The sequence below is a fragment of the Bacillus sp. D386 genome (genome assembly GCF_006346415.1).
On sequence record NZ_VEMV01000002.1, the window covers coordinates 230,687 to 461,372 of the forward strand.

The window sequence follows — 230,686 nt, forward strand, 5'->3', positions numbered from 1 at the left end:
TGAAATCTTTATAGACAAAAATACTTTTTTACCATCGGTGATGAATGTAGATATGAATATAGGTATCTCGGAAAACGGAAATTCCCTTGTATTAGAACAAAGTATTGAATCTAGCTACTATGACTATAATAAAATTGATAAGATTGTACTTCCTAAGGAAGCATTGGATAATCCAAACGAAATAAATTTAAATGATACAACCAGTATGTAACTATAAAAAACTAAAGCTCCCAGTCGAGGAGCTTTAGTTTCTTTAGTTTTACTATTTATTCACATACCCATGAGACTCCGATTGTTCCTACTCCTGTATGGACTCCAGCAACAGGAACCAATAGCATTCGCTCAGTAGGAATGGAGTTAAATTCTTCATTTATTTGTTTTTCCAATTTACACGCATTTTCTTCGTCATCAGCATGGATAACTACTATTTTACTAACCTTACAAACTTTCATATCTTCTCTTAATAAATCCAATATATAATGGATAGCTCTCTTTTCAGTTCTAACTTTTTCTCTAATTTTAGCCCCTTCTGTTTCTATAGAAAGAATAGGCTTAATATTAAACAAGTTAGCAATGAGCCGTTGGCTTCCTGAGACTCGCCCGCTTTTATGGAGCTGATTAAGATTAGACGGTATGAGGAAAAGCCTTGCATTCGTTTTGATTTCTTCGATTTGTCTGACAATTTCTTCAGCATCAAAACCCTGTTCAAATAACTCTATACCTTTTTTCATCAAATAAGAAAGAGGGTAAGATCCAGTACGTGAATCAATTGCAAACAATTTAAAACCTACTTGCTCAGCAGCCATTACAGATGTTGAAAAAGTACCTGATAGTTTACCCGAGCAATGGAACGCTATTCCATAATCATACTCTTCTTTCAGTTTTTCATATAATTCAACAAATTCACCAATTGATGGTTGTGATGATTGGAAAGTGGTATTTTCACTTGCCATTCTTTCGTAAAATTCTTTTTCTGTAATATCAATTGTTTCTTTGTATGAAACTCCATCGATAACAATTTGTAAAGGAATAATATTTATTCGATTTTTTTTAATAAAATTCTCGTTTAATGTGCATGTCGTGTCTGTAATCCAAGCAATTCTTGGTGGTTCTTGTTTCATTCCCTCTTCCCCTTTTAAACAAAATGGTATGACCAATTTTATATTAAAAATAGTATGTAGTAATCATTACTACATACTTAATATAATTTAACTACTTACTATAGTCAAACGTTTTCTTGGAAATTCGACTATATTATTATTTATTCAACAAATTTTGCAATCAGGCTCAAATTACCTTAACTGTTTTTTCCTCTTTTGAAAGATAAGTTAATGTATCTATGTCGGAATTAGTCGGTAAAAGATACGTATTTTTATAAACTTCATTGCCTTTTCCGGTAATAAAAATCCAGTCACCATCTTTTGCAATTTTCCAAGCATATTCGATTGCCGACGTACGATCCGGTATGACCTTCCCTTTGGCAGATGGCTTTAAATCATGTAGTGCTTCTATCATCCCCTCAAAAGATTCGGTCCCTAAATCATCCAGCGTTAAAATACATAGGTCACTGTGCTTTTTCGAGATTTCAACCATACCACGTCTCTTTGTCACATCTCGATTTCCCCTAAATCCAAAGATATGAATGATGCGCTTTGCCCCCATCTCTCTTCCGGTTTTAAGACATTGTGCAAAAGCATCGCAAGTATGAGCATAATCTACAACTAACTGTGCACCTGTCGGGTGATTCACTACTTCAAATCTCCCCGGCACGCCAGGAAATGATTGTAGTGCATTAATTATTACTTCACCTGGTACACACATATTTCTCGCTGTTAGAAATGCAAGCGCCGCATTTTGAATATTATGTTTTCCCTTAATAGAAAGCCTAATAGGATAGATTTCTTTATTTTTATATACAAACTGTATATCACCCGTTTTATTTTGCTGAATATACAAATCAGATTCTTTATTCCCTACACAAAAAATTTGGTCATTAGTACCGCATAACCTTTTTTCAAGTTTACTGCCCCATTTGTTATTCGTATTAATCACAGCAGCACCATCTGGCTTTAATTGAGTAAAAAGCTGTGCTTTTACTGAAAAATAATCATCCATATCCTTATGATAATCTAAATGGTCATGGTCTAAGTTTGTAAAAAGAGCATAATCATAGCTAATCCCTTTCACTCGATATTGTGACAGTGCGTGTGAAGATACTTCCATTATGACAATATCATCTTGACTTCTTGATAATTCTTTTTGTAATTGCAATGCATCCATGGTTGTATTTACAGAGGGTGTAGATTTTTCACCATTTATATAATTATAAACCGAACCAAATAAAGAACAGGATCTACCATAAGCTTCAAGGATATGCTTCAACATAAACGAAGTAGTAGTTTTTCCATTTGTACCTGTTACTCCAATAATTGTTCTATCTGCTTGCACAGGATAAAAACGTTTAGCTAAATCAGCCAGGATAGCGCGGCTATTTTCAACCCTAATATACGGGACCGATAGATCAGTGATTTCTTTTTCGCCGATTATAACTCTCGCTCCAGCTTCAATTGCCTTTTCAATATACGTATGACCATCCACCTGAAATCCTGTAATGGCTACAAATATGAATCCCTCTTTTACCTCTAATGAATTATTAGCAATCCCGGTAATATATATTTCTTTATCCTTATCTGACACTTTTGCGACATCACTCAACAAATTTTTAAGCTTCAAGTCTTAGCAACCCCTTTTGTTCTTCTGCTTCTGTGAAAATATTCAAGATTTTTTGTGGTATTCTATGGTAATTCACTATCTTTTCCGATTTACTATCTGTATAAAAGATAGTTAGTTATATGTTTTGTATTAGCTTTCATATTATACAAACAGAACAACACCTATACCTAAATTCCTCTATTTACAAACTTATAAACCCTTTTTACACTTTTTGATTATTTTTTTACTTTAATATATACATTTATTTCAAAATAATCGCCCTATATACCCAAAAAGAAAACTCCCTATTTCACATAAGGAGTTTTCTTTCTCTATACTTTCACTCTTTTCAGAAATAAAGACAATAATAACCCGGTAATTGAAGCAACCATTATAAGGATATACCCTTTTTTCACACCATAAATGAGAGCCTCCGTTAGAACCTCTGAATTAGGATAACTCCCTGCTTCATTTAAATATGAATTTTGCCCCATTGTCATAAAGGTAATCGCCAATGCAGTTCCGATAGCTCCGGCAATTTGCTGAAGCGTGCTCATGACAGCGGTCCCATCAGGATAATATTTTCTGGGTAATTGATTTAAGCCATTTGTCTGTGAAGGCATCATGATAAAAGCAATGCCAATTGATAAGCAAACATGCATTATGATAATTGTCGATAAAGAAGTATCAGCTGTGATTTGTAAAAATAAAATACTCGCTATACTAGTTAATACAAACCCAATAACCACCAACCATCTCGCCCCATATTTATCCATTAATTTTCCGTTAATTGGAGACATAATCCCATTCATTATCCCACCAGGCAAAAGCGTTAAACCAGCTGTAAATGCCGATAATAGTAGCCCTCCTTTTAAATACATCGGTAATAGAATGGCATTCGATAAAATCATTAACATAGCTAAAAAAACCAATGAGACACCCAGGGAAAACATAGGGTAAGTGAATACGCGCAAATTAATCATAGGATTATCAGTATAAATTTGACGGAAGGAGAACAATATCAAGAAAAATAGACCGATTCCAATAGGGAGTAACACATGTGCTTCTCCCCATCCACCTCCGCCCTCTCCGGCAGCACTAAATCCGTAAACAATCCCGCCAAATCCAATTGAGGAAAGTATTACTGACCTTATATCGATCTTTGGTTTTGTTAGTTTTGTAACATTTTTCATAAAAAATATCCCGGCACCCATGGAAAGCAATAATATCGGCAAACATGTCCAAAAAATCCAATGCCAACTTAATTGGTCTACAATGATTCCAGAGAAGGTAGGGCCAAATGCAGGAGCAGACATGATAACAAGCCCCATTAATCCCATCACTACCCCACGTTTATGCGGAGGAAAAATAATAAGTGTGCAATTAGTCATTAAGGGTAAAAGAATAGCGGTTCCAATGGCCTGGATGACTCGCGCCGACACCAATATAGGAAATGAATGCGCAAGGCCACCAATCAATGTGCCAACAATTCCCATCGCCAGAGAGAAAAAAAACAATTGCCTGGTCGTAAACGTTTGAATTAAGATAGCCGAAACAGGTACCAAAATTCCCAATGTCAATAAATATCCTGTGGTCAGCCATTGTGCTGTTGAAGCTTCTATATTAAAGTCATGCATAATATTGATTAAAGCCAAATTTAAGGCTGTTTCACTGAATAAACCAATGAATGCTGCCACTGCCAAAACTGCCATCATTGGTACAGCCCTGAACTCCTTTTTCTCTTCTAAATCCACTTTTCCAGCATTCAATGAAATACCTCCTGTTAGCTTCACATCAAAAAGTTTCTAATACACTTACAATGAGTTAATCTGCTAGATCGTCTATATCATTTTTCTGATATATCATGCCTTATTTAAAGCAGATTATTAGTGGAATTTTTTTCTTTAGTTCTTCTTTTAAAGAAGAGTAAATAAAAAGACAACCAGCTATATAGGTTGTCTAGGTTAAGGACCCAACTAAAATCCCAATAAAACAAGGAGTAATTATAAGTAAAAGTATCATTAACACTTTTAACCAGGCATCTTCTCCTTACATATCCAAAGATTCACCTATCGCCAGTCCTCTTCATAGGTATGAATACTATAGACCATCTTTAATATCCATTCATTTATAATTACTTTGATAAAAGGAGATAGGAACATGAATAATCCATATGACATGAATAATATGCACCCCGGTTACCATAATAATTACCAAAATTATGATCGCCAGCTTCCTCCAGTTCAACCAGTAATATTTATTAATTCAGCAGGGGTTGCCAAGGAGCTTATAAATGATGCCTACACCATAACTAACCACATTCAAAACAATCCACAGTTTTCAAGACAAATAATGACGTATGCTCAGCATGGGCAAAAAAATGAAATCTTAGGAATGCTTAACAGTTTACCTTTAAAGCATCGCCCAGAGGTAGTCTTTACACCAGGAGCCATATTAATTAAATTATTCCCAGGTAATCCAAATGACTCCAGCAGTGCCTTAACCATAACTATGCTGTGGCATGAAGCTTTTTAAGTCATCAGCAAATATCAAAAAAGCCGAAGAAATGCTGATTAACAACATTTCTTCGGCTTTTTTGTTATTCATTATCATACTCATAGTAGTTCTATGCTACTATTATTTTATTCCTAAAGGAGAAAGTTTGTATGTTCACTTTTTTCAATAAATGTTCTATTTGCAAAAAGAAAGATAAAGATTTACGCAAATATCAAAATGGTCACGGCAAAAAAAATAAAATATGCAAAGCTTGCACCTTGTATGCCGAAAGAAGGGCGTTCCGCAGAATCTGAAATCATGTATTACAGCTTTTTACGAAATGAGTAACACCATTTATCGTAGCCTAACTTTTCTTCATAGAAGCGGTGAGCATCCGTGCGTGAAAGAGCAGATTCTAATGCTACATAATTCGCACCATTTTCCTTAGCCCATTCATGAATAAAAACAAGCAGCTTTTCCCCATATCCTCTCGAACGTTTACTTTCAGTTGTTACCAAATCATGAACAATGATATGACGTTTATTATAGAAATTCACACGAGAACTAACACCAATTACAGCTACCACTTCTTCACCTAAAAACAATGCAAAAAGCCTGTACCCTTCTTTATGCATTTGATTCATTAATTCTAAATACGAATGCTTATCCAAATCAGTACGTAATTGCTTCATTATTGAATATGCATCATCCCATTGGTCAACCGTAATCAATTCCATAATATTTTCTGTGCTTATCGTCATGTTTTTCCTCCTGAGGCTATAATTAGATCAATTATAACCCTGCAAAATTTTACGGAGTCAGCTCCGTTACCATTATACACCAATCATTCTATTTCGCTATTGTTTTACATATTTATATAAACAAAATGAATGTATATACGGATGTTAACAACTGAAAATTTATAAACATATCACGTTAGAATCAGCAGAAAATCATATATCATATATAAAGTTTGAGTTTTGTTAGAATTAGACTTGATGAAATATATTATTAGCAATCTCATTTAGAATTGACTTAAGCTGTAATCATACTAACTACCTTAAACTTGACGTATTGCAAGGACTTCTTCAATCGCACAGGCAACACCATGTTCTACATTCGTTTTAGTATGATATTGGCAGAGTTCTTTCACCTCATCGGAAGCATTTCCCATAGCTACTCCACGTCCAGCCAGCTGAAGCATGGAAACATCATTTAAATGGTCACCAAGTGCCATAACTTCTTTCATCTCGATATTAAATTGATCAGCCAACATCTTTAATGATGTTCCTTTCTGAGCTTTTGGATGATTAAATTCTATGTTTCCGCGCTCAGAAGAGGTAATGATATACTCGGTTTCACCGGCTAATTCGCTATTTATACGTGCCAATTCATCCATATCAGCTGATAATACTAAAATCTTATAGATAATCAATTCTTCATCCAGGTATATACCTTCAAAGTTATCTACAAAATGGCAGTGTTCGAATTTAAATCGTTCCTCCGCTCTTCTTCTAACATCCTCTAGCATTAGAGCTTCATCAGCGTATGGGAATCTCTCCATTTTTAATTGCATTCTAATGTCAATATACTGTTCCATACTTTTAGAAAAAACTCCAACGTTAGTAAAAAACTCAATATATACGTTTTTATTTTCCAGTACTTTTTGAATTGAGCGGCACCATTCTTTTTTTAGTGGGAGTTTATTTAATACTTCTCTCTGCTCGTCTCTTATTTCAGCTCCGTTTAATGCAATTACAGGACAACACAATCCAGCCAGTTCCAATGGCATCAAGGCATAACTGTATGGTCTTCCTGTAACAATAACTACCTGAATCCCTTCCGCCTGTGCTTTTTCAATTGCGATTATATTCTCCTTACTGATACGACCTTTACCATTCAACAAAGTCCCATCCATGTCTGTTGCAATTAATCTCAACGTCAATCATTCCTTTTACTGTAACTTAAATAAATACCATACTAGTATACTACTATATTCATTAAATTCGTAGAAGCCATTCATTATTTATAATGGTTAAAATAATGATTCTTATTGAATAGTTAAACAACACGCCTCAGAAGAACTAATGCGAGTCTTGGTATAGTTAAATCTTTCATATAACAGACCTGCGTAAACCACAAAAAAACTGATAACCAGTTTCCTTTTCTTAATTAAGATGAATTCAAAAATATCTCATTTAACATGCATACTATAAAATGGGTGATAAGTAGTTATTAAAACTATATAATGAATTGTCGAAGCAATAATATAGAGTATTAATATTTACATATTAATGATATTGCATTATACTAATGATAATAATTCATATTGTACTAGAAAGAAGGAAATTTAATGAAGGACATTCATGTTTATAGCAAAGGTGAAGAAATCGCAAATGCAGTTACCCATGGCCTGGGTGTTATATTAAGTATAGTAGCGCTGATTTTGCTGGTTTTCCATTCCTCTATATATGGGACCGCTTGGCACATCGTTAGTTTTACTATATTTGGAATAACAATGCTTCTTATGTATCTGTGCTCCACTCTTTTGCACAGCTTACCCCAGGGCAAAGCTAAGAATGTATTTGAAATATTCGACCATTCAGCTATCTATTTTTTTATCGCAGGTACGTACACGCCATTTTGTTTTATTGTATTGGACGGTTGGACACGTTGGACTTTATTCGGTATTGTCTGGGGAATAGCTTTTGGGGGAACAGTTTTTAAATCATTTTTTGTTAAAAAATATATGATCGTATCAACACTTCTTTACATAGTAATGGGTTGGATGATTGTCTTCGCATGGAAACCATTGGTCAACTTCCTTGAGCCAAATGGAATGATTTTATTAGTTACTGGAGGTATTCTATACACGGTAGGTGCTATCTTTTATGTATGGAGAGGCTTCAAATTCCATCATGCCATTTGGCATCTTTTCGTTATCGCCGGAAGTGTTATGCATTTCTTCTGTATTCTCTTCTACTTACTTCCATGGGATAAATAATAACATATTCTTATTACAATTTAAGGCAGCTCTCCCTATCCGGAAGCTGTCTTTTTTATCTTTAACGAATGTTTTATTTAGCCTTTAGTCTCTTCAATTATCCAAATTTACCTCGAAGTTTTTTTAAAACTCTAATGGCCTCATGATTCATTTTACTGATCCTTAATGCCTTATTGCCCAAAACTGTGTACCTTCTGTTTTTTCCTAATTGTTTAGTTACATTCTTAGATGTCATATTTTATGCTCCTAACATGTGCATTTTGTTATAGCTTATGCTATAACACAAAAAAGCAATACAAAAAAAAATAACAAAGTCCCATCACTTTGTTATTTTACAGAGTATATATAAGCCAATGCTTTTTTATTCATTTCTTTTACTTTCTTTGTCTGCTTACTGACTGATTTATCAGAGAGATGGGTGATTTTGGGACCTGACTGGGAGTTTTTTGCCATTGCCTCAGCGGAATCGTCAGACTGAATGTTATTTCTCCTACGCCTCATAGCCATCTTACTCCTCTCTTCCTTAACTTTTATACCCTTATTATACCAAAGTTTTACATAAACGAATCATAAATGTGAACTAAATTAGCAATATGAACACCATCCACTTCAATGGGAATGCCCTTATCTTTCTTTAAAACTATAATAAAGTTATACATTTGTAAATGGATAGGAATTAACAAAGCATCGTGGTCTTCAAGGGTGATAACCTCTAAATTGAAAATCGAATCGGTAAAGCTTTGTAAAAGCTGCTGATTAAAATCGAAATTATGTATATGATCAATCCTGATAAGCTTTTGTTTAATTCTCTCCCTGACGGATATATCTAAGTCAATCGAATCGTCAGCTTCGTACTGATTGATATCAACTGACAAACCAAATTCCTCACAATACAGGACAAGATATTTCTTTAACTCTCTCTCATATTCTTCTCCGTTTTCAGGAACAGGCTTTTGCTCAAAATAATAGATAGCATCCTGTACTAATAAGGACATATGCTCTACCTTTGTCACCGTCGCTCGTTGAATTTTTTCATTTTCCTTTATGGTAGCTTCAAGAAATTCAGAACCTGTTATAAACTCTGCCTGCCATATCTTTAAAATGCTTGGTGTTAAAAGAACGGATAAATCGATAAAAACAACGATTGCAGTTAAACTCAATATATATGTCCAGTTGGTTATATTTATTCCGCCTGCAATAATGCCGATTCCGAGGCAAAGCACAAATAACGTATAAAGGCTTCGGCGAAAATTTTTTAAATGCAAGTCAAATATGGAAGGTTTTACGATGGCCATCATACAAGAAACGAGAGAAAAACATACTAGAATAGCAATATAAATTTTTCCAAACATTTCATCCTCCATCGATAATCATTTATATGAATAATCATACCATTTAATTCCAAATTACCATATAGGTATATCTTCTGAATTGTCAGATGACTGTTTGTAATCTATTTCACCTTAAGTTTATAGTGATAGGCAATCTCCTTACCGTTATACATTAGTGCTTTATGATTATTCGTATTTAACGTAACCTTCACCTTGTACACCCCTGGTTTGAGTGTGCCTAAATCATAATATTGACCATAAATTCTATTCTTTTTATCTCCATTCATATATAGATGGGCATGACCTTCATTAATTCGTTGCTCATTCGAACCCAGCTTTTCTGGTTTAAACGAAAAGTTTTTTGTGTTGATTTTCAGCATCCAACACCCTGTTTGATCCTGCTTGATCCATCCATTAATTTCCGGAATTTTCACTTCACTTATATTGCTTATTTCTAATCCATCATGTTGTCCCGTATGCCCAGCATGAGCATCATTGCTGAAATGGCTGCTTTGTTGATGAAAATATAGCATGATGGATACAAACCCAGCGATAACAATAAAGCTAAGTATTCTATACATGAATCTCTTCGCCACCCTTATGCCTGGACGCACTATTTTTCAAATACAAACCAATCAAAAATAAAATAGCTCCAACTATCAGAAACGCTATATCATAGAATAAAGCATTGGGATCACCTGGTTTTACCCTATGAATCTGCAGGATATGATGATTAACAATCCCTTCCAACATATTGAATAAACCTGAGCCAATTAAAAACCAACTAATAATCTGTTTGACACCCTGCTTTTGGTCTGATGGGTTCCCAGCAAGCCATAAAATAAAGCCCCCTGCCACCAAAGCAATCGTCACCGCAAAATGAAAAATCCCATCACTCATGATTTGACCTGAGCGACTCGTTTCCATCACGACACTATGCCATTGTAAAAGCTGATGAAAAATAATCCCATCCATAGCACCCATAAAGCCGGATCCCAACAGAAAGCTTCCTATTACTAATAATTTCTTTTTAGTTTGACTCCTCAATCGAATTCCCCTCCAGCCCCCATTTTTTTTACTTAATATCCAATCGGTCTTCATTATAAACAATCCGTTTATCATAATTAGCTGATTTTTTTAACAAAACATGGGTAACTATATACTATATTGGAAAAACCGGAGGGGTTAAAATGAATCAATTACCTAATCAATCGAGTTCATATTGGACGAAGTTCATGCAGAATCAAGAAGAACTGAAATTTAATAAGCTACAAAATGATTTAGAAACAGATGTTGTTATAGTTGGAGCTGGAATAGTCGGTATTTTAACGGCTTATCAATTGGTCAGCAAAGGAGTAAAGGTTGCATTAGTTGAGGCAAGCGAAGTGATGAATGGGACAACAGGCCATACAACAGCAAAAATAACCGCCCAGCATGGATTAATTTATGACAAATTAATTAATTCGGTAGGTGAAGAAAAAGCGAAACTATACTATCAGGCAAATATGGATGGCCTTGAATTTATCCATTCTCTCTACAAAGAAGAAGAGATCGATTGTGATTATGAAGAACAGGAAGCCATCCTTTACGCAGAGACTGAAAAATTTGAAAAGAAAATCAAGTCAGAGTTCGAAGCTTATCAAAAACTGGGCATTCCAGGTAAACTTGTCGAACACCTGCCTTTGCCTTATCCAATCAAAAATGCCATTATTATGCCTAATCAAGCACAATTTCATCCAGTTAAATACTTAGGCCATATTTTAAACCTGATTATAAAAAAAGGCGGACAAGTATTTGAACAATCGCCAGTAGAAGCTATTGAAGATGACGATAAAGGACCTGTTCAAGTTAAAGTGAAGAATGGACATACCATTTATTGCAATAAAGTTGTGATTGCTTCCCACTATCCATTCTATGATATGCAGGGACTGTACTTCTCTCGCCTGAGCCCGAAACGCTCTTACATTGTTGCCGCTGAAATCAAGGAAGACCTACCAGATGGAATGTACATTAGCGCCGAGCAGCCTACCCGCTCAATCCGCCATACAAAAGACGGGGATAAAACCCTGGTATTATTTGGAGGAGAAAGTCATAAAACCGGTCAAAGCGAAAATCCATTTAAGCATTATGAAGCACTAAAGGATTTTGCCGAAAAGTATTACACAGTTAATGACCTTCCATACAGATGGTCAGCACAGGATTTAGAAACATTGGATTATGTCCCTTATATTGGTCCATATTCTTCTATGAAGGATCATATTTTTGTTGCAACTGGTTTTGGGAAATGGGGAATGTCGAACGGAGCTGTCGCTGCTCTAATTTTAAGTGATTTAGTACGTGGAAAAGAAAATCCATATTTTGATCTGTTTACCCCCACTCGTTCAGAAACACATATACAATCTGCCGGTAAATTCATAAAAGAAAATATAAATGTAGCAAAAGAATTAATTAAAGGAAAACTTGCTGATAAAGATATCAGTCCAGATGAACTTAAACCCGATGAAGGCAGTATCGTTACCTTTAATGGTAAAAGAGCCGGTGCCTATCGCGACCATACAGGTAACGTTTGTGTAGTAGATACTACCTGTACCCATATGGGGTGTGAAGTGAAATGGAATAATGGAGAACGTTCCTGGGATTGCCCATGTCATGGATCCCGCTTTGCACCTAACGGGGAAGTCATCGAAGGCCCAGCAGTTAAACCGTTGGAACGTTTGAATTAACAGCTTGAAATGAGATTCCCATATCCCTACTATATATCCTTTGAATCCTAAAACTAAAATACACTTTTTATGCCGGGTAGATAATCTATGTGACATAAGGAGTGTATTTTTTCTTCATGTAAATACAACTCAAGAATCAAGTATTTAAACTTATATGAAACCAAATACCTTTTTAAATGGAATTGAGTTATAGTTAAAGTTAGAAAAAACCAGAGGAACAAACCGATTCTAAGTACATAAATAAGCGAGGATTTTCATGAGCATACTGTTAGCTTTACTGGCTGCTTTATTTGCAGCATTAACGTCAATATTAGCAAAAATCGGGATTAATAATGTGAATTCAAATTTGGCCACTGCGATTCGAACGTTTGTAGTCCTAATTATGGCTTATGCCGTTGTTCGAATAACCGGGCAATGGGATGAGCTGTATACTATCCATCCTAAGGCATGGATTTTCATTATCTTATCAGGTATAACCACTGGCCTATCGTGGCTATGTTTTTTTAAGGCCATACAAATTGGTGATGTATCAAAAGTAGTTCCTATTGATAAATCAAGCGTCATAATTACAATTATTTTATCCTTTATCATCCTTCAGGAGCCGTTGACTCCGTTAGTGATTGCAGGAGGGGTCGTTATTACGATTGGTACTTTTATTCTTATCGGTAAGAGAGAAAAAAAGAAGAAAGAAGGCTATCTTCAGTCGTATATTTTCCTAGCTGTCTTATCAGCCGTTTTTGCAGCACTAACCAGTATATTGGCGAAAATCGGTATCGAGGATGTTGATTCAAATGTTGCCACCTTCATTCGTACTGTAGTGATCTTAATTTTTGCCTGGAGCATTGTATTTTTCCAAAGGACGCAAAAAGATCTTAAAACGATATCTAATAGGTCCTATCTCTTTTTAATCCTATCGGGTATCGCAACTGGCTTATCTTGGTTGTGCTACTTTGCTGCCATTCAAATCGGACAGGTATCCATCGTAGCTCCCATCGATAAATTCAGCGTAGTCATTACAATGGTATTAAGCTTTATTATTTTAAAAGAAAAACCTAATAAAAATACGATTATTGGTGGTATTGCGATTACAATTGGTACTATTCTGCTTATTTTTTAACAAACGCGTCATTTATCGTCCTTTATATATAAAAACAGTGGGAATTCTTAATCGAATCCCACTGTTTTTATTGTTTTCTATATTAATGGTAAATCCAACGATATAGTATTGATGTTTCTTAATTAGAAGCGGGCAGCAAGTTTAGCGGTTTTCTCAAGCCCTTCTGCAACAATTTCAACCGTACGGTCTGGGTATTGATTATGTCCTTCAATAACCATAACTTCTGGGTTAGTAATTCCCCAAAGGCTAATAGCAGATTTAACTAAATTAACTGCCATTTCCGCTCCTGGTATAGCTGAGTAATCAGAACCTCTTGCAGACAATAGTGCTACCTTTTTATCAGCTGCATATCCTATCGGACCTTCAGCAGTATACTTAAACATTTTTCCGGCTTGAGCCAAATACGAAATATACGTAATTAATGGCGCAGGAACAGTTGAATTCCAAAGAGGGAAGGCAAAAACAATTTTATCCATGGATAAGAATTGATCGATATATTGATTTGCTAAATTAACATATTTAGTTTCTTCTTCTGTTAATTCGATTCCTTGATTGTTTTTATAAAGAGCGGTAATCGCCGCATTTCCATAGTAAGGGAGTTCTACTTGGAATAAATCCAGCTCTGTAATTTGATCAGTTGGATTTGCTTCTTTATATGCATGTAAAAATGCATTGTACATTTGAACAGAAACAGCTTGGTCTGCCGGTCGATCGTTTACTTTAACAAATAAAACTTTAGTCATATGTATACCTCCATGTACGATATATGATTTGTAAATTTATTTTAATATAGTTTGAATTCAAAGCAAAATAATATGCCTATCTTTTACCATTATAAAAAGACTGGACATCTTCTCCTCTTCTCTGCCATAATAAAAAAATTGGATTAGTTAACTAAAGTAACTAATTTATAAGGAGGTAAAATGAAAAGATATCAACAGTTATTTCACGAGTTGTCTATGGTGCATAAACCTTATATTGACCAGTTAAATGAAATTCTAGGTAGATATGCTTTGAACAGACCACAATGGACAATTATGTATATCCTTTTTAATTATGGGCCACATACCCTTGTTGAGATATCTAAATATCAAAGTATCGAAAAGCCAGCGATAACCCGCACAGTCAACAGCCTCGAGCAGCAAGGGTATATTCAGTCATTTTCAAGCTCAGATAAAAGGAAGAAAAATATTCAACTGACTGCTAAAGGAGAGAAACAATATAAAGTTGTAAGAAGTGAGATTGATGAATTTCAGATTGGAAAGTTAATAGGTATTACGACAGATGAACAAGAACAATTCCTAAATATCCTAGAAAGGATTAAGCAAAATTTTAATGAGTAAGGAGATAACTATGCAAACGGAACGAGCAAAATTATGGACAAAAGATTTTATCATTGTATCCACCATTAATTTTTTATTAACACTTGTTTTTTATTTATTAATGGTGTCAATTTCGGTCTATGCTGTTGAACAATTTAGTGCTTCAACGAGTGAAGCAGGACTGGTTACCGGAATTTTTATTATTGGAGCACTTATTGGCCGACTTCTGACAGGTAGAATTATCGATAAATACGGCAGAAAAAGAATATTATTATTCGGACTTATCGTTTTTACATTAACAACTATTTTATATTTTGGGATTAATAGCTTGTCTTTTTTGATGGTTAACCGCTTATTACATGGAATCGGATTAGGAATTGCAAGTACGGCTACCGGTACCATTGTAGCGCAAATCATACCAGCAGAACGACGTGGTGAAGGCGTTGGATATTTTAGCCTTAGTGCCACTCTTGCTACTGCGATTGGTCCTTTTTTAGGTATTTATTTAAAACAGCATACAACATTTGAAGTCATTTTCAGCTTTTGTATAGCATTGGGAGCTGTTAGCTTTTTAACTGCCTTTCTATTAAAAATACAAAATGAACAATCTCACACTTCTGTTGAATCAGAAAACAATAGAGTTAAGCTTTCCAGTTTTATTGAACCAAAGGCTATCCCCATTGCTATCGTTATGATGCTGGGAGCCCTATGCTATTCAAGCGTCTTATCATTTATTACTTTCTATTCAGAAGAGATTCAATTAGTTGAAGCAGCAAGTTTCTTTTTTGTCGTTTATGCAGCAGCGGTTTTAGTGTCAAGACCTTTTACTGGCCGCTTGTTAGACTTAAAAGGATCTAATATTATTATGTATCCCTGCTTACTTGTATTTGCCCTTGGACTTCTTCTATTAAGCTATGCTAATAACGGATTTATTTTGCTTTTAGCCGGCGCAATTATTGGACTCGGTTTTGGGAATATCCAATCTACAACTCAGGCTATTGCCGTAAAAGTGACTCCTCCTCACCGAATCGGTTTAGCAACAGCAACCTTTTTTATCTTTTTGGATGTAGGCTTCGGAATTGGCCCATATGTACTTGGAATGATTATTCCTTTCACAGGCTATCGAAATCTCTATCTAATCATGTCGATTCTCGTATTGGCATTAATCGTAGTCTATTATTTTATGCATGGAAAAAAGGATTCTTTAGAGATGCGCAATAAATTAACAAAGCTAGAGGAAACAAAATCAAATTAAAATCACCATTAAGGAAAAAAAGCGGAATGTCCGATTTTGGATATTCCGCTTTTTTCTATTAATTCGATTTTCATTCAGCATAATAGCATTCTCATTCTATTTTAACCGCTATGATAAATGCTCTAAAGCAGCTAAAACTTCAAGTAATAAAACGTATTCTCCAAGAAATATTCAGTAATGTAAAAAAGAGTGAGGCATGCATTAAATTGTTGCCCCACTCTTCCCTGCGCTATTCTTCAATATTTTCCTGTTTAATATGCTTGAACTTCAGCGAAAAGGTTGCTGATTGATTTGTACTATTTACATCAATATTCACATCATAAATTTCAGAAACCCTTTTAACAATCCATAACCCAATACCCGATCCAGACGTTATCTGCTTAGCCATACTTAGACGTACATACTTATCAAAGATCTTATTGATATTAGAATAATGGATAGATGAGCCAGTGTTGGTTACGTCAATATTAATAGTATTATCAAGCTTATTCTCTCTAATTCCCACAAAAATGGTTGATTCCTTTGTAGAATATTTCACTGCATTGCTCAATAAATTCTGCATGACTAATTCAAATGAATACTCATCAATCCAGATTTTGGTGGTTTTACTTACATTATCATTAAAAATAAATGTGTAGGAGGGGTAATTCCTCATATAGGCAGCCATTAATGGTTCAATACAACCTTTTGGTTCTATCCAGCTATCGGGAGGATTTCCTCCTAAATAATAAAGTTCATGCGATAATTTAATACCTGTTAATAACGAATCTATATTACTAGATTGGTTTTTAATATGAAACAATCCTTCTTTAATCTCAGGATGAGTTTCGTTATCAATCAGGTCCTCCAAATATTCAATGGTATTCTTAATATTATGAGCAGGATTCCGAACCTCATGGACAATCTCTTCTAGGAAAGCATGCGTCTCGTCGGTTACAGCGAGCATTTTTTCAACACTACTATTGGTAACATTGTTTAACTCTTCCATTTCCCTTAACATATAGTCATTCATAAAATGGGGTGTAATATTAAACTTGTTTTTCAGCTTATAATGATTGGTCATCTTCGATAAAGGTTTAAAAATAGTTTCAAATAATAAGGCCTGAAACAAAAAGAAAAAAATGAATATAATCAAATATAAATAACCATTCGTGATGAGTATTTCTTTAAAATCTTCAATAAGCAGAACCGAGAGATTTATTTTCGTATATAACTGACCATTGAATGCTTCCGTATGAATGGCATGCTCAATTTCAGCTATTACAGATCCATTAACTTCATAAAACTCAACCTTAATTTTTTTATCACTTAAACCATCTTTTACATAGATGTCTTCTCGACTCTGACCTAATAACCACTTAATTATTGGTAAATATTTTTTATCTTTTCCTTCATAAATATTGATATTCTTTGATGTTTGGTTATAAGCAATATTTTGATAACTTGAGTCATTATCCAAAATCATCATATACTCATAAGCACCAGGTAGCTTACCGAATTTATCATTTAGAAAGTCTTCCTGTAAACCGTATTCAGCTAAATGAGTTTCAACCAAATAGAAGTTCGGCAATACTTCATTGATTCGATGTTTTGCATAATCGTTTACCCGATTAATATTTTGCAGTAAGACTATGCCTGTAAATATCAAGAACATGAGAATATTGGATAAAATGGTAAACCGTTTAACAGTAAGCCAATTTTTAGTCATTGATTTCATATCCAACATTTTTAATCGTATTAATGCTATTCTTACCTATCTTTCGTCTAATCCGATTTATCGTTGTATTAATAATGTCATCACTCATATCCCCATGCTCAGTCCATATTTTTTCCCATAATTCTTGTTTACTGACAACTTGATTTTTATGTTCTAATAAATACGTATACACCTGCATTGGAATTTTCGATAGCGTTTCAACACTGCCATCTTCTTTCGTAATCGTACCACGAAGAGGCTCAATTTTTAATCCTCTATGTATATAATACGAATTATTTTTTACTGCTGTACTTTCCATAATATTTTTTATGTTAAGGACAAGTTCTTTGTAGCTGAAAGGCTTTGTAAAATACAAAAGCGCACCTTCCTGTAATCCTCGCAATCTTGCATCTGACGAATCTGCTCCGGTAACGAGGACAAAGGGAATATTATGTTTTTTCCTTATAATAGAAGCAGCTTCCAAACCATCAATAATTGCACCATGAATGGTAATATCAAAAATTAATAAATCGTATTTCACTTTATCACAAGCTATAATTGCATCCTCTGGATCGTCAAAATCATCTACTGTATATCCTTGTAATTCAAGCCTTTTCCTTAGTACTTTTCTCGCAACAGGCTCATCTTCTAAAATTAACATTCTAATGGGAATCACCCTCTTTAAAAAAGTAAATAAATTATATCACCATAATTTTTTGAGGTAAATACTTACTTGTATTTTTATGCATAAAAATGCCATCATTATTTCATATAACTATTAAATCTAAAGGGATGTGTAGTTTAAGCAAAAAAAGAGTGATTCCATTAATAGCGGAAATCACTCTGTGTTTATATTGACTTTAAAGTACGACCAATGAGTATACGTTTTATTGATGAAACCACTCTGCTCACCCGCTTTTATTATTAAGAAATTAATAAATTAATAGCTTGATCAACAAAAAACGCCTGCAAGCCATCAATAAATAGACCTGCAGACGTTATATTAGTTTCGTCTCACAAGTTCCACCTTCCTTCTCATAAAACGCTGAGGAGTTAGCTGTCGGATTCGTGCCTACTGAGTAGCCCTACCATAATGGATTCACCCCAGAACACAATGGGTCCCCCGCGCAATTATGCTTAAGCGATTTAGAAATTAGAAACTTTGATAATAATACTCCCGATATGAAAAATGTAAATATTTTCATCTACTAATTTTTGTATATTTTTAATTTATTCACATAAATTTCTTTTTGTTTTTTGGTCACAGTCTACTTTGTATTTCAACCTATACAGAAGTCACAAAAGTAACATCAACCATTTACAAATCAAAGTCCTGAAATGTTGAAGCACTATTCATAATGACTTCTAATACTAACAATCAGTTTTAGTATGATAATGTTTTAAATATCAACCTCATAACTAGGATAAAGCCTCTCTTTAATCCTCATATTATAAGTAGTTATTGCAAATAATTAATATAATTATTAATTTGTGGTTGAAAAATAACCTAAAAGCGAATATTATATTAAATGTCGTCAAAAACGTTCGCTTTTTTAAAGGTGAATAGATGGAGGTATACGAATTGTTAGACAAATTTTTCTCAATTAGCCAAAACGGGTCTACTGTTAAAACGGAAGTTTTAGCTGGTATAACTACTTTCTTTACAATGGTGTACATTGTAATAGTTAACCCGGCAATCCTTTCCGCTTCAGGAATTCCCTTTAATCAGGTATTTATTGCTACCATTATCTCGGCAGTAATTGGTACTTTAATTATGGGCTTGTATGCAAAATACCCAATCGCCGTTGCGCCAGGTATGGGAATAAACGCTTACTTTACGAGTGTTGTTGCGACACAAGGACTTAGCTATCAAGTGGTTTTAGGCGCAGTATTTATCGCCGGACTTTTATTTATGTTATTAAGTTTTAGTAATTTACGTGAAAAGATCATTAATTCCATCCCTCTTTCTATTAAATATGGAATTACATCCGGTATTGGTTTATTCATAGCGTTTCTTGGTTTTAAACAAGCACAAATCTTTGTCGCAAACGAAAGCAATCTTGTTGGTTTAGGTGATTTAACTGCTCCTGTTCCATTATTAACAATTGCCGGTTTATTCATTACCCTTATTCTTATGGTAAGAAAAGTACCTGGTGCTTTGTTTATTGGAATGATTATTACAGCAATTATTGGCTATTTTACAGGCATGCTGGACATTACAGCCAAGCAATTACTCCCTTCACTTCCAGAAGGAATAGCATTTTTTGATTTAGATCTCGGTGGTGTATTCACTAACAGCTTATACGCCGTTGTATTTTCATTCCTACTCGTAACGATTTTTGACACAACAGGTACAATGGTGGCTGTATCCGAACAGGCCGGATTATTAAAAGACGGTAAGTTTCCTAGGGCAAAGCAAGCTTTCCTTGGTGATTCTATCGCTACTACTGTTGGTGCTGCTTTTGGTACAAGTCCTTCAACAGCATATGTAGAATCAAGTACAGGTGTTGCTGCCGGTGGTCGTACTGGTTTAACAGCAGTAGTTGTTGCTATATTGTTCAGCTTAGCATTATTCTTCTCACCATTTATTGGAGCCATCTCAAACTTAGCTTCCATTACAGCTCCTGTTTTAATTATTGTTGGGTGCTTTATGATGGAAGGTATATCAAAGATTAGATGGTCTGAGTTTGATGAAGCTTTTACAGCATTTGTTATTATCCTTGCGATGCCTTTAACTTCAAGTATCTCTACTGGAATCGCATTTGGATTTATTATTTATCCAATCTTGAAATTAGTTGGTGGCAAAGCGAAAGAAGTTCCACCTCTTGTTTACATCTTTGGTGTACTATTCCTTATTCAATTGGTCTTCTTAGGAGGACATTAATAAAAATGCTATATAGAGCTGGATTTCTTATAGATCCAGCTCTATATTTTTATCCAAATAAATTTTTGATATTTTCTGATATCTAGATGATATACTTTTATAGTAAATAATATTGTATGGGGAGGATTAATCCATGAATAATTTTGAAGAAAAATTAGATCGTTATGCTGACTTGACTGTTAAGAAAGCTGCTAATGTACAAAAGGATCAAATTGTATTCATCATATCCACTATTGAAACTGCACCATTTACACGTAAACTTGTTAAAAAAGCCTATGAAGCAGGTGCAAAGCAGGTTTTTGTGGAATGGAGTGATGAAGAAATTAACCGAACGAAATATTTGCTGGCACCTGACGAGGCATTTACTGAATTTCCTTCATGGATGGCTGCCTCCAGAAACGAAATGGTTGAAAGAGGTGCAACTTTTATAACGATTGTCTCTCAAGATCCGGACTTACTGAATGGGATCGACTCAAATCGGATCGCTAATTTTCAAAAGGCTGCAGGTAAGGCTCTCAATAATTTACGCGAAGCAATGCAGTCCAATAAGATCAGTTGGACAGTCGTTGCTGCTGCAGGTGAGGGTTGGTCCAAAAAAATATTCCCTGGACAAGAAAACAGCTTAGATTTACTTTGGGATGCCATCTTTTCTTCAGTCCGTGTTGATCAGGAAAATGTTATCCAAGCATGGGAGGAGCATCTTGATACATTAATCAGTAAAGCTGATTATTTAAATAACAAAAAATATAAATACATACACTATAAAGCACCTGGTACGGATTTAAGAATTGAACTTTCCGAGAAACATAAGTGGTGCGCAGCAGGAGCTAAAGACTCAACCGGCAAAGAATTCGTAGCCAATATGCCTACTGAAGAAGTATTTACGATTCCTTTAAAAAATGGAGTAAATGGCACGGTTTCAAGCACAAAACCGTTAGCTTATGGCGGCAATGTAATTGATGAATTTACGTTAACATTTGAAGAAGGAAGAATCGTAAATGCCGTGGCAAAAAAAGGAAATAAAATTTTAAATCATCTTATCAATGTTGATGAAGGAGCTAAATACCTGGGTGAAATTGCGCTGGTACCTCACCATTCACCGATCTCTGAATCAAATATCTTATTCTATAATACGTTATTTGATGAAAATGCTTCTAACCACCTCGCCATTGGAGCTGGATATCCATTTTGCCTCGAAGGTGGAGAAGAAATGAATATCGAACAATTGCATAAGTATGGGGTAAATATCAGCCAAGTGCATGAGGACTTTATGATTGGTTCAGCTGATATGGACATTGATGGAGAATTGCCTGATGGTACACGTGAGGCCATATTCCGAAATGGGAATTGGGCGTTTTGATTCTATTTACAGGTTTATAACCCTTAAATAATAGTAAAATTGCTTTTAAAAAAACCAAAACGCGCTTAGTAAAATATTTCTAAGCGAGTTTTGGTTTCGTTTAGCTAGTTGTTCATTCTTAAATATCAAAAAAAATTGTTATGCTTTGTGCAATTTATGCCTTCTCTTTTAAATTCTCATTAATTTTTAATTGCTGTGTTGCGAATTCATGGTAGAGCTTGTGAGTTTGCATTAATTCTTCATGTGTTCCTCTACCTGTAATTTCACCTTTTTCAATAAATAACAACTGATCGGCATTGACGACGGTTGATAATCGATGGGCAATAACGATTGTCGTCCTCCCTACCATTAGTTTATTTAATGCAGCCTGCACGATTTGTTCAGACTGGCTGTCTAAACTTGATGTGGCCTCGTCTAGCATTAGAATACTTGGATTTCTCAATAACGCTCTTGCTATCGCAATTCGTTGGCGCTGTCCTCCTGACAGCTTCAATCCCCTCTCCCCTACATCCGTTTGGAATCCTTCTGGAAGCTGCTGAATGAATTCAAGTGCATGAGCCATTTCAGCTGCTTGCTCCAGTTCAGCGGAGGTGACTTCCCTTTCCAAACCATAACATATATTATCCTGGATCGTACCTGCCAACAGCGGGCTTTCTTGAGATACATACCCAATATGCTTCCGCCACGATTGCAAATTGTATTCACCGATAGGAATTTCACCTATCCTGATTGATCCCTCACTTGGTTCGTAAAAGCGTTCAAGCAATTTAAACAGAGTCGTCTTCCCTCCACCGCTTGGTCCAACAATCGCTGTTACTTTTCCCGCTTCAATCTTTGCATTTAAATGACGAAGAATTAAAGACTCCTCTGCATATCCAAATGATAAATCATCGAGAACGATATCGACATTTGCTTTTACTAGTTCTTTCCCTTTGAGTAAATCCTCTTCTTTTTCATTCAGGATTTCAATTATTCTCATGGTTGCTCCCATCGAACGCTGCAATTGAGTAAAAAATGTCGTAATTTGCCCCATAGGCATAATAATTTGAAAAATGTAAAGAATAAAAGCTACAAGCGAACCTGCTGTAATAATTCCGCTCGCTACCTGCATACCGCCATACCCAATAATTCCTACTAGAGCAGCCATTAGCACTAATGTGATAATTGGTGAAACAAGAGACTGGGTCTTCGCTTCTTTTAAACCAAGAGCGAACAACCGGTTTACACCTGACATTCCCCTATTATATTCAATTTCTTCTGCATTGGATGCCTTGACTAAGCGGATTTCAGGTAGGACCTGATTTAATACCCCTGTAAATCTACCAGTTTCAGCTTGGGTCTCCTTCGAGATATTAAGCATAATTCGGCCAATTGGTATTAAAATCATGGCTGCTATTGGGAAAACAATAAATATTAACAGGGTTAATTTCCAGTTCATGATAAATAATATCGTTATAGACCCAATAACTGAAATCATTCCAGTAATAGCCCCAACTAAATGGGTAGTTATCAATTCTTTGACGACCATTGTGTCATTTGTTAATCTGCTAATCATTTCCCCTGAACCATATTTGTCAGAGTACGATACAGGCAGCTTAATCAACTTTTTCCATAATAAATCCCTCAAGCCTGCAATGATTTTTTGACCATTATATCCAAGTGCATAGGTCGCGTATGCACTTAAACCAGCTTGAGCAATAAACACCAATACAATTATGAGAATCTGACTTTTAGATAATGAAGACATACTGAAGCCGTCTACCAATTCCTTTGTTAACAATGGAATGAGCAACCCAATAAGGGTAGTAATAATACTCAGACCGAGTGCAAAACCAAGTCTTCCATATGAAGGGTTCGTTGCATGCAATAACCGAAAAAAGCGTTTATAACTCCCCTTCTGTTTTCTTTCTTTCATAAACTTTCTTCCTCCTGAGTTTAGCTTCTATATATAACGTTACCGAAGAACTGATATAAAGACAATCCTAATTATGTAAAACATTGGGATTTTAAGCTGAATTTAATATGTTTTATACATTATACATTTTTTCATTTCCTATTTCTTTTATTTAACAGACCTACAAAACCATCGTATTTAATTTGTCATATTTTACACTTTCTGAAACTGTATAGCTATATTGACTTGTATATATTATATAAATATAATTTTATTTGCTTTTAATTTGGTTACTTAACTATTAGGAAGACTTTGTTTTAGAGGTGGAGGTATGACAGTTAACAAAGACCGATCAGTTGAAAAATTGATCAGGGCTTTTACACAGTTTGACAAATTGGATTGGGAAAAGAAAACAATAAAAGGATATAAACCAAGTGAAATAAGAGTTTTGACATGTATCAAAGAAAAAACTCAACATATTACCGAGATTAAGGTATCCGAGATCAGCAAGCAGTTAAATGTTAAAATGCCATCTGTTACCCCCATTTTAAATAAGCTGGAACAGCATAACCTAATTACCCGCAGAATTGATAAAAATGATCGCAGGGTGGTACTGGTTACATTAACATGTGAGGGAGATTCTGTAGCAGATGCAGCACTTGCTAAATTACATCAAACTTTTACCCTTCTAGAGGAATATATCGGATTAGATGATAGTAAGGAACTCACCCGATTATTAACCAAAGTGTATGAGTTTTTTAATGAAAATCAGTATTAAGGAGTTGTTAATTTTTGAGGAAATTGTTTCGCTATTTAGCACCGTATAAATTACCGATTGTTTTTATATTCGCATTGGTATTTATACAGTCATTATCAGAATTATTCTTACCCACATTGATGTCTGACATCATCGACAAAGGTGTCATTAATCAGAACATACCATACATATGGAAAATTGGCGGATTTATGCTTTTGGTTGCTGCAGTTGGTACGCTTTGCTCTATTACGGCAAGTTACTTCAGCGCCAAAGTATCCATGTCATTTGGCAAAAATCTTCGCTCCAGAGTATTCTCCCATGTTGAGAATTTTTCACTTCATGAATTTGAACAAGTTGGTACTGCTTCCTTAATTACAAGAACAACCAATGATATAACACAGGTACAATTGGTCCTTAACATGATCCTTAGAATGATGATAATGGCACCTTTAATGGCTATTGGTGGCATTATTATGGCCTTTTCAAAAGATCCCGAACTATCCTGGGTTATCATCCTTGCGATTCCGGTCTTAGTGGGCGTTATTCTTTTTGTCATCTGGAAAGGCGTCCCTCTATTTAAACTGGTTCAACGCAGATTGGATGCTGTAAACCGTGTCATTCGCGAAAATTTGACTGGTGTCCGTGTCATTCGTTCCTTTAATCGGATCAATTTTGAAAAGGAACGTTTTAAGAAGGCCAACAAAGACTTAAGAGACACTACTATCAAAGTGAATAAATTAATGGCTACACTTATGCCGCTCATGATGCTGATTATGAACTATACAACCATTGCGGTTGTTTGGTTTGGTGCAATCAGGATTGATCATGGAGATATGCAGGTCGGTGATTTAATGGCCTTTATTCAATATGCCATGCAAATTATGTTCTCCATGGTTATGCTTTCCATGATGTTTGTCATGATTCCTCGTGCTTCTGCTTCCGCAGCTCGTATTAATGAAGTATTGGCGATTAAGCCCACTATTAAAGATGAGCCAATTAAACATGAAGCTAAACCAACTAAAACTGGCTACCTGGAATTTAAGAATGTTACATTCAGCTATCCAGGTGCCGAAGAACCTGCCTTAAAAGGCCTTTCATTTAGCGCTGGTCCTGGTGAGGTTACAGCCATTATCGGCGGAACTGGTTCTGGGAAATCAACATTATTAAAGCTGATTCCTCGTTTTTATGAACCGACTGAAGGCAGTATTTATCTTAATGGAATCAATATTAAGGAACTGGAATTAGTGGATTTACGTAACCGAATTGGTCTAGTTCCTCAGAAAGCTGTTTTATTCACCGGTACCGTAAAGGAAAATATCCTCTACGGAAATGAGAATGCCAGTGATGAGGAAGTCATCCATGCTGCAAAAGTCGCACAAGCCTATGATTTTGTTTCTAATATGAAGGAAGGCTTTGACTCTCCTATTTCTCAGGGCGGTACAAATATTTCCGGAGGACAAAAGCAACGTCTGTCCATTGCGAGAGCCTTGGTTCGAAAACCGGAAATCTATATGTTTGATGACAGCTTTTCTGCACTGGATTTCAAAACGGACGCTAAGCTGCGGAATGCTTTAAAAAGTGAAACCACGGAAGGAACGGTTTTATTGGTTGCCCAACGTGTATCTACGGTTATGGATGCCGATCGTATCATTGTATTGGATGAAGGAAATGTTATGGGAATTGGTACACATGAAGAATTACTAAAATCATGTGATACCTATCAAGAAATTGTGAAGTCACAGCTTTCTGAGGAGGAGATTGCATGAGCAGAATGACAAGAAGACAATCAAATCCGGGATTTGGTCCTCCAGGTGGTCCAGGAGCACCGATACAAAAAGCAAAAGATTTTAAGGGTACGTTAAAACGATTAATTCGTTATTTAGCACCTTATAAATTTCGCCTTTTAACTGTATTGCTGGCTGCAATCCTCAGTACGGTTTTCACCATTGTCGGCCCAAAAGTATTAGGTAAAGCGACAACCAAAATATTTGAAGGCATTATGGAAAAAATGTCAGGTATTCCTGGCGCAGGCATCGATTTTGAGTATATCATTCGAATTCTCTTCCTACTCGGCGCCTTATATTTGTTTAGCTCAATCTTCGCCTTTATCCAGCAATATATTATGGCAAGCGTTGCTCAAAATACGGTATTTACATTAAGAGAAGAAGCTGAAGCTAAGGTATCTCGGCTGCCTTTAAAGTATTTTGATGGAACAACTACAGGTGAAACTTTAAGCCGGATTGTGAATGATATTGATAATATCAGCACTACCTTACAACAAAGCTTAACACAGCTTATTACCAGTGTAGTAACGATTATTGGTGTTATTATTATGATGCTGTCGATCAGCCCGGTTATGACAGGAATTCTTCTTTTAACATTACCTTTAAGCGGAGTAGTCGCTGTATTTGTAGCCAAAAAATCTCAAACCTACTTTGCTGGCCAACAAAAATCACTTGGAAATTTAAGTGGCCATGTTGAAGAAATCTATACTGGACATGAGGTCGTGAAAGCCTTTGGCCAAGAGGAAAAAGCTTTGGAAGAGTTTGAGGCAATAAATGAAAAATTATACGAATCATCCTGGAAAGCACAGTTTATTTCAGGTGTAATTATGCCCTTCATGCAATTTATCGGAAACATCGGATATGTACTCATATGTGTAGTTGGCGGTATTTTTGTTACAAACGGAAGAATAACAGTTGGTGATATACAGGCTTTTATACAATATGCACGCCAATTCACACAACCGATTACTCAAACGGCGAATATCGCTAACATTATTCAATCTACTGTTGCTTCTGCAGAACGTGTATTTGAACTGCTAGATGAGGAGGAGGAGGAAGCAGAAACAACGAATCCACAAATGATTTCTCATCCAAAAGGACATGTGGTTTTTGATCATGTTGCATTCGGATATAAGCAGGATCAGCTATTGATTGAAGATATGAATCTTGATGTCAAACCAGGGCAAAAAGTAGCCATAGTAGGTCCGACCGGTGCAGGTAAAACAACAATGATTAACCTGTTAATGCGTTTTTATGAATTAAATGGCGGAAGCATAAAAATTGATGGTGTCGATATTAAAGAAATGAAACGCGGAGATCTCCATGGATTATTCGGTATGGTTCTTCAGGATACATGGCTCTTTAATGGTACCATTGCAGATAATATTGGCTATGGTCGTGAAGGTGCCACTCGTGAAGAAATTATTGAAGCAGCCCAAGCAGCTCATGCCGATCATTTTATTCGTACATTGCCAGAAGGATATGAAACTGAATTAAATGAAGAAGCATCCAATATATCACAGGGTCAAAAACAATTGCTTACAATAGCTCGTGCCATTTTAGCAAACCCTTCTATTCTAATCTTGGATGAAGCAACAAGCAGTGTTGATACAAGAACTGAAATCTTTATTCAGAAAGCGATGAATCGCTTAATGGAAAATCGTACAAGCTTTGTGATCGCTCACCGTTTATCCACGATTAAAGATGCAGATTTAATTCTAGTAATGAATAAAGGAACCGTCATTGAACAAGGTACTCATGATGAGTTGCTGAGACAAAATGGTTTCTATGCGGATCTTTATAACAGCCAGTTTGCAGATGAAGCCGTATAAAACAAATGTGCCGGGAAGAAAACTTCCCGGCACATTTGATAATATTAAATATTATTTCCGCAGCGCCAAAGTTTGACCAATCACCCCTCTCATGTCCTAATCGTTTCTAGATGTTTTCGTTGACTTTAATCTTTTAATTCAGACTAAAATCCCCTGTAATAAGTCTTTGTCTGATGTTTCAAAAAAATTACTTAGGGATAAATGATAAGAAAGTCACAAAGCCTGAGGTGTATGATATGGAAATAACAAAAGCCGAAAAAGACATTAGCAGTTATATAGGAAGAATGCTAAGAGAAACCTTCGGACGGGGCCCCAGCCACGTTATTTGTACGTTATCGTCTCCTACTCTTGCTGTGCATCTTGCCGATTTCCTTTCCCCTATGGAGAAATCCTTATTGGCTAATTAAGATGGTGAAGTTTACGTGCAAAAGAACCGGGACCTTCTCATGGAAACCATAATCAAAGACATCACCTCCTATATTGAAGCAGCATTAGGAACAAAAGTTGATGAATTCTTTTATGATTGGAATTTGCAAACTTCGACTGGCATGTTTATTATTACGCTATCAAAAACAGCAACGAGCATCAGTGATTATAGAAATAGAGAGAAAGTCGAACGAGAATTAGCGAAGGTTACCAAGCTTGCTCAAAAAGAACCAGTGGAAATCTATTCAACTATGCTCAATAAGCGGCAGCTGATGATTGTCCGAAAAGGTATAATGGTTCCGACGAAAAGGAATTGATCAAGTTCGGCTTTACTGAACAATTAACGATCGCGAAGCGGGATTTGGAGAAACGTTTGATAATAGAGCATAAAAGAAACTTCGAGAACTATTTAAACACCAAAATAATCGATAAATTTACTTTTTGGAATTTCGAGAAAGATACTAGCTATATTATTTTCATTTTGCAAAGTTGATTGGTTGATTGACAATAACCCCCATCTGCGATAAAGTTATCTGTAACATCTTAATAAAATAACTGATAGCAATGAGTGGGCATAGAACCATACATAAGTCAGGAAAGGATTAATAAATTTGTCCTTTTCTGGCTTTTTTTATGAATAAATTCAAAAAAACAGGGGATGATTACCTATAAATATGGAAGATTGTATACTAATAAAGAAGGAACTATTAGACAGATTAGATTCGTTTAAGAAACAGAAATTATTAGGCAGCCACATAATTAAACGGATGGAAATGGAACATTATATAGAAAATGTTGCAAGCTCTTTATCAATTAATTATAAAAAAGAGTCAAATTCGACTAACACTGTTTATTATTTCTGTATCAATGAGAGTCAATTACAATTGAAATTCTTGTTTCGCTACGGTACATATTATACACGACACCAAATTATTAACCGATATGAATAGAGACTGATTTTATCGGGTGATCCTTTTATTAAGTATACTGACTATCTAGCCATTCAATCAGCTACCTTTATGAAATGTCAATGCAAACATATGAAATGTACATATAGACTAAAAGAAACCTGGTTTTTGTGTACAGCTGCAGATTAATCATTTAGGGTTAACCAGCTGAGATAGTTGTGTCTCTGAACATACCGATTTAAGGCAAGAAGTATTAGATTAATCCTTAGGCACTTCATTTGAATGTCTTTCACTAAACAAATGACGGTAATTAATACCTGATCAACAAACGCACTAAAGGTGCTTGAGGAATTCTTCTTATTGTTTTTTATAATCTTTATCTCTGTATATTCCTTTACCATCCTCCCCTCTTTTAATCTATTAAACCAATCAATTCAGCGCACACTTTTAGTAATGTTTGGGATCGTTATAGAATAATAAAATCATGGTGAGTTACGGAGACAAAACATATTCTCTGCTGATTTTCACAACAAAGAGTTTAACAGACGAGGAATTTATAAAAAATATGCCAGGAATAAACTTCCCAGCATGTTTTTTTCACACTTTTTCTGTTACTGTTTCGATTTTCATGGAAGGTCCAAAAAATTCAAACCGTACTTTTTCTTGCGGTACGCCTAGTTTATAAAGCATTTGAATGACACCTTGCATAAATTCGACTGGCCCACAAACATAGAAAATTCCATTCTGATCTAATTGCCTCAATACCTCTTCATTGATTCTGCCTATTTTATAATTCTCCTCGATTACATCAGCTTCTTCATTATAAAAGTTGATTGTCATATCATGCATTTGCCTGTTTAACATGGAGAGCTCATCAGCAAATGCTTGAAGCTTCCTGTTTTTAAACGCGTGTATCAAAGTAATTTTTCTTAATGATTCCTGTTTATAAAGTGTATTCAACATACTAATAAATGGCGTTATCCCTACTCCGGCAGCTATAAAGGTAATTGGCTCGGTGTCCTCTTCTAAAGTAAAATCTCCCGCTGGTACCGTTAGTTGTACTATATCACCCGTACAAACTTCCTTATGCAGGTAATTAGATACTTTACCATCAGGATTGTCATGCATACTTTCACTTTTTACAGAAATTCGATAGTATTCACCATTGGATACATTCGTTAAGCTATATTGGCGATTCATCATAAACTGTTCTCCTGGAATTTGAACCCGAACAGTTATATATTGGCCCGGTTCAAATTCGGGTATTGCCAGCCCATCGGTTGGTTTTAAATAGAAGGAAGTAATACCGTCACTTTCCCTCACTTTCTTTATGACTTCAAATTCTCGATAGTCTCTCCAACCACCAACCTTATTTTCCGCTTCTTCATACATTTCACGTTCAACCCCTATGAAGATATCAGCGATTGCCCCATAGGCCTCTTCCCACGCTTTTAAAATATCATCTGTAGCCGCATCACCTAATACTTTTTTAATAGCCAACAATAAATATTTTCCTACAATCGGATAATGCTCAGGTTTAATCATTAAACTACGGTGTTTATGTGCAATTTGTTTTACAACCGGCAGAAGCACTTCCAATTGATCGATATAATAGGCCGCAGCTGTTACCGTATTTGCTAATGCAGTCTGCTGTCTGCCTCTTTTTTGATTTGCATGATTAAAAATATTCAAAAGCTCAGGATGTGCTTCAAACATCGTTTTATAAAATACCGTAGTTATTTCCTTACCCCTTGTTTCCAATATTGGTGCAGTTGATTTCACAATTTCGATTGTTTGAGTAGACAACATATAAAAATCCCCTTTTAAAGATGTATTTGAAATACATCTTTAATTTTACTCTATTGGAAAGTAAAAGCAATATTTCAGATACATCTTTTCTGTGAACTTTCTTTGGAAGCCTATTTATGTATGGTAGTATTAAAGATGAGTAGATAATCTGAAGCGGGGCGTGACTATGCGATTAACAAATTTCAGTGACTATTCCATCAGGGTGCTTATGTACTTGGCAAGTCATCCCGATCGATTAGTAAATATAAAAGAAATTGCTGATGCCTATGGCATATCCAAAAATCATTTAATGAAAATTATATACCAGCTGGGCAAGTTAGGTTATATAGAAACAATACGTGGGCGTAATGGCGGCATGAGACTGGCAATGAAACCTCATGAAATCAATATCGGGGGTTTAGTAAGAAAAACTGAAGAAGATTTTAACATAGTTGAGTGTTTTTCTGATCATAATACATGTCCCATCTCTCCTGTTTGTACGTTGAGAGGTATTTTAAATAAAGCATTGTATGCTTTTTTAAACGTATTAGATGGCTATACACTCGCAGATATATCTCAAAACAAAGAAGTGTTAGCTCAATTTCTAGGAGCTTATTCCGAAGTAAACAATGATTCGTAAAATCCACTTTAGAAATAACATTTATGATACAAATCTATTTAAAAGGCAGTGCGGCAGTCATTTATGGCCTGTTGCACTGCCTTTTTAGACAAATTATATTTACGTACCACATTAAATCGTTGAAGAGAACCGTCCTATATTAAATCTTCATTCTTCTATCATCTAAATTCCAATAATCATAATCGTTCGCTGTGAGAGTATTATAGATAAGCAAATAAAAAAACGAGGCTGGGAAATAACTTGAAAACAATCCTGTAGACGAACGATATCTAAATTAATCTTACTAGACTTTGTTGCTTATTAAAGAGTTAAGTTTGAGAAAAAAGTCTGTTCCATTGGGCGCTTCCTCGGCTGAGCCTGCTGGGTCTTAAGCCTCCTCTACTTCCCAAGGAGTCGAGTGGCTTCCGTTCCATTCCACTTGATATGAATAATCGTATGCAGAATGAACCTTTCTATTGAAGACAATTAAAACGCAACCTAGCCGGCGAATATCCAATTGAAATATCACCTAATAGTTTGGGTTTATCATTAACTGAAATACTTGTCCCAGCCTCGCCTCTCTTTAAAAGGCAGTAAGTTTTTCTCTTTGATATCATGGTCTATTTTAGACCATTTATCATTACCTGAAGCTTTTTTGAATGTCATTCTATGCGAAGGTTGGAACCTACGAAAGGAAATTCGTCGTGATACAATTTTTACTATAAACAATCTCGGTCTAATTCTAAATAGGATTCTACCTTTAACAGGAACTTGATACTAACCATTAGTCTTAAGGGTTATAATTTACATAATATTTTGAATGTGGAAAAATTTTAACGGTGAATTAACAGAATCTTTTGTGATATTATTTAAATATAACATCATGAGGAAAGAAGGTGATATAGTGTGCGCTCAAAAAAAATATAATGAATTATTAAATGAATTGAGAAAAAATTATCAAATGTACTATGATAACCGGTCCATATCACACAAAGATTTTTATAAACGACGCGTACATTTAATTATGAAACTTCGTACATTGGATATCAATGAAGATAAATCATTAATAAGCGATATTTCAAACTATTCATCTGATTTTAATAAACACAATTAACCCTTTCATATAAATTGAATGAAAAAGAGATTGAGCAGTTTAAAAATCAATTCAATCTCTTCATCCAATTCTCTGTAGGAAGAAAATCTCTTACTTTTTTATGTCTTAGTAAGTCGTCTACTCCTATCTTTATCTTGAATGCTCTATATTCTATTGAAATGCTAGGAATGCAGATACCATTTTTCTCATTCACATTTAGTTAGAGGATCTGATAAAATTTTAGTGAATCTCCTTTAAATCAATAACTTCCTGAGCCAATGCTTGGATCCTATTATTCTCCTCTTCATTTACAATTTTATTGCCAGGTCCAAAGCAGCTTGTATGTAAAAATACATTATTAAATGGTATTATCGCTTTGAAATAAGATAATATCGGTTTTAATTGGTACTCAGTTACTAAAAAGTGTTTTTCAGATCCTCCATTCGTAACAATTCCTACCACTTTTCCTTTAAAACAATCCGGAGCTAAATGATCAAATAGATTTTTTAGAACACCCGGTATCGACGCCTGATAAATGGGTGTACCAATTATTATAATATCCGCATCGTTTAGTTTATTGACTACCGTTCGGGTATCCTGATTATAGGATGAAAAAGGAATGCCTCTTACAAATTCCACATTATAATTTCTAAGATCTATTAATTCTGTATCTAATTGATTATCTATTTTGTTTACAGCTGCCAATACCTCTTCCACTGATTTAGGTGTTTTTTCACCAATTATGGAACCTGATAATCCTATTACTTTCATTACCTATTCACACTCCCACTCCATGCATCGCCATATTTTGTTATTTCTATACTTTTATCATACTTTTTGGAGGACGGAATATCTACTATTTCTGCTTTTCGTAAAAATCTGTATTCGAAATAACAAATCATTAACATAAAGGGGTGAAAGCCTCTTTAATGTCAGCAAAACAAGAAGTACCTCGGCCCAAACAGATTTTGTATATCCATATTTTAAAAACAAAAATCCTTACTTTTGCAAATAAGGAAGTGAAATAGGTGTGTACATTTTAGATTATTGGATTACATTAAAACATCCTGATATTCTTTTTTATTTTCAAGCATCATTTTTGCAAATGGACAAACGGGCTTAATATATTTATTTTCATTTCTTGCATGCAATACTACACGGTTTACTAATGCCTTGCCCAAACCTTTCCCCCTGTAGCTATTTGCAACTAATGTATGATTAATGATGATACTCCCTTGTTCAGATACCTCTTGCTCATCTGCCACAAATTCTATCTGAGCAACAATATTACCGCCAATTGCTATATAAAAATCGTTACTACAGCCAGGCACAATAACCCTCTCCCATCTTTTATTATTTATGACATCTGTAAAGTATATGAATAGACTGGTTGATTATCGGTATATAACATTTTAGAAGCTAATCCTCATAAGGACTATTGAAGATATAATTGAATACAAATTTTATATTAAAGTCTTAAACTTCGAGACAGTTAAAGTTTCTTTGTCTCATTAAAAGTATATGAATAGCATCTTTTTTATGGCTGTTGTTTTTCACGTAATAATTCCATTTGCATGTTCGGAATTTTCTGTTAAAATAATTAAAACTGAAAATAAGGGTGTAAAGAAGAATGAATTTGGAGTATTTTATAGGGATTGTTCCACCTGAAGAATATTTGGAACGTATTGAGCATTTTCAAAGTAAATGGATTAAACAATCGGGTGTAGAACCACACATAACATTGAAAGCACAAGGAGGACTAACTCCAGATAAACAATGGATTGATAAGGTACAAACCGTATGCGATACCTTCAAACCTTTTCAAGTATCATTAGATAAGCCCAACTATTTTGGAGATAGCGTTTTATATTTGAGGTGTTAACTCAACTAACTTACACAAATTGCATCAAAAAATCATTAATGAGATTTCACCGTCAGAAGACTTAATAAAACAGTATTTTGAACTTGATGCCTTTGTACCTCACTTAACTCTGGGGAAAGAAAAATACGGTGGAAATATTTCTACTGGGCTCTCTAAAAAAGAACTAATAGAAATGGAAAAAATAGCAGATAGAGAGTTGAAACCGTACCCTAATTTTACAGTAGATTTTATTAGAATATATGAACTGAACATTGAAAAGCAAAGATATGAAAAATATTTAGATATCTCTTTAAGGTGATCACACATATCAAGGTCTTTTTATGCATTTCTCAACATTCCAACTGTTTTATAATTAGATTTTTTTGAAATAAACATTTGTTCCACGCGTTTATTAAATCCTAAATCTTTTCCTGATTCAAGCCAATGGAACCAATAGAGATAATTTCCAATATTATCCTTAAATCAATTATACCCATTTATACAGGGCACAAACTATACAAAACAGCCTTATTATTAATAAAATCCATCATTCATGTATATATATCCATTTAATAACATTATTATGAACTTTTTTAATAAATATGTTTAAGGATATGTGCTTATAAAAAGAAGCAGTCCAACTCTAAATGAATTGAACCGCCATTGTTTTTCGATTTATTTATATAGATTTATCAAAAATCATCAGGACAGCGTAAGCCCAGCATTAATCTAGGAAAAGGCCTCTTTTAATTCATCACTAATTAAGTGCCATGCCTCTTCAGCCTGTTTCAATTCACCTGTATGAGTAAATGCATGTGCAGCTTCCATGTACCTCTTCTTCTTGACTGTCACCCCAGCTTCTTCAAGCTGGCTTGCATAGTAGTCGGCTTCATCTGCAAGAGAGTCAAATTCAGCAGTGATGATTAAAGCAGGCGGCAAGTCTTCCAAATCCTCAGCATATACAGGAGAGACCAATGGGTTTTCCGCATCTTTCATTGATTTTAAATAGGATTCATTAAACAGTTTTGCCAGTCTGGGTGGTATGGCTTTTTTATGCTTGAATTTCAGGTCCGGATCAGTAGCAAGGTCCAGCGGTGGATAATTAAGGATTTGCTTCACTAAAGGAATCTGCTCTCTCTCCTTGTTCAGCAAACAAAGAGCAGCTGCTAAATTCCCACCTGCACTATGTCCCCCAACTGCTATTCGCTTATTGTCTACCTGAAGGACATTGGGGTTCTCATAAAGCCATTTCAGAATATCATAGCATTCATATATTGCAGCAGGAAATTTGTATTCTGGTGCCAGATGATAATCAATATTCACTACTAAACAACTGGCTCGGTCCGCTATCACAGGACACCACGCATCATCCAATTCAGCACTTCCCATCACAAATCCACCGCCATGCATATTCACAAAAACGGGTAATGGTCCCTCTGTATTCCGGTTTGGCCGATATGTAATGACGCGAGTATTTCCTAAATTTGTTTCAATCAACCGCTCCTCCCTTTCAACGTTAGGTTTTATACTAGGTTTCAGGAAGGAGGCCTGTACCATCTTACGTTCCATCATCCGAATGGTCTTTGCGAGTATTTTTTGATTTAGAACAAGCAATATACACACTCCTTTTATCTGGGACTGTAACAATTGAGTCAAATAGTACGTTTTTGTACAAAAAGTTTTGTAATATAAATTATATATATATTAAAATAATAATAATAATAATAACAATATTATTATACGGCAGGAGAATGGATATGGAAAAGACAGCTATTCTTTTAGTTAACTTGGGTACACCTGATCAACCAACCACGTCCTCTGTACGTTCGTATTTAAAAGAATTTCTAAGTGACAGTAGAGTAATTGATTTACCTAGGTGGAAATGGATGCCTGTCCTGCACGGAATTATTCTGAGAACACGGCCGCCGAAAACCGCAAAGCTCTACCAATCTATATGGACGAATGAAGGATCACCTTTATTAACCATCTCTATTAAACAAAAACAAGAATTAGAGAAACAATTCGCACATTCTAATATTAAAGTCTCACTTGCTATGAATTATGGTAAACCATCTATAAAGGATGAATTAGAAAAGCTGCATAAATGGGGAATGCGCCGATTAATTGTCGTGCCTTTATTTCCGCAATATTCCTCCACTACTACAGGATCTGTATGGGATCATTTGAACCAAACATTATCTAAATGGAGAGATATCCCGGAAGTAATATTTATACGTGACTACCCTGATCATCCAATATGGATTAAATTATTAAAAACGCGTATTGAACTATGCACAAAAGAACATGGCCACCCTGATGCGGTAGTCCTGTCCTATCATGGCATACCTAAAAGATATGTATCTGATGGTGACGATTATCCATACCAATGCTTAAAAACCATTCAAGCTCTAAAAAAAGAATTGCCAGATCACACTATCATTACATGCTATCAATCTAAATTTGGTAAGGAACCTTGGCTTGAACCTTCAACCAGTGAAACGTTACGTCATCTTGCCAAAAGCGGTTCTAAACATATTCACATTCTCGCTCCCAGTTTTACAGTAGATTGCCTGGAAACACTGGAAGAACTTCAGGTTGAGAATCATACTATTTTTATGGAAAACGGCGGTGAAAAATATCATTATATAGAAGCTGCCAATGACGATCCTTTATTTATTGAATGCCTGATGGATATCATTAAGCCTTATTTGGCTCCAATAAAAATCATTTAGCATAGCAATATTGGAAAATATTCCAATTTAATTTTATCATAACCAGCAAAAAAATAAACAATAAAGAACCAACCCTTTTTCTGGAACGTCCTTTATTGTTTATTTAGCTCGGTTCATGAATTTCTAATCTAGCAACATTTCTTCCATTTTTATCATATATTCATTTAAAGGAACCTATTCCACTAGATAATTTTCTCTCCTAATTAACTCCACTAAAAAACAGTATGATTATTATCATACTGCCTTAACGAACTATCTTGAAATTTTTAATCATATATAAACTGCTCTTAAATAGGATATCAGATAAAACCAGTCCAATTGCAATCCCAACTGCACAGTAACCAACATTTAAAAATCCGATTAGCGCACCATCATAGTCCTGTAGTGTTAATAAACGAAATGCCTGAAAAGCTGTTATTCCCGGAACGATTGGCACCAGTCCCGGTACATAAAAGACAGTCAGCGGCATCTTAAAAATTCGTGCAGAGATTTGTCCGGCAAAGGCTAATAACAACGAACACACTATACTGGATAGAAATACGCCGTACCCTTCCGTGCTTAAAATCCAGTATCCCATCCAACCGCACATCCCTACAAGTCCTCCTATTGGTATAGACTTGCGCGGAACATTACAAATAACTGCGAAGGATATCGATGATAGAAAGCTAAAAACCATATGAATAAGGGTCTGATTCACTATTTCCGCCTCCTAATTGATAAATAAATAATAGACGGTAGCAATACCCGTACCAATCGCACCCGCAATGAAGACAGCCTCCACTAACCGGATTGTTCCTGAGAGATAATGCTTTGCCATCATATCGCGAATAGCATTGGTCATCGCAATTCCAGGTACAAGCGGTGCAACCGTCCCTATCATGACGGAATTTAAATGACTTCCCATTATACTGTTAATATAATAGGCAACAATCCCACCCAAAAAAGCAGCTATGTATTCCACTATGAATGGTGTTTTCATTATTTTAAAGCCAATTAAATAGGTTATATAACACAAAAGGCCACCAATCATACTAGCCGGTAAATCCACAAATGTGCCATTCATAATCAGCATAACGCTTCCGCTCAATACAGCTGTACAAATAAGTCTGAACCATAAGGGGTAGTCAAGCGGGTCCTGATCCACTGCTTTCAGTTCCGAAAGAACTTCCTCAATTGTCAGACGGCCTTCTGAATACATTCTTGATATTTGATTGACCTTCGTTACCTTTTCAAGATTATGATCCCGATTATCGATTCTAACGAAATTCGTATTGTCCAAGCCTATATTCACAAAAATTCCATTAACTGTCACATATGTAAATGCATTTGTTCCATGCTTTATTCCTAGTGAAGTACTAATCATTCTTTCCATTGTATCCTCTACCCGGCTCGTTTCCGCTCCGTTTTCCAGCATAATACGCCCGGCCAGAAGACTGGCATCAATAATAATCTTATTTTTGTCTACTGCCACTTTCGTCAACTCACTTCACATTTAATATCAATCAATGCCTATATATTGTACAATAATTTTTCTGAAAAGATAGAGGTAAAATGAGCGAAAACTAAAACTTTGTTAATAGAGAGGATAAGACTAATAATCTAACCCTATAATTCACTATTTCGCAATGATTAAGTCGATATTCTTGTTATGAATTATCCAATTATCAGGAAATCCATAAATTAGACTAAATTACTTCAAATATTATACTACTGTAATTCAGCTTAAATAACAGGGCTCTGTCCAGACATTTGTTGCTAATAAATCAATAATGGAGACAGCCGACTATAGCTGTCTCCATTATTGATCTAACGCCCCAATTTATATTATTAGGATTATTCATTTGAATTTAGTTCATCTATTGTCTTGAAAATCCTGGAATATACATCTTTTATATGTTCATCATTTTTTTCATCATTATATAAACCATATCCCCACTTTTTTAATGTATCATCATCTTGTGTTGTAAAAATTCCAACAGCATAACTATTACCTGAAGTCCAATTCATTATTTTATCGTATTCCAAATCTTTTTCAGTAAAAGAGGCATAATGATTTGTTCTCATAAAAAAGTAAGGGATAGCAGAATTTAAGTAAAAATCTGCATATTGACTTTCAGCAGCTTCAAAAGGTTATTTTCCGAAATAATGACAGCATCATAAGAGTTCATTTCTTTGTTTGTCATTTCTCCAAATGAAATTTCTGTAAATTCCACTTGTTCTTCTTTCACTTCCGGTTTTTCTCCAACAACAGCTATCCGTAAGGCATTTCCTTCGTATAACTCGAAATCGGGATTTGAAACACAAGCTGATAGGACAGATATTATCAGTATTAAAAATGCAATATTTAAAGATTTCGTTCCGTTTATTTTCTTCAGTTACTCCTTATATTCTCGTTTATTTACATTATATAGTGATAGATATTTTTCATTTGCATGCTAAGGTCCTTCTCTAGGGAGCGAACAGCTTAGCGGATCGAATCCCTCTCCACTCGCTACTGAGTGATTATATTCAAAAAGTTTAATCAGAACGTTCTCACTGGCTATAGAATCCATTCCCATTCAATGAGAAGCATCCATATTAGACCAACCTAGTTTGAGACGTACTATACATATCTACTTCTCTTATAAAGCAAACTATGTAAAATAGGTGCAAAAGCAATAATATATACGAATAAAGCCAATAATAAAGAGCATAACAGATATGATATTCTAATCTGTTATGCTCTTTATTTAATCTACTTTATGCCTGGATAATTTTTCTCAGCAATAGAGATGATTGGTTAACCTCTTTTTTAGAAATTGCTTAAAAAATCTCTGACTTGATCAGGCGTTTTAGCATTAGCGCTATGTAAATGAGCTATTTTTTCTCCATTTTTATAAACTAATAAGGACGGAATTCCCATAACATTTTCTTTTTCTGCCAATTCGGGTAATTCATCTTTATCAATTGTAAACCATTGTTTATCTTGATGCTCCGTAATAATTTCGTCAATAAATAAATCAAGTCGTTTACAATCTGGACACCAAGTAGTCGTAAATATATTTACTGTTAGTTTATCGCTTTTTATTTGATTATCAAATTCTTCTATAGATGTAACTTGTTGCATTCTCTAAATCTCCCTTCTCTTTCTCTATTACTATAGTAAACATTTTAAATACTTTACACATTTTAAATGCTTATTATGATGTTTACAATAATAACTATTCTCTTCAAAAATTGGTACAATAGGCTTATATAAGGAGATTACTGTAATGGAGGTTTTTTATGCTATAGTTACATCTAATGTCTATAGAATAAACAGAAGAAGCGATTGATTTATTAAAAAACACACTGCAAGAATCAGTAGAGATGTCCTCATTTGGGTCGCTCGTTCGAATGGGTGTAGTTCTATTCGAATGCAGAAAACAATTTTTACATATAAGCTTACCTTTGCTTCTGCTATTTCAATAAATCCTTTTTCTATTAATCGATATGGTCATTCCCAACAGATCCTTTATTATAGTGTGAATCCGTAAAAGCTAGGTTTGTTCTTTTTCTAAGATATTCATCTATTACTACATACAAAATCGCTGCAACAATCCCAAGATAAGCAAAAAATTTAGTCTCCATTGCTACAAATAAAAATCCTGAAAGAAACATTCCATATACTGTAATTTTTATTAGAAGTCGTGCTTTTTTATGCTGTACTAGACCAGCGATTATTTCTCCAATGATTGATGCTATAAATCCATAAAGAAAAACAAACAGGAATGAATATGGAAATGCCAAGAATTAAAAAAAATTAATTACATTATCACTTTGTTCTCCTAAGATATATGAAGTACCTGTAAGAAATAAGGATGTTAATACAGAAACAATAATAACCGATAGTAAATTTCTTATGATTATCCTAATGTTTGCTCCCCCAGTGCGTTAAACTTTACCGTTACATTGTAGATACTAATTTCTTAATCCATCTTGAATTATCACTTATAAAATTCCCCTTAGCTCTCGAAGTATAAATTAAACGCCTACCATCAAAATAAAATTAGCATATTCGTTATATATTTTCCGCTTTTTACCAAATATTTCTGTAAGTGGGGATTAAATCCTCATATCCTACCCATTCTTAACCCAATCATTTATTTTCACTGAAGCTAATAGGATATTCTTATGCCCTTTATCTATTATCCGAGTCTTCTCTCCATTTCAATTTTAATAATTTTATAGAATCTCAATTATAAGAATGTTGACATACTTCTAAATTAATGACCATAATATGGGATATGAATTTTTATGAGGAGTAATAGGATGATCACGAAAAGCACACAAAAAGCAACGCCTTTAAGCCCGGATTATGACCCATGGGAAACCTATATGGATATAGAACAATATGGAAAGCTAACCCTTTCTAATATAGAATTTACAACCACAACTCTATGTAATATGCGTTGTGAGCATTGTGCTGTTGGATATACCCTGCAACCGAAAGATCCTGATGCTCTGCCTTTGGAACTAATCTTACACCGTCTGGAAGAAATCCCTGCTTTACGTTCCATCAGTATAACCGGCGGTGAACCTATGCTCTCAAAAAAGAGTGTTGAAAATTATGTTCAGCCTCTATTAAAATATGCACACTCACGTGGGGTGCGAACACAAATAAATTCTAATTTAACACTTCCGTTAGAGAGATATGAAACAATTATTCCTTATTTGGATGTTTTACATATTTCACATAACTGGGGAACCATCGATGATTTTATAGATGGCGGTTTTGCTATGATGGAAAGAAAACCAACTCGTGAACAGCGAGAAGTCTTATTTAATAGAATTATTACCAATTCCCAGGCATTAACGAAAGCGGGAGTACTCGTATCTGCTGAAACCATGCTCAATAAAAGAACGCTCCCCCATTTAGAACATATTCACAAACAAATTGTTGAAGAAATGGGCTGCCAAAGGCATGAGGTGCATCCTATGTACCCTAGTTCTTTTGCATCTACTTTAGAAACACTTTCATTGGATGAAACAAGAAAAGCCATTCACCATCTTCTGGATATTCGTAATGAAAACGTTTGGATGCTGTTTGGTACACTGCCTTTTTACCCATGCAGCCAAAACAGTGAAGATCTCGAATTACTGCAAAGATTATATTCAAGTAAAAACGTGACTGTTCGGAACGACCCTGACGGACGATCTCGTTTAAATGTAAATATCTTTAGTGGTGATGTAATCGTAACTGACTTTGGAGATACTCCGCCACTTGGCAATATTAAGGAGCAGTCATTGCCTGTCGCCTATAATAATTGGATGAAATCAAGCCTGGCCGATTCATTAAATTGCCATTGCCCGACAGTAAAATGCCTAGGTCCAAATGTATTGGTTAAAAACGCTTATTATCCAGAAATGAATTTCAAATTAAATAAAACCAATTTATAACGGTTCCATCTTTTAAATACGAACAGACCGCTATTTAAAAAAAGAATGGTCGATTTTTAGAAATCGGCCATTTTTTATGTCTATATAGATAGGAAAGGATCGATTAAACCACCAAACACTTTGTTCAATCCCCGACATCCCTCATTTCTTCTCCATTCTTTTTTATCTTTTGATCAATCTGGTTTATCTAATTTAGTTTGGTGATATTATGGAATTTTAAGGTAAAATTAAATTTAATACCGATAGTTATTAAAGACTGATGATCGAGGTGAATTAGGTGGAACTGGAGCAATCTATTCATTACAAATTTTGGACTGTTTGTTTGGTTCAGAATGGAGATTATGTCCTGTTATTAAATAGACAACACGATCATTTCAAGGGATTTATACCACCAGGAGGAAAAGTAGAGTTTCCAGAAAGTTTTACGGATTCCGCTATTAGAGAAGTGAAAGAAGAGACAGGGTTAAATGTAAGTAATCTTGTCTACAAAGGGCTTTATGAGTATGTCAATCCCGAAAAACATGACAGACATATTATTTTTAACTATTTAGCTACTAGTTTTAGCGGCACATTGTTGCAAAACTCAACCGAGGGTAAACCTGTATGGGTTCATATAGATGAAGCTTCTAATCTCCCTATGCAAGAATCTATAAGAAGAAGATTTCCATTGTTTTTTGAAGAAGGAACATTTGAGATTCAGGTCGAATTGGATAATGAGAGAAATCAAGAAGGTAAAGTTTCTATAAAGAAGACCTAAGCTACTGGTACACGAGATTCTAGATACTTCTTTTTAATTGCTGTTTAAATAAAATTCTTCCGATAAACCTTAATCATTATAGTACTGTTCCTTATAATTATAGATATTTATGCACTTTCATTAATCAAATAACAACAGCGTCCGATAAACGAACGCTGTTGTTAATTAGTGTTAATTAGAACCATTTTTTAACTTTCGCTAGACATTGGTTATGCTTTTTTATGTAGGCTTTGGCTTTTCCATACTTCTTAAATCCACCTTCACCTTTGTTATAAGCACTCAAGGTAGCTTCTTTTAAAGCAGTACCCTTATAACCTTTTTTCTTATATTTCTTTTGTAAATCGGATAACATGTATGTTCCCCAATTCATATTTACGTAAGGATCATAGGGTTTGTTCTTTGTCTTTGTAATTTTAGCTAAATTTTTATGGTTAATTTTATTAATTTGGAAATATCCGTAATTACTTCCACCTTTTGCTTTTACTTTCATATTGCTTTCATGCAGCATCACTGCCAGCGTTTCTTTATAATCCAATCCTCTTTGTTTAGTCATTTTATAGAGATATTGTTGTTGAGCTTTAGGCAAAGGAACTTTTTTTGAATACTTAAATCCAGCTAAACTGCTACTTGCTGCATCAGCTTTTTGTCCCGGTATAGTCGTACTTGCGATTAACGCAAAAATGAATAGTAAACTGATAGCAATTTTCCCAAATAGTTTAGGTTGTAATTTAATCATATAAACTCCTTTTCATTAGCAACTTTTTTACTACTTTTTGTTACTCTTGTACTATATCAAAAGTCTTTGCCAGAAATGTATGAATTCATCAGATTATAACGTTATTGTAAGGATGATGTCTTCTATGTAATCTGTTTGTAAAATAAGTAGTACAATTTCAATATAAAAATGGAGTGAACTGATTTAGAAATCAATATTCTTCTATATAAAAAGGTTTTACTTTTTATAGGAAAATCTATCATTTCAGTATGGTTGCAATAGCAGCAATTCTCTTAGGGGGGTTGGAAAATAAATAAAAAAGAACCGCACACGCACACCCTTTTTTTAGCCACAAAGCTCTGTACTTCAATTTAATAATCCACGAATAGAAGGTGAATCTATGTTTTTGAACGAGTTAGAAAGATACAGAGAAACAGAAATTCTTCAAGCTGCTACTTTTGCCGCCAGTCTTAAACTACAAAAAGAAGAAGCAAAATTGATAGATAATTGGGTGGAATCATTGATCGAAATCAATACAAAGAAAGAAATAGGGAGCAAACAAACGGAGGGTTTTTTTTCGATTTATAATACTCTGCAGGGAGCATCAGATTCTTTAGATAGTAGTTCTTTAAAATATATTTTAGGTCGGCTTCTTAAGATTTACGACTCTATGTGGGGCAATGTTTTTTCATCCGTTATAGATCGTACTACATGGAGGATTAAAGAGTATATAGATGAAGCATTTTCTTTAATAGGTTTGATTATATTTGGAAAATAGAAAAACTAAGTAAATTCTTTCATTCTGCTGATTTTTTTATGCGCAATAAAGCTCTTAAATACCTACTGGACCTAAATGAGATAAGAGGATTCCATCATACTATCAAGGATTTCAAGAAAATTATAGGATTTATAAAACCAGATAATACGGATATCATACATTACCTTGTTCATTACAAAGTAAATAATAATCAGGGGTGCTATCAAATTATAAGCTTCATTTTTAATGATCTCAAAACTAATAGTTACAGGACATTCGAAATTAAAAGAGATTGTATAATTTGGTTAGATAATGCTGTTGGCAGTTCACCAAAAAAGCCTTGGTTGGACAAATTAACAGCTATTCAGAAAGAGCTTAAAGATGAGGAACTACTAAAAATAGCTCGTTGGATTTTGAATCATGGAGATTTCGAAAAGGAACAAAGTACAGGATGGACTGATGGAGTTTATAAAAAATTACAAAAATCTTCATTATGGTATTTGGATATTCGAAGTAATGATATTTAAGGAGGTCAGCCATTTAACAGTACCATTAAAACATTTCCGTTTCTTAAAAAAACATATCCATTGGGAATTGCGAGGCTTTTAGATATATTATATATTACAGTTTCTGATCACTTTATGGATTCCATATGCACTTTAAGTGCACTTCTTCATATTTTTCCAAGAAAATCATTACAAATAATTATTATTTAGAGTTATATAATTTAATTGATTTAGCACAAGGGATATATGGCTACTAATTAAAGAGGAAAACAAATAAATGGAGTTGAATGTTTTTTTATTCTATCATGCATATAAAATAGGGATTCATTCAGCTTTTTTTACTTGTCTTCCTATAAGGATTAAATTATTTTAACTTAATACCTCTTGAGATGTAACAAGCTTTTTCAATGCAAGAATATTCCCCAAATGTATTCCTTCATGAAAAATAGTTCTAACGAGGACTTGTTCCACTGTAAACATTCCAGATTCCGTTACAGAATATTCTTCTTCCAGTCTTTCTCCATATAAATCTCGAATCATAAAAGGCTGTACAGCAAGCAGTCTTTTTAAATAATCAAGTTTAGGAACCTCTCCCCTCCAATCTTCCGGGCTCGTACCATAACCAAACCATTCATTAAAATGATTAGGCAGGATGATTGGTTCCTTTGTCAAATGTTGAATCCACAAATATTGATCCAGGTATACATGTCCCAGGTTCCATCGTATATTATTTCGAAATCCCTCAGGTACAATATTCACCTCATCCTCATTCATCGAATCCACCGCCACTAACAATTCATGCCGATAATCAGCCAATTGCTTAAAGAGTACTTCATGTCTTTTTAACATATTCAACCCTCCTAAATTGTGGTATATCCATTTATTTCGGGCTGTGATTGACAATTCCCTTCCTACTTTGTAACCAATTAGAATAACTATTTAAATGAAGCTAAAAATCAACTAAATTACCATTCCATAGTACGAAACCTCTAAAGATAAGAAATTCAATTCAATCAAAAAAACATCCAATCTTGGTTGGATGTTTTCTTCTTTATCAGGAGGACTTTAGACACTTAAGTATAGTAAGCTGCATCGATATACCGTCTGTTATGATTTTTTTCCGTTCCTTTATCTTGTAATTCATTCCATCAACGATAAAATGTCCATTGCCAGAGTAGGCAACATATTTCCCTTGTTTCTCCAACTCATATTTAATGGCAACTACATATTCATTCGCATTTGGATACGTTTCATTCATCCTGAGTATAATTGTATTTCTCTCATCCCGTTTATATTTAATAAACAATAAAAAAGCAATCATAACAATGAATAAAGTTAATATATACACCACGCAGACTACCTCCGCCTCCATATATTAACTTTATTTTATAACAAAAAATGACAATACACCACATACTTTACTATTATTAAGAAATTCACTTTTTATAAACTATTAATATGTACTTGAAATAGAATTATTTTTCATTGATTTAAGAAGACTCCTCAGTCCAGTTTTCTTAAATCGGTAAATGGATAAAAGACATATTTACCTTGTCCTATAACCTGATCCTGTTTAATTAACCCTAATCCATTGCGACTATCCATACTTACAAGACGATTATCACCCATAACAAAATATTCATTTTCAGGAATAAGAATCGCTTCGAAATCTCCATTTGATTTTTCGCCTTCTTCATGGGTTTCTTGTCGATTTTTATCCAGATATCTTTCCTTTTTCTGAACATCATTAATATAAAGGATATTATTTTTTACTTCAATCTTATCCCCTGCTACACCAATTATTCTCTTAATGAACATTTCACTGTTATCACCCTTAATGATGACAATATCTCCTCTATTATATTTCTTTTCTACTAATGATTTACTGACCAGTATTCTCTCTTGATTGCGGAGAGTAGGTTCCATCGATACTCCTTCCACTTTATACGGAGTAAATAGGAAAGTCCTGATTAACATAATGACAGCAACAATGATCAGAATGGACTTTAACCAGCTAAATGTTTCATTTTTCATATTTCTATCAGGAATCAAATAATTCACCTCATCTTTCTAAAAGGGCTGGAACTCAAGTAATAAAACTTTTCAATCCTCCAAGCATATAAGGCATTATTTAAGTTCTTATGTATCCAGTCAATTCTTTATTACATACTATCCAGATATGGCATCAGTTACTCTCTTTCGTTCCGATATCTGACTAAAAACAATCTCCTCATCTTTATAAGCTCGACATACGGTAATTTAGCGTTTCATTAGCAGATTTCTAACAAATTGTTATCGTGTTTCTTCTATTATATTGATTCTTTCAAGAACTGATTAATTATCTTTTTGACGAATTAAGTCCGTTAACCTAATTTATTTAAAAAAACCTTAGAACTATGTCATATTTTAGGGTATAATAGGAATAGATTATTTTATTACAACAAAAGAATGAAAATCGACCAGCTAATATGCTTCCTTACATACAGGAAAATGAATTTACTAAAGTTTCTTTTAATTACTAATTAGTTATCAACATCCATTCTCTTAAAAACTAAATTTACATCTATTCTTATAACTACGAACTATAATTTTTGATATTTTCATTTTTTACTTTATAGCAATCACACCCATTCATTACCCTTTTCTTCCAATTTTAAGCATTGTTTTTCATAAGTTTAATATTTTTTCTCAGTTTTTTTAATCTCTTTTTTTACCATTAATTCAAAATAATGGATATTTTTGTGACAATTATGACAAAAACTCCTCTATCTAAATTTACTAGAAAAATATATTAATACCATGGTTTTATTAAGTTTTTTTACCTATAGTTTTCTGAATATTCAAATTATTAGATATGTATTTGACATATTCCCGTTATATCAGTAATGAATTTATCATCTCCTCGTTATTACTTCTTTCTCGTAAACCTGATAAGATTGTCACTGTTAGCTCAAAACAAACAATTTTAGGAGGTTCAAACTACATGAAGAAAACTTTGTTATCATTCGTAGCGGTAGCTTCCATCGCCGTTGCTATGGGCGGACCCCAAGCATCTGCCCAAGAAATCACAATCAAAAAAGGTGATACACTATGGGGTATCTCAAATAAATACGACACTTCTGTTGATCATATTAAAGAACTCAATAATTTAGATTCCGATATCATTATTGAGAATACTAAATTGATCGTAAAGGAAGACCAACCAAAAACTTATACCGTTAAAAAAGGTGATAGTCTTTGGAAGATAGCTGTTAAAAATAAAATCTCTATTAATCAGCTAAAAAGTTGGAATAGCTTAAATTCAGAAATTATTCAACCAGGTCAAGTCCTTAATTTGTCTGGTGTAGGCCAACCGGCAAAAAATAATACTGAAGCTGTTCAACAAAAAACAACAACTACATCAACAACTACTAAAACTGAAACAAAAACAGAGACAACAACTACTACTGCAAAGTCTACTGGGCAAAAAGCAGGAAAAACTCTCTCTGTTTCAGCCACAGCTTATACAGCTAGTTGTAACGGTTGTTCTGGCGTCACTGCTACCGGAGTCGATTTAAATGCGAATCCAAATGCTAAAGTAATCGCAGTTGACCCTAGTGTAATTCCATTAGGTTCAAAAGTTTATGTTGAAGGTTATGGATATGCTACTGCTGCTGATACCGGTGGTGCTATTAAAGGGAACAAAATAGATGTTTTCATCCCTACACAAGATGCTGCTCTTAATTGGGGACGTAAACAAGTTAACATTCAAATTTTAAACTAACACATTTCGCTTTAAACGACACCTTCGAGTTTACATCCAGTTCTCGAAGGTGTTTTATATATATTTTTCTTTTTCAATCTACTATTTCTCCTTAAAAACAACTGAAATACATTCTTACTCACCCTGTCTAAACCTACGTACAACACTATAAATATATCAAGAACAATTACAATCAATTAAATTTATTTATGATCTATTCATCCTCATGACTTCTTAAGGGTATCGGGGATTTAAATAGCATGACCTCTTTAAAGTCAGGTTCCGCTCATCTTCCATTTATAATGATAAAGATAGAACTTTGTGATGCTACTGACAAAACAATAAGCCAATCTTTTTTAATCTAATTTTGTTTATTAAAAGCTGTTTCTCGTATTTTTATTGGCTTATTAAATCTTGAAAAATCACATATTTATTTCTTATGAATTATGAATTGAGAATCATCGGTTACTTCAATAAATCATCTATGTCCATTCAATGAACCACTTCCTGTAAAGTAATTCCTATATAGGAATTTAAATAGCTACTCGAATATACTTATTCTACATCTCCAAATCATTATTTATCATTTCTTTAAGTATTATGATTTACTAATTAACTTTGTGGGTCGCTTCTATAAAATGCTGTTTTCTAATAGATTTTGATTTATAAGAAGAATAAAATTACTATTTTGTGGTGCCATTATATATGAAGTTAGCTACTTCAACAAACCAAAAAAGAGTATGTCATAGTGGAAAATAAACATTTTGAGGATGTTTATACAGGGGATTATCTAAAATTATTCGTGATAATGAGACAGGAGTCCTATATTTTCATGATAGCTTTCCAGCTTCCGAATTGACTGTCATGGGCGATAAAGGATGGAAAGCCTTTAATTGATAATAATCTCCCATTCCGCAGTCGGGGACTTAGTTGAATAATCCGTTGTCCGTTTCCTAATGAAGCTGGCTTTTTCACACTTCCATAAATATTTTTCCGTGATAAACTTTATATCTTTGTTAAAGGTATTTGATTCACTCGTTCTTTGGTCGCAAAGAGTTGATCAAATTAGTAACAAATCCCCTATACAAAGAGCATACCTCCATTAACAGTTATGCTTGTTCATTAATCTATTAATCATGTACTACTTGTATTTATTCATTTTTTCGACTTTATGGCCGCCAAACTCATTTCTTAAAGCAGCTACAACCTTACCGTTAAATGTGTCATTTTCCTGTGAGCGAAAACGCATTAATAGGGCCAATGCCATTACTGGTGTCGAGGCTTGAAGGTCTAAAGCAGTTTCTAGTGCCCATTTTCCTTCACCAGACGAATGCATAACTCCCTTAATTTCTTCCAAACGGGCATCTTTAGCAAAAGCTTGCTCCGTTAATTCCATTAACCAGGAGCGCACAACCGATCCATTATTCCAGACTCTTGCTACTTGTTCATAATCAAAATTAAACTCACTTTTTTCGAGGATTTCAAATCCCTCACCAATAGCTGCCATCATCCCATACTCAATTCCGTTATGAACCATTTTTAAATAATGTCCGCTCCCCGAATCACCTGCATATAAGTACCCATTTGGTACGGAAGTGGCTGCAAATAATGGTTCAATTACTTTCCATGCGTTTTGATTGCCACCAATCATATAACATGCCCCATTTCTTGCTCCTTCCATTCCCCCGGAAGTACCGACATCCATAAAATAGATTCCAGCTTCTTTTAATACCCTGCTTCGTCTCATCGATTCCTTATAATTTGAATTTCCCCCATCTATTAAAATATCTCCAGGACTTAACAGTGGAAAAAGCTCTTCTATAACATTATCAACCACAGTATGTGGTACCATCAGCCATATGACTCTGGGTTGCTCCAGTTTATCCACTATGTCTTTCATATTAGGACTGCCAATGGCTCCATATTTTTGAAGGCTCTCAACCGAAGCTGAATTTACATCATAAGCATGCACAATAATTTGGTGGTCTATTAAATTTTTAGCCAAATTCATCCCCATCTTGCCAAGACCGATTAAACCTACCTTCATCAAGTCTCCTCCTTATTAATATCTTTATTAGTTACATACCGTTATTTTCAACAAATAAACATTTCAATCCGTTACATCTTGCCAATAGTCTAATACTAAACTTTCGAATTCTTAATTGTGTAGTGAGGTTTCCAATTCTTTGCCTATTCAACAAAAATTAGTTAAAATTCTATATAGATAAATAATAAAGGAGAGTAATAAGATGGAAATTTGCAAAGAATGCTTTGATGGGAATATAGTTGATGAACAACATGAGCAATATGAAAATCTAGATCGTGAGTTAGTTCGCCTTATTGAAGTAAGCCATTTTTCCTATGACGAAGCCTTTAAAAGGGCAACCAGATTATATCCTGCCATAAAGAAATGTCCTGAGTGCAATGACTGAAACTAAATTTAATAGCTTAAATTTAGTTTCAGTCATTGATCAAACCATCATTCAATCGTGTAAATAAAAATGAGGTATTTTTATGGTTAAATTAAAAGATTCTCAGCAGGAAAAACAAGATATAAAAGTATATATCGGCGATCACTATCATTCATTTTTAAATGAGAATCATAGAATTAAAAGATGGAATTTTTTCGGTTTAGTCTTCGGGATGTTCTGGCTTGCGTATCGAAAAAGATATCTGATTGTCGGTATTTTCATCCTGATTGATATTTTAGTATCTCTCCTATTCCGTAACCACCTGTTTTATTGGTTAGTTTTTGCCGCATTAATGCACCTTTATATAGGCAGAAGCGGTAATCTTTTATATTTAGCCGGTACAAAAAAACATGTTGAACAGATAAGACGTAGACATCCACATCTCGATGAAAAGGAGATGAAACGCTTACTAATAAAAAAAGGGCGAACCAGCTGGTGTTTTATTCTGCCTTTACTTATCTATTTTGTTCTTATTCATACCTATGTGTTTATCGACGATATTAAAATTATAGTAGCCTCATATTTTTAAATGATACTTAACAAAAAATTAGAGTGATTATCCAAATCACTCTAACACTATTGACCTATAAGGTTTTCAATTTAGATCAGACGATTCCTATCCTTCGGCAAATATGTACATTTTTTCCCTCTGTCTAGCATAATTAGACCCCAAAATTACTTCAGCGAAAATTCCATAATGGATAACCTTACAGAAGTTGATTATTCTTCGTTCTCCTTTTGTTCTTTTACAGAAATACTTACTGGTTTTTTCGTCACTGGGTTCTACTATTAATTGTTCCTCTTGTTTATTGTCTAAAAGATTTCCTTCAATAACATCCTCTTTTTCAGCCTCAGATTGATTATTATATTCCCCATCTACCTCATACCAGTCTTCAGGAATTTCGTAATAAACCCCTGGCTCATCAGTTGTTTCTCCACCTTCAAAATATCCTCCGTCAATCTCTTCATCTTCTTCCTCAAAATGATAATCACCGGTCTCCGTATAAAAAAGCCTGTTATATCACTCTCCGATAACGGATTTGAAACCCAACCACTGATAAACGAATAAACATCCTTCAGGGGAATGCTAAACCCAATTGATTCATCCTCAATCAATCTCGCTGAATTGATTCCAATTACTTTGCCTGATTTTACAGATACTAATGGACCGCCACTGCTTCCAGGAGATATCCGAGCAGTCATTTGGTAAATATTTTCATATATACGCTCCCCAATATAAAAACTTCGGTTAATGGCTGCAATTGTTCCCAAAGTTGCTGTATTAGTTTTTCCGAGCGGACTCCCCAATGCTATTACTTCCTCACCTATCGAAGCATATTCCTGGGTAGCTAGCCCCAAGGATTGCTGATTCGCCAATTCAGGTATCCTGATAATTGCGACATCATGGATATTCGAATATCCAATGACTTTTCCTGCATAGGATTGACTTGTATAATCGATTGCTGTTATATCAACAGAGCCCTCTACTACATGAGCATTTGTAAGGATATCTCCATGATCATTAATGATAAATCCAGTACCTTGATTATCCTCAGTGAAAATAGTAAAAACTTTTGCAAGTGATTCAGTTATAATCTCAGAAACCTCTTTTTTGGTATCTACTTTTATTTCAGTTGCCGGTTTAGGCGTTGTTTTAATTTCCTCTGCTTGATTCGTTTTTCCATTCTCTTTATGTACCAATTTTATTTCTTTTATGCTTCCATATTCGACCTGCTTATGATTATCCGTTTGATTTGCAGCTAATAAATAGATGCTTGCTGAAAGAATAGCGATGATACTAAAAGAAACCAAGACAACTTTTGATCTCTTTCTTTTTGGTCCATTCTTCAATTTACCACAATGCAAACAGTACTTACTTCGGGTATTTATTTCATTCTGACAATAGCGACATTTCATTCTTTACACCTGCTTCTTCATTGACAGCTAAATGACCATCATCTCTTATACATTATTTCGTCATTCACGCCAGAAAAATGAAGCATGGTCATAAAATATTCTACAATTCAGCGTAGAATAGCCTAATAAGAGCTAAACTGAAAAAGAAAAACGATAGCACACTGTTTACTATAGCTAATCCCTTATGTTTTAAACGTATTTGTTCAATACACGTCACCATAAACATGAATCCTATCGACATATGCAAGTACGGATAAAGCCAAATGCTCTCTTTAACGACAAAAATAAGCTATTACAATTACAAATGAAGAACTGATGAACTTAAAAACTTTCATAAAAACTCCTTTTATCCTTTTTACCTAAAATCTTCCCTTAGCATGTTACCATACTTTAAACCGCCAGATGAATAAAGAACATAAACAAAACAAGGATTGCTCAATAAACTGCTTCTGTTCAGCTTATTAGACAATCGCTTCATTTACCTTTGAACATTTTAAATAAAAGAATTTCTTAATTTTCTATGTTGGAAATTTTTAAACACGATTCCATGGGTAGATGAGAACAAAAACACGTCCAAAAATCAAGCCAGACACTGCAACCATACAACCGGCAATAGAGACATCTAAAACAACGGCTGTGTAATAACCGAAAACGGAGCTTAGAGCCCCAACTATTAAACTGATCATAATCATGACACTCAGGCGCTCTGTTAAAAGATAGCCAGTTGCGGCCGGTACAATCAACATACCTACAACAAGAATAGCGCCCACACTCTCCCCCTTTAAAAACACTTATAAACCTTTAAAATATCAATATTTTTTATCACTAAAAAAATTTTTATAAGTGTATATATTCCATCCCATTCGCTCTCCAGGAACCCTTTTTATTTATAATAATTATAAATAAAAAATATTACAGTTTTGGTCATTTAAAAGAAACTTTCTCCATATTAAATTTTAGTTAACAATATCGAAAATCTAGCTATGGTGAAAATTCAGATAAAATTATATAATTAAATCTTATAGGACACCATACACACATGTTTCTTATAAAAAACTCATGTTAAGAGTAGAATAATAAATTAGGAGGGAACTTGTATGAAGGTCATTGTGTATAAAAAAGATATCGATCAATTCCTGGCTGATTTTAAATCTATCTCTTCTTATGATGAAGTTGGTAAGAAGTATTACTTTATCTTTGAAGACCATATTAGAGGTGGCCACTGGACCTTAATGTTTTATGATAAAGAAGGAAAATGGACAGCGCATGGTAAGGGAGAGTTTTATAGCGACATAGATGAATTACAGCTTTCAGGTGATCAATTAAAACTTTTCATTTACAAAAACAGAAAATATATTAATAATGTGATTCGACAATTAAGAGTAGCTATTCCATCTTAAGTCTTAGGATCCACAGACAATATAAAGAAGCCAGTGTTTACATTTAAACACTGGCTTCTTTATTAGTTCTCTAGTACTTTGATAAATTCACGCATGTAATCCGGTAAATCAGGCGGGCGTCGACTTGAAACAATATGTCCGTCTACGATAACCGCTTCATCATACCAGGAAGCTCCTGCATTGACCATATCATCTCGTATTCCAGGTGTACTTGTCACCTTTACTCCCTTTAAAATATCAGCTGATATCAATACCCAGCCTGCATGGCAAATTTGTCCGATTGGTTTTTGCTGTTCATCCATTTTTTGGATAAACTCTAATACTTCTGGAAATCTGCGAAGTTTATCAGGAGCCCAGCCTCCAGGAACTAAAACTGCGTCATAATCATTTGGATTTACTTCTGCAAAGCTATACTCACTTTCTGCGGGTACGCCATACTTGCCAATATACTTGACTTTTGCCTGTTCACCCGCCAAATGAACTATTGCTCCTTCTTCACGCAGTCGATGAATTGGATACCACAATTCGAGGTCCTCAAATTCATGATGTACAAAACTTAGAATCTTCTTATCCTTTAATCTCATAATGTCACTCCCTATCAATCATTTCTTATGTACCTATTCCCTATTCTTATAAAACTATTCTTCGTAATCATATCAACCACTTATGCATTTATTAAATCAATTTTATCAACACACTTTAGCAACTCAAGATAAAACGGAATATTCGCATTTTAGACTACACATCTAGCCTATTTATTTATAAAATTATATTAAAATAACAAGAGGGAGATTCATATGAGAAAATTAAACACAAGAAAAATAGTACTATTATTTGTTTTAGCAGGTTTGTTTAGCCTCGGATTAATCATTCAATATTACTATCAGCATTCTAAAGCTTCCGCTGAGCTGGAACAATTAAATAAAGAAATTAATCTTGCTAAAGAAAACAATAAACAGTTGGAAAGGGAAATCATAAATTTACACAAAGAAATCGAAAAATCCGCCGAAGAGGAATCACCTATTACCGATGATGTTGATTCAAATATAAACTCCACAGAAGATAAAATAAACACTGCTGATACAACGAATACGGTTGAAGATGAAACAACCAAACTCTCGTCTGATGAAGAAAACGAAAAACAACAGGGCACTTCTGATCTCGAATCCGCTCAGGATCAGGCTATTAATCTCGTAAAGGATCATATTAATTATACCAATGAATCAAACGTTCATTTCGAAGTCCAAGGGAAGATATCAGGCACTGAGGATTTATCTATACATGTATATGAAGTAGTAGTTGATGAGGGAGAAAGCCAGCATACCGCAACCTGGGGATGGTATGGAGTTAACGTTACAACAGGAAAAGTTTACGAAATTAATGGTTGAGCCATACTGATTGGCAATACTTAAATATGGATTACGGCATTGTTTAGACAACAAGAAGGATAAAAGAGATCATAGGCACAATTTGGGTGATTTCTAATTATGCACGATAAAAAGACATATAAAATGTACTATAAAGAGACATTTTACACCTTATTACTCGCTCATTTGTAACTTTTGTCCTATAATATATATATACAATACGTTTCGTAAAAGGTGGGAGCAACCATGAAATCCTCTTTTGGAAGCAGGTTAAAAGAGTTGCGTAAAGAGAAGCGTTTGTCACAGGAAGAACTAGGAGCTATTATAGGGGTCGCACAATCAACCATGGGATCTTACGAACGGGAAACACGCGAACCAAGTATTGACGGAATATTGGAACTTGCCCATTATTTTGATGTATCTGTCGATTATTTACTGGGTAACTCTAATGAACGAAAAATACCTGAATTAACACAGTTACAAGGATCCTATGACTTGCATAAATTCATGCATGAGAATGAGATTGTGCTATATGGCAGAACCTTAACAGAGGATGAAAAACAGCGTCTGTTAGATATCTCATTAGGCCTCTTCTATCGTTAATCATTTACCGGATACAGGCAGCTTAAAAGCTGCCTGTATTTAACTAGTTTCGTATAAATAATACACTACGGTACCTTTCAGTACCTCCTGCTCTTTTTGATTAATAGCAGAAACGATAAAATGTAACTCATTTTCTAATTTTGTTTCAAGCTTTGCTTTTAATCTTATTGAATCGTTCAAAAAGACCATGTCACGAAAACGAATTGTAAAATCTTTTATAAATCCATCCTCATAATAAGGGGTAAACAGTTTTGACAGATTCCCCATTGTCCACATTCCATGTGCTATAATACCCGGAAGTCCTAATCTTTTTGCTTGCTCCTCATCCTTATGGATAGGATTATGATCCCCAGAAGCATTAGCGTACTCAACCAATGCTTCTTTAGAAACAGGTTCCAATTTTACTTCTTCCAATTCATCACCAGTCTGTATATCAAGCAAACATGTCATGCTTTCAACTCCTTTTGCACAACTTCATTTATAATAATGACAATGGTAGAAGTAAATATCGAGTTTCCTTCTTTATCTTCACCATTGTTTTCAATCCGCAAAATGCCCATTTTTCCGTTACTTCCAGTTCTCTCTTTATAATCTTTTACTTTTGAAAAACAATATACTTCTTCATCTATTAATAAAGGTCTCTCATAATGATAGATTTGCTCTCCATGGATTAGTCCTTTAGATGGCAGCTCCAGACCTTCTAACTCTCCATAATTGAATACTCTTGGATATGTTGGTGGAGCGATATTCTCACCGTATCTTGATTTCTTGCCATATTCCCGATCAACATATATAGGATGCTCATCTCCAATTGCTTTGGCAAATTGTTTAACACGTTCTCTGTCAACTCTATTTAACACTCGATTTGATCTCTTGCCTACTGCTTGAGCAAACATTCATCTCACCTCAATTAATTTTTAGGTCCACCTGCCACATATAAAACCTGTCCGTTTACAAACGAAGACTTTTCATCAGCAAAAAATAAAACAGCGTTAGCAATATCTTCAGGTTTACCACTGCGTCCAACAGGAATGATTGAAACATTTGCTTCAATTAACTGTTCAAATGGTATACCGACTCGAGCAGCTGTCTCCTTTGTCATATCTGTTTCAATAAATCCAGGTGCCACTGAATTAGCCGTAATACCAAACCCACCCAGTTCAATAGCCAAGGTTTTAGTAAACCCCTGCAAACCGGCCTTTGCTGCAGAATAATTCACTTGCCCTCTGTTCCCAAGCGCTGAGGTGGAGGAGATATTAATAATGCGCCCATACTTTTGCTGGACCATATATTTTTGCGCTGCTCTAGTCATATTAAAGGAGCCCTTCAAGTGAACATCCATTACCAATTGCCAATCTGTATCTGTCATTTTAAAAATCAGGTTATCTCGGATGACTCCTGCATTATTAACCAGAATATCAATAGCGCCATAGTGTTCATATACTTCCTTTACAGCTTTCTCCACTTCCTCTGATGAAGTAACATCTGCAACACGAGTCATACAATCAAATTCTTTCTGTTTAAATTGTTCCGCAGTCGCTTGCAGTGCTTCTTCATTTACATCAAAAAGCGCTACCTTAGCACCTTGTACGGCCAAATTTTCTGCAATTGCTTTACCTATCCCTCTACTTCCTCCGGTAATAATGGCCACTCTATTTTCAAATCTCCCAGTCATGCTACGTTCACATCCCTTTCAAATAAGATAAACGTTAATTATTTCTACAAAAACCACAAAATTCCTTTTATTAGGAGTTGATTCAGCTAAATTCTCCTATTTTAACATGACCTTTTATAAGATTACGGGCGATGATCATTCGCTGGATTTCGTCAGTTCCATCATAAATTCTCCAAAGTCTTGCTTCACGGTACCAACGCTCAATCGGTAATTCTCTCGTATAACCCATACCACCATGAATTTGTAAAACCCGATCGACCACCCGATTTCCCATATTGGCCCCATACAATTTTGCAATCGACGCTACATGCCGGTTATCTTCCCCATGATCAAGAGTAAATGCAGCATTTAAGGTAAGCCACCTCGCTGCTTCAATCTCAACCGCAGAATCAGCTATCTGCCATTGAATGGCTTGTCGCTCGGCAATTGGTTTACCGAATGTGATACGCTCCTTTGCATAATCAATTGCCATTTGCAATAATCGCTCAGCCGCACCAACAGCGCGCGCTCCTACAATCCATCTTGCAAAGCCAATCCATTCAAGCCCTAAATTATATCCTTTATGCAACTCACCTAAGATATTTTCCTCAGGAACTCGAACATTATCAAACACTAATCCGGCTGGACCTCCTTCCCCCATCGTTTGGATAAACTCAGAACGCCATCCCATATCACGGTCTACGATAAAACAGGTTACTCCTTCACGACCTCTTGATTCGATGTGCTGTTGTTTATCGGTAATTGCCATGGCCATAACAAAGTCAGCATCATTTCCTCCCGTAATAAAGGTCTTCTCTCCATTAAGGACCCATTCTGAGCCATTCTTTACAGCTGTCATTTTTATATTTTGCGTATCCGAGCCTGCACCTGGTTCTGTCATGGCGAAACAGGATTTCTTGTCACCGTTTATTGTAGGGATCAAGTATTTTTTCTTTTGTTCATCATTTGCATAGTACAGAATATTGTCCGCTGAACCGCCAAAGGTGAAAGGGACAAACGTTTTGGCTACCTCAATAGCTACAATAGCCATCATCATCTGACCTAAGTCAGCGCCGCCATATTCTTCAGGTGTGTTAATGCCCCAAAATCCAGCTTCCTTCGCTTTTAATTGTAATTCCTTAAGCTTACCCGGAGAGAGGCTTGGTTTCCCTTCTCGTTCATTTCGTAACACTTCATTTTCTAATGGCATTAATTCCTTTTCCACAAATCTACGAATTGTTTTTTGAACCATTTTTTGTTCATCAGTTAAACGTAAATACATACTAATCCCCCTATCATTTAAATACTAACCAGTCGGTATGTTTTATTTACAGATGCTCTATAGAGCACCTGAATAGATTTACTAGATTTATAGAGTCGAGTGTTCTTACTTAAATCATGCCAACTTCGCTTTCAGAAGTTCTATAGATCTCTTCAATTTTCTTTCCTCTCGCCCTTGATAGAATATCCATTCTAATTTGAAGCTGCTTCATGGAAAAGTTAACAACCTCTTCAGGGCTTGTCCCAAATGCCTCTATATCCGCATCTGTTAATCCCTCTTCCACAATTGTTAGAGCCAGCGGCGTTAACTCCGCCATCCGTTTCATGACAACATCATCATATATATGAGGATGCTCACAAATCAAACGCTGAAGCAAGTAAGTACCATAGCCGATATGGCGAGATTCATCCCTCTTCAAATTGCCAATTCCCTCAAGCAATCCTGGCATTAAATTTGATTTTTCCAGCGATTGATAAAATGAAAAATATCCCGTTTCAGCAAGTACCCCTTCTACAAACATGTTATATACAGTGGAGGCATCCGCAATCGCCTCAGGTGATTGATCTGTAAGCAGGCGATCCATTGCATTTGGTAAAATGACTTGAAATACTTGCTTATACGTATCTGTTAATAAAGGATTTAACTCACCCTTTTCTCCAATTGCGTCCAAGACGGCTCTAAAAAATTCAGTATGCTTTGCTTCTTCAAACAGGAAGGTAGTCAGGAACATTTCCTCTTCAATCCGTCCCTCCTTGGCAATTGCCATCATAAGCGGTAATAAATCAAGTGTGACAGCTTCTTCTCCTGCCTGAAATTGTGAAAGAAGACGAAGAATGCTATGCCTTTGTCCCGGTGTTGCCTGCTTCCAATCCGTAGCATCCTTTGTAAAATCGATATCAGCTGGATTCCATGTCCCCACCCTTTTTGCTTTTTGATACAAACGATATGGAAATGAATCTACCAAGAGGCCTCTTGACGTAGCTGTAATGGTTTCTCTCATATTTATAAACTCCCTTCATTAAAATTATTTATAGTCCCGCTCTATTATTCTCTCGGATGCGGCAGTTCGGAGATGAGTCTTCAGAATTTTCCCTACACCATTCCGCGGTAGTGCATCAAAAAATAATATTTTTCTTGGCGTTTTATTTTTTGCAAGATGTTCCTGGCAATATGCAATTAGTTCCTCTTCCTGGATATCTTTTTTTGATTCCCTGACAATGCATGCTACCAACTCTTCACCCATACTGGCATCTGGTATTCCAATGACAGCCACTTCAGATACCGCATGATGCTGACTTAATATCTCCTCTACATCACGTGGATAAATATTGAACCCTCCACGGATAACTAAATCTTTTTTTCGGTCGACAATATATAAATAACCATCTTCGTCGATACGTCCTAAATCTCCCGTATGCAACCAACCGTCTATTAATACGTTGTTTGTTTCGCTTTCATTGTGAAAATAACCGGGTGTCACATTTTCTCCCTTCACCACCACTTCTCCAATCTCACCGGTTGGTAGCTCCAAAGCCAATCCATCCACAATTTTAATTTGTACCCCCGGTATAGGAAATCCAACAGATCCGGGTCTAACCGGCTGACCCTTTTTATGAGCTGTAACAATAGGTGAGGCCTCAGATAATCCATAACCTTCATAAACCTTTGCCCCAAACCTTTCTTCAAATGCTGCCAGCAAGGCAGTGGGTAATGGCGCAGAACCTGAACTTATAGATTCCAAGCTTTGAAGATCGTATTGATTATAATCAGGATACGAGACCAAGGCATGAATCATGGCAGGAACACTGGCAAACGATTTAATTCTGTGCTTTTCTATTGCTGCTAATGTTTTTGCAGGGTCAAACCTGGAGAAGATAACAATTGAACTTCCCACTATGTAACATGTATTTGATATGGTTAACCCATACACATGAGCTAGCGGAAGAATTCCGAGTGTCGTTCCTCTCTCTGTATTAGCATGTTTGGCAGAGTTAACCGCATTTGAATAGAGGTTTGAATGAGTCAGCATAACTCCCTTTGGGTTACCTGTAGTACCTGAGGTATAGAGAATAACAGCAGTATCTTTTGAATCGATATCTATAGAAAATCGCTTGTCCAAATTCTCATTGGAATCCATATATTCATATATATTAATCGCAGTACTGGAAGTATCATCATCTGTAATAATTACGGTTGGTTTTATGTTTAATAAATCAATCGCTTGTTGGATATGATCGAGTATGATTTTAGAGGTGATAATTAGTTTGGCTCCGCAATTTGCGGCAATATAGGCAATTTCTTTTGGATGGAGTGAAAACATAACAGGTACAATGATAGCACCGGCTCTTGTTATCCCTTGATACGCAATTAATACTTCAGGCATATTTGGCATAATGACAAGGATTCTGTCTCCTGGCTGAATCCCTCTATTTCTAAATCCATTGGCCAATCGATTGGCATATCTCCTTGTCTCTACATTTGTAAATTGCTTGTTTCCATAGAATAAAAAAGAGTACTCATCGAATTTTTCGATATTCGAATCAAGCAATTGTGATAGCTTCACTTTTTCTCCTCCAATTCGCGGAATTTTTCACAAAAAAAATAAATTCTCATGTCTCCAGCTTGAAGCTTCCTATAAGGACCTACCAATTAAAACTACCAATTATATCAAACTGAACACTGCTAATCTTGAAGTGTTATTCCTATTTAAAACGCTACGATACCTCAGAGGATTCATAAATTTACCAAAGGATTTTCAATGTAGCAGTTAACCATTCTCTTGCATATTAGAAACAAAGAAAGATTACGGTACTACTTTACCTTTTTATCTAAAGACTCCAGGACGTAAATAAAAGAATAAACAAAGCCTATTAAACACCCCCTTTGCATGTAAGCGTTTTCAAATAAAATTTTAAAAAACTGTCGATACAAACAAAGCTATCTTTTTTCAGATGATTAATTCCACTATGCTTCTTACAATATGTTCTTTACACGACCTTTAAATTCCTACCTATAATTTTAAATATTCAGAAAAATTATTATGATAATTTGTTGGGGGAATAATTTTTTTTTGTTGTGGGAATAACCAGCTTTTTATACAGATTGATAGACCAAGTCCCTGGTTACAAGAAGAATGAACAGATAAAGGCACTCAGCATAAAAATCTGAACTAAGAAAGTTAGATAAGCAGCTAACTTTTATGTACAGTTCATAAACCGAGTGCTTTTATCTATATATGAATATTTCAGATTATTAAATCTATTTCATTCAGTTTAAGTGCTAGTTTTATAGACAGATACAGGTTACATGGATGATGATCTAACTACTTTGTAATTATTATGGCGCACGACCGTTCTCGGTGTTTCATAACAAAAATGCTCTGCTACTTCTTCATCTATTTCAACAATACATGATAACTCCCTAACAATTGATACTTTTCCTAAAATAGAAAGACCACGTCGCTCAAATTCAACGATATCTCCCACTTTACCTTTATCCTCTATAGCAAGTTCATTTAGTAGCATATTATCCACTTCTTTTCCTCCTCATCAGACTAATATATAAATTTTTATGCATAATTTAGTAATTAATTCAACAAATCAGTGTAATTTGTGACCATTTACATAGAATTTAACACAAATAGTATTAAGAATCAATTGAGTTTTCAAAAAAAAGAGTCTATTTTCTCATTTTGTTTTCTAAAATAACTACTATTCTGATTATTTACTATTTATATCTTAAATAGATAGAAGTAGCAGTACGTCTGTCGCTTTGCACTTAAAACCTGACAAAAAAGAATCCAGTCTAGTGCTGAATTCTTTTAATCTAAACTTTTAGAATATCATTTTTCAAAATTACGAAACTTTCTATTAAACAGCCTTCATGATTTCAAAGAAAGATCATTAAGTGAGACTGAACTTTTCTATTTTATCTTTTAGCTTTAATGCGTTATTATATCGTTTCATTAGTATGGATGCTTTACAATTAATGTTTATAGTTGTTTGATTGGAAAGGTATACGTAACACTCACTACTATCAATCGGGTCGCATCCTCGATAGTGATCTAGTGCTATCCAAGCACATTCTACATCACGACAAGAATGAGTCGGAAACATATAAATACTATGTTGGCCGCTAATCTGCAGAGGCAAAATATAACTTCCTCCCAGATATGATTTTGAACTGTTTTTTGCCCCTTGATAATCAGCACCATAGCCAATGATACTGTCTTTTAAAATAGCAAGCGGAGATTTCTCCACCATATAAAAAGTATCCTGAAAATATAACTGAGTATACAAATAACCTTCCACAAAAACGGGTAATAAAACCTTTGTATCTATCCTAATATATGGTCTGTTTTCCACTATCATATACTCCACCCTTTTTGAATTATATTTGCTTTCTATTCAATAATGGGTATACTACTATTATGTTGGTGTACCCAGCAACAGACTATTGGGCCCGGTCCCCCAGACTGCAGGCCCAATTTCTGATATCCTCTTAATCTCCTTTCCTGGAAATAGATAGGATTTTTATCCTATCCTTAAATAATTATATGACAACCGACATTCTTCTCCAAATCTTTCCTATATCATTTTTTATAAGCGTCTTTACCTTAAAATCTATCGTTTATTTACATCCTTAGGTTTTTATATTATAATAATATATTTTGAAATTGGTATTATAGCAAAATCATAATAAATAAGCAGTTTTTACCGTATAATTTTCATGTTTCCCTTAGGAAAACCTTTAAATTCGGAGAAAATTTACCTGTAAAATTTAATTTTTAATTTTTCACAATAAATTCAAATAAATGCTTTTACGCATCTCAAGAAAATAAAAAGAAGGATGACTCTACTGTCATCCTCCCTACCTTAATCAATCATCCTGTATTACGAAGACCTGCGGCTATACCATTAATCGTATGTAATACCTGAACAACTAATTGGGTATCCACTTCCTTTAAACTTCTTAGTTCTTTAATTAAGTGAACTTGAATGAAATTCAATGGGTCCACATAAGGATTTCGAAGACGAACTGAATCCTTAATATTCGGTGTTTGATCAAGTAATTCTTCATCTCCAGTTATCTCAAGCAGAACTGATTTGGTTTTGTTGTACTCTTCCACTATATCCTCAAATATCCGATCTCCAATTAAAGGATCTTCAACCAAATCAGCATATTCTTTCGCTGTTTTAAGATCTGCTTTCATTAATGCCATTTGCAAATTATCAATTGTGGATCTAAAGAATGGCCAATCCTGATACATCTCTTTCAATGTCTCTATATTGCCTTTTTCTTTATATGCGTATGTTGCTAGACCAGTACCGGAAGCATACCAAGCAGGAAATAACTGTCTGCTTTGTGTCCAGGCAAACACCCAGGGAATAGCTCGTAAATTTTCAAACTTATCACTGTTTTTACGAGCCATCGGTCTGGAACCAATATTCAGTTCACCAATTTCTTTTAGAGGTGTAGCTTGGTTAAAGTAAGTTAAAAAACCTTCATCCTTAAATACAAGTGACTGATATTTTTCATAAGAGATATCAGAGATACTTTCCATGGCGCGTACCCAGCTATCATCCCTTAAATGGCCTTGTTCAGAAGATTTCGAAACATTAGCAGCCGTTTCCAGAAGCGTTGACGTTGCTTGCTCTAAGGAACGATATGCGATGTCTTCTATTAAATAACGAGACGATAATACCTCTCCTTGCTCTGTTATTTTCACCCCGTCTCCCAGTGTTTCGAGCGGCTGAGAGAGAAGACTTCTGCTCAAAGGCCCGCCACCACGGCCAAGAGAACCACCACGGCCGTGAAAGAATTTTGTTGAAATATCATATTCCTTTGCCAATTCATGCAGTTCTATCTGTGCTTTATAAAGCTTCCAATTGGCGGTCAGAGTCCCCCCATCCTTACTGCCATCCGAATACCCCAGCATAATTTCCTGCTGGTTTTTCAGCTTTCTTAGATGCTCACGATAAACTGGCAGGTCAAACAATGCTTTTAAAATAGCAGGTCCGTTTGACAAATCTTCTATTGTTTCTAGTAATGGAGCTACATTCAAATCACTTTCAACTGTACCATCTGCATGAAGCTTATATAATCCCGCTTCTTTGGCCAATAATAAAACTTCCAGCAAATCACTTGCCGAACGTGTCATACTGACGATATAGACCCTAATGGATGCTTTTCCAAATTCTTTATGGGCCTTTTTGATTAATTTAAATACCGTAATAATTTCCTGCGTTTCCTTGGTATATTCTTCATTGTCTAGCAATAGCGGCCTTGGATCCATCAACAATTTTTCCAGCAGCTTTTCTTTTTCTGGCTCAGTCAAATTTGCATAACTGTCTGTAATCTTAATTTTCCTTAGGATTTCATCAATGGCACCTGCATGCTCATCACTATGATTTCGAATATCCAATGTTCCAAGGTGGAAGCCAAACAACTGAACCTGTCTAATTAATTTATGTAAAAGCTTTAACTGATGCCCTTTTGGATGATGCGTATCTATACTTTCTTTAATCATCAGTAGATCCTCAAGCAGTTCTTCCGATGTTTGATACCCTCGTTCATCATTAGCCACCATGCGGACACGTTCAACCATAATAGCCAATTTACGACGGTACGCTTCATTTTTGACAGGCCATTTTTTATCGTCGTTTATATATTTTGATTCTCCCAATTCTATCGATCTCATTATCTCATCACCAACTCTAATTTGGACTGTTGAGTGAGATAAACGTTTCATTAATTCAATTAAAGCCTTTTCATATTTTTTGAGAACTAATGCTCTGTGTCTATTTAGAGTTTCCCATGTAACAGCTGGGGTTACATACGGATTTCCATCCCGATCCCCTCCAATCCATGAACCGAATCGAAGAAAATTTGGCACATTCCAGATTTCACCGCTGTAATGTTCAGTCAATTTGTCTTCTACTTCCTGATGTATTTCGGGTATGACATCAAAGAAAATCTTATCAAAATAATACAATCCATTTCTGACTTCATCAATGACTGTTGGTTTCCTGTCCCTTAATTCATCAGAATGCCATAAAGTAGTAATCTCATTATAGAGGTCTTCTTTAATTTCCTTATATTCATTTTCGGTTAACATAGGATTATTAAGCGTTTTAAGGAGAAGTAATAATCTCTTTTGGATTTCTAATATAGACCGTTTAGCCGCCTCTGTAGGATGGGCAGTAATAATCAATTCCAGTGATATTCGTTCAAGAACATGCTGTATAATTTCACCACTAATATTTTTATCCTTCATAGATTGGATGGCTTTTTCAATTGAACCAGGCTGCTCATCGGAATTGTTCAGTTGATATTCACGCTTTCGTCGAATACGATGATTTTGTTCAGCTGCATTTATTAAGTGAAAATAAACGGAAAAAGCCTTAATAACTTGCATTCTTGTCTCTGGGCTAAGCATTTCTATTTCCTTTTTTAATGTATGATACGTCTCATCTTCCACGTGTAAACGAAGAGATTTACACATTGTACGAATCTTTTCAACGGTATTAAAAAGCTCTTGTCCACCCTGATAGATGAGAACCTCTCCTAGTATATTGCCTAGCAATTTTACTTCCTTGCGCAACGGCTGATTCGTATCCTGTTTTGTGACCACTCAAAAATCCCTCCCACTCTCTAACCAATAAATACTTCAAATATTTCGAGTATTTCTATTAATTATATATAACTATCTAAATAAATGACATTATTTAACTCAATTTCATTGTTTTATTGATAACCATGTATAAAGTGACATATCTCTTTCGCTTTTTAAAAAGGATTATTCCATTGTTGTAAAAGTCATTATAATCAAATAAAATAACTGTATTTATCAGGATTCCTTTGTAAATCCAATGCAGTATTCCTTTGTTCAAAAGCGGAAAATTTAATTAGTCCAGATACTCTGGTTGCAGCATTCATATATATATCAACATGTATAATATGTATCTAAGGCAAACTACATAGAGCAATTAAACTCCGAACTGTTACCCGATAAGACACACACCTGCAAGCATGTATATTGTCTTGCCCTATTTGAAAATGTATACTTTGAACATACAACCAGATAGACCAGGGAGGCTTGAAAAATGAGAGTTGATATATGGTTCGATTATGCTTGTCCTTTCTGTTATATAGGGAAACGGCGATTAGAAGCCGCCATAGCTGAATTCATATACAAAGATCAGATAGAAGTACATTTTCACAGCTATCAACTGCAGCCTGATGCTCCAAAGAAATCAAATTCAAATATTCATGAGCTTATTGCTGCTAAATATGGCACTACAGTTGACCATGCCAGAAAAATGAATGAACATATATCTGAACAGGCCCGCGAAGAAGGGATTATATTTCGCTTTGATTCAATGATTCCTACAAATACAACAGATGCTCACCGTCTTACCCACTATGCTAAGGAGTATGGGAAAAGCGAGGAGATGACTGAACGAATACTTAAAGCTTATTTTTCTGAATCACTGCATATAGGAGACCGCGCAACCCTTCTGAAACTTACAAATGAAATAGGACTTCCCGGACATGAAGTACTAGATGTACTTAACACGGAGCAATATAAACAACAAGTAAATGAGGATATACAAATAGCCGAACAAATAGGAGTTAAGGGAGTCCCTTTATTCGTATTCAATAATAAATATGCCATCTCCGGAGCCCAAAGCACTGAAACACTTAAAGAAGTGCTTCAGGATGTATGGGAAGAAGAATATGATATGGCATTAATGACCGCTTCAAACAAACAACATGTAAATGAATTTTGCACAGATGATGGATGCTTCGATTAAAATTGAATAAAACGCGAGAAGGCAATAGATCCTAATAGCCTTGCTCGCGTTTTTTATTTTTGGATAGATACTTTCCCTCAACTAAAAAGCCTCTTGTTCTATGCATAAGAACAAGGACCTAATTTACTAGTTAATTAGCGATTCTCCTAAGCTTTGTTTTTAGTTCATGTGCAGGCACAGGTTCTGAATATAAATAACCTTGGACTTCGTCACAGCGGATACTTTTTAGAAATGCCATCTGCTTATCCGTCTCCACACCTTCAGCGATTACTTTCAAATTTAGAGAATGTGACATCGAAATAATAGCAGAAATGATTTTACTATTACTTTCGAAATCATCAACAAAGCTTTTATCAATCTTTAAAGTGTCAACAGCCAATTGATTTAAATAACTAAATGAACTATATCCGGTTCCAAAATCGTCAATACTGACTTGTATCCCCATTTGACGGAGCTGTTGTAATAAATGATTATTTTCCTGTTTATCATGCATCATGATAGTTTCGATCACTTCAATACCAATTTCTTTCCCGGTTAACCCATATTCTTTTAATGCTTCTGCAAAAAATTCAACAAAGTCCTCCTGTGAAAAATGAATAACAGATATATTTATTGAAATAAGTTGAATATATATCCCTTCCCTTTTCCATACCTTAATTTGCTGGAATACTTGGCGGATAATTAACCTTTCAAGCGGTACAATAAGTTTGGCCTCTTCAGCTATCTTGATGAATACAGCCGGCGACATGAATCCATAGGTATAATAATGACTAAACAAAGATAGCTCACCTCTTTTCATTTCTAGCAGCCTAATCAATAATTTAGTGAGTATTAAAAAGAATCCCACTCTATTTATCGACCATTCTTGGGTGAAGTTCAATCGACTATTTCATTCCTATTTATTTAATTCACTAAAGAATATATATAAGCCATCAATTCTGAACGGTTATTTACTTTAAACTTTCTGTATAGCTGACTTACATAATTCTTAACTGTACCATTAGATAAGAATAAATAGTGGGCTATTTGTTCATTTGTATGCCCTTCTGACAACAGTTTAATAATGTCATGTTCCCGATCGTTCAGGTTAATTCCCTGTTTCTCCAGTTTAATTGGTATTGGCGATGATGGTTCATTTTGTAAATACATAATTAAATTCTTTTGAATAATAGAGGGCAGTACGATATGCCCATTCACGCATTGCCTAATTGAATAAAGAAGATGCTTCGTTTCCACATTTTTTAAAATATACCCGGTTGTTCCCTTTTTGATACTATCGATGATTTCATCTTCATTTGTATCCGCTGCAAGCATGATTACTTGACTAGAAGGATAGGCATTTTTAATGATTGCTAAGGCTTCATTCCCTCCATTTGGAGGAAGATTGCTATCAAGGAGTATTACATCTGGTTTTTGCTCAGACATCATTTTTATAAGACTATCAGTATCTCCAGCACAACCTGTCATTTCAAAGTCATGTTCATCCTTCAAAATCATAAATAATCCATCACGAATAATGGCCTGACTCTCTCCTATAAGAATATTTATTTTACTCATACATTCCACATCACTTCTTACCCTTCGTTACTGGATTATTGAAAAGTTTTATACACTTTACCTATTTGTAATTTTTGGTAAAACAAGTCTATAGTCCTAGTATAATAACAAGTTTTGTCGAAGTATATACTTTTTTCCTAAGTATTCCTAGTATTGTAAAATAAACTAAGAGCCTCATTCCCTAAAAAGGAAATGAGGCTCTTATAAAGATCAGAAAAATAATATGATTAGTTATTAATAGATGGATTTACGCTGTGGTATGTATCTATGAAGTATATGGATTCCTCCAAAGTTTCTTTTTTTAGATGATCTCATATACTCAGCATATAAAGTTTGGGCACGTTCTGAATAATATTCCCGATAATCTTCATGCAATTCCGCATTAATATAATTCATAATTTTTATGTACTGTCTCTTTATCCTTTTTGCATCTTTAGATAATTGAATCATCTTCTCAAATTCCATCAGATAACCTTGAACCAAAAGTACATTCCCGGCTACATTTAATAAAACATCAAGTTTTTGATCCGGATTATCCATATAGGGTACCTGTGTACTTATCCTGCTTCTATTTTTATGTAAACTCTTTTCGTGTGAATGAATCAACAAATCTTTCATCCTCCCTGCTTTAGAGTTTTTCCAATTCCATAATACCAAATATTCTGACTAATTTATATTTTTAGTATAAATCGTTACCTACGGATATGAAAAGATGCCCAAAGTCATTTTAATATTTAAGGAAGATAAGCCCTTTTACTTATTTATCTAACTAATAATCATGAAATTTTTATCCTTCTAGAAGAATATCTGTGGGCAGCTGTATTATTACATTGCTATAAATTTAATTCATTATTGCACGTGCTATAATATATTTTTGTTATTTATTATCCAGTCGGTGCTTATCATATCTATTTATATCCAATTATTCAGCTGATTTATCCAATTGTTTCTTAATTTGCTTAAGCATCTCTTTAAATACCTTTACATCGTTTTTCGGAATATCCTCTTCCCCATAACGAGATCTTTCATATATTTCGCTTAATTGACGATTCAGCTCATCATTATTTAAATGAATCCGGTTCAGCCAATCACGGAATAATTCTCCAAACTTTCTTTTATGTATACCCTTCATATCCCTTTCAAATTTATAAACTAGCATTCTGATCGGTATATTTGAAGGAGGATTATGCTGAGCTCTATTGTCTTTATTTCGTTTTATTTGTCCCAGCCTCTTTAACATTAACTATTTATCTACCTTACGTTGTGATTATATGTTTGTTTTTGTTTGTTTACCGGGATACATGATGCAATAAAGATGATAACAGCCAACCCATATGCCATATGTAGGCAATGCCCTCTGAAGTCTCCTGATTACGAATTCCAATCGCATTGTATGCCCAAACAAAGACAAAGGGATATCAATAATTCGATTCCTTAAATTTAAAGATAATCGCCAGTCCTGTACCAACCACAAGCATAATAGCTGTCCATATCTCACCGGATAAACCAAAGCCGTCCCACCCATATTCTTTCAATACATAAGCTACATTAACAATTGTCGCAACACTAATCCATCCAAGATTGATTGAAAATGGTGCGATGTCTAATAAGCCAGGATTGCTATTTTTCATTCGCCTATACAAGATGATCAAACTGATTAAATAGGTAAACATAACAGCAAGACTAGCTATGAAATATTCATAATGCCAGGTCAGGATCCACGTACAGTTCAATAGCCCGCTTAACATAAATATAATGCTAGTATTTGTATAAACAGGCAATCCTCGACGCTCCCCTGGATACTGTCGAATAATCCATATACCTATTAAAATATTAAAGACCAGATAGAAAATGCGTAACCTGCACGTGTGATTAATACATCAATTCGATTTGATATTTCTCCTGTCGTCTGACCGTTGATTGGCAGCAAGTTAGCCAAAGCATTAATAACCACAATTAAGATAAAGACAAGAGTATTTAACTCCCGTCTAATCATAAACAACCCCTTCCAAGAATAAGATAGTCAATATATTCCTCAATTCACAACCCTTTAACCATTTAATACAATAGCCAGGTTATCACCTAGAACTTGGAGAATAGTTCAACAAAACTCTTCCTATACTGTTTAGATAATAAATGGCCGACAGTACTCTGTCGCATTTTATTCAATTGGCTTCAACTTGCTTGCAAATTATTATCTGATTTAGACTGACCTCTCTTTAACATTTCTCTTTACTATACTAACCTGACAATTTGGCAAGAATATTAATTAAAACATTCTTTTTATTAGGTAAACCCCATTATAATTAGGAAATGAAGCCTTTCAACTAAGATTGCTTTTTTATATTTAGGGGTATGATGATTAATGAAACTTTTTCACCCATCAAACGTTATATAGTGTAAGAAAGGAGTGCAAAAATATTGAAAAGAGGATCAATCATATTACTTGCTGGGGTTGTGGTTATTGGCATTATAATCGCTATGTTTGCTTCGAGTTATAATGGCTTTGTGAACGCAGAAGAGAATGTCGATAAAGCTTATTCCCAGATCGACAACCAATTACAAAGAAGGATGGACTTAATTCCTAATTTAGTTAATACCGTTAAAGGGTATGCCGAGCATGAAGAAGCCGTTATAAATGATGTCTCAACTGCTCGTGCAAATCTTGCCGGTGCTAATACACCGCAGGAACAAGCAACGGCCAATGATGAACTTACAGGTGCATTAAATCGACTATTAGTTGTTGTTGAAAACTATCCTGATCTGAAGGCCAATCAAAGTTTCCAGCAATTAATGGATGAACTGGCCGGTACTGAAAATCGGATTGCTGTAGCAAGACAGGATTATAATACGGAAGTATCCACTTATAATAAAAAAGTGAAGCAATTTCCCGGTGCCTTGATTGCCGGATTATTTAATTTTGATAGCAAGGAATATTTTAAAGCTGCTGATGGCGCAGAGCAGGCACCGACAGTAGATTTTAATGGAACTGAATGATGTTTAAAAGAATTCTCCACTCAATGGCGACTTTCTTATTCTTATTGGTCAGCTTGATTGGAAGTCCAGTGTCCGCAGCTGTTCCCAAACCACAAGGGGATATTTACGTTCAGGATTTCGCCAATCTATTAGATGACAGTGAGAAACAACAGTTGATTCAGTTAGGTCGTACATTGGAAGATCAAACAAAAGCCCAAATTGCTGTGTTAACCGTAAATACTTTAGATAATCAAACACCTGAAGAATACGCACTGGATGCCTTCCGTACATATGAGCTAGGTGATAAGGAACTTAATAATGGTGTCCTTTTATTAATAGCGAATAAGGATAGAAAAGCCCGTATTGAAGTTGGATACGGTCTTGAAGGGGCATTGCCTGATGGAAAGGTTGGCAGAATATTGGACACGTATACTATTCCATATATGCAATCTAACCAACCTAACGAGGCTGTCATCAATACGTATAAGGAATTATTTAATGTCGTCTCTCAGGAATATCAACTAAATGAATCAACCGATTCGAAAGCTTATGTCTCCGAAGTAAATAATGAAGGCGGTATGGCGACCTGGAAAAAACTATTAATAGGAGCTGCACTTGTTACATTTATCATTATTGATATGACTTTCTTTGGTGGTACATTTACTTATATGCTTCTTCACATTCTGTCTGCATTTTCAAGGAACGGCGGAGGTCGTGGAGGTGGAAATCGCGGCGGCGGTGGCGGTTCATCTGGCGGCGGCGGGGCTTCGAGAGGCTGGTAAATTATAAATACCTATAACTAATCAATACCATAATTGAACCCGGCGATAGAAAATCAGTTTGTTTTCCTTTCCCAGTTTCGTATTTTGTATATACAGAATATATTCTTAATCAGTCATACTGAACAAAAAAGAATCCTTTTCGGGATTCTTTTTTTGTTTCTATTTACTTTTCAGAGCGATAGGCTTCTAAAGCTTTTTTGACTTTTTCAGCATCAGGGGATAATTCGTTACCTGTATCAACAAGCGGGCTGACGGTTGAAATAGCCTTTGCTTTATCGCCTTTATAGAATTGAATGAACTCATCCTGATTAATGGAATAAAGAACTGCCTTTCTTAAGTTCTCACTTTGTGCAACATCACGATTTTTCGTGTTAAATAACAAGTAAGAAACGGCATTACTCTGGATGCTTTGTAGTTTCATCTTGCTGTCTTCCTTAAGAATATCAAACTTTGTTTCTGGTACACCGGATAGCATGTCGATTTCACTGCTTCGTAGTGCACTAAATGCGCTATCAGGGTCTTTGATAAATCGTACGGAAACTCTATTAATATATGGTTCGTATTCTCCCCCTTCCATATAAGCAGGGTTCTTTTGGAATACAGCTTCATAGTCATTTTTGTACAGCATTATATAAGGTCCGCTTGTATATAACGTGTTATTATATTGGCTGCCCTCGGTTACCGTACTTTGATCTCCATAAGGGATATCTTTCTTGACATCGAAAGAAGCTACATCATAAGTATTGATGCTTTCAACTTGTTTTTTCGAAACAATTCCTGCAGATTGGTGGGCCAGATAATTCAACACCTGTGGGAATGGCTCAGTTGTTGTCATTTTTACGACTTGATACATCCCATTTTTTTGATCGGCATCCTCTTTTACTTTGACTAGTCCCGTTATTTCACTTTCCAGATCTTTATTAAGAGCGTCCTTTACGGTGCCTTTCTCATTGGAAAGCTTCACTGATTCAAGGCTCGCCACGTCCTCAACGATTTCTACTTTCTTGATATGCTCATGCAAGCTGTATGTTCTGTGGTCCGGTACGGAATCTTTGTCTTTCGCACGATTCAAGGAAAATATGACATCTTCTGCTCCGACTCTTTCACCTGAGTCAACTGCCTTTTTATTTTCTACTTTAGCAAACCGAATGTCATTTCTGAGTACAAAATAATATTCCGTATTTCCTTCAGCAATGGCATGATTCAACGATAAGGATGCATCCGAGGTGATTTTATCATCGTCAGTCAAATTCACCAAACGTATATACATATTCGTATTCAATTGGTTGATGGAACCATCATTCCCTTTGATTGGATCAAGAGAAGTTAGCGTAGACATCGACTGTGTCAATTTCAAAGGTTCCTTATCACGCTTTGTAGTATCGGCAAAATCAATTGAATCCCACGCCAAGGCCCGCGACTTCGACAAACGTACGGATTTTTCCTTTAATATATCTGTATTAACCGCTTGATTTTTGTTGGATATATACAAAGGAGCAATATAAGCCTTTTCAAATACAAGGTGGTCTTCTAACTCTTTGTAGGTTCCTTTATATTCTTCTGGAGTTTGAGTAGATGCTTTATTAATCAATTTATCCAATTTAGGATCTGATATAATGCTATAATCCCCTCCTGTTATAAACAACGATCGCACCGCATAATCCGGATTACCCGTAACTGTGGTCCAACTCGACATAGACACATCGAAATTGCCTGCATCTTCCTGTGCTTTAAAGCTTCCGAAATCCGGTTGAAGATTCAATTTGACTTCAAATCCATTTTTCGTAAGTTGATCACGAAGAATATTTACATCTGACTCGTTGGCACTCGTACTCAATATTTCAATCTCAATAGCTTCCTTTTTTTCACCATCATTAACTTTATTACTTACATCATCTTTTGTTTGGACTGTGCATGCGCTAAGAACCAATAAGAATACAAGCAATAACGGCATAAATCCTTTTATCTTCAAAATAACTCCCCCAAATGATTCATATTTGATAAAGCTTCTTTTCATAATCAGGATGATCGATCAAGCTTAGGATCAAGTGCATCCCTCAGACCATCCCCAAGAAAATTGAATGACAACACAAGCAAAACGATTGCTACTCCAGGAAAAATAGCAAGATAAGGATTAGATTCCAAGTAGGCGCTTCCAATTCGCAAAATATTTCCCCATTCTGGTATATGTGGTTCAACCCCAAGTCCAAGATAACTTAAGCTGCTTGTCGATATGACAGCTGCACCTATTGTTAAAGTGGATTTCACGATCATAGGAGCCATGGAGTTAGGGATGATATGTTTGAAAATGATGGCACGATCCTTTACTCCAAGAGCCCTCGAAGCCTCTACAAATTCATAATTAGAAACCTGGAGCACATTAGCGCGCATCGTCCTGGCATATGTAGGAATAGCCCCTACGCTTAAGGCGATAATCAAATTAACAGTATTAGCTCCAAAGGCAGCAATGATTGTAATCGCCAGCAAAATACCTGGGATAGCATATAAAATATCTAAAAGCCGCATGATGATATTATCAGTATGTCTGCCATAATAGCCTGAGATGGCACCTAGGAATCCTCCGATCAATACAGGAATAAGGGTAGCCAGGAAACCAACAATGAGTGATATTCTAGCACCGAATACAAGCCTGGAAAAAACGTCCCTGCCGAAATTATCCGTACCGAATGGATAAACGAGACTCGGAGATTGCAAGATTGCTCCGTAATTATTTTCGATTGCAAGACTCATTTCAAAAGTAAACATACTGCACACTGAAATCATGAACAGAAAGATGATAAAAAACAAACTCAGCATCGCTGCAAAATGCTTTGATAACCTTTCCCATATTGATTCCCACTCTGTCTTAACACCATACTGCAGATTTCTAGCCCTTAGTAGGATCGTTATTCCAAACACTAGAGAAAACAGATTTCCGGTAAGGGTGCTCAACAGAAAGAAAATAGCGACAACGATGGATGCCTTCTTATGCAGTCTCCCTTTCAGGAGCAACAAAACACCTAACAGATGGAACAATGTTATCGCAATCAAGGTAGCCATTCCTGTCATAAAACTGTTTGACACATACGGTTTAAACAAATTAAGGGCAGAAACACCTATTACAAAGCAATCAACCAATAGCATATAAATTCCAAGAGAGTAATAGAAATTTTTCTTCTTTTTAATCAAGATCAACGCAGCTGCTGTCAAAAAGACATTCCCGCTGAATAGACTTGCCAGTTGAATAATCCCCAACCTCCTGGTAATAATCGAAATATCTCCTTTTTCCAGTAAGTCTATTTTCATTCTCCTCAGCAAAATGCCCTGTATGGCAGTAAAGCAGGTATAAATCCCAAACATCCATAAGAAAAATCCTCTACTTTCCATACTTTTGAAATCATAGACATTTAGCAGAAAAATGATTGTAAGTATCAAAGAAATACCTAAAGCGAACTTCGCCTGTCTATATTCCTGTGAAGCTTTTAAACTATTCATTTCATACACCTGCTTTAGTATTGTTTCATCTTATGCCGAATCCGCGGATCAAAGAATGCATACAAGATATCGATGAACATATTAACAATAGAAATGATAATGGCTGTATAGATGACAGCGCCCATTACTGCCGGCACATCCGGTATAAATTGTTTATCGACAATATAACTGCCCAGACCGCTGATATTAAACACTTTTTCTGTGACTGCTGCCCCTCCGAGCATTCCTCCAAATTGTAGTCCTATCACCGTAATAATTGGGATAAGAGCATTTGGTACTGCATGTCTCATGACAACTCTTTTTCCACTTAAACCTTTTGCCCTTGCCGTCAACATATAATCTTCATGTATGACTTCAAGTGTCGATGACCTGGTCATTCTGGCAACTGCAGCTGTCAGTCCTGTTCCAAGTACCACGACAGGCATGATTAGCGAAAGCCAATTGTTAGCACGATACGTTGCAGGTAGCCATTCTAAATGAACCGAGAAGCCCAATATGAAGATCAGCCCTTGCCAGAAACTCGGAATTGATAGTCCAAGCAAGGCAATTAACATAAAAGAATGATCAAAGATTGTATTCCTTCTGATAGCCGAAATGATTCCGGTTGGTAATGCGACCAGTACTGCGAGCAATAAAGAAAAGACGGCGATCGTCAATGTAATTGGAAACTTACGCATAATGGAAGATATCACGTCTTCATTTCCAGCAAAAGAACTACCTAGATCAAAAGTGAAGATTCCGATTATGGTGTCTCGTAATTGAATAAAGTAGGGCTGATCCAATCCATGCAAAGTATTGAATGCGGCAATCTGCTCCTTCGTTGCCGTTTCTCCCAATATGTTAGCAGCAGGATTGAACGGTGAAATATACAAAATCGTAAAGACAAGTATACTTACACCCAAAACAACGAAAATAGTCATGATTAAACGTTCCATCACGTATTTTACATAAGGGTAACTAAAGATAAACATCAATATGTACATAAAAAAACCAGCAATGAAGGAAATGAAGAAGAACCACCTTTCGCGGAGCAATACAGAAAATACATCCTCGAACTGCATCTTCCCTTTCCACGGTTCACTATCATCGCGAGTCGAAGAGACCATTAACTCTGATATATAGACATTTAATCGATGCTCGGCAAGTTGGGTTGCTTTTTGCTCAATCTCCTTATCGTCTACTTTCTTGTCAAAGAAATCCCGCTTTTTTCTAAGCTGATCCTGATAGTCCTTCTTAAAAGCAGTGAAATGGCCAGAATCGATAAGGGATTGCTTTAGCTCTGCTTCTGCAGCTGTATAACTACCTTTGTTTCTTTTGAAAAGATAATAAAACATAACAATTAAAAAGAGCGGAGCCCCCAAAATCAGGAGGAAACTTTTATATGCAGAGTTAGCCATCATTTTCCTAAAAATTTGATCTATCCTCTGTACAAAAGAATGGTTCCCCTTCCACTCCTGCTCATTAATCAATAATATCCCCTCCTTTTTTCCTTCAGCGTTTAGCCGAATACATATAATCATTCGTATAAACAAAAGATTTAAGAATAATTGCACTTTTCCGAGTGGTATAGTATATTTTATTTTAGCAATTGGTAAAAGTCAACAGTACGAGGAAATATATCCATTAGTCTTTTTTGGACCAATATGATGATTTGGCAGGTGTCTTTTGATGAATTCATTATTGCAAGTGCAACACTTATCGGTATCTTTTGAACAAGAAGAACAGGAATTTCAAGCTGTACAAAATATCAGCTTTTCACTTAATAAAGGAGAAACCTTAGGAATTGTCGGTGAATCAGGCAGTGGTAAAAGCGTCACTGCACGTTCAATCATGCAGCTGTTACCAGTGAGCGCCAGACGAAAGAACGGAACGGTTCTCTTTAACGGAAAAGATATTGGGAAATACTCAGAAAAAGAAATGGAGGTCATTCGTGGACGCGATATCGGAATGATATTCCAAGATCCAATGACATCTTTGAATCCGACCATGAAAATCGGAGATCAGATTGCAGAAGGATTAATAAAACACGAAAATCTATCCGATAAACAAGCCAAAAACCAAGCGCTCGATATGTTGGAATTGGTCGGTATTAAGGACAGCGAAATTCGCTATGAACAGTATCCTCATGAATTTTCTGGGGGAATGAGACAGCGGGTAATGATTGCAATAGCATTGGCATGCCGACCGTCTTTGCTAATAGCAGATGAACCTACAACTGCTCTTGACGTCACCATTCAGGCGCAAATCCTTAATCTAATGAAGAAGATGCAAGAAAAGTTCGGAACTTCAATCATTTTAATCACGCATGACTTTGGTGTAGTAGCTGGAATGTGCGACCGAGTAGCCGTCATGCAAAACGGGGAAATTGTAGAGACTGGTTCGACAGAGAAAATCTTTACCTCACCCACTCACCCTTATACAAAGAAGTTACTTCATGCACTTCCGAAACTAAATGAAAAGAAGAAATTGAAACCGGTACCTAATATAATCAGAAATACTGAAGATGTCCCGTTGCTGGAAGTGCGCAATCTTAAGCAATACTTCGATATTGGCAAAGGCAATACAATAAAAGCAGTAGATGATATTTCTTTCAGTATTAAAGCTGGGGAAACATTAGGAATCGTCGGCGAATCAGGAAGCGGTAAATCCACTACCGGACGCTCAATCCTTCAATTACATACCCCTACCGGAGGGGATATTCTTTTTAAAGGTATGGCGCTAAACGACTTTTCTCCTAATGAAATGCTCATCATGCGGCGTCATATGCAAATGATCTTTCAAGATCCTTATGCTTCTCTCAATCCAAGGATGCGGGTATTGGATATCATAGGTGAAGCACTGGATGTCCATCATCTCGCCACCAATAAATCAAATCGAAAGAAACGGGTTGAGACTTTGCTTGATATGGTTGGTTTGGATCTTGCATTCGCGATGAGATATCCGCATGAATTCTCTGGAGGGCAAAGACAACGAATCGGTATCGCCAGGGCATTAGCAGTCGACCCTGCCTTCATCGTGTGTGACGAGCCATTATCAGCCCTCGATGTCTCCATCCAAGCACAGATCGTTGAATTGATGGAAGATTTGCAACAACGGCTCGGTCTCACCTACCTGTTCATCGCTCATGATCTTTCCATGGTTAAACACATTAGCGATAGGGTAGCCGTCATGTATAAAGGAAAAATAGTAGAGTTGGCCGAAAGTGAAGAATTATATTCTAACCCTCAGCATGATTACACAAAATCGTTATTGGCCTCGATCCCTATCCCGGATCCAAAGATTGAAACACAAAAAAGAAAAAATGATGGATCAATTAAAACAGAGAAAAGAGAGTATAATGTTGAAAACACAAAACTAGTGGAAGTGTCTGCCGGACACTGGGTTGCCATTTAGCCTTAATCATTGGTTTGAAAACTTAAAGAGGCATCCAAGATCCTGAATGCCTCTTTCCACTTCTTTGTTTTTTACATAACCAGCTCTTCCACAACTGGATACACAAACTGGAAATTTTGCTCGTCTGGCAGTATATAGTAAGTATAATCAATGTTGATCTGTCTAAACTCTTCTTTCATATACTCACAGAAAAAACTTATGTTTCGCACTTAACAGACCTCAATTAAAAGTTACAACTTAACAATACTTTGATCTTTGATTGATTTATAACAAGCTTCAATTATTTTCATATTTTGCACGGTATCCAATGGCGTATATGCTGGGGTTTGATCGTTAAGTATACATTCTGCAAAATGATCCACTTGCATCATATATTGATCACACATAATCACTTCTTTTCGGGTCTCCCCTCCGCTTTTAACCAATAATTCCCCTTGATGTCCAACAAGATCTGGACGATAAGCATTTCTGCATATAATCTCTCCTAGAGTGCCAACCACGCGGTATTCATTTCGATTAGTCATTTCAAAACTGCAATCAAACATCGCTCGCACACCATTATCCATCGTCATATGCGCTGTGGTAGTTAAGTCTACATCATAAGGATTATTCAGATCTGCAAAGCCCATTATTTCTATTGGTTCAGCTCCTAAAATATGCCTGATAGCATGGATATTATAACAGCCAACGTCATATAGGGCCCCTCCCCCTTTTTCCGAAGATAAACGAATATTATCCTCATCATCACTTAATAAAAACGAATGACTGGCATACATATACTTTACCTCGCCTATTTCTCCCGTTTTAATAATATCTTTTACACGTTTATGTTGGGCATGAAATTGGTACATGAACGCTTCCATCATTTTCACACCATAACGCTCACACGCATTCATCATTTCAATTGTTTCTGCCTCTGTCAAAGCAGCTGGCTTCTCAACCAACACATGTTTACCAGCTTTTGCTGCTTCCATTGTCCATTTTGCATGCAAATGATTTGGTAATGGAATATAAACAGCTTGTATTTCAGGATCCGCTAATAATTCTTCGTATGAATCATATGTCCTCGGAATCTCCAAGCTTGCAGCCACATCTTTAGCCTTTTGACTTTGGCTGGCAATCGCTGTTGCCTCTCCATGGACAGAACGTTTAATGGCGGGAATCACTTGAGTTTGCCCAATATCTGCCGTACTTAAAATACCCCATTTTATTTTTGGCATTCTTATTTCTCCTTTCCAAAGTCCTAAAAAAAAACGGATCATTACAATGATCCGTTTCTTAGAAGTTACTTCTATTATAGATAATAATGTACGTATTTGGCAATTTTCATCAGTATTTTATCTTTCATTTTAAGGTTATCAAAATAATCTAATTTAATTTCCTTTGAATCCCCGAGATCTACATCTAATTGTTTTTGAACCGTTTGACTAAATGGTGATGATTTCATAAATAAAGTCATTTCATCATTCAACCTAAATGAACGTGAATCGATGTTGACTGTTCCAATCATTAATCTTTCATGATCTACCAGGACAACCTTCCCATGGAAAATTCCTTTATCATATTGGTATACCTTCATTCCGTTTTCGAGTGCTTCTCTGACAAAAGGATACGCAGCCTGGGTTAACATTAATCCATCTGAATGTTTGGGCCACATGATGATAACCTCCACATCACGTTTTCTTGCCCGTTTTAAAGCATCCATAAAATCACGATTATCTGGAATAAAATAGGGGGTCGCAATGATAATTTGTTTTTTTGCCGCATCGAATTCTTGAATAAAATCCTCAACCAAGCCAAATCCACTTGAATATACCTTCAAATAATGATTGGTTTCTCCTTTTTCCAAGTCAACCTTATGTATGGGTGCAGAGTTACCTGTATTTACCTTCCAATCCTCGCAAAATTGTTGTTCAAAGTCCTGAACACCCTCACCTGTCATACGGATCTGATAATCATGCCATGTATTCTTTGTATATTTTTGTGCTACATTAAGTCCGCCTGTGTATCCGATTTTCCCATCTATCACAGCTATTCGACGATGATTTCTATGCTGGATGGAGTACCAAATATGAGGAAAATGAGGATCATTGCTATAGGTTATATGCACCCCTGCTTTTCTCAGTTCATCAAACCAATCATTCTTACCCTTTAAAGAGCCTGCTCGGTCTACCGAATAATAAACTTCGACTCCTTGATTCGCCTTTTTCTTCAATAAATCGAAAAATGCTTCGCTTGCTTCACCGCTACCAATTGAAAAATAATGAATATACACATATTCCTTAGCCTCTAAAATATCTTTTGAAAACTGAGGATAAAAAGTTTTCCAATCCGTGTACAATCCAAAATTACTGTTACGAATTGGATAGGTATGAGGTTGGCTACCTGCTTCCGCCGCTTCTCTTCCCGCTTTAATATCATAATTCACCCATACTAAAAGCAAGCCTATAAAGGTACTAAACAGTAAAAGACCGTTAATGAAATATATAATTATTTTTTTCAGCATCCTGACTGTCCTTTGAATGGAAGACAAATTACATCTTCCTTTTTGCTTAGTATGTGTAAATGAATCCATATTATTAAATAAGTAAAAAAGCCACACATCACACCTTTTTAATAAAGGAGTAATGTATGGCTTTCTAAAATTAGCAGCTATGGCTGTGAGAATTATTTTTTACTTTTGAGCCAGTTTCCCCACGTAACAAATCACCATTAGTTGCTTTAATGATTTCATCTGTCACTGTATTTGAGATGACATTAGCTACCATCTGCAGAAGATCATTAACTTCCATCTGCGATTGTTTGAATTCCTGGACAATCGGAATTTCATCCAATTCACGTTCTACCTTCGCTAATTTTTCCTCTGTCTTTTTAAAGGCTTCTGTCTTTCCATAATGTTGGAAGTTGACCGATTGCTTTTGTAACCCCTTGATTACTGACATTAACTCAGCTACATTTTTATTTTCATTGATTTGTGCTTCCGCTCGTTTAAAGAAATCAACTTCATTAGTCGTTGAGATCATTTTAGCCAAGTCTTTTGCTTTGTCAATAATTTGTTCTTTCGTGTAGTTCCCCATTTTTAAACTCCCACCTCTACCTCATTTGTTTCTTCCACATACTCACCATCAAGTGACCATGTTTTAGCATTTGTAATTTTTACTTTTACAATTTTACCGATAACAGATTTTGGAGCTCTAAAGTTAACCAATTTATTTTTAGTTGTATAACCCGCCAGTACATCCGGATTATTTTTACTTTCCCCTTCAACTAAAACATCGAGAATTTGGCCTTTATATAATTGATTCTTTTTGTTGGCTGTTTCGTTTACCAGTGCATTCAAGCGTTGAAGACGCTCTTTTTTGACTTCCATCGGAACATTATCCTTCATTTTTGCGGCTGGTGTACCTTCACGCGGAGAATAAATAAATGTATAAGCCAAGTCATATCCAACTTCTTGATAAAGAGACATCGTTTCTTCAAACTGTTCGTCCGTTTCATTCGGATAGCCAACTATAATATCAGTTGTCAGTGTGACGTTAGGGATTGCTTCCTTGATTTTACGAACCAATTCCAAGTATTGTTCACGAGTGTATTTACGAGCCATGATTTTTAAGACATCATTATTACCGGATTGAACAGGCAAATGGATATGATCCATCATGTTTCCGCCCTTAGCCAGAACTTCAATCAAATGATCATCAAAATCACGAGGGTGACTTGTCGTGAAGCGCACACGCGGGATATCGATTTTACGAATTTCTTCCATTAAATCGCCTAGACGATAGTCGATATCTTCAAAGTCCTTACCGTATGCATTTACATTTTGCCCAAGCAATGTGATTTCCTGATATCCTTGAGCAGCCAGCTGACGAACCTCCTGAATGATATCTTCAGGTCTGCGGCTCCGTTCCTTTCCACGTGTAAATGGAACAATACAGTACGTACAGAACTTATCACAGCCATACATAATATTAACCCAAGCCTTGATGTTTCCTTTTCTTACTTTTGGAAGGTTCTCAATAATATCCCCTTCCTTGGACCAAACCTCAATAACCATTTCTTTGGACATATATGCTTCCATCAGTATTTCCGGTAAACGATGGATATTATGTGTTCCAAATATCATATCTACAAAGGCATGCTTTTGTAAAATTTTATTCACAACAGATTCTTCCTGTGACATACATCCACATACACCAAGCAATAAATCAGGCTTATTTTTTCTCAATGCTTTTAAATGGCCAAGTTCACCGAACACTTTATTTTCAGCATTTTCTCGAATGGCACATGTATTCAATAAAATTACATTGGCATCCTCCACGCTGTCAGTTGGTTCATATCCAAGAGCTAAAAAGATACCGGACATAACTTCAGTATCATGCTCATTCATTTGGCAACCGTACGTACGGATATAAAACTTGCGTCCTTCACCCATACCACGGAATTGTTCATTAATATTAAAATCCTTATGATAATTAATCGCTTCTTTTCCGCGTTTCTTAGCATCTTTTAAGGATGGTGGCATGTAAACCGTTTCAAAATACTTGCTATAATCTTTCTCTTGCTTTTTGTCATTTTTAACAGCGGTCGTTGTATCCAATCGTTGCTGCTCGTTCATATAAATCCCCTTCCATGTATCCACACTTATTGATTAAATCTATATATATTATTAAATAGACCAAACCACTCATAAACACAATTATAAAAGCACTAAACTCAAAAATAACAATTACAAACTGTATTGCAATCATTTTTAAAACTATCTTTGTCACATTCATTTAGTATAATGGTTTTGGGCAAATTTCTCAATATGAAGTGTAAAATAGCCTTTTTTGGGATAAACATGCAGATAAAAATACCTGTACAGGCATATATACAATTTTTTTGGTTCTTCCTATTACTTAAGAGCATTTGTCTTTCTAAACAATCCCTAAATCAATCACATATGTCTCCAAAAAAATGTTTGTCTGCGTTATACCAATGTATTCTTTGATATAAGGCAGACAAACATCCTCCAACACTATTCATGTTACTTCGCAAAACCAATATCACTTATTGGCCAAATGCGCAGTTTCACTTCACCAATAATTCGATCCATCGGCACAAAACCAAATATCCTGCTATCTTTACTGTACAAGCGATTATCTCCAAGAACAAACATTTGTCCCTTTGGAACTTTTTGTTTACCTGTCAAATTCTTCAATGTAAAATCTTCAGTCAGACGTTCCCTCTCTAGTAAATCCTTCTTAAATTCCACCAGATAAGGTTCATCAACCGCTTTTCCATTGATATATAGAACATCATTCTTCATCTCAACAGTATCTCCTGGAAGACCAATTACACGTTTTACATAACTATCAGATGAATCTGTTGCATGAAATACGACCTCATCAAAACGGTTAATCGTTGTCATTTTACTTAAGATAACCCGATTTCCATCCTCGAGACTGGGAAGCATAGATTCTCCCCTCACTGTAGTTGGCGTAAAAACAAACTGACGCATTAAAGTCACAATAACAATTGCCAATACGACAGATTTAAACACTGACATAGCTTCTTTTCCTATATTTATTTTATCATTCATAAACCGTACTCCTTTAACCTAATTCATGTACACCCGCTCTGTTCTCTTCTTCATTCATTCCCTTACAAAGAAAAATACAAACGTGTTGGATGTATAAGACGTACAATGTCAATGAGCTAACAAGCCTTTATGTTCTATCATTCTTAATGAATTTTCTGTACCACTTAAAGACTGTTGGAGAATAGCAAAAAAACAGATAGCGCAATAGGACAATTACATAGAAAAAATAATAAAGCCACCTGAATAGGATTACCTAGTGAATCAACGACAAGTTTCCCCCCACTGCTTTTTCTTCATTTTGTTCATTGAAACTACTTTCAGAGATATCGACCCTAAAGGTTACTCATCCTAAGTAATTAAACAAGCGAGAATCCTTTTAAATACTATTTGTAATTTTCAAATATTTGGTTTTGGGATATAGTTATACTATTAATAAACAGGAGTTGTGGATATGACCGCGCATATGGCAGTAGATGTTTTGTTAACCAACAAATAATCTGAGGGAGTGTATCTCCGACTGCACCCCTTATTAAAGGGAGAAAAACATGAAACAATTTTTTGATAACTATTTATCAGGTAAAACAGTTTTATTGAAACAAATGGAACCACATCATTTTGAGCGCTTTGCTGAAATTGAAAATGAAAATAGTACACTATTACTTGCAAATGATGATATTCCATTTCCATTAACAGCTGAAGATCACACAAATTTTTTCAAAACGATTAGTGGGAAAAAAGAATAGTTTATGTTTGGTATTTTTGAGAAAGAATCAAATGAACTTATTGGATCATGTGGTGTATTCGCAATTAACTGGAAGAATAGCACGTGTTTTGTTGGGATATCCATTGGCAACGAGTGGCACAATAAAGGCTTTGGCACAGATGCTATGAATACATTAATTTCTTTTGTTTTTAATTACATCCATATCCATAAAATCAAACTTCAGGTGTTCAGTTTTAATACCAATGCTATCCGCTCTTACGAAAAATGCTATTTTAGTAAGGAGGGTACATTACGAAATGAAATCTTCAGATTTGGGTCATTCCATGATGTACATGTATATGGTTTACTGAGAGAAGAATGGAACAAGCGACAGACTAACTAACTAAAAAAAGCATTAATTCACGTCCTTCATGAATTAATGCTTTTCTGTATTACTATTAACTTGTTAATTAGAGATATCTGAAGTTCCCTCTAAGTAGCCTATTATTTTAAATAACTATTTTCGAAAGACCATTCATACAGTTTATTTAATAATCCCCAGCTCTTTACCAGCCTTTTCAAATGCATTTAATGCTTTAGCCAGCTCCTCTTTGGAATGTTCTGCTGTTACAATGGTCCTGACACGTGCATGACCCTTTGCAACAGTTGGGAATGCAATCCCCTGAGCAAATACACCATATTCCATTAATTTATTAGACAGCTTATTTGTCAAAGCCTCATCCCCAACGATAATGGGAGTGATCGGTGTTTCGCTTTTTCCGGTATTAAAGCCCATAAATTCTAGTCCTTCTTTGAAAAACTTTGTATTCTCCCACAAACGCTCAATTAATTCCGGTTCTTCCAATAATACATCAATTGCTTCTATATTAGCCATTGTCACTGCAGGCGGGTGTGATGTACTAAATAAGAAAGGTCTGCCTTTATGAATTAAATAATCAACCAATGTACGGCTGCTTGCCACATATCCTCCAAGAACCCCTATAGCCTTGCTTAACGTACCTACCTGAATATGAACACGTCCATCCAAACCGAAGTGATTGACGGTTCCACGCCCATTTTGGCCAAGTACTCCTGAGGCATGCGCATCATCGACCATAATAAGTGCATCATATTTTTCTGCTAACTCCACAATCTCGGGTAGCGGTGCGATATTGCCATCCATGGAAAAGACACCATCTGTTACAACTAAGCGTTTACGATAGGATTGAGTCTCTTTCAGGACATCCTCCAAGCTGTTCATATCGACATGCTTATAAACACGGCGTGTAGCTTTTGTTAGTCTTATTCCATCGATTATGGAAGCATGGTTTAATTCATCCGATATAACCACATCTTCCTGTGTAAGAATCGCGGATAGAACTCCTTGATTCGTTGTAAATCCAGATTGAAATACTAAAGCCGCTTCCGTATGTTTAAATTTCGCCAACTTCTCTTCTAACTCTATATGCATATCCATGGTACCGGCAATTGTACGTACCGAACCTGTTCCCACTCCATATTCTTCAATGGCATCAAGCGCTGCATCCTTTAAACGAGGATGTGAAGTCAATCCAAGATAGTTGTTAGATGATAATTGAATCAAATTTTCCCCATTAATCTTAACTTTTGTACCTTGTTCTGATTCCAGAGGAATTAATGGATGGAACAAACCTGTTCCTTTCATTTCGTCTAATTCTGTTTGCAAGTATTCAAACCCCTTCAAATCGCTTCCTCCTCATCCAATTGTTTACCTTATATTCCTTCTATTCCCTATATTTTTGCATTATATCAATAGTATTGAATAAATTTATTACTCTTCCTCATTCAGCACCCTTTTACGGCAGTAATATCACTTTTCCACACTCACCTTTGATCATAAGGTCAAAGCCTTTTTCATACTCTTCTAAAGGGAACTGATGGGTGATTAATGGTTTAACATCAACCTGCCCTGATTCCAGCAATCGGGAAACCTGCTGCCACGTTTTAAACATTTGTCTCCCTGTAATTCCTTGAACGGTTATCCCCTTAAAAACGATATCATCAGTAATATTGAGAGGCACAGGCTTAGAGGGTAAGCTTAAAATAGAAAACCTGCCTCCATTCGTAATCATTTTAAATCCTTGATCGATGGCTATAGGATGACCACTCATTTCACAAACAATATCAACCCCATTGCCACCCGTTAAATCATAAACTGCCTGAACAGGATCTGTCTTCGATGAATTAATCATCACAGTAGCGCCCAATTTACCCGCTAGCTCTAAACGGTAATCATTAAGATCTAACGCAATGACCTGTGAAGCCCCAGCTGCTTTTGCCACTCCCACTGCCATAATACCAATTGGACCGCAACCGATAATAGCGACCGTTTTCCCGACTACTTCACCTGACAATACGGTGTGGACCGCATTCCCCATAGGCTCCTGTATAGAAGCTACATCTATAGGCATATCTACAGGATTTTTCCAAAGATTAGATGCCGGTAAAGCTACATATTCAGCAAAACACCCCTGTGTATCAACCCCAATTATCTTTGTGTTTTTACATATATGATATTGTCCCGTCATACATTGAGGGCAGATTCCACAAACTAAATGTGTCTCAGCGGAAACATAATCACCTATCTGGAAATCCTGTACTTTATTTCCCACTTCAACAATCTCTCCTGAGAATTCATGCCCAAATGCATAAGGAGGATTAACCCTATGTTGAGACCATTCATCCCAAGTATAAATATGGACATCCGTCCCGCATATGGACGTCGCCTTTACTTTAATCAACACTTCATCCTCTTTGATAGAAGGAATATCAATCAATTGGAGTTCTGCTCCATAACCTCTTTTATGTTTTACAACCGCTTTCATTTTTCCATCCACCGTATACACACTCCTGTCTAAAAAAACCTGGTTTATACCAAAATTTTAAATTTTTAACTTAATTATGTAAATAGGCTATTCCTCGTATGGCGGACAGTTGATTATAAGAAGAATATTTTTTTAAAAAAGTATACTAAAGTGAATATTTTTTCCGGACTAAGACAACCTACATTGTCATCTAAGAATGAATCCCCATGTATAAGTCGTTATCAAAGGTATCTGCTAATCATAATAAAAACCCCTGATATATCAAGGGGTTCATTCTTCAAGAGATTTCTCCATGAATACTTACCTCACATTACATAAAAATAATACCGACCGATTACTCGGCCGGTGTTTATTCAATTACATAAATTCTGCTGTCAATTTATCAAAATGTTCCTGAGTCAATTTCAAATCAGCAGAAGATAAAGGTTTTTCAGCATACCCCTGAATTAATTCCTGATAGGAAGGCTGAGCAGTATTTTGATAAATTAAGCCGGTAACTAAGCCTTTATGCTCCATTAACGTCTGCATCGCTGCTTCTTTATTGGATGGATCGTAACCTTCAATTGTTGAAAGCTTTGTTAAATTACCCTTGAACCAATCATACGTATTCACTTTATTATAGGTCACGCATGGACTGAAAACATTAATTAAAGAAAAACCTTTATGACGAATACCTGCTTCAATCAATGCTGTCAAATCTTTTAAGTCGCTGGAAAAGCTTTGCGCCACAAAAGTCGCACCAACTGACAAGGCCATTTCCATTGGAGATATCGCCTGTTCAATCGAACCTCCAGGCGTAGATTTCGTCTTAAAGCCGGCTGCAGAGCGCGGTGATGTCTGACCCTTCGTTAAACCGTATATTTGATTGTCCATAACAATATAGGTGATATCAATATTTCTCCTAATCGCATGTACTGTATGACCCATGCCAATTGCAAATCCATCACCATCTCCACCTGAGGCAAGGACGGTTAAATCACGATTCGCCATTTTGACACCCTGTGCGATTGGTAAAGAACGGCCATGTATACTGTGAAACCCATAGGATTGGATATAACCGGAAATACGGCCTGAACAGCCTATTCCGGAAATCACAGCAAGTTGATCCGGTTCCAGACCTACATTAGCTGCTGCCCTCTGGATAGCGGCCTGAACAGAGAAGTCACCACAGCCGGGACACCAGTTTGGTTTTACATTATTTCTAAAGTCTTTAAATGTAGCCATTTAAACCAACTCCCTGCATTTTGTATACACTTCGTACGGCAAAAATGGATTGCCGTCATATTTTAAAAGCTTCGTAATCTTCTCGGCATGGCCAATATTCATTTTCAGAATGTTGGCAAGTTGTCCTGTTGCATTATTCTCGATAACAACTACCTTTTTCGCATCCTGAACATAGGGCAGTAACTCATGGGCAGGGAATGGATGAAGAAGCCTTACATGTACATGGTTGACTTTAATCCCGTCATCAGCCAGGTTTTTCATCGTCTCTTCAATGACACCTCTAGTAGAAATAAATCCGACCAATAGCAAGTCTGGATTCTCATGGACAGCATTTATATGGATTGGATCTTTAAATCTTACAGACTCGATTTTGCGCATTCGTTTATCCATTTGAGCTACACGATTGGAAGCAACCTCTGAGGGTTTTCCCGTCTCATCATGTTCAACGCCTGTAACATGATGGATTCCATTTTTCATTCCTGGAAGAGGTCTTCGTGATATCCCGTCTTCCGTTACAGCATATCTCTTAAAATAACTTTTATCAGTAGGCTCAGGTAACTCCTCAGAAATTAATTTACCTCTCCTAATCTCAACCCTGCTAAAATCTAAAGGCTCAACGGTTTGTTTACCCAATGATAATTGTAAATCGGAAAGGATAATCACCGGAACCTGATATTCTTCAGCTAAATTAAAAGCTTCTACTGTATCGTAGAATGCTTCCTCCACTGTACTTGGTGCAAGAACGATTTTTGGAATTTCACCATGAGTTCCATAAATCATTGCCATCAAATCGGATTGTTCCTGTTTTGTAGGCATACCTGTCGAAGGGCCTCCACGTTGTGTGTCGACAATTACAAGCGGAGTTTCTGTAATACCCGACAATCCAATTGCCTCCATCATTAGCGATAAACCTGGACCAGCTGAAGCTGTTAAACTGCGTACACCTGCATAATTTGCGCCAATTGCCATCGTACAAGCAGCAATCTCATCTTCTGTCTGTATGACGGCTCCTCCAAACTTTGGCAGTTGCTTAATTAAATACTCCATTATCTCAGAGGCAGGCGTAATCGGATAGGCAGCCATAAAGCGAGTTCCACCAGCCAGAGCACCCATGGCAATCGCATCATTACCAATCATGAATAAACGTTTTTTTCCATCAGCTTCTACTAGCTGCAACACTCCAGCCTTGTTACCCATTTGTTCCATTAAAAAGTCATAGCCAGCTTGAATCGCTTCTAAATTCTTTTCAACGACAGCGGCTCCTTTTCTTCCAAATATTTCCTCAACCACTTCTGAAAATACCTGAATATTTAAACCAAGCACAGCACTAGAAGCGCCGATAGCTACCATGTTCTTCATCAAAGATGTCCCAAGCTGAGAGGCTATTTCTGTAAATGGGACGGAATAGAGTACTGCTTCGGTATCTAAAGGAGCTTTGGGATCAAACTTGGTGTCGGCCAAAATAATACCGTCTTTATGTAATTCTTTATAATTCACATCAATGGTTTCTTGGTCAAATGCCACTAACACATCCAAATCGTCGGCTATTGATCGAACCTGTGTTGTGCTTACTCGAATTTTATTATTTGTATGGCCCCCTTTAATACGGGAAGAAAAATGGCGATACCCATACAAGTAATATCCCAGACGATTTAATGCAATAGAAAAAATTTCTCCAGTACTTTCTATGCCTTCACCTTGCTGCCCTCCAACTTTCCATGAAAGTTGTTTATTCATTTCCTTTACACCCCTTCGATTCCCTTATATGAAATATTGGTTTTTCATGTCAGCTATAAAACTATTAACAATAATTTTATTATTTACTAGAATATACCATTATGTCTACAATATTAAGCTTAAGTTTCTAAAAAAACCATAAATAAAGAAATAGCGTATTCAATTCAACCCCTATTGGCCATATCTTGATGCAAAATTATCAAATAAGAAGTGACGGACATCCTCTTCCTTATAATACTTCAGCAGCTCGTTAACCAGATTACTATATTGTTCCACTCTGCTGAGAGAATGTACGCTTGTTGTCGTCCCATCAAAGTCAGATCCAAATCCTACATGACGGGCACCTCCAAGTGAACAAACATGTTCCAGATGCCTCAATACATCAGTCAAGTTTGCCTGATTGGTACCTGTTAAAAATTCAGGGACAAATGTAAGTCCCATAACCGATTTTTTTTGAATTAATGCTTTAATTTGTTCATCACTCAAATTTCTTGGATGATCAACTAGCGATCGGCAATTTGAGTGAGAAGCAATTGGTCTGCTATGTATTTCTATGCAATCCCAAAATGCTCTCTCCGATAAATGAGATACATCACACCAGTTGTTCGTAACATTCAACAATTCAACTACCTTTTTCCCAAAGGCGGTTAGACCGGCAGCGCGTTTTTCCAATGCACCATCAGCGACCAGATTAGCCCAGTTCCATGTCAACCCTACCACTGTAACACCAAGCCTCAGTAATAGCTTCAACTTCAACATGTCGTCGCCAATACAGTCACAACCCTCCAACATGAGAATCGCACCTGTCTCTCCCTCTTTAAGCCTGCCAATATCCTTATACTTTCGAATGAATTTTAACTTCCCTGTGCCAATTATTTGGTCATAAAAAATATCCACCATGGCAAGAGCTGCATCAAAGCGGATAGAAGGATGTACATTTTCCGGTATATAAATAGCGAAAACTTGTACTTGTATATTAGCTGCTTTCAAACCAAGATTTGTTACCTCTAGCTCCCTGCTATGATAAAAGTCCAATTTTGGATTAAGAAACAGCTTCATTAACACATCACAATGTGCATCAAATATTCTCATTTAAGCTAATCCCCCATGTTATGTTAGCTTCGGTTAACAAAAAGGAGCATCCTCCCGGTCGGAGAATACGCCTACCGATCCCTTATCAGAGTCAGCTCCAGTTTTACTGCAGTTTCATTTCACCGTGGTTCTATAATTAGTTTTATGGCGGTACGTTCCTCACCATCAATTAAGATATCTGTAAAAGCAGGAATGCATATAAGATCCATCCCGCTGGGTGCGACGAATCCTCTTGCAATCGCTACGGCTTTTACTGCTTGGTTTAATGCACCTGCACCTATTGCTTGGATTTCTGCTGCTCCTCTTTCTCTAAGTACTCCAGCCAGCGCTCCAGCCACAGAGTTGGGATTAGATTTTGCTGAAACCTTTAATATTTCCATTTCTGGTCCTCCTCATCTTATTCCAAGACATGTCCCCTAGTGAGTATGTTTTTTCTGTTAACTATATTCATAATGAACAAAAGATATACCATACAAAAAAGCCAACCCCTATAGGTTGGCTCCTCGCAATCGTTTTTAATAAAAGAATGGATGATCTTCATTAATTAAAATTCTCTCAGTTTTTTTCGCTTTGCCCGTTTTAGGATCTAAATCAATAATTAAACCACTAAGTACAGCTCTTCCCTCTTTTGGTACTTCAAATCTCACAGGCAGGCTTGTTAAGAATTTCTTGATGACAGCATCGCGTTCCATTCCTAGAATACCATCATAAGGCCCTGTCATTCCTACGTCAGACATGTAAGCAGTTCCTTTAGGCAGAATTCGGTTATCAGCTGTTTGGACATGTGTATGGGTCCCAACTACCGCTGACACTCGTCCATCCAGATACCATCCCATTGCCTGTTTTTCACTGGTTGCTTCAGCATGCATGTCAACAAATATAAATGGCGTTCGCTTACTGGCCTCTTCTACCAATTTATCTGCACATAAAAATGGATCATCAAGCGCAGGCATAAAGGTTCTGCCCTGCAGGTTAATAACAGCCAATTCAAACTGATTCATCTTAACAAAGGAAAGTCCCGTGCCCGGTGTTCCCTCCGGAAAATTCCCAGGGCGCACCAGATATTTTGCTTCTCCTATAAATTCAAAAATATCACGATTGTCCCAGGAATGATTACCAAGTGTAATGATATTAGCTCCGTACTCAAGTAATTCTTTATAAATTTTTTGGGTAATCCCTCTTCCAGCTGCAGCATTTTCTCCATTAATGATGACAAACTGCGGTCTATATTTTTCCTTTAACTTCCCTAAATATTCTTTCACCATTGCTCTTCCAGGTGATCCAACAATATCCCCTATAAATAATAACCTCATTTTCGCTTTCCTTTCTTTGAAACTAGGCCAAGATTATCTTTGGTATAGTTTAACTTTTTTGTTTAAAAAAGTTTCGATCTCCAAAAAAATAAAGCGGTGAGGAACACCGCTTTATTTTGCATATTCAACTGCTCTGGTCTCACGAATAACCGTCACTTTAATATGTCCCGGATAGTCCAGTTCATCTTCAATACGTTTTCTAATATCTCTGGCTAATCGGTGTGCCTCTAAATCATCAATACTTTCAGGCTTAACAATAATACGAACTTCTCGTCCTGCCTGGATTGCAAATGATTTTTCAACACCTTCATAGGATTCAGAAATATCCTCAAGTTTTTCAAGGCGACGAATATAGTTTTCAAGCGTTTCACTTCTAGCTCCAGGTCTAGCTGCAGATAATGCATCAGCAGCTGCTACCAGAATGGCAATTATAGATTTTGGTTCGGCGTCTCCATGGTGAGAAGCAATACTATTAATGACAACAGGATGTTCCTTGTACTTCGTAGCAAGTTCCACTCCTATTTCCACATGGCTTCCTTCTACTTCATGGTCAATCGCTTTACCGATATCATGCAATAGTCCAGCGCGCTTTGCCAATGTAATATCTTGACCAAGTTCTGCTGCCATCAAGCCGGATAAATAAGCTACTTCCATCGAATGTTTAAGCACATTCTGACCATAGCTTGTACGGTATCTTAAGCGGCCAAGAATTTTTATTAAATCTGGGTGTAAGCCATGAACCCCAACTTCAAATGTTGTTTGCTCACCGATTTCACGGATATGCTCATCGACTTCCCTTCTTGCTTTATCAACCATTTCTTCAATACGAGCCGGATGGATACGCCCATCCTGAACAAGCTTTTCAAGGGCAAGTCTTGCAGTTTCACGTCTAATTGGATCAAATCCAGATAAAATGACAGCTTCAGGTGTATCATCAATAATTAAATCGATTCCCGTCAACGTTTCAAGTGTTCGAATATTACGTCCTTCTCGACCGATAATTCGACCTTTCATTTCATCATTTGGAAGATTAACAACAGAAACGGTCGTTTCGGCCACATGATCTGCTGCACAACGTTGAATCGCAAGTGACAAGATTTCACGTGCCTTTTTGTCTGCTTCTTCCTTCGCTCGGTTATCGCTCTCTTTCATCATGATTGCAATATCATGTGATAGCTCTTTCTCAACACGATCAAGGATAATGGCTTTTGCTTCTTCTCTAGTCAGGCTAGAAATACGTTCAAGTTCAGAACTTTGAGCTTGAATTATCTCGTCCACTTTGCTTTCCATCTGTTCAATATGCTGTTGTCTTTGGTTCAGAGAATCTTCTTTCTTCTCCAATAAAGCCTCACGTTTATCTTGAGAGTCTGCTTTACGGTCCAGATTCTCTTCTTTTTGTAGAATTCGATTTTCCTGTCTCTGTAATTCAGTTCGTCGATCACGAACTTCCTTTTCAGCATCAGTCCGAAGCTTATGAATCTCATCCTTTGCTTCAAGAAGGGATTCCTTTTTCAAGGCGTCCGCTTCACGCTTTGCGTCCTCAATAATTTTTTCAGCTGCGTTCGTTGCGCCGGATATTTTAGATTCAGCTATAGATCTTCTTAACAAATAGCCAACAACTGCACCAACAATTAGGCCAAGCAAAATGGAGATGATAGCGATTGGATCCATCATTACACCTCCTCTTGCTATTAACTTTTTTAATCTCTTTTACTACATTGTTTTCAATTCTGGCATGTACATCATCTAAAAATATACAGCACAATCGCTTTTAGGCATGTCATAAAAAAAGATATTAATACATTTCTATTGTAAAGTTATGAAAATTTGTTGTCAAGAGCAAGTCCTGACGCTCTTTTAATCGTTTTTAGAAAATACAGACAGATATACAATTTTCGTGACCCTATCCACCTAGGTCATAGTTTCTAATAATACTCTCCACTTTAAGACAGCCGCTTCCCATTAAGTTGAGTAAAAGTACAAAAGCCGAAGAAATTATTTGTTTTTCGCATCTTTTCTAATAAAGTTATAGATTTTTCTCAAACAACACTTACTGATTGATCATACTCTGCCAGTCACAATACTACCTAAATATTATTTCTTTCATGATTCTCTTCAGAAACAGCTAAATTTATAATAAAACACACCCTGAGGCCCACCTATAGAAAGAGCAAACCCATAATCAGGTTTGCCCATTACAAACTACTTATTCAGGTAAATCAAATTTATCCATTTCCTCTGCTGCTTCAACCACTTTCGCTTCACCGTTTAATCCATAGGCTGAGCGGATTTTAATGGAAATTTCATCCCGAACATCTGGATTTTCTTTTAAGAAGAGCTTCGCATTCTCTCTTCCCTGTCCTAAGCGATCTCCATTATATGAGTACCAAGACCCACTCTTTTCAATAATATCCAATTCAGAACCAATGTCGATGATTTCTCCTTCTTTGGAAATACCCTCACCATACATAATATCAAGTTCTGCCACTTTGAAAGGTGGAGCCACTTTATTTTTAACAACCTTTACTTTAGTCCTGTTCCCTACAATATCATTTCCCTGTTTCAGTTGTTCTGCACGTCTTACTTCAAGGCGAACCGTAGAATAGAACTTAAGAGCACGACCACCTGGAGTTGTTTCTGGGTTACCAAACATAACACCAATCTTCTCACGGATTTGGTTGATAAAGATTGCTATGGTGTTAGATTTATTAATGGATCCAGAAAGTTTACGAAGAGCCTGAGACATTAAACGGGCTTGTAGACCCATATGAGAATCTCCCATTTCACCTTCAATCTCAGCTTTTGGTACTAAAGCAGCCACTGAGTCAACAACGATAATATCAATTGCACCACTTCGTACAAGCGCCTCAGCAATTTCCAATGCCTGTTCACCTGTATCTGGTTGGGAAAGTAATAATTCATCTATATTTACGCCAAGCTTTTGTGCATATGCCGGATCTAAAGCATGTTCTGCATCAATAAATGCTGCTTGTCCACCCTGTGCCTGTACTTCAGCAATTGCATGTAAAGCTACTGTCGTTTTACCGGAACTCTCCGGTCCATAAATCTCAATTATTCTACCTCTTGGATATCCACCCACACCGAGGGCTGAATCAAGAGCAAGCGAACCACTTGGAATGGTAGAAACCTTTCTGTCTGCTCTTTCCCCCAGCTTCATTACTGAACCTTTACCAAATTGCTTTTCAATTTGTTTTAGCGCCATATCGAGCGCAGCTTGACGTTCACTCACAGTTTATTTCCTCCCCATATCTATATAAAAACATTACATGTATAATTTAGAACTTATTTATACTATACCTCATCTGTCCCCATTTAACAAGTAAAAAAGCGAACATTTATTCGTATTGTTTTAATGGTAATTTTGCTAATAAATTTAAAGAAACTCTCTAGCAAACAGAATGCTTTTAGCAGTAATTAAAGTAAAACTAAAATTATCTCAATTTTATAAACAATAGAAATCCCCAACCATATAAGTTGGGGTTTTCTATTATGCATATAACTCTCTCAACTTTCGGATAAGAAAATGACAGCCATACTTCATGCTTCTTACCCGATTAACCTCACGCATACCGCCTAAGTCCAATCTCTTTGCGTACGTTTTCTGACCGGAAATGGCTATACCGATATAAACAGTCCCTACCGGATGACCTTCCAATTCATCTGGTCCAGCTACTCCAGTAAAACTAATCCCAATATCAGATTGGAGCATGGCTTTAATATTATCAGCCATTTCCATAGCACATTGCTCACTGACAACTCCATATTGGTCGATGGTTGATTGTTCGACCTTCAAAAGCTTTTCCTTTGCTTCATTGGTATAAACAACAATACCGCCCTTAAGGATTAAACCGGCTCCCTGTATATCCGTCATTTTTTCCTGAAACATTCCGCCGGTTAAGCTTTCTGCTGCCGATATTGTAAGCTCATTTTCTTTTAAAAGATTGATAAGTTCAGTCATAATAGTCGCATCATCATATCCGTAAAAATATTCTCCCACACGCGAAAGAATTTTTTCTTCTGTCTCTTTTAATAGTTTGTCAGCTTCTTCAATAGATTCATGTTTAGCTGTAATACGAAGAGTTACCTCTCCATCTGAGGCAAGAGGCGCTATTGTCGGATTACTTTGCTGATCCAGTAAATCTTCTATTTCTGTTTCAAGCTGTGATTCCCCAATACCAAAGAAACGGAGGACTCGGGAATCTATACGCTCCACCCTGTCCATTAATCTCAAAAGATAAGGAACTGCAAAATTTTGATGCATTGGCTGCATTTCACTTGGAGGACCTGGTAATAAAATGTGAAGAATATCCCCATGAGACACAACCATTCCGGGAGCCATTCCATTTTGATTAGGGAATACTTCCGATCCTCCAATAACCAATGCTTGCTTCCGGTTGTTTTCTGTCATCACCCGTTTTATTTTCTTGAAATATTCTTCAATATTTTCCATAGCTTTTTGGTCTGTTATTAATGTTTTACCTATATGGGCAGCTACAACTTCTTTTGTTATATCATCCTTTGTTGGTCCCAACCCACCAGTGTATATTATGAGATTTGCTCGGGATTCTGCAATTTCAATAGCCTTTTTTAATCGTACAGGATTATCCCCAACTACTGTATGGTAATATACGTTAATACCTATCTCTGCCAGGCTTTTTGATATAAACTGAGCATTGGTATTTGCAATCTGTCCAAGTAATAACTCAGAGCCTACCGCTATTAATTCTGCATTCATTCTGTCACCCGCCATTTAACAAGTTATATTTAGAATGATACCCTTATTTAGAATTTAAAAACGCATGTTTATTCTTAGCAAAGTAATCCCAGCCAGACCATAGAGTAAAGAATAAGGCTACGTAAAGAGCTATATCAGCAAACGGGAAATTAATCCACGCAAATGGTAGATTATGCAATAGTAATGCAGCTATAGCTATGATTTGAGTCCATGTTTTAATTTTACCCAATTGATTCGCTGCAACCACTTCACCTTCACCGGCTAGAACCAGGCGAAGACCTGTTACCGCAAATTCACGGCTGATAATTAAAATAACAATCCAAGCAGGGGCCAACTCGTATCCTACAAGGATAATTAATGCTGCAGATACAAGAAGTTTATCTGCCAACGGATCAAGAAACTTTCCAAGGGTTGTGACCAGATTATGTTTTCTAGCATAATATCCATCAATCCAATCAGTAGTGGAAGCAATGATAAAAATGATAGCTCCAACAAAATGAGAGATAGGCAACTCCACATCGTTAATCACCCACGTTCCCCAATCAATGGATGGAAGCATGATAATCATAAACACAGGGATCATGCAAATTCTGGAAATTGTTATCTTGTTCGGTAAATTCACTTGATGTTCCTCACTTTACTTTTAAATTTTATTTATAAAAGGATAGACGAGAGAAGGCCATCCATTGATGACCTTCCAATCTTACTCCTTCGTGTAATCAATCGTTATGTTTTGAACAATCAGTTCACTTTCATACTCCAGTTTTTCATCATTAACAAAAATTTCAGTGTCTGGAGTTTTCCCTATATTCATGACTATTTGATTATCATCTGAAAGATCAAAATCCTGGCTTTCTCCATTTTGAATCACCCCATTGAAGAGATTTTCTCCCTTGGAGTTTTTAACAGATACCCATGTCTCGCCGGTAGATTTTACTGATACCTTAAATTCATCTGTATTACTTAATTCATATGTTGTATTTTTTCCATTCGCGGAGGTCACTTTCAGCTCAGCAGAACCTGCTTCTTCCGGCTCTTTAGATTCTTCCTCAGCATTCTCTGGATTACTTTCTTCTTCTGTTTCCGCTTCTTCTTTCTCATTGGTGTTTTCTTCTTGGTTTGTGGATTCACCCTGCTCAAGTCTTACAGGGTCACCGTTTTGATTAACTGTCCCTGTGTCATCATTATTACCAATGGCTTTTGCTACAAAGTAATAAATAATAGCCACTACTGCAACAAGGAACACAGCTATCAAAATTTTAGGAAGTACTTCCATCCACTTTGAATGCTGTACTGGCAATGTTTTTTTCGATTGCACTCTAGATAATTTTTGAGGAATCTCCTCCTGCTGAACTGCCGCAGGAATATCCGTTTGATGCTCCGCAAAAAGCTGTTCAGGATCTAATCCAACTGCTTCAGCATATTGTTTAATAAACGCTCTGACATAGAATTTGCCCGGCATCATTTCATAATTGCCTTCTTCTATACCAACAAGATAACGCTTTTGTATTTTGGTTATCTGTTGAAGGTCATCCAGGGTTAATCCTTTAGACTCTCTGGCTTCCTTTAATACTTTACCTAATTCCGTCATATAAACACCTTCTAATCACTAAAAATCAAACGATCCAAATTCGGATCCTCCAAATAAAGAGGACTGTTGGTCTACTGCTTCATATGTGATCTCTTCGTTCGGGTCATTACGTAGTTCAATAATATAATCAAAATCGTTCATTGTATACTCTGAATTTTGTACAAACACATCAGGATGTTCAACAACTTTAATTGAATCAAGTCTCATGATCTCACGCACAAGCTGCCAATGCCTTTCATTGGCTCTGCGAGTTGAAACAATCCCATCCAGAATAAATAAGTTATCTTCATTGTATTCATCTTCAATTAATTGATTTCGAACGGTTTGTTTTAATAAGGTGGAAGATACAAATAACCACCGCTTATTCGCACAAACACTTGCAGCAACAATCGATTCAGTTTTACCAACCCGGGGCATACCCCTGATTCCAATTAGTTTATGGCCTTCCTGTTTAAAAAGCTCGGCCATAAAATCAACTAGAAGCCCAAGATCTTCTCTTACAAATCGGAATGTTTTTCGATCATCTGCATCTCTTTGTATATAACGACCATGTCTGACTGCTAACCGATCTCTTAATTTCGGCTCTCTAAGTTTAGTTACTTTTATCGTATCCATTGTTTGCAGAATTGATTCCAGGCGTTCAATTTGACGATTATCCTTCGCCAAGAGAAGCATACCTCTTCTCCCCTCATCCACACCATTGATGGTTACGATATTTATGGAGAGCATTCCTAGCAAAGAAGAAATATCCCCTAACAAACCGGGACGGTTAATTTTAATTTCATATTCAAAATACCATTCCTTCTTGTCCATACCGTTCCCCCTAAGAGAAATATTTGACAAATTCCTTCAATATTTTCCCTATATCCTATCATATCTGATTTACTGACGAGTGGAAAGCAAAATACATAGTGTAGCATTAAATACTTATGTATTCCATCCGCCATTCACACTGATAATCTGCCCTGTTATATAACTGGAGTCTTCTGAGAGGACAAAGGAAACAACTCCAGAGATATCCTTCGGATGCCCCAGCCGCCCCATTGGGATTTCTTCTTCCAATTCTCTAAGCTCTTCAGAATCGAATCGATTGAGCATAGGTGTGGAAATTGCACCGGGTGATATAGCATTTACACGGATTCCAGAAGGTGCAAGCTCCTTCGCAAGTGCCTTGATAAAAGAATTCTGTCCACCTTTTACCATTGAATAAAGAACTTCACAGGAAGCACCCACTTCTCCCCAAATAGAAGTAATGGCAATGATACTGCCATCTTTTTTTTGTATTAACTTAGGAACTAGTCCTTTAGTCAATAAAAAGGGAGATGTAATATGTAATGAAACCATCTGTTTGGCTCGGTCATCGGTTATATCTGTTATTAAACCAAAATGACTGTCACCGCTATTTAGTATTATCGTATCAATTTGATTAATTTCGTCAATTATAACTTGATGTCCGCCATCTTTACTTAGATCAGCCTGAATTACTTTCACCTGTATTTGAAATGGTTTTAACTGATCTAAAAGCGAATTAATTCCGCTAAGATTACGGTTATAATGGAGATATAGATTCCAGCCCTCTGCAGCCAAACGTAATGCAATTGCTTGACCAATTCCTCCACTAGCACCCGTAATGAGTGCATATTTTCCATTCATAATAAAAACCCCTTGCCGTAAATAACACTTACAATACTTTTCATTATAAAGCTTGAAGATGAAAAGTAAAACCTCCAATTGAAAATAGTCAATTGTTTCTAATATAAGCTTCTTTAATCCTACCAAATAGTTATCGTAAACCAGTGAATCAGTTAAGCTGGTTAATTGTCCGTTTACCTTGTATTATATAAACAAATTTAAATACAAAAAGAGCCAAAACCATTACGGCTTGGCTCTTACCCATTCAGGATGGAAGTATTTGAAATACTGACATTCTATCCTCATCTATAAATTCCTGTACTGCTTTATTCACTTCATCATAGGTCAAAGCTTCCAAAACAGTCACAACATCAAATAGCTTCATGTCATTAAAAGCATATCGTGTAAATTGATTGGCTATCGATTCAGGTGAATTCAATGACCTGAGGAAGGCACCAATTTTCTTCTTACGAATTGAATTTAATTTTTCCTCTGTTACAATTTTTCCTTCGCGGGCCGCAAAAAGAATATTTTTCAATTCTTCCTCTAAATGATCCGGCTTATCTGTATCACTGCCGACCATTCCAAATCCAAATCCATATTCCTGTGTATAATCATAAAAGAATGAATGGTCAATTAACCCTTCAGAATATAGTTTTTCATAATACTCGGAGCTTTTTCCAAAAGTCATATCCAGAAAGAGGCTGATAGATAGCTCTTGTTTTAATAAATCAATCCCCTGGAGAGTTGGATTATTTGCCTTCAATCCAACCACACACTTAGGCGTCTGGACATGCATATTGGTTGAGCGTTTTTTAGTAGCGACATTAGCCGGCTCTGCATCAAATTTCCGTTCGATTTCCCCACGTTTATCGAAGTTTTTCTTAGCCTGGTTGTCACGAACTTGCTGCATGATTGTTTCCGGATCCAATGGCCCTGTAATAAACAGAAGCATGTTGCTTGGATGATAAAATGCATTGTAGCACTTATAGAGCAGTTCTTTTGTTATTCCTGAAATCGACTCAATGGTACCAGCTATATCAATTTTCACAGGATGATTATGATATAGGTTTTCAATAATACCGAAATATAATCTCCAATCTGCATTATCATCATACATGGTAATTTCCTGGCCAATAATCCCTTTTTCTTTTTCCACACTCTTATCCGAGAAATATGGTTCCTGGACAAAATCAACTAATGTTTCTAAATTTTTCTCTACATCCGTTGTACTGGAAAAAAGGTACGCTGTTCGAGTAAAGGATGTAAAAGCATTGGCCGCTGCACCTTGTTTACTGAACTGCTGGAATACATCACCATCTTCTTTTTCGAACAATTTATGCTCTAGGAAGTGTGCAATTCCATCCGGGACCCTGGAATATTCATCTGCACCGGGCTCTTTAAAATGATTATCGATTGATCCATATTTAGTTGTAAAAGTGGCATAGGTCTTATTAAATCCTTTTTTCGGAAGGATGTACACAGACAAACCATTATCCATTTTTTCGAAATATAATTCTTCCTGAAGCTGGTCAAATAGTATTTTCTCCATTACTCAGTCACCTCATCTCCACTTAAAAAATAGATCGTATCCATTTGAATTTTTTCTCCACAAGCCACAATTTCATCCTTTGTTACTCTATCAATCGAAGACAACCAATCATCCAATGGTTTATCAACAGCGGCAACCACATTATGATATAGAACTTCTGTTAGACCACGGGAGGTGTCGATCGTTTCGAGCAATTGATTTTTAATGATTGCTTTTGTTTGTTCCATTTCTTGATCCGAAAATTCGCCCTTTTTCATAGCTTCCATTTGTTCTTTTATGATCGTTACTGCCTGATTATAATTTTTATTATCAATGCCGGACATAACCATTAAAAGACCTTTATGACTTTCAAGTCGTGATGCGGCATAATACGCCAAACTTGCTTTTTCACGAACGTTTATGAAAAGTTTAGAGTGTGAAAACCCTCCAAATATCCCATTAAACATTTGCAAAGCAAAATAATCTCGATCGCCATAAGTGATATTTGTTCGGTAGCCAATATTCAGCTTACCCTGTTTGATATCCTGCGTTTCTTTCAGTTCTTTCACTTCAAGGATATCATGTTTATTATGCATAACCCGTTCAGGTTTTCTCTCCGCGAACTGAAAGTATTCACTAGACATTTGCGTTACCCTGGCTTCATCCAAATCCCCAATTACATAGAGGTCCAATTCATCTTTGGCAAACGCTTTTTTATAATAATTGTATAGGGATTCAGGAGTGATTTCATCGACTTCGCTTATAATCCCGTTTGCTTCCAGCCGATAATTTTCTTCCATACACATTTCCTGAGTTAAGCGTAATGAAGAATAACGCATTTTATCATCATATACAGCCTGCAGCCTTTGTTTCAGAGCACGCTTTTCCTTTGCAACTGTATCCGCATCAAAAGCATCTCCCTTTACATTAGGATTAATCAAAACATCATGTAAAAGCTTAAACGCTTGTTCCAACATCGGTTCAGGCTTGGATAAAAATCGTTCATTTACCATTTCCATTTGAAAACTCATAATATGATATTCGCCTTTTTTACTGACATCTGTAAAAAGACTGGCTCCATATAATTGATCTAGATGGGAGCGGAAAGCTGTAGATGTTGGATATGCAGCTGTATTACTTTGCAGGACATTTGGCAACAAAGCTCTATATGTAACGGTTTCTTCCTTTAAAGGTGCTTTCATCTTCCAAACAAGCGTCGTTGTTTTAAATTTCTTAGTTGGTACAAAATGAATCGTAATGCCAGCTTGTTTTAGTTTAATCTCATCAATAACTGCCATATTTTTGACCTCCCTTTACTCAATGTTATGCAGGTTCTTAACCATATTGTTCGTCTCAAGGATTTTTTTTAAACCTTTAGTTTGAATATACAGGTTAAATGGAATGTAAATCAAGGAACTGACCCTGACCTTCTTTCATTCTTTCTTCTAAATTCGATCTAATTAAAATCGACACGCTTTAGGTTAGAAAAAAAAAGACAAGGACTGCTCTTGCAATAAGAACAGCACTTGTCTTTGATTAAATCATGAATGAGTTTACCTTTTAACGTTTTCCTTTGATATATGGCGTACCGGATGCTTTTGGAGCATCTGCACGTCCAATAAATCCTGTTAAAGCCAGAATCGTTAATACATATGGCAAAATTAACATATATACATTCGGAATGTCACTAAAGAATGGCAGCATTGAGCTTACAATACTTAAACATTGCGCAAATCCAAAGAATAACGCTGCGCCCATTGCACCAATTGGATGCCATTTACCGAATATCATAGCTGCAAGCGCCATAAAACCTTGTCCGGATATTGTCGCATGAGTAAAGTCTAAAGCAATAGTCGAAGCATAAATAGCTCCACCCAACGCTCCCAGAATTCCACTTAAAATAACACCAATATAACGCATTTTATTAACGTTTATCCCCATTGTGTCAGCGGCCATTGGATGTTCACCAACTGAACGAAGGCGTAAACCAAACGGTGTTTTATAAATGGCATACCAGCAAATCACAGCAATCACAATCGCCAGAATCGAGGTTAAATATACATCTGAGAATAAAATTTTACCCAATACAGGTATATCACTTAAACCAGGTATATCAAAACTGTAAAATGGTTCAGCAATTTTATCAGTTTGTCCTTTTCCGTAAACTAATTTCACAAGGAACATACAAGCTCCAAGCGCCAACATATTAATGGCTACCCCACTGACTGTTTGGTCAGCCCTGAATGTTATAGATGCAACTGCATGCAATAGGGAGAAAATCCCACCAACTACCATAGCTACAACTAATGAAATCCAAGGAGTCCATTCATGAAATGTATCTGCAAATGTCAAGTTGAATACAATGCTTGTAAAAGCACCAACTACCATTAAACCTTCTAATCCAATATTTACTACACCAGAACGCTCAGAAAATACACCACCGAGGGCTGTCAGAATAAGTGGAGAGGCGTAAACAAGTGTAGAAGGAACAAGTATCGCTAGTATCTCTAAAAAACTCACTTATTCCACCCCCTTTTTCTTGCTAAACTTTCTCAGCATGAGACGAATAACATAACTGGATGCAACAAAGAATATGATTAAAGCTATAACTACATCAATGATTTCAGTTGGTATTCCAGTTTCCATTGGCATATTTAATGAACCATATTTCAATCCACCGAATAATAAAGCTGCAAGCACAACTCCAATCGCTGTATTAGCACCTAGTAATGCAACTGCGATTCCGTCAAAACCTACTCCTGTATGCGCCCCTTTTACACCAATATACTCGAATGTTCCAAGTCCTTCCATAGCACCAGCAAGTCCTGCAAAAGCACCAGAGATCAGCATGGCATAAACTATATTGCGATCTACACTGATACCTGCATATTTAGATGCATGCTGGTTAAAACCGACAGCTTTTAATTCGTAGCCTCTTGTTGTTTTCTCTAATAAAAACCACATTATGATTGCTCCAAGAATAGCTATCGCAAATCCCCAGTGTAATCTAGAGTTAATCGTCATTTCAGCTAAAAAGTCAGAACGTAAAGATGCTGATGGAGCAATCTTTTCAGTTTTGTCCATGTTATCTGTTAAAACGTAAGTGATAATATAGTTAACTACATGAAGAGAAATGTAGTTCATCATAATGGTTGTTATAACTTCATGCACTCTAAATTTAGCTTTTAAGAGACCTGGAATGAATGCCCATAAAGCACCAGCTAAAGCAGCAACAATGACCGCAAGCGGCAAATGGATGATTTTAGGAAGGTCAGTAAATAACGTTCCAATCCAAACAGCACCTAACCATCCCATTAAAAACTGGCCCTCAACACCAATATTAAAAAGTCCAGTCCTAAATGCAAAGGCAACGGCTAAACCTGCAAGTATATAAGGGCTCACTTGACGGATTGTCTCACCTATTGCATAGGAATCATAGAATATACCATCCCATAAAGCTCCATAACCAGCTATCGGATCATAACCGCTGACCCACATTACGATAGCACCTGCGATTAAACCGAGCAAGACAGCTATAACAGGGATTAATAAGTTCGATAATCTTTTATACATTAGCTTTTCCCCGCTTCCTTAACCTTACTTCCTGCCATTAATAATCCGAGTTCCTGTTCAGTCGTTTTCTTAGGATCAACAATAGCCACAATGGAACCTTCATATATAACAGCAATACGGTCACTAACATTTAAAATTTCATCCAGCTCAAAGGAAACAAGCAATACTGCTTTCCCCTGATCTCGTTGCTCAATTAAACGTTTGTGAATGAACTCAATAGCTCCTACATCAAGGCCACGTGTTGGCTGAGCAGCAATTAACAAATCAGGATTTCGATCTATTTCACGAGCAATGATCGCCTTTTGCTGGTTTCCTCCAGACAAAGCTCTTGCCGGAGTATACTCACTTGGAGTACGAACATCAAACTCTTTAATTAAAGTACGAGCTTTATTAAAGATATTTTTATAATTTAAGATTCCCCATTTTGAAAGTGGTTTTTGATAATATGTTTGGAGAACCATATTCTCGCCAATTGAATAGTCTAGTACAAGACCATATTTATGTCGATCCTGAGGAATATGCCCAATTCCTGTTTCTGTAATTTTCCTTGGACTCTTCTTCTGGATTTCAGTCCCATTTATAGAAATGGTACCGGATTCTGGTTTTCTCAGGCCAGTGATTGCTTCAATCAGCTCAGATTGTCCATTTCCATCGACACCTGCAATCCCCACAATTTCTCCTGCACGAACGGATAGGTTAAGGCTTCGAATTGCTTCAACACCACGGGAGTCTTTAACTACAAGATCTTGTATATTCAATACCTCTCCACTTGGATTTGCATCCTGCTTCACAGTTGTAAAAACCACTTCTCGCCCTACCATCAGACTCGCTAATTCATTAGGATTCGTTTCACTGACATTTACAGTACCAATTCCTTTTCCTTTACGAATAACCGTACAACGGTCACAGACTTCCATAATCTCTTTAAGTTTGTGAGTAATCAGTATGATGGATTTACCTTCAGTGATCAAATTTTGCATGATCTGTATTAACTCTTTGATTTCCTGTGGTGTCAATACGGCTGTAGGTTCATCAAAAATAAGAATGTCAGCTCCACGATATAGAGTTTTAAGGATTTCAACCCTTTGCTGCATACCTACAGAGATATCAGAAATCTTGGCATCCGGATCAATTTTCAATCCATATCTTTCTGATAACTGCCTAACTTCCTGGGCAGCCTCTTTTAAATCAATTTTTCCACCTTTGGTGGGCTCCTTACCAAGAATAATGTTTTCTGTTACTGTGAACGTATCAACAAGCATGAAATGCTGATGCACCATTCCTATGCCCAAGTCATTTGCAATATTTGGGCTTGTAATTTTTACTTCCTTACCATTTACACGGATTTCCCCTTGTTCTGGCTGGTAAAGACCGAACAAGACATTCATTAACGTGGATTTTCCTGCACCATTTTCTCCCAACAACGCATGAATCTCACCTTTTTTTAATTGCAAGGTGATATCATCATTTGCGACGATGCCCGGGAACTCTTTACGGATGTGCAACATCTCAATAACATAGTCCACAGTTTTTTCACTCCTTTTTCCAGAGAAGATTCATAAGTAAGATGACAAAAGAAAAGTTGCCAATCTAGTTTTAGCAACCTTTCCTTTACCATATTGCTTAAAGGTCTGATGTCAGACTGACATCAGCCAAGGTAATCGCAAGGGATAAGGATCACATCCTCATCCCTTACTAGGAAGTGCTTATTTTAAGAATGTATCTAAATCTTCACGAGTAGATGGTACTTTAATTTCTCCACTCTTAATCTTTTCTTTATATTCTGCAACTTTAGTTTTAATTTCATCTGACAAGTTTTCTTGTGAAGGTGCGATATCAACTGCATCATTTTCTAAACCAAATTCAACATTTTCTCCGCCAGGGAATTTGCCTTCCTTAGCAAGATTGGATACTTCCACAACTGCCAAATCAACACGTTTAATCATAGATGTTAATGTGATATTTTTGTCTGTACCAGGTACATCACCTAATGCTGCTTGGTCAGAGTCAACCCCAATAACCCAGATTTCTTTGCTTGGATCATTTTTAGTGATGTTAACTGCTTCTGTAAATACGCCTTTACCTGTTCCGCCGGCTGCATGGTAGATAATATCAATACCGGATTTATACATTGCTTGTGCTGTAGCTTTACCAATATCAGCTTTATTAAAATCACCTGCATATTTTACCTGAACATCTGCCTCAGGTTTAACTGATTTAACACCTGCTATAAATCCGCTCTCAAATTTTTTAATAAGTTCACTTTCAACTCCACCAATAAATCCAATTTTATTGGATTTAGTTTGCATCGCGGCTACTACACCTACCAGGAAGGATCCTTCATGCTCTTTGAATGTGATACTTGCCACGTTATCAACATCTACAACAGAATCAATTAATGCGAATTGGCTCTTAGGATTTTGCTCGGCAACTTCTGTAATGGAGTCAGACAATAAGAAACCTACCCCATAAATAAGGTCAAATTTTTGTCGTACCAGCTGATTTAAGTTAGTAGTGTAATCAGCATCAGATTTGGACTGGAGGTAATCATAACCGTTTTTACCTTTTTCAAGATTGTTATCTTTACCAAACTGTTGTATACCTACCCAAGCGGATTGGTTAAAGGATTTGTCATCAACCCCGCCTGTATCTGTTACCATGGCAACTGTGAAATTGTCCTTACCTTCTGTTTCACTGCTGTTACCTTTCTCTTCTTTGTTTCCACAAGCACCTAAAATTGTGCCCGCAGCCAGAACTAGTGACAATGCCATTCCAAATTTGCGTTTTTTCAAGGTCTTAACCCCCTATATTTTTTTGGCAGTAGTTCTCTTATTTTGCGCATAAATTATGTTCTTTTACGCAAAATATGAAAGCGAAATGTATCCGCTTTAAAGAAGTTGGCCGAGTATAGATATGGTTTGTCCTTACTATCATAGTGAGTTTGTTTTAGTAAAAGCAGAGCAGTGTCCAATTTGCAATTTAAAATAGGTGAAATCTTTTCGTGATAGCCATGTGGTTCGATATCAGCCACAGCGTATGTAATTTGTATACCGGCAGTTCTTTCTAAGACATGAAGTAATGATTCCTCTTGATAAAGAGATGGTTCCGGTAACACACGAACAGGTATCTTGTCCAAGCAATAAACGACAGGTTCCCCATTAGCAGTTCTGACTCGCTCGATTACTAAAAACTGATCCTCAATTTGACAGTCGAACCTTCGCATATCTTCTTCTGTTGCACCCTCTATGAATGAGTTTAAAAAAATTGTTCCTGGTTTCATGTTCGCTTCGCAAATCATATCTGTCACACTCTTTAATTGTTCAATTCCCGAAGAGAATAAAGGAGTGGAATTCACAAAAGTACCTACCCCATGCCTGCGTATAATCACATTATCCTCTTCCAAAATTCTGAGTGCTTCTCTTAATGTCGCTCTACTCACACCGAGTATTTTGGCCCATTCAGACTCAGATGGCAATTTTTCATGCTCCTTATAGATACCGGTTCTTATGTCCTGTCTAATCTTGTCGATTACTTGCAGATATAATTGTCGGTTGTCGTGTCTGATAGACATACTCTTTTCCCCCAGGAAATTTCCCACTCTCATTCTATTGATGTTATCTACTAACCACTCATAATTTATCATGTATTTCCAAAGAAAGAAATAGCTATTCACAAAAATATCATATTTTGGAAGCGTTACCTTATCCGTTTTTTTCCACGGAAATGTCGAAAAAACCCTGGTATATCTGACTTTTTTTCACGTAAGTCTTTTTTCCTACAAAAAAAGTTTATATATTATAAATATTCTGTTAAAACATAAACTGAAAAAAAATTCAATAAATATCTATTTTCCATCTAATCGCTAGGCTACCCTTTTGTACCATGTGACTGACTTTTAATATTTTTCTAAAATACCTTTCATATTCTTCTAGCCTAATTACGAAAGACTGGCATCGTGGTCCATCCTCAAAACTATTTTCCCTTTGCTAAGTCCTAATAGGTCCTTTAGAGATTAAAGGGATAAGGACCGAGGCCCTTATCCCTTTATCTTATTTTAAAAATGCATCAAGTTCTTTTTGAGTAGATGGTACTTTTATATCACCATTCTTAATTTTACCTTTATATTCATCAACTTTTTTAAGTATATCGTCAGATAAGTTATCTTTAGTCGGTGCAATATCAACACCATTATTTTCAAGACCAAACTCTACGTTCTTTCCTCCTGGGAAGGATCCTTCCATCGCTTGTTTTGAAACTTCTTGTACAGCTAAGTCAACACGCTTAACCATGGAGGTGAGCGTTACGTTCATGTCTGTACCGCTGATTTCACCTTCATCAGCTTGGTCTTTATCTACACCAATTACCCATATATCTTTTTCAGGATTGCTTTTCTTAATGTTTTTTGCCTCAGTGAAGACTCCTTTACCACCATTTCCTGCTGCGTGATAAATGACATCAATACCTGATTTATACATAGCTGATGCTGTTGCTTTACCAAGAGATGCATCACTGAAACTTCCTGTATATTTCACTTGTACTTCAGCATTAGGATTTACTGTTTTAACACCAGCAATAAAGCCCTTTTCAAATTTTTGAATTAGCGGGTTCTCTATTCCACCTACAAAGCCAACTTTATTGGATTTTGTTTGCATACCGGCAATAACACCTACAATAAATGAACCTTCATGCTCCTTGAATGTGATACTTGCAACGTTATCAGCTTCAACCACTGAGTCGATAATTGCAAATTTCCCATCCGGATTTTGATCAGCCGCTTCTTTAATTGCATCCTCCATTGTGAATCCGACACCATATATTAAATTATACTTTTGGCGTACAAGTTGGTTTAAGTTTGTGGTGTAATCAGCATCTGATTCAGATTGCAGGTAGGTATAGCCGTTTTTACCTTCTTTTAATCCATTCTCTTTACCAAAAGCTTGAATACCTTCCCATGCAGATTGATTGAAGGATTTGTCATCAATACCACCTGTGTCACTAACCATTGCGACAGTGAAATTATTTTTCTCATTGGCCGTGCCGCCTTCATTGCTCTCCTCTTTGCTTCCGCAAGCACCAAGAATGGTACTAGCAGCTAGCACAAGAGACAAAGCCAGTCCAAATTTACTCTTTTTCAACATAACAACCTCCAAAATAATTAGTCGGTGCTCCATATAGTATGAGCTTTTCCCTATCCTTTTACACATAACATCGTTTTAGATGAATCTGTTAAATGATTATAGAAAATCCATACTTAAATGGTGCATTGTGTACTTGGGTACAATTTTTCGCTTTTGTATTATACAAATATGTACAATAAATAAGTGCATGTACTTCTTATCCGGAAAAATTATTTCCTGATAATTATATATATATATGTTTGCTAATTCGATTTTAATTTAACATGAATTTAAGTAAAAATAAATAAATTATCCTAATATAAAATTATTGATAACTTTTTGAAAAAATACTCACTTATAAAATTTCTTTACAGTTCAAAATTCAGTTATTTAACATACTAAAAAACCCAAAAGTTAGTTTTTAAATCTAACTTTCGGGTTTGGTATCTATACTGCTCTTTTTATGAATTACTAGCTTGATCGAAGTCCTTGGGAACAAGTACAGTTCTTGGTTTGCTTCCTTCATACGGACCAACGACACCGCGAGCTTCCATCTCATCGATCAAACGTGCAGCCCTTGTATACCCAATCCTGAATCGTCTTTGGAGCATCGAAACAGAGGCGGTTTGCATATCAGCAATTAATTTGACGGCTTCATCATATAAGTCATCTGTTGATTCACTTACTGTTTCCTGAACTTCATCCGGAATCATATTCTCTTGATATTGGGCTCTTTGCTGAGAAATCACGAAGTCTACTACATCTTCCACTTCCTGATCTGATAAAAAGGCACCTTGTACCCGTACTGGCTTTGACGCACCTACAGGCAGGAATAACATATCCCCGCGACCGAGAAGTTTTTCTGCCCCTCCCATATCTAATATGGTTCTTGAATCAATTTGGGAGGAAACACTAAAGGCAATCCTTGATGGTATGTTAGCTTTTATAACTCCTGTTATAACATCTACAGATGGCCGCTGGGTTGCAATAATCAAATGTATGCCTGCAGCCCTTGCCATTTGTGCAAGCCTTGTTATCGCATCCTCCACCTCGCTGGACGCAACCATCATAAGGTCTGCCAACTCATCCACAATGACAATAATATATGGCAATAAAGGATTTTTTTCGCCTTCTTCTAAATTTTGTCTCGTCACTAAGTCATTGTACCCCTCAATATTTCGAGTTCCTGAGTGGGAAAACAGCTCATAACGTCTTTCCATTTCCATAACAACTTTCTTTAATGCCTGAGCTGCTTTTTTAGGATCCGTTACAACTGGAGCTAATAGATGAGGAATTCCATTATAAACATTTAACTCCACCATTTTTGGATCAATCATCATCATTTTAACTTCATGTGGTTTTGCTCTCATGAGTACACTAGTAATGATTCCGTTAATACAGACACTTTTCCCGCTTCCGGTTGCTCCGGCTACGAGTAAGTGAGGCATTTTATTCAGTTCAGCAGAAACTGCTTCACCTGATATGTCTCTACCCAAAGCAATTAATAGTTTAGAACCGCTTTTTTCAGAAGGCTGTACCTCGAGAACCTCTCTTAATGAAACGACTGCTACATCTGAATTAGGCACTTCTATCCCAATCGCTGATTTACCTGGGATTGGTGCTTCAATACGTATATCCTTAGCAGCGAGCGCTAATGCCAGATCGTCTGATAATGACACAATCTTACTAACCTTTACACCTACATCAGGATGTACTTCATATTTCGTAACTGCAGGTCCTAAGTGAACTTGAGTGACCCTAGCTTTCACTCCAAAGCTTTTAAAAGTACTCTCTAATTTCTCAGCATTTGTATGTATTAATTCATATTCTCCACTTTGATCTGCTTTTTTTGGTGACTTCAATAGCGATAATTTTGGAAGTTTATAGTCCACATTTTCAACTTCTGTAAAATTCATATGTGGCACAGGTTCAGCAGGAGCTTCTGTGCTATCATTTGGTTTACTTATCTGATCATCATTTTTCTTATCATCAATTTCCTCATCCAAATAGGCACGATCAGCAAAATTCGAAATAATTCTTTCTTCAAGTGTATCTTCTTTTTCTGGATTACTTCCCTCATCTTGTAGTACTGAGGAAGCTTGTACCGATTCACTTTTACTTTTAGCTTTCTGGTTTTTGTTTTTATTCTTTGAAGTCTTAGGCTCTCGCAGTTCAGCCATAAACGATTTCCACTGGCTGACGATAAATCTTCCAATCGCACCAAGTACTTTGCCAATTGAATCACTTAAGCCTTTACCGGTTATAAGAATTAAACCTGCAACAATCAATAAAAATGAAATAAATTTACTGCCGGCATCTGCAAATAAAAAATGGAAGACGGCATAAAGGATTGCACCTATCATCCCACCGCCAAGATCAATGGTACTTGCAGTTCCCTGTAATTCCATCCAAAAGATTTCCCAGGTATTTAAAATGACACTTGGCTGGGTAAATCCATTATTAGAGGACAAATTCTCAAATAAAATAATATGTGATGAGAGTAAGATTGCTAAAATAATGAAGTATATACCGACCAGCTGGCGTTTAAAAAAGAACGGAATCTCTCTTTTCCACATTAGGAACACACCAAAGACCATTAAGCCAAGCAGAAGTAAAATGTACCACTCACCCATAAAAAACCTAGAAAGAAACACGAATGAAGTACCTACTGCCCCAAGCTTTGCCATCGCAATCGCAGAAAACCCAAATATAGAAAGTCCCGATATTTCATATTTTAAAGTTGACTTTATTTGGTCACCTTTTTTGGAGCGAGATTTCTTTTTTTTCTTACTCATTCGACCACCCGTATTTCATATAGAATTAAAAACGAAAGAAAGCAGCCAACTTGGCTGCCTTTACCCCGTTCACCCTTTATTATAGCATAAATAATACACACTGACTGCTATTACAGGTTGTTAATTACCGCTCCTGGCGCAAGTGTCTCTGATAAGTAATCATTCGGATCTGTACTGATAATCCGGTTAACCTTTACTGCTCCATTAGGTAATCTTTCACCAATAAACGGAATACCATCCTTCTTAAACATTTCATGACTGGCTTGATATAATTCTTCATACATCAAAGTATCCAAAGGCATAATTGTATAAAAAGTCATATTTAATCTCCTTTCGAAGAGTCACTTTTTTCTCTTATCATCTCGTTAAGCTTTGAAATCGCTGCACCGATTCCGCCAACCTCATCAATTAAACCTGTTTTCACAGCATCTTCCCCCACTACATTTGTTCCAATATCTCTCGCAAGATTTCCTCTCGCAAACATCAAATCCTTAAATGTGTCTTCATTAATGTCTGAGTGCTTGACCACAAAATTCACAACCCGATCCTGCATTTTATCAAGATATTCAAATGATTGGGGTACTCCGATTACAAGTCCTGTAAGACGAATAGGGTGAATTGTCATAGTAGCTGTTTCTGCTATGAAAGAATAGTCACAGCTAGTTGCAATAGGGACGCCGATACTATGACCTCCCCCCAAAACGATAGATACAGTCGGCTTTGATAGAGAAGCAATCATTTCTGACATAGCAAGCCCTGCTTCCACATCACCCCCAACGGTATTTAAGATAACCAATAACCCTTTAATATCAGGATTTTGTTCTATTGCCACCAGCTGTGGAATAACATGTTCATATTTTGTTGTTTTATTCTGTGGAGGTAATTGTACATGACCCTCTATTTGCCCTATAATCGTTAAACAATGGATGGTTGAATCTTTTGGCAACTGCGGCACATTGGTTTGTCCCAAAGCTTGTATCTTATCTACAAGTGCACTGGGAGCTCCCTTATTATCATCCACTGGCTTTTCCTCATGAGGTACCTCTAACTTTTTATCCACTCTTAATCCCCCTCTACAAAAACGCTCTCCCCTTTAGTATGTACAGCGGAATCATTTCCATTCAATTTGAGGGGCACTTAGTACATACAAAAAAAAGAATCCTTATTTAGGATTCTTGAGGAGAAACAATCGTTTAACACCTTAGGAGACTCAACCATGCATCAGCTGATTATAACTTTTTACTGCCCGGTACTTCTGTACAAACTTTTCAGCTGAAGTGTGTTAGTTCCGCATTATAAAGGTTTCTTTACACCTTTTACGTTTACCTTGAAAACACACTGCATATTCAATTATTGGTTACTCATACCCGATTTTCCATTTCAATCAATCCTGATTATGTGGAACTAAACAACCATTCCACTCTTATCCAATTGTGACCATCACCTTGCCTTTTTTGGTTTTTCATTTGGTAAGAATCCTATTATTATTAACTCCACCCTTTTGAAAAATATCCGGTGAAAGGCTTTTGGTTAAACATATCTGGACTTTTTTATACTGAAACTTCTTACTATCCAGTATAAATCTGTCTTTCAATCCTTCCCCATTTGAGTTAATTTCCTAAGAATTCACCATTAGAATTAAACCACATTATCACATTTGTTTAAGATTCACATAATCCTTTTAGAAATAGTTTCGATCATATATCGTTCACTCTTATTACTTAAGCTTCCTTTTACGGAACGAACACTATATGATTGAGTCACCTGAAGTGTTAAACTTTATTGTTTCCTCCTTTCTTATTTATATAATACCCATTTCTAAGAGAATAAACCGTTTTCATTTAAATTTTTTTTATTTTTTTTGATTGGTGAAATTACTTCCATATCATCAGTCTTAAATGTGAGCAGAAACAAAACAGAGCGGCTTTTCTATAACAAGCCGCCTGTAACCTTAAAACTAAACTAGATGCTTTTCGTAATGAACCCTATCTTTCTCATTACTTGTATCTTGTTCACTAGCTGTATACCCATTTCTCTCCCAAAATAATTTGATTCTGTTGTTATCACTTCTCACATTCAGTGTAGTTTTTTTAAATCCACGCTTGATAAATAGATCCTCCAATTCATAGTAGGCTGTAGTACCATAACCAAATCCCTGGTAATCTGCATGAATGATCATCAGATTAATCGTAACGAGCTGCTCCTCTTTATGCTCCATAAAAGCAGTTAGTCCAATATACGTATCCTCGGCTTTAATCAAATAATCACCTTGGTTTGAAGTCAATAATTTTAACACTTCCTCCCTATTTTTCGATATACCGTACTCATTATCAAAATAGGAAGAATTAGAATCCATCATTTCTTTTGCTATATATAAATTCTCTTCTGTTACGCGTTCAAATGTAATCACTATGTATCACTCTCCCATTCTTCTTTAATTCATAAACTAGCCTATCTTTTTCACCAGGAACTTACCCGAATAAGAAAAATGGCTATCCGCTGGATAGCCATTTACGTCCTTTTTTACACTTCCATAATAATTGGTAAAATCATTGGGCGTCTTTTTGTTTTATCGAACAAATAATGATTTAGACTATCACGGACTTCCTGTTTCATTCCGGCCCAGTCAAAATGGTCTTTAGAAGTATTTTTGATTACAATCTCACGCACAATATTTGTTGATTGTTCCATTAATGATTCTGATTCTCGAACATACACAAATCCACGTGATATGATTTCAGGACCTGCTACTATACTCTTATCCGCACGGCTTAAAGTCACAACTACAATTAGAATTCCGTCCTGAGATAGCAAACGGCGGTCACGCAAGACAATATTTCCTACATCACCAACGCCACTTCCATCAATCAAAACATTCCCAGCAGTCACTTTTCCAGCGCTTTCAATCGAGTCATTTGTTATTTCAATAACCTCACCATTTTCTGGTATATGGATTTGATTTTGGTTAAAGCCAATTGATTTTGCAATGCGCATATGAGCAATTAGCATTTTATAGTCACCTTGGATGGGAATAAAATACTTCGGTTTCATGAGGTTAAGCATCATTTTTAGCTCTTCCTGGCTGCCATGGCCCGATACATGGATTTGATTTTTACCAGCTACTACCTTTGCACCTGCTCTAAATAATAAATCGATAGTCCTGGACATAAGCAATTCTCCGCCATGGACAGCATTAGCCGCCAATAATACAGTATCACCTTGCTTAATATTAACTTGTTTATGACCATGCTTAGCCATTTTTTGCAGTGCTTCAAATGGCTCTCCCTGCAATCCAGTCGCAAGGATAATTATTTCACGATCTTCATATTGGTCGATCTCAGTTATCGGAATCAACACATCCTCATGGACATCCAAATAATTAAATTCCAAGGCAATTTCCAATACTTTTTCCATAGATTTACCGACAACCGCTACTTTTTTATGATTATCAAACGCAGCATTGAACACTTGCTGTAGACCGTTAAGATTAGATGCATAGCATGCTACAATAATTCTGCCTTTTGCATTGTAAAATTCATCAGACATATTTCTTGCAACAAGGGATTCAGAAGGTGTAAATCCAATCCGTTCTGCTCCTGAGCTATCTGATAATAGACAGAGAACTCCTGACTCACCGATTGCTGCCATTTTGCCAATTTCCGCTTTGTAAAGTCCCTGGGCAGCCTGATCAAATTTAAAATCACCCGTATAAACGATTGCACCATCTTTTGTTTCAATACAGATTCCAACAGAATCAGGAATGCTGTGATTTGTTTTGAAAAATGTGATTCTTGCAGAAGAAAAACGCAGGGATGTATTTGAATCTATTACTTCAAAGTCAACATTTAAATTTTCGTTAATTTCTGCGATTTTGGATTTTGTTAATTCTATGCTCAATCTTGTACCATAAACCGGTGCATCCAATTCCTCAATAATATAAGGGAGTGCACCAATATGATCCTCATGACCATGGGATAGAAAAATCCCCTGAATTCTTTCTTTATTTTCGATAAGGTAAGAGATATCTGGAATTACTACATCTATTCCAAGCATTTCGGTTTCCGGAAACATTAACCCGGCATCCAGCACAAATATATCTTCGTCTACTTCGACGAGATACATATTTTTTCCAATCTCTCCTGCTCCGCCTAATGCAATTACTTTGATCTTCTGTCTAATTTGTTTAACCAATTTATTGTTCCTCCTGTTATCAACTACTCGTCCATTTTCCAGTTGAATCCATTATAACCGATAGTGTATCGGCATGCCACTGACATCATCTTTTTAGATTTATCTATGAATTCCGACTATCGTTCTTTTTTTGAAAATATGCTTTTCTTTAGGTTCATAATATATATACACTGCTGTTTGTTTGCTATAGGCATAACAAAAAAAGCAGACATCTTCAATGCTAACTAAACATGTATAAAAAAGAATATGTATAAAATTGTACTAAATAGATAGATAAGCCAATCGCATTGGATTGGCTTATCCTCAACAGACTCTAAAAACAGACAAACTAAGCATTATTTTAATGTATTTAATAGATTTATCAATGTGTTCCGTTCAACTTCATTCATTGGTACAAGAGGCAAACGAACAGACCCAACGCTCATACCCTTGATTTGCAAGGCTGTCTTTAAAGGAGCTGGGCTTGGTGTCAAAAATAACCCCTCAATGACTGGCAGTAATTTCTGGTGCATTTGGGCTGCCTCAGCCATTTCACCAGCGTAGAAATGTTCAATCATTTTTTGGATGTCACGTCCGATTATATGGGAGGCCACCGAGACCACACCTGCTCCTCCAATTGAAAGTACAGGTAAAGTTAAACCATCATCTCCACTGTATAAATCGAAATCATCCGGTGTGTTGGCAATAATTTTTGTCATTGCATTTAAATTACCGCTGGCCTCTTTTACAGCAACAATATTCGGAATCTCTGACAGGCGAATAACGGTTTCCGGATGAATATTCGTCACCGTTCTGCCTGGCACATTATAAATCATGCACGGCAGAGTAGTAGCATCCGCCACAGATTTGAAATGTTGATATAGCCCCTCTTGGTTTGGTTTATTATAATAAGGCGCTACAAGCATAATCGCATCTACACCGGCCGCTTCCGCCTTCTTTGTTAAATGGATGGACGCATACGTATTATTTGAGCCAGTTCCTGCTATCACAGGGATGCGTTTGTTTACAATTTTCACGACATATTCAAATAATGCCACTTTTTCTTCTGTTGACAAGGTTGGGGATTCACCAGTAGTTCCTGAAACCACCAGTGAATCTGTGCCTGTTTCAATTAAGTAATCTATGAGTTTTGCAGTCTTACCAAAATCAATATTTCCTTTATTATCAAAAGGTGTAACCATCGCGGTGGACACGCGTCCAAAAAGACCCATATTTCCACTTCCAATCTTATATTTTATTATTCCGCAAGTTCTTCCCATTCAAACAGATCATCGTCCATTAAATGGAGATTAAAGGCATTATGAAGAGCATTTACAGCTTCTACTAAATCTTCTTCTTTAACTAATACCCATATCGTTGTGTGGCTATCTGCGGATTGCAGAATCTGTATGCCTCGTTCTGATAATGGAGTAACAATTTTCGCTGTTACTCCCGGCACTCCCGTTATCCCGGCTCCAACGACAGACACTTTGGCACAGTTTGATTGGATACCAGGCTCATATCCTAATTCACGTAATACCGAAATTGCCTTATTAGCATCGTTGTTGGAGACAGTATACACAGCACCATTTGGATAAATATTAATAAAATCAACGCTTATGCCTGAATTCGCCATCGCTGTAAAGACTTCCGCCTGCAGATCATACTGATCTTCCTTAGCCTTTACTTTTATCTGAGTGATATTGCTTACATGGGCAATACCAGTAACAAGACGTTCCTGTATATCACTGCCTCGACGGTGTTTCGGATGACCTGTAACCAGCGTACCCTCACCTTCAGCATAGGTTGAACGGATTCGCATCGGCACCTTTGCCTGCATCGCAATTTCAACAGCACGTGGATGAATGACCTTAGCCCCCTGGTAGGCCATGTTACATACCTCTGTATAGGTTACTACTGACAGCGGTCTGGCTTGTTCCGCAATACGGGGATCAGCTGTCATAATTCCCTCTACATCCGTAAAAATGTCAACATACTCTGCCTTCAGTGCAGCTCCAAGGGCTGCAGCAGATGTATCACTGCCGCCGCGCCCTATCGTTGTAATATCGCCATTTTCAGCAATACCCTGAAAACCAGTCACAACGATAACGTCTGATTTTCCTAGCTCATCAATCAGTCTATCGGTCTTCATTTCCATTATTTTTGCATTTGTATAGTCATTATTTGTTCTGAAACCGGCCTGTCCGCCAGTTAAGGCAGTCGCTCGAATTCCTTTTTCTAAGAGCATATTGGTAAATACAACCGCTGAGATTATCTCTCCGCAAGATAATAGCAAGTCCTGCTCACGTTCCCCCAAGTACATTCCTTTTTCATTAACAAGTGAAAGTAAGGAATCCGTTGCATATGGATCACCTTTTCTTCCCATTGCAGATACAACAACCACTATTTTGTACCCTTTGCCTATACCTCTTTTTATATGTTGAAACGCATACTCTCTGCTCTCTGCATCTTTTACAGAGGTACCGCCAAACTTTTGAATGATGATCTTCACTTTTTACACCCCAAAATGAGCCTTCCTACTTTAGAGAAAATAAGAAGGCCAAGATATCCTATCATTTCAATAATTACACTAGCCCTAATCGAATAAGGCTCTCTGCAATTTGAACAGAATTCCAGGCGGCCCCTTTTAATAGGTTATCGGAAACAACCCACATATGGAACCCGGCATCTTCGTCCAAATCTTTCCTTACTCTCCCAACAAAAACTTCATTCTTCCCAACACAATCTGCCGGCATTGGATAGACTTGATTGGCGGGATCATCCTGAAGGACAATTCCAGGAGCATTTAGTAATATTTCTTTTACTTGCTCAGCACTGACACCGTTATTTTCAATTTCTATATACACGGATTCTGAATGACCAACTGCGATTGGAAGGCGAACGCATGTTGCTGCTACCTGCAGTGACGGCAAATGCATAATTTTCTTCGTTTCATTTACCATTTTCATTTCTTCAAATGTATACCCATTCTCACCGAAAACATCAATCTGAGGAATAGCATTAAAAGCTATCTGATAATGTTTTTCCGCACCTTTAACAGGTAATATAGATGGATTAACAGTCTTACCGGCTAAAATATCGCTTGCTTGCGTATTTAATTCCTCAACAGCTGCTGCACCCGCTCCAGAAACAGCCTGATAAGTGGAAACAATAATTTTTTTAAGTCCATAGGCTTTCCTGATTGGTTCAAGTGCTGCTACCATTTGGATTGTCGAACAATTAGGGTTAGCTATGATTCCCTGATGCTTACGAAGATCATCCTCATTCACCTCAGGAACTACAAGCGGAACATTTTCGTCCATACGGAAGGCACTTGTATTATCCACAACGATAGCACCCCTTTTAACAGCCTCAGGAGCTAATGCTTTAGATATACTTCCGCCAGCACTAAACAGGGCAATGTCTACCCCTTCAAAGCTCTCTGGCTTTGCTTCCTGTACTGTTATGGTCTCTCCATTAAATTCGATTTGTTTACCTGCTGAACGAGAAGAGGATAACAGACTTATCTTCCCAATAGGGAAATTCCTTTTTTGAAGAGTGTCAATCATTTGCTGTCCAACTGCACCAGTAGCCCCGACTACAGCTACGTGTAATTTTTTTTCATTCATGTTTGTTACCCCTTCCTATAAAATTAGGTATTTATTTTCATGTAAACTACTAGAAATAATAAGATATGCTGTCATAGCTATTTATATATTTTTTATAAAAGGAGCAACCTTCTTTTCAGAACAATGAATATATTCTTCTATAAAATATATCATAAGATATCTTTTTTTTAAATCATGCACTTTAATCTCTGTATTTTTCGATGATAATAGGCTGGATTTGTTTTGCCTCAAGAGCATATTCCACCGTTTCCACGAGACTTTCCATTCGGGCAACCATAGAATTTGGTTTTTTTTCAGGATCATCCTGGCCAAATGGAATGAAGTATATGTCCTTAGTGCTTAAGAGTCTCATTAAATTCACACCATTTAAACCTAGGGCATCATTTGTCGATATACCGAGAACAACTGGGCGATGATTCCGAAGTGTAGCTTTTGCAGCCATTAAAACGGGTGAATCATTTTGTGCATTTGCAAATTTACTCATCGAAACACCTGTCAGGGGTGCAATCACCATACAATCCAACGGATATTTGGGACCTAAAGGCTCCGCATCGACGATGGTATCAATCGCTTTTCTGTTTGTCAGTTTTTCTATTCTTGCTATCCAATCCTCTCCCTTGCCAAATCTTGTGTCGGTATTTTTAACAGTATAACTGACAACAGGGACAACCTCGGCTCCTGCATGTACCAGCTTTTCAATTTGTGGATATACTTCATCATACGTACAGTGCGATCCTGTCAATCCAAACCCTATTCTCATCCCCTTAACATCCATCATGGTGTCTCCCTTCCATTTCCTAAATCATCCAACAATAACTGTCCCAGCACATTTGCAATAATCTGACCGGCTGTCTTTGGGGCCACTATACCGGGTAACCCTGGTGCTAATATGGCTTTAACTCCACGTTTTTCTGCATATCTAAAATCTGTTCCGCCCGGTTTCGAAGCCAAATCAATAATCAACGTTCGGGACGGCATCCTTGAAATAATTCCTGCGGTAATGATTTTGTGAGGAATCGTATTAATACAAATATCCACATTTTCAACCACAGATTCCAACGCAGATAAATGGAAGGGAGTTAACCCCATTTCCTCTATTCTGGCTATATGTTCTGATTTACGGGCACCAACTTGAACTTTGGCCCCCAGTCCATGGAAAGCACGTGCCACACTCATTCCCACTCTTCCTAATCCAAGAACAATCACATTTGATCCGTGTATCGTAAAATCTGTATGCTGAATGGCCATCATAATGGTACCTTCTACTGTGGGAATAGAATTATAAATAGCTACATCATCTCGTTCAAATAATTGAACTAGTTTACGGTTTGCCTGTTTCGTTATATTTATTAAATAATCATTGCTTATACCGGAATAGATTGTACAATGTTCCGGTGTCTCCTTTAAAAAAGCTTCTGTCAGGATGACTTGCATATTTGAAAAAATGGTATCCAGCTTACCTTCCATATTTGTGCCAGCAACAGGCAAAATAATCGCATCCAGCTCTTTTACCGGCAAATCTTCCAGTTTTTCCTTTACTGCTCCCGTGTATGCATGTGCTAACTGTTCAAAACCTGTTAAATATACCTTTGCGTCCAACTCGGTTAATTTTCGAATCACTTCAAGCTGCCTGGCATCTCCACCAAGAACGGCAATATTCATTCCTGTGAGCATGGAAGATTTTCACCTTCTTTATTTTTTAAAGATCAATTCATACAACCCATAGTATGAAATACAGGAACCAGACGTGATAAAAACGAGGTAAACAAAAAAAAAACGCCCTTCGGCGTTTTTTAAGTTTCCTTTATTGAATTTCCATCAGGAATATCAATGATGACCATATCCGTACCAATCTTTTTTATTTGACTCCATGGCACACGGACCTCATCACCATTCTTTCTAAAACCAAACCATTTTCCAGATGGGATTAAAAGGGCGGTTATTTGTCCGGTTAACTCATCGATCTCAAGGTCAGTTTGACCAAGGACGCCCAATCGTTCTGCTTTTTTTACATCCACAATTTCTTTGCCACTTAATTCGCTCAGCTTCATTTTAGGACACTCCTATCACATTCTGCTTAATCTCACTATATGAATGAGTGACATCCTTTTAGAAGAAAAAGTTGTTCCAAACACGCAAAAAAACAAGCCGGCGCAAAATCCAATGGATGTTCACGCCAGCTTGCCAGAGATTTATTTTTTAATCTAAGTTCCACTCATCTTGCGGACCCAATAAAGCTGCTGCATAGGAGTCTGTAAAAATATCTTCTATACACTGATTTACGCTGTTAAGCGAAACAGCATCGATTAATTCAACTATGTCATCAAGAGTTCGATGTCTACCCAATAACAGCTCATTTTTACCGTTACGGCTCATTCGGCTGTTTGTGCTTTCTAAGCTTAGCATCAAACTTCCTTTCAGCTGCTCTTTACAGTTATCAAGCTCTTTGGCAGTAATGCCGTAATTACGCAATTCAGTAAGAGTTTCCTGTATTGTATCATAAAGCTGATGAACTTGATTTGCCCCTGTTCCACCATAAATAACCACCATACCATTATCCTGATAGGAGGTATGATAGGAATAGACACTGTAAGCAAGCCCTTTTTCTTCTCGCACATTTTGGAATAAACGGCTGCTCATAGATCCTCCAAGTACATTGTTCAGAGTGATTAAGCTATAAATATTTTCATTGCCTATATCATAACCGTTATACCCAAGACATAAATGGGCTTGTTCGGTATCTTTTTTTCTGACAATCTTATTGGTATGGAAAGTTGGTTTTTCCAATTCAGGACGTGCTGTACCGCCTTCATAGCTTCCAAATAAACCTTCAACCTGCTTGATAAAACTCTCATCCACATTTCCTGCAATCGAGATTACCACTTTATCAGGTGTATAGTGATTATAGACATATTGTTTCAATGTCTCTGAATTAATGGTATCAAGAATTTTATCTGTACCTAAAATAGGGTAACCAAGCGGGTGTTTTTCGTAAACAGCCTGGCTTAAAATATCATGAACAATATCATCAGGTGTGTCTTCATACATCTTAATCTCTTCGCAAACTACATTTTTTTCTTTTTTCAATTCCTCTTCAGCAAATGTAGAATTAAAGAACATATCACCAAGAACATCCAGCGCATAAGGTGCATGATCGTCCAATACTTTGGCATAGTAGCACGTATATTCTTTTGAGGTGAAAGCATTTACCTGACCGCCAATCCGATCAAATGATTCGGCTATTTCTTTGGCAGATCTTGTTGTTGTTCCTTTAAAAAACATATGCTCCAAGAAATGCGAAATTCCATTATTTAAGGAATCTTCATTTCGGGAACCGGTTTTAATCCAAACACCAATCGCCACTGAACGAACAGTAGGGATTGTTTCCAATACGATACGGACCCCATTTTGACAAGTATATTTTTTTATCAACAAATGTTCCTCCTATTCATGATGCCCCTCTTTATTACCATACCCAATATGTATACATTTTTATAGCATAGAGAAACTTTCCCGCCAAAATAAAGGCAGGAAAGTCTTCAGGGACTTATACGTTCTTCTTTGAATGCCTCACTGACAGGTACAATTTTATATTCCTTCTCAATGTTCTTGATTAATATATCCATTGATTTTGATGTTGATTCTGTTGGGTGCATAAGAATAAGCGCACCTTTATGTATGTGGTCAAGGACCCTTTTTGTTAAGACTTCCGGTGTGGGTTTTTTCCAATCTACTGTATCAACTGTCCATAATATGGTTTCCATTCCAAGACTTGCTGCAACCTTAACTGTACGATCATTAAAACTTCCGCTCGGAGGTCCAAATAGCTTAGGAGTATATCCTGTTACCTCCTGGATGACCCGGTTTGTTTCGCTGATTTCTTTCTCGGCAGCCGCAGCTGATAATTGTTGCATATTTGGATGAGTATATGAATGATTCCCTAATTCATGACCGGCTGCTGCTATCCGCTTGGCTAGATCCGGATTATTCTTTACCCAGCGTCCTTCCAATACAAATGTAGCATGAATCTTATGTCTCTTTAAAGTGTCCAGCATTCCTTCAATATACTCATTACCCCAGGCTACATTAATAATAAAGGATACAACGGGTTTATTTGGATTCGCACGGTATATTGGCGATGGTGACAAGTCTTGTAAATGAACATTAGGGCTGTTTTCTTTGAAAATGAGTTGAGCTTCCTGAAATTTACCCTTAGTTTTCATCTTTTTATAAGATTTCTCAATGTTGACCTGAATGCCATTGTATCCGGGTGTTTTCTTCCACACCTTATCTATAACAGCGTCTACAGGCTCTTGATTATATGTTTTAGCTGCTTGTTCAATTTGTTGGTACAGTTCATCATTTGTATTTGTAACATAAGCGACAGTTCCATTTGGAATACCTTTTACATATTGGTCCATAAATGAGCTTTGCACCAACACCCATGATATAACGCAAATGGTACAAAATGCAAGAAATTGCAACAATTTTTTATCCATCTCTTCTCCTCCTCACACAAAATGTATGAGCAGGTAGGACAGGTTAGAACCGCAAGAATCCATAATTAGATATGAACATGATTAAAAGACTAGGAAACCAATGTCTCCTAGCCGACCAAGTCATGTTTATTTCTGTTCTGCTTTTTCTTTTTGTTCTTTTAGAACTGCTTTACGAGAAAGGTTGACTCTTCCTTGTCTGTCTATTTCAGTTACCTTAACAAGGATCTCATCACCAATTTTTACTACATCCTCGACTTTTCCTACACGTTCTTCTGCCAGTTCAGAAATGTGGACAAGACCATCTTTACCTTTGAAGATTTCAACGAAGCATCCAAATTTCTCAATACGTTTAACCGTACCAAGATAAATTTGGCCAACTTCAACTTCGCGTACCAAATCTTCAATAATCGTTTTAGCCTTTTCATTCATTTCCTGATCAGTGGATGCGATGTAGATTGTACCATCCTGCTCGATATCAATTTTTACACCGGTTTCTTCAATAATTTTATTGATTTGTTTTCCGCTTGGTCCAATAACGTCTCTGATTTTGTCAGGTTTAATAGCCATCGTTAAAATCTTAGGCGCATATTGAGAAAGATTTTTTCTTGGCTGCTCTAATGTGCTTGTAAGGTGATTCAGAATATGATTCCGGCCCTTTTGAGCTTGCATTAATGCTTCCTCTAAGATTTCACGAGTCAGACCTGCAATTTTTATGTCCATTTGAAGTGCAGTTACACCTTTTGCTGTACCTGCTACTTTAAAGTCCATATCTCCCAAGTGGTCTTCCATTCCTTGAATATCGGAAAGAACTGTATAATGTTCTCCCTTTTTAATAAGACCCATTGCAATTCCTGCTACCGGCGCTTTAATTGGAACACCCGCATCCATTAATGCCAATGTGCTTGCACAAATACTTGCCTGAGACGTAGAGCCATTAGATTCAAGTACTTCTGACACAAGACGAATAGTATATGGAAAATCATTTTCATTTGGAATAACCGGCTCAAGCGCTCTCTCACCTAATGCACCATGTCCGATTTCACGTCTGCCTGGTCCTCTGATAGGTCCAGTTTCACCAACGCTGAAATGCGGGAAATTATAATGATGCATGAAACGTTTAGACTCTTCAAGGCCAAGCCCGTCCAATATCTGAACATCTCCTAATGCACCCAGTGTAGCAATAGAAAGGGCTTGAGTTTGTCCACGAGTAAATAATCCGGAACCATGAGTACGAGGCAATAAGCCAACTTCAGAGGATAATGGACGAATTTCTTCAGGACTTCTTCCATCAGGGCGGATTTTCTCTTCCGTAATTAAACGGCGAACTTCATCCTTCACCAATTTACTCAAGATTTCATTTACTTGCTTAAGCTTTTCTTCATCAGCTTCTTTTTCTTCAAAGACAGCAACAACTTTTTCTCTTACTGCTTTGATTGCATCTTCACGAGCATGTTTTTCTTGAACTTGCACAGCAGTGTTCATTTCTTCTAAACACATACCTTTAACTTCCTCGATTAATTCTGCATCTAGCTCATAAAGAGTTATTTCACGTTTTTCTTTACCAACTGCAGCCACAATCTCATTTTGGAATGCAATCAGTTTCTTGATTTCATCATGTCCAAACATGATAGCTTCCAGCATGGTTTCTTCCGGCACTTCCTGTGCTCCTGCTTCAACCATGTTAATAGCATCCATTGTTCCTGCAACAGTTAAATGAATATCACTGTTTTCAAGTTGTTCGATCGTTGGGTTAATGACAAACTTACCATCAACGCGACCTACAATAACACCGGCAATTGGTCCTTCAAACGGGATATCAGAAACACAAAGTGCCAATGAGGATCCGAACATAGCTGCCATTTCAGTTGGGCAGTTTTGATCTACACTAAGAACCATACTGACTACTTGTACATCATTACGGAACCCATCTGCGAACAGCGGGCGAATTGGACGGTCGATTAGACGACTTGTAAGTACCGCTTTTTCACTTGGTCTACCCTCACGTTTAATGAACCCTCCAGGGATTTTACCTACTGCGTATAATTTTTCTTCATAGCTTACAGTTAATGGGAAGAAATCTAAATTCTTCGGTTCCTTTGAAGCTACAGCTGTACTTAATACGGCTGAATCTCCATAGCGAATCAAAGCAGCACCATTAGCTTGCTTTGCTAATTGGCCGATTTCAACCGTTAATGGACGTCCTGCCCAATCTAAAGAAAATGTGCGTTTTGTTTGCTCCATTTCTTCATTGCTCCTCTCTACTTACAATAATCTTACAAAATTTATCCTGTTTCTCATCATTTTGACAAGATCTGTTGGATTTCAATCAAATTAATATTAGTATACTCCATAGTTGTCGAGTTAAAAAGCGACATTACCCTTTAACTTTCCTCTTTCTCCTCTATGTATAACAAAAAAGCGGGAAAAATCCCGCTTTTTCTGAGTAGTTTATCGACGTAAACCAAGCTTGTTGATTAATTCGCGATAACGAGTAACGTCTTTATTACGCAGGTAAGTAAGTAAGTTACGACGTTTACCTACCATTTTCAAAAGACCGCGACGTGAGTGGTGATCTTTCTTGTGAGTGCGTAAGTGTTCGTTAAGTGTGTTGATTTGTTCAGTAAGGACAGCGATCTGAACTTCTGGAGAACCAGTGTCGCTCTCATGAGTTTTGTACTCATTAATGATCTCATTTTTACGCTCTTGCGTTAATGCCATCCTAATTCACCTCCTAAAATTTTCAAAATCCCCTATTCCTGAGCGAACGTTGGTGATGCGCTTAGCCAAGGAAAGGTTCTTTTCATACGATATTAAGAATACTACTTCTCGGTTAAAAAAGCAAGTACTTAATTCACTCCAAAATATTCTATTGCGAATTGTTTATCTTTTTCAAGCTGAGTAACCAATTGTTCCACAGAGCTGAATTTCTGTTCACTCCGTATGCGTTTATGCCACTCTACCACAACTCTCTCTTGATAGATATCAGCCTCAAAATCTAATAGATGTACTTCTATAGTGGGAATCTCTTCTTTTTCCGTATGAAAAGTAGGTTTATAGCCTACATTACATATACCATTATACCAATTACCTCGTACTTTCATACGTACGCAATAAACTCCGGTACCAGGAAGATAATAATCGGGGTCCACTTCTATATTGGCAGTAGGAAACCCTAATAACCTCCCGCGTTTCTCTCCATCTACAATACATCCTTTAACAGTGAAATACCTGCTTAATAATTGATTAATTGTTTCAGTATGGCCGTTAATTAATTCCTCTCGAATACGAGTGGAACTGATTTTTTCCTCTCCAATATCTTGCTTTGACACGGTTGTTACATCAAACATACCCTTTGCATGGTGCGGAAGAGTTTCCATAGTTCCTCTTCCGTATTGTCCATATGAATAATCAAAGCCGGCAACCACATGCTGAATATGCAATGAAATCAAATAATCATCCACAAATTTTTGTGGTGAAAGACTTGAAAAATCAGGTGTGAATTGGACAATAAAAAGATAATCCAACCCTATGTTCTTCATTAATTCAATTTTATCCTGCAATGGTGTTAAAAGCCTCACGTGCTTTATATGTTTATTCAAAATGACAGATGGGTGAGGATCAAATGTCATCACCGCTGTTGCCAGCCCTTTTTCTTCACCAATTTGTTTTACCGTTTCAATAACCTTTTGATGGCCAATATGAACGCCATCAAAATAACCAAGAGCTACTGCTATTGGCGGAAAGTCCCCCCGCTTATAGTCATGGGGATGTGTAATATTGATTATTTTCATCTCTATTCCCCTCTAATTTCAATCTCCATCCATATCATACTATATAAATGGAATAACTTTAACCGGTTTACACAATCCTTTTTTCTCTGGATGATGCTGATAAATTGCCATTAGTTCTTCTTGTTCATTAAAAATAGCAAAAGGACTCTCCGTATTTTCAGCAGATAGGTTGTCAGAGGTCAGTACAGCACCATTACGGACTTTTTCTGCAATTTCACTGGAAACCTTAATAATCGGCAGATTGGGAACACCTTCTTCTATAGGCTTCAGTACGTCGCTTACAGTGCCCTTCTCCGCATGTAAAGCCAGCTGTTCAAGTGTAATTGCCTCCTCAAGGGTGAAAGCCGCTGAGCGTGACCTGATGAGCTTAGACATATGGGCTGGATAACCTAATTGGTCACCTATCATGCAGGAGAGCGTTCTGATATACGTTCCTTTCCCACATGAGACACGAAAAGAAAACGAAATGGATTCACCTTCAAATAGTTCTCTATCGTCCAAAAGTTCAATTTCATAAATATTCACCTTACGCGAGGGGATGTCTACCTTTTCTCCCTTTAATGCGTACTCATACAAGCGCTTTCCATTTACTTTAACAGCTGAGTAGATTGGAGGTGTTTGAACAATCGTTCCTGTGAGCGAGTTCAAAATCTCGATAATCTTAGTACGTTTTATCGGCTTCTCAATTACCTTCTTATCCACCATGTCGCCCGAAGCATCTTCTGTGGTTGTGGACCAGCCAATAGTCACTTCACCTATGTATTCTTTACCAGCATCCGTTATGTACTCCGCAACTCTGGTTGCTTTTCCAAGACATATAGGCAGTACACCTGTGACATCCGGATCCAACGTTCCTGTATGTCCGACTTTTTTCATCCTCAGTATTTTTCTGACTTTCATAATACAGTCATGAGAAGTAAATCCTGCCGGTTTATTGAGAATCAGGATTCCATTTAACTCTTCCATCACTATCACCCTGTTCTCCTAATTTTTTATATAAAAAGGGGATAGACATAACGTCTATCCTAGTCCTTATTCATTGGGTTCTTTATTTTCCTGATGAATTTGATGCAATAGATTTTCAATTCTGTTTCCATAGTCAATCGACTCATCAAATTCAAAAATAATTTCCGGAGTTTTTCGTAATCGAATACGCTGGCCCAGCTCAGAACGAATAAATCCAGTAGCTTTAGCAAGACCTTTAAGTGTATCTTCTCTTTTTTCGGCATCACCGAGAACCGATATATAGACTTTGGCTTGCTGAAGGTCTCCAGAAACTTCAACATCTGTGACAGTCACAAATCCAACTCGTGGATCTTTGATTTTTCTGCCAAGTATATCACTGAGTTCTTTTTTCATTTGCTCTCCCACACGGGTAGCTCTAAGGCTCATATTTTTCACCTCTTTTAAAGCCATTCTATATTTGTCGCAATACTCTCCAATTCAGGAAAAGAATCGAGGTAGGATAATGCTTTTTGCAATTCCCTTTCAGAACTGGTTCTGGACGACGAGACAACCACGATTGCGATAACCGTGCGTTGCCACATGTCCTGATAGTCAACCTCTGCGACAGAAACATTAAATTTTTGTTTTAATCGCGTCATAACGCGCTGCAGAACCGCTCTTTTTTCCTTTAAGGATTGAGCATTAGGAATCAAACATTCACATTCTGCCGCAGCAATCATGCTCTTTTAATTTCTTCCATTACATATGCTTCGATAACATCGCCTTCTTTAATATCATTAAAGTTTTTGATCGTTATTCCGCATTCGTAGCCTTGAGCTACTTCTTTCACGTCATCTTTGAAGCGTTTAAGTGTATCCAGTTCACCTTCAAAGATTACGATGCCTTCACGGATTAGACGGATTCCACTGTTACGTGTAATCTTACCATCTGTTACATAGCTTCCTGCAATTGTTCCTACTTTGGAAATTTTGATGGTTTGACGAACTTCAGCCTGACCGATTACTTTCTCCTCATACTCAGGATCAAGCATCCCTTTCATCGCTGCTTCGATTTCTTCGATTGCTTTATAGATAATTCTGTGCAGACGTACATCTACTTTTTCAGCTTCAGCAGCACGCTTAGCATTAACATCCGGACGCACGTTGAAACCAATTACAATTGCATTAGAGGCAGTCGCTAAAATAATATCGGATTCAGTAATTGCACCAACACCCGCATGAATAATTTTAACTTTTACGCCTTCAACCTCAATTTTTTGCAAGGAAGCAGCTACCGCTTCAACAGAACCTTGAACATCACCTTTTACAATGATATTAATTTCTTTTACTTCCCCTTGTTTTAATTGATCAAACAAGTTTTCAAGTGTTACACGGGAGCTTTCATTACGTGAAGCTAAGATATGTCTTTGAGCACGAGCTTCCCCAACCTGGCGTGCTGTTTTTTCATCTTCAAATACAACGAAGCGATCGCCTGCCTGAGGCACCTCGTTTAATCCGGTAATTTCAATCGGAGTGGATGGACCCGCTTCTTTAACACGGCGGCCTAAATCATTTACCATCGCACGTACTTTACCAAAAGTATCTCCAACAACAATTGGATCTCCTATACGCAGTGTTCCATTTTGAACAAGTAAAGTAGCGACAGATCCACGTCCTTTATCCAATTCCGCTTCAATAACCGTACCAATGGCTTTACGTTTAGGATTTGCCTTATATTCATTTACTTCACTTACAAGTAAAATCATTTCAAGCAATGTCTCGATACCTTCACCTTTTTTCGCAGACATTGGTACAAAAATAGTATCCCCGCCCCACTCTTCTGGTACCAGGCCATTTTCAACCAATTCCTGTTTTACGCGATCAGGATTAGCTCCTTCTTTATCCATCTTGTTAACTGCCACAATAATTGGAACCTCTGCTGCTTTAGCATGGTTAATCGCTTCAACTGTTTGTGGCATTACTCCATCGTCAGCAGCTACAACGATAATTGTAATATCCGTTACTTGAGCACCACGCGCACGCATTGTAGTGAAGGCAGCATGTCCCGGTGTATCAAGGAACGTGATTTTCTTACCATCTACCTCAACTTGATAAGCACCGATATGCTGCGTAATTCCGCCTGCTTCGCCTTCAGTAACTTTTGTATTTCTGATTGCATCCAGCAATGTTGTTTTACCATGGTCAACGTGACCCATAATCGTAACTACTGCCGGTCTTTCCACTGTATTTTCATCTGGATTTTCATCATCCGCAATGACAGCTTCAAGATCTGTTACATCAATTTTAATGATTTCTTCTACTTCTACGCCATAATCAGCACAAATAAGTTCAATTGCATCTTTATCTAATTCTGCATTAATCGTTGCCATGACTCCAAGCATAAATAGTTTTTTAATAATTTCACTTGGTTCACGATAAATCTTTTTACTTAACTCCTGCACAGACAGAGATTCGGTGAATGTGATTTTCTCCGGTAATTCTCTTTCTTTTCTAGGTGTTGGTTGATAAGTTGACTTACTTTGATGACGTTGGTTATTTTTTTTATTTCGATTATTTCTGAAGTTACCTCTTTTTTGATTATCTTGCACGCTTTTTTTCCCTTCATTACCCTTAGATGCCGGTTTATTCTTTGTATTTTGATTAGTTCCCTGGTTATTCCTAGTTGCTGTTACACCAGGATTAGGTCTTGCGGAACTTTGAGATTGCCTTGAAGCTTGCTGGCCACCTCTTTGCTGGTTACTATTTGTTTGCTGTTTTTGTTGTTGCCCGTTTATATTTCCTCGGTTTTGGTTCTGGTTCTGATTTTGACTAGTTCTAGTTTGGTTAGTATTTTGAGGTTTCTCGGTATTTATCTTTTCCGATTTAGGATTAAACAGTTTCTCTAATTTTTCTACTGCCTGATCCTCTAGAGCCGTCATATGATTATTGACGTCAATCCCCATATCTTTAAGTTTATTAATTACCACTTTACTAGAAACATTGTTCTTCTTCGCATATTCATATACACGTACTTTACCCATTCCTTCACCCCCGAATTAGTTAATCGAGCAAGGAGATTAATTTCTTTGCAAATCCATCATCAAGTACAGCGACTACCACTCTTGAATCCTTGCCTATTGCTTGACCAAGCACGGTTCGGTTTTCAACTCGGCATATCGGTACTTTGTAAAAATGACATTTGTCGGTGATTTTCTTTTCCGTATTTAAAGAAGCATCTTTTGATAATAAAACTATTTTCGCTCGACGAGAGCGTATTTCTTTTATAACCAATTCTTCCCCGGAAATAACTTTTCTCGCTCGATATGCGAGTCCCAAAAGGGACATCCATTGTTTTTGCATCATGGTCGTGATTTGTTCTCCTTAGCAGCCAGCTTTAAAAGTTCTTCGTATATAGAAGAATCTACATCTGCCTCCAGATGATTAGATAGGCTATTCTTCTTTTTGGCAGCGTTAATGGCTTCCTCAGATAGGCTCAAATAGGCCCCGCGGCCTGATTTCTTGCCGGTCGGATCTATTGAAACCTCTCCTTCCTTGGAGCGAACAATCCGGATCATTTCTTTTTTTGGTTTCATTTCACCGGTGCCGATACATTTTCTCAGCGGTACTTTCTTTCGGTTGTTCACCATTTTCACCTCACCAATAGGATCATTCTTCTGTTTCATCATCGAGTCCGAAAGTAAAGCCTTTAAATTCGAGCTCGTCTTCATCACTTTCTTCAGTCAGGCGATTAACAGGATAGATTCCCGCTTCACGCGCATCTGTTTCACTCTTAATATCTATCTTCCACCCAGTAAGCTTTGCAGCAAGGCGAGCATTTTGCCCACGTTTACCAATTGCCAGGGAAAGCTGATAGTCAGGTACAATAACTGTTGTTGCCTTCTCTTCTTCATTCACAATGACTTCAAGTACTTTTGAAGGACTTAAAGCATTAGCTACGAAAACAACAGGGTCATCTGACCATTTTACGATATCAATTTTTTCGCCTTTTAGTTCGTTTACAATCGCTTGAACACGTTGGCCTTTAGGACCTACACAAGCACCTACCGGATCCACCTCATGATTATCAGTATGAACTGATATTTTTGAGCGGTCTCCTGCTTCACGGGCAACAGATTTAATTTCAACTGTGCCGTCAAAAATCTCAGGCACCTCAAGTTCAAATAATCTCTTTAAAAGGCCCGGATGTGTACGTGAAACGAAAATTTGCGGCCCTTTTGAAGTTTTTTCTACTTTTGTTAGAAATACTTTATAACGTTCATGCGGTTGATAGGATTCATTCGGCATCTGCTCATTGGCTGGAAGCAATGCTTCTGTTTTACCGAGAGCTACATATATATATTTAGAATCACGGCGTTGGACAATTCCAGTCATAATGTCTTCTTCACGGTCAATAAATTCATTGTATACAATGCCTCTTTCAGCTTCACGTACACGTTGAGTTACAACTTGCTTAGCTGTTTGAGCTGCGATACGACCAAAGTTTTTTGGTGTAACTTCAAGCTCCAGAACATCTTCTACTTCATAGTTTGGATTGATGCTTTTTGCTTCTTCCAAAGAGATCTCAAGGCGGGAATCAAAAACTTCATCAACAATTTCTTTACGAGCAAATACACGCATGGATCCATTCACCAAATTAAAATCCACACGGACATTTTGAGCCTGATTAAAATTTCTCTTATAGGCTGATACAAGAGCGGCTTCAATCGCCTCTACGAGCACATCCCTTGAAATTCCTTTTTCCTTTTCTAAAATGGTCAGTGCATCGAGTAATTCATTACTCATTTTACTAATCCCCTCCTTACAATCTTAAACCCTTATGAAAAACTAATCGCTAATCTTGCCTTGGCAATCTTATCATAAGGAATAGTTATTTCCTTTTTACGTGTTTTAATTTTAATTTCGATTATAACGGTGTCACCATCAAAATCTTTTAAGATACCTTCAAACTCTTTTTCATTATCAATCGGTTCATATGTTTTAATATGTACATTTTTACCGACTGCCTTCATAAAATCGCTATCTTTTTTTAATGGGCGTTCAGCACCTGGAGAAGAAACCTCCAGGAAATAGTTATTGGAAATTGGATCTTTTTCATCGAGCTTCTCGCTCAACCTTTCAGAAACAATACCGCATTCTTCAATGTCCACACCGTTTTCCTTATCGATATACACTCTAAGGAACCAGTTTCTGCCCTCTTTTACATACTCTACTTCAACGAGCTCGAGGTTTAATTCTTCGAGGATCGGGGCAGCCATTTCCTCGACAATCTCAGTGACTTTCTTGCTCATGCTTTCACTCCTTTACGTCTATGTAAACGACTGAATATCATCCTAATACAAACGAAAGAGTGGGTTTCCCCACTCTTTAGCACATACGTATCAGCAGTAATTCTTACTTGAATATAACATAAAGAGTTGGTTTTTGCAAATTAGCGATTCTGTATCAGAATAAAGAAAGTTGGTTTTGATCAGGCATATCGCCCAAGCAACCGTGATTATCCAAGTATTCTAATATAGTTTTGGAAACTTTGCCTCTTTGCTGCAAATCTTCTTTAGATAAAAATTCGCCGTTTTCTCTAGCTTTCACAATATTGAAAGCCGCATTCGTTCCAAGTCCTGGGATTGAATTGAACGGTGGAATTAAAGTATTTCCGTCAATAATAAATTCATTTGCACTGGATCGATATAAATCAACTTTTTGGAAGCTATATCCTCGCTCACACATTTCAAGTGCTATTTCAAGAACAGTCATCAAGTTTTTCTCTTTAGTAGAGGCTTCGAGACCTTTTTGATTGATTTCATCAATGCGGGAACGAATCATTTCTGATCCTTTCACCATCGCATCAAGGTCAAAATCATCTGCACGAACCGTGAAATAAGCTGCGTAGTACAGGAGTGCATGGTGCACTTTAAAATAAGCAATTCGGACAGCCATTAATACATATGCTGCCGCATGGGCTTTCGGGAACATATATTTAATCTTTTTACATGAGCCAATATACCATCCTGGTACATTGTTCTTCAGCATTTCTTCTTCCATTTCCTCGGAGAGCCCTTTCCCCTTACGGACAGACTCCATAATTTTGAAGGCAAGTGATGGATCAAGACCCTGATAAATTAAATACACCATAATATCATCACGACAGCCAATTACCTGGCTTAGATTACAAATATTATCCTGAATCAATTCCTGTGCATTGCCCAGCCACACATCTGTACCGTGTGAGAGCCCGGATATTTGAACAAGCTCTGCAAAAGTGGTTGGCTTAGTATCCTCAAGCATTTGCCTTACAAAACGAGTACCAAATTCCGGTACACCCAGTGTACCTGTTTTGCAATTGATTTGTTCTGCAGTAACACCAAGTACTTCCGGTGTACTGAAAATCTTCATGACTTCAGGATCGTCTGTAGGAATCGTTTTTGGATCTATTCCGCTTAAATCCTGTAGCATCCGGATTACAGTTGGATCATCATGACCCAGAATATCAAGCTTCAAAATATTATCATGGATGGAATGGAAGTCGAAGTGAGTCGTTTTCCATTCAGAGTCACTCGCATCAGCCGGGAACTGGATAGGCGAGAAATCATAAATATCCATATAATCAGGAACTACAATAATTCCGCCCGGATGCTGCCCGGTTGTACGCTTAACACCTGTACATCCACTTACTAAACGATCTGTTTCTGCTGAACGGAAATGAAGATTATTTTCCTGGGCATATCCTCTAACATATCCATATGCCGTTTTTTCAGCTACCGTACCAATCGTTCCTGCTCGATATACATAATCTTCACCAAACAGGACTTTTGTGTAATTATGAGCCTGCGGCTGATATTCACCTGAGAAGTTTAAGTCGATATCTGGAACTTTGTCTCCCTTGAAGCCAAGGAATGTTTCAAACGGAATATCATGTCCATCTTTCACATAGCTTACAGCGCAGTCCGGACAATCCTTATCTGGGAGGTCAAAACCTGACCCGACCGATCCATCATTAAAGAATTCAGACTTCTTGCACTTCGGACATACATAATGGGGAGGCAATGGATTTACTTCCGTTATTTCAGTCATCGTTGCCACAAAGGATGAACCTACGGAACCACGGGATCCAACCAAGTATCCATCATCAAGTGATTTCTTAACCAGCTTATGCGAAATTAAGTAAATAACCGCAAATCCATGACCAATGATACTCTTCAATTCTTTTTCAAGACGAGCTTCCACGATCTCTGGCAAATTTTCACCGTAGATCATCCGTGCTCTTGTATAACTCATTTCCCGAATATCCTCTTCAGCACCCTCGATTTTCGGTGTATATAAATCATCTTTAATCGGTTTGATTTCATCAATTAAATCGGCAATTTTATTGGTGTTTGTTACAACAATTTCTTTTGCTTTTTCTTGCCCAAGGAACGAGAAGCAATTCATCATCTCATCTGTTGTACGGAAATGTACATCAGGCAAGCTGTGGCGATTTAGAGGGTTTGCTCCCCCTTGTGAATTGATTAATATTTTTCGATAGATTTTATCATTTGGATTCAGGTAATGAACATTGCCTGTCGCCACAACTGGTTTGTTTAATTTCTCTCCCAGCTTTACAATATTGGCGATTATAGATTCAAGAGCCTTATCGCTTTGAACCAGTTCCATTTCGATAAGAGGAGCGTAAACTTCTTTTGGATGCACCTCAAGATAATCATAGAATTCAGCGACATCCTCTGCCTCTTCAAATGATTTTTGCATCATATTTTCAAATACTTCGCCGCGATCACAGCCGGATCCAACCAAAATCCCTTCTCGATATTGCATAAGGACGGATCTTGGAATCCTTGGGACACGGTAAAAATAATCAATATGAGCAATGGAAACAAGCTTAAATAAATTCTTTAAACCTTCCTGTGTTTGCGCGAGTAATGTGCAATGATACGGACGCGCTCTCTGGAATGCCTTTCCTTTTCCCATATTGTCATTTAATTGATTATGATTCGTAATGCCTTTTTCATTGGCATCCTTTAACATTTTCATTAACAAATGACCGGTTGTTTCAGCATCATAAATCGCACGGTGATGCTGAACAAGCTCAACATCAAATTTTTTCGCCAAATTATTCAGGCGGTGATTTTTCAAATCCGGATAGAGGAAACGAGCCAGCTCCAATGTATCTATGACCGGGTTGGTGGCTTTACCAAACCCAAGCTTTTTATAACCCATATTCAAGAAGCCCATATCAAAGCTCGCGTTATGCGCAACAAAAATTGCATCCTCAGACCAATCCCTGAACTTCGTCAAAACTTCATCGACTTCAGGAGCATTCTCTACAAGGTCATCGGTAATCCCTGTTAAATTAATGGTTGTAGATGATAATTTATGATGTGGATTGGCAAAAGACTCAAAGCGATCAATAATCTCACCATTTTTCATCTTAACTGCCGCAAGCTCGATAATGGTGTCATATATGGCAGAAAGTCCTGTTGTTTCCACGTCAAATACAACATATGTGCTTTCTTCCAAATTTAAATCTGACGTATTGTAAGCAATCGGCACACCATCATCCACTAAATTTACTTCTACGCCATATAAGATTTTAATATTATTTTTCTTTCCGGCAGCGTAAGCCTCAGGGAATGACTGTGCGACCGCATGATCTGTTATAGCAATCGCTTTATGTCCCCACTTAGCTGCCTGGGACACTAGTGTAGAGACAGGTGTAACAGCGTCCATTTGGCTCATTGGTGTATGCAAATGTAATTCAACACGCTTTTCATCTTCGGGTGCTGTATCCTTACGATTTTTACCTGCTATTTCATTAATATCATTTGCAATCATTACTAAGTCACGGACGAATGTATCATTTTGTACACTTCCCTGTACACGTACCCACATACCTTTTTTCACACGTGCCAATTGGCTTGCGTCTTCTCTGTCACGTGAGAACATTTTAACAAGAATGCTATTTGTATAATCCGTAATTTTAAAGGTTAATAAGGTGCGTCCGCTCTTTAACTCTCTTGTTTCAGCATCAAAAACATACCCTTCAACCGCAATACGACGTTCTTCTTCAACAATCTCATCAAGTGTCTTAAAGTCAGCATCCGGCTTGATTTTGTACCCGATAACTAGTGGGCCTTCTGGTATTCCGCCATCATCCTTAGCCTCTGCGGCCTTCTTCATATCCTGAACTGCCTGCAGAGCTTTTTCTTCATCTTCTATTTGCTTTTGCTTTTTGAATGTCTCCATTGCCTCACTGTATGCATCTTTATCTACAATGGCATCGAGCTGCAATGGCGGAAAACCAAAACGCTGATAAACTTCTGAAATTAAGCCGGTATATTTCCGTTTAAGCTGGCCAGCCTCTGCATCGTTACGAGCAGTTACAATCAGCTTATTCCCTTCAACCTTTGGAGCTTGTCCATGCAATAATTCCAGAATTGCCGGAGAAATTCCATCGATTTCGCTAATACAGTTTTTCCAATAATCCGTAATCAATTCATTCGTGATGAGTGGATTCCTAACCTCAACCGAATACCCGACAGTGGCTATTGGAGAAAAGACCTGCATTAATTGTGTCGTAAATCTGGTCCAAATACTGCAAGGAATTATATGTTCAAATCTGAAAAAGAAATGCCATTTGCGGGCAACTTTTTCAATGATTACTTTATCGATTTCCGCATTGGAAAAATGCACAACAACCGCATCTTCCGTCAGCTGAAGTTGCTGGAGCAACGTTCTGAATTTATCTTGTTTAATACGAGAATTCTCTTCCATTTCTATCTCTCCCAAACGTCATTCTCCTTTTCCGTCTTGTAATTATAACACAACTCTTTTTTATTCAAATCCCTTCTTGCAAAGATTAATGCTTTTATCAATTCAGAAAACACCTTTAGCCATACTTATTAAAGACCGGTGTTGGGAGTAAAAAGCATTATCCAAACCTTAAAACAACTTATCAAAAAAAATCGGCACGTAAAAACAAGCTCTCCCCATTGCAAAAGGGAGAGCTTGTACTTTAATATTTTACAGGATTTCGTTTAATCGACCAGCAAGATCAGTAACAGGCACTTCAAAACTTTCCCCTGTTCGTCTCACTTTAACTTCTACGATTCCTTCGGCAGCTTTTTTACCAACTGTGACTCGAACAGGTAGTCCAATTAAATCAGAATCAGCAAATTTAACACCTGCACGTTCATTACGGTCATCCATTAATACATCATATCCAGCTTGCATAAGCTCGTCATATAATTTCTCACCTAGATTCCGTTGATTTTCATCCTTCATATTAACTGGAATAAGATGCACTTGATATGGAGCTATATTAGCAGGCCACATTAAACCTTTTTCATCATTAAATTGCTCAGCAATCGCCGCAACGGTTCTGGATACTCCAATTCCATAGCAACCCATAATCATCGGCTGACTGCGACCATTTTCATCCAAGTACGTACCGTTCATTGCTTCACTGTATCGTGTTCCTAACTTAAATACATGACCCACTTCTATTCCTTTAGCAAACTGAATGGTGCCTTTTCCATCTGGAGAAGCATCACCAGCCTGTATAAAACGAAGATCTTCATATTTCACATTAGTAAAATCACGGTCAGGATTTACATTAATGTAATGTATCCCTTCTTCATTGGCTCCACAAACCGCATTTTCCAAAACTTCAACAGCGAAATCAGCAATAATTGTCACGCGGTTTAGGTCCACTCCAATTGGTCCAATAGAACCAACGCTGCAATTCAGTATATCCTGTGTCTCCTCCGGACTTGCAGGTTCAACGATTGTAGCATTAAAGATATTTTTTAGTTTAATATCATTTAATTCATGATCTCCTCTGATCAATACAAGCACAAACTGATCGTCCACTTTCCAAAGAAGTGATTTAATACACTTATCATTAGTTGTATTTAAATATCTTGATACTTCTTCGATTGTTTTTTGATCAGGTGTTGATACTTTAGTCAGTTCTTTAAGCTCTTCACCTGTTTTTACAGCCGTGTTAACAACAGGTGCCATTTCAATATTAGCTGCAAAGTCAGATGTATCCGAATAAGCGATTGTGTCCTCACCTATTTCAGAAAGCACCATAAATTCATGTGTATCTTTTCCGCCCATAGCTCCAGAATCTGCTATAACCGCTCTGAAATCAAGACCACAACGGCTGAAAATATTGGAATAGGCTGTAAAGATACGATCATACACTTCATCCAGGCTTTCCTGGCTGGAATGGAAAGAATACGCATCCTTCATAATAAATTCACGGCCGCGAAGCAAGCCGAAACGAGGACGCTTTTCATCGCGGAATTTTGTTTGAATTTGATAAAGAGTTAGAGGTAAACGTTTGTATGATTTCACCTCATCACGAAGTAAGCTTGTAATAACTTCTTCATGGGTTGGTCCCATTGCAAATTCACGATTATGGCGGTCATGCATTCTCATTAACTCAGGACCATAGGAATACCATCTGCCGGATTCCTGCCATAGCTCTGCCTGCTGCAGTGTCGGCATTAGTAATTCTACCGCTCCTGCGCGCTCCATCTCTTCTCGAATAATTTTTTCAACATTTTGGATTACTTTTAAACCAAGTGGAAGATAACTATATATTCCACTTGCATTTTGGCGCATAAATCCGGCACGAAGCAATAATTGATGACTTTTTACTTCAGCGTCTGATGGCACCTCTCTTAATGTTGGAATCATCGTCATACTTTGTCTCATATCTATTCACCTTTCTATCCTAATCACTTTACTTTATGTATAGCAGGAGCTTAACACGTGTTTAGCCCCCGCTACTGACTATTTTAAAAGAAAAATCGCTGTATATCATTCCAGGTGACGACGATCATTAATAGCATCAATAAGGCAAATCCAATAAAATGGAACATACCTTCCTTTTGCTTATCAACCGGTTTCCCTCTAATTGCTTCAATTGCAAAGAATAACAGCCTTCCTCCATCCAACGCGGGCAACGGCAAGAGATTCATAATCCCAAGGTTAATACTTAAGACCCCTGCCCATTTTATCAAGTAAAAAATACCTGATTTTGCCACCTCTTCTGTGGAAACATATATACCCACAGGACCTGATAATGCATCTATGGAGAATCCTCCTGTGATTAAATCACCAAGTACAATGAAAATTTGTTTAGTCCATAAATACGTTTCCGTAAATCCATAACCGATCGCTTTGATAAAGGATTTTTCCGTCGGAGCATAGACCCCTATGATTCCCCGTTTGCCGGCTGAATCATCCACTAATTTAGGTGTGACATTTATCTCCTTATTTTGGCCATCACGTTCAACCTCAAAAGTCAGTTCATTATTGGCATTCTTTTGAATAGTTGATTGAATATCACTCCATGAATCAACTTTTTCACCATTAATGGAGTGTACGATGTCTCCTGCCTTAAGTCCAGAGCTAATAGCAGGTCCATCTTCTGTCAGTTTGCCAAGCTTCGGCTCATCGACCACAACACCTTGGGCAATCCCAATAATCATGAATAACACAGCTGCTAAAACAAAATTCATCATCGGTCCGGCAAAGATTGCCATCGCTCTTTGCGGTAATGTTTTTGAATTAAACTGGCGGTCATATGGTGCTATTTGAAGCTCAAGGCCATCTTCTACCATTACCGCTTTTGAATGAACCTTAAAGGTTTGCATAGCTTCATCATTTCCATCTTCATATCCACGAATGATTAACTGATGATCCAGATCTGCTTGTTCCACCTCAATAATTCTTGCTTCAGGATATTTATCCTTGTTAGTGACAATGATTTTGTTAATTTCCTGATTTTCGTTAAACAGTACCCCAATTCGATAGCCTGGTTTCAACTCAACTGTTTCTGCGTCTTCACCAGCCATCCGTACAAAGCCTCCAAGCGGAAGTAAACGAATGGTATAGACAGTTTCATTCTTTTTTATTGTAAAGATTTTCGGCCCAAAACCGATGGCAAACTCTCGACAGAGTATACCTGCTCTTTTTGCAAAGATTAAGTGGCCTAATTCATGAAAAAACACTAATCCTCCAAAAATAAGTATAAACGCTAATATTGTTTCCACTTAATCGACCATCCCTTTTAATATAGTGACTCGATATACCTTCTTGTCTCCTGATCGACTTCCTGAATAGTCTCGAGTTCAGGTTTTTTGATTAGCTGATGACGCTCCATAGCTTTTTCCACCAGTGCCTCAATTTCCAAGAATGGAATCTTGCCCTGTAAGAACAATTCGACCGCCACCTCATTGGCAGCATTTAAAACAGTCGGCATTGATCCGCCAATTCTTCCGGCATTATAAGCGTATTGTAAACATGGATAGCGGTCAAAGTCCATCTTTTTAAAATGTAAAGTTGCCGCTTCTGCTAAATTAAGTCTCTTTGAAGAGAAAAGCGGTAACCGATCCGGATATGAAAGAGCATATTGGATAGGCACACGCATATCTGGGGTCCCCAGCTGCGCCATCACACTTGAATCGTGAAATTCCACCATAGAATGGATAATGCTTTCCTGGTGCAATAGGACATCAATCTGTTCATATGGCAAATTAAACAGCCAATGGGCTTCAATCACTTCAAGTCCCTTATTCATCATTGTGGCAGAATCTATTGTTATTTTTGCGCCCATAGACCAATTTGGATGATTGAGTGCATCTTTAACTGTAACATTCTTTAACTCATCTCTTGTTCGGTCTCTGAAGCTTCCTCCAGATGCTGTGATAATCAAGCGTTCAATATTTTTAGCCTTTTCACCCTGTAATGCCTGGAATATAGCAGAATGCTCACTGTCAACCGGCAGTATAGGCGTTTGAAACCTCTTGGCAGCCTCCATAACTAAATGTCCGGCTGTCACCAATGTTTCCTTATTAGCAAGGGCAATTTGTTTACCAGCTTCCATCGCCTGCATGGTAGGAATTAAACCAATGCTTCCCATTACGGCATTCACTACAATATCTCCGTTTACATAAGTAGCTGCCTCTATTAAGCCTTCATGTCCGTATATAATTTTCCTGCCCGGATATTCCGTCTTCAGTCTTTCCGCATCTTCTTTTAGCTGTACACAAATCAGTTCGGGCTGGAATTCCTGAATGATTTTCCGAATTCCGTCCACATTTCTTCCGCCTGAAACAGCTGTTAAGTTAAATTCCTCTGGATGATTGCGTACAATATCTATCGTTTGCATACCGATAGACCCTGTAGCCCCTAATAAATTGATCCTTTTCAAACTAAAGCTCCTCCCCCAGCAATTGTATAGTTACGTTTAAAAAATGAAGAAGTGCAATATGGGAAGAATAAAAATCAAACTATCAAATCTGTCCAAAATTCCTCCATGTCCCGGTAAGATATTACCGGAATCCTTAACACCATAATGCCTTTTATATGCAGATTGTACAAGATCACCCAACTGCCCAAAAATCGAAATTAATAATGCCATTATAATCAGCTTACTTATATTGTAGTCCAAATTAGAGAAAAAATAGAACAGAATTGCAACAACTAATGCACTTCCAACTCCACCAAGGAATCCTTCTACTGTTTTATTTGGGCTGATTTCCGGCCAAAGCTTTCGTTTTCCTAAAGATCGCCCTACAAAATAGGCACCTGAATCAGTAACCCAAATCGTAATTAATACAAAAAGTATCGTTAAGAGGCCATTCTCAACATCTCTTGTCCCAAAAAAGTAATAAAAAGCTACACCTATGTATAGAGAAGACAACAATAGAAAAGCCGCATCATCAAACGTAAAAGCATTTTTAGAAATTACCGTAATCACTAATAACAAAAATGCAATGATAATAACTATATCCATTTTATCGTATTGAATCATATCAAAGAAACTACTGTAACGATCAGGTATCAATAAAACCCATACTAATAAAAACGATAGTAACGATGATATCGTCATTAGCGGCATTTTCTTCATCTTAAGTAGTTCATATAATCCAATTGTCGCCATCGCATAGATTAAAATAAGAAACGGAATATTTCCATAAATTAATATCGGTAAAAATAATGCAATCGCGACTATCGCAGTAATGATTCTTTGTTTCATCCTAAAACCCCTGCCTTCCTCATTATACGCCGCCGTATCTTCTCGATCTGCCCTGGAATTCTTCAATTGCATTGAGCAATTCATGGTCATTGAAGTCCGGCCACAATACATCTGTAAAATAAAACTCCGTATAGGCTAATTGCCATAACATAAAGTTGCTCAGTCGAATTTCGCCGCTCGTTCTGATTAATAAATCCGGATCCATCAGCTGATTGGTCATCAAATACTCAGAGAATCGTTCTTCTGTCAAATCGCTTTCTTCCAAACGACCATCTTTCATATCAGCTGCGGCTTTTTTTACACCTTCGAGGATTTCTGCACGGCTTCCATAATTAAGAGCGAAATTTAAAATTAGACCATCATTATCTTTAGTTTGATCTAATGCTGTAGTGACTGCATTGACAGTATGCAAAGGCAGTCTCTTTTGATCACCCATAATTTGAACCCTAACGTTTTCTTTCATTAATTCCGGCAAAAACGTTCCTAGAAATTCTTCGGGTAATTTTAACAAATAATCCACTTCATCTTTTGGACGTTTCCAATTCTCAGTTGAAAAGGCATAAACCGTTAAAACCTTAACTCCCAATTCATTAGCTAATTTAGTCGTTTTACGCACGACCTTCATACCCTCATGATGTCCAGCTACTCTTGGCAGTGCTCTTTTTCTTGCCCACCGGCCATTCCCATCCATAATAATGGCAATATGGTCTGGTATTTTATTTTGTTTTACCTTTTCTATTCTTTCTGGTATAGAATACTGTTTCCCTTTTTTCTTAACTATCTTCCATCCAAACATGTTATTTCCTCCAAAAGGAATTAATCTTCCCTGCTTATGTATATTTGATCATTTAGCCTTAGTACAAATTCCATAACCTATCATACCACATTTAATTGTCACAAACATTTCTGTTTGTATGTTTGTTTCCTGGCAGTTTTATGGATTTCTAACAGTTAACCTTTTTGGACACACTGTATGATTCTGTTATTATATAATTTCGTCACCTAATACATACTAGGTGTAACAAAAAAGCCCCTTTAGATAAAAGGGGCTTTATGATATAAAAATCAAACTTCCATGATTTCCTTTTCTTTATCTTTAGCAAGAGCATCGATTTTTGCGATATGATCATCCGTCATTTTTTGAACGTCATCAGAATATCCACGAAGTGCATCTTCTGTAATTTCCCCGTTTTTCTCAAGCTTTTTAAGGTCATCATTACCATCACGGCGTACATTACGAATCGCAACTTTCGCTTCTTCAGCTTCCTTCTTCACTTGTTTAACAAGGTCACGACGACGTTCTTCAGTTAGTGCAGGAACACTTAAACGAATAATATTACCATCGTTCACTGGGTTAAGTCCAAGATCAGATTTCAGAATTGCCTTTTCAATATCACCAAGAATGGTTTTGTCATAAGGTGTAATAACCAGCATACGAGCTTCCGGAACGCTGATTGACCCAAGCTGATTTACAGGTGTAGGTGCTCCATAATAATTTACAGTCAATCTGTCTAAAAGGGATGCACTAGCACGACCTGCACGGATAGAGGCTAATTCTCTGGAGAATGCCTGAATTCCTTTATTCATCTTTTCCTTCGTATTGTCTATAACTTGTTTTGCCATTATTCTTTCCCCCTAACAATAGTACCTATAGTTTCACCCATAACGGCACGTTTAATATTTCCTTCTTCCATTATTGAGAAGACAATTAGTGGAATGTCATTATCCATACATAAAGATGATGCTGTGGAGTCCATTACAGATAAACCATCCTTAATTAAATCAAGATAAGAAAGTTCATCATATTTTACGGCACTGCTATCTAATACAGGGTCTGCACTATATACACCATCAACATTATTTTTACCCATGAGAATGACATCTGCTTCTATTTCGGCAGCCCGTAAAGCTGCTGTCGTATCTGTAGAGAAATACGGATTTCCAGTACCTGCAGCAAAGATAACCACACGTGTTTTCTCTAAATGGCGGATTGCTCTGCGACGGATATAAGGCTCAGCTACTTGTCTCATTTCAATAGATGTTTGGACACGTGTCTCAATCCCTTGTTGTTCCAAACTATCCTGAAGCGCAAGTGAATTCATGACTGTTGCAAGCATTCCCATATAATCGGCAGTTGCACGGTCCATTCCAAGTTCACTGCCTGTTTTACCGCGCCAAATATTTCCGCCACCAACCACTACTGCGACTTCTACACCAAGCTCCGCAACTTCTTTCACTTGTTTAGCAACTGAAAAAATTATGGTTGGGTCAATCCCAAATCCTTGAGCACCGGCAAGTGCCTCTCCACTTAACTTTAATACAACTCTTTTATACTTTACGCTGCTCATAGTAACCTCCACCGTCATTAGTTATCGATCTATCACAAGCTTTAATAGTCGATATCCTCATCTAATACTCTGTTTATTTTAAGGAAATGTATTCTTGAAAAATAGGGAACACAACGTGTCCCCTATTTTTATGCTATACACATGTAATTAGATTAGTCTTTTTTAATTTGGCTCATTACTTCTTCAGCGAAGTTATCTTGTTTCTTCTCGATACCTTCTCCTACTTCGTAACGTACGAACTCAACGATTGTAGCGCCATTTGCTTGTACAAATTGACCAACTTTTTGATCTGGATTTTTAACGAATGTTTGATCCAGTACACAAATTTCTTCAAAATATTTACCTAGACGGCCTTCAACCATTTTCGCAACGATTTTTTCAGGTTTTCCTTCGTTTAATGCTTGTTGTGTTAGAACTTGACGCTCATGTTCAACTTCTTCAGCAGTAACTTGGTCACGTGATACGTATTTAGGGTTTAAAGCAGCGATGTGCATAGAAACATCTTTCGCAACCGCTTCTTCAGTTGTACCTTCAACGATAGTTAATACGCTGATACGTCCGCCTTGGTGGATGTAAGCTCCGAAAGCTCCGTTTTCAGGTTTTGTTTTGATTTCAAAACGACGAAGAGTGATGCGCTCACCAATTTTTGCAATAGCAGCATTGATGTGGTCAGCAACAGTTGCACCGTTAGTCATTGTTTGAGTTAAAGCTTCCTCAACATTTGCAGGTTCATTTGTTAAAAGATGTGCAGCCAATTCTTTTACAAGAGTTTGGAATGCTTCATTTTTAGCAACGAAATCTGTTTCAGCATTTACTTCAAGGATAACTGCTTTATCGCCTTCAACAACGATAGAAGTTAAACCTTCAGCAGCAATACGATCGCCTTTTTTAGCCGCTTTCGCAATACCTTTTTCACGAAGGTAATCGATTGCTTTATCCATGTCACCGCTTGTTTCTTGTAGTGCTTTTTTGCAGTCCATCATACCTGCACCAGTTTTTTCACGTAATTCTTTAACCATTTGAGCAGTAATAGCCATTTGGTCTTCCTCCTTTATATCATCCGATAAAATCAGTATGTAGCAGTGTGCGAATCCGTATACACCACTCTATTTTATTTCAAAAAAAGGTGATAAAAGGCACTGTCCTCTTATCACCTTTAAAAAATCAATTAAGCATTTTCAACTGTAGTTGCTTCTTCTGCTTCAACAGTTTCTTCAACTACTGTTTCTTCTGCAACTGGAGCTGTTTCTTCACCTTGTTTACCTTCAAGGATAGCATCAGCCATTTTACCAGTAAGCAATTTAACAGCACGGATTGCATCATCGTTTGCAGGGATTACATAATCGATTTCATCCGGATCACAGTTTGTATCAACGATACCTACGATTGGAATATTCAATTTATGAGCTTCCGCAACAGCGATACGCTCTTTACGTGGGTCAATGATGAACAATGCATCAGGGATTTGTTTCATATCCTTGATACCGCCTAAGAATTTTTCAAGACGCTCTTGTTCTTTTTTCAATTGAATAACTTCTTTTTTAGGAAGAACTTCAAATGTTCCGTTTTCTTCCATTTTTTCGATTTCTTTAAGACGTGCAATACGTTTTTGAATTGTTACGAAGTTTGTTAATGTACCACCTAACCAACGTTGGTTAACATAGTACATACCAGCACGGCCAGCTTCTTCTTTTACAGAATCTTGAGCTTGCTTTTTAGTACCAACGAAAAGCATAGTACCGCCATCAGCAGCCAAGTCTCTTACGAAGTTATAAGCTTCTTCTACTTTTTTAACCGTTTTTTGAAGGTCAATAATGTAGATACCATTACGCTCCGTGAAAATATATTTTTTCATTTTTGGGTTCCAACGACGAGTTTGGTGCCCGAAGTGTACACCTGCTTCAAGCAGTTGTTTCATTGAAATTACAGACATGTTTGTTCCTCCTATATTTTGTTTTTCCTCCGCTCAAATCATTTTCAGGCTGAAACTGTAGGTTTACAGCACGATCAGTCCAAATCCTCAAGCGTGTGTATTAACACCATGTCATAATATAGCATAATCTCAGCATACAATCAAGTCTTTTTACTTTACTTTTGATTTAATTTAAATAAAAGGTCAATTTCTGTTTTGCCACGGCCCATTTTTTTTGCAATTTCCTCAATTGTTTTCCCTTGATTCTTCATATTCTGGGCCTCAGCCAATATAGGGACTCGTTCTAAATCTTGGTCGATAACATCTGATTCCGTTTTTTCTTCCTTAAGATGATTCGTAACGGATTGCCGGCTCGTATTTTCGTAGGCATTCCGTGCACTCTGCTGTCTATATCCATTTGGTAACCCTGTCATAGTGTGATCTATTTTCTCTTCTTGATCAGATAGCTTTCGAGGTCCTTCAGTGCGTGATATCTTACCAGTATCACCCACAAACAACTGTTTAATTTCATCGTTTTCTTCCTTCATTTCGATTATAAACGTATGGATTAGTTCCTCAACTTCTTTTTGATATTCTTTACATTCCTTCTCGAATTGAATAAGACGATTCTGCCTCAAATAAAGGATAACAATTGCTAAAACAGCCACCATATTGACCATGATGCTTACTATGAGTATAAATGTCATTTTGTCTCCTCTTATCCCGAAAAATCTATTCTCTTTCCCTTATAAGGTTGGGTTTCTGCTTGCGAAAAGGCAGAATGATTTTTAGTAGATTCATCATTCTGCCGCCGTTTTTCCTGCTGCCGGCCCTTGGAATGATTATTCCAATCAACCGAGCTATTCTTTTCTTGCCTAAGTACTGTTTCATTTTTTGCTCTTGTACTCTTTTTTTCCTGTTCGGAAGCATGCTCAATCAGTTGTTGACTACGATTCTGCAACAGCTCCTGGATTTTACCTGCATCCTGCGTTCTGGGTATTGCAACTTGCAATTCAATCGCTTTTAAACTCATGATTCATTGCCCCCTTTTAGAGCGGATAAACAGATATCTCGTTTCCCTTATCAGTAAATCTCACTGACTGGTAATTTTGATTCAGAGGCATGCTATACTTACCCATTTTTATATAAAGATTAGGGTAGCATGCACCGTTAATAATTAATTCCTCATCGATTTGCAGCTCATAATCTAACATTAATCTCTCTTGCTTAAGTTTTTTCATTTCATCCACTAAAAAATCTTTTGTTTTCCTTTGTTTTTCCAGCAAAAGAGCATCCTTTTTGTCATTCGATAACCTTGTTTTTTCTTCAAGCTTCACAGCTATATACGAGAGTTTCGAGAGTGTTTTTTGCATTTTTTGATAACGAGAATCCAAATCCTGCTTAATCATTTCAATTGCATCATTATTTCCGATATGTATTTCAGTACGTGTATAGTGTAAATTCCCTGCATCCATCAGTTCCACTCTCTTGCCAGCCCTTAAAACTCCGCCTATTAGATGTCCTTTTTTACAGGTTACAGATTTCATGGAAGTTACAAAACTATGGAGAATAGCATGTTGAATAATGATATTACCGCTTGATATTACATTTGCATAGTTTATGTATAAGGCGTATAGATCTCCGCCTGTTCGAATACTGCAATTCTTTTCCCCAGTAATTCCGCCCTTGACAATAACCGAGCCGCCAACATTAATGTCTGATCCCTCAATCATACCGAAAACTTTTAAATCGCCACCGCACGAAATCGTATAACCGACGGGTATATTGCCCTCAATATACACATTTCCAACAAAATCAATATTGCCTACCTCCAGGCTCAAATCTCCTTTTACATAAAAAACAGGATTAACCTGTATAGTATGACCTACTATACTGATTTGTCCGTTAATCGTTGAATAGAGGCTTGATTCATGTTCAATGACATTGGGTCCCAATTTATAGACGGCTCTTTTGCCTAGTTTCGGTTTGATTTCATTTCCGAAAATATCCATTCCAAATAGACCATAAGTTGGTTGAGATGCAGCCGCAATTTTATCTCCTGTAGAGATGGATGGGATATCCATTACATTTCGGAAGTTAAACGGTTGCTCCCCTGTGTCTATTCCCTTTGTATATTCGAGTTTTAATTCTCCATCCTGTCCGTTTTCCGGTAATTTCCCTTCAGCAATCAATAAAGGAAAAACAACCTGCTCCGTATTCAGTAAATGTACTTTTGTTTCCTTTTTTATGCCAAAGATAATCGGCAAAGAAACAAGCCATTCATCTATTTGTCTATCAGAAACCGATTGTGCCTGATTCCCTATAGGTATAATCCAGGCCTTCATTTTATCTTGGGAAACCTCTAGTTTATATGGAAAATCCATTATTCCACTCCCAAACCAATAGCTTTAGCGGTAGATTGTTTTTGCTAATAACTCTTTTAATTTAAATAGTGCACGTGAATGTATTTGTGAAATTCTCGAAGTCGATAGCTTCAAAATGTAGCCGATCTCTGTAAGAGTCAGCTCCTGCCGATAAAATAAGTCCAACACTAATTGTTCTTTTTCACTTAGCCTATGAATGAGGTCTCCCATCTCTTTGAGCAATTCTTTTTTAACAAGGGCTTCTTCAGGAGATAGCATGCGCTCGTCTTTCACTGTATACGATTGCGCTTCCTGTTCCGAGTGAGTATCATGCGGCTGTTCATCCATTGATAAAATATTGGAAAAGAAATTCTCATTCGTGATTTTGACAACCTCATCCTCTGTAATCCCTAATTCTTCGGCAATTTCAACAGGTGTGATATTACGCATATTCTTCTGCTCTAACGCTTCTATAGTCGAATCTATTAATTTTGCTTTTTCTCTCGTACTTCTTGGCAACCAATCTTCTTTACGCAATCCATCTATAATGGCTCCCCTAATTCGAAAGGAAGCATAGGTCTCAAATTTTAAATCACGGGATGGGTCGAATTTTTCTAAAGCATCAAATAGACCCATATTCGCTAAACTTCTTATATCATCTCTATTCACATTTTTAGGCAGATTCACTGAAATTCGTTGTACATGATAACTGACCAATGGCAAGTATTTTTTTGCCAATATGTCTCCAGCCTGCGCGTCCCGGCCTTCAAGCCATTTATGCCAATACGTCTGTTCTTCACCGGTATTCACTTGAGACATTTTGACCCTCCCCTTAGTTGGTTTATTATGGTAATTAAATTATAACAAAAAACAACAGATATACATCCGACAAATTTCCCTTAATTTCGCTCTTTACCGAATGAAAACTTAAATAGAGCAGGAACCCTGATTAACCGTACGAATGTGCAATATACTTGTAATCGGATTAAATTCAATTGTTCTTCCACTGTTTCCGCCAACATCTTCAGCAATTATCTGGATATGATTTTCCATAAGCTGAATTTTCACAGCATCTACATTTCGCGGTCCGATTCTCATCAGATCACTTCCTGAACTGAATTGAAACATTTGCGCTCCACCTGCAAGTTTTGCCTTGAGCAATTGACTTTTTATTCCCTTATTCTTGAATTGTTTAATAAGCTCTGGTATTGCAGTATCTGCATATTTTGCTTTATTAAATGTTTTACCTCTGGCAAGTGAGGAATCCGGCAGCATAACATGAACCATTCCTGCTATCTGTTGAGATGGGCAGTAAAGGACAACACCAACACAAGATCCAAGACCGGCTGTTCTAATAATGGAACCCTTATAAGCAAAATTCATATCTGCAATTCCAACGCGGATAATTTCCTGTTCGTGACGAGGATTCATTCCATATTCACTCCCAATGTGGAAAAGAGTGTATCAAATGATTCAGGATCAGGCAGTAAGAAAAAGTGCCCATTTACATCTTTTTCTTCCTTACTATCAGACTCGGTAAAATCCGTATCAATGATAATCGCATAATCGCCAACTTGGGAAAATTCTAGTAATCCATACCCGAGCAAGGCTCCCACCATATCAATCCCCAGCACAGGAACAGAAGGATATATTTTCATACCAGTAAAATCAGACAAGGAAGATAAATACGAGCCAGATAGAATATTGCCCATTTCTGTCAGGGCAGATAAAGAAATTTCATCATCCAATGAATGATCAAAGGAAAATTGATTGGAACCGGTCATTTGGTTAATAAATCTGGTTGCCTGCGATAAAGAAAGGATAAAATACATATTGCCGGTGATGTCACCTTCTATTCTCATGTAAACACTGGCTACAACATTATCCGCTCCTCCTGCAAGCTCCATTGTTTCGTCAAATGTTGCAATTTTCACGGAAGGGACACTCATCATAACCGGTTTGTTCACTAATAGAGATAAAGCAGTCGCAGCATTACCTGCACCGATATTACCAATTTCCTTTAAGGTATCCAGTTGGAGATGTGTTATGGAATCCAGATATGACATGTCCTGCCCGCCTTCTTCCTATATAGATTGTGTTGTTCCAAGTACTTGTAAAATTCGTTCGAGTTTGATTAATATCAACAAACGTTTATCAACCTTCACAACGCCATTTATAAAATCAATCTCCTGCATACCGATAACTTTAGGCTGCGGTTCAATTAAATCAGCCGGAAACTCTAAAACATCCCTGGCTGAATCAACAATCAATCCCACTTCAAATTCATTAAAGGAAATAATGATAATCCTTGAAGACTCATCATATTCTTTTTGCTCTAGGCCAAACCGCATTCGAAGGTCAATAATCGGTGTAATCGTCCCTTTAAGATTAATTACTCCCATCACAAAGGGTTCTACACCCGGAACTCTTGTAATAGTTGATACTTTTTCGATAGACAGCACATACTCGACAGGTATTGCATATTCTTTATTCACTAACTCAAAGACTATAACTTTCTGCATCTGTCTATTATCATTGTCAGCCATATAAACTCCTCCTTATCTTACAGCCCTGCTTACTTAACAAGAGAATTGCAATCTATAATCAATGCAACTTGACCATCCCCGAGAATCGTAGCTCCTGAAACAGCGAAGACAGAATTTAAGTAATTACCCAATGATTTTAAAACGATTTCTTGCTGACCAATGAATGAATTGACAACTAACCCGGCCATCTTGTCTCCATTACGCACAATTACTAATGACAAAAAGTCTTCCTCCTCCCGACAAACAGGGATAGAAAGAATTGAATGCAGATACACGAGCGGGATAATCTTACCTCTAAAGTCAATGACATCTTGATTATGTGATCTTAATACTTCTTCTCTTTGGACGATATACGTTTCAATTATGGAAGATAAGGGAATTGCGTACTTTTCATCCTGAACTTCAACTAGCATGACTGATATGATTGATAAGGTAAGTGGCAATTTCACAGAAAAAATAGATCCATATCCTAGGCGTGAATTAATAGACACACTTCCACCAAGAGATTCGATGGTATTTTTCACAACATCTAAGCCAACCCCCCGGCCTGATATATCAGAAATCTCCTTAGCTGTGGAAAAACCCGAAGCGAAAAGAAGTTCGTTTTTTTGACGTTCTGTCATGATTTCAGCTTGTTCTTCTGTAATAATTCCTTTATCCACTGCTTTTGTTACAACCACATCTGTATTAATACCAGCGCCATCATCTTCTATTTCTATAAAAACGTGGTTGCCACTATGATAAGCCTTCAGGATGACTGTACCCTCTTCAGGCTTGCCCTTGTCCCGTCTAGCTTCCGGTGTTTCAATACCATGATCCAAAGCGTTTCGTAAAAGATGCAGCAGAGGATCACCAATTTCGTCAATAACAGTCCGGTCTAACTCCGTTTCCGCACCAATAATTTCAAGACGGATGTGTTTATTCAGATTACGCGCAAGCTGCCTGACCATACGCGGAAACCGATTAAAAACTGTTTCTACTGGTACCATCCTCATATTTAGGATTATTGTTTGCATATCACCAGAAATTCTTGTCATATGTTCAACTGTTTCAAACAGCTCTGCATCTTTTAAATCCTTCGAAATTTGTTCGAGTCTTCCGCGATCAATCACTAACTCTTCAAATAGATTCATTAATATGTCAAGGCGCTCAATATTGACCCGTATCGTCTTACTATGAGCCACTGCAGTATTAACAGAGGAAGCTTTTTCATCTTCCTTACCCTTTACCTGCTTTGTTGAATGCACCTGCAGCTGATTCGCATTTTCCAGATCCTTTGTGGCTTTATATTCCTGATCCTTAGATGTCTTATTCGGCACCAGCGAAACTCGTACAGACTCAAGCTCTGATACTTTTAAGATTCTCTGTTCGATATCTATTGCAGATTGTTTTGATAGGATCGTTGCCGTAAACTCCTGCCCAAAATCTTCTTCCTCAAGAACATCGACGGGAGGAACCGACTTAATTACTTCTCCCAGTTCAGCAAAAATTTCATAAACCATAAAAACACGGACTGCTTTTAAGATACAATCATCATTTAAAATCACCTTAACAGAGTAAGCTTTAAAGCCTTGGTCGATTGATTGTTCCATGACCGCCCATTCGTATTCGTCATAAATATCCGCACGGGATTCCATTTCTACCGGAGCACCAGGATGTTCTCTATCTGCAGAACCTATCATAACGATTTGACCTGCTACTATGTTTTCTAATTTTTCTATTGTTAAAGAGACATCTCTTTTTCCGTTTCCACCATCTGCAACCGATAAAACCATTGCTTCCAAATCATCAACAGCTAAAAATACAATGTCTAAAATGTCGGTATTAACTTTTATTCGCTGATTTCGGATCTCATCCAACACATTTTCCATTTGATGAGTTAATCGTGCTAAATCATCAAAACCCATTGTCGCAGACATTCCTTTTAATGTATGGGCTGACCTAAAAATTTCATGCACAATCATGACATCATCAGGATTTTTTTCGAGCTCCAATAATAGTTCATTACAAGTTTGTAAGTGTTCCTTGCTTTCTTCTATAAAAACCTCTAAATATTGATCTAAATCCAAGCTCATTTACCTTCACCTCTCACCCTTACAAATTTCATTCAATACTCCAGCTATATGACCCAGAGGAATTATTTCATCCACCAATCCCGTAGCGATTGCCGCTTTTGGCATACCATAGACCACACAAGTTTCTTCAGATTCAGCAATAATTCTGGACTTTTTAAACTTTCTTAAATTCATAATTCCCTTCGTACCATCTGATCCCATACCTGTCATAATAACGGCTACACATTCGTATACAGGGGGCAGTTCGGAAACTGAATCAAACAAGACATCCACCGATGGACGGTGGCCATTAACGGAATTAGTTTTATCCAATTTGGCAATCAGCACACCAGCTTGAACTGAAGCTTTTAAATGAAATCCACCAGGTGCAATATAGGCTGTTCCATTACATAAAATTTCTCCCTCTTCAGCTTCCTTCACAGTTATTTCTGACAACTCATTTAGTCTCTCAGCCAAGTGTTTTGTAAACCCTTCCGGCATATGCTGTACAATGAGAATAGGTACCGTAATCTTTTTAAGTAATGGCAATACGGTATACAGTGCTCGCGGTCCTCCCGTCGAGGTTCCGATACAAATAATTTTTTGCAAGGGAACATCCGTATTTTTTTCTTTGACATTTTCAGTCAGATTCAGTTCCTGTGAAATTTCAGCGATTGGCGGCACATTCATCAGGCGATTATTTTGGTCAAACACGCTCATATTTACTTTGGCAGCCTCTTTCACTTTCTGAATCATTAGACTCTTAATTCTGTGTAAATCCTGTGAAAATGAACCAGAGGGCTTTTCGATAAAATTGACTGCACCAAGCTTCATGCTCTCCATAATCATATCTACACCCGATCTGTTAGTACCGGAAAGTATAACCACAGGCATTGGATTTTTTTCCATGATTACCTGCAATGTCGTTATACCGTCCATTACAGGCATTTCTATATCCAGTGTAATGACATCAGGTTTCAGCTTTTCCATTTTCAAAAGCCCATCTGCTCCATTTCTAGCAATGCCCACCACTTCAATTTGTTCATCTTCTTGTAAAAATTCAGTTATCAACTTTCTCATAAAAGGTGAATCTTCAATGATTAGAACTTTAATAGCAGCCAAATCTTAAGCCTGCCTTTCGAAAAGAAAATTCTTCATCTTTTTCATAAACGAAGCAGGTGAATTGCCCTCTTTATCCACGCTTCCCATATACTGAGCAATGATTTTGTTTAGTGCTTCACTAGATGGAGCCCGAGAATTCAAGAGGATAAATGGAATTTGTCTTATGACTGCTTTTTGTACCGTTTTATCATCTGGCAAAATCCCAAGTGCCACGATTTCTTTATGTAAAAACTGTTGCGCAGCTCTCGTTAAACGTAAAATGACCTCATTGCCTTCTTTCCGGCTTGAAGCCCGGTTACAGAGAAGATAGAACGGTGCATCCGTTCTGCTAACAAGATATTTCATCATGGAATAAGCATCCGTTATTGCCGTTGGCTCTGGTGTTGTAATATAAATCAATTCATTCGCAGAAACGATAAATTGCAAGGATTGTTCTGATATTCCCGCACCCATATCCAAAATAATAAAATCATATTCTTCCAGAATGCTTTGAAATTGATGGCTAAAGTGAGCAAATTGTTTTTGATCCATTTTAAAAAAATTTGTTAAACCTGTACCCCCAGGAATATAATGGATTCCTTCAGGCCCAGCAGAAATAGCCATCCTTAGAGGGATCCCCTCATTAAAATGATTTGCTATTGTATATCTGCCCGTTTGGCCTATTAAGATATTGATATTTCCCATTCCTACATCAATATCTATAATCAATACTTTTTTATTTTGCTTAGCGAGTCCAATTGAAAAATTTAATGAAAAATTGGATTTACCGACTCCGCCTTTTCCACTTACAACTGCAATTACTTTGGCAGATGGCTCTTCTTTTTTATATTGTATCTTTTGTCGAAGCAGTTCCGCTTGGTCATACATATAAATGACCTCCACATACCATTTTGACAATTTTGTCCGGGGTGGCAGCAATAATATCATCGGGAACATCTTGTCCATTTGTCATATAAATAACTGGAACATGATGTTTAAGAATAAAATTCACCACGGAACCATGATAGGCAGTTTCATCTAATTTGGTAAAAATAGCTCCGTGAATGGGTATTATGGAAAACTGGTTATAGATCGCTGTCATATCAATCTCTTTGGAAGTAGCGGAAAGGACAAGATATGTCAGCATATCGATATTAAAATCAATCAGCCCTTTAAGTTCCTCAACAAATTCCTGATTTCGAAAATTTCTGCCTGCTGTATCTATAAATACATGATCGTAATGGGCAAAACGCTCAGCAGCTTGTTTAAAATCATCACTGTTATACGCCACTTCGACTGGTACTCTCAATATCTCTGCATATGTTTTCAATTGTTCAATAGCTGCGATTCGATAGGTGTCCGTAGTGATGAACGCAATTTTTTTATTATGCTTAATCACATATTCAGCTGCAATTTTTGCAATTGTAGTGGTTTTCCCAACACCAGTCGGACCTACAATATTTATATATTTTCTCTTAAATAATTGCTCACCATTAACGGCAAAATTCTTTAATTGTTCAAGTAAGTAGATATGGACCAGCTCTGATAGGTCCGCCTTAGTTATTTCAGCAGACCTTTGATTATTCCTCCATTTTCCCAATAGATACTCCAACAGTTTGTCGATTATATGCTTATCCAACTCCATTACAACAAGCTGATGGTGTAATTCTCTTAATGGATCTGGAAAGTGATTGTATTTGGATTCTAGTGATAACATTTGTTTCATATCGTGCAATTTTTTAAGTATTTCATTAGATGGGTTATCGATATCTTTTTTTGTTGAATTGGAAAATTGAACAGGTTGTTCAATTGATTCCTTTTTTATGGATGGAATCGTATCTTTATTTACCTTCGTGAATGTTGTTTTTTTACTTTCCACTGAATCGGTATCCAATGCGGCAATCACTTCAAATGATTTCTTTTTAAATAGACCAAGAATACCATTGCTATTGACTACTTTTGAATTTAATATGACGGCATCATTTCCAAATTCCGCCCGTATTTTACTCATCACTTCTTGCATGGATATCCCTGTAAACTTCTTCACATTCATTCAGCATTCACCACCCCTACACTTTGTACCTCTATATTTGCTTCCAATTCGTTATATGATAGCACCGGAAGCTGCGGGAAATATCTCTCTGTCAGCTGGCGCACATACATCCTTACAGCTGGTGAACATAACAATACAGGTGCCTGATCAAGTAAGGCATGCTCCTCCAGCTTTCCTGCTACTGATTCAAGGATTTTCTGTGAGTTAGTCGGATCTAGCGATAGATAATTACCTTGTTCTGTCTGTTGAACACTGTCGGCAACGATTTTTTCAACTCTTCCAGAAAGAGTTAACACTTTTAAATTATCACCCGTTACATATTGGTTTGTGATTTGACGGGCAAGTGCCTGTCTAACATATTCCGCTAAAATGTCAGTATCATTTGTCATCCTTCCAAAATCAGCTAAGGTTTCAAAAATAACTGGTAGGTTCCTAATTGAGACCTTTTCTCTCAATAATTTAGCCAGAACTTTTTGTATATCACCTACAGATAAAGGATTAGGCGTAACTTCTTCTATTAAAATTGGTGCAGACTCTCTGAGATGCTCAATTAATTGTTTTGTTTCCTGACGCCCAATCAAATCAGCTGCATTTGTTTTAATTACTTCAGTAATATGTGTGGAAACAACTGATGGTGGATCCACAACGGTATAGCCTAGCATTTCAGCATATTCCTTGGTCTCTTCCGTAATCCACTTGGCCGGCAGCCCAAAGGAAGGTTCTATCGTATCAATTCCTTCAATAGAATCATCATCCATTCCTGGAGCCATCGCTAAATAGTGATCTAACAAAAGCTCACCCCTGGCCATTTCAGCACCTTTAATTTTCAGCCTATATTCATTAGGCTTAAGCTGAATATTATCTCTGATTCTTACAACGGGTATAACAAGACCCAATTCAATAGCAAGCTGCCTGCGAATCATAACCACCCTGTCCAAAAGGTCTCCGCCCTGATTGGCATCCGCTAATGGAATTAACCCATAACCGAATTCAAACTCAATCGGATCAATACTGAGAAGACTAATGACGCTTTCCGGACTTTTCATTTCTTCCGCTTCTGCGGTATCATCTGGTTCCAGTTCAGAAACAGTGCTTTCTTTTTGTTGAATAGATGTAGCTTTATAAGCCCCCAAAGCCAATAGACCAGAAATAAATAATGTTAGAAAATTATTAATCGGTGTAAAAAGCCCTAATAACAGAATAGTTCCGGCAGCAATATACAGCATTTGTGGATAAGCAAAAAGCTGAGATGTAATATCTGAAGCAAGATTGCCATCTGATGCTGCTCTCGTCACGATAATACCTGTCGCAGTTGAAATCAGTAAGGCTGGCACCTGACTGACAATCCCGTCCCCTACAGATAAAAGTGAAAATTTCACAGCCGCCTCACCAAATGATAAATCCATTTGCATAACACCGATAATCATTCCGAATATCAGGTTGATTAAGACAATAATAATACTGGCTATGGCGTCACCTTTAACAAACTTGCTGGCACCATCCATCGAACCAAAAAAATCAGCTTCTCTCGACACCTTATCACGTCTGGTTCTCGCCTCTTGTTCAGAAATCATTCCGGCATTTAAATCGGCATCAATACTCATTTGTTTACCTGGCATTGCATCAAGCGTAAATCGGGCTGCCACCTCTGCTACACGTTCAGCCCCTTTTGTAATGACAATGAATTGAATAATGATTAAGATTAGGAAAACGACCAATCCAACGATCACTTGACCGCCAACTACAAAGTCACCGAATACATGAACGACTCCACCGGCATCCCCGTGTGTCAGGATTGCTCTAGTCGTAGAAATATTAAGGCCGAGTCTAAATAACGTGAGGAGCAACAGTAAGGAAGGGAAAATAGAAAATTGCAAAGGTTCCTGTGTATTCATTGAAGTCAATAATACTAATAAGGCAAGAGAAATATTGACCATGATTAAAAAACTTATCAACCATGTTGGTAAAGGGATAATTAACATGGCTACAATCATTATGACGGCTATTAAAACTGATAAATCTCTTGCTCGCATGCTACTTCTCTCCTAACGGGTAATTAATAGAACGTGAATCTATCAATATCTTAGATTAATTATGCTAACTATAATCAAACGGCAAAAATGATATCAGGCTAATCATATTTCCTACGACTTGCCTTTCAGTTTATAGACGTACGCAAGAATCTCAGCCACTCCTTTGTAAAACTCTTCAGGGATTGCCTGACCGATATCTGCCTGATTGTACAATGCTCTTGCTAATGGTCTGTTTTCCATCATCGGAATATCATTTTCTTTAGCGACAAGCTTTATTTTCTGGGCAACAAAATCCAGCCCTTTTCCTACTACATATGGTGCATCCAGCTGATTTTCGTCATATTTTAAAGCAATCGCATAGTGGGTCGGATTCGTAATTACTACATCAGCTTTTGGTATCTCCTGCATCATTCTCGACATGGCCATTTCTCTTTGTTTTTGCTTGATTCGAGACTTTATTATCGGATCTCCTTCGATTGTTTTATACTCTTGTTTAATTTCCTGTTTGGACATTCGAATGCTCTTTTCAAAATCGAAACGTTGATAAAGATAGTCCAACAGGGCTAAAAACAATAAAGCTCCCGAAGCAAACAAACCGGTTTTGACTGTAATATCTGCAAGTGTAATTAAGGATGCCCCCATCGTTTTAGTTGAAAGCATCATAATTTCATCCAACCGCGACCAAATAGAATAAAAGGTTATAACTCCAATGACCGTAATCTTTAATATAGATTTGAGCATTTCGACGAGCGCTCTCATTGAAAAAATCCGTTTAAACCCTTTTATTGGGTCAATTTTTTCAAGCTTAAATTGTATAGTTTCGGTTGAAAACATGGCTCCTACCTGCGCAAAATTAGCGATAATTCCGGCTATAAAAGCCGCTAACATAATAGGTCCCAAGATAATAGCCATTTGTTTAAGAAGTTCAATAAACATTAAATATAAATCCGCTTCTGAATATGAGAAGGTAGCAGATAGATTGATTGGATACTTAAAAATAACTAGTAATCTATCTTTTAAAAAACCACCTGCTATATATAAAATGAGAAATACCCCTAACAAAACAACTGCTGTATTGATATCCTGACTTTTGGCAACCTGCCCTTTTTTCCTTGCATCCTGTCTTTTTTTAGGAGTAGCCTTCTCTGTTTTCTCCCCTGAAAAAAATTGCAAATCCAGTTTTAGTAGGCTCATTCTAACTTCCTCCAAGCAGATGCATAAGCGAACGCATTCCTTCCAATGTTGTATTCAAAAGCCCTTTTACCAGAAGTAAGATGGTTCCCATCGTAATAGTTAACAAAATTAAACTGACAAATATTTTGATTGGAAAACCAATAACAAATATATTCATTTGCGGCACCGTTCTTGCTACAATACCTAGTGCTATATCTACCAAAAACAAACTTCCAACAATTGGGATAGACATTTGAAAAGCAATGATAAATGACTGTGTAAAGAATTGAATCATCAATGTGAGGATTTGCTCATTTCCAAACGGAAGAAAATCTGTTGACAAAGGGATGAATTCATAGCTGTAAAAAATTCCGTCCAATAACAAATGATGTCCGTCAATCGCCAGCAAAAAAAGGAGTGCAAATGTATAAAGATATTGACCCATTAAGGGACTTTGAACCCCTGTCTGCGGATCAATGACATTAGCCATTGAAAAGCCCATCTGAAAATCAATGAATCCTCCGGCTGTTTGAACAGCTGAGAACATCATATACGCAAAAAAGCCAATCATTAATCCGACTAAGGCTTCTTTTAACACCAATAAAAGATATAAACCGTCAATTTCAAAGACTGGAGAAGATACCGTATAATACATAATCCAGGCGAGCAGAGCACTGATTCCTAAGCGATGCTGTGCAGGAATCGTTCTATATGAAAAGATAGGCATTGTCATAAAAAAGGATGCAAGACGTACAAAAATCAATAAGTATACACTAAATTTGGGGACAATCTCTTCCATAGCCTATCCTACAAACTTCGTTAGATTATTAAAAATGTCAGCCGTGTAAGAGAGCATTTTACTCAGCATCCATGGCCCAAAAAATACAATGCCCAACAAAACAGCGACGATTTTCGGAATAAAAGCTAACGTTTGCTCCTGGATTTGTGTGGTCGCCTGAAAAATACTGACAATTAAACCAATCCCAAGAGCTAGGATCAGTAAGGGAGCACTTATGATTAATACAGTATAAATCCCCTTTTCAGCCAACGAAATTACTGCTTCTGATGTCATCTTTCTCTCACCTGCCTAAAAACTTTGTAATAAAGATTTAACAACTAAATACCATCCATCGACCATCACAAACAGTAAGATTTTAAAGGGTAATGAGATCATGACCGGCGGTAGCATCATCATACCCATGGACATTAGAACACTCGCCACAATCATGTCTATCACCAGAAATGGGATAAAAATCATGAAGCCAATTTGAAAGGCTGTTTTCATTTCACTGATCGCGAATGCAGGTACCAGCGTAGTTAAAGAAATATCTTCAATTGATTCAGGTGTATCCGCCTTAGAATATTCCAGGAATAGCTGTAAATCCTTTTGCCTTGTATGTTTACTCATAAACTCCTTAAAGGGCCCTGCTGCCTTTTCATATGCTTCTTCCAGCTTTATTTCATCCTTAAAAAGCGGTTGAAGCGCCTCATCATTCACTTCAGATAAAACCGGTGCCATTACAAAAAATGTAATGAAGAGCGATAATCCGATCAACACTTGTGTAGGGGGCATTTGCTGTGTCGATAAAGCTGTCCTTACAAAGCCCAGAACAATAACAATTCTTGTAAAACAGGTCATTAAAATTAAAATGCTTGGTGCAAGAGAAAGAACCGTTAATAACAGGAGCAGCTTAACTGATGTAGAAACGGTATCGGCATCCCCACTGCTAAAGAGAGTCATTAAGTCATTCATCTCGGTGTGTTCCTTTCTTGCTTATTTCTTTTGTAATCTGTTTGCGGTCTTCCTTTAGTTGTTTCAACTGTTCATTAAATTGACTTTTGAACGACTTCTCCGTTTGCCTGGAAGTTTTTATTTTCCATTTATCAATGAGCTTGCCTGCAAGGTCCATTGGGGCAATCTGAGTTTCTAATTTCTGATTATGTTCTTCAATTAGCTTGCTGTATTCTTCCTTATCATCAATCACATTGAGTAATTGAACCGAGTCTCCAACACCTACAATGTAGATTTTCTCCCCAACCCTTACCATCTGGACAGAGCGATTTCCACCTAACGGAGTCCCTCCCAGGTTTTCAATAGTTTGGCCGTGCTGATATCCACGATTCTTTTTATTAATGACGCGCAGAAGAATGTACATTAATCCAGCAACAAATAGTAGGGCGAATACCATTCTAAAGATATCTCCAATTGTAATTCCAATGTCATTTGTCTCATTTTCAGCTGAATCAGAGATACTGTTATTATTGGTCTGGTCGATATCCCCTGTCTCTGTCTTACGATCTTTAGTATTGTAATAACTGTCCACACTTTGGCTGCCATTGTCTGGCGCTGCATTTACTGCAATTTCTTTGAATGGTGCAGTAATGGCAAAACACAAAATGAAGAAAAGAATAACCTTTATATAGCTTGGCATCCGTTGCACGTTTACTTCCCCTCTTTACGATAAAGCTTTGCTGATTGCCTCCAAAACTCGGTCAGCTGCAAAAGGTTTTACAATAAAATCCTTTGCACCTGCCTGAATAGCATCAATAACCATTGCCTGCTGACCCATTGCCGAACACATAATAACCTTGGCATTTGGATTGATTTTGCGTATTTCTTTTAATGCTGTAATTCCGTCCATATCTGGCATCGTAATATCCATTGTGACCAAATCAGGATTTGTTTCTTTATATAGCTCAATAGCCTGATGACCATCCGCTCCTTCTCCCACAACATCATATCCATTCTTAACCAGGATATCTTTAATCATCATTCTCATAAATGCAGCATCATCGACTACTAAAATTTTGTGTGACATTCTTTCTTCCCCCAGCTTACTTTAATTTTTTCAGACGGTCAGTTCGGCTAATAATATCTGTAACCCGAACACCAAAATTTTCATCAATTACAACGACTTCTCCTTTGGCAATCAAACGCTTATTCACCAAAATATCGACCGGTTCACCGGCTAATTTATCCAATTCAATAATAGATCCTGATGATAGCTCAAGAATTTCTTTGACGGACCGATTTGTTCTTCCCAGTTCTACGGTTACCTGCAAAGGAATATCCAATAACATATTGAGGTTATTAACCTCTTTTTCATCTAACCGCTGCGTGTGCTCAAATTCAGAAAACGTGGCAGGCTGTACCTGAACCGGCTGGCTATAGGGAGCAGAATTCGTTCCTAGATATTGATTGCTTTGCATATTTATCTCTGTTTTACCTCCCAACAGTGCGTCGTTGATGTGCTCCGCTTGATACGATTGATCAGATGCCGTTTTAGCTACTCTCTCATTACTGGTTCTCACAGTTGGTTCCACTCCACTCATAGAATAGGCAGCTGGTTGATTCTGTTTAATTGTCTCTCCCATCTCAGGAGAAGTTTTCTTCATCAATTCATCTACTAAACTTCTGGCAAAATGCGCAGGCAATAATTGCATGATATAGGAATCTATTAAGTTCCCTATCGTTAATCTAAAAGACACTTTCACAAGCAAATCAGCTTTTGGAAAAACATCATGTCCAGAGCCTTCCATTAAATCTATAAGCTCTATGGATGGAGGCGAGATATCTACACGCTTATTAAAAACAGTCGACATGGAGGTTGCAGCAGAACCCATCATTTGATTCATCGCTTCCTGTACAGCGCTTAGATGAATCTCAGATAAATCCTCAGCTGGAGAATGCCCATCTCCACCCAGCATGAGGTCAGCAATAATAGCAGCATCTGTTTGCTTTATGACCAACAAATTAGAACCAATAAAACCATCTGTATATTCCACCTGAATGGCTACATATGGCTGTGGAAATTCTTCCACTAATTTTTCACTGGCAACTATAGAAACGCAAGGTGTCGTAATATCCACTTTGTGATTTAATAGTATAGATAAAGCAGTTGCTGAGCTTCCAAATGATATATTGCCAATTTCACCAAGAGCATCCTGTTCCATTGATGAAAAATAATCACCTATCGCTGGTGAAGCAGGAAACACTTCCTGATTAGAACTATCTAATAATGCATCAATTTCTTCCTGAGTAAGTCTTTCATTGTTCATCATTCTAAGCTTCCCCCTTTCAAGTTCTCCAATATTTGAATGCCTATCTTCTTATTTACCTTTCCTGCCTGTCCAAGGAATTTAGGAACATCTCCTATGGACAACACGATTGGGCTGTCTATTGGCTGACCTAATTCAATAACATCCCCCACAGTTAGATTTAAGAAGTCTTGGATTAAAATATCAGCAGTTCCCAATTGAGCAATCAGGGGTAACTCTGCTGTTCGAACTTGTTGTTCTATCGCTTGTACTTCATTTGGTTCTCTTTTCTTTTTGTTTGTATGCATCCAATAATGTACAGATAAATTGGGAATAATAGGCTCTAATACTACATGCGGTATACATATATTTATCATCCCGCTAACTTCACCGATTGTAATATTTAATGAAATTACAACCACCGTATCATTTGGGGAAACCATCTGTAAGAATTGTGGATTAACCTCAAACTCTGATAGCTCCGGGTTTATATCGGCTATGTTAGCCCACGCTTCCTTTAGATTCTCAAATGCACGTTCAAATAGATTGGACATAATTTTGGTTTCTATCTCTGTGAGGCTCTCAACTTTATTAAGACTTGAACCTCTGCCGCCTAATACACGATCGAGCATGGTATAAGCGATAATCGGATTAACTTCCATCAAGATTCGTCCATCTAAAGGAGGAACCTCAAAAACATTCATAATCGTCATTTTAGGAATTGAACGTATAAATTCTTCATACGGAAGCTGATCAGCTGTCGCAACATTGATATTGACATACGTGCGTAACTGCGCTGAAAAATAAGTGGTCAGTAAACGAGCAAAATTCTCATGTATTCTTGTTAAATTTCGAATTTGGTCTTTCGAAAACCGTAAAGCTCTTTTAAAATCATAAACTCTTACTTTTCTTTCATTCTCTTCCTTTTTCAATTCATCTGCATCCATTTCACCTGTTGAGAGGGCAGATAATAATGCATCAATTTCATTCTGTGATAAAACCTCGCCAGACAATCGAATCACCTCCGTAGTTTCAGATACTTTTATGTCCGTCGCTTTTTATTGGAGAATAGACGAGGTAGTATAAACTTGAATAACCTTACCTTCCTGCATCAACTCATTCACTTGTTCCTTAAGTTTATTTTCAAATTCCAGTTTGCCCTTTTTATCATTCAGTTGTTCAGCTTTCATCTCAGATAATTCTTTAATGACAATGTCATTTACTTGGAAAATTCTTTTTTCTAATTCCTCTTTTGCCTTTTTACCGTCTGTTTCCATCATATACGTTACTCGAATTAACGTATTATCCGTTAAGTTAGTCGTAATTTCCGGTATTTCAACAGAATATTTAATAACCTCATCAATACTCGGTTCTTTATCTGCAGAGTCGCCTGTGTAATTCATTAACACAACAACCGCGATGATCCCCAGCAAAGAAATAGCTGACAAAAATAAAAGTATTAATTTATTCTTCATCGGTATCCTCCCGGTTCTGCTGATGTCCTAAAACGTTTATGCTGCGATAAAAATGATTAATCATCTGTATAAGTTCTCTTTCCTCAGTTGCGACGATTAACTTTTTTCCATTGGTAAGTGTTATAGTCGTATCTGGATTTGCTTCTACAGACTCTATGAATAATGCATTTAAAAAGTATTTTTTTCCGTTCAATTTGGTTACCTGTATCATAATTGGGAGGGCTAAAGGATTTCTTTAGCCCCTGCCTCCTTTACCATTACCTTTTCAAATTAACTAATTCCTGAAGGATTTCATCAGATGTTGTGATAATGCGGGTATTAGCCTGAAAACCACGCTGTGCCACAATCATATCTGTAAATTCTTCAGATAAATCCACATTTGACATTTCAAGTCGACCTGATGTCAGTTTCCCTCTACCTTCGGTGTCTGCTGTTCCTATGTCGAGTACCCCAGAATTTGCAGATGCTTGAAATGTATTATTACCCGCCTTCGTTAATCCGGCCGGGTTAGTGAATTTAGCTACTCCAATTGTTGCTATAGTGTCACTAGCTCTATTTGCATCGACACCCGTTATTTCGCCGCCCTGTCCAATACTGAAGCTGACTATATTTTGCGGGATAGTGATCTCCTGTTCGTCTATATCTAGAACCTTAAATCCTTCACTTGTCACAAGTGCCCCATCCTGATCTAAATAAAAATTCCCTGCACGTGTATATGATTGTTGATTTCCATTTTTAACTACGAAATATCCATCACCTTCAATAGAAAAATCCAGTGTTCGATTCGTCGTTTGGGCACTTCCCTGTGTATCAATATTATCAATCGAAGCCAGTGAGCTTCCGAGGCCTACCTGAATAGCATTCGTACCGCCCTTATCAGCAGTGGCTCCGCTGGCACCCGAAACAGTTTGGCTCATAGTATCTTTAAATGTAACCCTGCCTTTTTTAAAGCCATATGTGTTCACATTTGCGATGTTATTACCGATTACATCCAATTTTGTTTGGAAGTTTTTTAATCCGCTAATGCCAGAATACATGGAACGTAACATATTATTATTTTTCCCCTTTCAGCTTGGCTGTATCAGTCGATCAACAGCCTGGCTTCCTCTCATGAGGTCCAGCCATCCAGTTTTTATTTTAAAATGATTGCCCCATTAATATTTGTGAAAATTTGGGCTCCCGCTTCGTCTCTATCCATTGCAGTAATGACCGTATTATTTTTTGCATTTACAATGAGGGCTGCATGATCCATCAACACCAATGAATCATTTAAACCCTTGCGCCTTGCTTCAGCCAATTTTACTTCCAGCTGGCCCCATTGATGTTCATCTATCTGTAAATTTCGTTGTTGGATGCGCTGTTGGGCATGCTTGCTGATTGTAATACCTTTATTTGCAGCGTCCAGTTCAGGCCTAAGAAAGCTTTCAAAAGAATCATTTCCACTTTTCATTTGGTTTTTTTGCGCACCTTTAAGTGGATTGGCAATTGGCACTTGTGGCCTGAATATAATTTTTTGATCCATTGACTTCGCCTCTTATCTTTATCCTACTTTAATCAACTGATTGAGAAGCAGAGAGGTTTTCGCTTCATCATTCACCTCTAGTTTAACTTTTCCGTCTCTTTGAAAGACCGAAGATACTTCTGCCGTGTGTTCTTCCCCTTTATCATCCAGCCAAGTCACTTGTTTCCCTATTAGACGACTCGCTTCGGCAAGATTATTGCCCTCTGATAGCTGATTTATGGAAGAAATATTTGCAGGCTCTAATACAGTCCCGTCTTCTAGAATAAATTTCACACTCTCATCAACAAATTGGATGGATTTCACAACACCCTTTCCTTCCACAACCTCCGTGTCCCCACCTTCGTTATCTGGGTTGGCCAGTTTATGATAGGTCACTTCCTGCCCCACAAACTGCGAATAGGTGATTAATAGATTTTGATTTTGTGAGTTCACAAAGCTCTCTAACGTCGTATTCATATTCGTCATTTGCTCAAGACTTGAGAAGGTTGCCATTTGCGCTATAAAGTCCGTATCGTCCATTGGACTGGTTGGATCCTGATTTTGTAGCTGTGTCAGCAATAATTTCAGAAAATCATCCTTATCCAGGTTATTTTTTACTTCCCTCGTTTGATTCTGTAAGGAACTATATAAAAGACTTGTATCAATCGTTGTCAAAATGACTCCTCCTATATTTCCTGATTAATGATTGATTCTTCCAGAACACTTGAAAATCCTGAAAATAATTCTTCATCATGATCCCTAACATTTTGATCTTCTTGATGTTCATGCTGATTTCTTCTCTCTTCCGAAGGAGATTCTTCCTGGAAGTGCGTATCCTGTGATTGTTCTAGGTCTATTTCGTCGAAATCAATTCCCTGTGCAGCCAATGAAACTCTTAGTCCTTGAATCTGAGATTCTAATAGCTCTTTTCCTTTTTGTGTATTGGCAATAATTTTGGCTACCAGCTGGCCGTCTTTTTGTATTAATTCAATTTGCAAGGTACCCAGGTTCTCCGGTGTCAATCGAACAAATAATCTTTGAACACCATTTTGGTTAGTAAAATTCGATTTAGATAAGAGAGATTCAAATGATTTAATGAATTCATCTGCACCTACTGCTTGTCCACCTTTTTCAAGGGTCAAGACAGGACTCTGCTGCTGTGTTTGTAACTGAAGGTCTCCAATCATCACTGTTTGGTTTAACGGAATATCTGCACTTTTAGCAGACATAGGATTGAATCCGACAATGGAACCACCATTTTTGAAGTTTAATGAATAGGTTTTAGATTGCAGATTGTATGTGTTCATGCCTATATCTCTTAATGAAGCAGGATTGTTTTTTACATCAGACAGAATTGGTTTTTTTGTTTCATCCAAGGCTGTCAATTTGTATTTCCAGTTCATTAAAAGAGCATCTAATTGACCAACATTTTCTGCTCCTTTTTGATTGAACGTATGCTTATGGCTCATCACAACCAATTTTCCGAAATTCAACAGAGTAAGAAATGCATTTCTTTGATCATTTGTTAAACCTTCAAATGGTTTTGCTAACCCATTAGTTAATATGCCATTAAGTGTTTCAATATCATCTTCAACAGGAGGCAATTGAGTAAAATCGATCTCCTTAAATGTATCGTATGAATCCAATAAATTCCTTAATGCCTCTTTAATTGCTTCAGAAGGATTTTCACCCAGAAGCTGTTGAATAAACTCTGATTCTGGAAGAGCTTCCTGGTTATTGGTTAGCAGCATATTTAACAGCTCAAATGCTCCTTCCAACTCTTCAAGTCCCTCTTTTTCCAGGAAACTCAAAGTATCATCTACTTCAACTCCATCATGCATTATTTCATATACTGGATCCTCTGTTTTCTCTGCTTTGTCCAAGCTCTTTTCATCTTGGAGCATTTTATGAAAAGATTTATCCTGAGATTTTTTATTTATTTGCACTTGGTCATTAGGTAAAGCAGTTGTTTTTACAAATTGGTTGTTAGGCAATACACCCATCTGATTCATTTATTCACCTCCTTTCAATCTTTCTGCTTTCCCCTTAAGAATCCTCAGCACCATTACTTTTCTCGGCCGAGATTTTTTCCATTAATACGGCAGCTTTTTTAGCTTCCATCTTTTCCATAATGTCAGCCAAGGCTTCTGTAGTAATAGAGGATAGGACTTTCACCGCTTCTTTCTCATTCATTTCTGCTACTATTAAGGCCGCCTGTTTGGGAGCCATTTTCTCATAGGTATCAATGATATCTTTTGAGGATCTTGAGTTTTGTTCTTTTTTTTGATCTAATTCTGAAATCATCTGTTCCAGTTGCTCTACGGATAACTGACTGCGCTTGAGTTCAATCTCCTTGTTATCCAGCAATTTTTCAAGACTTTCCGTTTCTTTCTCTTTATCCTTAAGCTCTGACTTAAGACTAGCAATTTCTTTCACATAATCCGCTTGATTTGTTTGATTTGTCTGTTTTTCTGCCTTTTCCTCACTCTCACCTAAAAAGGGAATATTTTCAGCAAGTTTTCCAGCTTGTTCCCCTATACTTTTACCTGAGAAAGTTACGGTGATTACCAGAATTCCAGCTATGAATATCAGAACAATCAATATAGTAAGGAACAAATTCAGTTTACTAAATCCTTTGTTTTCCTTTTCTTCCATACGATCCAACTACTACGCCTCCATCATGAACGGCTCATGTATTGTTGAATAGATATTTCATCCATTTGCCGATTTTCTTCGTATTTCATTGTATTAAAATATCTTTGAAAATCTTTCTCTTTGATTTTCTCGTATTTTTTAACCTCTACATTGCTTTCTATCAGAAGCTGGTGATAAAAGTGCATTTTAGATCGTGTATCCATCACACGCTTTTGATAATGGGCAATCATCTTTTCATGATTATCCAAAAAATGCTGATTATATCTGACCTGCTGTACGGACAATCCCTGTTTTAATTGTTCAGATTGTGAATCCAATAACTCTTCTTTCTTTTTCAGCACTTGATAGAGATTTTCGGCCTCTGATTCAAACTCTTTTACAGCTTCTGTATATTTTGACTCTGAATCATTCTTTTCTTTTTCTTTTATCGTTAATATTTTTTCGAATTTATACTGATAGTGCATTGAATCATCCACCCATCTCTACTAATAAGTGCAGTTGTTCGATACTTTGCTGTTTCGTCACTTTTTCATTTACATCCTGTTTTAAATACTCAATGATTGCAGGATATTTAGTAATAGCTTCATCAATGATTGGGTTGGAGCCCTTTTTATAGGCACCAATATTAATTAAATCTTCTGCTTCCAGATAAGCAGCTAAGGATTGTCGTACCTTTTCAGCTGCTTTAGCATGAGCCGGTTCTATAATATGAGCCATTATTCTGCTGATACTTTTTAAAATATTGATTGCTGGAAACTGTCCCTTATTAGCAAGGTCTCTGTCTAAAACAAAATGTCCATCTAATATCCCACGTACTGTATCAGCAATAGGTTCATTCATATCATCACCATCTACCAATACCGTATAAAAGGCTGTAATCGTTCCCTTACTGTTCGTTCCAGTTCTCTCTAGCAATCTTGGCAGAATACTGAAGACAGATGGAGTATACCCTTTAGTTGTCGGCGGTTCCCCAACAGCCAGACCCAATTCTCTCTGTGCCATAGCAATCCTTGTAACCGAGTCCATCATCAGCATGACATTCATCCCCCGATCGCGAAAAAACTCAGCTATGGCTGTTGCCGTATAAGCAGCCTTTATTCTCATTAAGGGCGGCTGATCTGATGTGGCCACAACTACTATAGATCTTTTTAATCCAAGAGGACCTAAATCTCTTTCGATAAATTCTCGGACTTCTCTCCCACGTTCACCAACAAGAGCTATCACATTTAAATCAGCTGTCGTATTCCTGGCAATCATTCCTAATAATGTGCTCTTTCCTACTCCGCTTCCCGCGAAAATTCCAACCCTCTGACCTTTTCCAACCGTGAGTAAACTATCAATCATGCGGACACCTGTTTCAATTCCCTCATTAATAGGCGGACGTGACATTGGATTTGGAGGATCCTGCTCCGTTGCTGTAGAGGATAAACCGTATGGAAGTGACCCTCCATCAAGTGGGTTTCCGATAGCATCAAGTGCCTTGCCTATTAAACCTGTTCCTACTTTGATCTCGAGCGGTTTACGAGTCGCCTCGACAATAGAGCCGGGTGCTATCTCACTTACAACACTATAGGGCATTAAAATGACAATCTCATCCCGGAATCCTACTACTTCAGCCTTTACCTTGTTCTTTTTGCCGGTATGGATCAAGCATACATCTCCAATTGAGCTGGCCGGCCCCTGAGACTCAATCATAAGACCTACCACTCTTTTAATTCGCCCATATCTCTTAAACGTATCGAGAGTATCAATTTGATCTATTAATTGAGAGACTTTCATGAGAGGTCCTCCTCAAGGATTTCCTGAAGCTTAATTCTGATTTGTTCCAGCTGTTCATCCACACTTGCTACCAAACGTCCATTGGATGATTCAATTACACATCCATTTCCTTCTAACTCATCATTCGGATAGATATAAAACTCTGTTTCTCTTGGAAATAAGGACATTAATTCTTTTTTATGTGTTAAGACAAAAGAGTAATGAAGCGGAGGAATATGTAGTTCAATATTTTTATATTCTCGCGCTTCCTTAATTGCTTTTTTCACAATAAATAAATAATCTTCCTCATTTTCGTCTAAGTGCTGATTCATAATTTTTTCAGCTACCTTTATTCCGAGGTTGAGGATGGTAAACTCAGACTTTTCCACAACAGATTGGTATTCTTTTTTAGCTTGGTTCATTGTCTCTTGTGCAAGGTTCAGCATGTGCTGATATTCTCTTTTTGAGTCCGAAGCACCCTGTTCCTTACCAATGAGATACCCTTCCTGTCTGGCCTCTTCAATGAGAATTTGTTTTTCCTTATCCCATTGCTTTACTTCTTCCTGTATCTTTAGATAAACTTGATCAGCCTGTTTCTGAGCTTCTAAAACAATTGCCTCAGCTTTTTGATTGGCTTCCATCAAGAGCCGATTTAGATTAGAAGCTACTGACTCTTCTTGAAAAAGGGACTCATTCTGTTCATTCATTATTTTTTTAATCCGGATTATTTTCTTCTCTTGCGCATGTGTTTCTGTATAATGGGACTTTATAATTCTAGACAATAATGTCATCTCCCCCACCACGGGCTAGGACGATTTCACCGGCATCCTCAAGGCGTCGAATAATCGCAACAATTCTTGACTGCGCTTCTTCTACATCCCGTAAACGAACCGGTCCCATAAATTCCATCTCTTCTGTAAATGTATCGACCATCCGTTTGGACATGTTTTTATAAACAATTTCCTTAACCTCTTCACTGGCGACTTTAAGAGATAGCATTAAATCTTCGTTTTCTACATCTTTAATCACCCTTTGGATGGCTCTATTATCCAAGGTGACAATGTCTTCGAATACAAACATTCGTTTCTTAATTTCTTCAGCCAATTCAGGATCCTGTATTTCTAAAGCATCCAAAATGGTTCTTTCTGTTGAACGATCAACACCATTTAACACTTCTACAACGGCTTCAATTCCACCGGTTTGCGTATAGTCTTGCGTAACAGTGGCAGATAGCTTTCGTTCTAGAATTTGTTCTACCTCATTGATGATTTCAGGCGAGGTGCTGTCCATTAAGGCAATCCGTTTCGCTACATCTGCCTGCATATCCTGAGGAAGCTCTGATAAAATCTGTCCTGCCTGTCCCGCTTCCAAATAAGATAGTATTAAAGCAATCGTTTGAGGATGCTCATTCTGTATAAAATTCAGAATTTGGCCCGGATCTGCTTTTCTGACAAAATCAAAGGGCTTCACCTGCAGAGATGATGTTAAGCGATTGATAATGGCCTGTGCCTGGTCACTGCCCAATGCTTTTTCTAATACAGTTTTGGCATAACCAATTCCACCCTGAGAAATGTAATCCTGTGCCAGCGCAATCGTATGGAATTCATCTACGATGTCTTCCTTCTCTTTTGGGCCTACCTTTCGTACGCCTGAAATTTCTAAGGTCAGCTTTTCAATTTCCTCTTCCGATAAATGCTTATAAACATTTGCAGATACATCCGGCCCCATTGAAATGAGCAGGACTGCAGCCTTTTGTTTTCCCGTTAGACCACTTTTTTTATCTCTGATAGACATGTCTTCTTACCCCCTAGTCTTCCGTAATCCATGATCTTAAGAGTTTCGCAAATTCATCAGGCTTTTCTTTCGCCAATTTTTCTAGTTGCTTTCTTTTAACAGTGGCTTCTGATTCTGCTTCGTCTACAATATCGGCTACCAAAACAGGAGGGATCGGTTCTTCATATTGTTCTATCTCAATTTCTTTATTTTTTCTGGATTTGATAATAAAAATCAAAAGCAGAATAATCGCTAAACATAATACACCGCCAATTACATAAATCCACCACGGAGTACTGTTTTCCTGCTGTTCGTCAAATGTAACTTTCCCATTAAATGGCTGGATGGAAATCGCAATTTTTTCCTCTAATTGATCATCTGTTAGAGGATTTTCATTTTCTGATTTATCGATACTTGTTCGCACAATCGTCCCCAAAATATCTCTTATATCAGTTATTCTTTCTTCTGGGAGAGAGTTGGTGTCATTAGCATCAGGTGGTTCAACCATAACCTGAATCCCCAAATCTCTTACTTTGTATGGAGATTCACTAATCTCTTTACGTATTCGGTTAACCTCTGTGTTTACTGTTTCCTCAGTCTTCTCATAATCACCATTTCCATTTGATCCTTCAAGATACTGCGATCCCAGTGAGTCTGAAGGATCTTCAGTAACAGGTGTACCGCCTTCTGCTCCTGTTTCGCCTGTATAGGTCTCTGATAGTTTTTGGGCACTGATCGTCAGGCCTTCCATATTCTCTTCATCCACGGGTTCCACAAGATTTTCTTCTCTATTTTCTTGGGTAAAATCCACATCAGCTGTTACAGAAACAACAACTTTATCGTTACCCATGATCGTTCCAAGCATACTTTGAACTCTGCGTTGTATATCCTTCTCAATCTCTTTCTTTATTTCATTTTGGGATGCAAAACTATCCGTACTATTGCTGCCACTATTATTTAAATCAAAGTACTCAAAGTATTGATTCATAATGACGATATTATCTGTAGGAAGATTTGGGACGCTTTTTGATACTAAATGATATAAGGCTTGTATTTGCTTCTCTTCAAATTCCTGTCCAGGCTTTGTATTTAATACTATGGAAGCCGAGGCCTCCTCTTTTGTATCACTAACGAATACCCCTTTATCAGGGAGGGTGAGAATAACCTCAGCACCTTGAACTCCTTCTATCCCTTTAATAAGGCCTGCTATTTCATTCTGCATAGCATCCTGTTTAATGACATTAAATTCATTATCAGTCATACCAAAGCTTGCATTTTCACTGAAATATGAATAATCTATGCTTCCTGACTTCGGAATACCCTCTGCAGCAAGCTCAACTAGCAACGTATCTGCCATTTCACTTGGAACTAGTATCGTACTGCCATTATCAGCGATTTCCGACGTGATTCCTCTGCCATCCAGATTCTCTTTTATAGATCCAGTTTCTGTTGGTGAAAGATCACTATATAGAGGAACGAGCGTTGTTCTTGAAGTAAGAAAAACAACCGCAGCAGCAATTAGTATTACTGCAGCCATCATACTGATATAGAGTGTTTTCTGTTTACTTGAACGGCTCTTCCAAAAATCTTTTATTTGATTTCCAATTTTTATGAACGTTTCCTTCATCGTGATCCCCCGAACTTAGCTTTTGCATCAATATTAACGTCCACAGAGACTTCCCTGTCATATGTAGGGAATATTAATTTCGTTGGGACAATGCATATATTATTTTTCTACATGCTCATTCTCATTATTTCCTGATAAGCTTCGACTGCTTTATTGCGGACTTCCATAGCCGCCTGCAGCGTTATACTCGCTTTTTGGGATGTAATCATTACATTATGCAAATCAACATTTTCACCAAGTGCTAATTTTTGTGTCATCGTAGCTGATTCTTGCTGAGTCGTATTAATTTCTTCAATAGATTTCTTTAGGACGGACGCAAAAGAGTTTTGAGATTCGTATGGTGTAGTATTGGGTGAGTTAGGTAGTTTTTGAGTAAAAATTGAAGAAACAGAGTTGTTTAATTGAATTGGTTCCATCCCTTATAGCCCCCTAATTTTATTTTCCTATTTCAAGTGCTTTCATCATCATCCCTTTGGATGCATTGAATACTGTAATATTCGCTTCATATGACCTTGTTGCACTGATTAAATCAACTGTCTCACGCAATGGATCAACATTGGGCATTTTAACGTACCCCATTTCTGGATCAGCATCTGCATGGGCTGGATCATAGACCAGTTTATAATCGGGCTCCTCGATATAACCAGCTTCATTGGCTGCCTGATTGCCAGGGTCGTAAACCATATTGACATCTTCCTTAATCGCAGCAACTCTAACACCATTACCAACAGAAGAATTATTTGTTTTATTCATAGCTGTATTCAAAAAATTAGAAAACCCATTATCCTTTGTTTGCAATTCAATTGATTTCCTTTGATAAGGTTGCCATTCACCATCAACATACTTGCCTCTTGTTGTTTCAGCGTTGGCCATATTGGATGAAATCACATCCATACGCAGTCGCTGTGCTGTTAACGCACTGGATGTAATGTTCATGCCAGTGAACAAACCCATACCTACTTACCTCCCTGTATAACACTTTTTAATGTTTGAAAATTGCCATTCAGCCGTTCAATCAATGCATTGTAATAGATTTGGTTAGTAGCCAAATCGCTCATTTCACTATCCATATCCACACTATTTCCTGTACTATTATAATTCCGACTGTTACTGGTTACTTGAATGGCACTGCTTCCTGTTTTCTCAAATTCAAAGTGCCTGCTATCGGTTTTAAAGGATTGATTATTTATTTGTGCTGCTTGATCTAATTCAGATTTAAAACTCACATTTTTTGCTTTATAGTTAGGCGTGTCGACATTTGCAATATTTTGGGAGATAGCTTTTGATTTTAATGACGAGTAATTCAACCCTTGTTCAAGCAAGCTGACTGTGTTGGAAAAAAGCTTCATTTTATCACCCTTTCATACTTAAAGAGAGTTTTCCCTACTCTATTAGTTATTCATTTACTACGACAAATCCTTCTATATATTGAACATCTATCCAATATACTACTATATTCACTATTATTTTACAGAGTAATATTACATATTTCTTTATTTTAAGTATAAATAAGACAAAATAGTCACATTTATAAATTATTTGTCATAATTTATATTAAAGAAAATTAACATAAAATGATAAGTACAATAGTCCTATTTTGACCAAGAAAAATTAACTTTTTTTATTTTTTATGGTTTATTTTTGAATTTATCTGGCTATTTTCTCATTTTGTTCAAATTTCAACTAACAAAAAAACGAACCCATTTTTAGGAGTTCGTTTTTTTTCATTACTTATAGAAGTAAATAAAGTTAGTTTGAAAACCCTTCATTGATTTCCCATTATTAAGTAATAAGAGTGCAATAACATTACTATCAACATCTTACGTTAATTGTAGTGATGTTAATTACGTCCAACCGACTTCTTTTATCCAGTAACAAAAAAACCGAAGTCACTTTTTGACTTCGGTCTATCTATTTGCTGTATTAGCGTTTTAATCCTTCAAGCTCGTTTAAGAATTTAGCATTCAATACTTTGATATAAGTACCTTTCATACCTAAAGAGCGAGATTCGATAACACCGGCACTTTCTAACTTTCTTAATGCGTTAACAATAACAGAACGCGTAATTCCTACTCGGTCAGCTATTTTGGAAGCAACCAATAAACCTTCATTACCTTTTAATTCTTCAAAGATATGCTCAATAGCTTCTAATTCACTGTAAGATAATGAACTGATAGCCATTTGAACAACAGCCTTGCTTCTAGCTTCCTCTTCAATCTCTTCTGCCTTTTCACGCAAAATTTCCATTCCAACAACAGTAGCACCGTATTCACCTAGAATCAAATCATCGTCAGCGAATTTTTGTTCTACACGGGAAAGAATTAATGTACCAAGGCGCTCACCGCCGCCTACGATAGGAATAATTGTAGTCCAGCCTGATTTGAATAATTCTTTGTTTTCTACAGGGAAAGCTGTATATTCGCTTTCAACATCAAGATTGGAAGATGTTTCTTTAATATTGAAAAGATTATTTGTATACTCTTCAGGAAATTGACGATCTTCGAGCATTTTTTTCATACGCTCATTTTCAATTTGTTGGTTTATTTGAAAACCAAGTAATTTTCCTCTGCGGCTAACTACGAAGATATTCGCCTGAATTACTTCGCTTAAGCTTTCAGCCATTTCTTTAAAATTAACTTGCTTTCCGCCTGTTTGTTGCAGCATCGAGTTTATTTTTCTTGTTTTATTCAGTAAATCCATTGTTTACTTCCTCCTATAATGTCTTCTTTTATGGATATTTATCAAGTTTATTGAGTGAACAGGATAATGGAAAAGAGTAAAATGTAACTAATTAGTTGTACCCTTGAGCAATAATCTGAAACATCAAACTACTTATAATATAAACTCACTTAAGTCTTTATTTTTAGATATTGCGCCCAGTTTTTCATCCACATACTTAGGGGTAATCATAATATGCCCCATAGAAATTTCAGGAGCTTCAAATGATAAGTCCTCTAAAAGCTTTTCCATAATAGTATGTAATCTTCTTGCTCCAATGTTATCCGTGTTTTGGTTCACTTCAAAGGCAACCTCGGCTATCCTACGAATAGCTTCGTCTGAAAATTCAATTTCTATACCTTCTGTTTCTAATAATGCTATATATTGTTTAATCAAAGCATTGTCAGGTTCTATTAACACTTTATAAAAATCATCCACAGATAATTTTTTAAGTTCTACTCTGATTGGAAAACGACCTTGCAGTTCAGGAATAAGGTCAGAAGGCTTTGCAATATGGAAAGCACCTGCAGCAATAAATAACACGTGATCCGTTTTAACAGTACCGTATTTCGTTACGACTGTCGAACCTTCAACAACAGGAAGAATATCTCTTTGGACTCCCTCTCTCGATACGTCTGCTGAAGAGGCACCGCCGCTCTTACTCGCTATTTTATCGATTTCATCAATAAAGATGATACCAGTCTGTTCAGCTCGTTCAATAGCTACCTGTGTTACCTCATCCATATCAATCAATTTTTGCGCTTCTTCATTTGCCAATACCTTACGTGCATCTTTAATAGCTAGTTTTCGTTTTTTCTGCTTTTTAGGCATTAGATTACTGAATGCATCCTGCATATTCATACCCATTTGTTCCATACCGGATCCCTGAAGCATATCAAACATAGATGGGGGCTGTTCTTCTACCTCTACAGTAATTACTTCTTCTTCTAACTCACCTTTTAATAAACGCTCTTTGATTAATCTGCGTTTTTCATATATATTTCTTTCATCTTCCTGATTATCTTGATCAGATGGATTGGAAGTATCACCTGAACCGCCGAATATCATCTCGAAAGGATTTTTAAAGGAAGACGACTTTTTGCCTGAAGGTACTAACAATTCTACAATTCGATTGTTAGCATTTTCTAATGCTTTATCCTTCACTTCCAGCATTCTTTCTTCTTTTACAAGTCTAACAGAAGTTTCAGCTAAATCACGCACCATGCTTTCTACATCACGTCCGACATAGCCAACTTCTGTGAATTTTGTTGCTTCCACTTTAATAAAAGGGGCTTTAACAATTTTAGCAATTCGACGAGCTATCTCAGTTTTCCCAACACCAGTCGGTCCAATCATAAGGATATTTTTCGGTACAACCTCATCACGCATGTTTTCTTTTAAGAGACCGCGTCGATACCTATTTCTTAATGCTATAGCGACTGCTCTTTTAGCATCCGCTTGCCCAATTATGTATTGATCCAATTTCTCAACTATTTGTCTCGGTGTTAGATTTTTGATGTCCTGTTTCATTATGACCCTCCTTTGTTCATAGCTCTTCCAAAATAATATTAGAATTCGTATATACACAAATTTCAGATGCAATTGTTAACGAAGCATGAGCAATTTCTCGGGCTGTCATATTTTCACCGGAAAAACGTTTCAGGGCACGTCCAGCGGCCAGCGCATAATTCCCACCGGAACCAATCGCCAATATACCATCATCAGGCTCAATCACTTCTCCGGTACCTGAAATCAGCAGCATATGATTGGTATCCATTACGATTAACATAGCTTCAAGCTTACGTAAAACTTTATCGCTTCTCCAGGATTTAGCAAGTTCAACCGCTGCACGCTGTAAGTTTCCATTATATTCATGTAACTTATTCTCGAACATTTCAAATAATGAAAAAGCATCCGCAACTGAGCCTGCAAAACCGGCTAACACTTTTCCATTAAATAATTTTCTCACTTTTTTTGCAGTGTGTTTCATTACAACGGCATTTCCCATTGTTACCTGACCATCACCAGCCATAGCACATTCCCCATTATGTTGCACTGCAAAAATGGTAGTAGCATGAAATTGTTCCATAATACAACTCTCCCTTACTAAAATTAAGGCAAATATCTTTAAGCTCTCGGATGGCTGTTTCTATAAACTTCTCTTAGTCTTTCCTTACTGACATGCGTATAAACCTGCGTCGCCTGTATGGAGGAATGACCGAGAAGTTCCTGTACAGAGCGTATATCCGCACCGCTATTTAATAGGTGTGTCGCAAAACTATGCCGCAGCATATGTGGATATAGATGTTTATTAACGGAAGCTTTATCTATAATATTCGTTAAAATATACCGAACACCCCTTGGAGTTAAAGGGTTACCTCTTTGGTTAACAAACAGAAACGTGTGCTGTTGTGAAGATTTTTGTATCAATTCATTTCTGGGTCCTTCAATATATTCCTGCAATGCTTTTTTAGCATGTTCACCAAAAGGAATATAACGATCCTTCTTCCCCTTCCCATGAGCAAGAACAGTCATAAGAGAAAAATCCAAATCCCCCAGTTCCACACTGCAACATTCACTTACCCTCATACCTGTGGCATACAAAAGTTCTAATATAGCCAAGTCCCGCTTTCCTATGGTCGAAGTATGATCGATAGCTGAAAATATCGCTTCCATCTCTTCTTCATACATAAACCTAGGCAGCCTCTGTTCCTTTTTTGGCAATGAAAGCATTGCAAATGGATTTTCATCCACCATATTTTCCCTCATGAGAAACTTATAAAACGATCGTAAGCAAGATATTTTCCTGCTGATACTTCTTTTAGACAAATTACGTTCAGTGAGATTCGTAACATATAATCGAGCATCGGGATATGTGACTGTTTTCAAACTGGAAATAACTTGTTCACTCATGAACAAGAAAAATTCCTCTATATCCTGTTTGTAATATGCAATAGTATATTTTGAATAGTTTTTTTCGATTTGTAAATACTTTATATAAAATTCTAAAGAAGTTCCATTATTCAAAAAAGTCACTCCTTATCAAGGGCTACTAAATACTAACATATAATAGTAACCCTTGCAATTATTTTACAAACTATTCAAAAAGTTCCGAATTGTTTGTAAAGCACGTTCAGCGTGAGCTTCAGCTCGTTCTTGTTTGGATTTAATTTTCCTTCCTAAATCCGGGAATAAGCCAAAATTAGCATTCATAGGTTGGAAGTTTTTGGAATTAGTTGAGGTGATATAGTGAGCCATGCTTCCCATTGCTGTTTCCTGAGGGAAGGTTAATGGTTCCTGTCCTGAAGCCATCCGAGCTGCATTAATACCTGCAATTAAGCCTGACGCTGCCGATTCTACATATCCCTCTACACCTGTCATTTGACCTGCGAAGAATAAATTAGGCTTTTCTTTTAGCTGATATGTAGCTTCCAGCACTTTAGGCGAATTGATAAAGGTATTTCTGTGCATAACACCATATCTTACAATTTCAGCATTTTCCAGACCTGGAATTAATCTAATCACTTCTTTTTGCGGGCCCCATTTTAAATGAGTTTGGAAGCCAACAATATTATACAATGTTCCAGCTGCATCATCCTGACGAAGCTGCACAACTGCATACGGTCGTTTTCCCGTTTTAGGATCTTCTAGGCCAACCGGCTTCATCGGGCCAAACAGCATGGTTTTCTTTCCTCGCTTTGCCATCACTTCAATAGGCATGCATCCTTCAAAGAAAATTTCCTTTTCAAACTCTTTTAACGGAACAGTTTCTGCTTCAATTAGCGCGTCATAAAAAGTATTAAATTCCTCTTCAGTCATTGGGCAATTTAAATAAGCTGCTTCCCCTTTATCATAGCGTGATTTCAAATAAACTTTGTCTAAATCAATACTGTCTTTTTCAATAATCGGTGCAGCCGCATCATAAAAATAAAAATAGTCCTCTCCTGTTAATTGGCTGATTTCACGTGATAATAATTCACTGGTAAGAGGCCCCGTCGCAATAATCGTTATCTCATCTTTTGGTATTTCCGTTAATTCCTCATTATGAATCGTTACATTTGGATGATTTCTTAATGTTTCTGTTACTCTGCCTGCAAACTCATGGCGGTCAACAGCCAGTGCTCCTCCAGCCGGTACAGAACAGTGATCTGCAGAATCAATAATAAGTGAGTTTAATTGACGCATTTCCTCTTTCAATACTCCAACCGCATTGGTTAAAGTATTTGCTCGCAAAGAATTGCTGCAAACCAATTCAGCGAACTTATCTGTATGATGTGCCGGAGTTTGTTTCACAGGTCTCATCTCATATAAATCAACCTGTATGCCTCTCTCGGCCAATTGCCAGGCCGCTTCGCTGCCAGCTAATCCGGCACCTACTACTATTACTCTTTGCATTATGTATACCCTCCAGCTATATTTATTACGTAAATCGTTATATCATGTAACACATTTAAAAACAATATGTTTTATAAGTCATACGTATCTGTTATTAAAAAGTTTCAGGATATTTCACGTATTTTATTGAGATTTAAGAAGGAAGAGCCTCAGCTCTTCCTTCCTTTAACTTTGTGGTTCTTCCTTATAATTGCAATCAAGACATGTAACTTGAATGCCTTTTTTAAGTTTTTTCTCAACTAACGGTCCTTGACATTTTGGACAAGGTCGCTGTATTGGCTTATCCCAAGAAATGAATTCACAGGCCGGGTAACGATCACAGCCATAAAAGATGCGGCGTTTTTTGCTTTTTCGTTCAACGATATTGCCTTCATGACATTTAGGACATTTCACACCGATTTCTTTGACAATCGGCTTGGTATTCCGGCAATCCGGGAAATTACTGCATGCAGCAAATTTTCCGTAACGTCCCATTTTATACACCATCGCCGATCCACATTCCTCACATGATTCGCCTGTTGGTTCATCCTTTATTTCGATTTCTTTCATCTCTTCTTCAGCCTTGGCTAAATCCTTTTCGAACTCTTTGTAGAAATGATCGATAATATTAACCCATTCAACTTCACCATCTTCTACATTATCCAGTTCGTTTTCCATTTTAGCTGTGAATTCTACGTCCAGGATGTCAGGGAAGAATTCACTCATAACTTCAATAATAATCTCGCCAAGCTCTGTCGGAACAAAGCGCTTATTATCTAGAGCTACATAGCCTCTCTTTTGGATAGTGTCAAGTGTTGGCGCATAGGTTGATGGTCTGCCAATGCCTAATTCCTCAAGGGTTTTAACCAGCCTTGCTTCTGTATAACGAGGAGGCGGCTGAGTAAAATGTTGATTTGACTCGATGTCCTTCGAAAATACAACATCCCCTTCTTTCAGATCTGGCAGTAAATTTTCCTTTTCTTCATTATTATCATCATTGCCTTCAATATATACTTTCATAAAACCGGCAAATTTTACTTTTGACCCATTTGCTCTGAATACGACATCACCGTTTTTTAAATCTACGGCCATCGTGTCCATAATGGCAGGCGCCATCTGGCTGGCAACAAATCGTTCCCATATTAATTTATATAAGCGGTATTGGTCCCTGGAGAGATATTGCTTCATCATAGAAGGTTCCCTGATCACCCCGGTCGGCCTTACTGCCTCATGGGCATCCTGTGCTCCAGATGTTTGCTTATCCTTCCTTTGGGTCTTTGGTAAGTACTCTTCCCCAAACTGAGATGTAATCCATCCGCTTGCTTCTTTTTGAGCAGTTTCTGAAATCCTGGTAGAGTCCGTTCTCATATACGTAATCAGACCCACAGTTCCTTCTTTGCCAATCTCAATACCTTCATACAGTTGCTGAGCAATCATCATGGTTTTCTTTGCTCTGAAATTAAGTTTACGAGCTGCTTCCTGTTGCAGGGATGATGTTGTAAACGGAGGAGCTGGATTACGTTTTCGCTCCTTCTTCGTTACCGATTGTACTAAGAATTCGTTTCCATTTAATTTTGAAAGTATATTATTTACATCGTCTTTGGATTGCAACGGAACTTTCTTGCCATTCAAAGATTGAAAGTTAGCTTCAAAATCCTTCTTGCCTTTCAGAAACGATCCATTAATGGACCAATACTCTTCCGGTTCAAATGCCGCTATTTCTTTTTCACGATCGATAATTAGACGTACAGCAACGGATTGAACACGTCCGGCACTTAGGCCTTTTTTTATTTTTTTCCATAGAATTGGGCTTATGCTGTATCCCACAATACGGTCTAATACTCTTCTCGCTTGCTGTGCATCTACCAGATTCATTTTAATAGGCCTTGGATGTTTAAATGACTCTTTAATTGCGTCTTTTGTTATTTCATTAAATACGACACGGCAATCAGAGCTTACATCCACACCGAGACTATGAGCTAAATGCCACGCGATTGCTTCCCCTTCTCTGTCGGGGTCAGCCGCGAGATAGACTTTCTTAGCTTTTTTTGCGGCTGTCTTTAAATCTTTTAGTACATCACCTTTACCGCGAATGGTGATATATTTCAATTGATAATTGTGTTCAAAATCTACACCCATCTGGCTCTTCGGTAAATCACGTACATGGCCCATGGATGCTTTCACTTTATATTTTTTTCCTAAATATTTTTCAATGGTTTTCGCTTTAGCAGGCGATTCCACTATAACTAAATAATCCGCCATTTCTTTCCTCCTTAAGAGGGTATCATTCTCTATATTCATGCATGTATGATTATGAAGGTTTAGATTTACTTCTGTCAATGGTATGTTCTAATGATTTTTTTACTATTAACAACAATCAATATAATCTGAATAATTACCCTGACCAAAAAACCTTGTCTGAAGCACAATGTATAACAGAAATTATAATTTTGCAACTTAAAGAGTTTTAAAATAGCCTAACTAACAAAATGGTAATCTTCATCCATCATGTCCCGAAGCTCTGTTTAATGTCACCACTCATAGAGAATGTCATTCGCATGATTGATTAATTTGGCACCCTCTTTAATCAGTTCATGCGGACCTGCAGACAGTTCAGAAAACACACTTCCCGGTACCGCATAGATATCTTTACCCTGTTCTAATCCATGCTGGATTGTGATAAATGTCCCACTTCTTTGTTTTCCCTCTACCACTAGTATCGCCCGTGATAAACCACTAATAATTCTGTTTCTCATAGGAAAATGCCAGGGTTCCGGTTTCATGATGGGTGGATATTCAGACAATACTACACCATTTTTCATAATTAATTCAGCAAGTGCTGTATTTTCCTTTGGGTAAATATTAAAAAGCCCACCACCAATAACAGCTATAACCTTTCCACCGCTTTGGAGAGCTTTAATTTGTGCATGTGAATCGATCCCTCTTGCTAATCCACTTGCAATACATACATCCGCCTTAACTAAATCGGGAATTAGATAGTTAACCATCTTTTTTCCGTATTCAGTAGGGGCACGGCTACCTATTATGGCTAATATCCTTGAATTATGCAAGAGTTCAAGATTTCCTTTGCAATATAAAATCCATGGTTGTTGATAAATAACAGAAAGTTGTCCGGGATATAGGTCATCGAGGAATGTTATACAACGGATGTGGTTTTTCTCATATATAGAAGGCATTTTTTGAAGATCTTCATTGTGGAGGTCTTTCATGAATAAGGAGATTTTTGACGAGGGTAACTCCAATGTTTCCACCCAATAACGGTAGGGCTGATCATACATCTTCTGAAGGTTCGGATCATCTTTCAATATGCGAAATTTAGCTTTCCAACTCATACCCCGACAATGATCCAGGTGCACAAGCCTATTCTTCCATTCATCCATAACAGCTTCACCTCTTAATATTTAATATATAAAGACGCTCCCCTTAAAAAGGATAAGGGGAGGCTTGTCTTATTATTAATGCGTTTTACATTTATCGTATAGCCCTTTTTCTTTTAATACGCTTAGCATCGTTTCACCCATTATAGCCGGAGTTTCCGCCACTTTTATACCGCATTCATTCAACACACGAATTTTCTCATCGGCTGTTCCTTTTCCACCGGAAATAATGGCGCCTGCATGGCCCATTCGTTTCCCTGGAGGAGCAGTACGGCCTCCGATAAATCCGGTAACCGGTTTTGTCATATTTTCTTTCACCCATTGGGCTGCTTCTTCTTCCGCTGTACCACCTATTTCACCGATCATAATCACCGCATACGTTTCAGGATCTTCATTAAAAGCTTTTAAAACGTCGATGAAATCAGTTCCATTGACAGGGTCGCCACCAATACCAACTGCTGATGACTGTCCAAAGCCCGCCTGAGTTAATTGATGCACCGCTTCATAGGTTAATGTACCCGAGCGAGAAACAACGCCAATATGCCCTTTTCTGTGGATATAACCAGGCATGATCCCTACCTTACATTCTTCAGGAGTAATAACGCCCGGACAGTTCGGCCCGATTAGACGTGTTTTCTTCCCTTCCATATAACGTTTTACTTTTACCATGTCCAATACAGGGATATGCTCTGTAATACAGATGACGAGATCAAGCTCTGCATCAACTGCTTCAAGAATGGAATCTGCAGCAAAAGGAGCTGGTACATAGATAACTGATACATTGGCACCTGTTGCTTCTTTTGCTTCAATTACGGTATTGAAGACAGGAACACCTTCAGCCTCAGCGCCGCCTTTACCAGGTGTTACACCGCCCACAATATTCGTGCCGTATTCTAACATTTGCTTCGTATGAAAACGGGCTGTAGATCCTGTAATACCTTGTACAATCACTTTTGAATCTTTATTAACAAATACGCTCATTTCATATATCCTCCAGTCTTAGCCTATTAACGAAACGATTTTTTGTGCACCATCAGCCATTGATTCTGCAGCTGTGACATTAATACCGGATTCCTCTAATATCTTTTTACCAAGGTCTACATTCGTACCTTCTAGGCGTACGACCAGCGGTACCTGTAAGCTAACCTGTTTAGCTGCTTCAACAACACCCTCAGCAATAACATCACATTTCATTATGCCGCCAAATATATTTACAAAAATCCCCTTAACATGGCTGTCTGAAAGGATAATCTTAAATGCTTCCGTAACTTTTTCAGCCGTTGCACTGCCCCCAACATCCAGGAAGTTGGCAGGAGTGCCACCATAGTGATTAATAATATCCATTGTTGACATCGCAAGTCCTGCTCCATTAACCATACAGCCGATATTGCCATCAAGAGATATATAGCTTAGGTCGTATTTGGAAGCTTCGATTTCTTTTGGGTCTTCTTCCTCAAGATCTCGATAAGCGACAATATCCTTGTGGCGATAAAGCGCATTTTCGTCAAAATTCAACTTAGCATCCAAAGCCATCACTTCTCCGTCGCCTGTAACGACCAAAGGATTGATTTCAGCAATAGAACAGTCTTTTTCAATAAATGCCGTGTAAAGACTAGTCATAAATTTAGCTGCTTTGTTGATTAATTCATTTGGTATATTAATATTAAAAGCTATTCTTCTAGCTTGGAATGGTGTTAATCCGATTACAGGATCAATAACTTCCTTGAAGATTTTTTCCGGTGTCTTTTCAGCAACTTCTTCTATTTCTGTTCCGCCCTCTTCAGAAGCCATTAACACAACTCTTGAAGTTGCTCTATCAAGAACAAGCCCAACATAATATTCTTTCTTGATGTCACAGCCTTCTTCAATAAGTAAGCGTTTTACTTCTTTACCATCCGGACCCGTTTGATGCGTTACCAATACTTTGCCGAGTATTTCACCAGCATATGTACGAACCTCATCCAGCGATTTGGCAACCTTGACACCGCCAGCTTTCCCTCTTCCACCCGCATGGATTTGAGCTTTCACAACAGTAACCGCAGTTCCAAGTTCACTTGCTGCGTTAACTGCTTCCTCAACAGAAAAAGCGACTTTTCCATTTGGAACATTTACCCCGTATTGTCTGAGGATCTCTTTACCTTGATACTCATGGATATTCATTTCTTATCCTCCCATCAAAACTTTCAGACTATAAAAAATATATTGCGTTTTCATTGTATTAAAACTAGTATTCAAAGTCCAATAATTTAAAGCGATTTCACCAAATATCAGTAATTTTTTTACACTTATTACATAAAATGATAAAGAAAGCATACTAAAAGAAAGGCTGAAATCATCATTTTCAGCCTTCAAAAAAGATATATATTTTGGCATTCCGTAGAAAACTTCTTCGGATAAGTTACTATAGTAATAGAAGATAATTCTATCCACTACTCCCTCAAAATCTCACAACTTTTCTTTTTAGCTTTTCGCTTCATCCCAACTTCAGGAGCTATATCCATTAGGTTTGTTTTCGATACAATTTAACAAGCGAAACGATGATGGCAATCAAAAAGACGGCGATACTATTCCACAGCAAAATAGCTGCTATGTTAAATCCGTAAAAGAACGCAAATCCATCTTCTATCAGCCAGACGGCTAACATTCCAGCGACTAAACCAAACACACCGGCCAATAATAAAGTGACTAATGCAGCTAGATACAAATTGCGCTTTTTATTAAAAACAAAGAACGCAATTAAATTCGCTGCCAGAATGAAAATAATCATTAGAAACAGAAAAAAATCGATCACGCCCACTCCTTATTTACCCATATTTTTCAAACTAAAAGACCTGTCCACAATACACAGGTATTCTATGGCGAAATTCTCTATCTCTTAGGAAACCCTTTCTATAAATTATTTACTAGTTTTATGGTCAACCTTATATATAAAGGCAAAAACCTCTGCAACTGCCTGATAAAGTTCCTCAGGAATCGATTGATTAATCTCAAGCTGTGATAGTAATTCTGTAAGACTAGGATCCTTTCGGACAGGAATCTCATGTTTTACAGCTTCCTTTAAGATATGATCAGCTACAATACCTTTTCCCTTAGCTATTAATTTTGGGGAGACATCCTGATTTTCCTCATATTTTAAAACAGAGGCAGATTTTCTGCTTTTTTTCATATTTTATAATCAACCCCGGTATACCCAAAAGAGGGATAATATGATTTACTTATTTCAGAATTTACAGACTTCTCCTGCGAAAAATCAGCAATTTTTACAGTTGATAGAATATACCCCTTCTCCTCTAAATTTTCCTTCAGTATGGTCACCAGGGAACTGGCAGCAATATTTGCCTCCTTTTTCTCCCCAGTCCATATCTTTAAACTAATGATCCGGTTTTGGATATTCATATCAATAACGGTTTCTTTTAAGTGGGCTAGCTCTAAATAAAATACAATTCGGCAATATGCTGGATCAATTGTCCCATCTTCTCGTTTTCGACCAGTCCATTGCAATGTCAAATCACCTTTAACCGAAGTTAAGGGAACTGGAATCTGCATAAATACATTCTGCAGTGGTCCGGTTTCCTGGGATAATAATTGAAACGCGGCTAACCTTGTCAGAATGGCTTCAGCCTGTTTTTTTAGTTGGATGGGTGTTTTTTCGGCCGTCAATTGTATCAATGTATCCTTTACTATACTTGTCTCAGGCTGTTTTGATTGATCCTTAATTCCTAGTGATTGCATGATGGAGTTTATCGCTTTATATAAGGTGTTATTCTTATCAAGATGACTAAACAGATCACTTTTCAAAATTTTTTCCTGAACCTTTTGCCATTCTTCTGCTGTTAGTTCAGGGGGACGTGTGCTATTTCCACTAAATACCCTTTCTATCCATTCCTGTAATCTATTATGACTAGAATTCGATAAAATTACCTCTCCTTCCTTAAGGATCAGCCCAGCCTTTTGAAAAATTTCCATATTCTCGTCCATAAGAGACATAGCTATCCCTTGAAAGGCTTCCCTCTTACCTGTCTGAAGAAATTCCTCTAATCTATTTATTATATGAGCATATTTACCTAGATTGTCGGAAGTCTTAAGATATTTTGTCAGGGAATCAAGCATACTAGTTAATGATTCTCCAGTTTTCAGTGATAAAAGAGCATCCAACACAGTTTTATGTATCGGAAGCTGGTTCATGTACGCTAATTTAATGGTTGGCATTCCTATCGATGGATCGCCTGTTGAATTCAGCCAGTTTAAAGCCCTGGTAAAGCTATCTTTCGTCACAGCCAGCTGGTTGGCAATCACCATTTCAGCCAGATTTCCCCCCGCCCTTGATGCCTTTATCTGGAATGCACTTAATAGTTGAGCGGGCAAATCGGGCTTTGATATTCCACTGCCAAAAGGCAATACCTTTAATTGCATCAAACCATTTTCTGTTTGCCTGACCTGAAATAATTGGCGCACATGCGCTTCCACTGATACATCCAATTTCGCTATCATTTTTGTTCCATTTACGAGAACTTCCGCCATATTATGAGGATAAAATTTCGTGATTTTTCCAGCAAATATTTGGCCATCTCTGAAGCCTGTTGATACCTTGCTATAAGCCAGTTTATTGATCCATGAATCTATATTTATGACAGGCTGCAAAAAATCACACCTCTCTTATCAGTAATTATTCTTTAAAGGAGCAAATGTCATCCTGTGCCAATCAACCGGACCATACTTTTCGATAGCTTCTAAATGACTGCTCGTTCCATACCCCATATGCTTATCAAATCCATATTGTGGATAGATTTCTGCATATTCCTTCATAAGTCTGTCTCTCGTTTCTTTGGCAATGACTGAAGCAGCTGCAATAGAGATAGACTTGGCATCCCCTTTAATCAGCGACATCTGTGGTATAGGCAAATCTAACTTCATAGCATCTATCAATGCATATTCCGGGAATACTTTTAACTGATTCACTGCTGAAAGCATCGCCTTTTTGGCAGCTTCATAAATATTTATTTTGTCGATTTCCTCACTGTGTATAATGCCAACCCCAACCGCAAGCGCATTTTCCAGTATGTACTCGTAGTATTGCTCTCTTTTTGCAGCAGAGAGTTTCTTTGAGTCAGTAAGGCCGGCTAAATAAAAGTTTTCAGGCAAAATCACAGCCCCTGCTACTACAGGACCAGCAAGCGGCCCTCTGCCTGCTTCGTCTATGCCCACTATATATTGATATCCTTCATCCCTTAGTTGGTTCTCAAAAACCGATATGGAGTCGAAATGGCGTCTTTCCTCTACTTTCCTGGCAATTGCTCTTTCAAAGCCTGAGAGGGCAACCTGGACGCCTTTACGCTGATCCTTGCGGCATTCCTGAACAAACGGATCCTCGATGGTTTCTAGCTCTTTAAGCTTATTTTTTATTTCTGAAATGGTAAGTGAATTCGTCATTTCTGCTATCCTTCCTAATTAATATCGGTTTTGGCACACAAATGTAAAGACCCCCAAACAAGGGGGCCTTCTAGTTTTTTATTATATATCAGATTCCAATTCAAATGGAGATTCAAACGTTAATCTTCCAAATTTTTGTGTACGGATATCTCTTATAATCAATTCAGCAGTTTTATCATAATCCACTATGCCACCGCTAGCTAAACATCCTCGCAATTTCCCTACTTGGTCAAAGGCTTCCACAATTTCTTCTGGAATTTCCTCAAGCTTATACCCATCGAGCAAACGCGCTGGATATTCCCTCTCCAAAAATTTCAATCCATAGATTGCAATATCATGAAGATTTAAAATGGTATCCTTAATAGCTCCTGTTACAGCTAGTTTACAGCCGACTTCCTGATCCTCAAACTTCGGCCATAGGATACCAGGAGTGTCCAATAGTTCAAGCTCCTTACCAACTTTAATCCATTGCTGCGCTTTTGTCACACCTGGCATATTACCGGTTTTGGCAATATTTTTTCCAGCAAGCCTATTTATTAATGTAGACTTCCCAACATTGGGAATTCCGACAATCATGGCACGGATTGCACGTGGTTTTATTCCTCTAGATTTCATCTTTTCTATTTTTTCTTTAAGAACTTCTTGAGCTCCCGCCATAATACTTTTCAAGCCTGTCCCTTGATGTGCATTTACGGCTACGGCTTTAATTCCCTTAGCTTCGAAATAGGCTAACCATTGATTTGTTTTACTTTGATCTGCCATATCTGCCTTATTTAAAATCACCAGCCGCGGTTTATGCTGAATAATTTCATCAATCATAGGATTTCTAGATGATTGGGGAAGCCGAGCATCTACTAGCTCAAATATTATGTCTACCAGCTTTAATTTTTCTGTTACTTCACGCCGAGCTTTAGCCATATGCCCGGGAAACCATTGTATCGTCATACTTTCACCTTTTCAGTCATTAGTCAACAATTCTAAATTCTTTTAACGGCCAGTACACTAGACTGGTTTTGCCCAAAATCTCACTTTGCTTGATCGTTCCAATATGGCGGCTATCTTTCGAGTATCTTCGATTATCCCCCATCACAAACACTTCACCCTCGGGAACCGTTTCCTGGCCAATAATTTCTTCCAGTGTAAATGGTTCTGTCAAAGGTCCTTCAATCATTTGTTCCTTGGCTTCATCCAGGTAAGGCTCTTCATATGCCTTGCCATTAATATATAAAGTATCATCTTTATATTCTATTTTATCTCCAGGTAAGCCAATTACTCTTTTAATGTAATCTTTTTCTTCTGTAGCGTGAAATACCACTATATCAAATCGCTCAGGTTCACCGATTTTATAGGACATTTTATTGACTACCATTCTATTTTCATTATGAAGGGTTGGCATCATCGATAAACCATCAACCAATATAGGTGCAAATAGGAAATATCGGATGATTGCTGCCAATACTATTGCAATAACTAAAGCTTTAACCCACTCGAGGATTTCACTTTTCCCTTTAGACTTAGCCATATTCGTACACCGCCTATATCTTCTCTATATATGTATAAATATATACTTTTCACATAAAAAGGCAATAATTTGATGTTTAATGTGAAAAAGGAGCTTGTGTCAGCACAAGCTCCTTGTATCCACTCACGTTAAACACGTAATTATCGGATTTCTTTAATACGTGCTGCTTTACCGCGTAGGTTACGCAAGTAATAAAGCTTAGCACGACGTACTTTACCGCGACGGATAACTTCCAATTTAGCGATACGTGGTGTGTGCAATGGGAATGCACGTTCAACACCTACACCATAGGAAATTTTGCGGACTGTGAAAGTTTCACTGATTCCGCCTCCACGACGCTTGATTACTACGCCTTCGTATACCTGAATACGTTCACGAGTTCCCTCAACAACCTTAACGTGTACTCTTACAGTATCACCGGAACGGAAAGTAGGAAGATCAGTTCTTAATTGATCCTTCGTGATTTCTTCGATTAATTTATGCATCGTATTCAACTCCTTCCACCCAATGCTCTTGCCACCCCTTCTCGAGATAATGACAGCGGAACATTGTTATAAAAGCAAGGCTTTACAGCCTAACTCACAAAATGTATCTTATCATATAAAACACCTAAAGCGCAACTATCTATCTTCATTTTTTATTTCTTCGAGCCATTTTTTTTCTTCTTTGGTCAGATCATAATGATTCAATAAATCCGGACGCCTTTGCCAGGTTCTGCGCAAAGATTCTTTCTTTCTCCATTCCTCAATATATTTATGGTTTCCCGAAATGAGAACATCCGGGACCTTCATCCCGCGAAAATCAGCCGGACGCGTATAATGAGGGTGTTCCAAAAGACCTGAACTAAATGAATCCAGTACAGGTGAATCCTCATTCCCCAGCACCCCTGGCAATAGCCGCACTACACTATCGATGATCACCATTGCTCCAAGCTCTCCACCCGTTAATACGAAATCACCAATTGATATTTCGTCTGTTACCGCATGTTCGCGTATCCTTTCGTCATACCCTTCGTAATGCCCGCACACGAAAATAAGCTGATCTTCCTTTGCCAGTTCCTCTGCTTTAGCTTGGTTATAGCGTTCCCCCTGTGGACATAAAAGGATGACCCGAGGCTTTTTCTTCTGCTCTTTTGGAGTGATTTGCTCCAAGCAATCAAAAATCGGCTGAGGTTTCAGTACCATTCCTGCCCCACCGCCATATGGGTAATCATCGACAGATTGATGCTTGTTATCTGAATACTCCCGGAAATTATGGGTATGGTATTCAACTGCCTGTTTTTCAGCAGCCTTCTTAAGGATGGAGGATCCAAACACTCCGCTGAACATTTCAGGAAATAAGGTTAGGATATCGATTCTCATTAATCAAGCAGTCCTTCCATCGGATCAATCGAGATCATTTTTGCATCTACATCAATTTCTTTAACAACATCATCAATATAAGGAATCAATACTTCTTTACCGTTTTTCCCGCTGATGACCCATACATCATTTGCTCCAGGTGAAAGGATTTCTTTTACCACACCCAATTCGGCACCATCTGCTGTACGTACTGTGCATCCGATGATTTCATGGTAATAATATTCCCCTTCATCAAGGCTGCCCATTTGTTCCTCTGATATCTTTAATACGCCTTCTTTATAAGACTCCACTGATTCTATCGTGCCATGCCCTTCAAACGTCAATAAATAAAAGTTTTTGTGTTGTCTTGAAGATTGAACAGTGACTTCAACAGGCTCATTTGAGCTCTTTTTAAAGATATATAAAGTGCTCCCATTTTTATATCGTTCTTCCGGGAAATCAGTGCTTGAAATAACCCTGACCTCGCCTTTTATTCCGTGGGTATTAACAATTTTGCCAACTTTAAACCATTTTTGCATTTCTTTCTGTTCACCTCTATTTAAATTCATCAATGATTCCATCTTTAATAATGATGGTTTTAGTTTGTACAACTTCTTCCCAATTTTGCCCGACTTCAACATCAATTATTGCCTGAACTTCTCGTTCCTTTAATTCACTCCCATAGGGGAGAATATCAAGCTGTTGAATTTGAAAGTCCAGCAGCTTCACTTTTTCCTTACGCATATCGATTTCTTTCTCAAAATGCGTTTTTAAGCTTGCGGGTTGGAATTTCTTTGTTTTTTCCAGCTTCTTTAATTCAAAGCGCAATTGATCACATTCTTTATTCAAAACGCTTTTTTTATATTCAAACTGCTCCAACAGCTGTATTTTACTCTTCTCAGTTAATACCTGTTTCACTATAACATTTTGAAGTATTTTCATTATGGCACCTCTTTCATACATACCAATCCACCAATTGTATTACGGTACTGAAGAAATCCTGAAACTTATCAACTCATCATCATTATAGCTACTTTCAAATAACGGTACTATGTATGGATTATACACTTCACACTTTAACCAACCCAAAACCCTCATAATTCATAACTTAATACTATCCCGAACCACAATAAATGACAACCAAAAGCTGATGCGACTGTTCAGACCCGACAAGCATAAGAGGAGGCACGTAGGGAGGCGTCCTTTCCTCCCGCAGTGGCTACACTTATGTCTCGAGGGTCTAGGAGCCGAAGCTAGATGACAACCAAAAGCTGAGACGGCTCGTCCAGAAGCGAGGAGCATAAGACAGGGGTTCGGAGGGAGGCGCTCTCCCCTCCCGAAGAGACCATGCTTATGTCCTGAGCTTCTAGCCGTCGAAGCTAGATGACAACCAAAAGCTGAAAGAGCTCACCCAGGAGTGAGGAGCATAAGACAGAGGCTCAGAAGGGGGGATAAGGTACAAAGACTAAGAACGCCACATCGTGTCGCAACGTCTTTGTGTCCAACATCCTGTTGCCCTCCTGTAGAGGCTATGCTTATGTCCCGAACTCCTAGCTCATGAAGCTGGATGACAACCAAAAGCTGAAGGGCCTAATTCAAGGAACGAAGACTAAAAACGCCACATCCTGTGGCAACATCTTCGTTACCTCATCTCCTTGCCCTCTTGCTCAGCCCTTAGTGAGTATGCATGAATATATAAGAAAAAGGAGGGATTGCTCCCTCCTTTTTTCAATCGCGTATTTCCAGATAGACTTTTTTGTCATTCTTGGATGCAGCAGTATACACTACTGTTCGAATAGCTTTAGCTACACGCCCCTGTTTGCCGATTACCTTCCCCATGTCTTTCTTATTGACCGACAGGGTAAAGACAATCTTATTGGCTTGTTCATCCATTGCTACGGTCACGTCATCCGGATGATCGACAAGAGGCTTTACGATTGTTTCAATCAATTCTATCATAACGGACCTTTATATTACTTGCTTTGCTTCGCGTTGTGGAATTTTTCCATGATGCCTTCTTTTGACAACAAGTTACGAACTGTGTCAGATGGTTTAGCACCATTTTGAAGCCATTGTAAAGTAAGTTCCTCGTCAATTTTCACTTCAGCTGGGTTTGCAACTGGGTTGTAAGTTCCAACTGTCTCAATGAAACGACCGTCACGAGGAGAACGAGAATCTGCTACTACAATACGATAGAAAGGAGTCTTTTTAGCTCCCATACGTTTTAAACGAATTTTTACTGCCATTTTATACTTGCACCTCCGAATAGTATCACACAAGATAGTATATTACCAAATCAATATACCCTTGTAAAGTGTTTTTTCTTAACACCCATATTTTTTTACATAAAAGGTAGCTTAAAGCCGCCTTTTTTCTTACCTTTTTGCTGCATGCCAGTCATTTGCTTCATCAACTTCTTCATGTCTTCAAATTGCTTTAGAAGTCGGTTTACTTCCTGAATCGGTCTTCCGCTTCCTTTAGCAATCCGTTTACGTCTGCTGGCATTAATAATTTCAGGCTGATCCTTCTCTTTCTTCGTCATTGATTGAATGATTGCCTCAACATGAGCAATTTGCTTATCATCAATGGAAAGATTGTTCATCCCTTTAATTTTGTTTGCACCTGGAAGCATTTTTAAAATGTCATCCAGCGGTCCCATTTTTTTGACCTGTGCTAGCTGTTCGAGGAAATCATCAAATGTGAAAGAGTTTGTACGCATCTTCTTCTCGAGTTCGCGTGCTTTCTCCTCATCAACATCAGTTTGGGCCTTCTCAATCAGCGTGAGAACATCGCCCATCCCTAGAATCCTTGAAGCCATTCGTTCCGGGTGGAATGGCTCTAATGCATCCATCTTTTCACCCATACCGACAAACTTAATCGGTTTTTCAGCTACTGAACGAATTGATAATGCTGCACCACCACGTGTATCTCCATCCAATTTGGTTAAAATAACACCGGTGATTTCGAGTTGGTCGTTAAAGCTTTTAGCTACAGTGACCGCATCCTGTCCTGTCATGGCATCTACAACTAAGAAAATCTCATCTGGTTTTACAGCTTCTTTAATTTCAGCCAATTCGCCCATCAGATTTTCATCAATATGCAAACGCCCTGCTGTATCGACTAAAACATAATCGCAATGCTCTTCTTTAGCTTTGGCAACCCCTTGCTTGGCAATTTCTACAGGACTCACTTGATCTCCCAAAGAAAAGACAGGCATAGAGAGCTGACCGCCTAAAGTTTCAAGCTGCTTAATTGCTGCGGGACGATAAATATCGGCTGCAACTAGCATTGGTTTACGATTATATTTCTTGCGGAGCAGATTAGCCAGTTTACCTGTGGTTGTTGTTTTACCGGCACCCTGTAAACCAACCATAAGGATAACAGTTGGAGGACGATTTGAAACAGCAATCTTGCTTTGTTCGCCACCCATTAATTCCGTCAATTCTTCCTTAACGACCTTGATTACCTGTTGACCAGGTGTCAAGCTCTTTAAAACTTCTTGACCAATAGCCCTTTCATTGACACGTTTGATAAAATCCTTAACTACTTTAAAGTTAACGTCTGCTTCAAGAAGTGCGAGCTTTACTTCTCTCATCATTTCTTTTACATCAGCTTCCGTCACTTTACCCTTGCCTCGGATTCTTTGCAAAGTGCCCTGCAGTCGGTCGGCTAAACCTTCAAATGCCATTATGCCGCCTCCTAATCTAACTTTTCAAGAGATGCTATAATCTCAATCAGTTGTTCTTTAACATCATTTTCATTCATCTGTTCTGTTAAACTTCCTAACTTATTGAGCAAAAGGCTGCGTTCCTGTGATTTATAAAACAGTAAAAGCTTAGCCTCGTATTCTTCAAGCATCGCTTCTGTTCGCTTAATATTATCATAAACGGCCTGGCGGCTCACCTCATATTCATCGGCAATTTCACCCAGGGAATAATCGTCCAGATAATAAAGAGACATATAACTTTTTTGCTTTGGTGTCAGCAATGATTGATAGAAGTCATATAGGTAATTCATCCGCATTGTTTTCTCGAGCATTACTGACCCTCCAACTCTGTTAAGTGAAATACCTTTACAATATACAAGTTTAATCGGAAAATCAAAGAATGTCAAGAACCCTTTCCTGAAGAGGCAAGGCTTGTATTACCAATGCTTTACTGTCATATTTCAGTTTTAAAAACACATGCAAAAGAGCGCAGTTTTTATTTAAAAAGATAGATTAATCCAAGGTGACACCAATGGTCAAATCTCTTCTATCCTTGCTCCTTTCGAACCAACTGCCTTTTCCCGAATGATTATCCCTGTCTAAAAATCCTCTAAAATTACGACATAGGCTCCGTAAAAGAGAAAAGAGCCCGTATAAACACTGGCTCTTCCCTTCAAAATAATTGTTTACTCTTCTGCTTCATCTACTAACTCGGCAAATAATCCATATACAAATTGTTCTGCATCGAATTCCTGTAAATCATCCATTTGCTCACCCAGGCCAGCGAATTTAACTGGAATGCCGAGCTCATTTCGAATGGCGATGACAATTCCGCCTTTCGCTGTTCCATCTAGCTTTGTTAATACAATCCCGGAAACATCAGTTGCTTCCTTAAATGTTTTGGTTTGAATTAACGCATTCTGTCCAGTGGTGGCATCGAGAACCAACAACACTTCATGCGGTGCACCCGGTACTTCCCGTTCAATAACCTTCTTAACCTTTTCAAGCTCTTTCATAAGGTTAACCTTATTTTGAAGTCTTCCCGCTGTGTCACATAGAAGGATATCCGCTTTACGTGATTTAGCAGCCTGTACAGCATCAAACATAACAGCAGCCGGATCTGAACCTGCTCCCTGCTTAATGACCTCTACACCAACCCGGTGGCCCCATACTTCTAATTGTTCAATCGCACCGGCACGGAAAGTATCTCCTGCTGCCAAAAGGACCTTTTTACCCTCACTCTTATATTTATGAGCAAGTTTTCCAATCGTTGTCGTTTTACCGACACCATTCACACCAACAAACAAGATAACTGTCAGTTGATCGTTCTGGATGTTTACAGCATTGGATTTCTCCTCACCAGCCTGATAAATTTCAACAAGCTTCTCAGAAATAACGCTTCGTACATCTTTTGTATCTTTTATATTGCGGCGTTTCACTTCAAATTTCAGCTTATCAATCAATTCCATTACGGTTTCAACACCGATATCCGCCTGAATCATGACATCTTCAAGCTCTTCAAAAAAGTCTTCATCCACTTCTCTGTAGCGGGCAACTAAATCATTGACCTTTTCGGAAAATGAATTTCTTGTTTTAGTCAATCCCTGTTTAAACTTTTCAGATGTACTAGTTGTTTGTTCACTAAATTTTTCTTTTAGCTTCTTAAAAAAACTCATGTATTTACCACCTTTAAGTTGATTCAATTAATTCCTTTGATTCCTCTAACCGGACAGAAACAAGCTTCGAAACTCCTGATTCCTGCATGGTAACACCATACAGGACGTCCGCTTCTTCCATTGTTCCCTTGCGGTGCGTGATTACGATAAATTGCGTTTCTTTACTAAATTGCTTTAAGTATTGGCTGAAACGGTACACGTTCGCTTCATCAAGCGCCGCTTCCACTTCATCCAATATACAAAACGGAACCGGTCTTACGCGTAAAATAGCGAACAAAAGAGCGATGGCTGTTAGCGCACGTTCCCCACCTGATAATAAACTGAGATTTTGCAGCTTTTTACCAGGAGGCTGCGCAATGATATCCACACCGGTATTTAGTATGTCCTCTGGATCTGTCAACTTGAGCTCTGCTCGACCTCCGCCAAACAGTGAAGGGAACACCAAATTGAATTCTTTCTTAATTGCATTGAAGGTAATCTCGAAACGGCGCTTCATTTCTTCATCCATTTCATCAATCACATCAAACAATGTATCTTTTGCTTCCTGCAAATCATCTCTTTGAGCTGTTAAAAATTCATATCGCTCTGAAACGCGATCATATTCTTCAATCGCTCCAATATTCACTGTACCAAGCTCTTCGATAGAAAGCTTAATTAATTTCACTTTCCGTTTTGCTTCTTCAGGTTCAACCGTAAGTGGATATTGTTCTTTAGCTGCCTCAAAGGTAAGTGCATATTCCTCCCGAAGCGTATCCAAACGGGTGTCCATTTCCACATCTAAACGATTGAGTTTAATCTCTTCATCTTTTAATGTTTCTGATAGTCCTCTATGCTGGCGTTTCCACTCTTTTAGTTCCATTTCATTTTCTTCAACAAGCTCTAATAGTTCCTGTCGCTTTGCTCGTGAAGCTTCAATTTCACGAACCGCTTGTTCCTTTTGTTCCAGCTTCTCTGCTGCAGTTTGTTCCAGATTAGTTTCACCTGTGGAGCTTGATGACATTTCACCATTTAACAGGGAAAGGTCTTCTTCATTATCACGAATGTTTTGTTTTACCTCATTTAATTCTGATGTCAACCGCTCTACTTCATTTTGCTGATGCTGAAGCTGTTCGGTTTTTGATGCTAATTGAATCTTTAATTCATTCAATTCCTCTACGAGGGAATCCTTGCTCGATTGATCCATCTGCTTTTGCTCGGTATACCTGCTAATATCAGCATCCATTTGTTTAATGGATTGTTCATAGGAGGAGAGACTGTTTACCAATTCCTTTATACGACTTTCTTTCATATGGCGTTCTTCATCAAGTGACGATTTTTCCATATCATAAATCGTTAATCGTTCATTGACATTGCGTTCTTCAAGCTGCAGCTCTCTTATTTGCCCTTTAATAGATTCTTCATTCAAACGAAGCGTTTCACCAGCTTCACGAAGACGGGTGACTTGTTTCTCAGAATCAGCCAAATCTGCTTTTATTTTCTTTACATGAGCTTCCAGCTTGGCTGTCTGCTCGTCCATTTGGGCGATTTTTTCAACAAGCTCCTCTTTTTCTCCCTTACGTGAAAGAATAGATGAACCCGACTGTCTGTTCGCTCCACCTGTCATTGCTCCACCTGGACTGACAATATCCCCTTCCAGGGTAACAATTCTATATCGATATCCTGTAAGCTTTGCGATTTCATTAGCTCCGACCAAATCCTGAACAATAAAAACATTTCCCAAAAGACTTGTCATGACTTCTTTATACTTCTCATCATACTGAACAAGATTAGAAGCAAGCCCAATAAAAGCCTGATGAGACCCAGCAGTCTGTAAAACCTGAGATAGGACAGACTTACCTTTTATTGTGGATAAAGGCAAGAACGTAGCTCTTCCAAGTCGATTGCGTTTTAAGAAAGCAATCGCTGTACGTGCATGATGTTCTTCTTCCACCACAATATTTTGCAGGGCTCCACCCAGAGCAGTCTCAATGGCAACCGCATAATCCTTCGGCACATTAAGTAATTCAGCAATAGCGCCTTCAATTCCATGTAAGTTTTTATTCTTTTCTTTAAGAATTTCTTTTACACCCTGGAAAAATCCGGAGTAATCCTCTTCCATTTCTTCAAGCATTTCTTTTCTTGATTTTGCTTTTTGCAAATATTGATATGCCTGATAAAGAGTTTTTTCCTGTTTTTCATATTGGGTTTTTAAATTTTCATGCGAATGCTGTAATTCACGATAACGATAAATTTGATTCTCTAGATCCTGCTGAACGGCATGGAGTCGGATTTCCGTTTCTTTCAAGCGAGCCGTCACCTGTTCCCTAGAAGACAATAATTTCCCATTATCAAGATTTAATTTTGCATGCTTACTTTGCTGTTGGCTTAATTGCTGTTCTAAATAGGTCAGCTCATGTTTCGCCGCAGCCTGTTGGTTTAACTGTTCAATATACTCACTTTTCAGAGCATCAATTTTAGCTTCCAGGTCTCCCGCAAAGTTACTAAGCAAATTTTGTTTTTCCTGTAATTTTTGTTTAAAGTTTTTCGTTTCTGCCTGAAGAAGATGCAATGTACCCACTTTTTCATCTCGGATACGTGAGACCTGAATCAATTTATCTCGCCAGTTTTGCAGACTTTTTTCAAGATGCTGCTTGTTTTGGCTTGCATTCTTCATTCTTTCAATTAAAACTTGTTTACGGCCTTCTACCTTTTCAAGTTCTTCACTGACAGATAACAAAGTAGACTGTAAAGACTGAATACGATTATCTAGCTCAGTCAACTGCAAGCGAGTCGCTTCTACTGCGGATTCCTTTTTCTGAATTAATAAACTGAATTCAGAATCCTTTATTTGATGCTCTTCAAGCTGCTTTGATAATGAAGTCCATTTTTCGTGAAGGACTTCAATTTCATATACAAGCAAGGCAGCTTCAAATTCCTCAAGTTCCTCTTTTTGCTGAAGATAATCGCGGGCAATGGATGCCTGTATCTTGAGTGGCTCCACCTGTCCCTCCAGTTCATGTAAAATATCATGAACACGGTTCAGGTTAGCCCTTGTTTCCTCAAGCTTAACCTCCGCTTTCTTCTTCCTTGTTTTATATTTTAATACACCAGCTGCTTCTTCAAATATAGTGCGGCGTTCCTCCGCTTTACTGCTTAAAATCTCTTCTACTTTCCCTTGGCTTATAATTGAAAAAGCTTCCTTCCCAAGTCCTGAATCCATGAATAAATCAACGATGTCTTTCAAACGACATGGTTTTTTATTAATGAAAAAGTCACTGTCACCAGAACGGGTCACCCTTCTTGTGACACTAACTTCATGGAAATCAATCGGAAGGAACTGACTTTCATTATTTAATGTAAGTGTAACCTCTGCAAAGTTAAGAGCCTTTCTGGAGTCACTTCCAGCAAAAATAATATCCTCCATTTTGGAGCCCCTCAACGATTTTGCAGATTGTTCACCCAACACCCAACGGATTGAATCTGTGATATTGCTTTTCCCGCTTCCATTCGGACCTACTACAGCAGTTACACCCGAAACAAATTCAACGGAAATGCGTTCAGCAAAAGATTTGAAACCTACTATATCCAATCGTTTCAAAAACAATTGTTTATCTTCTGACATGGTACCCAACTGCCTTTTAATCATTTATTTACTGCTTTTCTGCAAGTGCATCAATGCTTGCTGCGCAGCATGTTGTTCTGCTTCTTTTTTCGATTTGCCCTTACCTGCTCCAAATTCCTTCCCATTCAAGGATACTCTGGCGATAAATTCTCTGTTGTGTGCAGGACCTTTTTCATTAAGAATTTTGTATTCCAATGTACCAATTCCGTCTTTCTGAACCAATTCCTGTAACTGGCTCTTAAAATCCATCACATGAGAAAAAGCACCGTTATCTATTTTTGGATAGACTGATTTTTTGAGGAACTCAATTACGACATCTAACCCCTGGTCTAAATATAATGCCCCGATAAAAGCCTCAAAGACATCTGCCAGAAGAGCCGGACGTTCCCTTCCTCCAGTCATTTCTTCCCCTTTTCCAAGTAATATTAAAGGACCAAAGGAATATTCAGTGGCAAACTTAACAAGTGAAGGCTCACAAACGATAGCAGCTCTAAGCTTTGTTAATTCTCCTTCACTCATCGTATTGAATTTTTTGTATAAAAATTGTGATACAGTCAATTCCAATACCGCATCCCCCAAAAATTCCAATCGTTCGTTATCTTCATATGGCTTGCGACGATGCTCATTCACATAGGATGAATGTGTAAATGCTTGTTTTAATAAATTGATGTTTTCAAATGAAACACCAAGCCGATCCTGAAATGCGATAAAATCTGCATCATTGTTTATCTTTCTTTTACTCTTCTGCATATTGACCCCCTGCTAAATCTGACTAAAAAGTTTCTCACATTTTAGTATATATAAATCCAAAGAATTGGAAAAGGTACAAATTGATAACGAAATTCTTTGATATATACAGACTTTTATTATAATAGCATGAAAAGCCCCGTATTTATACGGAGCTTTTCATAAGAACTAATTAGTTTTGGCTTTTTATGTAGTTCACAGCATCGCCAACTGTTGAAATTTTTTCAGCATCATCATCTGAAATTTCCATACCGAATTCATCTTCAAGTTCCATAACCAATTCCACAACATCAAGGGAATCAGCACCAAGATCATCTTTAAAAGAAGCTTCAAGTGTTACTTCGGATTCATCTACACCAAGGCGATCTACGATTATTTTAGATACTTTCTCTAATACGTCTGACACAACTTCACCTCCCTTCAAGATTGCATCTAGTATATTGTACAAGGGTTAATCGACATATTCAATCTTTGAGTTATTACATAACCATTCCGCCATCGACATGAATCGTTTGGCCAGTAATATATCCGGAATCTTCCGCAGCCAGGAAAACAGCTGTTTTAGCCACGTCCTCCGGCTTACCAAATCGGCCCAATGGTATTTGCTTCAACATTTGCTCTCCAACATTCTCCGTTAATGCATTGGTCATATCTGTTTCAATAAATCCAGGGGCAATCGCATTTACAGTAATCCCACGTGTTGCCAATTCTTTAGCCGATGTTTTGGTTAACCCTATGACTCCTGATTTAGCAGCTACATAATTGGCCTGACCGGCATTTCCGCTCACACCCACCACAGACGAAATATTAATAATCCGTCCCTGCCTTTGCTTCATCATTTGCCTGGATACAGCTTTTGTACAAAGGAAAACACCTTTTAAGTTTGTATTGATGACAGAATCCCAATCATCTTCCTTCATACGGATCAACAAATTGTCACGTGTGATTCCTGCATTATTTATCAAAATATCAATCTTGCCAAATTTTTCAGTTACAATTTTCACCATATCAGTAACAGACTCAGCATTTGTCACATCCCCCTGGATGGATATTGCTTCTCTGCCAATCTCCGTTATTTCTTTAACAACATTTTCAGCTTTTTCGCTGTTCCCGGCATAATTAACAGCAACTGAAGCCCCTTCTTTTGCCAGAGCAATAGCAATGGCACGACCGATTCCTCTAGATGCGCCCGTCACAAGCGCAATTTTCCCATCCAATTTACCCATTTGCTTTAACCTCCGCATCAAGTGAACTGACCACATTTTTACATGATTCAATATCTTTGACTGAGTATACTTTAACACCGCGGTTGATTTTCTTAACTAGGCCTGAAAGAACAGTTCCAGGACCAAATTCGATAAAGGTTGTCACACCTTCATGAATCATATACTCAACAGATTGCTGCCATTTCACTGGAGAATACAGCTGTTTGACCAGACTGTCTTTTATTTCATCACCTGTTCCAGCTAGGGTTCCCGTATAGTTCGATATGATTGGATAATCAGGAGTCCTAATTTCTATTGTATTGAGTGTATCCGCAAGCTTACTCGCTGCGGGTTTCATCAACGAAGAGTGAAAAGGACCGCTGACTTCCAGGGGAAGCACTCTCTTTGCTCCTTTTTCCTTTGCAAGCTCTCCTGCCAATCTTACCCCATCCATTGTTCCAGAGATAATAATTTGGCCAGGGGAATTTAAGTTTGCTAATTGTACAGGTTCACCTTGATTCGTTATCGTTTTCGTTACTTCTTCTAGACTTGACTCATCCATACCAAGAATAGCACTCATCGTGCCTATCCCAGATGGAACAGCCTGCTCCATATATAAGCCTCGATTTCGTACGAGTTTTACCGCATCCTCGTATTGAATGGACCCAGCTGCAGCATAAGCCGTATATTCACCCAGGCTGTGACCTGCCATATAATCAGGTTTTAAATCAGACATTTCACGAAATACGCTAAGAAGCGCTAAACTTGTAATTAACAGACTCGGCTGAGCATTGTATGTACGTGTCAATTTCTCTTGCGGTCCTTCGAAAATAAGCTTACTGAACTCTTCAGCCAAGCATTCATCTGCTTTTAAAAAGAGATTTTTCACATTTTGATAATTGTCGTAAGCATCTTTTCCCATACCTACAGTTTGTGAGCCCTGACCCGGAAAAATAAAAGCAAATTTAGTCATCATATCCCCCTTACTATTCGTCCCCTTACATTCGTTCCCTTTTCTTCGTTTATTTTATTGCCTCATGAATCGTTTCTGCAACATGATGTTCTACCATAATTTTCGCCTGACGAATGGCATTATAGAATGCATTTGCATCTGAGGAACCATGTGCTTTTATGACAGGAGCTTTTAATCCAAATAGACCTGCACCACCGTATTCAGAGTAATCCAGCTTATTTTTCAGTTCTTTAAACCCTGGCTTTAAAACAGCTGCGGCCAGTTTGCTCTTTAGATCGACCATCATCGCTTCTTTTAACATTTTAAATAAAGCAGAAGCCGTACCTTCAGTTGTTTTTAAAACCATGTTTCCGGTAAACCCGTCGGTTACGACAACATCAGCTACTCCATTTAACAAATCCCGAGCTTCCACATTACCGATAAAATTAAAGTCAGCATCCTTCAATAAAGCAAATGCCTGCTTGGTAAGCTCATTTCCTTTTTTATCCTCGGTACCAATATTCAATAAACCAACTCGCGGTTTTTCAATATTGCGGACCTTCTCAGCATAAACAGACCCCATCAAGCCATATTGGTAAAGATGCTCCGGCTTCGCATCAGCATTGGCTCCCACATCCAACAGAACAAATCCTTTTCCATCAATTGTCGGTAATGTTGGGCTTAGTGCAGGTCGATCAATTCCATCAATTCTTCCAACCACAAAGAGACCTGCGGCCATTAGAGCTCCCGTATTTCCTGCTGAGATGCACGCATCGGCCTGTCCATCTTTTACATACTGAGCAGCAAGTACCATAGAGGCATTTTTCTTTCTTCGCACGGCTCTTACCGGTTCATCATCACCAGTTATAACCTCATTCGTATGGATAATGGTTATCCGTTCATCTGAAGTTAAATGCTTTTTAATTTCAGCTTCATCGCCAATAAGCATAATTTCTAGTTCCGGGAAAGATTTAATCGCTTTTTCTGCGCCTTTCACAGACTCTTTTGGTCCGTGGTCTCCACCCATAGCATCTAATGCAATTTTCATTCTTGTTCATCCTTTTTCTCTGTAGTCGTTCGGTACATGGAAAACTCCCCTTTAAATACAAGCTCCTTACCTACATAGCTATGCACAGTAATCAGGGATCTTCCTTTATCGTTATCCACTTCAATAACCTTGGCTTTGGCAATCACACGATCGCCTTCATACACAGATTTTGTGAAGTGGATGGCAGCTTTTGCTGTTAACGCCAGTTCCTCATTAGTTACCGCAACGGCCAATGAATTGGCTTGTGCGAATAAATGATGCCCTCTGGCTATTTTATTTCTCTTAAATACATGTTCAGGTTTTATATCCAACAAGGAAATAGCACTGTTATCTAAATCAAGATCAATAATATCCCCGATTATTTCATCAACAGGTAAAGATTTAATCTCGTCTGTCATTCTTTTCTCGGCGACAGACTTTATTCTTTCTCTCAATTCCGGGATGGATAGTTCGAGGCGATCCAGACGAATCGTTTGGATACTAACCTTTAATTGTTCAGCCAATTCCTCATCGGTAATAAAAGGATTATCCTGTATCATATCCTTTAATATAGCTTGTCTATCCTTCTTGTTTCTTTTCAAAAACCTTCACCTTCCGAAGTATTATGACTAGGTACTAATAGTAGTATATAATTTAAAAAACCAGATTGCAAGAATTTTTCGGGTTATCATGCAATCTGTTAATCAATCTAATTTCTCTCCCTCTAGAACCCCAGAGCCAGCCAGATAATCTCTTAGATATTTATACTTTTCGTCAGTCCAGAATTCATTTCCGGAAATTAATTCTTCAGCATCCTTCCTGGCCGTTTCAAGCGCGCGGTAGTCATGCACCATGTCTGCTATCTTAAATTCAGGTACCCCACTCTGCTTTCTGCCAAAAAAGTCCCCTGGTCCTCTTAACTCTAAATCCTTCTCACTCAATGCGAAACCATCAGTTGTATCGCACATTGCATTCAACCGTTCAATTCCCACCTCTGTTTTTGGGTCTGCTATTAAGATACAATAGGATTGTTCTGCACCCCGTCCTACACGGCCTCTTAATTGATGAAGCTGCGACAAACCAAATCTTTCGGCATCATAAATCACCATCACAGTCGCATTAGGCACATTCACCCCCACTTCCACGACGGTCGTTGATACGAGGACTTGAATATCATTATTTCCGAAACCGCGCATGATTTCATCCTTTTCATCTGAATGGAGCTTACCATGCATAAGCCCAACAGAATATTTCGGGCTAAAATACTGTGTCATAGCCGTATGAACATCCAATACATTTTGCAAATCCAGCTTTTCTGATTCCTCAATCAGTGGACAAATCACATATGCCTGCCGTCCATTGTCCAATTCCTTGCTCATAAATGCCAGAATTCTGTCTAACATATTATGCTTGGCCCAATACGTTTCTATCTTTTTCCTTCCAGATGGCATTTGATCAATGATTGATACATCCATTTCACCAAACACCGTTATCGCAAGAGTTCTGGGAATAGGCGTAGCGGTCATGAATAATACATCGGGACTCTCCCCTTTTTCCCTCAATATACGACGTTGCTCCACACCAAACCGATGTTGTTCATCTGTAATGACAAGGCCGAGGTTTTTGAAATTAACATCCTTTTGTATTAAAGCATGTGTTCCTATTAATATATCGATTTCACCTTGTTCAAGCATCTCCATCATTTCTCTCCGGCGTTTTCCCTTCACACTCGATGTTAGCAGAGCTACATTTACACCAAAGGGCTGCAGAAGTTCAAACAGGGAATTGGCATGCTGCTCTGCCAAAATTTCAGTCGGTACCATTAAGGCGCCTTGATACCCGGCAGTCACTACAGCATAAAGAAGGATTGCTGCCACTACCGTTTTTCCAGAACCAACATCCCCCTGGAGCAGTCGATTCATACGATAAGGAGACCGTAAATCCTGCGCAATTTCATTTACGACCTTTTTTTGAGCATCTGTCAGCTCAAATGGTAAAGAAGCGATAAACTTCTTCAATTTCGTATTATCGTACATATGAGACTGTCCATTTGAATTTTCCCTTTTAACTTTCCTAAGGGCCTGCATTTTAATTTGAAACAATAAAAATTCCTCGTAGACAAATCTCCTGTGTGCATGCTTTACTTCAGCGGCGTTCTGAGGAAAATGCAAGTAACGTAAAGCAAGACCTCTTTCCGGTAATTTATATTGGGTAAGATAATGTTCAGGTAAAATTTCTACAAGATCTTCTCTATGAGCAAGATACGCATTTTTAATCCATTTGCGCAGTGATTTGACAGAGATATCACCTTTTGTATGATAAACTGGTTCAAATTCCTGTTCCCTCGCCTCTGAACCCAGTTTATATTCAGATGCCGTCAGGGTTAAACGGTTTTTATCCCATTTCCCTGTTACCGTTATCGTTTCATTCAGTTTTAATTTGTTTTTCATATAGGGTTGATTGAAGAATGTAACAGTAATAATGTGGCGTCCCGTTAAAAGTTTAACATTTAAGCGGGATTTTTTTCGTCCGAAATAGGTTAAATTTGGGGCTGATTGAATAACACCCTCAATCGTTAGACGTTCATCATGGGCTGCTTCCACGATATCTTTAATTCGAAAATCTTCATAGCGATACGGAAAATATTCAAGCAAATCCGCAACTGTATAAATGCCAAGATTATTAAGCTGCAGAGCGGATTCAGGTCCTATCCCCTTTACTGTATCTACTGATAAATCATTTAGTCTACTCATTTTATATCCTTTGAAATCCTAAGTATTTTTCATTTATTTCTTTGCCCGTTGGTGTAGCAGCTAATCCACCTTGAGCTGTTTCATGCAATGATATCGGCAACATTTGTATGATGTTAACCATTGCTTTAATTCTTTCATCACAGAGGATGCTAAACCGTATATGAGAACGAATGTCATCCCATCCTCTTTCGATAGCTTGTTCCAAAACGGCTAGAATTTGATTCATCTGCCTGATAAGTGTTTCCTTTGATATGACGATGCACTTCATTCCCTGCTGAATCATGTCAAATATCTTCTCACCTTTATTTTCAGCAAGTTTAACTAATTCGGCAACATGGCGAAACATACAGTAACCTCCTAATAAAGGGTAGTCTGCTTTTAATCTGAAACTTTTGTAACTTGTGTCACATGATTCAGCAATGAAATTTCCTCTACTATATCATCACCGATATTTTGATCGACCTCAATTGTCATTAGAGCCATTTTTCCTACATCTTTTCGCGATACTTCCATATGACCAATATTAATTTCATGCTTGGCTAGGACATTAGAAACACTTGCTATAGCTCCGAAACGATCGTCGTGTACAACTAAAATGGCCGGGTGATGGCCTGATAAACGTAATTCAAACCCATTCAGTTCAAGTATTTCTATTTTTCCACCGCCTATCGAAATGCCGACTAATTCCATTTCTCCGGTATCATCGCCCATTCTAATTCTGGCTGTATTTGGATGATCAGTTACAGCATCTTCTTCTACAAATGTGATTTCTATGTTCTGCTCTTTTGCTATGTCAAGAGATTGAATAAGACGTGTATCCGAAGTATCGAAATCTAATAACCCAGCCACAATGGCGACATCGGTTCCATGTCCCTTGTACGTTTTGGCAAATGAACCATAAAATGAAATAATCGCCCATTTAGGCTTTCTATTAAACAGGCTTCTCGCCACCCGTCCTATTCGTGCAGCCCCAGCCGTATGAGAACTGGAAGGACCAACCATTATTGGGCCGATTATATCAAATCCACTTTTATATTTCATTTCTTATCCTCTCCCAGTAAAATCAAAAAAATCTTTACATACTGAAATAGAAGGGGTATCCCCCTTCTATTAATGTGATGATTTATATATGCTTTTTATTCAGCAGCAAAAATATAGGAGTACAACGGCTGTTTTCCGTTATGCACTTCAACTTCTACTTCTGGGTAGCTATCCGCACAGTATTGAACTAGACGGTCCACTTCATCCTGTGAGCTCTCTTCACCATAAAGAATCGTTAAGATTTCAGCATCATCCAGAATGTTTTCAAGCACCTGTTTAGCCGCTTCCACTCTATCCTTGTTTTTCACTTTTATCTTACCATCAATTAGGCCCATATAGTCGTTTTTCTCGATTTCAAGACCTTCAATGTTTGTGTCACGTACCGCAAACGTAACTTGTCCTGTTATAACACTCTCCAGCGCGTCTTTCATTATACCTTCATTCTCGCTTGCTGAAGCAGCAGGATTAAAGGACAACAAGGCAGTTAACCCTTGAGGTATCGTCTTACTTGGAATCACTGTAACAGCCTTTTCCATTACATCGGAAGCCTGTTCAGCTGCCATAATAATATTTTTATTATTTGGAAGGATGTATACATGATCTGCATTAACAGATTCAATTGCTTTTACGATATCTTCAGTTGAAGGGTTCATAGTTTGTCCGCCTTCAATCACCACATCTGCACCGATGCTTCTGAACAAATCAGCAATTCCTTCGCCCATAGCAATCGCTACTACACCAAAATCTTTCTTCTCTGTTTTTACAGGTGCAGTTTCTCGTAAGTCATTCGCAGTTTCATTTAAAATCGTTGAATGCTGTTCACGCATATTCTCGATTTTGATTTTAATCAAGCTGCCGTATTGTTGAGCGTAATTTAAACAGTTCCCAGGATTTTCTGCATGAACATGGACTTTTACGATATCATCATCTGCAATGACAAGCAGGGAATCACCGTACTGGCTCAAGTCATTTCTGAACTGCTCTTCATTGAAAGGATTCTCAGCAATCTTTTCAGGTTCAAAACGGACCATGAACTCTGTGCAATATCCAAATTCGATATCTTCTGTTTTCATATGTCCCTGAACATTGATATGATGCTCTGCTTTTACAAGCTCATCCATCTTAGGCATGGATTCAGGTGTTTCAGCAAGCTTTTCACCTTTTAATTCAGCCAGAAATCCTTCATAAACGAAAACTAATCCCTGACCACCACTATCTACTACGCCTACTTCTTTAAGCACTGGCAATAAATCTGGAGTACGTTTTAATGAAGCTTTAGCTTCTTTCAAAATAGCTTCCATAATTGCAATGATATTTGTTTCCGTTTCAGAAGCTGCAAGGCCTGCTTTTGATGCTTCTCTAGCAACCGTCAGGATCGTTCCTTCAACAGGTTTCATAACCGCTTTGTAGGCAGTTTCTACACCAGCTTCAAATGCCAAAGCAAATTCTTTACCATCAATGGTCGCTTTTGGCTCAATATTTTTTGCAAATCCCCTGAATAATTGGGATAAAATAACGCCTGAGTTTCCACGCGCTCCCATCAACAATCCTTTAGCTAAAGAAGAACCAACCTTACCAATATGGTCCTGTACATTATTTTTCACTTCTTTAGCACCTGATGTCATGGAAAGATTCATATTTGTTCCTGTATCACCATCAGGCACAGGAAATACGTTTAATGAATCAACTAATTTAGCGTTGGCAGACAGCCTGTTCGCACCCTGTATGACCATTTCGGCGAATCTTTTGCCGTCAATAGATGTTATAGCCACTCAAATTTCCTCCTTAAATTACGGATTCGTAACACGAACCCCTTGAACAAAGATATTAACGGATTCTACCGAAAGTCCAACAGTTTGGCTTAATGTATATTTAACCTTAGATTGAACATTATGAGCTATTTCGGAAATTTTTGTTCCGTAGCTTACAATGATATACATATCAATATGTAATTCATCTTCAACCTGTCTGACTACGACTCCTTTGGAAAAGTTCTCTTTACGCAGTATCTCACTGATTCCGTCTTTAATCTGATGTTTTGAAGCCATACCGACGATCCCGTAACAATCTACGGCTGCTCCACCAGCAATGATTGCTAATACATCATTAGAAATATCTATTTGTCCGTATTTTGTACTCATTTCAATGGACATGTTTGTTCCCCCTTTATAGTAACCATAGCTAGAATCCATTTTACTATAATCACTTTTGAATGGAAAGCCTTTATCCTTTTCCAATTAATCAAAGATAAAATAGTATGTCAAGGTTTTTTTCTTGAAAGACCCTTTCAATTGTATTGCATTATAGCGATAGGTATGTTAAATTATTAAAGTATCTTTTGAAGAGACCGACTAAAAAAGAAATGATTAATATAGGCAGTAAGGAGGGAATTGGGCTATGTCACGCAAATGTGTTATTACCGGCAGAAAAACAACTTCCGGAAACCATCGTTCTCATGCCATGAACGCTAACAAACGTACATGGAAAGCTAACGTTCAAAAAGTTCGTATTCTTGTTAACGGAAAACCGAAAAGAGTATACGTTTCTACAAGAGCGTTAAAATCTGGTAAAGTTGAACGCGTATAATAAACGAAAACAAGCATCCTTTTAAAGGATGCTTGTTTATTTTTCCCATCATAACCCCTGTTTAGTCTTGTGTTCTTGAATATTTTTATGAAAATAAAACCACCGAAGGAAAATTTTTATAATTTCCAGGACTTAGCCTAAGACAAGAAATTTTATAAAGAATTAAATTAAACATAAGAAAAACACCCTTTTACAGGGTGCCATATATTTAATTATCCTTTCTTAAAAGCTCCCAACATCGCCTTGACGATTCCTCCCAAAAAGCGGGGCAATTTAATTGTATAAAATTTCATTGTGTCCCTCCTTAGCTCTGCCCGGTTCTCATTATACATTTTCATTTATATAGTAAAAATTCCAACACATAAATCAATCTCTGCTTCTTACCACCAATAATATGCCTTTCAAAAACGAAAAAGTACCAGTTTTAAAATTTAATTCATTGCTAACCGATAATGTCCGGCCACGGTAAAGAGTGACATTTGATAATGGATATTTAAAGTTTACAAGGGTGATTCCCTCTATTTCTTCTGTTATTGGTATAAACGATATGTATTTAAACTCAGTCTCATCCAATACATAGGAACCAGGTTTAAAAAGTCTGATCTCATTGTTACGATCCACTATTCTTGTAGGAATTCCTTCTTTCATATGCTTCTCATCTGCAAGCATCATGATATTGGCCAATGTATGGTCCATTCTGCCGCCCGTTGCCCCATAAATCGTGATTCTGTCCGGCACTTGCTTATAAGCCCATTCAAGAGCTAATTCCAGGTCGGTAGCATCTTTTTCAGGAGGATACTCATAAAAGTGTTCACTGTGCTCTCGTACACGGTTGAGCTCATCCTTAGAGATTGAATCGAAATCACCAAACACACTATGTAGATGAATACCCGCCTCTAAAATTTGTAGCGAGCCCCGATCAACACCAACCCAAATCATCTCTTTGCTATTTAACTTCCTTAAATCCGGAATATATATATCAGGACCGCCTGCGACGATATTTATTTCCATAAAGTCAGCTCCTTTACTTATTTTCACAAAAAAAGGGTTATCCTCTTTTAGCGAATGGACAACCCTTTACTTTTTTATTATATGATTCTTTACTAATTCAGATACCAGATCGGTTTCCCCCTGGTATACAAATCCTGCTCACTTCTTTTATACTTACAATGATCTGGCTAATAGACTTAGAATCATTTATAGACCACATAAACTGCTCTTCTAACTGAATTTATAACAAGGAAAAAACTCACACAAAATTATTCCCCACGAATGGCAGCGATTGCTTTCTTTCTATCATCCTTATTATATATAGCCGAACCTGCCACAAGAACTGTTGCACCTTTTTCAATGCACAACTTGGCAGTTTCCTCATTTACACCGCCATCAATCTCAATTTCGATAGACAAGCCTTTTTCTTTGATCATTTTATCCACCTGCTCGATTTTATCAAGGACACTTGGAATAAAGGCTTGTCCACCAAAGCCAGGATTGACCGACATTAAGAGGACCATATCAAGATCATCCAAAATATATTCCAAAACGGCAGGTGACGTCCCTGGATTTAATACTACCCCTGCCTTAACCCCATAGGATTTAATTAATTGGATCGTACGATGCAAGTGTGTACAGGCTTCCGCATGAACTGTTATATAGTCAGCACCGGCCTTTGCAAATGCTTCAATATATTGGTCAGGATTTTCAATCATGAGATGAACATCAAGCGTTAATTTAGTGATGGGGCGTACAGAATCAACAATAAGTGGACCAATCGTTATATTAGGAACAAAATGACCATCCATAACATCGATATGAATCCAATCTGCTCCCCCTCTTTCTACATCCCGTATTTCCTCTCCCAATTTCGAAAAATCAGCTGATAATATGGATGGAGCAATTTTAACCATCGTTAATACCTCGGCTTTCTATCTTTTATTTCCTCCAGAAACTGCAAATAATGCTCGTATCTATATTTCTGGATTTCCCCAATTTCAACACCATGCTTTACAGCACATTTTGGCTCTTTTACATGCAAGCAGCCTCTAAATTTGCATTCTGAGCTTCTTTCCCTGATTTCAGGGAAACAGCCTGGCAGCTCCTCTGCTTCAATTTCAGTAAATTCAAGCGAACTAAAACCAGGTGTGTCAGCTAATAACCCATCACCAAGGTCAATAAGCTCCACATGTCTTGTTGTATGCTTCCCCCTGCCCAAATGGGAGGAAATGATATTAGTTTTCAAATTAAGAGAAGGATCAAGCACATTCAACAAAGAAGACTTGCCTACTCCGGATTGTCCTGCAAATACTGAGATTTTCCCCCTCAAGAAAGGCATTAACTCTGATACTCCTGCTTCTTCCAAGGAAGACGTTAATATAACATCATAGCCAATTGCCCTGTACTGATCGGCATATTCATGAATCCTTTTTTCATCTTCAGGTTCCAGTAAATCCATTTTACTGATACAAATAATTGGAGCAATATTCTTCGATTCAACCAAAACTAAAAATCGATCCAATAAACTCGTACTGAAATCCGGTTCTGCAGCGGAAAATACGAGAATCGCTTGATCCACATTTGAAATAGGAGGACGTACCAATTCATTTTGGCGTTCTTTAATTTCCATTATATATCCATCTGTTGGATTTTCCGCTTGATAAATAACTGTATCTCCAACAAGCGGAGTTACCTTTTGTTTTCTGAAAACACCTCGGCCTCTGCATTGAATGATTTGACCTTCATCCGCTACATAATAAAAGCCGCTCAGTGCTTTAATAATTTTTCCTTCAGGCATATATTCCCTCCTTCAAAGTTAACTATCCGAATAACTAATAACGCCCTCATCATAAACACTGTTATCCTTTATAATCTTATACCCTGCTTTTCCATCATGCGGGATAGTAAATTGCAACGTTTTTTTGACAGTTGAAGTCATTTCAAACGTTTCAACAGGTTCTGTCATATTGTTATTTAAGTCCTCAATTAGGATGGTCACGGTTTGTGGCACACCGGCTAATTCTTCATCATACGTTATGGTAACCTCTTTACTCATAACCTTAGGAGGAATTTCTTCTTCTCCTTTTGAAACTGTTACTTTGACTTCCGACCCAATCTCAACAGCAGTGCCGGCAGCCGGTTCCTGGGAAATGACTTGTCCCTCTTTAATTTTCGAACTGTACTCCTCTTTTGCGATTGTAATCTTTAACCCGGTATCAGCCTCATAATCATCCAGTGCTCTCTGGTTGTAATCCGTTAAATCTTTCAGGGTGATTTTGGCTGGGCCGCTGCTTAGCGTTAATTTCAAAATGGTTTCCGATGGGATGACCTCATCCCCTTGCCTAGGATCCTGTTCAAGTACAGTCCCTACTTCTGAATCATCATTTACCCGCTCTATCTCAATATCTTTGAATCCGAAACCCTCAATGAGTGATTTAATATCTTCATAATTCCGATCCTCATAATCGAGAACTTCTACCTGCTCTTTGCCACTGCTGAAAAATACATTAATAACTGAACCTTCCTTAACGGTATCACCTGCTTCAGGATCAGTGTTTATAACATTTCCCGCGGCGATTTCTTCATCAGGCTTTTCAACCGTCTCACCGATTTCAAAACCTTGCTCAATTAGAGTCGACAGAGCGTTTTCCAATTGTTCATCCCTTACATCAGGTACTTTAACATCCTTTGCTGCGAGCATTCCCGGCAAAAACAAGACAGCCAGAACAGCAATCAAAATTAGACTGGCTAAAATAACCCCAATTATTTTAGGCCATTTTTTCTTTTTCTTAGGCTGTTGCTTTTGCTTTTTTGTTTTATCTTTCTTTTGCTTTTGTTTTTGCTTTTTGTTTTTTAACAATCCCTTTTTACCGCTTGATTGTTCCGCTGGTTCCATCATCACGGTATCTTCGTCCAGAGTCAGGATTTTCGTCTCATCATGATTTCCAAACATTTCATCGTTTGTAATAATCGGAATCGCTTTTGTCGCGTCATCATCACTTGGGATGATAAATTTGCTTTCATTTAATCTGTCTGGATTCAAGGCCGTTTCTATGTCTTGTTCCATTTCCTCCACACTCGAATATCGGTGAAATGAATCCTTTGCGGTTGCCTTTAGGATAATATTTTCCACACTTTGAGGTATAGCTGGATTCCATCGTCTTGGAGACGGTGTCTCTGATTGCAGATGCTTCAGGGCAATCGAAACAGCAGACTCACCGGAAAAAGGCAATCGGCCTGTAAGTAATTCAAACATCACTATCCCCAAAGAATAGATATCGGACTTTTTATTCGCCATACCGCCTCTTGCTTGTTCAGGAGACAAATAATGAACCGACCCAAGAACAGAGTTCGTTTGAGTTATGGACGTTGCACTAAGAGCCATTGCAATCCCAAAGTCAGTGATTTTCACATTGCCGTCATGATCAATTAATACATTATGCGGCTTAATGTCTCTATGTACAATATGGTTCTGATGGGCATGTGTGACCGCTGATGTAATTTGTTTCATAATATCCAAGGCTTTCTCAACCGGAATTGGCGAATAGGCTTGGATATATTGCTTTAAGGTCATACCATCGACAAATTCCATCACAATATAATATATATCGCCTTCTTCTCCAACATCATAAATACTAACAATGTTTGGGTGAGTCAGGCTTGTGGCTGATTGTGCCTCCCTATGAAAGCGCCTGATAAATTCCTCATCGTTGGAAAAGTCCATACGAAGAATTTTTAATGCTACATCACGATCAAGAATCATATCTCTTGCCAGATAAACATTAGCCATACCGCCTCCGCCAATCATACGGAGGATTTTATATCTATCGCTAATTCGTTTGCCGGTCAACATATAACTCACCCTCTTTCACTTTCAAAGCTGTGCAGAAGGATTACTAGAGTTATATTATCTTCTCCTCCGTTTTCATTAGCTTTTTGAATAAATGTATCTGCAATATGGTCTAAAGAATCATTGCCTGTAATAATGGTTTCTATTTCAGTTTCAGATAGTTTATCAGAGAGGCCGTCTGAGCATAATAACAGACGGTCCCCTTCCTCAAAACTGATTGTTTTAATATCTACATCCACACTATTTTCTGTTCCAAGAGCGCGAAGGATGACATTTTTTCTAGGATGATGTGCGGCGTCTTCTTTAGATATTTGACCGGAACGGACAAGCTCATTAACCAGGGAATGGTCTTCAGTTACTTGTTTAAACCCACTATCATTCAGCAGATAACATCTCGAATCTCCAACATTCACAATGGTGGCTGATTTGTCTGTACAAACTACGCCAACTATTGTTGTCCCCATTCCTTCACATTCCTCGTGTGCCATGGAGTGCTCAAAAATTTCATGGTTAACCCTTTTAACCTGCTCCTCCAAAAACAATTCGATTGAACTTGGTGAATCAGACTGCAACTCGGTTTCCCATGCTTCTTTTAGTTTGGAAACAGCCATTTCACTTGCTACATCACCAGCTTTGTGACCACCCATTCCATCGGCAATGACAGCAAAAACCATTTGAGAATTTTCCTTGTAAAATATACCGCCCTGATCCTCATTATGGATTCTCACCTTGCCCCGGTCTGTCCTAAAAACTGCCTTCATCCCATCACCTCGTCTCTTCTTTCCTCTCTTTTGCTCTTAGTTGTCCGCAAGCCGCATCAATATCATGCCCTTGCTCTCTTCTCGTAGTAACATTAACGCCTTGATCCTTCAATGTTTTTTCAAACAGATCGATTTGCTCTCTTGGTGTCCGGACATAATCCCGTTCTGGAACATAGTTGACCGGTATTAAATTCACATGGCATTTTATATCCTTGATAAGTGCCGCAAGTTCAAGCGCATGCTCTACTTGGTCATTTTCACCACCAAAGAGACCATATTCAAATGTAATCCTTCTGCCCGTTTTTTCAACATAATACTTAACAGCTTCCATTAACTGCGGAAGCTTGTAGGCTCTGTTAATAGGCATAAGCTTACTGCGAAGCTCAGTGTTTGGCGCATGCAGGGAAATCGCAAAATTAATTTGTAATTTTTCATCTGCAAATTTATATATTTTAGGAATGATTCCGCTAGTTGAAACCGTTATATGACGCGCTCCGATATTTAACCCTTTATCATGGTTAATGATTCGTAAGAATCCCATCATATTATCATAGTTATCGAATGGTTCCCCGATACCCATGATTACTACGGAACTAACACGCTCATTAGTTTCATCAAGGGCCTGCTGCACTTTTACAACCTGTGCAACAATTTCACCTGCTTCAAGATTTCGCTTTAACCCGCCCAGAGTGGATGCACAGAATGTACAGCCTATTCTGCAGCCAACCTGTGTGGTTACACAGACTGAGTTTCCATAATCATGGCGCATTAATACGGTCTCGATTGAATAACCATCCTTCAATTCAAATAAGAATTTAATCGTGCCGTCTTTTGATGTTTGCTTGATTAGTGTATTTAAAGTGGTTAATGTAAATGATTCTTCCAATTTTGTACGTAAATTTTTGGAAAGGTTCGTCATATCTTCATAAGTAGAAACCCTTTTTTCATATAACCATTCAAAAATTTGTGTTGCCCGGAATGCTTTTTCTCCGTTTTCTTCAAGCCATTCTTTCAGTTGATCTAATTGTAAGGAATATATAGATGGGAGTTGCTCCTGTTTCTTTACTTCCTTAGCTGTTGTTTGTTCCATTCCTTATGCCTTCTTTCGAATAGAAGCAATAAAAAATCCGTCGCTTCCAAAATATTGAGGTAGTACTTGCAAACTATTATCCATTATATAAGGTCTTACCGGTTCCGGCATTCTTTCCTTTAGGGTAAGATCCTTTTCAAACTCAGGATGCGCCTGTATAAACGCATCAATCACATCATTATTTTCATCATTGCCAACAGTACAAGTACTATAAACTATTGTACCGCCTTTTTTTACCAATTGGGATACTTGATGTAAAATATCAAATTGAATTTTCGCAAGCGCGCTCAAATCGTTCTCGCTTTTTGTATACTTGGCATCCGGTTTACGCTTTAACACTCCTAGTCCTGAACAAGGAGCATCCACAAGGACTTTATCAAACATCTCTGTTTCAAAAAATTCTTGAGTTTTTCTGGCATCCATTTGTTTGGTTACAATATTCGATAAACCAAGACGTTTTGCCTGCATATCAATTAATTTAGTTTTATGTGCATGAAGGTCAAGTGCGTAAATTTGCCCGGTATCGTTCATCTTTTCTGCCATATGCATGGTTTTCCCGCCTGGAGCCGCACAGCTATCAAGAATCGTATCATTTTCTTTCGGTGCTAAAGCATAAGCCACAAGCATGGAGCTCTCATCCTGAATACTAAAAAGCCCTTCTTTAAAGCTTGCTGACAAAGCCATATTACCTTTGAGGCAGCGAATTCCTTCTTCTATTAAAAGACTTGGTTCAACCATGTATCCTTCGCTTTTCAGCTTTTCCATCAATTCTTCCCTGCTGATTTTCGTCAGGTTTACTCTGCCGGTTTGAACAGGAGCGTGCAAGTTCTCCTCACACATTTCCTTGGTTTTAGCCACTCCAAATCCCTCTGCCCACTTTCTTACAAGCCATAATGGATGGCTTGTTGAGACTGAGATTTTTTCCAGGGGATCTTTTATGTCATCCAATGATGGAACTCCTTCACGTTGGATAGACCTCAGTACACCATTAACCAATGAGGCAATTCCGCGATGGCCGCGTTTTTTTGCAATTTCCACTGCTTCATGGATAGCAGCCCGATCAGGAACCCGATCAAGATAAAACATTTGAAAAACTGTCATTTCAATGAGCAATAACACCCAGGATTGAAGCTTTTTAGGGTTTTTGATAAACGGTTTAACATAGTATTCCAATGTCATTTTCCGTTGTATCGTTCCATACGTCAGCTCGGTCAACAACCCTACATCCTGTGGGGAGAGTTCATTTTCTTTTATGGCATGGTTTAATGATAGATTACTGTATGCCTGGCTTTTTTCGACAGACACCAGAATATCAAGCGCAACTTCTCTTACATTCTTTTTTTGTGGCATTCTTTATTCTCCCAATTTCATTCCTGTTGATATGATTGCAGTACCTCGGAGCATCTGTTCAGCAGTCATTCTCTTTTTACCAGCTAGTTGTAAATCAGTAATTTTGATTGCTGTATCATTTCCTGTCTTCACAACGAAACCATCTTTTTCGATATCAAGCACTTCACCGGCACTACCTTGCTTGGCGGTCTTCACTTTTTCGCCCCACCAAACCTTTAAAACTGTTCCATTTAACAAAGTATAGGCTACAGGCCATGGATGTAAACCGCGGATATGGTTATAAACCTCTTCTCCGCCTTGTGCCCAATCGATTAATTCCTGTTCTCTTTTAATATTGAAAGCGAAGGTAGCATCTTCCTCATTTTGTTTAATTGGAGTGATTTCTCCATTCAATAATTTTGGAATGGTCTCAGAAACCAGTTGTGCACCAGCTTTACTCAATTTATCATGTAAACTGCCTGTATGGTCAGTTTCCTCAATTGGAACTTCTACTTTTGACAGCATGTCACCTGCATCCAGCTTTTCTACCATGTACATAATGGTTACACCTGTTTTTTCTTTCCCTTGCATGATTGCATAGTGAATAGGTGCACCACCACGTAATTCAGGCAGTAAGGAGGCATGAACGTTTATACAACCATACTTTGGAGCCTCTAATAAACGATTCGGCAGGATTTGTCCAAATGCCGCGGTAACAATTAAGTCTGGATTTAAAGCAAGTACCTTGTCAACTTCTGAATCCACACGAATTTTTTCTGGCTGGAGAACTGGAATACCATGTTTCTCGGCTGTCACCTTTACAGGAGGTGGTGTCAAAATGCGTTTCCGTCCAACCGGACGGTCAGGCTGGGTTACGACACCAACGATTTCATATCCATCATTTATTAAACGTTCTAATACACCGACAGAAAAATCAGGTGTTCCCATAAATATTATTCTAGTCATTCTACTTCATACCCTTCTAACTCTTCTTCACTTATATAACGCACAACTTTTGAAGTAAATAAGATTCCTTCCAAATGATCCATTTCATGTTGAATAGCTCTGGCCAAGTAATCCTCAGCTTCTAAAATATACGTTCGTCCCTGACGATCCTGTGCTTGTATCTTAACATATGCAGGTCGTTCAACCTCTCCATACAGATTGGGAAAACTTAAACAGCCCTCCACATCACGATCCTTACCCTTCGTGGAAAGAATTGTCGGATTAATTAATTCAAATGTTCCAGACTCATCATCTACATCAACAATCGCTACTCTAATATTTTTGCCGATTTGCGGCGCAGCCAATCCCACGCCATCCGCGTCTATCATTGTGTCGTACATATCATCAAGTAACTTCGCTAATTTACGATCAAAAACTTCAACCTTTTTACAGGGAGTTTCAAGAATTTTATCCGGATGTTTTACTATAGGTAATACTGCCACTTATTCTTTTCCGCCTTTCTATTTACATCATAATGAACGGATTGACATCAATCGATAATTGTAACCCTGATTGGGTGGCATTACGTCCATATGTTTCATTCAATTTTTTTAAAATTGTACTTAGATTAGGTTCCCGCTTGTATTTTATCAGACATTGGTACCTATATCTATTGTTGATTCGAGACATTGGGGAAGCAGATGGTCCAAATACAACCGTTTCCGGCCCTACCTGCCGCTTAATAAATGCTGCTATTTTCTCGGCTGCTTCCACCGTTTTCATCACATCTTCATGAGAAATTGTTAAAAGCGCGATATAATAATAGGGAGGATAGTCATTTTGTTTCCGTAAGAACATCTCTCTCATAAAGAAACCGTCATAATCCTGCTCTGATGCCAGTTGAATGCTGTAATGTTCAGGAGTATAGGTTTGAATTACCACTTCGCCTGGCAATTCATGTCTTCCGGCACGCCCACTGACCTGCGTTAGTAGCTGAAAGGTACGTTCTGATGAGCGGAAGTCAGGTAAGTGCAGCATTGTATCTGCAGTAAGAACCCCTACCAAAGTCACTCTTGGAAAGTCGAGGCCTTTGGCAATCATCTGCGTACCAAGAAGAATATCTGCTTGTCCATCTTCGAATTTTTTCAGCAACGCTTCATGTGCTCCTTTGCGTCTGGTTGTATCCACATCCATTCGAATGACTCTGGCATGCGGCAGCAATTTCCCCAGCTCTTCCTCAACCTTTTGAGTTCCTGTACCAAAAAAACGGATATGGTCACTGCCGCAGTCAGGACAAACCTCTGGAACCCGTTCTTCAAGACCGCAATAATGGCATTTCATAAGCGCTTGAACACGATGATATGTCATTGATATATCACAATTTGGACATGTAACTACTAGTCCGCAGTTTCGGCACATCACAAAGGATGAATGTCCTCTTTTATTTAACAAGAGAACAGTCTGTTCCCCTTTGTCTACACGATCCTTCAGCTTTTCAAATAATAGGCCGGAGAACATCGAGCGGTTTCCCCCTCTCATTTCATCCCTCATATCAACGACTGAAACAGCTGGTAAAGCCTGATCGTTTACTCTGCTATTTAATGTTAACAACGTATATACACCTTTTTTCGCTCTTGCAAAACTCTCCAGAGACGGTGTAGCACTGCCGAGGACAACCGGACAATTGTGATAGGCCGCCCGTTTAAGTGCTACATCGCGTGCATGATAACGAGGTGTTTCTTCCTGTTTATAACTACCCTCATGCTCCTCATCAATAATAATCAGACCTAAATTAGTAAACGGTGCAAATACAGCGGAACGGGCACCAACTACAACCTTAACTTCTCCGCGTTGTATTTTGCGCCATTCATCATATTTTTCACCATGAGACAGGCCGCTATGTAATACGGCTACCAAATCTCCAAATCGTCGCTTAAATCTAGTCACCATCATGGGTGTTAAAGAAATTTCAGGCACCAAAACAATGGCTTCCTTCCCTTTATCTACGATTTGCTTGATGGATTGTAAATAGATTTCTGTTTTGCCGCTTCCCGTTACACCATATAATAGGAAATTTTCATTCCGATTTTCCTTTATAGCTAACTTAATCGGATTAATAGCTGCCTGTTGGTTATCTGTTAACTTCAGGCATTGATCCTTTGTAAATTGGCCTTCCGCATAAGGATTACGATATTCCTCTTTCTCAGTAATCTGAACGATTCCTTTTGAAACAAGAGGTTTGATGGCAGAGGAACTGTTAATATTTGTTTCTTCCAGCACTTTTGCCAGCAATTGCTCCCCAGGATGTTCTACCAGATAGGATACTAGTTTTTTCTGATTGCTGGCATTCGCATTTAAGTGGTCTAATTGTTCAAGCAACTCGTTCCTTGTTAGCAATGACGCTATATATTTTTGCTTTTT

General features: G+C 37.4%; 225 protein-coding genes, 2 pseudogenes and 1 riboswitch (2 of these 228 cut by a window edge). Of the genes and pseudogenes, 34 read left to right on the forward strand and 193 right to left on the reverse strand.

All coding sequences use genetic code 11. The annotated features are described in order from the left end of the window. Nucleotides 1–211, forward strand: partial view of a DUF6612 family protein gene (locus tag FHY45_RS06130; protein WP_066100023.1) — the final stretch only. 680 nt of this gene lie to the left of the window's left edge; the window shows 211 of its 891 coding nt (coding positions 681–891); its start codon lies off the left edge, out of view; it ends in the stop codon at nucleotides 209–211. A gap of 55 nt (nucleotides 212–266) precedes the next feature. Here the strand turns inward: FHY45_RS06130 and FHY45_RS06135 are convergent, their stop codons facing one another. The 3 genes from FHY45_RS06135 to FHY45_RS06145 form a co-directional block, all read right to left on the reverse strand. Next, entirely contained in the window at nucleotides 267–1,121 is an 855-nt protein-coding gene (locus FHY45_RS06135) for a DegV family protein (protein ID WP_139891177.1), read from the reverse strand. A 166-nt stretch (nucleotides 1,122–1,287) separates the two neighbouring features. Beyond that, nucleotides 1,288–2,733 (reverse strand): UDP-N-acetylmuramoyl-L-alanyl-D-glutamate--2,6-diaminopimelate ligase, encoded by a 1,446-nt coding sequence (locus FHY45_RS06140; RefSeq protein WP_066100031.1) that lies wholly within the window; start codon nucleotides 2,731–2,733, stop codon nucleotides 1,288–1,290. A gap of 311 nt (nucleotides 2,734–3,044) precedes the next feature. Next, complete coding sequence (locus FHY45_RS06145; RefSeq protein ID WP_066102227.1) at nucleotides 3,045–4,427, reverse strand: DHA2 family efflux MFS transporter permease subunit; 1,383 nt, start codon at nucleotides 4,425–4,427, stop codon at nucleotides 3,045–3,047. 445 nt (nucleotides 4,428–4,872) lie between these two features. Here FHY45_RS06145 and FHY45_RS06150 point away from each other — a divergent pair, with 445 nt between their 5' ends. Next, on the forward strand, nucleotides 4,873–5,247 hold the full coding sequence (locus FHY45_RS06150; RefSeq protein ID WP_066100033.1) for a YuzC family spore coat inner layer protein: 375 nt from the start codon (nucleotides 4,873–4,875) through the stop codon (nucleotides 5,245–5,247). Nucleotides 5,248–5,531: 284 nt separating this feature from the next. Here FHY45_RS06150 and FHY45_RS06155 read toward each other — a convergent pair whose 3' ends face one another. Both FHY45_RS06155 and FHY45_RS06160 read right to left on the reverse strand, forming a co-directional pair. Further along, nucleotides 5,532–5,969 carry a GNAT family N-acetyltransferase gene (locus FHY45_RS06155; protein ID WP_077247926.1) on the reverse strand — a complete coding sequence of 146 codons (438 nt, stop codon included), beginning with the start codon at nucleotides 5,967–5,969 and terminating at the stop codon, nucleotides 5,532–5,534. A 299-nt stretch (nucleotides 5,970–6,268) separates the two neighbouring features. Then, on the reverse strand, nucleotides 6,269–7,147 hold the full coding sequence (locus FHY45_RS06160) for a Cof-type HAD-IIB family hydrolase (RefSeq protein WP_139891178.1): 879 nt from the start codon (nucleotides 7,145–7,147) through the stop codon (nucleotides 6,269–6,271). 414 nt (nucleotides 7,148–7,561) lie between these two features. On the opposite strand from FHY45_RS06160, the gene trhA reads away from it, so the two are divergent. Beyond that, nucleotides 7,562–8,212, forward strand: coding sequence for a PAQR family membrane homeostasis protein TrhA (gene trhA / locus FHY45_RS06165; RefSeq protein ID WP_066100039.1), 651 nt, complete (start codon nucleotides 7,562–7,564; stop codon nucleotides 8,210–8,212). 327 nt (nucleotides 8,213–8,539) lie between these two features. Here the strand turns inward: trhA and FHY45_RS06170 are convergent, their stop codons facing one another. From FHY45_RS06170 to FHY45_RS06185, 4 genes are all read right to left on the reverse strand, one after another. Then, complete coding sequence (locus FHY45_RS06170) at nucleotides 8,540–8,719, reverse strand: hypothetical protein (protein ID WP_139891179.1); 180 nt, start codon at nucleotides 8,717–8,719, stop codon at nucleotides 8,540–8,542. A 47-nt stretch (nucleotides 8,720–8,766) separates the two neighbouring features. Continuing rightward, complete coding sequence (locus tag FHY45_RS06175; protein ID WP_066100042.1) at nucleotides 8,767–9,564, reverse strand: type II toxin-antitoxin system SpoIISA family toxin; 798 nt, start codon at nucleotides 9,562–9,564, stop codon at nucleotides 8,767–8,769. A 101-nt stretch (nucleotides 9,565–9,665) separates the two neighbouring features. Further along, the gene (locus FHY45_RS06180; RefSeq protein WP_066100045.1) at nucleotides 9,666–10,124 is read right to left on the reverse strand and encodes a hypothetical protein; all 459 of its coding nucleotides are present in this window, start codon (nucleotides 10,122–10,124) and stop codon (nucleotides 9,666–9,668) included. Next, on the reverse strand, nucleotides 10,117–10,590 hold the full coding sequence (locus FHY45_RS06185) for a DUF2243 domain-containing protein (protein WP_257468935.1): 474 nt from the start codon (nucleotides 10,588–10,590) through the stop codon (nucleotides 10,117–10,119). Before FHY45_RS06185 ends, FHY45_RS06180 begins: the two co-directional genes overlap by 8 nt. Nucleotides 10,591–10,733: 143 nt before the next feature. On the opposite strand from FHY45_RS06185, the gene FHY45_RS06190 reads away from it, so the two are divergent. Together FHY45_RS06190 and FHY45_RS06195 are read left to right on the forward strand one after the other, a co-directional pair. Beyond that, entirely contained in the window at nucleotides 10,734–12,266 is a 1,533-nt protein-coding gene (locus FHY45_RS06190) for an FAD-dependent oxidoreductase (protein ID WP_139891181.1), read from the forward strand. Between the two features lie 256 nt (nucleotides 12,267–12,522). After that, nucleotides 12,523–13,383: an EamA family transporter gene (locus tag FHY45_RS06195; protein WP_139891182.1), complete on the forward strand. Its 861-nt coding sequence runs from the start codon at nucleotides 12,523–12,525 to the stop codon at nucleotides 13,381–13,383. A gap of 122 nt (nucleotides 13,384–13,505) precedes the next feature. Here FHY45_RS06195 and FHY45_RS06200 read toward each other — a convergent pair whose 3' ends face one another. Continuing rightward, the gene (locus FHY45_RS06200; RefSeq protein WP_066100058.1) at nucleotides 13,506–14,126 is read right to left on the reverse strand and encodes an FMN-dependent NADH-azoreductase; all 621 of its coding nucleotides are present in this window, start codon (nucleotides 14,124–14,126) and stop codon (nucleotides 13,506–13,508) included. Nucleotides 14,127–14,306: 180 nt separating this feature from the next. On the opposite strand from FHY45_RS06200, the gene FHY45_RS06205 reads away from it, so the two are divergent. Both FHY45_RS06205 and FHY45_RS06210 read left to right on the forward strand, forming a co-directional pair. Beyond that, nucleotides 14,307–14,726, forward strand: coding sequence for a MarR family winged helix-turn-helix transcriptional regulator (locus FHY45_RS06205; protein WP_139891183.1), 420 nt, complete (start codon nucleotides 14,307–14,309; stop codon nucleotides 14,724–14,726). Nucleotides 14,727–14,736: 10 nt separating this feature from the next. Continuing rightward, nucleotides 14,737–15,960, forward strand: a complete 1,224-nt coding sequence (locus FHY45_RS06210; protein WP_066100066.1) for an MFS transporter — start codon at nucleotides 14,737–14,739, stop codon at nucleotides 15,958–15,960. Nucleotides 15,961–16,189: 229 nt separating this feature from the next. Here FHY45_RS06210 and FHY45_RS06215 read toward each other — a convergent pair whose 3' ends face one another. Further along, nucleotides 16,190–17,668 carry a sensor histidine kinase gene (locus FHY45_RS06215; RefSeq protein ID WP_180349908.1) on the reverse strand — a complete coding sequence of 493 codons (1,479 nt, stop codon included), beginning with the start codon at nucleotides 17,666–17,668 and terminating at the stop codon, nucleotides 16,190–16,192. Then, a complete protein-coding gene (locus FHY45_RS06220) occupies nucleotides 17,661–18,317 on the reverse strand; it encodes a response regulator transcription factor (RefSeq protein ID WP_066100072.1) in 657 nt (218 codons plus the stop codon). The genes FHY45_RS06215 and FHY45_RS06220 overlap by 8 nt, the downstream gene beginning before the upstream one ends. Nucleotides 18,318–18,683: 366 nt before the next feature. Next, nucleotides 18,684–18,810, reverse strand: a riboswitch (cyclic di-AMP (ydaO/yuaA leader). Nucleotides 18,811–19,238: 428 nt separating this feature from the next. Here FHY45_RS06220 and FHY45_RS06225 point away from each other — a divergent pair. Then, nucleotides 19,239–20,540, forward strand: a complete 1,302-nt coding sequence (locus FHY45_RS06225; protein ID WP_066100075.1) for an NCS2 family permease — start codon at nucleotides 19,239–19,241, stop codon at nucleotides 20,538–20,540. A gap of 133 nt (nucleotides 20,541–20,673) precedes the next feature. Next, nucleotides 20,674–21,900, forward strand: coding sequence for an aminopeptidase (locus FHY45_RS06230; RefSeq protein WP_066100078.1), 1,227 nt, complete (start codon nucleotides 20,674–20,676; stop codon nucleotides 21,898–21,900). Nucleotides 21,901–22,054: 154 nt separating this feature from the next. Here FHY45_RS06230 and FHY45_RS06235 read toward each other — a convergent pair whose 3' ends face one another. Further along, on the reverse strand, nucleotides 22,055–23,815 hold the full coding sequence (locus tag FHY45_RS06235; protein ID WP_139891185.1) for an ABC transporter ATP-binding protein: 1,761 nt from the start codon (nucleotides 23,813–23,815) through the stop codon (nucleotides 22,055–22,057). A gap of 310 nt (nucleotides 23,816–24,125) precedes the next feature. Between FHY45_RS06235 and FHY45_RS06240 the strand changes: the two genes are divergently transcribed. From FHY45_RS06240 to FHY45_RS06260, 4 genes and pseudogenes are all read left to right on the forward strand, one after another. After that, on the forward strand, nucleotides 24,126–24,572 hold the full coding sequence (locus FHY45_RS06240) for a MarR family winged helix-turn-helix transcriptional regulator (protein ID WP_066100083.1): 447 nt from the start codon (nucleotides 24,126–24,128) through the stop codon (nucleotides 24,570–24,572). A gap of 14 nt (nucleotides 24,573–24,586) precedes the next feature. Next, nucleotides 24,587–26,317: an ABC transporter ATP-binding protein gene (locus FHY45_RS06245; protein WP_139891186.1), complete on the forward strand. Its 1,731-nt coding sequence runs from the start codon at nucleotides 24,587–24,589 to the stop codon at nucleotides 26,315–26,317. Continuing rightward, nucleotides 26,314–28,167, forward strand: a complete 1,854-nt coding sequence (locus FHY45_RS06250; RefSeq protein WP_139891187.1) for an ABC transporter ATP-binding protein — start codon at nucleotides 26,314–26,316, stop codon at nucleotides 28,165–28,167. The genes FHY45_RS06245 and FHY45_RS06250 overlap by 4 nt, the downstream gene beginning before the upstream one ends. A 284-nt stretch (nucleotides 28,168–28,451) precedes the next feature. After that, nucleotides 28,452–28,910 (forward strand): annotated as a pseudogene (locus FHY45_RS06260) (Na-translocating system protein MpsC family protein). A gap of 1,188 nt (nucleotides 28,911–30,098) precedes the next feature. On the opposite strand, the gene hmpA reads toward FHY45_RS06260, so the two are convergent. Further along, nucleotides 30,099–31,310, reverse strand: a complete 1,212-nt coding sequence (gene hmpA, locus FHY45_RS06265) for an NO-inducible flavohemoprotein (protein ID WP_066100099.1) — start codon at nucleotides 31,308–31,310, stop codon at nucleotides 30,099–30,101. A gap of 166 nt (nucleotides 31,311–31,476) precedes the next feature. On the opposite strand from hmpA, the gene FHY45_RS06270 reads away from it, so the two are divergent. Beyond that, nucleotides 31,477–31,929: an RrF2 family transcriptional regulator gene (locus tag FHY45_RS06270; protein WP_066100101.1), complete on the forward strand. Its 453-nt coding sequence runs from the start codon at nucleotides 31,477–31,479 to the stop codon at nucleotides 31,927–31,929. Nucleotides 31,930–33,241: 1,312 nt separating this feature from the next. Here FHY45_RS06270 and FHY45_RS06275 read toward each other — a convergent pair. After that, nucleotides 33,242–33,772 carry an NADPH-dependent FMN reductase gene (locus FHY45_RS06275; protein WP_066100107.1) on the reverse strand — a complete coding sequence of 177 codons (531 nt, stop codon included), beginning with the start codon at nucleotides 33,770–33,772 and terminating at the stop codon, nucleotides 33,242–33,244. Between the two features lie 281 nt (nucleotides 33,773–34,053). Beyond that, complete coding sequence (locus FHY45_RS06280; RefSeq protein ID WP_077247930.1) at nucleotides 34,054–34,380, reverse strand: GNAT family N-acetyltransferase; 327 nt, start codon at nucleotides 34,378–34,380, stop codon at nucleotides 34,054–34,056. 251 nt (nucleotides 34,381–34,631) lie between these two features. Here FHY45_RS06280 and FHY45_RS21105 point away from each other — a divergent pair, with 251 nt between their 5' ends. Beyond that, on the forward strand, nucleotides 34,632–34,883 hold the full coding sequence (locus tag FHY45_RS21105) for a 2'-5' RNA ligase family protein (protein ID WP_306821533.1): 252 nt from the start codon (nucleotides 34,632–34,634) through the stop codon (nucleotides 34,881–34,883). Nucleotides 34,884–34,902: 19 nt separating this feature from the next. Beyond that, nucleotides 34,903–35,181 carry a hypothetical protein gene (locus tag FHY45_RS21110; protein ID WP_306821534.1) on the forward strand — a complete coding sequence of 93 codons (279 nt, stop codon included), beginning with the start codon at nucleotides 34,903–34,905 and terminating at the stop codon, nucleotides 35,179–35,181. A gap of 410 nt (nucleotides 35,182–35,591) precedes the next feature. On the opposite strand, the gene FHY45_RS06290 is transcribed toward FHY45_RS21110, so the two are convergent. Further along, nucleotides 35,592–36,485: an alpha/beta hydrolase gene (locus FHY45_RS06290; RefSeq protein WP_373925461.1), complete on the reverse strand. Its 894-nt coding sequence runs from the start codon at nucleotides 36,483–36,485 to the stop codon at nucleotides 35,592–35,594. 134 nt (nucleotides 36,486–36,619) lie between these two features. Between FHY45_RS06290 and hemH the strand changes: the two genes are divergently transcribed. Next, a complete protein-coding gene (gene hemH, locus FHY45_RS06295) occupies nucleotides 36,620–37,594 on the forward strand; it encodes a ferrochelatase (RefSeq protein ID WP_218975777.1) in 975 nt (324 codons plus the stop codon). A gap of 244 nt (nucleotides 37,595–37,838) precedes the next feature. Here hemH and FHY45_RS06300 read toward each other — a convergent pair whose 3' ends face one another. From FHY45_RS06300 to FHY45_RS20475, 6 genes are all read right to left on the reverse strand, one after another. Then, the gene (locus tag FHY45_RS06300; protein WP_257468936.1) at nucleotides 37,839–38,291 is read right to left on the reverse strand and encodes a threonine/serine exporter family protein; all 453 of its coding nucleotides are present in this window, start codon (nucleotides 38,289–38,291) and stop codon (nucleotides 37,839–37,841) included. A gap of 12 nt (nucleotides 38,292–38,303) precedes the next feature. Further along, nucleotides 38,304–39,065, reverse strand: coding sequence for a threonine/serine exporter family protein (locus FHY45_RS06305; protein ID WP_225983679.1), 762 nt, complete (start codon nucleotides 39,063–39,065; stop codon nucleotides 38,304–38,306). A gap of 362 nt (nucleotides 39,066–39,427) precedes the next feature. Beyond that, nucleotides 39,428–39,601 (reverse strand): hypothetical protein, encoded by a 174-nt coding sequence (locus FHY45_RS20855; RefSeq protein ID WP_225983678.1) that lies wholly within the window; start codon nucleotides 39,599–39,601, stop codon nucleotides 39,428–39,430. 80 nt (nucleotides 39,602–39,681) lie between these two features. Beyond that, nucleotides 39,682–39,822 carry a hypothetical protein gene (locus tag FHY45_RS20860; RefSeq protein ID WP_257468937.1) on the reverse strand — a complete coding sequence of 47 codons (141 nt, stop codon included), beginning with the start codon at nucleotides 39,820–39,822 and terminating at the stop codon, nucleotides 39,682–39,684. A gap of 563 nt (nucleotides 39,823–40,385) precedes the next feature. Then, on the reverse strand, nucleotides 40,386–40,700 hold the full coding sequence (locus tag FHY45_RS06315) for a thioredoxin family protein (RefSeq protein ID WP_066100123.1): 315 nt from the start codon (nucleotides 40,698–40,700) through the stop codon (nucleotides 40,386–40,388). A gap of 356 nt (nucleotides 40,701–41,056) precedes the next feature. Continuing rightward, the gene (locus FHY45_RS20475; protein WP_180349910.1) at nucleotides 41,057–41,203 is read right to left on the reverse strand and encodes a hypothetical protein; all 147 of its coding nucleotides are present in this window, start codon (nucleotides 41,201–41,203) and stop codon (nucleotides 41,057–41,059) included. Between the two features lie 681 nt (nucleotides 41,204–41,884). Between FHY45_RS20475 and yfkAB the strand changes: the two genes are divergently transcribed. After that, nucleotides 41,885–43,012 carry a radical SAM/CxCxxxxC motif protein YfkAB gene (gene yfkAB, locus FHY45_RS06320; RefSeq protein WP_139891191.1) on the forward strand — a complete coding sequence of 376 codons (1,128 nt, stop codon included), beginning with the start codon at nucleotides 41,885–41,887 and terminating at the stop codon, nucleotides 43,010–43,012. Nucleotides 43,013–43,295: 283 nt separating this feature from the next. After that, nucleotides 43,296–43,769, forward strand: coding sequence for an 8-oxo-dGTP diphosphatase (locus FHY45_RS06325; RefSeq protein WP_180349930.1), 474 nt, complete (start codon nucleotides 43,296–43,298; stop codon nucleotides 43,767–43,769). 175 nt (nucleotides 43,770–43,944) lie between these two features. Here FHY45_RS06325 and FHY45_RS06330 read toward each other — a convergent pair whose 3' ends face one another. After that, nucleotides 43,945–44,505 carry a transglycosylase SLT domain-containing protein gene (locus FHY45_RS06330; protein WP_066100133.1) on the reverse strand — a complete coding sequence of 187 codons (561 nt, stop codon included), beginning with the start codon at nucleotides 44,503–44,505 and terminating at the stop codon, nucleotides 43,945–43,947. A 385-nt stretch (nucleotides 44,506–44,890) separates the two neighbouring features. Between FHY45_RS06330 and FHY45_RS06335 the strand changes: the two genes are divergently transcribed. After that, on the forward strand, nucleotides 44,891–45,262 hold the full coding sequence (locus FHY45_RS06335; RefSeq protein WP_139891192.1) for a hypothetical protein: 372 nt from the start codon (nucleotides 44,891–44,893) through the stop codon (nucleotides 45,260–45,262). Between the two features lie 38 nt (nucleotides 45,263–45,300). Then, nucleotides 45,301–45,768 (forward strand): hypothetical protein, encoded by a 468-nt coding sequence (locus FHY45_RS06340; RefSeq protein WP_139891193.1) that lies wholly within the window; start codon nucleotides 45,301–45,303, stop codon nucleotides 45,766–45,768. A gap of 348 nt (nucleotides 45,769–46,116) precedes the next feature. On the opposite strand, the gene FHY45_RS06345 is transcribed toward FHY45_RS06340, so the two are convergent. From FHY45_RS06345 to lepB (FHY45_RS06355), 3 genes are all read right to left on the reverse strand, one after another. Then, on the reverse strand, nucleotides 46,117–46,596 hold the full coding sequence (locus FHY45_RS06345; RefSeq protein WP_066100145.1) for a DinB family protein: 480 nt from the start codon (nucleotides 46,594–46,596) through the stop codon (nucleotides 46,117–46,119). Nucleotides 46,597–46,801: 205 nt separating this feature from the next. After that, nucleotides 46,802–47,098, reverse strand: a complete 297-nt coding sequence (locus tag FHY45_RS06350) for a hypothetical protein (RefSeq protein ID WP_066100150.1) — start codon at nucleotides 47,096–47,098, stop codon at nucleotides 46,802–46,804. Nucleotides 47,099–47,250: 152 nt separating this feature from the next. Next, on the reverse strand, nucleotides 47,251–47,781 hold the full coding sequence (gene lepB, locus FHY45_RS06355) for a signal peptidase I (RefSeq protein ID WP_066102238.1): 531 nt from the start codon (nucleotides 47,779–47,781) through the stop codon (nucleotides 47,251–47,253). 1,438 nt (nucleotides 47,782–49,219) lie between these two features. Here lepB (FHY45_RS06355) and FHY45_RS21205 point away from each other — a divergent pair. After that, nucleotides 49,220–49,510, forward strand: a pseudogene (locus FHY45_RS21205) (3D domain-containing protein); the annotation flags it as partial. A gap of 1,120 nt (nucleotides 49,511–50,630) precedes the next feature. Here the strand turns inward: FHY45_RS21205 and gnd are convergent. Further along, a complete protein-coding gene (gene gnd, locus FHY45_RS06365) occupies nucleotides 50,631–51,536 on the reverse strand; it encodes a phosphogluconate dehydrogenase (NAD(+)-dependent, decarboxylating) (RefSeq protein ID WP_139891194.1) in 906 nt (301 codons plus the stop codon). 202 nt (nucleotides 51,537–51,738) lie between these two features. Between gnd and FHY45_RS06370 the strand changes: the two genes are divergently transcribed. Both FHY45_RS06370 and FHY45_RS06375 read left to right on the forward strand, forming a co-directional pair. Next, the gene (locus tag FHY45_RS06370) at nucleotides 51,739–51,921 is read left to right on the forward strand and encodes a hypothetical protein (RefSeq protein WP_139891195.1); all 183 of its coding nucleotides are present in this window, start codon (nucleotides 51,739–51,741) and stop codon (nucleotides 51,919–51,921) included. 82 nt (nucleotides 51,922–52,003) lie between these two features. Continuing rightward, nucleotides 52,004–52,489: a DUF2628 domain-containing protein gene (locus tag FHY45_RS06375; RefSeq protein WP_139891196.1), complete on the forward strand. Its 486-nt coding sequence runs from the start codon at nucleotides 52,004–52,006 to the stop codon at nucleotides 52,487–52,489. 347 nt (nucleotides 52,490–52,836) lie between these two features. On the opposite strand, the gene FHY45_RS06380 is transcribed toward FHY45_RS06375, so the two are convergent. The 3 genes from FHY45_RS06380 to FHY45_RS06385 form a co-directional block, all read right to left on the reverse strand. Then, a complete protein-coding gene (locus tag FHY45_RS06380; RefSeq protein ID WP_139891197.1) occupies nucleotides 52,837–53,877 on the reverse strand; it encodes a S1C family serine protease in 1,041 nt (346 codons plus the stop codon). Nucleotides 53,878–53,977: 100 nt separating this feature from the next. Next, nucleotides 53,978–54,118, reverse strand: a complete 141-nt coding sequence (locus tag FHY45_RS21210) for a DUF3953 domain-containing protein (protein ID WP_373925462.1) — start codon at nucleotides 54,116–54,118, stop codon at nucleotides 53,978–53,980. Between the two features lie 292 nt (nucleotides 54,119–54,410). Continuing rightward, the gene (locus FHY45_RS06385) at nucleotides 54,411–54,647 is read right to left on the reverse strand and encodes a metal ABC transporter permease (RefSeq protein WP_257468938.1); all 237 of its coding nucleotides are present in this window, start codon (nucleotides 54,645–54,647) and stop codon (nucleotides 54,411–54,413) included. Between the two features lie 327 nt (nucleotides 54,648–54,974). Here FHY45_RS06385 and FHY45_RS06390 point away from each other — a divergent pair, with 327 nt between their 5' ends. Further along, nucleotides 54,975–55,277 (forward strand): hypothetical protein, encoded by a 303-nt coding sequence (locus FHY45_RS06390; protein WP_066100171.1) that lies wholly within the window; start codon nucleotides 54,975–54,977, stop codon nucleotides 55,275–55,277. Between the two features lie 62 nt (nucleotides 55,278–55,339). Here FHY45_RS06390 and FHY45_RS06395 read toward each other — a convergent pair whose 3' ends face one another. Next, entirely contained in the window at nucleotides 55,340–55,861 is a 522-nt protein-coding gene (locus tag FHY45_RS06395; RefSeq protein WP_139891198.1) for a type 1 glutamine amidotransferase domain-containing protein, read from the reverse strand. Between the two features lie 213 nt (nucleotides 55,862–56,074). Between FHY45_RS06395 and FHY45_RS06400 the strand changes: the two genes are divergently transcribed. After that, entirely contained in the window at nucleotides 56,075–56,665 is a 591-nt protein-coding gene (locus tag FHY45_RS06400; RefSeq protein ID WP_139891199.1) for a hypothetical protein, read from the forward strand. Nucleotides 56,666–56,890: 225 nt separating this feature from the next. Beyond that, complete coding sequence (locus tag FHY45_RS06405) at nucleotides 56,891–57,247, forward strand: helix-turn-helix domain-containing protein (RefSeq protein ID WP_066100178.1); 357 nt, start codon at nucleotides 56,891–56,893, stop codon at nucleotides 57,245–57,247. Between the two features lie 39 nt (nucleotides 57,248–57,286). Here FHY45_RS06405 and FHY45_RS06410 read toward each other — a convergent pair whose 3' ends face one another. From FHY45_RS06410 to ppc, 9 genes are all read right to left on the reverse strand, one after another. Next, nucleotides 57,287–57,697 (reverse strand): MaoC/PaaZ C-terminal domain-containing protein, encoded by a 411-nt coding sequence (locus FHY45_RS06410; RefSeq protein ID WP_066100179.1) that lies wholly within the window; start codon nucleotides 57,695–57,697, stop codon nucleotides 57,287–57,289. Then, nucleotides 57,694–58,143 carry a MaoC family dehydratase N-terminal domain-containing protein gene (locus FHY45_RS06415; protein ID WP_139891200.1) on the reverse strand — a complete coding sequence of 150 codons (450 nt, stop codon included), beginning with the start codon at nucleotides 58,141–58,143 and terminating at the stop codon, nucleotides 57,694–57,696. Before FHY45_RS06415 ends, FHY45_RS06410 begins: the two co-directional genes overlap by 4 nt. A 14-nt stretch (nucleotides 58,144–58,157) precedes the next feature. Continuing rightward, entirely contained in the window at nucleotides 58,158–58,922 is a 765-nt protein-coding gene (locus tag FHY45_RS06420) for a beta-ketoacyl-ACP reductase (protein WP_066100185.1), read from the reverse strand. Between the two features lie 82 nt (nucleotides 58,923–59,004). Further along, nucleotides 59,005–60,183, reverse strand: coding sequence for an acyl-CoA dehydrogenase family protein (locus tag FHY45_RS06425; protein WP_066100188.1), 1,179 nt, complete (start codon nucleotides 60,181–60,183; stop codon nucleotides 59,005–59,007). Nucleotides 60,184–60,292: 109 nt separating this feature from the next. Next, a complete protein-coding gene (locus tag FHY45_RS06430; RefSeq protein ID WP_139891201.1) occupies nucleotides 60,293–61,183 on the reverse strand; it encodes a R2-like ligand-binding oxidase in 891 nt (296 codons plus the stop codon). Between the two features lie 24 nt (nucleotides 61,184–61,207). After that, nucleotides 61,208–62,746: a class I adenylate-forming enzyme family protein gene (locus FHY45_RS06435; protein WP_066100192.1), complete on the reverse strand. Its 1,539-nt coding sequence runs from the start codon at nucleotides 62,744–62,746 to the stop codon at nucleotides 61,208–61,210. A gap of 739 nt (nucleotides 62,747–63,485) precedes the next feature. Beyond that, a complete protein-coding gene (locus tag FHY45_RS06440) occupies nucleotides 63,486–63,707 on the reverse strand; it encodes a DUF2187 family protein (RefSeq protein WP_066102241.1) in 222 nt (73 codons plus the stop codon). A gap of 378 nt (nucleotides 63,708–64,085) precedes the next feature. Beyond that, the gene (locus tag FHY45_RS06445) at nucleotides 64,086–64,547 is read right to left on the reverse strand and encodes a competence protein ComK (RefSeq protein ID WP_175354212.1); all 462 of its coding nucleotides are present in this window, start codon (nucleotides 64,545–64,547) and stop codon (nucleotides 64,086–64,088) included. 518 nt (nucleotides 64,548–65,065) lie between these two features. Beyond that, the gene (gene ppc / locus FHY45_RS06450) at nucleotides 65,066–67,816 is read right to left on the reverse strand and encodes a phosphoenolpyruvate carboxylase (protein ID WP_139891202.1); all 2,751 of its coding nucleotides are present in this window, start codon (nucleotides 67,814–67,816) and stop codon (nucleotides 65,066–65,068) included. Between the two features lie 472 nt (nucleotides 67,817–68,288). On the opposite strand from ppc, the gene FHY45_RS06455 reads away from it, so the two are divergent. Then, on the forward strand, nucleotides 68,289–68,999 hold the full coding sequence (locus tag FHY45_RS06455) for a DsbA family oxidoreductase (RefSeq protein WP_066100201.1): 711 nt from the start codon (nucleotides 68,289–68,291) through the stop codon (nucleotides 68,997–68,999). A 130-nt stretch (nucleotides 69,000–69,129) separates the two neighbouring features. Here FHY45_RS06455 and FHY45_RS06460 read toward each other — a convergent pair whose 3' ends face one another. The 6 genes from FHY45_RS06460 to FHY45_RS20870 all read right to left on the reverse strand — a co-directional run bounded on the left by FHY45_RS06460 (nucleotide 69,130) and on the right by FHY45_RS20870 (nucleotide 72,552). Further along, entirely contained in the window at nucleotides 69,130–69,798 is a 669-nt protein-coding gene (locus tag FHY45_RS06460) for an EAL domain-containing protein (protein WP_077247933.1), read from the reverse strand. 104 nt (nucleotides 69,799–69,902) lie between these two features. Then, entirely contained in the window at nucleotides 69,903–70,556 is a 654-nt protein-coding gene (locus FHY45_RS06465) for a response regulator (RefSeq protein WP_066100207.1), read from the reverse strand. Between the two features lie 234 nt (nucleotides 70,557–70,790). After that, the gene (locus FHY45_RS06470; RefSeq protein WP_139891203.1) at nucleotides 70,791–71,174 is read right to left on the reverse strand and encodes a hypothetical protein; all 384 of its coding nucleotides are present in this window, start codon (nucleotides 71,172–71,174) and stop codon (nucleotides 70,791–70,793) included. Nucleotides 71,175–71,478: 304 nt separating this feature from the next. Then, nucleotides 71,479–71,796 carry a hypothetical protein gene (locus FHY45_RS06475; protein ID WP_066100214.1) on the reverse strand — a complete coding sequence of 106 codons (318 nt, stop codon included), beginning with the start codon at nucleotides 71,794–71,796 and terminating at the stop codon, nucleotides 71,479–71,481. A gap of 178 nt (nucleotides 71,797–71,974) precedes the next feature. Then, nucleotides 71,975–72,337 (reverse strand): hypothetical protein, encoded by a 363-nt coding sequence (locus FHY45_RS20865; protein ID WP_257468940.1) that lies wholly within the window; start codon nucleotides 72,335–72,337, stop codon nucleotides 71,975–71,977. 44 nt (nucleotides 72,338–72,381) lie between these two features. Continuing rightward, nucleotides 72,382–72,552 carry a hypothetical protein gene (locus tag FHY45_RS20870; protein WP_225983674.1) on the reverse strand — a complete coding sequence of 57 codons (171 nt, stop codon included), beginning with the start codon at nucleotides 72,550–72,552 and terminating at the stop codon, nucleotides 72,382–72,384. A gap of 485 nt (nucleotides 72,553–73,037) precedes the next feature. Here FHY45_RS20870 and FHY45_RS06485 point away from each other — a divergent pair, with 485 nt between their 5' ends. Both FHY45_RS06485 and FHY45_RS06490 read left to right on the forward strand, forming a co-directional pair. Then, on the forward strand, nucleotides 73,038–73,553 hold the full coding sequence (locus FHY45_RS06485) for a LemA family protein (RefSeq protein WP_180349931.1): 516 nt from the start codon (nucleotides 73,038–73,040) through the stop codon (nucleotides 73,551–73,553). Continuing rightward, a complete protein-coding gene (locus tag FHY45_RS06490) occupies nucleotides 73,553–74,314 on the forward strand; it encodes a TPM domain-containing protein (RefSeq protein ID WP_066102243.1) in 762 nt (253 codons plus the stop codon). Before FHY45_RS06485 ends, FHY45_RS06490 begins: the two co-directional genes overlap by 1 nt. 163 nt (nucleotides 74,315–74,477) lie before the next feature. Here the strand turns inward: FHY45_RS06490 and FHY45_RS06495 are convergent, their stop codons facing one another. The 3 genes from FHY45_RS06495 to FHY45_RS06505 are packed head-to-tail and all read right to left on the reverse strand — an operon-like array spanning nucleotide 74,478 to nucleotide 79,275. After that, on the reverse strand, nucleotides 74,478–76,286 hold the full coding sequence (locus FHY45_RS06495; RefSeq protein WP_373925451.1) for an ABC transporter substrate-binding protein: 1,809 nt from the start codon (nucleotides 76,284–76,286) through the stop codon (nucleotides 74,478–74,480). Nucleotides 76,287–76,333: 47 nt separating this feature from the next. Beyond that, nucleotides 76,334–77,809 (reverse strand): ABC transporter permease, encoded by a 1,476-nt coding sequence (locus tag FHY45_RS06500; RefSeq protein WP_139891205.1) that lies wholly within the window; start codon nucleotides 77,807–77,809, stop codon nucleotides 76,334–76,336. Nucleotides 77,810–77,823: 14 nt separating this feature from the next. Continuing rightward, complete coding sequence (locus FHY45_RS06505; protein ID WP_373925463.1) at nucleotides 77,824–79,275, reverse strand: ABC transporter permease; 1,452 nt, start codon at nucleotides 79,273–79,275, stop codon at nucleotides 77,824–77,826. Nucleotides 79,276–79,477: 202 nt separating this feature from the next. Here FHY45_RS06505 and FHY45_RS06510 point away from each other — a divergent pair, with 202 nt between their 5' ends. After that, a complete protein-coding gene (locus FHY45_RS06510; RefSeq protein ID WP_139891206.1) occupies nucleotides 79,478–81,202 on the forward strand; it encodes an ABC transporter ATP-binding protein in 1,725 nt (574 codons plus the stop codon). Between the two features lie 230 nt (nucleotides 81,203–81,432). On the opposite strand, the gene FHY45_RS06515 is transcribed toward FHY45_RS06510, so the two are convergent. The 5 genes from FHY45_RS06515 to lepB (FHY45_RS06535) form a co-directional block, all read right to left on the reverse strand. Beyond that, nucleotides 81,433–82,422, reverse strand: coding sequence for a Gfo/Idh/MocA family protein (locus FHY45_RS06515; protein WP_066100226.1), 990 nt, complete (start codon nucleotides 82,420–82,422; stop codon nucleotides 81,433–81,435). A gap of 74 nt (nucleotides 82,423–82,496) precedes the next feature. After that, nucleotides 82,497–83,708 (reverse strand): phospholipase D-like domain-containing protein, encoded by a 1,212-nt coding sequence (locus FHY45_RS06520; RefSeq protein ID WP_180349911.1) that lies wholly within the window; start codon nucleotides 83,706–83,708, stop codon nucleotides 82,497–82,499. 139 nt (nucleotides 83,709–83,847) lie between these two features. Then, complete coding sequence (locus FHY45_RS06525; RefSeq protein ID WP_066100229.1) at nucleotides 83,848–84,279, reverse strand: YlbF/YmcA family competence regulator; 432 nt, start codon at nucleotides 84,277–84,279, stop codon at nucleotides 83,848–83,850. Between the two features lie 2 nt (nucleotides 84,280–84,281). Then, nucleotides 84,282–85,820 (reverse strand): tRNA (N6-isopentenyl adenosine(37)-C2)-methylthiotransferase MiaB, encoded by a 1,539-nt coding sequence (miaB, locus tag FHY45_RS06530; protein WP_139891208.1) that lies wholly within the window; start codon nucleotides 85,818–85,820, stop codon nucleotides 84,282–84,284. A 411-nt stretch (nucleotides 85,821–86,231) separates the two neighbouring features. Further along, nucleotides 86,232–86,786 (reverse strand): signal peptidase I, encoded by a 555-nt coding sequence (lepB, locus tag FHY45_RS06535; RefSeq protein WP_139891209.1) that lies wholly within the window; start codon nucleotides 86,784–86,786, stop codon nucleotides 86,232–86,234. A gap of 545 nt (nucleotides 86,787–87,331) precedes the next feature. Between lepB (FHY45_RS06535) and FHY45_RS20875 the strand changes: the two genes are divergently transcribed. Continuing rightward, nucleotides 87,332–87,529, forward strand: coding sequence for a hypothetical protein (locus FHY45_RS20875; RefSeq protein WP_257468941.1), 198 nt, complete (start codon nucleotides 87,332–87,334; stop codon nucleotides 87,527–87,529). Between the two features lie 3 nt (nucleotides 87,530–87,532). Then, nucleotides 87,533–87,892 carry a GNAT family N-acetyltransferase gene (locus tag FHY45_RS20880; RefSeq protein WP_257468942.1) on the forward strand — a complete coding sequence of 120 codons (360 nt, stop codon included), beginning with the start codon at nucleotides 87,533–87,535 and terminating at the stop codon, nucleotides 87,890–87,892. Nucleotides 87,893–88,033: 141 nt separating this feature from the next. On the opposite strand, the gene FHY45_RS06545 is transcribed toward FHY45_RS20880, so the two are convergent. From FHY45_RS06545 to FHY45_RS07175, 127 genes are all read right to left on the reverse strand, one after another. Continuing rightward, nucleotides 88,034–89,212, reverse strand: coding sequence for a glycine C-acetyltransferase (locus FHY45_RS06545; RefSeq protein WP_066100241.1), 1,179 nt, complete (start codon nucleotides 89,210–89,212; stop codon nucleotides 88,034–88,036). Between the two features lie 112 nt (nucleotides 89,213–89,324). After that, nucleotides 89,325–90,365, reverse strand: a complete 1,041-nt coding sequence (tdh, locus tag FHY45_RS06550; protein ID WP_139891210.1) for an L-threonine 3-dehydrogenase — start codon at nucleotides 90,363–90,365, stop codon at nucleotides 89,325–89,327. A gap of 345 nt (nucleotides 90,366–90,710) precedes the next feature. Then, the gene (locus tag FHY45_RS06555; protein WP_066100243.1) at nucleotides 90,711–91,577 is read right to left on the reverse strand and encodes a 2-oxoacid:ferredoxin oxidoreductase subunit beta; all 867 of its coding nucleotides are present in this window, start codon (nucleotides 91,575–91,577) and stop codon (nucleotides 90,711–90,713) included. After that, a complete protein-coding gene (locus FHY45_RS06560) occupies nucleotides 91,578–93,314 on the reverse strand; it encodes a 2-oxoacid:acceptor oxidoreductase subunit alpha (protein WP_139891211.1) in 1,737 nt (578 codons plus the stop codon). Between the two features lie 171 nt (nucleotides 93,315–93,485). Further along, the gene (locus FHY45_RS06565; RefSeq protein WP_139891212.1) at nucleotides 93,486–94,406 is read right to left on the reverse strand and encodes a dipeptidase; all 921 of its coding nucleotides are present in this window, start codon (nucleotides 94,404–94,406) and stop codon (nucleotides 93,486–93,488) included. 119 nt (nucleotides 94,407–94,525) lie between these two features. Further along, nucleotides 94,526–94,786 (reverse strand): stage V sporulation protein SpoVS, encoded by a 261-nt coding sequence (spoVS, locus tag FHY45_RS06570; protein ID WP_066100252.1) that lies wholly within the window; start codon nucleotides 94,784–94,786, stop codon nucleotides 94,526–94,528. A 135-nt stretch (nucleotides 94,787–94,921) separates the two neighbouring features. After that, nucleotides 94,922–95,719, reverse strand: a complete 798-nt coding sequence (locus FHY45_RS06575; protein WP_066100255.1) for a TIGR00282 family metallophosphoesterase — start codon at nucleotides 95,717–95,719, stop codon at nucleotides 94,922–94,924. A 111-nt stretch (nucleotides 95,720–95,830) separates the two neighbouring features. Further along, on the reverse strand, nucleotides 95,831–97,390 hold the full coding sequence (rny, locus tag FHY45_RS06580) for a ribonuclease Y (RefSeq protein WP_066100258.1): 1,560 nt from the start codon (nucleotides 97,388–97,390) through the stop codon (nucleotides 95,831–95,833). A gap of 535 nt (nucleotides 97,391–97,925) precedes the next feature. Further along, entirely contained in the window at nucleotides 97,926–98,969 is a 1,044-nt protein-coding gene (gene recA, locus FHY45_RS06585; RefSeq protein ID WP_066100261.1) for a recombinase RecA, read from the reverse strand. Nucleotides 98,970–99,227: 258 nt separating this feature from the next. After that, the gene (locus FHY45_RS06590; protein WP_066100267.1) at nucleotides 99,228–100,475 is read right to left on the reverse strand and encodes a competence/damage-inducible protein A; all 1,248 of its coding nucleotides are present in this window, start codon (nucleotides 100,473–100,475) and stop codon (nucleotides 99,228–99,230) included. 43 nt (nucleotides 100,476–100,518) lie between these two features. Continuing rightward, nucleotides 100,519–101,097, reverse strand: a complete 579-nt coding sequence (gene pgsA, locus FHY45_RS06595) for a CDP-diacylglycerol--glycerol-3-phosphate 3-phosphatidyltransferase (RefSeq protein ID WP_066100270.1) — start codon at nucleotides 101,095–101,097, stop codon at nucleotides 100,519–100,521. An 81-nt stretch (nucleotides 101,098–101,178) separates the two neighbouring features. Then, the gene (locus FHY45_RS06600) at nucleotides 101,179–102,066 is read right to left on the reverse strand and encodes a helix-turn-helix domain-containing protein (protein WP_066100274.1); all 888 of its coding nucleotides are present in this window, start codon (nucleotides 102,064–102,066) and stop codon (nucleotides 101,179–101,181) included. Nucleotides 102,067–102,084: 18 nt separating this feature from the next. Beyond that, nucleotides 102,085–102,879 carry a DUF3388 domain-containing protein gene (locus FHY45_RS06605; RefSeq protein WP_066100277.1) on the reverse strand — a complete coding sequence of 265 codons (795 nt, stop codon included), beginning with the start codon at nucleotides 102,877–102,879 and terminating at the stop codon, nucleotides 102,085–102,087. A 114-nt stretch (nucleotides 102,880–102,993) separates the two neighbouring features. Next, nucleotides 102,994–103,719: an elongation factor P 5-aminopentanone reductase gene (gene ymfI / locus FHY45_RS06610; protein WP_066100280.1), complete on the reverse strand. Its 726-nt coding sequence runs from the start codon at nucleotides 103,717–103,719 to the stop codon at nucleotides 102,994–102,996. A gap of 244 nt (nucleotides 103,720–103,963) precedes the next feature. Further along, nucleotides 103,964–105,250 carry an EF-P 5-aminopentanol modification-associated protein YfmH gene (gene yfmH / locus FHY45_RS06615; protein WP_139891213.1) on the reverse strand — a complete coding sequence of 429 codons (1,287 nt, stop codon included), beginning with the start codon at nucleotides 105,248–105,250 and terminating at the stop codon, nucleotides 103,964–103,966. Continuing rightward, nucleotides 105,250–106,527, reverse strand: coding sequence for an EF-P 5-aminopentanol modification-associated protein YfmF (gene yfmF, locus FHY45_RS06620; RefSeq protein ID WP_139891214.1), 1,278 nt, complete (start codon nucleotides 106,525–106,527; stop codon nucleotides 105,250–105,252). The genes yfmH and yfmF overlap by 1 nt, the downstream gene beginning before the upstream one ends. 262 nt (nucleotides 106,528–106,789) lie before the next feature. Next, nucleotides 106,790–107,749 carry an ABC transporter permease gene (locus FHY45_RS06625; RefSeq protein ID WP_066100288.1) on the reverse strand — a complete coding sequence of 320 codons (960 nt, stop codon included), beginning with the start codon at nucleotides 107,747–107,749 and terminating at the stop codon, nucleotides 106,790–106,792. Then, nucleotides 107,750–108,802, reverse strand: a complete 1,053-nt coding sequence (locus FHY45_RS06630; RefSeq protein WP_066100291.1) for an ABC transporter permease — start codon at nucleotides 108,800–108,802, stop codon at nucleotides 107,750–107,752. Beyond that, nucleotides 108,802–110,328 carry an ABC transporter ATP-binding protein gene (locus tag FHY45_RS06635; protein ID WP_066100293.1) on the reverse strand — a complete coding sequence of 509 codons (1,527 nt, stop codon included), beginning with the start codon at nucleotides 110,326–110,328 and terminating at the stop codon, nucleotides 108,802–108,804. The genes FHY45_RS06630 and FHY45_RS06635 overlap by 1 nt, the downstream gene beginning before the upstream one ends. A 180-nt stretch (nucleotides 110,329–110,508) precedes the next feature. Continuing rightward, the gene (locus FHY45_RS06640) at nucleotides 110,509–111,594 is read right to left on the reverse strand and encodes a BMP family lipoprotein (RefSeq protein ID WP_066100296.1); all 1,086 of its coding nucleotides are present in this window, start codon (nucleotides 111,592–111,594) and stop codon (nucleotides 110,509–110,511) included. 53 nt (nucleotides 111,595–111,647) lie between these two features. Continuing rightward, complete coding sequence (locus tag FHY45_RS06645; RefSeq protein ID WP_066100299.1) at nucleotides 111,648–112,373, reverse strand: GntR family transcriptional regulator; 726 nt, start codon at nucleotides 112,371–112,373, stop codon at nucleotides 111,648–111,650. 478 nt (nucleotides 112,374–112,851) lie between these two features. Then, nucleotides 112,852–113,937, reverse strand: coding sequence for a BMP family lipoprotein (locus FHY45_RS06650; RefSeq protein ID WP_066102259.1), 1,086 nt, complete (start codon nucleotides 113,935–113,937; stop codon nucleotides 112,852–112,854). Between the two features lie 443 nt (nucleotides 113,938–114,380). Next, nucleotides 114,381–116,714 (reverse strand): DNA translocase FtsK, encoded by a 2,334-nt coding sequence (locus tag FHY45_RS06655; protein ID WP_139891215.1) that lies wholly within the window; start codon nucleotides 116,712–116,714, stop codon nucleotides 114,381–114,383. A 110-nt stretch (nucleotides 116,715–116,824) separates the two neighbouring features. Continuing rightward, nucleotides 116,825–117,034 carry a YlzJ-like family protein gene (locus tag FHY45_RS06660; protein WP_139891216.1) on the reverse strand — a complete coding sequence of 70 codons (210 nt, stop codon included), beginning with the start codon at nucleotides 117,032–117,034 and terminating at the stop codon, nucleotides 116,825–116,827. A gap of 2 nt (nucleotides 117,035–117,036) precedes the next feature. Next, nucleotides 117,037–117,735, reverse strand: a complete 699-nt coding sequence (locus FHY45_RS06665) for a ClpP family protease (RefSeq protein ID WP_373925464.1) — start codon at nucleotides 117,733–117,735, stop codon at nucleotides 117,037–117,039. Between the two features lie 936 nt (nucleotides 117,736–118,671). Next, on the reverse strand, nucleotides 118,672–119,124 hold the full coding sequence (locus FHY45_RS06670; protein WP_139891218.1) for a GNAT family N-acetyltransferase: 453 nt from the start codon (nucleotides 119,122–119,124) through the stop codon (nucleotides 118,672–118,674). A gap of 113 nt (nucleotides 119,125–119,237) precedes the next feature. Then, on the reverse strand, nucleotides 119,238–120,905 hold the full coding sequence (locus tag FHY45_RS06675; RefSeq protein ID WP_139891219.1) for a ribonuclease J: 1,668 nt from the start codon (nucleotides 120,903–120,905) through the stop codon (nucleotides 119,238–119,240). A 335-nt stretch (nucleotides 120,906–121,240) separates the two neighbouring features. Further along, nucleotides 121,241–122,116, reverse strand: a complete 876-nt coding sequence (gene dapA / locus FHY45_RS06680) for a 4-hydroxy-tetrahydrodipicolinate synthase (protein ID WP_066100317.1) — start codon at nucleotides 122,114–122,116, stop codon at nucleotides 121,241–121,243. Nucleotides 122,117–122,142: 26 nt separating this feature from the next. Next, on the reverse strand, nucleotides 122,143–123,396 hold the full coding sequence (dapG, locus tag FHY45_RS06685; RefSeq protein WP_139891220.1) for an aspartate kinase: 1,254 nt from the start codon (nucleotides 123,394–123,396) through the stop codon (nucleotides 122,143–122,145). 73 nt (nucleotides 123,397–123,469) lie between these two features. Further along, nucleotides 123,470–124,513, reverse strand: coding sequence for an aspartate-semialdehyde dehydrogenase (asd, locus tag FHY45_RS06690; RefSeq protein ID WP_066100321.1), 1,044 nt, complete (start codon nucleotides 124,511–124,513; stop codon nucleotides 123,470–123,472). Between the two features lie 181 nt (nucleotides 124,514–124,694). Then, nucleotides 124,695–125,288 (reverse strand): dipicolinate synthase subunit B, encoded by a 594-nt coding sequence (locus FHY45_RS06695; protein ID WP_139891556.1) that lies wholly within the window; start codon nucleotides 125,286–125,288, stop codon nucleotides 124,695–124,697. After that, on the reverse strand, nucleotides 125,288–126,187 hold the full coding sequence (gene dpaA, locus FHY45_RS06700) for a dipicolinic acid synthetase subunit A (protein ID WP_066100326.1): 900 nt from the start codon (nucleotides 126,185–126,187) through the stop codon (nucleotides 125,288–125,290). The genes FHY45_RS06695 and dpaA overlap by 1 nt, the downstream gene beginning before the upstream one ends. Before the next feature lie 119 nt (nucleotides 126,188–126,306). After that, nucleotides 126,307–126,564 carry a YlmC/YmxH family sporulation protein gene (locus tag FHY45_RS06705; protein ID WP_139891221.1) on the reverse strand — a complete coding sequence of 86 codons (258 nt, stop codon included), beginning with the start codon at nucleotides 126,562–126,564 and terminating at the stop codon, nucleotides 126,307–126,309. Nucleotides 126,565–126,712: 148 nt separating this feature from the next. After that, nucleotides 126,713–127,945 carry a M16 family metallopeptidase gene (locus FHY45_RS06710; RefSeq protein WP_139891222.1) on the reverse strand — a complete coding sequence of 411 codons (1,233 nt, stop codon included), beginning with the start codon at nucleotides 127,943–127,945 and terminating at the stop codon, nucleotides 126,713–126,715. Between the two features lie 107 nt (nucleotides 127,946–128,052). After that, complete coding sequence (locus FHY45_RS06715) at nucleotides 128,053–129,012, reverse strand: polysaccharide deacetylase family protein (RefSeq protein WP_139891223.1); 960 nt, start codon at nucleotides 129,010–129,012, stop codon at nucleotides 128,053–128,055. Between the two features lie 126 nt (nucleotides 129,013–129,138). Beyond that, nucleotides 129,139–131,253 (reverse strand): polyribonucleotide nucleotidyltransferase, encoded by a 2,115-nt coding sequence (pnp, locus tag FHY45_RS06720; RefSeq protein ID WP_066100333.1) that lies wholly within the window; start codon nucleotides 131,251–131,253, stop codon nucleotides 129,139–129,141. A 207-nt stretch (nucleotides 131,254–131,460) separates the two neighbouring features. Continuing rightward, a complete protein-coding gene (gene rpsO, locus FHY45_RS06725; protein WP_066100335.1) occupies nucleotides 131,461–131,730 on the reverse strand; it encodes a 30S ribosomal protein S15 in 270 nt (89 codons plus the stop codon). 128 nt (nucleotides 131,731–131,858) lie between these two features. Beyond that, nucleotides 131,859–132,803, reverse strand: coding sequence for a bifunctional riboflavin kinase/FAD synthetase (gene ribF, locus FHY45_RS06730; protein ID WP_066100336.1), 945 nt, complete (start codon nucleotides 132,801–132,803; stop codon nucleotides 131,859–131,861). 39 nt (nucleotides 132,804–132,842) lie between these two features. Then, on the reverse strand, nucleotides 132,843–133,769 hold the full coding sequence (gene truB / locus FHY45_RS06735; protein WP_066102266.1) for a tRNA pseudouridine(55) synthase TruB: 927 nt from the start codon (nucleotides 133,767–133,769) through the stop codon (nucleotides 132,843–132,845). A gap of 66 nt (nucleotides 133,770–133,835) precedes the next feature. Then, nucleotides 133,836–134,195 carry a 30S ribosome-binding factor RbfA gene (gene rbfA, locus FHY45_RS06740; protein ID WP_066102267.1) on the reverse strand — a complete coding sequence of 120 codons (360 nt, stop codon included), beginning with the start codon at nucleotides 134,193–134,195 and terminating at the stop codon, nucleotides 133,836–133,838. Nucleotides 134,196–134,209: 14 nt separating this feature from the next. Next, complete coding sequence (locus FHY45_RS06745) at nucleotides 134,210–134,488, reverse strand: DUF503 domain-containing protein (RefSeq protein ID WP_066100337.1); 279 nt, start codon at nucleotides 134,486–134,488, stop codon at nucleotides 134,210–134,212. Then, nucleotides 134,485–136,788 (reverse strand): translation initiation factor IF-2, encoded by a 2,304-nt coding sequence (gene infB / locus FHY45_RS06750; protein ID WP_066100338.1) that lies wholly within the window; start codon nucleotides 136,786–136,788, stop codon nucleotides 134,485–134,487. Before infB ends, FHY45_RS06745 begins: the two co-directional genes overlap by 4 nt. A gap of 19 nt (nucleotides 136,789–136,807) precedes the next feature. Continuing rightward, entirely contained in the window at nucleotides 136,808–137,110 is a 303-nt protein-coding gene (locus FHY45_RS06755; RefSeq protein WP_139891224.1) for a YlxQ family RNA-binding protein, read from the reverse strand. Next, entirely contained in the window at nucleotides 137,107–137,430 is a 324-nt protein-coding gene (gene rnpM, locus FHY45_RS06760; protein WP_302621333.1) for an RNase P modulator RnpM, read from the reverse strand. The genes FHY45_RS06755 and rnpM overlap by 4 nt, the downstream gene beginning before the upstream one ends. Then, complete coding sequence (gene nusA, locus FHY45_RS06765; RefSeq protein WP_066100344.1) at nucleotides 137,414–138,550, reverse strand: transcription termination factor NusA; 1,137 nt, start codon at nucleotides 138,548–138,550, stop codon at nucleotides 137,414–137,416. Before nusA ends, rnpM begins: the two co-directional genes overlap by 17 nt. 32 nt (nucleotides 138,551–138,582) lie before the next feature. Further along, nucleotides 138,583–139,056 (reverse strand): ribosome maturation factor RimP, encoded by a 474-nt coding sequence (gene rimP, locus FHY45_RS06770; protein ID WP_066100348.1) that lies wholly within the window; start codon nucleotides 139,054–139,056, stop codon nucleotides 138,583–138,585. Between the two features lie 154 nt (nucleotides 139,057–139,210). Continuing rightward, nucleotides 139,211–143,530: a PolC-type DNA polymerase III gene (locus tag FHY45_RS06775; protein ID WP_139891557.1), complete on the reverse strand. Its 4,320-nt coding sequence runs from the start codon at nucleotides 143,528–143,530 to the stop codon at nucleotides 139,211–139,213. A gap of 249 nt (nucleotides 143,531–143,779) precedes the next feature. Next, entirely contained in the window at nucleotides 143,780–145,480 is a 1,701-nt protein-coding gene (locus FHY45_RS06780) for a proline--tRNA ligase (protein ID WP_139891225.1), read from the reverse strand. Nucleotides 145,481–145,563: 83 nt separating this feature from the next. After that, nucleotides 145,564–146,823, reverse strand: a complete 1,260-nt coding sequence (rseP, locus tag FHY45_RS06785; protein ID WP_139891226.1) for an RIP metalloprotease RseP — start codon at nucleotides 146,821–146,823, stop codon at nucleotides 145,564–145,566. Between the two features lie 17 nt (nucleotides 146,824–146,840). Beyond that, nucleotides 146,841–147,983, reverse strand: coding sequence for a 1-deoxy-D-xylulose-5-phosphate reductoisomerase (gene dxr / locus FHY45_RS06790; RefSeq protein WP_139891227.1), 1,143 nt, complete (start codon nucleotides 147,981–147,983; stop codon nucleotides 146,841–146,843). Nucleotides 147,984–148,019: 36 nt separating this feature from the next. Further along, nucleotides 148,020–148,811 (reverse strand): phosphatidate cytidylyltransferase, encoded by a 792-nt coding sequence (locus FHY45_RS06795; RefSeq protein ID WP_139891228.1) that lies wholly within the window; start codon nucleotides 148,809–148,811, stop codon nucleotides 148,020–148,022. A gap of 22 nt (nucleotides 148,812–148,833) precedes the next feature. Then, nucleotides 148,834–149,607, reverse strand: coding sequence for an undecaprenyl pyrophosphate synthase (locus tag FHY45_RS06800; protein ID WP_139891229.1), 774 nt, complete (start codon nucleotides 149,605–149,607; stop codon nucleotides 148,834–148,836). A 269-nt stretch (nucleotides 149,608–149,876) separates the two neighbouring features. After that, complete coding sequence (gene frr / locus FHY45_RS06805; protein ID WP_139891230.1) at nucleotides 149,877–150,434, reverse strand: ribosome recycling factor; 558 nt, start codon at nucleotides 150,432–150,434, stop codon at nucleotides 149,877–149,879. Then, the gene (gene pyrH / locus FHY45_RS06810) at nucleotides 150,434–151,159 is read right to left on the reverse strand and encodes a UMP kinase (RefSeq protein WP_139891231.1); all 726 of its coding nucleotides are present in this window, start codon (nucleotides 151,157–151,159) and stop codon (nucleotides 150,434–150,436) included. The genes frr and pyrH overlap by 1 nt, the downstream gene beginning before the upstream one ends. 152 nt (nucleotides 151,160–151,311) lie before the next feature. Continuing rightward, nucleotides 151,312–152,196 carry a translation elongation factor Ts gene (gene tsf, locus FHY45_RS06815; RefSeq protein WP_066100367.1) on the reverse strand — a complete coding sequence of 295 codons (885 nt, stop codon included), beginning with the start codon at nucleotides 152,194–152,196 and terminating at the stop codon, nucleotides 151,312–151,314. Nucleotides 152,197–152,327: 131 nt separating this feature from the next. After that, on the reverse strand, nucleotides 152,328–153,092 hold the full coding sequence (gene rpsB, locus FHY45_RS06820) for a 30S ribosomal protein S2 (RefSeq protein WP_066100370.1): 765 nt from the start codon (nucleotides 153,090–153,092) through the stop codon (nucleotides 152,328–152,330). 155 nt (nucleotides 153,093–153,247) lie between these two features. Next, nucleotides 153,248–153,778 carry a hypothetical protein gene (locus FHY45_RS06825; RefSeq protein ID WP_066100372.1) on the reverse strand — a complete coding sequence of 177 codons (531 nt, stop codon included), beginning with the start codon at nucleotides 153,776–153,778 and terminating at the stop codon, nucleotides 153,248–153,250. A gap of 11 nt (nucleotides 153,779–153,789) precedes the next feature. After that, a complete protein-coding gene (locus FHY45_RS06830; RefSeq protein WP_066100375.1) occupies nucleotides 153,790–154,104 on the reverse strand; it encodes a hypothetical protein in 315 nt (104 codons plus the stop codon). A 16-nt stretch (nucleotides 154,105–154,120) separates the two neighbouring features. After that, entirely contained in the window at nucleotides 154,121–155,455 is a 1,335-nt protein-coding gene (locus FHY45_RS06835; RefSeq protein WP_139891232.1) for a flagellar assembly protein A, read from the reverse strand. 24 nt (nucleotides 155,456–155,479) lie between these two features. Further along, nucleotides 155,480–156,253 (reverse strand): FliA/WhiG family RNA polymerase sigma factor, encoded by a 774-nt coding sequence (locus FHY45_RS06840; protein ID WP_139891233.1) that lies wholly within the window; start codon nucleotides 156,251–156,253, stop codon nucleotides 155,480–155,482. A gap of 108 nt (nucleotides 156,254–156,361) precedes the next feature. Continuing rightward, complete coding sequence (locus FHY45_RS06845) at nucleotides 156,362–156,865, reverse strand: chemotaxis protein CheD (protein WP_066100389.1); 504 nt, start codon at nucleotides 156,863–156,865, stop codon at nucleotides 156,362–156,364. Beyond that, nucleotides 156,862–157,500, reverse strand: coding sequence for a chemotaxis protein CheC (locus FHY45_RS06850; RefSeq protein WP_139891234.1), 639 nt, complete (start codon nucleotides 157,498–157,500; stop codon nucleotides 156,862–156,864). The genes FHY45_RS06845 and FHY45_RS06850 overlap by 4 nt, the downstream gene beginning before the upstream one ends. A gap of 18 nt (nucleotides 157,501–157,518) precedes the next feature. Then, on the reverse strand, nucleotides 157,519–157,980 hold the full coding sequence (locus FHY45_RS06855; RefSeq protein ID WP_139891235.1) for a chemotaxis protein CheW: 462 nt from the start codon (nucleotides 157,978–157,980) through the stop codon (nucleotides 157,519–157,521). A gap of 29 nt (nucleotides 157,981–158,009) precedes the next feature. Beyond that, a complete protein-coding gene (locus FHY45_RS06860) occupies nucleotides 158,010–160,049 on the reverse strand; it encodes a chemotaxis protein CheA (protein WP_139891558.1) in 2,040 nt (679 codons plus the stop codon). A 12-nt stretch (nucleotides 160,050–160,061) separates the two neighbouring features. Beyond that, on the reverse strand, nucleotides 160,062–161,156 hold the full coding sequence (locus tag FHY45_RS06865; protein WP_139891236.1) for a protein-glutamate methylesterase/protein-glutamine glutaminase: 1,095 nt from the start codon (nucleotides 161,154–161,156) through the stop codon (nucleotides 160,062–160,064). Nucleotides 161,157–161,159: 3 nt separating this feature from the next. Further along, entirely contained in the window at nucleotides 161,160–162,023 is an 864-nt protein-coding gene (locus FHY45_RS06870; protein ID WP_066100404.1) for a MinD/ParA family protein, read from the reverse strand. Further along, entirely contained in the window at nucleotides 162,016–163,188 is a 1,173-nt protein-coding gene (gene flhF, locus FHY45_RS06875; protein ID WP_139891237.1) for a flagellar biosynthesis GTPase FlhF, read from the reverse strand. The genes FHY45_RS06870 and flhF overlap by 8 nt, the downstream gene beginning before the upstream one ends. After that, nucleotides 163,185–165,221 (reverse strand): flagellar biosynthesis protein FlhA, encoded by a 2,037-nt coding sequence (gene flhA / locus FHY45_RS06880; protein ID WP_066100412.1) that lies wholly within the window; start codon nucleotides 165,219–165,221, stop codon nucleotides 163,185–163,187. Before flhA ends, flhF begins: the two co-directional genes overlap by 4 nt. Nucleotides 165,222–165,332: 111 nt before the next feature. Beyond that, nucleotides 165,333–166,415, reverse strand: coding sequence for a flagellar biosynthesis protein FlhB (gene flhB / locus FHY45_RS06885; protein ID WP_139891238.1), 1,083 nt, complete (start codon nucleotides 166,413–166,415; stop codon nucleotides 165,333–165,335). A 1-nt stretch (nucleotide 166,416) separates the two neighbouring features. After that, entirely contained in the window at nucleotides 166,417–167,193 is a 777-nt protein-coding gene (gene fliR / locus FHY45_RS06890; RefSeq protein ID WP_139891239.1) for a flagellar biosynthetic protein FliR, read from the reverse strand. 3 nt (nucleotides 167,194–167,196) lie between these two features. After that, the gene (fliQ, locus tag FHY45_RS06895) at nucleotides 167,197–167,466 is read right to left on the reverse strand and encodes a flagellar biosynthesis protein FliQ (RefSeq protein WP_066100423.1); all 270 of its coding nucleotides are present in this window, start codon (nucleotides 167,464–167,466) and stop codon (nucleotides 167,197–167,199) included. Nucleotides 167,467–167,481: 15 nt separating this feature from the next. After that, on the reverse strand, nucleotides 167,482–168,147 hold the full coding sequence (gene fliP, locus FHY45_RS06900) for a flagellar type III secretion system pore protein FliP (protein ID WP_066100426.1): 666 nt from the start codon (nucleotides 168,145–168,147) through the stop codon (nucleotides 167,482–167,484). Continuing rightward, entirely contained in the window at nucleotides 168,140–168,826 is a 687-nt protein-coding gene (locus tag FHY45_RS06905) for a flagellar biosynthetic protein FliO (RefSeq protein ID WP_254654688.1), read from the reverse strand. The genes fliP and FHY45_RS06905 overlap by 8 nt, the downstream gene beginning before the upstream one ends. A gap of 24 nt (nucleotides 168,827–168,850) precedes the next feature. Continuing rightward, nucleotides 168,851–169,213, reverse strand: a complete 363-nt coding sequence (locus FHY45_RS06910) for a response regulator (RefSeq protein ID WP_139891240.1) — start codon at nucleotides 169,211–169,213, stop codon at nucleotides 168,851–168,853. Nucleotides 169,214–169,229: 16 nt separating this feature from the next. After that, a complete protein-coding gene (fliY, locus tag FHY45_RS06915; protein WP_139891241.1) occupies nucleotides 169,230–170,456 on the reverse strand; it encodes a flagellar motor switch phosphatase FliY in 1,227 nt (408 codons plus the stop codon). Beyond that, nucleotides 170,453–171,445 carry a flagellar motor switch protein FliM gene (gene fliM / locus FHY45_RS06920; RefSeq protein ID WP_139891242.1) on the reverse strand — a complete coding sequence of 331 codons (993 nt, stop codon included), beginning with the start codon at nucleotides 171,443–171,445 and terminating at the stop codon, nucleotides 170,453–170,455. The genes fliY and fliM overlap by 4 nt, the downstream gene beginning before the upstream one ends. 45 nt (nucleotides 171,446–171,490) lie before the next feature. Then, nucleotides 171,491–171,907, reverse strand: coding sequence for a flagellar basal body-associated protein FliL (gene fliL / locus FHY45_RS06925; RefSeq protein ID WP_139891243.1), 417 nt, complete (start codon nucleotides 171,905–171,907; stop codon nucleotides 171,491–171,493). Continuing rightward, nucleotides 171,897–172,118 (reverse strand): flagellar FlbD family protein, encoded by a 222-nt coding sequence (locus tag FHY45_RS06930; protein ID WP_139891244.1) that lies wholly within the window; start codon nucleotides 172,116–172,118, stop codon nucleotides 171,897–171,899. The genes fliL and FHY45_RS06930 overlap by 11 nt, the downstream gene beginning before the upstream one ends. A 46-nt stretch (nucleotides 172,119–172,164) precedes the next feature. Then, nucleotides 172,165–172,956, reverse strand: a complete 792-nt coding sequence (gene flgG, locus FHY45_RS06935) for a flagellar basal body rod protein FlgG (RefSeq protein ID WP_139891245.1) — start codon at nucleotides 172,954–172,956, stop codon at nucleotides 172,165–172,167. A gap of 83 nt (nucleotides 172,957–173,039) precedes the next feature. Beyond that, complete coding sequence (locus FHY45_RS06940) at nucleotides 173,040–173,429, reverse strand: TIGR02530 family flagellar biosynthesis protein (protein ID WP_139891246.1); 390 nt, start codon at nucleotides 173,427–173,429, stop codon at nucleotides 173,040–173,042. A gap of 18 nt (nucleotides 173,430–173,447) precedes the next feature. Then, nucleotides 173,448–174,083, reverse strand: a complete 636-nt coding sequence (flgD, locus tag FHY45_RS06945) for a flagellar hook assembly protein FlgD (RefSeq protein WP_225983672.1) — start codon at nucleotides 174,081–174,083, stop codon at nucleotides 173,448–173,450. Nucleotides 174,084–174,094: 11 nt separating this feature from the next. After that, on the reverse strand, nucleotides 174,095–175,420 hold the full coding sequence (locus tag FHY45_RS06950) for a flagellar hook-length control protein FliK (protein WP_139891248.1): 1,326 nt from the start codon (nucleotides 175,418–175,420) through the stop codon (nucleotides 174,095–174,097). A 34-nt stretch (nucleotides 175,421–175,454) separates the two neighbouring features. Beyond that, complete coding sequence (locus FHY45_RS06955) at nucleotides 175,455–176,072, reverse strand: MotE family protein (protein ID WP_139891249.1); 618 nt, start codon at nucleotides 176,070–176,072, stop codon at nucleotides 175,455–175,457. 14 nt (nucleotides 176,073–176,086) lie between these two features. Continuing rightward, the gene (fliJ, locus tag FHY45_RS06960; RefSeq protein ID WP_139891250.1) at nucleotides 176,087–176,527 is read right to left on the reverse strand and encodes a flagellar export protein FliJ; all 441 of its coding nucleotides are present in this window, start codon (nucleotides 176,525–176,527) and stop codon (nucleotides 176,087–176,089) included. A gap of 4 nt (nucleotides 176,528–176,531) precedes the next feature. Continuing rightward, complete coding sequence (fliI, locus tag FHY45_RS06965) at nucleotides 176,532–177,842, reverse strand: flagellar protein export ATPase FliI (protein WP_139891251.1); 1,311 nt, start codon at nucleotides 177,840–177,842, stop codon at nucleotides 176,532–176,534. Then, on the reverse strand, nucleotides 177,839–178,603 hold the full coding sequence (gene fliH / locus FHY45_RS06970) for a flagellar assembly protein FliH (RefSeq protein WP_180349912.1): 765 nt from the start codon (nucleotides 178,601–178,603) through the stop codon (nucleotides 177,839–177,841). The genes fliI and fliH overlap by 4 nt, the downstream gene beginning before the upstream one ends. Continuing rightward, nucleotides 178,596–179,615, reverse strand: coding sequence for a flagellar motor switch protein FliG (fliG, locus tag FHY45_RS06975; RefSeq protein ID WP_066100433.1), 1,020 nt, complete (start codon nucleotides 179,613–179,615; stop codon nucleotides 178,596–178,598). Before fliG ends, fliH begins: the two co-directional genes overlap by 8 nt. 13 nt (nucleotides 179,616–179,628) lie before the next feature. After that, nucleotides 179,629–181,221, reverse strand: coding sequence for a flagellar basal-body MS-ring/collar protein FliF (fliF, locus tag FHY45_RS06980; protein WP_139891253.1), 1,593 nt, complete (start codon nucleotides 181,219–181,221; stop codon nucleotides 179,629–179,631). A 107-nt stretch (nucleotides 181,222–181,328) separates the two neighbouring features. Then, nucleotides 181,329–181,637, reverse strand: coding sequence for a flagellar hook-basal body complex protein FliE (fliE, locus tag FHY45_RS06985; protein ID WP_139891254.1), 309 nt, complete (start codon nucleotides 181,635–181,637; stop codon nucleotides 181,329–181,331). Between the two features lie 19 nt (nucleotides 181,638–181,656). Continuing rightward, nucleotides 181,657–182,175 carry a flagellar basal body rod protein FlgC gene (locus FHY45_RS06990; RefSeq protein ID WP_139891255.1) on the reverse strand — a complete coding sequence of 173 codons (519 nt, stop codon included), beginning with the start codon at nucleotides 182,173–182,175 and terminating at the stop codon, nucleotides 181,657–181,659. Nucleotides 182,176–182,177: 2 nt separating this feature from the next. Beyond that, entirely contained in the window at nucleotides 182,178–182,570 is a 393-nt protein-coding gene (gene flgB, locus FHY45_RS06995; RefSeq protein WP_139891256.1) for a flagellar basal body rod protein FlgB, read from the reverse strand. Nucleotides 182,571–183,144: 574 nt separating this feature from the next. Beyond that, nucleotides 183,145–183,921 (reverse strand): GTP-sensing pleiotropic transcriptional regulator CodY, encoded by a 777-nt coding sequence (codY, locus tag FHY45_RS07000; RefSeq protein ID WP_066100446.1) that lies wholly within the window; start codon nucleotides 183,919–183,921, stop codon nucleotides 183,145–183,147. A gap of 132 nt (nucleotides 183,922–184,053) precedes the next feature. Then, nucleotides 184,054–185,469 carry an ATP-dependent protease ATPase subunit HslU gene (gene hslU / locus FHY45_RS07005; RefSeq protein ID WP_066100449.1) on the reverse strand — a complete coding sequence of 472 codons (1,416 nt, stop codon included), beginning with the start codon at nucleotides 185,467–185,469 and terminating at the stop codon, nucleotides 184,054–184,056. A gap of 16 nt (nucleotides 185,470–185,485) precedes the next feature. Beyond that, nucleotides 185,486–186,028, reverse strand: coding sequence for an ATP-dependent protease subunit HslV (hslV, locus tag FHY45_RS07010; protein WP_066100452.1), 543 nt, complete (start codon nucleotides 186,026–186,028; stop codon nucleotides 185,486–185,488). Nucleotides 186,029–186,066: 38 nt separating this feature from the next. After that, nucleotides 186,067–186,966 carry a tyrosine recombinase XerC gene (xerC, locus tag FHY45_RS07015; protein WP_066100455.1) on the reverse strand — a complete coding sequence of 300 codons (900 nt, stop codon included), beginning with the start codon at nucleotides 186,964–186,966 and terminating at the stop codon, nucleotides 186,067–186,069. 63 nt (nucleotides 186,967–187,029) lie between these two features. Next, entirely contained in the window at nucleotides 187,030–188,334 is a 1,305-nt protein-coding gene (gene trmFO, locus FHY45_RS07020) for an FADH(2)-oxidizing methylenetetrahydrofolate--tRNA-(uracil(54)-C(5))-methyltransferase TrmFO (protein ID WP_139891257.1), read from the reverse strand. A gap of 165 nt (nucleotides 188,335–188,499) precedes the next feature. Continuing rightward, complete coding sequence (gene topA, locus FHY45_RS07025; protein WP_066100462.1) at nucleotides 188,500–190,575, reverse strand: type I DNA topoisomerase; 2,076 nt, start codon at nucleotides 190,573–190,575, stop codon at nucleotides 188,500–188,502. Between the two features lie 269 nt (nucleotides 190,576–190,844). Continuing rightward, nucleotides 190,845–191,714 carry a DNA-processing protein DprA gene (dprA, locus tag FHY45_RS07030; RefSeq protein WP_066100468.1) on the reverse strand — a complete coding sequence of 290 codons (870 nt, stop codon included), beginning with the start codon at nucleotides 191,712–191,714 and terminating at the stop codon, nucleotides 190,845–190,847. A gap of 75 nt (nucleotides 191,715–191,789) precedes the next feature. Then, complete coding sequence (gene sucD, locus FHY45_RS07035) at nucleotides 191,790–192,692, reverse strand: succinate--CoA ligase subunit alpha (protein WP_139891258.1); 903 nt, start codon at nucleotides 192,690–192,692, stop codon at nucleotides 191,790–191,792. 18 nt (nucleotides 192,693–192,710) lie between these two features. Beyond that, nucleotides 192,711–193,871, reverse strand: coding sequence for an ADP-forming succinate--CoA ligase subunit beta (sucC, locus tag FHY45_RS07040; RefSeq protein WP_139891259.1), 1,161 nt, complete (start codon nucleotides 193,869–193,871; stop codon nucleotides 192,711–192,713). 340 nt (nucleotides 193,872–194,211) lie between these two features. Next, the gene (locus FHY45_RS07045) at nucleotides 194,212–194,502 is read right to left on the reverse strand and encodes a hypothetical protein (protein WP_066100479.1); all 291 of its coding nucleotides are present in this window, start codon (nucleotides 194,500–194,502) and stop codon (nucleotides 194,212–194,214) included. 105 nt (nucleotides 194,503–194,607) lie between these two features. Next, nucleotides 194,608–194,877: an EscU/YscU/HrcU family type III secretion system export apparatus switch protein gene (locus FHY45_RS07050; RefSeq protein ID WP_139891260.1), complete on the reverse strand. Its 270-nt coding sequence runs from the start codon at nucleotides 194,875–194,877 to the stop codon at nucleotides 194,608–194,610. Beyond that, entirely contained in the window at nucleotides 194,874–196,352 is a 1,479-nt protein-coding gene (locus tag FHY45_RS07055) for a hypothetical protein (RefSeq protein ID WP_139891261.1), read from the reverse strand. The genes FHY45_RS07050 and FHY45_RS07055 overlap by 4 nt, the downstream gene beginning before the upstream one ends. Before the next feature lie 18 nt (nucleotides 196,353–196,370). Continuing rightward, nucleotides 196,371–197,141, reverse strand: a complete 771-nt coding sequence (locus tag FHY45_RS07060) for a ribonuclease HII (protein WP_066100499.1) — start codon at nucleotides 197,139–197,141, stop codon at nucleotides 196,371–196,373. An 81-nt stretch (nucleotides 197,142–197,222) separates the two neighbouring features. After that, complete coding sequence (ylqF, locus tag FHY45_RS07065; RefSeq protein ID WP_139891262.1) at nucleotides 197,223–198,086, reverse strand: ribosome biogenesis GTPase YlqF; 864 nt, start codon at nucleotides 198,084–198,086, stop codon at nucleotides 197,223–197,225. Nucleotides 198,087–198,105: 19 nt separating this feature from the next. Beyond that, nucleotides 198,106–198,663: a signal peptidase I gene (gene lepB, locus FHY45_RS07070; protein ID WP_066100505.1), complete on the reverse strand. Its 558-nt coding sequence runs from the start codon at nucleotides 198,661–198,663 to the stop codon at nucleotides 198,106–198,108. A gap of 140 nt (nucleotides 198,664–198,803) precedes the next feature. Continuing rightward, nucleotides 198,804–199,148: a 50S ribosomal protein L19 gene (rplS, locus tag FHY45_RS07075; protein ID WP_066100509.1), complete on the reverse strand. Its 345-nt coding sequence runs from the start codon at nucleotides 199,146–199,148 to the stop codon at nucleotides 198,804–198,806. A 135-nt stretch (nucleotides 199,149–199,283) separates the two neighbouring features. Then, the gene (gene trmD / locus FHY45_RS07080) at nucleotides 199,284–200,024 is read right to left on the reverse strand and encodes a tRNA (guanosine(37)-N1)-methyltransferase TrmD (RefSeq protein WP_066100512.1); all 741 of its coding nucleotides are present in this window, start codon (nucleotides 200,022–200,024) and stop codon (nucleotides 199,284–199,286) included. Continuing rightward, nucleotides 200,024–200,542 (reverse strand): ribosome maturation factor RimM, encoded by a 519-nt coding sequence (gene rimM, locus FHY45_RS07085; protein ID WP_139891559.1) that lies wholly within the window; start codon nucleotides 200,540–200,542, stop codon nucleotides 200,024–200,026. Before rimM ends, trmD begins: the two co-directional genes overlap by 1 nt. Nucleotides 200,543–200,558: 16 nt before the next feature. Beyond that, nucleotides 200,559–200,945 (reverse strand): YlqD family protein, encoded by a 387-nt coding sequence (locus tag FHY45_RS07090; RefSeq protein ID WP_066102285.1) that lies wholly within the window; start codon nucleotides 200,943–200,945, stop codon nucleotides 200,559–200,561. 786 nt (nucleotides 200,946–201,731) lie between these two features. Continuing rightward, nucleotides 201,732–201,962 carry a KH domain-containing protein gene (locus FHY45_RS07095; RefSeq protein ID WP_066100515.1) on the reverse strand — a complete coding sequence of 77 codons (231 nt, stop codon included), beginning with the start codon at nucleotides 201,960–201,962 and terminating at the stop codon, nucleotides 201,732–201,734. Between the two features lie 14 nt (nucleotides 201,963–201,976). Then, nucleotides 201,977–202,249: a 30S ribosomal protein S16 gene (gene rpsP / locus FHY45_RS07100; RefSeq protein ID WP_066100518.1), complete on the reverse strand. Its 273-nt coding sequence runs from the start codon at nucleotides 202,247–202,249 to the stop codon at nucleotides 201,977–201,979. A 95-nt stretch (nucleotides 202,250–202,344) separates the two neighbouring features. Then, on the reverse strand, nucleotides 202,345–203,691 hold the full coding sequence (gene ffh, locus FHY45_RS07105; RefSeq protein WP_139891263.1) for a signal recognition particle protein: 1,347 nt from the start codon (nucleotides 203,689–203,691) through the stop codon (nucleotides 202,345–202,347). Nucleotides 203,692–203,702: 11 nt separating this feature from the next. Continuing rightward, on the reverse strand, nucleotides 203,703–204,041 hold the full coding sequence (locus tag FHY45_RS07110) for a putative DNA-binding protein (protein WP_066100523.1): 339 nt from the start codon (nucleotides 204,039–204,041) through the stop codon (nucleotides 203,703–203,705). Nucleotides 204,042–204,395: 354 nt separating this feature from the next. After that, on the reverse strand, nucleotides 204,396–205,385 hold the full coding sequence (gene ftsY, locus FHY45_RS07115) for a signal recognition particle-docking protein FtsY (RefSeq protein WP_139891264.1): 990 nt from the start codon (nucleotides 205,383–205,385) through the stop codon (nucleotides 204,396–204,398). A gap of 13 nt (nucleotides 205,386–205,398) precedes the next feature. After that, nucleotides 205,399–208,968, reverse strand: coding sequence for a chromosome segregation protein SMC (smc, locus tag FHY45_RS07120; protein WP_139891560.1), 3,570 nt, complete (start codon nucleotides 208,966–208,968; stop codon nucleotides 205,399–205,401). A 42-nt stretch (nucleotides 208,969–209,010) separates the two neighbouring features. Next, nucleotides 209,011–209,736 carry a ribonuclease III gene (rnc, locus tag FHY45_RS07125; RefSeq protein ID WP_066100529.1) on the reverse strand — a complete coding sequence of 242 codons (726 nt, stop codon included), beginning with the start codon at nucleotides 209,734–209,736 and terminating at the stop codon, nucleotides 209,011–209,013. A gap of 169 nt (nucleotides 209,737–209,905) precedes the next feature. Beyond that, nucleotides 209,906–210,139, reverse strand: a complete 234-nt coding sequence (locus FHY45_RS07130; protein WP_066100531.1) for an acyl carrier protein — start codon at nucleotides 210,137–210,139, stop codon at nucleotides 209,906–209,908. A 73-nt stretch (nucleotides 210,140–210,212) separates the two neighbouring features. After that, nucleotides 210,213–210,959 (reverse strand): 3-oxoacyl-[acyl-carrier-protein] reductase, encoded by a 747-nt coding sequence (gene fabG, locus FHY45_RS07135; protein ID WP_066100536.1) that lies wholly within the window; start codon nucleotides 210,957–210,959, stop codon nucleotides 210,213–210,215. Beyond that, on the reverse strand, nucleotides 210,952–211,911 hold the full coding sequence (gene fabD / locus FHY45_RS07140; RefSeq protein ID WP_139891561.1) for an ACP S-malonyltransferase: 960 nt from the start codon (nucleotides 211,909–211,911) through the stop codon (nucleotides 210,952–210,954). Before fabD ends, fabG begins: the two co-directional genes overlap by 8 nt. A gap of 49 nt (nucleotides 211,912–211,960) precedes the next feature. Beyond that, nucleotides 211,961–212,938: a phosphate acyltransferase PlsX gene (plsX, locus tag FHY45_RS07145; RefSeq protein WP_139891265.1), complete on the reverse strand. Its 978-nt coding sequence runs from the start codon at nucleotides 212,936–212,938 to the stop codon at nucleotides 211,961–211,963. Next, on the reverse strand, nucleotides 212,935–213,519 hold the full coding sequence (gene fapR, locus FHY45_RS07150) for a transcription factor FapR (protein ID WP_066100552.1): 585 nt from the start codon (nucleotides 213,517–213,519) through the stop codon (nucleotides 212,935–212,937). The genes plsX and fapR overlap by 4 nt, the downstream gene beginning before the upstream one ends. A gap of 102 nt (nucleotides 213,520–213,621) precedes the next feature. Continuing rightward, nucleotides 213,622–215,670, reverse strand: coding sequence for an ATP-dependent DNA helicase RecG (gene recG, locus FHY45_RS07155; protein WP_139891266.1), 2,049 nt, complete (start codon nucleotides 215,668–215,670; stop codon nucleotides 213,622–213,624). A 1-nt stretch (nucleotide 215,671) separates the two neighbouring features. Next, nucleotides 215,672–216,016, reverse strand: coding sequence for a hypothetical protein (locus tag FHY45_RS07160; protein ID WP_139891267.1), 345 nt, complete (start codon nucleotides 216,014–216,016; stop codon nucleotides 215,672–215,674). A gap of 32 nt (nucleotides 216,017–216,048) precedes the next feature. Beyond that, nucleotides 216,049–216,711, reverse strand: a complete 663-nt coding sequence (gene sdaAB, locus FHY45_RS07165; RefSeq protein WP_066100561.1) for an L-serine ammonia-lyase, iron-sulfur-dependent subunit beta — start codon at nucleotides 216,709–216,711, stop codon at nucleotides 216,049–216,051. 95 nt (nucleotides 216,712–216,806) lie between these two features. Further along, nucleotides 216,807–218,483, reverse strand: a complete 1,677-nt coding sequence (locus FHY45_RS07170; protein WP_066100564.1) for a DAK2 domain-containing protein — start codon at nucleotides 218,481–218,483, stop codon at nucleotides 216,807–216,809. Nucleotides 218,484–218,501: 18 nt separating this feature from the next. Continuing rightward, on the reverse strand, nucleotides 218,502–218,864 hold the full coding sequence (locus FHY45_RS07175) for an Asp23/Gls24 family envelope stress response protein (protein ID WP_066100567.1): 363 nt from the start codon (nucleotides 218,862–218,864) through the stop codon (nucleotides 218,502–218,504). Between the two features lie 244 nt (nucleotides 218,865–219,108). Between FHY45_RS07175 and rpmB the strand changes: the two genes are divergently transcribed. Beyond that, entirely contained in the window at nucleotides 219,109–219,297 is a 189-nt protein-coding gene (rpmB, locus tag FHY45_RS07180; protein ID WP_066100570.1) for a 50S ribosomal protein L28, read from the forward strand. A 212-nt stretch (nucleotides 219,298–219,509) separates the two neighbouring features. On the opposite strand, the gene spoVM is transcribed toward rpmB, so the two are convergent. The 11 genes from spoVM to priA form a co-directional block, all read right to left on the reverse strand. Further along, nucleotides 219,510–219,590, reverse strand: coding sequence for a stage V sporulation protein SpoVM (gene spoVM / locus FHY45_RS07185; RefSeq protein WP_049671465.1), 81 nt, complete (start codon nucleotides 219,588–219,590; stop codon nucleotides 219,510–219,512). A gap of 73 nt (nucleotides 219,591–219,663) precedes the next feature. Further along, entirely contained in the window at nucleotides 219,664–220,308 is a 645-nt protein-coding gene (locus FHY45_RS07190; RefSeq protein ID WP_139891268.1) for a thiamine diphosphokinase, read from the reverse strand. A 248-nt stretch (nucleotides 220,309–220,556) separates the two neighbouring features. Then, entirely contained in the window at nucleotides 220,557–221,204 is a 648-nt protein-coding gene (gene rpe, locus FHY45_RS07195; RefSeq protein WP_139891269.1) for a ribulose-phosphate 3-epimerase, read from the reverse strand. A gap of 2 nt (nucleotides 221,205–221,206) precedes the next feature. Continuing rightward, nucleotides 221,207–222,088, reverse strand: a complete 882-nt coding sequence (gene rsgA / locus FHY45_RS07200; protein WP_139891270.1) for a ribosome small subunit-dependent GTPase A — start codon at nucleotides 222,086–222,088, stop codon at nucleotides 221,207–221,209. Nucleotides 222,089–222,106: 18 nt separating this feature from the next. Then, nucleotides 222,107–224,143 (reverse strand): Stk1 family PASTA domain-containing Ser/Thr kinase, encoded by a 2,037-nt coding sequence (gene pknB, locus FHY45_RS07205; protein WP_066100585.1) that lies wholly within the window; start codon nucleotides 224,141–224,143, stop codon nucleotides 222,107–222,109. Nucleotides 224,144–224,148: 5 nt separating this feature from the next. Beyond that, entirely contained in the window at nucleotides 224,149–224,901 is a 753-nt protein-coding gene (locus FHY45_RS07210) for a Stp1/IreP family PP2C-type Ser/Thr phosphatase (RefSeq protein WP_066100586.1), read from the reverse strand. Between the two features lie 4 nt (nucleotides 224,902–224,905). Continuing rightward, nucleotides 224,906–225,991, reverse strand: a complete 1,086-nt coding sequence (gene rlmN, locus FHY45_RS07215; RefSeq protein WP_066100590.1) for a dual-specificity RNA methyltransferase RlmN — start codon at nucleotides 225,989–225,991, stop codon at nucleotides 224,906–224,908. A gap of 3 nt (nucleotides 225,992–225,994) precedes the next feature. Continuing rightward, nucleotides 225,995–227,341 carry a 16S rRNA (cytosine(967)-C(5))-methyltransferase RsmB gene (gene rsmB, locus FHY45_RS07220; protein ID WP_139891271.1) on the reverse strand — a complete coding sequence of 449 codons (1,347 nt, stop codon included), beginning with the start codon at nucleotides 227,339–227,341 and terminating at the stop codon, nucleotides 225,995–225,997. 3 nt (nucleotides 227,342–227,344) lie between these two features. Then, nucleotides 227,345–228,286: a methionyl-tRNA formyltransferase gene (gene fmt, locus FHY45_RS07225; protein WP_066100596.1), complete on the reverse strand. Its 942-nt coding sequence runs from the start codon at nucleotides 228,284–228,286 to the stop codon at nucleotides 227,345–227,347. Continuing rightward, complete coding sequence (gene def / locus FHY45_RS07230; RefSeq protein WP_066100599.1) at nucleotides 228,283–228,768, reverse strand: peptide deformylase; 486 nt, start codon at nucleotides 228,766–228,768, stop codon at nucleotides 228,283–228,285. The genes fmt and def overlap by 4 nt, the downstream gene beginning before the upstream one ends. Nucleotides 228,769–228,790: 22 nt before the next feature. Continuing rightward, nucleotides 228,791–230,686, reverse strand: the 3' portion of a protein-coding gene (priA, locus tag FHY45_RS07235) for a primosomal protein N' (RefSeq protein ID WP_139891272.1). The gene runs 519 nt beyond the window's last position; 1,896 of the gene's 2,415 nt are visible here — the last part of the coding sequence; the start codon falls outside the window, past its right edge; the stop codon is at nucleotides 228,791–228,793.

Excerpts from the sequence above, each read along its gene's own strand:
- FHY45_RS06135 (WP_139891177.1), bottom strand. The coding sequence starts at position 1,121 with ATGAAACAAGAACCACCAAGAATTGCTTGGATTACAGACACGACATGC.
- FHY45_RS06145 (WP_066102227.1), bottom strand. The coding sequence starts at position 4,427 with ATGATGGCAGTTTTGGCAGTGGCAGCATTCATTGGTTTATTCAGTGAA.
- FHY45_RS06150 (WP_066100033.1), top strand. The coding sequence starts at position 4,873 with ATGAATAATCCATATGACATGAATAATATGCACCCCGGTTACCATAAT.
- FHY45_RS06155 (WP_077247926.1), bottom strand. The coding sequence starts at position 5,969 with ATGACGATAAGCACAGAAAATATTATGGAATTGATTACGGTTGACCAA.
- trhA (WP_066100039.1), top strand. The coding sequence starts at position 7,562 with ATGAAGGACATTCATGTTTATAGCAAAGGTGAAGAAATCGCAAATGCA.
- FHY45_RS06170 (WP_139891179.1), bottom strand. The coding sequence starts at position 8,719 with ATGGCTATGAGGCGTAGGAGAAATAACATTCAGTCTGACGATTCCGCT.
- FHY45_RS06175 (WP_066100042.1), bottom strand. The coding sequence starts at position 9,564 with ATGTTTGGAAAAATTTATATTGCTATTCTAGTATGTTTTTCTCTCGTT.
- FHY45_RS06180 (WP_066100045.1), bottom strand. The coding sequence starts at position 10,124 with ATGTATAGAATACTTAGCTTTATTGTTATCGCTGGGTTTGTATCCATC.
- FHY45_RS06190 (WP_139891181.1), top strand. The coding sequence starts at position 10,734 with ATGAATCAATTACCTAATCAATCGAGTTCATATTGGACGAAGTTCATG.
- FHY45_RS06195 (WP_139891182.1), top strand. The coding sequence starts at position 12,523 with ATGAGCATACTGTTAGCTTTACTGGCTGCTTTATTTGCAGCATTAACG.
- FHY45_RS06200 (WP_066100058.1), bottom strand. The coding sequence starts at position 14,126 with ATGACTAAAGTTTTATTTGTTAAAGTAAACGATCGACCGGCAGACCAA.
- FHY45_RS06205 (WP_139891183.1), top strand. The coding sequence starts at position 14,307 with ATGAAAAGATATCAACAGTTATTTCACGAGTTGTCTATGGTGCATAAA.
- FHY45_RS06210 (WP_066100066.1), top strand. The coding sequence starts at position 14,737 with ATGCAAACGGAACGAGCAAAATTATGGACAAAAGATTTTATCATTGTA.
- FHY45_RS06215 (WP_180349908.1), bottom strand. The coding sequence starts at position 17,668 with ATGACTAAAAATTGGCTTACTGTTAAACGGTTTACCATTTTATCCAAT.
- FHY45_RS06220 (WP_066100072.1), bottom strand. The coding sequence starts at position 18,317 with ATGTTAATTTTAGAAGATGAGCCTGTTGCGAGAAAAGTACTAAGGAAA.
- FHY45_RS06230 (WP_066100078.1), top strand. The coding sequence starts at position 20,674 with ATGAATAATTTTGAAGAAAAATTAGATCGTTATGCTGACTTGACTGTT.
- FHY45_RS06235 (WP_139891185.1), bottom strand. The coding sequence starts at position 23,815 with ATGAAAGAAAGAAAACAGAAGGGGAGTTATAAACGCTTTTTTCGGTTA.
- FHY45_RS06240 (WP_066100083.1), top strand. The coding sequence starts at position 24,126 with ATGACAGTTAACAAAGACCGATCAGTTGAAAAATTGATCAGGGCTTTT.
- FHY45_RS06250 (WP_139891187.1), top strand. The coding sequence starts at position 26,314 with ATGAGCAGAATGACAAGAAGACAATCAAATCCGGGATTTGGTCCTCCA.
- hmpA (WP_066100099.1), bottom strand. The coding sequence starts at position 31,310 with ATGTTGTCTACTCAAACAATCGAAATTGTGAAATCAACTGCACCAATA.
- FHY45_RS06270 (WP_066100101.1), top strand. The coding sequence starts at position 31,477 with ATGCGATTAACAAATTTCAGTGACTATTCCATCAGGGTGCTTATGTAC.
- FHY45_RS06275 (WP_066100107.1), bottom strand. The coding sequence starts at position 33,772 with ATGAAAGTAATAGGATTATCAGGTTCCATAATTGGTGAAAAAACACCT.
- FHY45_RS21105 (WP_306821533.1), top strand. The coding sequence starts at position 34,632 with ATGAATTTGGAGTATTTTATAGGGATTGTTCCACCTGAAGAATATTTG.
- hemH (WP_218975777.1), top strand. The coding sequence starts at position 36,620 with ATGGAAAAGACAGCTATTCTTTTAGTTAACTTGGGTACACCTGATCAA.
- FHY45_RS20855 (WP_225983678.1), bottom strand. The coding sequence starts at position 39,601 with ATGAATTGGACTTCAGGTAATAGTTATGCTGTTGGAATTTTTACAACA.
- FHY45_RS06315 (WP_066100123.1), bottom strand. The coding sequence starts at position 40,700 with ATGCAACAAGTTACATCTATAGAAGAATTTGATAATCAAATAAAAAGC.
- FHY45_RS20475 (WP_180349910.1), bottom strand. The coding sequence starts at position 41,203 with ATGGAGACTAAATTTTTTGCTTATCTTGGGATTGTTGCAGCGATTTTG.
- yfkAB (WP_139891191.1), top strand. The coding sequence starts at position 41,885 with ATGATCACGAAAAGCACACAAAAAGCAACGCCTTTAAGCCCGGATTAT.
- FHY45_RS06330 (WP_066100133.1), bottom strand. The coding sequence starts at position 44,505 with ATGATTAAATTACAACCTAAACTATTTGGGAAAATTGCTATCAGTTTA.
- FHY45_RS06340 (WP_139891193.1), top strand. The coding sequence starts at position 45,301 with ATGCGCAATAAAGCTCTTAAATACCTACTGGACCTAAATGAGATAAGA.
- FHY45_RS06345 (WP_066100145.1), bottom strand. The coding sequence starts at position 46,596 with ATGTTAAAAAGACATGAAGTACTCTTTAAGCAATTGGCTGATTATCGG.
- lepB (WP_066102238.1), bottom strand. The coding sequence starts at position 47,781 with ATGAAAAATGAAACATTTAGCTGGTTAAAGTCCATTCTGATCATTGTT.
- gnd (WP_139891194.1), bottom strand. The coding sequence starts at position 51,536 with ATGAAGGTAGGTTTAATCGGTCTTGGCAAGATGGGGATGAATTTGGCT.
- FHY45_RS06370 (WP_139891195.1), top strand. The coding sequence starts at position 51,739 with ATGGAAATTTGCAAAGAATGCTTTGATGGGAATATAGTTGATGAACAA.
- FHY45_RS06375 (WP_139891196.1), top strand. The coding sequence starts at position 52,004 with ATGGTTAAATTAAAAGATTCTCAGCAGGAAAAACAAGATATAAAAGTA.
- FHY45_RS06380 (WP_139891197.1), bottom strand. The coding sequence starts at position 53,877 with ATGAAATGTCGCTATTGTCAGAATGAAATAAATACCCGAAGTAAGTAC.
- FHY45_RS21210 (WP_373925462.1), bottom strand. The coding sequence starts at position 54,118 with ATGTCGATAGGATTCATGTTTATGGTGACGTGTATTGAACAAATACGT.
- FHY45_RS06390 (WP_066100171.1), top strand. The coding sequence starts at position 54,975 with ATGAAGGTCATTGTGTATAAAAAAGATATCGATCAATTCCTGGCTGAT.
- FHY45_RS06395 (WP_139891198.1), bottom strand. The coding sequence starts at position 55,861 with ATGAGATTAAAGGATAAGAAGATTCTAAGTTTTGTACATCATGAATTT.
- FHY45_RS06400 (WP_139891199.1), top strand. The coding sequence starts at position 56,075 with ATGAGAAAATTAAACACAAGAAAAATAGTACTATTATTTGTTTTAGCA.
- FHY45_RS06405 (WP_066100178.1), top strand. The coding sequence starts at position 56,891 with ATGAAATCCTCTTTTGGAAGCAGGTTAAAAGAGTTGCGTAAAGAGAAG.
- FHY45_RS06410 (WP_066100179.1), bottom strand. The coding sequence starts at position 57,697 with ATGACATGTTTGCTTGATATACAGACTGGTGATGAATTGGAAGAAGTA.
- FHY45_RS06415 (WP_139891200.1), bottom strand. The coding sequence starts at position 58,143 with ATGTTTGCTCAAGCAGTAGGCAAGAGATCAAATCGAGTGTTAAATAGA.
- FHY45_RS06420 (WP_066100185.1), bottom strand. The coding sequence starts at position 58,922 with ATGACTGGGAGATTTGAAAATAGAGTGGCCATTATTACCGGAGGAAGT.
- FHY45_RS06425 (WP_066100188.1), bottom strand. The coding sequence starts at position 60,183 with ATGTATTTACGTTTAACTGATGAACAAAAAATGGTTCAAAAAACAATT.
- FHY45_RS06430 (WP_139891201.1), bottom strand. The coding sequence starts at position 61,183 with ATGAGAGAAACCATTACAGCTACGTCAAGAGGCCTCTTGGTAGATTCA.
- FHY45_RS06440 (WP_066102241.1), bottom strand. The coding sequence starts at position 63,707 with ATGCTACTAAATGAACTTGCTATAGAGGATAAAGGTAAAGTGGGAGAT.
- FHY45_RS06455 (WP_066100201.1), top strand. The coding sequence starts at position 68,289 with ATGAGAGTTGATATATGGTTCGATTATGCTTGTCCTTTCTGTTATATA.
- FHY45_RS06460 (WP_077247933.1), bottom strand. The coding sequence starts at position 69,798 with ATGAAAAGAGGTGAGCTATCTTTGTTTAGTCATTATTATACCTATGGA.
- FHY45_RS06465 (WP_066100207.1), bottom strand. The coding sequence starts at position 70,556 with ATGAGTAAAATAAATATTCTTATAGGAGAGAGTCAGGCCATTATTCGT.
- FHY45_RS06470 (WP_139891203.1), bottom strand. The coding sequence starts at position 71,174 with ATGAAAGATTTGTTGATTCATTCACACGAAAAGAGTTTACATAAAAAT.
- FHY45_RS06475 (WP_066100214.1), bottom strand. The coding sequence starts at position 71,796 with ATGTTAAAGAGGCTGGGACAAATAAAACGAAATAAAGACAATAGAGCT.
- FHY45_RS20870 (WP_225983674.1), bottom strand. The coding sequence starts at position 72,552 with ATGATTAGACGGGAGTTAAATACTCTTGTCTTTATCTTAATTGTGGTT.
- FHY45_RS06485 (WP_180349931.1), top strand. The coding sequence starts at position 73,038 with ATGTTTGCTTCGAGTTATAATGGCTTTGTGAACGCAGAAGAGAATGTC.
- FHY45_RS06490 (WP_066102243.1), top strand. The coding sequence starts at position 73,553 with ATGTTTAAAAGAATTCTCCACTCAATGGCGACTTTCTTATTCTTATTG.
- FHY45_RS06500 (WP_139891205.1), bottom strand. The coding sequence starts at position 77,809 with ATGAATAGTTTAAAAGCTTCACAGGAATATAGACAGGCGAAGTTCGCT.
- FHY45_RS06510 (WP_139891206.1), top strand. The coding sequence starts at position 79,478 with ATGAATTCATTATTGCAAGTGCAACACTTATCGGTATCTTTTGAACAA.
- FHY45_RS06515 (WP_066100226.1), bottom strand. The coding sequence starts at position 82,422 with ATGCCAAAAATAAAATGGGGTATTTTAAGTACGGCAGATATTGGGCAA.
- FHY45_RS06520 (WP_180349911.1), bottom strand. The coding sequence starts at position 83,708 with ATGCTGAAAAAAATAATTATATATTTCATTAACGGTCTTTTACTGTTT.
- FHY45_RS06525 (WP_066100229.1), bottom strand. The coding sequence starts at position 84,279 with ATGGGGAACTACACGAAAGAACAAATTATTGACAAAGCAAAAGACTTG.
- miaB (WP_139891208.1), bottom strand. The coding sequence starts at position 85,820 with ATGAACGAGCAGCAACGATTGGATACAACGACCGCTGTTAAAAATGAC.
- lepB (WP_139891209.1), bottom strand. The coding sequence starts at position 86,786 with ATGAATGATAAAATAAATATAGGAAAAGAAGCTATGTCAGTGTTTAAA.
- FHY45_RS20875 (WP_257468941.1), top strand. The coding sequence starts at position 87,332 with ATGAAACAATTTTTTGATAACTATTTATCAGGTAAAACAGTTTTATTG.
- FHY45_RS20880 (WP_257468942.1), top strand. The coding sequence starts at position 87,533 with ATGTTTGGTATTTTTGAGAAAGAATCAAATGAACTTATTGGATCATGT.
- FHY45_RS06555 (WP_066100243.1), bottom strand. The coding sequence starts at position 91,577 with ATGGCTACATTTAAAGACTTTAGAAATAATGTAAAACCAAACTGGTGT.
- FHY45_RS06560 (WP_139891211.1), bottom strand. The coding sequence starts at position 93,314 with ATGAATAAACAACTTTCATGGAAAGTTGGAGGGCAGCAAGGTGAAGGC.
- FHY45_RS06565 (WP_139891212.1), bottom strand. The coding sequence starts at position 94,406 with ATGAGAATATTTGATGCACATTGTGATGTGTTAATGAAGCTGTTTCTT.
- spoVS (WP_066100252.1), bottom strand. The coding sequence starts at position 94,786 with ATGGAAATATTAAAGGTTTCAGCAAAATCTAATCCCAACTCTGTGGCT.
- FHY45_RS06575 (WP_066100255.1), bottom strand. The coding sequence starts at position 95,719 with ATGAGGTTATTATTTATAGGGGATATTGTTGGATCACCTGGAAGAGCA.
- rny (WP_066100258.1), bottom strand. The coding sequence starts at position 97,390 with ATGGATCCAATCGCTATCATCTCCATTTTGCTTGGCCTAATTGTTGGT.
- FHY45_RS06590 (WP_066100267.1), bottom strand. The coding sequence starts at position 100,475 with ATGAATGCAGAATTAATAGCGGTAGGCTCTGAGTTATTACTTGGACAG.
- FHY45_RS06600 (WP_066100274.1), bottom strand. The coding sequence starts at position 102,066 with ATGACGGAATTAGGTAAAGTATTAAAGGAAGCCAGAGAGTCTAAAGGA.
- FHY45_RS06605 (WP_066100277.1), bottom strand. The coding sequence starts at position 102,879 with ATGGACAAGAAGGAATGGTATTTTGAATATGAAATTAAAATTAACCGT.
- ymfI (WP_066100280.1), bottom strand. The coding sequence starts at position 103,719 with ATGAATGGAAAATATGCACTCATTACGGGTGCTAGTGGAGGAATTGGT.
- yfmH (WP_139891213.1), bottom strand. The coding sequence starts at position 105,250 with ATGGAGAAAATACTATTTGACCAGCTTCAGGAAGAATTATATTTCGAA.
- yfmF (WP_139891214.1), bottom strand. The coding sequence starts at position 106,527 with ATGGCAGTTATTGATGAGATTAAACTAAAACAAGCTGGCATTACGATT.
- FHY45_RS06630 (WP_066100291.1), bottom strand. The coding sequence starts at position 108,802 with ATGTATAAAAGATTATCGAACTTATTAATCCCTGTTATAGCTGTCTTG.
- FHY45_RS06645 (WP_066100299.1), bottom strand. The coding sequence starts at position 112,373 with ATGTCTATCAGACACGACAACCGACAATTATATCTGCAAGTAATCGAC.
- FHY45_RS06655 (WP_139891215.1), bottom strand. The coding sequence starts at position 116,714 with ATGAGTAAGAAAAAAAAGAAATCTCGCTCCAAAAAAGGTGACCAAATA.
- FHY45_RS06660 (WP_139891216.1), bottom strand. The coding sequence starts at position 117,034 with ATGACTTTTTATACAATTATGCCTTTGGATACTTTGATGTATGAAGAA.
- dapA (WP_066100317.1), bottom strand. The coding sequence starts at position 122,116 with ATGGGTCTTTTTGGACGCGTGTCCACCGCGATGGTTACACCTTTTGAT.
- asd (WP_066100321.1), bottom strand. The coding sequence starts at position 124,513 with ATGAATGAAAAAAAATTACACGTAGCTGTAGTCGGGGCTACTGGTGCA.
- FHY45_RS06695 (WP_139891556.1), bottom strand. The coding sequence starts at position 125,288 with ATGGATGTTAAGGGGATGAGAATAGGGTTTGGATTGACAGGATCGCAC.
- dpaA (WP_066100326.1), bottom strand. The coding sequence starts at position 126,187 with ATGCTCACAGGAATGAATATTGCCGTTCTTGGTGGAGATGCCAGGCAG.
- FHY45_RS06705 (WP_139891221.1), bottom strand. The coding sequence starts at position 126,564 with ATGAAGCTGAGCGAATTAAGTGGCAAAGAAATTGTGGATGTAAAAAAA.
- FHY45_RS06715 (WP_139891223.1), bottom strand. The coding sequence starts at position 129,012 with ATGGATAAAAAATTGTTGCAATTTCTTGCATTTTGTACCATTTGCGTT.
- pnp (WP_066100333.1), bottom strand. The coding sequence starts at position 131,253 with ATGGAGCAAACAAAACGCACATTTTCTTTAGATTGGGCAGGACGTCCA.
- rpsO (WP_066100335.1), bottom strand. The coding sequence starts at position 131,730 with ATGGCATTAACGCAAGAGCGTAAAAATGAGATCATTAATGAGTACAAA.
- ribF (WP_066100336.1), bottom strand. The coding sequence starts at position 132,803 with ATGAAAATAATCAATATTACACATCCCCATGACTATAAGCGGGGGGAC.
- truB (WP_066102266.1), bottom strand. The coding sequence starts at position 133,769 with ATGGAAGAGTTAAATGGAATCCTGATTCTCAATAAACCGGCAGGATTT.
- rbfA (WP_066102267.1), bottom strand. The coding sequence starts at position 134,195 with ATGAGCCTTAGAGCTACCCGTGTGGGAGAGCAAATGAAAAAAGAACTC.
- FHY45_RS06745 (WP_066100337.1), bottom strand. The coding sequence starts at position 134,488 with ATGATTGCTGCGGCAGAATGTGAATGTTTGATTCCTAATGCTCAATCC.
- infB (WP_066100338.1), bottom strand. The coding sequence starts at position 136,788 with ATGGGTAAAGTACGTGTATATGAATATGCGAAGAAGAACAATGTTTCT.
- FHY45_RS06755 (WP_139891224.1), bottom strand. The coding sequence starts at position 137,110 with ATGATGCAAAAACAATGGATGTCCCTTTTGGGACTCGCATATCGAGCG.
- rnpM (WP_302621333.1), bottom strand. The coding sequence starts at position 137,430 with ATGAAACAGAAGAATGATCCTATTGGTGAGGTGAAAATGGTGAACAAC.
- nusA (WP_066100344.1), bottom strand. The coding sequence starts at position 138,550 with ATGAGTAATGAATTACTCGATGCACTGACCATTTTAGAAAAGGAAAAA.
- rimP (WP_066100348.1), bottom strand. The coding sequence starts at position 139,056 with ATGAGCAAGAAAGTCACTGAGATTGTCGAGGAAATGGCTGCCCCGATC.
- FHY45_RS06775 (WP_139891557.1), bottom strand. The coding sequence starts at position 143,530 with ATGGAAGAGAATTCTCGTATTAAACAAGATAAATTCAGAACGTTGCTC.
- FHY45_RS06780 (WP_139891225.1), bottom strand. The coding sequence starts at position 145,480 with ATGAGACAAAGTATGACGATGATTCCAACATTAAGAGAGGTGCCATCA.
- FHY45_RS06795 (WP_139891228.1), bottom strand. The coding sequence starts at position 148,811 with ATGAAACAAAGAATCATTACTGCGATAGTCGCGATTGCATTATTTTTA.
- FHY45_RS06800 (WP_139891229.1), bottom strand. The coding sequence starts at position 149,607 with ATGTTTGGATGGAAGATAGTTAAGAAAAAAGGGAAACAGTATTCTATA.
- frr (WP_139891230.1), bottom strand. The coding sequence starts at position 150,434 with ATGGCAAAACAAGTTATAGACAATACGAAGGAAAAGATGAATAAAGGA.
- pyrH (WP_139891231.1), bottom strand. The coding sequence starts at position 151,159 with ATGAGCAGCGTAAAGTATAAAAGAGTTGTATTAAAGTTAAGTGGAGAG.
- tsf (WP_066100367.1), bottom strand. The coding sequence starts at position 152,196 with ATGGCTATTACTGCTCAAATGGTTAAAGAATTACGTGAAAAAACTGGT.
- rpsB (WP_066100370.1), bottom strand. The coding sequence starts at position 153,092 with ATGTCTGTAATTTCAATGAAACAACTGCTTGAAGCAGGTGTACACTTC.
- FHY45_RS06825 (WP_066100372.1), bottom strand. The coding sequence starts at position 153,778 with ATGACATTTATACTCATAGTAAGCATCATGGTCAATATGGTGGCTGTT.
- FHY45_RS06830 (WP_066100375.1), bottom strand. The coding sequence starts at position 154,104 with ATGAGTTTAAAAGCGATTGAATTGCAAGTTGCAATACCCAGAACGCAG.
- FHY45_RS06835 (WP_139891232.1), bottom strand. The coding sequence starts at position 155,455 with ATGGATTTTCCATATAAACTAGAGGTTTCCCAAGATAAAATGAAGGCC.
- FHY45_RS06840 (WP_139891233.1), bottom strand. The coding sequence starts at position 156,253 with ATGTCTCAAGTGAATACCGGTGAAGAACAGACGTATTGGCATAAATGG.
- FHY45_RS06845 (WP_066100389.1), bottom strand. The coding sequence starts at position 156,865 with ATGAATCCTCGTCACGAACAGGAAATTATCCGCGTTGGAATTGCAGAT.
- FHY45_RS06850 (WP_139891234.1), bottom strand. The coding sequence starts at position 157,500 with ATGTCATATCTGGATTCCATAACACATCTCCAACTGGATACCTTAAAG.
- FHY45_RS06855 (WP_139891235.1), bottom strand. The coding sequence starts at position 157,980 with ATGGCTGACAATGATAATAGACAGATGCAGAAAGTTATAGTCTTTGAG.
- FHY45_RS06870 (WP_066100404.1), bottom strand. The coding sequence starts at position 162,023 with ATGTATGACCAAGCGGAACTGCTTCGACAAAAGATACAATATAAAAAA.
- flhF (WP_139891237.1), bottom strand. The coding sequence starts at position 163,188 with ATGAATGTGAAGAAGTTTACAGGGATATCCATGCAAGAAGTGATGAGT.
- flhA (WP_066100412.1), bottom strand. The coding sequence starts at position 165,221 with ATGCGAGCAAGAGATTTATCAGTTTTAATAGCCGTCATAATGATTGTA.
- flhB (WP_139891238.1), bottom strand. The coding sequence starts at position 166,415 with ATGAGCCTACTAAAACTGGATTTGCAATTTTTTTCAGGGGAGAAAACA.
- fliR (WP_139891239.1), bottom strand. The coding sequence starts at position 167,193 with ATGGAAGAGATTGTCCCCAAATTTAGTGTATACTTATTGATTTTTGTA.
- fliQ (WP_066100423.1), bottom strand. The coding sequence starts at position 167,466 with ATGACATCAGAAGCAGTAATTTCGTTGGCTGAAAAGGGGATTTATACT.
- fliP (WP_066100426.1), bottom strand. The coding sequence starts at position 168,147 with ATGAATGACTTAATGACTCTCTTTAGCAGTGGGGATGCCGATACCGTT.
- FHY45_RS06905 (WP_254654688.1), bottom strand. The coding sequence starts at position 168,826 with ATGCCAAGCTATATAAAGGTTATTCTTTTCTTCATTTTGTGTTTTGCC.
- FHY45_RS06910 (WP_139891240.1), bottom strand. The coding sequence starts at position 169,213 with ATGTCACACAAAATTTTAGTAGTCGATGATGCTGCATTTATGAGAATG.
- fliY (WP_139891241.1), bottom strand. The coding sequence starts at position 170,456 with ATGATGAACAATGAAAGACTTACTCAGGAAGAAATTGATGCATTATTA.
- fliL (WP_139891243.1), bottom strand. The coding sequence starts at position 171,907 with ATGAAGAATAAATTAATACTTTTATTTTTGTCAGCTATTTCTTTGCTG.
- FHY45_RS06930 (WP_139891244.1), bottom strand. The coding sequence starts at position 172,118 with ATGATACAGGTAACCAAATTGAACGGAAAAAAATACTTTTTAAATGCA.
- flgG (WP_139891245.1), bottom strand. The coding sequence starts at position 172,956 with ATGTTACGTTCCATGTATTCTGGCATTAGCGGATTAAAAAACTTCCAA.
- FHY45_RS06940 (WP_139891246.1), bottom strand. The coding sequence starts at position 173,429 with ATGGATCAAAAAATTATATTCAGGCCACAAGTGCCAATTGCCAATCCA.
- FHY45_RS06950 (WP_139891248.1), bottom strand. The coding sequence starts at position 175,420 with ATGAATCAGATGGGTGTATTGCCTAACAACCAATTTGTAAAAACAACT.
- fliJ (WP_139891250.1), bottom strand. The coding sequence starts at position 176,527 with ATGCACTATCAGTATAAATTCGAAAAAATATTAACGATAAAAGAAAAA.
- fliI (WP_139891251.1), bottom strand. The coding sequence starts at position 177,842 with ATGAAAGTCTCTCAATTAATAGATCAAATTGATACTCTCGATACGTTT.
- fliG (WP_066100433.1), bottom strand. The coding sequence starts at position 179,615 with ATGTCTATCAGAGATAAAAAAAGTGGTCTAACGGGAAAACAAAAGGCT.
- fliF (WP_139891253.1), bottom strand. The coding sequence starts at position 181,221 with ATGAAGGAAACGTTCATAAAAATTGGAAATCAAATAAAAGATTTTTGG.
- fliE (WP_139891254.1), bottom strand. The coding sequence starts at position 181,637 with ATGGAACCAATTCAATTAAACAACTCTGTTTCTTCAATTTTTACTCAA.
- FHY45_RS06990 (WP_139891255.1), bottom strand. The coding sequence starts at position 182,175 with ATGGGTTTGTTCACTGGCATGAACATTACATCCAGTGCGTTAACAGCA.
- flgB (WP_139891256.1), bottom strand. The coding sequence starts at position 182,570 with ATGAAGCTTTTTTCCAACACAGTCAGCTTGCTTGAACAAGGGTTGAAT.
- codY (WP_066100446.1), bottom strand. The coding sequence starts at position 183,921 with ATGGATTTACTGAATAAAACAAGAAAAATAAACTCGATGCTGCAACAA.
- hslU (WP_066100449.1), bottom strand. The coding sequence starts at position 185,469 with ATGAAACAGGACATCAAAAATCTAACACCGAGACAAATAGTTGAGAAA.
- hslV (WP_066100452.1), bottom strand. The coding sequence starts at position 186,028 with ATGGAACAATTTCATGCTACTACCATTTTTGCAGTGCAACATAATGGG.
- trmFO (WP_139891257.1), bottom strand. The coding sequence starts at position 188,334 with ATGCAAAGAGTAATAGTAGTAGGTGCCGGATTAGCTGGCAGCGAAGCG.
- topA (WP_066100462.1), bottom strand. The coding sequence starts at position 190,575 with ATGGCGGATTATTTAGTTATAGTGGAATCGCCTGCTAAAGCGAAAACC.
- dprA (WP_066100468.1), bottom strand. The coding sequence starts at position 191,714 with ATGGATGAATGGAAGAATAGGCTTGTGCACCTGGATCATTGTCGGGGT.
- sucD (WP_139891258.1), bottom strand. The coding sequence starts at position 192,692 with ATGAGCGTATTTGTTAATAAAGATTCAAAAGTGATTGTACAAGGTATT.
- sucC (WP_139891259.1), bottom strand. The coding sequence starts at position 193,871 with ATGAATATCCATGAGTATCAAGGTAAAGAGATCCTCAGACAATACGGG.
- FHY45_RS07050 (WP_139891260.1), bottom strand. The coding sequence starts at position 194,877 with ATGAAAAAAAGCAGAAAATCTGCCTCTGTTTTAAAATATGAGGAAAAT.
- FHY45_RS07060 (WP_066100499.1), bottom strand. The coding sequence starts at position 197,141 with ATGACGAATTCACTTACCATTTCAGAAATAAAAAATAAGCTTAAAGAG.
- ylqF (WP_139891262.1), bottom strand. The coding sequence starts at position 198,086 with ATGACGATACAATGGTTTCCCGGGCATATGGCTAAAGCTCGGCGTGAA.
- lepB (WP_066100505.1), bottom strand. The coding sequence starts at position 198,663 with ATGGCTAAGTCTAAAGGGAAAAGTGAAATCCTCGAGTGGGTTAAAGCT.
- rplS (WP_066100509.1), bottom strand. The coding sequence starts at position 199,148 with ATGCATAAATTAATCGAAGAAATCACGAAGGATCAATTAAGAACTGAT.
- trmD (WP_066100512.1), bottom strand. The coding sequence starts at position 200,024 with ATGAGAATCGATATCCTAACCTTATTTCCTGAAATGTTCAGCGGAGTG.
- rimM (WP_139891559.1), bottom strand. The coding sequence starts at position 200,542 with ATGCAAAAATGGTTTAAAGTTGGCAAAATTGTTAATACCCACGGAATA.
- FHY45_RS07090 (WP_066102285.1), bottom strand. The coding sequence starts at position 200,945 with ATGAAAATACTTCAAAATGTTATAGTGAAACAGGTATTAACTGAGAAG.
- FHY45_RS07095 (WP_066100515.1), bottom strand. The coding sequence starts at position 201,962 with ATGATAGAATTGATTGAAACAATCGTAAAGCCTCTTGTCGATCATCCG.
- rpsP (WP_066100518.1), bottom strand. The coding sequence starts at position 202,249 with ATGGCAGTAAAAATTCGTTTAAAACGTATGGGAGCTAAAAAGACTCCT.
- ffh (WP_139891263.1), bottom strand. The coding sequence starts at position 203,691 with ATGGCATTTGAAGGTTTAGCCGACCGACTGCAGGGCACTTTGCAAAGA.
- FHY45_RS07110 (WP_066100523.1), bottom strand. The coding sequence starts at position 204,041 with ATGCTCGAGAAAACAATGCGGATGAATTACCTATATGACTTCTATCAA.
- ftsY (WP_139891264.1), bottom strand. The coding sequence starts at position 205,385 with ATGAGTTTTTTTAAGAAGCTAAAAGAAAAATTTAGTGAACAAACAACT.
- rnc (WP_066100529.1), bottom strand. The coding sequence starts at position 209,736 with ATGCAGAAGAGTAAAAGAAAGATAAACAATGATGCAGATTTTATCGCA.
- fabG (WP_066100536.1), bottom strand. The coding sequence starts at position 210,959 with ATGGGTAAATTGGATGGGAAAATTGCGCTTGTGACGGGCGCATCTAGA.
- fabD (WP_139891561.1), bottom strand. The coding sequence starts at position 211,911 with ATGACTAAATTTGCTTTTATTTTTCCGGGTCAGGGCTCACAAACTGTA.
- plsX (WP_139891265.1), bottom strand. The coding sequence starts at position 212,938 with ATGAAAATTGCATTAGATGCTATGGGTGGAGACCACGGACCAAAAGAG.
- recG (WP_139891266.1), bottom strand. The coding sequence starts at position 215,670 with ATGAGTAGACTAAATGATTTATCAGTAGATACAGTAAAGGGGATAGGA.
- FHY45_RS07160 (WP_139891267.1), bottom strand. The coding sequence starts at position 216,016 with ATGTTTCGCCATGTTGCCGAATTAGTTAAACTTGCTGAAAATAAAGGT.
- sdaAB (WP_066100561.1), bottom strand. The coding sequence starts at position 216,711 with ATGAAATATAAAAGTGGATTTGATATAATCGGCCCAATAATGGTTGGT.
- FHY45_RS07175 (WP_066100567.1), bottom strand. The coding sequence starts at position 218,864 with ATGTCCATTGAAATGAGTACAAAATACGGACAAATAGATATTTCTAAT.
- rpmB (WP_066100570.1), top strand. The coding sequence starts at position 219,109 with ATGTCACGCAAATGTGTTATTACCGGCAGAAAAACAACTTCCGGAAAC.
- spoVM (WP_049671465.1), bottom strand. The coding sequence starts at position 219,590 with ATGAAATTTTATACAATTAAATTGCCCCGCTTTTTGGGAGGAATCGTC.
- FHY45_RS07190 (WP_139891268.1), bottom strand. The coding sequence starts at position 220,308 with ATGGAAATAAATATCGTCGCAGGCGGTCCTGATATATATATTCCGGAT.
- rpe (WP_139891269.1), bottom strand. The coding sequence starts at position 221,204 with ATGGTTAAAATTGCTCCATCCATATTATCAGCTGATTTTTCGAAATTG.
- rsgA (WP_139891270.1), bottom strand. The coding sequence starts at position 222,088 with ATGCCTGAAGGAAAAATTATTAAAGCACTGAGCGGCTTTTATTATGTA.
- pknB (WP_066100585.1), bottom strand. The coding sequence starts at position 224,143 with ATGTTGACCGGCAAACGAATTAGCGATAGATATAAAATCCTCCGTATG.
- FHY45_RS07210 (WP_066100586.1), bottom strand. The coding sequence starts at position 224,901 with ATGAAGGCAGTTTTTAGGACAGACCGGGGCAAGGTGAGAATCCATAAT.
- rlmN (WP_066100590.1), bottom strand. The coding sequence starts at position 225,991 with ATGGAACAAACAACAGCTAAGGAAGTAAAGAAACAGGAGCAACTCCCA.
- rsmB (WP_139891271.1), bottom strand. The coding sequence starts at position 227,341 with ATGCCACAAAAAAAGAATGTAAGAGAAGTTGCGCTTGATATTCTGGTG.
- fmt (WP_066100596.1), bottom strand. The coding sequence starts at position 228,286 with ATGACTAGAATAATATTTATGGGAACACCTGATTTTTCTGTCGGTGTA.